Here is a 230,686-nt window from a genome sequence, read left to right as displayed (position 1 = left end):
ATTCACCTCTTATTTGCTCAGACTAAATTTTTTTTAAAAAAACAGTCAGAAATATGCCAAATAACATATCAAGAAATTTGATCTTGATTAATTACCAAACATTTCTTAAGGAGTGTGAAAAATGGCAAAATATACCATTGTAGATCAAGATACATGCATTGCGTGTGGACAATGCGGCCTCATTGCACCTGATGTATTCGATTACACGGAAGAAGGATATTCGTTTGTGACCTTTGACGATAATGAAGGAACCGGAGAAATACCGGATGACCTTTATTATGATGTAGAAGATGCCGCTGAATCTTGCCCGACTCAATCAATTAAAATAGGTGACGTTCCATTTGAAGGTAACCCAACTGCGAGGCCTTGCAGCGCATAACTTACAGCTTGTCAAACTAGAATAAACAACTAAACTAATATTATTTCAGGAAGGTGCATCTGCTGAATGAAATACGATTTGGTGATTACCCATATTGATCGGTTGCTTTCCCTGGCAGGTGATCCTGATCGCGGTCTCCGTGGGGAAGAAATGGAACAATCCATTGAAATTGAGGATGCTGCTATTGCTATAAAAGATGGAAGAATAGCATTTGTAGGGAAAACAAACACCTTATTTGAAAGAGAGATCATCGAAGCCGAACAAACCATAAATGCCAGAGGTAAAAGTGTTCTCCCCGGCTTTATCGATGCCCATACGCATCTGCCGTTCTACGGTTGGAGAGGCGGAGAGGTTGCAAGAGGACGCGGGAAAACCTACGGAAATGTAATTCAAGGGGGAGGCGGCATAAAGGTTTCCATAAAGGAAATGGAAGAAGCCTCTGATGTAGATATACTCCAATTTACCAACGATTTATTGGATCATATACACACTTGGGGAACAACCACAGTTGAGATGAAGTCCGGATACTCCAGTAATGTAGAGGGAGAGTTGAGAGAGCTTCATCTGATACAAAAAATAAAAGAAAACTCACCTGTTGATATTATCCCAACCTGTTTGGCCGCTCATGATGTACCAGAAGGATACACAAGCAGTGAATGGATTAATGAGGTAATCAATGACCTATTGCCGGAAGTGGCTGAGAAAAAACTGGCACGCATGACGGACATTTATATCGAGCCATTCACATTTAATATTTCAGATGCCAGGAAGTTTGCGGAAGCGTCACGTTCACTTGGGCTTATTCCCAGGGCGCATAGTGATCAGGTCCACAATATTGGAGGCTGTAAAGAAGCGGTCCTGCTGGAATTTTCAAGCGCTGACCATCTGAATCAAATAACCGAGGAAGAAATGCAAATGCTCGCAAAGTCCAATACAGCAGCTGGGATGCTTCCGGGAGCTGATTTTACAATGCGGGAAAAACATCTTCCGCCTGCAAGAAAGCTAATTGATTCAGGTGCTTTGGTTGTTTTATCAAGCAATTATAATCCGGGAACATCTCCGGTAGGTGCCATGCCTGTAATTATCGGTTTTGCTTGTGCTCTTTATGATTGGACGCCTAAAGAAGCAATAGCAGCCGCAACAATTAATGCAGCCGTTTCTTTAGGAATTGGGAAAGATCGTGGCTCCATTGAAGTGGGGAAGGCTGCGGATATATTGATTTTAAAGGATAACTTATATGAAATGCTGCCATACAGAATGGGAAGCAATCCAATTTCAATGGTCATAAAGGATGGAATCATTACAAAAAATAATAATGACATAATCGATAGTCCAAACGCGGTGATCGAAGTACAAGTATAACTATAAATAAGATCAATAGTGTTAGTGACACTTACATTTGTTTCGATAAAGATATATAAATTGATTACAAAGCAGCATTTTTACAGTTTCCATCAAAGTAAAACTTAGGAAACACTTTCCGAATTAACATATACGCAGCTTGATCCACATATGTAGAATTCTACCAGTCTATATAAGATCGAAGGATCTTGGCTTGTAGACAAAGTCTTCCTTTTTGAAAGACCCTGTCTACAAGCTTTTTACATAAAAGCATCTCCCTCATGCTTTTTTAAAACAAGATGTAAAGGGAGGACGACACCAATGTATAAAATGGTTGCCATCGATTTGGACGACACTTTACTTACAGTTGATTTGATCGTATCAACTGGAACTATCCAAGCTATACAAGACGCAATAGACCTTGGAATCGTTGTAACTATCGCTACAGGGCGAATGTTTGCGTCTGCGAAGAATATTGCCCAGCATCTTGGATTGAACGTACCCCTTATTACTTACCAAGGAGCTCTAATTAAAAATATAGCCGGGAACGAAGTTCTGTATGAACGACTTATACAACCGCATGTTGCCCATAGATTGATTGAAGTGGCGAAAGAAAATAACCTACATTTGCAGGTTTATCAGAACGACATTCTCTATACTGCATCCGACAACGAATTTATTCGACAATATTATGACTCGGTTAAGGTGCCATACACAGTTGAGCCAGGTCTAGGAAAATTGGCAGATGGAGGATTTACCAAGGCCCTTTTTATTGATGCGCCTGATTATCTCGATCAGTTACAGATTGAACTTCGTGCCGAATTCGGTGGCAACGCCCATGTCACAAAATCAAAGCCTTTTTATCTTGAAATAACACATCCGCAGGCTAATAAGGGCATAGCTCTTCTTCACCTAGCAAAGAAACTCGGAATAGATCGGTCGGAAATTATCGGGATCGGGGATAGTTATAACGATATGGACCTTATTTCGACTGCCGGCTTAGGCATAGCGATGGGGAATGGAGTGGAAGAGTTGAAGGAAAAAGCTGCGTATATAACCTTTAGCAATAATGAGGAGGGTGTACGGCATGCCATTGAAAAATTCGTTCTTTCTCCGGCAAAAGTTCTTCAATAATGCCTTAAGTACGATTAAAGACTAGGAATCTTCTATATAGTTTACCTGAAAGAGGAGAAAGGAGCAGAAAAATATGAACTCAAATGGAAAAGTTTATGACATTACAATTATAGGAGGCGGGCCTGCAGGACTTTTTACCGCCTTTTATGGTGGAATGAGACAATGTTCAGTTAAAATCATTGACAGCATGCCTCAATTAGGGGGGCAGCTTGCAGCCTTATATCCTGAAAAATATATCTACGATGCTCCAGGCTTTCCGAAAATAACAGCTCAGGAATTGGTTGATCGTTTGATAGAGCAGGCATCTATTTTTAACCCAACTGTCGCATTGGATGAAAAAGTGATTGATATTGTAAAAAACTCAGATGGCAATTTTGAAATCATTACAGATACTTCAGATCATGTATCAAAGTCAATAATTATCACCGCCGGTGTTGGAGCGTTTGAACCAAGACGGCTTGAAATAGAAAAATCTTTGTCCTATGAGGGGAAAAACCTCCATTACTTCATCAACGACATGAATCAATTTGCCGGAAAAAAGGTCATCGTGTTTGGTGGTGGAGATTCTGCTGTTGACTGGGCATTGATGTTGGAACCAATTGCAGAACAGGTGACACTGGTGCATCGTCGTGATCGATTTAGGGCGCACGAATCCAGTGTTGAGACTTTAATGAATTCTTCAGTAAATATCATGACGCCATTTGTCCCAACACAACTAATCGGTGAAGATCAGATTCAACAAGTTGTCCTTAAAAAGGTAAAGAGTGAAGAAGAGACAGCTATTGAAGTAGACGATGTCATTGTCAATTATGGATTTATTTCCACTCTTGGGCCTATTCAAAACTGGGGATTAGATATTGATAAGGGAAGCATCGTTGTTAATTCAAAAGGTGAGACGAATATCCCAGGAATTTACGCGGCTGGAGACATAACCACATATCCAGGCAAGGTAAAACTGATTGCAACAGGTTTTGGAGAAGGACCAACAGCCGTTAATAATGCGAAAGCCTACATTGATCCCGATTCAAAAGTTCAGCCGCTGCATAGTACGAGTATGAAGGCATTCAATCCGGCATAAACATTGAAGCGGTTTACGGGGGTATCTTTTATTTAATTACAGAGTGTATTAACAAGCAACCTAGACTTGATTCTATAGTAAAAAGGTAAAATAACAATGGGGAAAAGTAGATTAGAATTTTTTGAGAATTCTATTGACAACCGTTCTTTTCCACTGTAAAATGCCTATAAAGGAATAGATAAGGAATATTTCCCTTAATGAATATATGCTCGAATGAGGAGGCAATGGAATATGAGTGTAAATGCACCTAAAAAAGTTGAGAACGCTTTACCTTTGATTCAGTCAGAGGAATACAGGGACGTAATTGGACACTTTTCCAGCGGGGTCACAATCATCACGACAAACAAAGATGGAGTCGACTACGGAATTACGGCCAGCGCCGTCAGTTCGGTTTCTCTTGAACCACCTATGCTGCTGATATGTGCAAATAAACAAACTGGTACTTGCCATGCGATCTCTGAAAAAAAGACATTCACTGTAAATATCCTCAAAGAAGATCAAGCAGAACTCGCTATACAGTTTGCCAGAGCTAATACGGAAAAGTTCAAGGACATAAACATGACATACAGCGAATTTGGAGACCCGGTATTAAAAGATGCTTTGGTAAGTATTGAATGCAGAGTAGTCGAGGAAATTACCGGTGGAACACATTCCGTGTTCATGGCGGAGGTAAAATCTGCAACTACAAATAATGGAAGACCATTGGTGTACTACAGAGGAAAATTTGGGCAATTTGACCAATATGAAAGAGCATAACATTCCACTTACACTCCTTGAGGGAGTTAACAATGAAAAATGAGGAGGAAATAATATGGCATTAATGACAGGGGAACAATACCGTGAATCATTGAATGATGGAAGAGAGGTTTACATTGACGGAGAACGCGTCAAAAATGTGGCAGAGCATCCGGCTTTCAATCCGATTGTCGATATCAAAGCAAGAATGTACGATATGCCGCATGAAGACAGATATAAAGAGACGCTTACTGCTACCTTACCGGACGGAGAAGTAATCTCCCGTGCATATAATCCGCCAAAGTCAAAAGAAGATTTGACGGCAATTCGTAACCATGTAGAAACAGTTCTGGACGATTTGGGAGGCGTTGTTTACCGAGTAGGGGACGAAACAATTGGAGAGATGTGGTCTTTATATGATGCGCAAGACAAGTTAAATGAAATCAACCCGATTTATGCGGACAACATCAAATACCACATTGATCGAGTAGCAAGGGAAGACCTGTTCCATGTATCTGCCAACACGGACCCAAAAGGAGACAGAAGCAAGCTCTTCAGCGGTAAAGACGGAGGAACGTTGCTACATGTTGTAGAAGAGAACGACAAAGGAATTGTCGTAAAGGGCGCAAAGTTTGAAACCGCTGCCGCCTATGCCCACCAGGCCTTTGTCAAGCCGACGATTCTCGATTGGGCTGCCGGGGAAGAAACAATGGCGCCATTCGCTTGCGGATTCATCTGTGATATGGGATCGCCGGGACTCAAACATATTTGCCGTACATCGGTTGGTCAGGGACGAAAGGAAGAGGACTATCCGATCTCCACAAAGTTTGAAGAAATCGACACTTTGCTCATCTTTGACAACGTGTTGATTCCTTGGGAGAACGTCTTGTTCCACAGATCGCTTCAGTCAGCTGCTTACATCCGTTCAACAGTACACCGTTACTCCGCTTTTAACTATGTGCTGAGAATGCTACGCCGAGCAGATTACCTTCTAGGTGCTGCGACACTGAATGCCGATCAGACTGGATTGACACGTCTCCAGGCAGTGCAGGAGAAAATTTCACAGCTGATCAATTATAGGGAAGGAATTAACGCTCACTTGACAGCAGCAGTAGCCAATGCAGAAGAAAGTCCTGGCGGATTGATCATGCCTAACCAGTCCCTGCTCTACACTGGACGTGTGTTCGCACTTTCCAACTTCCCGGCGATGGCTCACCTCACAAGGGAGCTTGTAGGAGGACAACTGGCAGTAACCCCTGACACAGCGACTATGTCTGACCCGGCTATCAAGGAGTATATTGACAGATACTACTCAGTCGGCGAGTGGAGCCCGGAAGAAAGAGCAAAGCTTCTCTACTTTGCGAGAGACCTGCTGAATTCTTCCCTTGCAGGTCACAACACGACGTTCGAACTGTTTGCACAGAGCCCGCCATTCGCACAGCAGGCAGCAGTTTTCAACAACTTCGATCTGGAGCCACAGCGTGAGCTGGTTAAAAAAGCTGCCAAGCTAGATGTAAAAAGCTCAGTATCCGTTTAACCGAAATTAATAGATTCCTACGAGGCTTTATAAGAAAGGGGAGGTAACATTGGATATTCACACTTTGGGCTCCGTCAACTTGGCGGCTTCCGTCCTGACTATTGGTGCTTTTGATGGTGTGCATAAGGGGCATCAGAGGCTGTTGGCAAAAACAAAGGAGCGGGCAAGAAGGCGGGGGGTCCCCTTTGTAGTCTATACCTTTGATCCTCCCCCTAAAGTCTATTTTGGTCGCGGTCAGCTGTTAACGACACTGGAAGAAAAGCTTTACAGGCTGGAACGCATTGGCGCGGACCAAGTCATCGTAGGCAGGTTCGATGAAGATTATATGAAAAAGGATATGCTTGAGTTCATTGAAGAACTCAGAGATGTAAATCCGCTGGAAATCTGGGAAGGGCCTAATTTTCGATTCGGCAAAGGCAGGAAGGGAACGCTTGATGTACTGGGTCAGCATTTCAACTTAGGAGTTTTGCATCCCGTAGAATGTCCAGAAAACGAAATGATTTCTTCGACAAGAATTCGCCAGTTAATTGAAGCTGGGGAGTATTCCAGAGCTGAACAGCTGCTGGGGTGGGATCTTACTTCTCCCGCGGCTTTCCAGAACCTGGAGTTGGCCAGAGCATAATAATGATAAGGAGAGTATGTTCAATGACAACACAAAAAGAGAAAACCGGAATCAAAATAGAGAGATTCCGCAAGTTCAAAACAGAGAAGTTTTATCCTTCAGAGTTTGGAGAAAAAGAGCATCATGTAGTAAATGAATTCAGTATGGTGGTTCGCGCGGGAAATCACATTTTCATGAGGGGACAGACAGGATTTGACCTTGATGGAAAGTTTCACGGACTTAATGATCCCGCCGAGCAGATGGAGAACGCCCTCCGATGTGTGAGACAGTTGTTAGAAGAAGTTGGCGGAAAAATGGAAGATGTATGTAAGATTACAACATACGTAACAGATCGTTCTTACCGGAACGAAGTATACGCTGTCATTGCCAAACACTTCAAGGGAGTATACCCTGTGAGCACAGGTCTGGTTGTAGACGGCCTGGCGCTTCCTGAAATGCTAGTTGAGATTGATGTTGAAGCTGTCGTCAGCGACAATTAATATAATTCCTAGCAGTACTTACTAACGGATCCGTAATTCTGTGAGAGCAGTAGATAAATTGGAGTAAATCCAACTTTTCTACTGCTCTACAAATATAGTAGGAGTGATAAAGAATGAGAGTTACCAGTACGTTTTCTGTGGCAGGTCGCTGTGCTAAAACAGGCGCTTTAGGTGCCATTGTCACTTCAAGCAGCCCGTCAGTCGGTGCCAGATGTCCATGGGTTAAATCGAAGATAGGTGTAATACTGTCACAGAATGTCACTGATCCCCGATTGGCTGATATCGGAATGGCTACTTTAGAAAAAGGTTATGACGCAAAAGCTGCCTTAAAAACGATGAAAGCTGCTTCAGAATTTCCAGAATATCGGCAATTAGCCGTTGTGGATGCTACAGGCAATTCAGCTGTTTTCACTGGAGATAAAGCATTGGGAGTGCATGGTCAATTTTATGGAAATAATGTTGCGGCCATAGGAAATTTATTGAGTGACTCTAAGATTCCTGAAGCTATGGGGAATCTCTTCCTCCGAAATAGAGAACTGCCACTCGGTGATCGATTAATTGCATCTATTGAACATGGATTTGATTTGGGAGGGGAAATGGATCAGGAGCACTCCATTGCCCTTCTTATTTATCAGCCGGAAGTTCCATTCGCTTATGTGGATTTGCGGATTGATTACAGTGAAGATCCATTGACTGACTTGAAAAAGGCTTGGGAAATATACAGTCCACAGGCAGAGGACTATAAGACAAGAGCAATCGAGCCGGTTCTTGCCCCCTCTTATGGTGTATTGGGTGATGAGTGACGGGTGTACATATATATGGAAGAAACTAGTTCCGTAAAAGAGGAACGGTCACCTTTATCAATAGGAAAGTGAGGATTCCAAGGCCCGATGGAAATTAATATAAACCGCTTAATATCTGATATTAATAGGTATGCGGAGTATGGCAGGGATAATAACGGCGGCGTAACACGGCCGAGCTTCACAAAGGCGGATCTCGAAGTTCGTCATCTGTTCATTAACGAGTTAAAGGATATGGATTTGCAGGTGATGGTTGACGGTGCTGGGAATATTTGGGGTAGAAAAAAAGGCAGTGGAAAAAAACAAGGTTGTATTGTAGTAGGCTCCCACCTGGATTCAGTACCTAATGGCGGCAAGTATGACGGGCCGCTGGGGGTGCTTATGGCAAAGGAAATTATAAAGACGCTTGGCGAAAACAATGTCACTTTGGACCATGATTTGGAAATTGTTTCTTTTACAGCGGAAGAATCAAATGACTTCAATTTATCCACATTCGGGAGCAGATCATTTGTCGGCCGTCTGCATCCTGACATGTTACAAGGTGTACTGGATTCCAAAGGAATGAAACTCAGCGAGGCCCTTGAGAGTGTGGGAGGAGGTCTCAATCGGTATCCGGAGATGCACGAGAAGGGACGTGACATAAAAGCGTTTGTCGAGCTTCATATAGAGCAAGGCCAGCGGCTTGAATCCAACGATATCTCTTTAGCGGTGATTGATAACGTAGTTGGGACATACCGGACTAATGTGACGGTTACCGGCCAATCCAACCACTCAGGAACAACGATGATGGAGCACAGACAGGATGCTCTGACAGCGGCAGCGGAGATGATTATTGAGGTCGAGCGTTATTGCCGGGAGTATGAGGGAAGTTTGGTAGGAACTGTAGGAAAAATACAGGCGTTTCCCAATGCGGTAAATATCATTCCAGGTCAAGTAAATTTCACCTTTGAACTCAGGGGAGAAAACGAACTTGATATAAAGAAAGCTGTGAGTGACATCGGTATAATCTGGAAGTGGATTAAAAGAAAGAGAAAAGTATTTATTGAACAAGAATTATTCCTGGATCAAAAACCGATTGAGTTGGATCATGACTTGGTAAATATAATGAAGGAAACAGCTGAAGATATGGAGGAGCCATATATGGTCTTTCCAAGTATGGCTGTCCATGATGCTGCACATATAGCTTCTATCACGAAGTCAGTGATGCTATTTGTAAAAAGCATTGACGGTAAAAGTCACTGTCCGGAGGAATACAGCACTCCGGAAGACATAGAGAAGGTTGGAAATGTAATGTTGAACGGAGTTTTAAAGATGGATCGTAAACTTCCTGCTAACCATCCGTCAAATAAAACTACTGCTATAGCAAACTCATAATACTTTATTATAAAATTGAAATTGATCTTTAAATTCTTAACCCTCAACTACTCGAGGGTTTTTCTTTTGTTTGGTGTTTTACCTTTGTGCTGCCACGAGTACTCTTGAATAGTTTAATATTTGTCGTCAAAACCACACCTGAAATAATCAGAAGTCCGCCAATTACTTGTGCCGGATAAATCTTTTCGTTAAGAAATAGAATGCTGAATATTGAGGCGAACAATACTATAAAGTTCAGGAAGATGGATGCCTTCGACGGTCCTATGATAAAGAGCGCTTTGTTCCAAAACACAAATGATAGAATGGATGGAAAAACACCTATATACAGCAGGCCAAGATATTGAGGGGCCTCCAAATGCTCCCAAGACGGAAGAGAATAAGTTTCCCACATAGCAAAAGGTGCCAGAATAACAACGCCTATTAAAATAGTGACGAAAAAAGTAGCTGTTTTTGGCAAGTTTGTTCCTGAAGCTCTCATTAGAACAGAGTAAACTGCCCATGCCAAAACAGCAAAGATCATGATCATATCACCAGTGTTAAAGGTTAGTGATAACAGGTAATCGATCTTTCCTTTTGTAATAATCCATATTACCCCAACTAAAGAAATGAAGACACCAAGAATCTGCACTTTGGACATTTTTTCCTTAAGGACATAGAGAGACAACAGCATGATCAATACAGGAGACAATGCATTCACCAGAGAAGCATTAATAGATGTGGTGTATTGGACAGAAATATAAGCTAGTGCATTAAAGGCCACTATTCCGGTTAAAGATAAAGCAATCAATGTTTTCCAATGTTTAATCATTATCTGCTTTGTTTGTGCTAACTCTTTCCAAGCAAGAGGCAATAAAATAATTAATGCCATTGACCAGCGGATTAAAGACATAGTAAAGGGTGGAACGTAACTTACAAGTGATTTTCCAACTGTGAAGTTTCCTCCCCAAAACATGGTTGCGAGTATTAACAATATGTAAGGTGATGATAGACGGGAAATCAAACAAATTCCTCCTCCCATGATAAAAAATATAGAGGCCAATTTAGGCCTCAAAAATCATTTATAACATCATCATATCCTATCGTTTAAGTAAAATAAATCTATAAGTTTGCTATGACTTACTCTTCTGCTATTCCCTTAATTAATAACACCCTTGCTGGAGAAGCATCCGTCCCAACCAGTTTCAAAGGGGCAGCAACCATGAAATAATCTCCCTCGTCCACCTCTTTTAAGCGAAGACCTTCAATGATTATCACTTTGTTTTTAAACAAAGTTTTATGCGTCGGGTGTCCCTCCTGGTTTCTCTCAATACCAAGTGAATCGATGCCAATACCACGTACGCCCAGCTCAGCTAAATACTCAGCTCCGTCATGGGCGAGGAAGATAAACTCAAAATTAAAGGTGTTCTCCAATGAGTTCTTAGTTTTTAAAATAACAAAGTCTCCCTTTTTAATGTCGTATACTTCGAGATCAGCTTTGGTAATCCGGTCTACGGCTTCTGTCAGATCCAATACATTGCAATGACCCACTAAATCTTCCAATGGAACGGTTTCAAATGTGTCTCCATCCGTCAACATATGAAGAGGGGCATCCACGTGCGTCCCTGTATGAACATCTAAGTCAAGCCTTGTCTCTGTTACGTATCCATTGGTGACGCTGTTGAACTTCGGTTGTTTTTCCGGCTTGTTTTTGTAAACGGTCATGCCTTCAACGATGGCTTCAGTGACATCATATACTATCATTTTAATAATCTCCTTTTTCTAATGTATTAAAAGGTTAGTTGTTTTTCGTTTGAAAACCATTCTGTATGGAAGCTACCTTCCTTATCAACCCTTTGATAGGTATGAGCCCCAAAATAATCCCTTTGTGCCTGCAATAGGTTTGCTGGCAATGTCGCAGTACGGTAGCTGTCATAGTATGACAATGCGCTGGAAAACGCTGGTACTGGAATGCCGCGCTGGATTGCCAGGGCAATCACTTCCCTTAGCGCAGAGTGATAGTTCTCAGTGATATCTTTAAAATACGGATCCAACAACAGATTGGCTAACTGCGGATTGCGATCATAGGCTTCCTTGATCTTTTGTAGGAACTGTGCCCGGATGATGCAGCCCCCGCGAAAAATCATGGCCAATTCGCCATACCGTAGGTTCCAATCATAATGGTCAGACGCAGCACGCAATTGTGCAAACCCTTGGGCATACGAGCAAATTTTGCTCATATACAGAGCTTTGCGGATTGCTTCGATCAAACCAGTCTTATCGCTTTCAAAGGGCTTGACTTCGGGTCCTTTTAAAAGTTTGCTAGCTTTGACGCGTTCCTCTTTCATGGCGGACATAAAACGGGCAAATACGGATTCGGTTACGATAGGGAGGGGAACACCCAGGTCCAGAGAGCTTTGGCTCGTCCATTTGCCTGTTCCTTTTTGAGCGGCGGTATCTAAAATCACATCTATAAGAGGTTTCCCGGTTTCATCATCAATTTTTGTGAAAATATCGGCGGTGATTTCGATTAAATAGCTGTCCAATTCACCTTTGTTCCACTCGGAAAAAACCTCATGTAAGTTTTGGGCAGATAATCCCAGTGTATGTTTCATAATGAAGTAAGCTTCTGAAATCAGCTGCATATCTCCATACTCTATACCATTATGGACCATTTTTACGTAATGGCCTGCTCCATCCGGGCCGATATATGTGCTGCATGGCTCACCGTTTACCTTTGCTGAGATGGCCTCGAAGATAGGTTTGATAAGTTCATATGCTTCCTTTTGACCGCCAGGCATGAGAGAAGGACCTGTCAAAGCACCTTCCTCACCTCCTGAGACGCCTGCGCCGATAAAATGGATGCCGGATTTTTCCAATTCCTTGTTTCTTCTGATCGTATCTCGAAAAAAGGTGTTTCCACCGTCGATAAGAATATCCCCGGTTTCCAAAAAGGGCCTTAATGAATCGATTGTCGCATCTGTAGGAGCGCCAGCCTTCACCATTAAGATAATTTTACGGGGTTTTTCCAAGGACTCCACGAATTCTCCAATATCCTTTGTACCCGTAACATTTTTCCCAACCGCTTCCTTATTTAAAAATTCTATTGTTCTTTTGGAAGACCGGTTATACACGGAAACGCTATAGCCTCTGCTCTCAATATTTAGTGCAAGGTTTTTGCCCATAACCGCTAAACCGATTACTCCAATTTGTTGTTTTTCCACATGATTCATTCCTTTGCTATATGTTATCTCACTAGTGCTTTTTCAAGTTCACTGATTTCGCTTTCAAATCCTGGCTTGCCCAATAAGGCAAACATGTTCTTCTTGTATTCTTCCACTCCCGGCTGGTCGAATGGGTTCACTCCCAGCAGATAGCCACTGACCGCACAGGCTTTTTGGAAAAAGTAAACCAATTCACCAAAGTTGTACTCATTCAATTCTTCCAGTTCCAGCAGAAGGTTAGGCACGCCACCATCCAAATGTGCCATTACTGTCCCTTGAAATGCTTTTTTATTTACTTCATCCATCGTTTGTCCAGCTAGATAATTTAGGCCGTCGAGATCTTGGGTGTGTGACTCAAGGACCAGGTCCACTCTTGGTTTTTTTACTAGTATGACAGTTTCAATCAGATTACGACGGCCCTCTTGCACATACTGTCCCATAGAGTGCAGATCGGTGGAAAAATTAACTGAGGCCGGATATAGCCCTTTTTGGTCCTTTCCTTCGCTCTCGCCAAAAAGCTGTTTCCACCACTCCGATACAAAATGCAAAGAAGGCTCGTAATTTACAAGTAATTCGATATCTTTGCCTTTTTGGTACAGGGCATGGCGTACGGCAGCATACTGATAACATTCATTCGTTGAAAGGTCTATGTTGTTGTATTTATAGGAAGCCGCAGTTGCACCTTCCATCATTTGATCAATATCCAGTCCCGCTACAGCAATGGGAAGCAGACCCACTGCAGTCAGAACAGAGTATCTGCCGCCTATATCATCAGGGATTACGAAGGTTTCGTAGCCTTCCTGGTCTGCCAGGCTTTTTAGGGCACCTTTAGAACGGTCTGTAGTTGCGAAGATGCGCTTTTTTGCTTCCTCTTTTCCATACTTAGTCTCCATATAGTCGCGAAAGATACGGAAGGCAATAGCTGGCTCTGTAGTGGTGCCAGATTTAGATATGACGTTGATTGAAATATCCTTACCTTCAAGAAGCTCAAGCAAATGTGTGATATATGTGGGACTTATATTCTGACCTGCGAAATACACCGCGGTTTGCTGACCCAATTGATTATGAAAGGTATGAGAAAGTGCTTCGATAGCCGCTCGTGCACCCAGGTAGGAACCTCCTATGCCGATGACTATCAATGCATCGGAGTGTTTTCTAATATTTTGAGCCGCGTGCTTAATCCGGGTCAACTCACTTTTATCGTAATGAAGCGGCCAGTCAACCCAGCCTAAAAAATCTGACCCGGGACCTGTTTTGTGATGAAGGCGGTTGTGGGCTACTTCTACAAATTCACTTAAGTATTCAAGTTCTGTTTCCTTTAAGAAGGGTAGGGCGTTTGTGTAATTAAAAGATACAGTCATGAATTTTTCTCCTTTCATTTACTGAAAATCAAGTTTTTTATTCAACAATAGGAAAAATACTGTTTATATACCGAAAATAAAATAAAAAATTATGATATTTACCACCATTTAAACCCATCATGTTTAAGCAATTGATCAGCCGCCACCGGTCCTAGTGACCCAGCGGGATAAGTATGGAGGGGGCAATCGCTCTTTTCAAAAGCTTCCAAAGCCGGCTGCACCCATTTCCAAGCCAGTTCAACTTCTTTCCAATGAGCAAAAAAAGTTGAATTCCCTCGAAATACATCGTAGAGAAGTAGCTCATATTCGGCTGGCGTATTACCATTATTAGCGGAAAACGAAAACGAAGCAGGTTCAATCTTGTTTGTCTCTGGGTTCTTTATGTTTAATTGCAGGGATATGCCTTCTTTGTTGACTTCGATGGTTAATAAGTTAGGTATGGTCTTGTCACTGTCTTTCGCATCAACAATCGACAGCTTTTTCTTGAACTCAATTACAATGCGAGTTGATTTTTCTTTCATTCTTTTTCCGGTCCGGATATAGAAAGGAACTCCATACCAGGCAGGATGATTAATTAATACTTTGGCGGCAATAAAAGTATCATTTTTTGAAAGACTTTCGACCCCAGGCTCTTCTCTATAGCCTTTAACAGGAATTCCATTTATTGCACCCGCTTCATATTGCCCACGAATGATGCTTGAACAAATGTTCTCCTTTTGCAAAGGCTGGAGGGCTTCCATGACTTTCAACTTTTCTTTTCTAATTTCTTTAGAATTAAGTTTTTTTGGCTGCTGCATCGCTGTCATCATCAGTATCTGCAGCATGTGATTTTGAAACATATCGCGGATGGCTCCAGCTTGATCGTAATAATCTGCTCTTTCTTCGACGCCAACCGTTTCACTGGCCGTAATTTGAACATTAGATATATTTTCCTTGTTCCATATATCTTGAAACATGGGGTTGGCAAACTTCAAGACCTCAAGGTTTTGGACCATCGATTTCCCTAAATAATGATCAATTCGATAAATTTCAGCTTCATCGAAAGCGTTACCCAGTTTATTATTCAAATTCTGTGCCGAAGATAAATCAAAACCGAAAGGCTTTTCAATGACCAGGCGTTTCCATCCATTTATGGAATCTAAACCGCTTTTTTTAATATTAGATGTTACAGTATCTATAAATTCAGGGGCCATCGATAGATAAAACAACCGGTTTTCTGGAATCCTCAATACTGTTTCCAAATGTTTAATATAGTCAACCAATTTTAAGTATCCTTGATTATCAGTGGCATTCAATGAATGATAATGAATCATTTGAAGAAAAGTTTCAGTACTGTCTGTATTTTCTGGAAATCTGCGCGAAAAAATTTTAAGCGATTCCAACACATGTAAACGAAATGCTTGAGAGGAGAAATTCTTTCTACCTAATGCGATAACTGCAAAGGGATCAGGTAATTTGTTATCCAAAAATAAATTATATAAAGTAGGAAAGATTTTCCGTTTCGCTAAATCACCTGTTGCTCCAAACAAAACAAAGGTCATGGAGTCTAACTTTTCATTTCCTTTAGTCGCATTAGAATTGGCAGCTCCTGTTGGGGATTCTTGTGAAACAGTCATCGACATATATAACCCTCCTTTGATATTTCCTATACTGCCTATACTAAACTCAGTATAACGTGTATAATTAGTATTTGTAAGTATGCACTTTTTTCTCAAATAGTGACAATAAGTATACTATCGTGAAAAAAGGAGTGAAGAATTTGGCACGACTTTGTAAAACATCTTTCAATTGTGAGAAAGAACTTACGCTTGCTGTAATAGGCGGGAAATGGAAAATGTTGATTTTATGGCATCTTGGCAATGAAGGAACCAAAAGATTTAATGAATTGAAAGCGCTTATGCCAGGGATTTCGCAAAGGGTGCTTGTCCATCAACTGAGGGAGCTAGAGGATGATTTAATTATCCATCGGAAGGTGTACCCGGTTGTACCTCCGAAAGTAGAATATTCACTGACGGAACATGGGCAATCTTTATTACCAGTTTTAGAAGTTATGTATAAATGGGGAAAGAATTATATAAAGTCCACTTGTGAAACTACGACAGTAGAGATTTAGATTTTTGGTAGAAATATCTTTTGAAAAATGCAGAGAGAAGAAAATGAGATGAGAAATTCAACGGATTTATACAATGCAAACCATTGGTATGGCAAAGTTTATCCTATTTACGGTATACTTACGGTAACTATCTGAAAATAAAGTGCGTACTTCTTTTTTATAATAACCTCCTCTAGAATGATAGTCAGATTCAAATTTATCAAAAAATTCTTAAGGAGTGGAGTATTTATGCAACTTCAATTGGCATTAGACTTGGTTAATATTCCGGAAGCAAAGGAATTGGTAAAAGAGGTAGAAGAACATGTTGATATTGTGGAAATCGGTACACCCATCATTAATAAAGAAGGGCATAAAGCAGTTAAAGAAATCAAAGATGCTTTTCCAAATATGACAGTTTTGGCTGATGTGAAAGTAATGGATGCGGGCGCCTATGAAGTAATGAATGCTTCCCAGGCAGGCGCTGACATTGTGACAATTCTTGGAGCAACTGACGATATTACAATCAAGGGTGCTGTGGAAGAAGCAAAGAAGCATGGCACAGAAATTCTTGTTGATATGATCAATGTGCCAAACTTGGAACAGCGTGCGAAAGAAATTGACGAATTAGGTGTCGACTATATCTGCGTGCACACAGGATACGATGGCCAGGCAGCCGGGCAAAATCCATTCGAACAGCTCAAAGTTATTAAAAACGTTGTGAAAAATGCAAAAACAGCAATCGCTGGCGGAATCATACTGGATACACTTCCACAAGTGGTTGACGCTGAGCCGGATCTTGTCATTGTGGGCGGCGGAATTACAGGACAGGAAGATAAAAAGGCTGCGGCTGCTGAAATGAAAAAACTAATCAAAGAAAAAGTATTGGCATAAGAAGGCGACATTGATGCAAACAACTCAATATGTAAATGAAATTATTGAAGAATTGCAGCGTACCGCCAGCCTAATGCTTGATGATGAGGCAGAAAAGCTTGTCAACCGCATCATTGAAGCTAAAAAAGTCTTTGTTGCAGGGGCCGGTAGATCGGGATTGATGGCCAAATCTTTTGCCATGCGGATGATGCACATGGGAATTGATGCTTATGTTGTCGGGGAAACAATTACCCCTAATTTGGAAAAAGACGATATTTTAATTGTAGGCTCTGGTTCGGGCGAAACGAAAAGCCTTGTGTCGATGGCCGAGAAAGCGAAAGACATTGGAGCGACAATTGCACTGATTACCATTGCTCCAGATTCGACGATCGGGCGTCTGGCTGACGTGGCAATCAAGATCCCTGCCCAAGTAAAATCGGAGACCGAGAGTGAGAATAGAACAATCCAACCGATGGGTTCGTTGTTCGAGCAGTCCCTTTTAGTGTTCTTTGACGCAGTCATTTTGAGGTTCATGGATAAAAAGGGATTGGATTCTACGACTATGTTTGGAAGGCATGCGAATTTGGAGTAACCGTACCTTTTTCAAATCATAATTAAATGGCCAAGTGCTTTCTAAAGCCTTGGCCATTGGATTTAGAATAATCCTACAGGATCATCGATAAATAAGAATTGGTTGCAAATAGCAGTAGGGAGCGAGAAATGAAACGGAGTGTGTAAAATGAATTATGCGACCATTGGAACAGGATGGATTGTGGACAGGTTTCTTTCTGCCTTACAGCAAGTGGAAGGAAATAAGTGTATAGCCATGTATACCCGCGAGGAAGGTAGAGCAAGAGCATTGGCTAAAAAATACAATGTCGACAATATTTATACCAATTTGGAAGCTATGCTTTCTAATTCTCAAATTGATGTGATTTATATTGCCTCTCCAAATAATTTGCATTATGAGCAAGCGTATCAAGCACTCCAATTCGAAAAACACGTAATCTGTGAAAAACCCTTCACGTCAACATTAAGAGAGGCCGAAAGTTTAATAAATTATGCCATAGATAAAGGGTTAATGCTGTTTGAAGCAATAACAACCATTCATTTACCTAATTTTAAACTTGTAAAAAAAAATCTGGACAGGATTGGTCGAATTAAACTTGTTCAATGTAATTACAGCCAGTATTCGAGCAGATATGAATTGCTTCTTAATGGTGAAACACCTAATGTTTTCAATCCTGAATTTTCAGGAGGTGCTTTGGCAGATATCAATGTTTATAATCTTCACTTCGTCACTCGTCTTTTTGGCCGTCCAAAAGCAGTAAATTACATCGCAAATAAACATGCAAACGGCATTGATACTTCAGGTGTAGTGGTAATGGAATACCCTGAAATGATTGCGGAATGCATGGGAAGCAAGGATACGCATGGATTAAGCTTTATTTTAATTCAAGGAGAGAAAGGCTATATACACGTTGAAAATGGCCCAAATGGCTGCAGTAAGGTGTATATGCACACGAGAGAAGGAGAGGTCCGGTTAGATGCTCAAGACAATGAGAATATTTTGTTCTATGAAGTAGTTGAATTCAACAAAATCCTTCAAACAAAAAATATTAATCGTTGTTATGAACTATTGAATCACAGCCGGTCCGTCATGCAGATTTTGGAAGAAGCCCGAAAAGATGCCGATATAACTTTCAAAGCTGATAAAAACCCGATTGGAAAAAGAGATTAACCATGAAATAGCGATTACATACATAGAAAATTCAACCTATTTTAATAGTAAACAAAATGTTGACAATTGCAAAATTTTATAATAATATCCAATTATGGAAATATTCCTTTTCAATTCTTTTAATAATTATAGGAGGAGTGGAAAATGACAGAAGAACAATTTTGGACAGAATTTAACGAAATCAAACAAGAACTGATGGCTTTTATAGAAGAACATTTTTGAAACCGCTTACTATATGTTGTTGACTATTAAGAAGATGCAGGCATAAAATCTAGTAAATCTTAAACCTTTAAAAACTAATAATTACATATATTAGTTATTCATCTGAAGGTGATATTATTAAGAATTTAACAAGTAAATAAAATTTTAAAATGGAGCTTACTTCAGTTGGAATAGTTACTTGGTTGATGTAAATTGAATTTTCCGGAACGTCCTAGAGACGTCCCATGTAATGAGGTATGAATTTACGAGTATCGTAGAAGAGGAATATAGGAGGGATTTCAATATGCAATTAAATCCTATTGGTGGCTTTGCTGTTCTGATTATTTCAGCCATAGTAATGATTCCATTAGCCATATGGTTCAATCAAAAAGGTTCCAAGACTTCTGATGATTTTATGACGGCAAGGGAAAGTGTTTCAAACATTATGGCTATGGCTTCATTAATGGCAACTTGGATATGGGCATCAACATTACTTGGTTCTGCAGAAGGGGGATATCAGTTTGGCGCTACAGCTCTTTGGACTTATGCAGCTATTTTACCAATTTCAGCTGTAATTGGTATTCCAGTAATCAAAAGGGCAAGACAGATGATGCCAAATGCGAGTACCTTTCCTGAAATAGTTGGTAAAAGAATTGGGAGCAAGGGACATGCCATTTTTACTTTTGTCGCGATTGCCCAAATGTTTTTCTTTGGTGTTGTTAATATAATGGCGGTGGGATTGATACTGAATGCAATGTTTGGAATGTCTCATTGGCAAACAGTAATAATAGCCGGGGCCATTATTACAATTTATATTGCCATTGGAGGAGTAAGGGCTGCAATAATCACTGGTTCAGTGCAAGTAGTAGCCATGGTGATATTATTGATTCTTATTATGCCTATAACAATATTTAAAGTAGGTGGTCCTTCAGCTATATACCAAGGCTTAGCTGCTTCAGGCGTTCCCACAGCGACAACGATTATAAGTAAAGATACGGTTACGGGCTGGCTTCTCATTAGTTGGGGTGGCTACATTATGTATACTTTTATTAATTCGGAAGTATGGCAAAAAGTATTTGCTGTTAAACAAGGAGAAGAATCGAAGCTCATTTTAGGATCGACTTTATTGTGGGTACCGATACCTTGTGTTGCGGGGATAATTGGAATGATTGGTCTCGCTCAGGGATTAAATTTACAGGGAAGTGAGGTAATGCCTGCGGTATTTCTGAAACTTATGCCTCCCTGGGTAACTTATTTTGTTGTTGTTATTCTTTTAGCTTCAATATTTTCGACAGTTAGTACTTGCTTAAGTGCCTGTTCAACTATTTTTGTAAACGATATCTTTAAACCCCTTCAAAAAAAACTCTTAAGCCTTCAAGGATATAATGATAAACAAGTACTTAGACTTGCAAAGGTATCTGTACTATTTTTTGGCCTATTGATGACGTTTATTGGTACCGGAAATTTTTCAATCCTATTTTTCACATATGCTATAGGAGCATTAGCTGTACCGATAACTTGGCCTTTTGTTATATCAATATTGATGAAACGAATTAATACTAGAGCCATATTTTTAGGTATGATTATAGGTATTTTAGCTTCAATATATTTTGTTTTTCTACCGGAAATCGGAGCTATAGAGAATCCTGTTCCACTCTGGCAAGGATATTGGATAACTCATGCTATCTCAGGAGTTATCCCATTAATTGGGTGTCTATTATGGCCTAAAAATGAAGAACCGCAGCAATTGGAAACTAGAGTGATATAACCAAATAAAAAATTGTGAGGTGCTAGATTATATGCAAATTTCTGAAACCACTTTTGTTTCAATAGTATGGATATTATTGATTTATTTGGGCGTTAGCAATATCGTATTGCTTGTTTTAATGTTCAAAGAGTTCTTTGGAAAGAAGAAAATCAAACAAAGTGTATAGCTCTCGGACCATATAATCTAAAACACTTAAAGAATAATTACTTTATAAATAAAATGAATATTTCTAATAGTGGAATAAGGGGGATGGACTTTGAAGGACCTAATTACTGATATTTTGGCGTATAGAGGGATTGAGGTATCTGAATACGATCATGCCATTCTTGTAAAGCAGTGGGAAGAGATAAGTTTATCAAATCAGACTGTTGAAATCCTAAAGCTTGGTGAATCGAAAATTGCTTTAAGTCATATTCCAATAAGAGGTACAAAATGATAGAAGAATTAGCATTAAAAACCATTGAGGAATTAGCACCTTTGCTTCAAAAAAAACAAGTATCACCGGTTGAAATAACAAAGTCAGTTTTGCAACGAATAGAAGCTCATAATTCTAAGTTGAACGCCTTTATTAACGTTACAGCAGATACTGCTCTAGAATCAGCAAAGCTAGCTGAATTAGAGATTTTAAGAGGAGATTATCGAGGGGCGCTTCATGGTATTCCAATGGCCCTAAAAGATAATTTATATATTAAAGGTGAAGTTACGACTCTTGGCTCGAAAATCCATTCTGATTTTATACCGGAATTTGATGCAACTGTTGTGTCAAAATTAAAAGAATCTGGAGTAATATTCACCGGAAAACTAAATTTGCATGAGTATGCATGGGGTGGTACCACTAACAATCAGCATTATGGAGTTTGCCGCAACCCATGGAATATAGAAAGAATCCCAGGAGGTTCCAGCGGAGGATCCGGAGCCGCTGTTGCAGCAGATATGACAATTGCTTCTTTAGGAACCGATACAGGAGGGTCTATTCGACTACCTTCCTCTGCATGTGGAATTATCGGTCTCAAGCCAACATATGGAAGGGTCAGTACATATGGCTCTTTTCCGTTAGCTTGGTCTCTTGATCATATTGGGCCCATGACGAAAACAGTTAGGGATGCAGCTATATTGTTAGAGGCGATTGCTGGGTATGATAGGAAAGATCCAGCATCAGCAAATATACCTGCCGAAAAATACTCTGACTTCCTGTCCGAAGATATTAAAGGTGTAGTTATCGGAATTAATGAAGAATATTTCATGAATGATGTTGACTCTGAAATCGAAATGGCAGTTCGGGATGGAATTAATAAATTAATAGAGTTGGGGGCCGAGGTAAAAACAATTAGTATACCGGAATTAAAAAATTTGTCTATAACCCAAATGAACACAATTTTACCAGAAGCTAGTGCTATACACGATGTTAATCTTAAGCTTCGCCCTCAGGACTTTGGAGAAGATGTACGACTTCTATTGGAACTCGGCCAACTGCCTAGCGCTGTCGACTACTTAAAGGCTCAGCAACTAAGACAAAGATTAATCAACGATTTTACCAATGCTTTTGAGTCGATTGATGTATTAATAACACCCACAATGCCTTTTATACCACCTAAGATAGGAAACGAATTCCAAGATTTAAACGGAAGGGAAGTTAATTTTTTACAACACGTCATTAGATTTCTAGCACCGATGAATTTGACAGGGCTTCCTGCTTTAACAATACCGTGTGGGCTGAGCCGGGGAATGCCTGTTGGAATGCAAATCATAGGTAAGGCATTTGATGAGAAAACAGTCCTTAAATTAGCTTATTCTTTTGAAAAAGCAAATATTTTCCAAGATAATAAACCTTTAATTGACAAAGAAAGAACCTTATCAAAGTAGTTAAATTATATTTTGCTTACAAACCAAAACTTGCTCAAACATCATGATAAGCCTGAATTATAGGGTTCTCATTATAATGCCATAGGAAGCCATTAATAGGAGGCGTTTACATTGAAGCACAATATCGATGCGCGGCGTGCGTTTATCGCGTCAGGTCTAGGCTGGGGATTAGATGGTTTTACCTTTACGATGTTTGCGTTAGCATTACCTGGTATTTTGGTAGGAATGAACATGACTGTTGCTCAAGGAGGCTGGATCACAACATACAGTCTCTTAGCTTCTGCAGTAGGTGGGATTCTTGGAGGAATGCTGGCTGACAGGTTCGGCAGAGCGCGTGTATTAATGTACGTAATATTGGCCTTTTCCGTTTTTACTGCTTTAACCGCCACTGCACAAAACCCCACGCAATTGGCTATGTGGAGAATTCTTGAAGGTTTGGCTTTTGGAGCCGAATGGCCTGTCGGAGCAGCTTTGTTAGCAGAGTATGCATCTTCAAAATCTCGTGGAAAAACAATGGGCTTCCTTCAATCAGCGTATGGGATTGGATGGGCATTATCAACGTTAAGTTATTTTGCCGTATTCTCTCTATTCCCGCCTGAAGTAGCCTGGAGATATTTATTCCTTATTGGAATATTGCCAGCACTTGCAGTATTCTATATAAGAAGAAATGTCAAAGACCGAGTACCTGTTAATAGGGATAAGAGTGTTAAGAAAAACAATTCTATGAAAGAATTGTTTTCACGGAAGCAAATCAGGATTACGTTGCTGGCTATTGTTTTAGGGTTCGGAGTTCAAGCGGTATATTATTCCGTGTTTAGCTTCCTGCCTTTATATCTAAAACAGGTCCAAAATTTAAGTATTATTGGAACTACGACTTATTTATGGACGACAATTACAGGGTGTATGATCGGATATATCTCGGCGGGTTATTTGCATGATATCTTGGGAAGGCGCCCTACATTCACACTTTATTTCTTAGGTTCTGGGGTAACAATTGTCACATTTATCTTAATCCCTGTCAGTGGAGGTTTCGTATCTTATTTTGTTGCCTTGCTTTTAGGTGTATTTGCAGCGGGACAATCCGCAGGAATTGGTGCATATTCAGCAGAACTGTTTCCAACTAGAATGAGGGCTACTGGACAAGGATTCGTTTACAATGTCGGTCGTGGGTTTGCAGCATTTGGTCCAGCTTTTATCGGTGTTTTTACTGCGATGATTGGAATGGGTAACGCAATTATGACGGTTGGGATCATCTCATGTACACTTGCAATTATCACAGTCTGGCTGCTCCCTGAAACGAAAGGGAAAGTTATTATAGATGAGTCACCTGAGAAAATAGAGGGCGAGGAATTAATAACTAAAGTAGGAACATGACATGTCTTATACGATTTGCAAGAAAATATTTTTCAATGAATCTAAAGTGAGTTAACTGATAACTCTAATCAATATTTATAATCATTGTAATTAGTTAATTCTGAAAAGAAGAAATGCATTTAGTTCAGGAATCGGCGATGCAAAAATTGCTCTTGCTTTTAACATACTGGGCTAGAAAACTGAACAGGGAGGAGCTAAATGAAAAATAATATCGAAGCTCGCCGCGCATTTCTCGCATCTGGTCTTGGTTGGGGGTTAGATGGCTTTACGTTTACCATGTTTGGACTTGCGCTCCCGGGTATACTTGCTGGGTTAAACATGACGGTGGCACAAGGAGGCTGGATTACTACATACAGCCTCCTGGCTTCCGCCCTTGGCGGAATCCTTGGTGGAATGCTGGCTGATAGATTTGGCCGAGCTCGTGTCCTTGCCTACGTTATTTTAGCATTCTCAGTTTTTACTGCTTTAACGGCCACTGCACAAACTCCCACGCAGCTTGCTGTATGGCGTATTCTGGAAGGCTTAGCTTTTGGAGCAGAATGGCCTGTTGGCGCTGCTTTGCTAGCAGAATATGCTTCATCAAAAAATAGAGGAAGAACAATGGGGCTTCTCCAATCCACTTATGGAATTGGCTGGGCACTGTCAACCGTAAGTTTTTTCGTAGTCTTTTCATTTTTTCCTGCGGAAGTTGCTTGGAGATATTTATTTCTCATCGGTATTTTACCCGCGCTGGCCATCTTTTACATTAGAAGGAATGTAAAAGACCGTATACCAGTTAATAATGAAGTGAAAAAGACAAGCCCATTTCCTGAACTATTCTCGCGCTCTCAAATTAGAATTACAATTCTAGCTATTATATTAGGATTTGGTGTTCAGGCGATTTATTATTCAGTATTTAGCTTTTTACCCTTATATTTACAAGTGGAGCGCAATCTGGATTTACTTGGAACTACTACTTATTTATGGATAACTATTGCCGGATGTATGCTGGGATATATTTCTGCCGGGATTCTGCATGATAAATTGGGCAGGCGTCCTACATTCAGCATTTATTTCTTAGGCTCAGGTTTAACCATCATTACATTTATCCTGCTCCCGGTAGGGGAGGGATTCATCTCTTATTTCGTCGCCCTCCTCGTTGGAGTTTCTGCCGCAGGACAGTCTGCAGGTATCGGCTCATATTCAGCCGAACTGTTCCCTACTAGGATTCGGGCGACAGGGCAGGCATTCGTTTATAATGTTGGCCGTGGAATTGCAGCATTTGGACCAGCTTTTATTGGAGTTTTTACAGGGGTAATCGGTATGGGCATATCGATCATGATTGTTGGATCTGTGTCATGTATATTATCAATCATCACAGTATGGCTTTTGCCGGAAACAAACGGAAAAGACATTATAGATGAATCGGATGATGATACGAAAGGTGAAGAGATAGAAAGCGATGGTTCGACGAGCCGTTATTCGGTCAGCTCCTGATTGACCTGGGTTAACCTTATGAGGATATTAATAATCAAAGGAACAAAAAGAATGACCAGGAAATGCTGGTCATTCTTTTTGGGTTATTCATTTACTTCAGCTGTCACACGGTATATCTTTCGTGGTCTCCCTTTTGAAGCAGGCGCTTCTTCGCCAATTATTTCAGCCAATCCTTGTTCAACAAGCCCAGTGAGAATTCTGCGGGCATTTCGCGGAGTCATTTTGAGCCAATCAGCAAGAAGGTTTGTTGTCACAGAATGATTTCCTGTCCTTCTTTGAACGGACAAAATTTTATTGAATGTCGTTATCGTTACTCCGCTGTCTTTTAGTTTATTGCTGATTTCTTTATCTTCTGTACGGTAGCTAAAGGAAATATTTTCCTCCTGCCTAAGGGGGCCTGTAATGTTATCTCTGTCATCGACTAGAAAAGCGCAATAAGCCTCGTAATTTTGTGCATGATGGAGGGCGACTCTGGCATTTTCTTCAGCCTTCAATGCTGTATCCCCATAGCCAATACCAATATTCGCAGGCAGATCGGTCACGAGGGAAATGCTATCTAATAAAACTTGGATATGTTGGCCTGTCTCCCTTGAAAAACCCCTTGTAGAAAAAATGATAAAGGAACCAAGTCCAAGATTGACAAACGATCCAGAGATGGATTCCGCATAATCCAGTATGGCAGTTTGTAATTCCAGATTTGTACGGTGAGCATCGTAAGAGATGGTTGTACTTGAGTTCCTGTTTTGTTCAATCTTCTGTATCTCTATTAATACTACAGCTATCTGTGATTTTTTAAATTGGTGAGTAGTCCACTTTTCAATTGCTGATAAAAATGTCTCCCGAATATTCACTCGGGTTGGGGTGACTCTGTAAACGGGTATTCCTTGTTGTCTAAGTTTTTCATAAATGAAATGCAGGCAGGTAACGCAAATATCCACCTTTTTCTTCATGTACAAATCTTGATGAAACGCCAATAATTTATCAAGAGGTGTATCATACTCATATTCATATACGTAAATATCTTTGTAAGTAATTCTAAGTTCACGATAAGTTTCAAATACATCGCGTTCTTTCAAAAGATCGATGCTCATTCTGCTGAGACTCATATTATCTTTATAACTTATCTCCAGTAAGGTCTTTTGAAGACTTGCCCCATCTAGATTTAGATAATAAAAAGGCTGTTGCGACCCACTCTTTTGAACGAAAGTATGTAATGCAGGTCCTGCAAAAATCCAAAAATCAACAGATTGTTGATTTTTACGTACAATTTCTGTTGCTTCCATTGCATGAAGATATTCAAATGGAACGGTGATCAATTGCTCATCAAATTCTTTTGCGATCTCTTTCATTGTATTGACTAAATCTTTCGGACCCACAATACCGGCTCTGGCTTTCATTACATACACCACCTATCTTTTATACGGCAAGGAACACAGCCTGATCAGTAAGTAAAAATAACATATTCCGCTAATGTTTGTGGAGGCTGCGTTTGTTACTAAAGGGCTTTCTTTTACTTTTTAAAAAAAGAATTCATACTTGTTTAACTTTGCTTTCTTTCCTATCTATCTTATCAGTTTCTATGGAAATGGTAAAAAAAACAGCATGTTCTGACTGAATCGAATAGAGCTTCAGCAGTTGGAAGCTATATTAATAAATTAAATTAATGAAAAGTGTGTCCTCAAAGGAAGCCGGTTTTTAGCTGGCACGGGTTTATTTATATGTGAACATTAGAGAGTGTATAAAGCATCTTTCAGTATGATTGACAATATTTACACTATACGTTATAGTATGAAATAATAAGAATCATGCGAATGACAGGCGTGGGAGAGACTAAACATTTCGTTTAGCACCGAAGGAGCAAGTCCCAGAAAATCCATGGGATCCAATCTCTCAGGTAAAAGCACCGCGTTTGGACGCGTCTCTGGAGAGCGCCTGTAAAGGCCACCCAAGGGGAATACTTCGATTCGAAGTTTAAACTCTCAGGTAACAGGACAGAGGAAGGTAGAAAACCATCTATCTTTCCCCTGTCCTTTTTTGTGTTGTCCATAAAAAGCGGGGGAGGGTAGAAAAAAAGGAGGACCACTGAATGAGTCTTGTAAATGGAGATATCGAAATCTTCCGTGCTATTGAGGAAGAACGGAAGCGGCAGGATCAGTCTTTGGAATTAATCGCCTCTGAGAACTTTGTCAGTGAGGATGTCATGAAAGCAATGGGGTCAGTCCTTACGAACAAATATGCCGATGGCTATCCAGGAAGGCGCTATTATGGCGGATGTGAACATGTCGATGTTGTCGAGAATATAGCCATTGAACGATTGACTGAATTGTTTGGAGCCAAATATGCCAATGTCCAGCCGCATTCGGGTGCGCAGGCAAATACAGCAGTACTATTCTCCTTGTTGGAACCCGGTGACAAAATCATGGGAATGAATTTATCCCATGGCGGACATTTAACCCATGGAAGTCCGGTGAACATGTCAGGGAAATGGTTTGAAGTGGTTTCGTATGGAGTAACGGAAGACTCCCATCTCATTGATTACGACGAAGTTGAAGAAATCGCACTGCAAGAGCGTCCCAAACTGATCATAGCGGGAGCCAGTGCATATCCAAGATTTATTGATTTTCCGAGATTCAGAGAAATTGCTGATAAAATTGGTGCCTTTTTTCTAGTGGATATGGCTCATATTGCAGGATTGGTCGCCGCTGGACTTCACCCTTCTCCTATGCCATATGCCGATGTTGTTACCAGCACGACTCATAAAACGTTAAGGGGACCGCGGGGCGGGATTATTTTAACTAATGATGAACAGATGATAAAGAAAATAAATAGTGCTATTTTTCCCGGAATTCAAGGCGGACCGCTCATGCATGTCATTGCTGCAAAAGCTGTCTCATTTAAGGAAGCGCTTCATCCTGATTTTACAATATACATGGAACAGGTAGTCCGCAATGCTTCAACGCTTGCGGAAACATTAAAGAATGCGGGGGCTTCCATTGTTTCCGGCGGAACGGATAATCACCTACTGCTGGTAGATGTCAGGCCGTGGGGATTAACAGGTAAAGAAGCGGAGCAATTATTGGAGGAAGCAGGAATTACTGTTAATAAAAATACAATACCTTACGACCCGGAAAGTCCATTTGTAACGAGTGGAATTCGGATTGGAACCGCTGCTCTTACTTCCAGAGGAATGAAAGAAAGTGAAATGGAAATCATCGGTCATCATATTGCCGATATTTTAACGAGCAAAGGCGCCTCGGAAGTTATTGACCGTGTAAAAGAGAATATCCAACAGTTATGCAATGCGTTTCCACTTTATCAAAAACATTTAGTCTGATAGATATGGAGGCTCCTTGAATGGTATTTAACAGTTGCTTTGACATAATCGGCCCTATTATGGTGGGGCCATCCAGTTCACATACGGCAGGAGTCGTATCCATCGGAAAGTTTGGGCATGACCTTTTTGGAACGGCTCCAAGTGTTGCAAACATTTCTTTTTATGATTCATTTTCAGAGACATACCAAGGCCACGGAACGGATAAGGCAATTGTAGGCGGTTTGCTTGGATTTAATCCGGATCATGCGGGTATCAAACATGCTTTTGAATTGGCGAAACAGCAAAAGATGCATTTCACCTTTCAATTGAATGAAGAGTGCCCTTATTATGATCATCCGAATACACTTATTGTCCAGATGAAAAGGGGAGAAACTGAGATGAAGTTCGGGGGTGTATCCTTGGGGGGAGGAGTTTCAAAAATTTTCCTGATCAATGATAACCCAGTGGATATTTTATTAAACTCCCATATAGATTACGACCGGATTAGAAAAAAGTATCTTCCTGCATGATGAAATAAAGGAGATGATACCATGGATTTTCAGTCGATCAAAGATCTTCTTCAACATTGCCAGGATAAGAATGTGAATATTGGTGAGTTGATGCTTGAAACAGAAGCAGCGAAAACTGGACGGGACCGTGAAGATATTTTTGAAATGATGAAAGAAAGATTATTGAAAATGAAAGAGGCTATCGACGCCGGCATTTCTGATCCATCTCCCACTCCAAGCGGCATTTCCGGAGGGGATGCTTATAAGATGCAAAAATACAAAGAAAAGGGAAGTTATTTGACGGGGAGCCTGATGATTGATGCAATGAAGTATGCATTTGCCACTTCAGAAACAAACGCGAGAATGGGTGTCATTGTTGCTACGCCTACAGCAGGATCTGCAGGGGTTCTGCCTGGTTGTATTTTTACGTTAAAAGAAAATACGGATATACCTTTTGACAGGCTTGTAATGGGACTGTTTACAGCAAGTGCCATCGGGTACGTCATTGCCAATCGCTCATTTATTTCCGGGGCTGCCGGCGGATGCCAGGCGGAAATCGGTTCGGCGACAGCCATGGCCTCCGCGGCTATTGTAGAAATGAGGGGCGGGACGCCGGAACAGGCGGCACATGCGGGAGCCATGGCTCTCAAATCCCTTCTTGGGCTTGTCTGCGATCCAGTGGCAGGGCTTGTCGAAGTTCCTTGCATAAAACGGAATGTGATTGGTACCTCCATTGCATTTACATCAGCCGACATGGCCCTTGCCGGATTGGAAAGCCGGATTTCATTTGATGAGGTCATTGGGGCAATGTACGATATCGGAAAAAGCATGCCGCGGACGTTAAAGGAGACTGCTCTTGGCGGTCTAGCGGCGACGCCAACCGGAGAAGAAATAAAGGAACGTATTATGGGAAAACCCTGTTTGAAGAGAGCGTAATTACTAAAGAAAAAACATAACAGGTGAAGACTGTGGAGTGCTTTAATAAGCCGCCGGAGGAGCAAGGTCTAAAAAAATCCCTTAGATAAAATCTTTATGGCAGAAGAACTATAGTCCGATGCAAATCTTGGAGAAGGTAGTTTGGAAAAACGTCACCAAAGAAGAAACTCCACAAAAGACAGAGAAGGGAACAATGCCTTTTCTGTCTTTTTTTGTAGCCTGGAAACTGGTTTCGCACGATGACTCCTAAATTTGAAAAAATTGATTTTTGCTGGATGATCTCGTGATTTGTACGTTTAACGGGATGTAAACCCGAACGCAGGGGGATGCAAATGCTTATTACGTTTACGGAAACAGCTCTAAGTAAACTTGAAACTATGGAAGGTATTATTGGACAATATTGAGGCTTGTATGAAGATATTGAGGGCGGCTGCGGTGTACAGTTTCATTCAATTTAATTGTTGATGAACTGAGGGTTTATAATTGGGAAGTGCTTCTTATTCAGCTACCTGTTCCATTGAAGTAGATTAATAAATTAGGCTGTCCACGGGAAAGATGAAAAACAAGAAAGCTTAGCAAATGACAGATCAACCGAAATCCATTATCATTGTGGTCGGCGGATAAATGGAAAAAAGCGGACACTGCCATTCGGCAATATCTCTGACCATATGCTTGGGTTGCCGGAATGAAGGTTCATGCATAATTGAAACGATACAATAAAAGATTAATGGAGGAAATAAATATGAAGGCGGAGCAAAATAAAAACAGGGCGACCTTATTGATTTCCTGCCCGGAAAAGCCGGGGATTATTTCGACGGTGTCCAATTTTTTACTTGAGCACCAGGCGAATATCGTACAATTTGATCAGCACACAACAGATCCAAAAGCAGGAATGGTTTTTATGAGGATCGAATTTGACCTGAGCGATTTTGATGCTTCCTATGACAAACTGCAGGAGGATATGCATCAATTAGGTGAAGAATATAACATGAAATGGCAGCTTAGCACAAAGAGAGAAAGAAAGCGCATGGCCATCTTTGTGACAAAGCGTGATGCCTGCCTGATGGAATTGATATGGAGAGTCAAATCCGGCGAAATAAAAGCGGAAATATCTATGGTCATCAGTAATCACAATGACTTAAGGGAAATAGTCGAAAGAGAAGGTATACCTTACTATCATATTCCAATAAGCGCCGAAACGAAGGACGAGGCTGAAACGAGAACATTGGAGCTTTTAGAGGGAAAAGTGGACTTTATCGTCCTTGCACGATATATGCAAATCCTCTCGCCCGAATTTATTTCCAAATTCCCGAATCGAATCATTAACATCCACCACTCATTTTTACCGGCTTTTGTTGGTGCAAACCCCTATGTGCGGGCTTTTAACCGCGGGGTAAAATTAATTGGCGCCACCGCTCATTATGTGACAAATGACCTTGATGAGGGTCCAATCATCGAACAGGACGTCATCCGGGTCACACACCGCTATACAGCGGAGAATCTAAAAGTTGCAGGCAGTCATGTTGAAAAACATGTTCTTGCACATGCTGTGGCTTGGCATGTAGAGGACAAAGTGATTGTGCATGGGAATAAGACAATTATCTTTACTTAATCAGCCAGTAGTTCTATGAAATATGAAAAAACCTCTGCACTAGGATTACCCAGAGTATATTTTTTGGCAACTGACGAAAATTATGACCATTAAACTTAAAAGAAGAGGTGGTTGTGATGAACGCTATGCGTGCACAAGAAATTGCCGATTCTCCTGTGATGGCCAATGTAACGCTGAACGGAGATAGGGTGTATATCCAATATGTAGATAGTGATGAAGAAACGGCAAGAGTCTATCCGCTTGATGATCCTTCTAATGAACAGGAAGTCCATCTATCCGAATTAGTAGAACATTAATATGAACCATAGGAAAGGTAAATATCTACGATTAAATTATGATTCAATAAAAAACTGCACCTTCTATTGTTATGGATAACAATAGAAGGTGCAGTTGCTTTTTTTATAACCGGAATTTATTACTTTACAGTTGGTCCACCCAACTCAGCAATTGATTTTTCAACATGATCGAACTTCTTGAAGTTTTCATTGAACTTCCCAGCAAGTTCTTTTGCTTTTTCTTTATAAGCTTCTTCATCGGACCATGTCTTGATTGGTTGCAAGACTTCATCAGGTACACCTGGTACGTGAAGTGGAATGGAAAGGCCGAATACTTCGTCTTTCGTTGTTTCCACGTTGTCAAGCTCGCCATTTAATGCAGCTTGCACCATAGCACGTGTATAAGCAAGGTTCATTCTTTTACCTACGCCGTATGAACCACCAGTCCATCCAGTGTTGACAAGGAAGACTTGAACGCCGTGCTCATCAATTTTCTTTCCAAGCATTTCTGCATAGCGTGCTGCAGGAAGAGGCAGGAATGGTGCACCAAAGCATGTAGAGAATGTCGCTTCAGGTGAAGTGACTCCACGCTCTGTTCCGGCAAGCTTGGATGTAAATCCGCTTAGGAAGTGGTACATAGCTTGTTCTTTTGTCAGCTTGCTGATTGGAGGCAATACTCCGAAAGCATCGGCTGTCAGGAAGACAATGACAGATGGATGTCCAGCAATGCTTGGCTCAACAATATTGTCAATGGCTTGGATCGGGTATGCAGCCCGTGTGTTCTCAGTCAATGATGTGTCATCGTAAAGAGGCTCGCGTGTTGCCGGATCAACAATGACATTTTCCAATACGGAACCGAATGTGATTGCATTATAAATTTGCGGTTCTTTTTCGTATGATAACCCTGATGTTTTCGCATAGCATCCGCCTTCGACGTTAAATACGCCGTTTGGAGACCAGCCGTGTTCGTCATCACCGATCAGACGGCGGTTCGGATCAGCTGAAAGTGTTGTTTTCCCTGTTCCGGATAAACCGAAGAAGAGGGCGACGTCGCCTTCAGCTCCAACGTTTGCAGAGCAGTGCATGGATAAAATGTCCGCTTCTGGTAGTTCATAGTTCATGACAGAGAAAATGGATTTTTTCATTTCGCCGGCATACTCTGTACCGCCGATCAATACGATGCGGCGTTCGAATGAAACGATGATGAATGTTTCGGATTTAGTACCGTCAACTGCAGGGTTAGCTTTAAAGCCAGGTGCAGAGATGACAGTGAATTGCGCATCGTGGTCAACCAATTCTTCACCGGTTGGTCGAATGAAAAGTTGATGGGCAAACAAGTTGTGCCAGGCATATTCGTTGATTACCTGAATTGGCAGGCGGTACTTCTCATCGGCACCCGCAAATCCTTTGAACACAAAAATTTCTTCTTTCTCCTGGAGGTAGGAAACGACTTTCGAATACAACTTTTCGAAAACATCAGAAGAAATAGGCTGGTTGACGGAACCCCAATCAATTTTGTCTGTGACAGATGGTTCATCAACGATGAATTTGTCTTCAGGAGAGCGGCCTGTATATTTTCCTGTTTCAGCACGAACAGCACCAGAAGTTGTCAGAACGCCTTCTTCCCGGCTAAGGACCTTCTCGACAAGTTGTGGTACTGATAATTGCATATGAACATTCTGTCCATTCAATAATTGCATTAATTCGCTTTTGATGCCTACTGAACTCATATGTTTACCCTTCCTTTGTATATATATTTATGCATTTAGTTTACTTGAGAAATAGTATAACACATTTACTCGATTAGTCTATACTAATTTTGAACATTTCTTGAACTTGAAACGACTAATTAAATTTAACATAATAATGAAGTGAAATGATACCCTTTCTGATTTAAATTCTGTTTTTACCCTTGACTAAGCAATGCAAAAACGGCAATTTCATTAATATTACCCTTCCCGGTTGACATTGTTTTATTATTTAAGTTATGATTTTGAGTTGAACGGATACTCTTATCCTGAGATGGTGGAGGAAACAGGTCCTTTGAAGCCCGGCAACCTGCTGTCTAAAAGCTCTTTTGCTTTGCGGACGGAAAGGTGCTTACCTGTAGCAAGGCGAAATGCCTTGGGCGATAAGAGTGAAAGGCTCGGAACACATCTACTAAACCTTTCCTCAACTTCATGGCAGGAAAGGTTTTTTATTTTAATGAATACCCAATGATGAGGATGTGCTTCTTTTAAAAAGGACAGAGTACCGTTGAGTGTATAAATATTTATTTTCATTTTTGTAAAAGGAGGAGCTTTGATGTCCCATAATCGGCATTTATTTACATCTGAGTCAGTTACGGAAGGACATCCAGACAAAATCTGTGATCAAGTTTCAGATGCGATTTTGGATGCGATTCTCGCAGAAGATCCCAACGCCCGTGTTGCCTGTGAAACTTCTGTAACAACAGGACTGGTGCTTGTTGCTGGAGAAATCACAACAACAACGTACGTGGATATTCCAAGAATCGTCCGCGACACGATAAAAGAAATTGGATATACCCGTGCGAAATATGGATTTGATGCTGAAACTTGCGCAGTGCTCACATCTATTGACGAGCAGTCGCCCGATATTGCAGCAGGGGTGAATAAGGCACTGGAAGCAAGGGAAGGTACAATGAGTGAGGAGGAAATCGAGGCGATCGGCGCAGGAGATCAGGGGCTTATGTTCGGATTTGCATGCAATGAGACTGAAGAACTTATGCCGCTTCCTATTTCCCTCTCCCACAAGCTTTCCAGAAGGCTTGCACAAGTGCGGAAGGAATCCATTCTTCCTTATTTAAGGCCAGATGGAAAAACGCAGGTTACTGTTGAATATGATGAAAATAATCAACCGGTAAGAATTGATACAATTGTTCTTTCCACACAGCATCATCCGGAAATCGAACTGGAGCAGATACAGGCGGATATAAAGGAACATGTCATCAAACCTGTGGTTCCTGCCGAATTGCTTGATGCTGAAACAAAATACTTTATCAATCCGACAGGCCGCTTTGTCATCGGTGGTCCTCAAAGTGACGCGGGATTGACTGGAAGAAAAATCATTGTTGATACTTACGGCGGATATGCACGCCACGGCGGGGGAGCCTTCTCAGGTAAGGATCCAACTAAGGTTGACCGCTCGGCTGCCTATGCTGCAAGATACGTTGCAAAAAATATCGTTGCAGCGGGCCTTGCTGATAAATGTGAAGTTCAGCTTGCCTATGCGATCGGTGTGGCACAGCCGGTTTCCATTTCTATCGATACATTCGGAACAGGCAAAGTTTCAGAAGAAAAACTGGTGAATGCCATTAGGGAAAACTTTGATTTGCGTCCAGCTGGCATCATACTCATGCTTGATCTCCGCAAACCAATTTACCGCCAGACAGCAGCTTACGGACATTTTGGCCGTACTGACATTGATCTGCCTTGGGAGAGAACAGATAAAGCAGAGGCGCTTATTAAATCAACATCACTTTAACAAGAAAAGCGCAAGCGCTCGTTTAGCGACGTACAAACTGGAGTGTCTCCGACGAGATAAAGGATAAGGAAGTGCGAGAGTGCCTGCTTATCGGCGACAAGCATAAGACGAGCGCTGGCGAAGGCGCACTTTGCCTTCAGAAGCGCTTGGCTTATGACCTCGAGCCGATGGCACTCGGCAGGCTCAAAACGCGACATCCTGTCGCTTCGCTTGCACTAGCACATCCCTGTGCGTCGCAGCCGGACAACACGGCGAAGAATGAGCCGATGTTGACTTATCGTAGGAAAGCTCCTTCTTCGAAAAGCTTCCTGTGCTTTGCGACGAGCTGAACAAGGCTCCTTTGATAACTATGGCGCAGGAGCACCAGAGGCGCAAAGTTTGCTAGTCGCTGAGCGCTGGAGCTAGACAAGGAAATTAAGCGACTTACTATTTTCTATACAATAATGAAGGTGGGGCACTGTTGCTCCGCCTTTTTACTTTTTTTAACAAAAAGTTTATGCCCATTTTGATGTTTTTTGTCATAATAACCCTGCCAAAGGGCAGGAATTAATGATAATATAAAAAAGGTATGCAGATTTGACGTATCCATGCTTGAATCTTAATAGAGTAGGTGACACAGAATGTGCGGTTTTATCGGATGCATGCATAATCATCCAAGCGAAGAAACTCAACTGAATAAGCAGTTATTTAAAGAAATGAATGATATTATTACTCATCGCGGTCCCGATGATGATGGATATTTTCAAGACGATTTTGTCCAATTTGGTTTCCGCAGGCTGAGTATCATTGATATTGAAAGTGGAAGCCAGCCGCTTTCATATGAAAACGAGCGCTACTGGATCATATTTAACGGGGAAGTATACAACTTCGTTGAATTACGTGAAGAACTGGTGAAAAAAGGTTTAAACTTTGAAACAGACTCAGATACTGAAGTCATTATCGCTTTGTTCAGCGAATTGAAGGAAAAAGCAGTGGAAAAACTTCGGGGCATGTTCGCTTTCTTGATTTGGGATAAGCAGAATCAAGAATTATTCGGAGCAAGGGATCCATTTGGAATCAAACCTTTCTTCTACATAGAGGACGAGGATAAGACATTATTTGCCTCAGAGAAGAAAAGCATCCTGCTTGCTTTGGGCAAAAATGAACTGAATACCGAAGCACTTCAGCAATATATGACTTATCAGTTCGTGCCGGAACCTGAAACAATGACAAGGAATATCAAGAAGCTTGAGCCTGGTCATTATTTTACGAAAAAGCCTGGCGGTTCCATGAATATCAAGCGATATTGGAGAGCAAACTTCATGCCGGTTCAAAATAAATCCGAGCAGGCTGCAATTAAGGAAATAAGGGATGTTCTATTTGATTCTGTCAATATCCATATGCGCAGTGATGTGCCGGTCGGATCTTTTCTTTCCGGTGGAATCGACTCTTCCATTATCGTTTCGATTGCCAAACAGTTTCATCCGAATATAAAAACTTTCTCCGTCGGTTTTGAACGTGACGGTTTCAGTGAAATCGATGTCGCGAAAGAAACAGCAGAAAAACTTGGAGTTGAAAACATCAGCTATGTAATTTCTCCTGAGGAGTACATGAAGGAACTGCCAAAAATCATGTGGCATGCGGATGATCCGTTAGCGGACCCTGCGTGTGTACCGCTTTATTTTGTGGCTAGGGAAGCGAGAAAGCATGTAACGGTTGTTCTTTCAGGAGAGGGAGCGGATGAGCTTTTCGGCGGATATAATATTTACAGGGAGCCGCAATCCTTGGAGATGTTCAATAAAATTCCTGAGGTGGGCAAATCACTTTTACGGGCGCTTGCCAAAACATTGCCTGAAGGCGTGAAGGGTAAAAGTTTCATCGAGCGCGGTGTAACACCAATGGAAGAGCGTTATATCGGAAATGCCAAAATGTTTTTGGAAGAAGAGAAAAAGAGTCTGTTAAATCGATATCACCCGGACATTGATTATCTTGATGTGACAAAGCCTTTGTATGCAGAAACGGTCGGATACGAGCCTGTAGAGCGCATGCAGTATATCGACATCCATACATGGATGCGGGGAGATATTTTACTCAAAGCGGACCGGATGACGATGGCGCATTCGCTTGAGCTCAGGGTGCCGTTCCTTGACCCGAAAGTATTTGATGTAGCATCTACCATTCCTACAAGCCTCAAAACTGCAGAAGGCACTACAAAATATGTGCTGAGGAAAGCTGCTGAAGGTATTGTTCCAGAACATGTATTGGACCGTAAAAAACTCGGTTTTCCGGTGCCAATCCGTCACTGGCTGAAAGATGAGATGCTTGATTGGGCAAAGGATATCATTAAAAACAGCCAAACAGACCATCTGATCAACAAACGATATGTTTTAAAATTATTGGAAGACCATTGCAAAGGGAAAATGGATTACAGCCGTAAAATTTGGACCGTGTTAGTATTCATGGTTTGGCATGCGGTATTTATTGAAGAACGTTATAATTTTGAAAAAGAAACGGCAGCGGCTTCTCACTTATAAGTGAGAGCCTGGCTGCCCATTTGCACCCATGATTTTTCGAAATCACCGATGGGTGCTTTTTTGTTTTTTGTTCCTGTCAATGGATCATTGAAATAAACATGCCGATCATCATAACCTGTTATTAAAACAGAATGTTCTTTCATTGTAATTTTTACAGGTCCTGAACTTGTTTCCCATGTTTGAAAGTAAGAGTCGGGAAGCTCGCGATATTCGGCATTGATGATGACCCAGACAGGTCTTTCGCCAGATAATGGGGTTTTTAACTCTTCAAATGGCTTGCCGGTTAAGTTAACGATTTTCCCCGGCATATATTTTTCGCCAAGCTCTTGAATGGGTTCATGATATACACCGAGCCCCGGTGCGTTGAACGAGTACATATCGCCCACAAACCCGTTGTGCGGGTTGCCGAAGTGCACCTTTCCATTTTTGATTATTCGGCGGGCGGGGTCTTTTTTTATATCTTTGGCCAGTTTCATCTTGTCTGTCTGGATACCAGCATGTTCAAGGAGCATCGCCAAGGATGTCACCTCACAGCCTCGCGGCAGTTCGGGTAGCTGATTGATGACAGGAGCATCAATTAGCACATGATCCTTGATAGTGATTTTCGGCTGAACTTCTTGTTTCACCTGGACAGGATTAAAATTGGTTTTGGTTTCGACTGGCTGAGGCGCCGCTTGTTGTTTAGAACAGGCAATAAGCGTGAATGCAATAAATGTAAGAAAAACACACGCTAAATGACGCCGACAATACTTTAAAGGGAGAAAAGCCGTATAAACAGCAGCATAGATGTTGAACATGAACATCATGCCCTTCATTATCACTTATCTCTCCTTTGAACAGTACTTAAATGTTATTGTCGGCATTTATCTGTTTGGGATACGGGACATTAAATGGAATACTCAAATTTGATATTAAAAAAAGCAGCAGGCGCTCACTCATAATTGTAAGTGATTGCCTGGCTGCCCATTTGCACCCATGATTCCTTAAAATCACCGATGGGTGCTTTTTTGTTTTTCATTCCTGTAAGCGGATCGTTGAAGTATATGTATTTTTGATCGTATCCCGTGATTAGGACGGAGTGTTCTTTTTTCGTAATCTTTACCGGACCGGTTTTCGTTTCCCATACTTCGAAATAAGAATCGGGAAGTTCGCGGTATTCGGCATTGATGATGACCCAAACAGGCCTGCCGTCAGAGAGCGGTATTTTTAACTCCTCAAAAGATTCTCCTGTTATATTTACCATTTTTCCCGGCAAATGGTTTTCGCCTAGCTCCATGATTGGTTCATGGTATACACCTAGCCCCGGTTTACTGAAATCATACATATCCCCTACGAATCCTTTATGCGGGTTTCCGAAATATACCTTTCCGTTTTTAACTGTGTAAGGGGCCGGATCTCTCTTCACTTCTTTCGCAAGCGTCATTTTGTCAACGCTTGTTCCCGCACTTTCAAGCAGCATGGCGAGAGAAGTAACTTCACATCCGCGTGGAAGCTCCGGCAGCTGCTCAATAACAGGGAGGTCCAATAAAACCTTATCTTTTATTTTAATCAGCTGTATATCATCGTTTTGCTGTACTTCCTGTAATGCTGTAGCTTTTTGCTCTTCAGGGTCATTAAATGTGTTTAAAAGAACAAAAGTAAAAATACATACAGCTGTAAAAAAGGCAAAGGTCGCTTTAAAGGAGCCGCGTTTCCCCAAAAAAAGGATAAGAATAATACAAGAAATGATACTGATTAAAATTACCCATGCATTCATAATGGATCACCTTTTTAAATATATAAATTAAATTAAATATTTTGTACCCCTAGAAGCCGCCGTTGATTTCCGTTCCAGGCGGACGATTTCGCGCGGTCTTGCTTAAGCCTCTTCGGCCGCTTCGCGTCTTGCGGGGTCTCAAGGCCCAAGTTTTTCCCGCTGAACCCAGAAAAAGCTTCTTCGAATAAGCATTATCGAGGAGTCCACTGTAATCAAATAACCGGGTTTCTATGGATGGTACATTGGCTGTGTCTCCCCAGGCCATTGCCTGAAGAAAAATATTACTCCCTTATGAATTACATCGGCAGATAAAGATAGAATTCCACTGTTTCTTGTGAAAAGTGTATGAACCCTTACTTATCCTTTTGCAAGGCTTGATAATAGAGGCCCCTTTCGGCATATTCCCGTGAAATACGAATCATTTCTGCACGGTCTTCCTCGTTTACTTCTCGGATCACCTTGGCGGGTCTCCCGAAAGCAACAGTATTAGGAGGAATCACTTTCCCTTGAGCAACAAGGCTTCCAGCTCCGATGAATGCTCCTTCTCCGATTTCGGCATTGTCCAGGATAATGGAACCCATACCGATCAACGCTTTTTTTCTAATGATACAGCTGTGCAGAATCACCTGATGTCCGATTGTAACCTCATCTTCTATGATAAGTGGGTTATTCGGGCTTTGATGAAGGACTGAATTGTCCTGTATGTTGACTCTTTCCCCAATAATTGTCGGAGCAACATCACCTCTGATTGTACAGTTGAACCAAATGCTCGAATTTTCCCCAATGACAACATCTCCTGTAACGGTTGAATAATCGGCAAGAAATACTGAAGACGGAATTTTTGGGGATTTACCTTTATATGGATAGATCGCCATATAGTAACACCCTTTCATCTCTTTTTAATACTATCATAACGAACATAGCGAAAAATTGCTCCAGTCTCTATGTATATGGGAGGTTCCCGGGCGGAAAAAAGGGTAGAATAGCCATATATATAATGGAAAGGAAGACTAGGGATGCGGAAGTGGGAAGCGGTAGGAAAAGCGCAGGGGGTCATCGTCATTGTACATGGTGCAATGGAGCACCAGGGACGGTATAGCTGGCTAAGGGAAATGTGGGTGCTCAGCGGATTCCATGTGGTCATGGGGGATTTGCCTGGCCAGGGGCTATCCACAAGATCACATAGAGGGCACATTGATACGTTTGATGAATATGTAATTGAAGTGAAAAAATGGGTGATTGAAGCTGAGAGATACCGTTTGCCCGTTTTTCTGCTTGGCCACAGCATGGGCGGCTTGACAGTTATCAGGCTTCTGCAGGAAGAACAGCACGAAGTGGCAGGTGTTATTTTTTCGTCGCCATGCCTGGGGCTTGTCAATTACCCGTCTCTGCCTATCAACGCTTTGTCAGTCGGATTGAATTGGATTGCTCCGGAGTTGAAGGTGGACAGCCAATTGGACGTAGACCTTGCCACCCGCAACATCGATGTAAAGGACCGAGCATTAAATGACAGCCTGTTTGTTACGAAGGTTTCGGTCCGTTGGTACAGGGAGCTATTAAAGGCAATGAAGGAGGCTTTCACAAACATTTCGAACTTTCCTGATATTCCTCTTTTGGTTATGCAGGGGGGAGATGATAAAATTGTGAATAAAGCCGAAGTACGTAATTGGTTTAACGAACTGGCTATATCCGAGAAGCTTTATAAGGAATGGCCGAAGTGTTATCATGAGATATTCAACGAGCCTGAAAGAGAAATGATTTTTAATTATGCTAAATACTTTGCCGAGCTCCAACTTCGGCTTTCCCATTATCAAATAAAGTAAGCAAGGTGATGTTGTTCATGCTTCCAACCCATCCAATTTCACTCATGAATAAGGTTTATAGAAAAATTATGCCGACAGTTCATATGGAATTATCTTACTGGAAAGAGCGGGCGGGCGCGATTCCGAACAAGGAACTGAGGCAGCAGGCCCTGGCAAGCATAAAAAATAAGACTTTTCACTGCGAGGGGGGATCAATTTTGGCCCTCGCCGCACTGGAAAATAAAAAAGACGCCATCAAATTTATCGTGGCTTATCAGACAATCAGCGATTACCTCGATAACCTGTGCGACAGGAGCACATCCCTTGATCCAAAGGATTTTGCCGCTTTACATGAGTCAATGGAGGATGCATTGACAGTGGGAGCGGGAGAACGAGATTATTATCGCTTCAGGGAGGATAAAGATGATGGAGGCTATTTAGCCGATTTGATGAAGACGTGCCAATCCGTTCTTGGACGGATCCCAAACTACTACGTGATCGAGCCTCATCTGCTTGAGCTTTGTAAATATTATTGCGATCTGCAAATATATAAACATGTCTGCATGGAGGCAAGGGAAGATCGACTTAAAAAATGGTTCGCCGAGCACGAACATGCTCTGCCTAAAATGGGCTGGCACGAGTTCTCGGCCTGCTCGGGATCGACACTTGGCATTTTCTGCCTTGTATCCTATGCGATGAGAAATGATTTTCAAGAAAAGCATGCAGTAATGATACGAGAAGGATATTTTCCGTATATCCAAGGACTTCATATACTGCTGGACTATTTCATTGATCAGGATGAAGACCGTGAAGGCGGAGATTTAAATTTCTGTTTTTATTATGAAAATGATGAAGAAATGCTGAATCGTTTCATCCATTTTCTTGAGGAAGCCGACAGACATACTAAACATTTGCCGGACCGAAAATTTCATAAGTTGATCAATCGGGGACTTCTTGGCGTTTACCTATCCGATCGTAAGGTGAGTGAACAGGCTAGAGTAAGAGCGCTTGCAAAAAAGATAATGAGGCACGGAGGTCCGATCAGTTATTTCTTTTACTGGAACGGCAGGGCGTACCGCGCTTTTCAAAAGAGATTTTCAAGCACAGGTAAATTTGTCTCTTTTACAGTTAAATCTTAAAAGGCAGGGGCCGTCCAAATTTATTTGACCGGCCCTTTTCCTTTTGTAAAAAAAGAAATTAAAACATGCTTTGGAAAATTTTATTTCAAATTCTTTGTCAAGCTTCGACGGACATTATATCCTAGTGCAGGCGAAGCGACAGGACGTCGCTGCTACTTGAGCCTGACCGAAATCATCTTTTCTCAATCGCCAACAGAAACGGCGGGTTGTTCTTCTGGTTGATAAATCCATATTGAAGGACATGAACCTTCATTTGATCCAACTCTTTAACATAATTCAGCACATGGTCACGTTCTTGGGCGCCTTCTTCATGTCCATGGTAAATGACAGCACCCAGAATACCCCCTTTGGCCAGCATATCAATCAATTGACTGATGGCAGAGATCGTTGTGTCCGGCTTCGTTACTATCGACTTATCACCGCCGGGTAAATAGCCAAGATTGAACATGGCTCCGCTGATTTTTCCATAAGTTTCTGCAGGCAGACACTCTCCAATAGTTTCATGTCCCTGTTGGAATAATGTCACTCTGTCTGCAACTCCATTTTTTTCTAATAGTTCCTTCGTATGTAAAATGGCCTGTTCCTGGATATCAAATCCGAAAACGCGTCCATTCTCTCCAACAAGTTTGGCAAGAAATAAAGTGTCATGCCCATTGCCCACAGTTCCGTCTATTGCCACACTGCCAGGCTTGATCACCCTTTGCATCAGGGAGCGTGCATATGGAAGAATACCCTCAATATTCATCCTGTTAATCCCTCCTAATAATCATACGAAAAATTGTATCATAACTCTTTGAACTTGAGTACAAACTATAGATGGCGGGCCGAAAAGCCAAGCCAGAAGGAAAAGGGGAGGATAATGTGACGACTCGGGAGTCCATTGACAACTTTATCAATCGCTGCGAATCGGCAATTTTAAATGCGGAAGACCAGTATGAGGCAGGAAGCCGGCAGGAGCATCATCATGATGTCGAATACAGCGAAGCGATGAACGAACTCGACGTCATGGTTCAGCAACTCCACAAAATGAGCGAAAGTGCAAATGCGCAACAGCGAGAGCAGCTTCACCGAGTTCGCCTAAAAATACAGCAGCTCCAAAATAAGATGATTCTCCTAAATCATGATCGGCCGCTATACAGCACATGGCATTGATATAGAGACAGGGCACCCTGTCTCTTCATTTTTTACATAACTTTTTTGATTCTCAAACAGTCTGGAGAACACGGGTGATGCTGTCTTTAAAGGGTTCGAGCTTGAATATAGGCTTGAAAACATGTCTAAAATTGTCTACAATGGGGAATAAAGGACTTAATATTATAACGGTTAAAAAGGACCAGTAATGGTGCCATCCTGTTTTCAGAGAGCCGGCGGAAGGTGCAAGCCGGCCAGGACCATCATGAACTCCCCTTTCATTCTGCAGGTGTGAACGAAGGACTCCGGTTGAACCGGCAAACTTCTTGTAATGCTTGCCGCTTTTCTGCGTTAAAGAATTAATGAAGTGAGTGGCCTATACACTAATTTGGGTGGTACCGCGGGAGAAAACCTAACCTCTCGTCCCAGGATTTTTTTCTCGGGATGGGAGGTTTTTTAATTGAATAAGTCAGGAGGCATCTTCATGGGTTTTAATCACAAGGAATTAGAACAAAAATGGCAGCAATATTGGGAAAAGAATAAAACATTTAAAACAGAGGCAGATGATGCGAAAGAAAAGTTTTACGCGCTCGATATGTTCCCTTACCCATCTGGGTCAGGACTGCATGTAGGACATCCGAAGGGCTACACTGCGTCGGATATTCTTGCAAGAATGAAACGCATGCAAGGGTACAATGTGCTTCATCCAATGGGATGGGACGCATTCGGACTTCCAGCGGAACAATATGCAATCGACACAGGGAACGACCCGGCAGTGTTCACTGAACATAATATTGATACGTTCCGCCGGCAAATCAAATCACTTGGTTTTTCCTATGATTGGGACCGAGAGATCAATACTACCGACCCTGAATATTACAAATGGACTCAATGGATCTTTTTAAAACTGTTTGAACACGGTCTTGCATACGTTGATGAAGTTCCGGTAAACTGGTGCCCAGCTTTGGGGACGGTTCTCGCCAATGAAGAAGTCATCGATGGTAAAAGTGAGCGCGGGGGACATCCGGTTGAACGCCGTCCGATGAAACAGTGGATCTTAAGGATCACAAAATATGCGGATCGTCTGCTTGAGGATCTGGAAGAATTGGATTGGCCGGAAAGCATCAAGGATATGCAAAGAAACTGGATCGGCCGTTCTGAAGGTGCTGAAGTCACTTTCGCCATCGAGGGACATCCAGAAACATTTACTGTCTTCACAACTCGTCCAGATACACTTTTCGGAGCAACATATGCTGTCCTTTCTCCGGAGCATCCATTCGTTGAGAAAATCACAACGCCTGAACATCAAGCGGATGTGAATGCTTATATTGATCAAGTCAAATCGAAAAGTGATCTTGAAAGAACGGACCTTGCGAAAGATAAAACAGGCGTTTTCACAGGGGCATATGCGGTGAATCCAGTTAACGGCGAAAAAATGCCGATCTGGATTGCGGATTACGTCTTGATGAGCTATGGAACTGGAGCCATCATGGCAGTGCCCGCGCATGATGAACGTGACTATGAATTTGCCAAAAAATTCGGTTTGGACATCAAGGAAGTTGTGGCTGGCGGAAACATCGAAGTAGAGGCATATGCTGGTGACGGCCCGCATGTGAATTCAGGATTTTTAGATGGAATGGATAAAGATGAGGCCATTTCAGCGATGATTGACTGGCTTGAAAAGAAAGGCTGTGGAACTAAGAAAGTCACTTACCGTTTGCGTGACTGGCTGTTCAGCCGTCAGCGTTATTGGGGAGAGCCAATTCCGATCATCCATTGGGAAGACGGCACAATGACTGCTGTTCCAGAGGATCAGCTTCCGGTGTTGTTGCCTGTCACGGATGAAATCAAACCATCCGGTACGGGAGAATCACCGCTTGCAAATATTACTGACTGGCTTCATGTGGAAGATCCTGAAACAGGCAAAAAAGGCCGCAGGGAAACAAACACTATGCCGCAATGGGCAGGAAGCTGCTGGTACTATTTGAGATTCATCGATCCTAAAAACTCCAAAGAGCTTGCGGATAAAAAGCTATTGAATGAATGGCTTCCGGTTGATATTTATATAGGCGGAGCTGAGCACGCTGTTCTTCACTTGCTTTACGCACGATTCTGGCACAAGTTTTTATACGATATCGGTGTCGTACCGACAAAAGAGCCGTTCCAAAAGCTGTTCAACCAAGGAATGATCCTTGGCGAGAACAATGAAAAAATGAGTAAATCCAAAGGGAACGTTGTAAACCCGGATGATATCGTTGAAAGCCATGGGGCAGATACGCTTCGCCTTTATGAAATGTTCATGGGACCGCCGGAAGCATCAGCTGCCTGGTCAACAACAGGGTTGGACGGGGCGCGCCGCTTCTTGGACCGCATCTGGCGTTTGTTGGTGGCTGACAACGGGAGCTTGAGTGACAAAGTAAAAGATGTCACTGGAGGCGAGCTTGAAAGAGTATACCATCAAACAGTCAAGAAGGTTACGGAAGACTGCGGAGCAATGCATTTCAATACAGCAATATCTCAGCTCATGGTCTTCATCAATGAAGCATATAAAGCTGAAGTTCTTCCTAAACAATACATTGAAGGATTTGTAAAAATGCTATCTCCAATTGCTCCTCATATTGCCGAAGAGCTCTGGGAAAAACTTGGCCATGAAGGAACAGTTTCTTACGAAGCTTGGCCGCAATATGACGAGACAAAGCTTGTTTCAGAAGAAGTGGAAATCGTCGTCCAAGTTAACGGCAAAGTCCGTACCAAGCTTATGGTTTCCCGCGAGGCAGGCAAAGAAGAGCTCGAAGAAATTGCATTAAACGATGAAAAAGTGAAATCAGCAATTGACGGAAAGACCATTAGAAAAGTGATTGCAGTGCCAGGTAAACTGGTAAACGTAGTTGCAAATTAAATAAAAAGCATAAATGTAAATTCGGTCGTCACAACTTTGGCGACCGAATTTTTTTTCTGGACATCTGAGATGTAAGTTTTACCCTGGGGTATGGTTTTCACGCAGTCTGAGTTTTTCCTGAGTTTCGGTGTGGAGGGCGAGTCTGTTCGGCTGCAAATTAAGCATAATTCATTTAACTACTCTTAGAGATGTTCTTGACGACCGAGGGGGAACGTGAATATTAATAGCCGCGGTCACTGAGGCTATCCAATTGTTAAACGCAGTCTCCCACTGGAACCCCATTTAATTGCCGTCAAAAATCCTTAGCGACAGAAAATGCGTATTTCAGGATAGTTAGTTTGTAGTAATGCATACTTATTTAGATCGATTGAGCATACATAACTCCGTCTGTCATCGTTTTAGATCGTAAAAAAAGAGGGGGATTGCCTGCTGTTATCCTCATGCTATTAAGGAAAAAACTTCCTGTCAGAGTTTTTTTCTATTGGGTTTACCTAGGTTTTGCTATAATGAAAATTGTCAATTTGAATGAAAATGAAAGGTGATAATTATGGAAATCAAAACGATAACACCTGATGAGGTTAAAGCTAAACTTGAAAATGACGAAACGCTTTATTTGATTGATGTGCGTGAAGATGAGGAAGTCGCTGAAGGAATGATTCCGGAGGCGGTGCATATCCGAATGGGCGATATTCCTGAACAATTACATCATCTTAATAAAGAAAATGAATATATTTTTATATGCAAAGCCGGCGGGCGCAGTATGAGAGTATGCGAGTATTTAATGGCTAATGGGTATCCAAATGTGGTCAATATGACTGGCGGCATGCTTGAATGGGACGGAGACCTGAAGCCAAGAAAAAGTTAAACTTAATTGAAGGTTTTAAATTGTATAAAAATAAAATTGGTAGGCAATACTGCTCTTAAAACGGGAGGCGGAATCCCATGATGCAGGTCAAGCTGTTTGACTGTGAGCATGAGCAGGATTTGGAGGAGGAAATCAACCACTTTTTAAGCGATCTGGAACGAAAGCAGGTGGTTGATATCAAATACAATATAGCGGCTATCGGGGAAGCGGAAGATGAGCAAATATATTGTTTCAGCGCCATGGTCATGTATTTAAAATAAGGGACTTCCTATAAATGGAAGCCCCTATTTTTGTCGTTAAAGAAAGTGTGAGATCAGATTAAATTTTCATTCGAGTGATGGTGCGATACGTCCAGCTCCGACGGACAGGAAGTCCTAGTGCCGACGACGCCATTAAGTCGGCCAGGTGCCATCGGCTCGAGGTCACAAGTCCGCGGAAGTTTATTCAGGAAGATTGTGCTCCTGCGGCACAGGGTATTCAAGGAAGCGCATGTTTCCCTCGTCGCAAAGCTGCATGCAGCATAGTCAGAGATGTTTCTCACGAAGTGATTAAAATCAGCTGATTTGCTGTGGTGGCTGAGGAACTCCCTCATCAAAATTCTCCTTGTGCTTGTCGCCGATAAACGGGCGCCTTGCGCTTTTCTTATGTGCTGTATGCGGCGCTGTTTTCACCGGCAAGACGTCCAGTCACGAGAGCTGCAGTGATGTTGTACCCTCCTGTGTATCCATAAATATCCAGCACTTCACCACAGAAATAAAGGCCGGGCATTTTTTTCGATGCCAGAGTTTTCGGCTCGATTTCTTTGACTGAAACGCCTCCTCCGGTTACAAACGCTTTTTCCAGCGGCAATGTTCCATTGACAGTAAAGCGGAACTGTTTACACGCTTGGGAAAAATTGCGGATTTTTTCGGCCGAAACATTGGAACAAGGAGAAGCCGGGTCAATCTCGCATTGCTCGAGCATGAACAGCAAGAAACGTTCCGGGAGCAATCCCTTCAAGGCATTTTTGATTGCCTTTTTTGGTTCCTCTTTCACAAGCTTCTGTAACTTTTGAAACAGCTCTTCCAAGTTCATTTCCGGCAGAGAATCGAGATTCATGACAACCGTTTTTAAGTTCCATTTTTTCATTGCTTTTACTACAAATTGGCTGCACCGTAAAACAGCCGGCCCGGATATTCCAAAATGGGTAAATATCATGTCCATTTGATGGGTGATGATCGGTTTGCCTTTCGGATTCAATACACTTAGTGAAACATCCCGTAACGACAAGCCTTGGAGGGTTTTTGCTTTGATAAAAGATTCATTGGAAGTGAGCGGGACTTCGGTCGGAAACAGCTCGGTGATCGTATGTCCCGCTTTTTTCGCCCACGGATATCCATCTCCTGTGGAACCCGTCTGCGGTACAGATTTTCCACCGGCAGCAACTACGACGGCACGGCTGGCGATTTTCTCACCGCTTTCAAGCAGCACCCCTGTGGTTTCGCTATTATCATAGAGCACATCCTTCACAGGGCAGTTTGTCCTGGTTTCAACACCAAGGTCGTCCATATATGACAAAAGTGCGTCTACAACCGACTGTGCTCTATTTGAAACCGGGAACATTCGGCCATGGTCTTCTTCCTTCAGTTCAATTCCGAGATTTTCAAAGAAGCGGATGATATCTTCATTATTGAAGACGGAAAAAGCACCATACAAGAAACGTCCATTACCAGGTATATGGCGGATGATTTCCTCAAGGGGCAGCCTGTTGGTCACATTGCATCTTCCGCCGCCCGATATGGCAAGCTTTCTGCCAAGTTTATTTCCTTTATCTATCAACAGAACCTTCGCCTTTTTTTCAGCCGCGGCAATGGATGCCATCAAGCCTGACGGGCCACCGCCGATAACAATTACATCATAATTCATTTTTATTCAACACCTTAATATCCATTTCCAATCAATTTATTTTAAAATGCGCACAGACTAAAAGCAAATATCATAGAGTGCGTCATTGTCAAATCGAGCCGATAACTGTAAACTATATCAGGGGAACTCATCAAAAGTACCCATAAGAGAAAAAACGGAACATATACATAACATAAATTTTTTAACGGAGAGTCAGGGATTGAATGTCATCTAAATTAATTCGAGGAACATTTATTTTAACACTTGGTACCATTTTGTCTAAAGTGCTAGGGTTACTTTATGTCATCCCTTTTTATAGAATACTCGGCGGTGCACACCAGGCCGCACTATACACGTTTGGATATGTGCCATACACAATTTTTATCAGTATAGCGACGGCAGGGGTCCCGCTGGCAGTCTCAAAATATATTGCAAAATATAATGCACTGGAAGAGTATGCAGTGGGACGGAAGCTGTTCCGCTCCGGAATATACGTCATGCTTGGTACTGGAATTGTGTCTTTCCTGGCGATGTATGGGCTTGCACCGTGGATGGCAGAAATTGTGTTAAAAGGGGCAGAAACTGATCACAGTTATACAGCTGCAGATGTAGCAAAGGTCATCAGGGCTGTAAGCTTCGCTTTATTGATAATTCCTGTCATGAGTCTGGTGAGGGGATTTTTCCAAGGCCACCAATCAATGGGGCCTTCCGCAGTTTCAACGGTTGTAGAGCAGTTGGCACGGATCGCTTTTTTGCTGGCCGGAGCATTTATTGTGCTCTACATTTTGAAGGGAAGTATTGTAACAGCTGTTAGTGTGGCGACTTTTGCTGCTTTCATTGGCGGACTTGCCAGTCTCGCAGTCCTCATGTGGTATTGGAGAAAAAGGAAGCCGGGACTGGATGAGTTATTGCAATATGACAGGCACACAGTCGATGTCTCGCTTCCAAATATGTATAAGGAAATATTTATTTATGCCTTCCCGTTTGTATTAGTGGGAATTGCAAATCCTCTTTTCCAATTTATCGACCAAGTTACGTTCACCAGAGCAATGGCAGAAGCTGGAAAAGCAGCCGGGGCACTTGATGCACTGGGAATATTGAATATGACGACTCATAAGCTTGTCATTATTCCTGTATCGCTGGCAACAGCATTTGCTCTTACTATTGTACCGCTTGTAACAGAGTCATATGTAAAAGATGATAAAAAGCTGATGTTTCGGCAGCTTGACCAGACGTTTCAGGTTTTGCTGTTCATCACTGTGCCGGCGGCAATCGGACTTGCTCTTTTAGCTGACCCGATGTACACGATGTTTTATGAATTTGACCAATATGGTGCGCAGGTTCTCCGTACGTATGCCCCGGTGGCGATTTTATTTGCATTATACTCTGTCACTGCGGCAATACTCCAAGGTATCAACGAACAGCGCTTTACTGTGCTTAGCCTGTTGACTGGATTGCTAGTAAAATTGACTGTAAACATTCCGCTCATTAAGCTTTTTGCTACAGAAGGAGCTGTATATGCAACAGCGCTGGGCTACGGGGTTGCGATAATGATCAACTTTATCGTTATTAAAAAGTTCGCCTATTACCCTTTTAAGCTTGTCTATAGAAGATCGCTTTTGATTGTTATTTTCAACGTAATTATGGCAATTTCTGTCTATGTCATCTATAAAGGGCTGCTATTGTTTATGACGACGGAATCAACCTGGCAGTCCATTGTGATTATCATCATCTGTGCCGGAGTAGGCGGAGTTATTTATGCTTATCTTGGATTGAAGTCTGGCCTGGCTGACAGACTGTTTGGTGCAAGACTTCAAAGGATTAAGCAGCGGCTGGGATTCTCTTAATGGAAAGAAAGAGGCTGCCAATCGGCGCCTCTTTTTTTCGAATTTAGACTAACCATAGTATCCTTTATGTTCAGGAAGGTCGTAATAGTCCGGCCGGGTGTAGCCCAATTGTCTTTCAATCCTGGATACACGCCGGTCTAATCTTTCAACTTGTCTATTGAGACGCTCCATTTGCCGCTCAAGTTGGCTAAGTCTTCTTTCGGTCCCTGAGCCGCCCGGGAATCCCTGAGTCCCTGGAAAGAATTGGGGAGCTGTACCTTGCTGTTCAGCGAGCTGAGGCTGAAACTCCATAGGCTGCTGCAGAGTTCCCATAGGCTGCTGCATGCCTCCCATTGGCATCTGCATTTGCGGCATCTGCGGCATTCCCATTGGGGGCTGCTGGCGGAAGTCCATATACATCGTTTTCACTCCAATCTTTTCGTTCCTGCATCATTAGCCTATGTAAATGTGACAAAAGCGTATGGACGAAAGCCCATTTAGTGATTTTTTAAAAATAAATAAAGTATAAAATTAAACCACATATTCTATCCAAACAAGGATAATGTTATGTCTAGCTCCGACGGACAGGAGCACTGGTGCCACCGACGCGCAGGAAGTGCTAGTGCAAGCGAAGCGACAGGATGTCGCGCCCTGAGCCTGCCGAAGCCACAGGACAAGGAAAGCTTCGGCAGCGTTCCATCGCACGAAGGAAAAGCGTCAGCTTTTTCGAGGATGTGGAGTTCTAAGGCGGCCAGGCAGCATCGGCGCAGGATCAAGTTGCTTTTAGGATGAATGTGCTCCTGCGGCACAGCCTATTCGAGGAAGCGTATGTTTCCTCTCGTTGTAATGTGGCATAAAGTCTATTCAAAGAAGTTCCTCACGATATTATTGAAGTCAGCTGCTTTGCTGTGGTGGCTGAGAAGCTGCCACCTCGCAATTCGTCTTGTGCTTGTCGCATAAGGCTGTGCGCCTTGCGCTTTTCTTTATATGTTTTGGAGGTGAAAAAATGAGGATCGATAAACTTCTGGCCAATATGGGCTACGGAAGCCGTAAAGATGTAAAGAAAATATTAAAAAGCGGAAAAGTCACTATCAACGGTGACGCTGTAAAGGACGGGAAGTTTCATGTAAACCCTGATGAAGATGCTGTCGTGATTTTTGGAGAAGAAGTACACTATAGGGAGTTTATTTATCTTATGATGAACAAGCCGCCAGGTGTAATTTCCGCCACAGAAGATTTGCGGGATCAGACAGTCATAGACCTGTTGGACGAACAGGATGTGGTTTTTCAACCGTTTCCGGTCGGTCGCCTTGATAAAGATACAGAAGGAATGCTCCTTTTAACGAATGACGGCCAATTGGCCCATCAGCTTTTGTCCCCCAAAAAGGATGTTCCCAAAACTTATTTTGCAGTCATTGATTCAGCTGTTACAAACGAGGATATAGAAGCTTTTATGAATGGTGTGACTTTGGACGACGGTTATCAGACGAAACCAGGAAAGCTTGAAATTATCAAGAGCGGTCCATATTCGGATATTGAGTTGACTATTACAGAAGGAAAGTTTCATCAAGTAAAGCGGATGTTCGAGGCGGTCGGGAAAAAAGTCATTTATTTAAAACGGCTCTCGATGGGACCGTTAAAACTGGATGAAGACCTGGAACTCGGAGAGTACCGTGAATTGACTGATGAAGAAGTTGGTAGATTGAAGGACTATGTGAATGGGCAAAAGGCATAAAGCCGAAAACAGAAAAAGCCTCCTGCATCCCTTGATGGGAAGACAGGAGGCTTTTTTATATAGCGGGGGACGAAAAGAAATCTCCGCTATTCTAGTGTCTAGCTCCGGTGCCTATCGACTAGCAAACTTCGCGGCTCTGGTGCTCCTGCGCCATAGCTTATTCAAAGAAGCCTTGTTCAGCTCGTCGCAAAGCACAGGAAGCTTCTCGCAGAAGTAGCTTTCCTACGATAAGTCAACATCGGCTCCGACGGACAGGATGTCCTAGTGCCACCGAAGCCACAGGATGTGGCGCTTTGAGGCGGCCTTCGTCGCCGTGTTGTCCGGCTGCGAGTGCCATCGGCTCGAGGTCATAAGCCAATCGCTTCTGAATGCAAACTACGCCTTCGCCAGCGCTCGTCTTATGCTTGTCGCCGATAAGCTGGCACTCTCGCACTACCTTATCCTTTATCTCGTCGAAGCCACTCCAGTTTGTGCGTCGATGAACAGGCACCTCCGCTTTTCTAATGTCTAGCTACGGGCTCCAGCGACTAGCAGACTTCCTCGTCCTTCCTACGATAAGTCAACATCGGTTCGCCTGCAGCTTCACCGTGTTTATCTCGTCAGGAGTCGTCCAGTCTGTACGTCGCTAAACGTCGCCCTCCGCTTTTCTATCATAATGTTACCTTGACTTTTTTCTCTGTTGTTGTCCACTTCCCGCGGCGCGGGCTGCTGATCAGGTCATTGTATTCTAACACATTCAAATCTCTTTGAATGGTGCGAGGTGTACTTCCGAATGCATCAGCCAGTTCCCGTGTGGAAACTGTACCATTTTCTTTGATGTATAAGTAAACATCTTTGATTCTGGTAAGCATTCTGTTGGTCGACGGCTTCAAAAAAACCACTCCCTCATCTTAAAATTCCTTGGCAGATGGTGCGGACGCTGTATATGATTTATGGTTTGTAAGTTATTCCAGAGGACAACTCCTTTTCAACTATAGCTCCATAGTTTTACTGCATTTCAAGACTGAAATGTCAGACACTTCTATTTTAACTCATTAGTTTGTTTTTTGAAAGGGTAATATCCAACTTGGAAGAAAAAGGTTGTATCTTGTCGTATTTAACACATTTAGTATTCCCATTTCATGCCTATGTGAAACTTTGAGCCTCTTAATTCGTAAATAGACAGAATGAAAAAGAAAGGGATGAAGCTGTTTTGGCATTACTCTCTGTAAAAATAGATGAAGCCGGATATAAGTCAGACGAAGCGGTAATCACCCAAGTTGCTTTTTCTTTGGAGGGCTCTGGCCTTACTGGAATGATCGGTGCAAACGGAGCAGGGAAAAGTACGACCATCAAAGCGATACTCGGAGAGTTGCCCTTTGTAGAAGGCAAGATTATCCGGCTTGAAGGGACGACTTATTCATACATACCTGAAAGACCGATATTTTATGATGAACTGACATTGTGGGAGCATTTTGAATTTGTCACAGCTGTTGAACAATTAGGAGAGGAACATTTACTCTACGCCAAATCACTATTGAAAAAATTCCGCTTGGAAGATAGGATCCATGAATTTCCCGACACTTTTTCAAAAGGGATGCAGCAGAAAGGGATGATTGCCCTTGCTTTGTTTACAAAGCCTGACCTTTTGATCATTGATGAACCATTTATGGGGCTGGATCCTGGCTCGACAAAAACGCTCCTTGACATGCTTAATGAAGAAAGAGAGAAAGGAACAGGGATACTCATGTGTACTCATATACTGGATACGGCCCAGCGGGTATGCGATTCTTTTATCGTGATTGAACGAGGGACAGTCAAAGCGTCAGGGACGTTGCCTGAAGTTCTCTCACAATGCGGTGCCGAAGACGGCAGCTTGTATTCCTGTATTTCCTCGGTAGATGATATCCATGAATAGTCGTCGGCTTCTTTTTCATAGAATCAGGGAAAATTGGAATTATCAATATAAGATTATAAAATCAGTTGTTGATTGGACGGTTCTTGTCTACCTAGTTATTCCAGCGGTCATTATCAGTGTTTTTGTATACAGATCCTGGTGGATTGAGTCTCCTGGCTGGATTGAGTTCGTGCCATTTCCGATTTTATTTACACTCTATTTCTTTTTATTATGGGGAGGCTATTTTAAAACATATGTCAGAGAGGCAGATATTATTTTTTTAAGAAAAAATGAGAAACTGATGCTGGGAATGAAGCAAGGCGGGATTACAGCATCATACATCTCCGAAATGATTTCGGCGGCCTTGCTGGGGTTGCTCATTTCCCCATTTTGGTTTAACCACTACAATCTTGGGATAAAGCAACTCGTCCTCTTTTTAGGACTGTGGGTTTCCTTAAAGTGGCTAATCATGGCAATAAACGGAATGTTGAATGCCTATGTAAGGGGCTGGAGAAGTCTTTTCAGAAGCCTCCCAGTCTTAATCTGTGCAGCAGTCATTTGGTGGTTCAGTTATGAAGCATTCCAATTTGTCAGCCTTTTTCCGATTTTATTTATCATGATATTTAATGGAATTGTTTCTATGCTGCTTGTGAAAAAACGATTCACATCGATACATACTTTTGAACAGGATCTATCAATCGATGAAAAGGATAAAAATAACTATACTGAAATGATTTTCGGTCTATCCATGGATATGGAAAAGCTTCCAAAGCCCAGACCTGTTCGAAAGAGTCCAAGACTTTATTCAAAATCAAACCGGATATTTAGGAACCGAAACGAAAGAAATGGTTTTTTGGAGTTGTTCATAAAAGTTGCCACACGGGATACGGAGTATATTCGGGGATATTTGCAGGTACTTGGAGTTACCGGAGCAGCAATCGTTTTTGTACCACCACTTTGGCTGAAAATGACAGTGGCTGCCGCAGGCTTCTTCTTCCTGCTTGTTTGGGTTGGCAGCGTGTGGCATAAATTGATAGGGAACCATCCGTTTACTCGGAAATATTCCGGTAAAGAAGGGTATGTAAAAGGAAAGAACCTTGTTACTACGGTACTGATAATCCCATTTATTATTATGTGTGGATTTTATGTAATAGTTATTCAGTTGATGCGCAGTCTCTTTCCCTTTTTCTAAATGGCTGAAAAGTTGTACAATGATAGAAGCGATTATTGACCAAAGGAGTTTTTGTACATGGCGAACATTGACTGGAAGAAAGAAGTGAATAAGCGAAAGAGTGACCTGATAGGTGATTTACAGGGATTGCTGCAGATTAAAAGCGTTTTGAATGAGGCGTGCAAAGCTGAAGATGCTCCTTTGGGGACCGAAGTGAAAAAAGCCTTGGATTACATGCTAGAGCTTGGTGAAAGAGATGGGTTTATCACCAAAAATGTCGGTAATCTTGCCGGCCATCTGGAAATGGGATCAGGCGACGGGCTCATCGCGGCTTTGTGCCATGTAGATGTCGTTCCAGAAGGGGACGGTTGGTCGGTCGATCCTTATGGCGGGGAAGTGAAGGATGGAAAAATCTTTGCACGCGGTGCCATTGACGATAAAGGTCCGACGATGGCGGCTTATTATGGACTGAAAATTGTGAAAGAACTTGGTTTACCTATTGAAAAACGCATCCGGCTCATTATCGGGACAGATGAAGAAAGTAAGTGGCGCTGTGTCAACCATTACTTTGAACATGAGGAAATGCCGGATATGGGATTTGCACCCGATGCTGACTTTCCGATTATCAATGCAGAAAAAGGGATTGCAGACTTTGATTTGAAGCAAAAACGTAATGCCCCGAAAGAACAAGGGGCAAAAATAACGCTCATATCCTTCTTTTCAGGCAGACGCTACAATATGGTTCCGGATCATGCACGGGCGGTTCTCGACATACAATGTGACCATACAGAACTGCTGCAGCTATTTAACGATTTTAAATACAGTCAGGGTCTGTCGGGAAGTTACTATGTTGAAAGCGGCTATGTCGTATTGGAAATGGAAGGAATTTCTGCCCATGGAATGGAACCGGATAATGGAAAAAACGCTGGTTTGCTGCTGGCAAACTTTCTTTCCACAATCAAGCTGGATCGGAAAGGGAAGGACTTTGTGGAAGTAGCTGTCCAGTTTTTCTTTGGAGACTCCCGCGGCCGGGCATTTGGAGTGCAGCATCGAGATGAAAAGATGGGGGATGTGACAATTAATGTCGGCATCATGACCTTCAATGATGAAGATGGCGGCCGGTTCGGTTTAAATTTGCGTTACCCGGCATCGTTTAACCTTGAGGAAGGAATGGAAAAAATTATAGGTTTTGCAGATGAGGCTCACTTTGAAGTGGCCAATTTATCGAATTTGAAGCCGCATTATGTGCCGGCAGATGATATATTAATCCAAAAACTGGTCAAAGTATATGAGGAACAAACAAACGAAAAGGCGGAACTTATGTCCATCAGCGGTGGAACGTATGCACGTTCATTGAAAACGGGTGTAGCCTTTGGGGCATTGTTTCCGGGAAGGCCGGACGTAGCGCACCAAAAAGATGAATATATGGAAATAGAAGATCTGTTAAAAGCAACCGCTTTGTATGCACAGGCTTTTTACGAATTGGCATGTGATAAATAGGGACAGGAGGAATTACAATGGGGAAAATCATCTTCGGTGATCAAATACTTGATCGGTCAGTAGTACATATTGATTTGGAGGATCGCGGTTATCAATTCGGTGACGGTGTATATGAAGTGATCCGTGTATATGGCGGCAAGCTTTTCACAGCAAAAGAGCATATTGAAAGGCTTTTTCAAAGCGCAAAGAAAATAAAGATGGATATTTCTATGACGCCGGAACGTATTGAAGACCTTGTTGCTGAACTTGTTAAAGAAAACGGAGTGGGCTTCGGCTCTGTATATATGCAAGTGACGAGAGGGACAGCGCCAAGAACTCACATGTTTCCGAAACCTGACAGCCAGACGACGGCCGTTTTAACTGCATATACAAACGAGGTGCCAAGACCGGAAAGACAACTTGAAAGTGGAGTGGACGCCATCACGGCAGAAGATATCCGCTGGCTTCGCTGCGATATTAAAAGCCTCAACCTTCTTCCGAATGTCCTTGCGAAACAGGAAGCGACTGAAGCTGGATGTTTTGAAGCAATTTTGCATCGATCCGGCATAGTGACTGAAGGTTCATCCTCCAATGCGTATCTAGTGAGAAATGGAGAAGTAATTACGCATCCGGCTGACAATTTTATTCTTAACGGTATCACGAGACAGGTGCTTGCAAAGCTCTGTCAAGAAAACGGTATTCCTTTTGTTGAAAAAGCATTTGGAGTGGTTGATTTGCTCCAAGCGGATGAAGTGTTTATTACAAGCACTACCTCGGAGGTCATGCCAATAGTCAAGGTGGATGACAAACCCATTGGCGCCGGGAAACCAGGAGGAGTCACCCGCAAATTGCAGACTCTTTTCGAAGCAAAAATCAATGAAGAAACCAAAGTTGAAATTAAAAGGTAAAAATTAAATAAAAGGAGAAATCAGTCCATGCATTCAAGCCACTACTTCTTTGCAATGACATTGCCAGATGATGTTAAAGCCCATTTATCAAAAATCAGCGAGCGGTTAAAAGTTGACTTTCCCTTTAAAAGCTGGGTTCATCGTGAAGATTACCATATCACGCTGGCTTTTTTGGGTAATGCTGATCAACGCCGTCTTGCCGAGGCCGCATCAAATGTAAAAGGAGCATTGAAAGATTGTCAATCATTTCAAGTGGCCTTGAATCAGGCGGGTACGTTCGGGCGTACGGATTCCCCAAGAATTCTTTGGGTGAATACGACTGAAAGTTCTTCATTGTCGGGAGTGAGGGACAAGGTCTTTACAGCCTGTGAACGAGCCGGTTTTGAGCTGGAGACAAGACCATTTAAACCGCATATCACTCTCGCAAGGAAGTGGACGGGGCAGGGGGTATTCCAAAGCCTATCCGTCAAGGAAAGCCTGGCACCCCTGCTTCCGGGCTCCATTTTTACATTGGAGGAAGCGACATTATACAGAACCCGTCTTGACAGAACTCCAAAATATGAAAAAGTAGAGTCTTTTAAGCTCATCTAGAAGAAAAGAGGTTATATCTAATTAAATGGCTCAGCTTATCAAGTTAAACGATTATATATCCCGTTACGAAACTGATTTATCACGATACACTTCGTTATTTGTCCGGCTGAAGAAAAGAAGATGGGATTCTATGCTTGAATATGAAACTAAAAATCAAAGCGCTCCGAACGAAGTGGAGGACTTGAAACGGACTTTTCTTGACCAGCTGTTCATCTCACAAATCAAGTGGGCCAGTTCAACAATTACTGAAAAATCATACCCGCATTCTTCTTTATATTCCGATGTTCAGTTGCGCAAACTTTTACAGAGGTTTCCCGATACATTTTTATTGATGTATAACCCTATATTTCAATTGAAAAAGGCAAAGGTACAGCTTGAAGTGATAATGGTCACTCCATCCAAGGTAATTTGTATGTCTTTTTTGGATGATGAAGATAATGCTTTTTTTATCGGGTCAAAGGAGCATTTTTGGCAGAAAAAGACTCAAAATGGCGAAAATAAGGTGTTAAATCCGATCATATCGGTTAGACGCATGGATAAAGTAATCAAACAAATTTTTCAGACGAATGATACGGAACTGCCTATAGAAAAAGTAATCATTGCTGAAAATGGATATATCACCCATCAAAATCCACCTGATGATGTACGATTTATTGATAAACAAAACTATGAAACTTGGTTAACTGAACTGAAATCATACAACACCCCATTAAAAATGATGCAGTTCCGTGCTGCGAGGGTACTGCTTGAAAAAGCTGTTAGAACAAGCGTCAGAAGGAGTTACGGTGTCGGTGGCCGTCAGGACTAATAATGTAAACATATATGAATTATTGAATCTATTAAGCGCCCAAGTTTGTTAAAAAAATAATTTGTGCTACATCAAGCTCCGACGGACAGGATGTCCTAGTGCAGACGAAGCGACAGGACATAGCTGCTTGAGTCTGCCGACGGATTGGACGCCTAGTGCCGCAGGCGCCACAGGACGTGGCGCTTTAAGACGGCCAGTACCTAGCCCCGCAAACATCAAGCCGACAAGGAAGCTGATCAGGAAGTGCTCCTGCGCTGCGCCAACCTGTCGAGGATCAGCCCGTTGCAAGGCTGCACATGATGTGATTGAAGTCAACATCTTCCCTGTGGTGACTGAAAAACTGCCTCCTCGAAGATCATCTTGTTTGCCCCGGCTGATCAAGGCAATTGCTTTTTTGTTCAAAAAGCTTTGTGAAAATAATGAATCCCATTGATTGGGTCTTGACGAAAAAAGTCGGTTCGCGGTACACTTTAATGAGGGATGGCTATTGTATTTCATTTATCCAATAGCTGTCTTTTTTATTTCTAACGAGATGAACGGAGTGTCGCCTCCGGTAATTTAATTGAAGGTGAATGACGGTGAAACACTTATTAGAGCATGACTGGGAAATTATTCCTGCCGGCGGAGCGACAGGAAAGGCTTTTTTTGCATCCAAAAATAACGAAAAGCTTTTTTTGAAACGTAATTCCTCTCCTTTTTTGGCTGTATTATCAGCAGAGGGGATTGTCCCTAAACTGATTTGGACAAAGAGGATGGAAAACGGCGATGTAATTACCGCACAGGAATGTTTAAACGGCCGGGAATTTAAACCGGGGGAAATGACCCAGGATGGCGTGGCCGAACTTTTAAAAAAAATACATGAGTCCAGTCCGCTGCTATCCATGCTTGGACGTATCGGAAAAGCACCTTACAAGCCAGAGATGATGCTGGAGGAAGTGACGTCAGCACTTGATGAGGAACTTGCTTCACATCACAGTGTCCACGAAGCGCTGGAGTTTCTGAAAAGTGAGCTGCTGAATGTCAATTGTGAGACATTTACTGTTTGCCATGGAGATGTCAACCATAATAATTGGCTGCTCTCGGAAAATGGTGAAATATATTTGATTGACTGGGATGGTGCAGCTATTGCAGATCCGGCTATGGATATCGGTCCCCTTTTATACTGGTATATTCCGAGGACTGAATGGAACCATTGGCTTGAGATTTATGGTTTGGAGTATACGGACCACCTTCAGATTCGGTTGAAATGGTATGTCATTGCACATACGCTGCTTGCAATCGGCTGGCATAAAAATCAACAGCGCTACCAGGAAATGGAATTTTGGATAGAATTTTTAGAAACAATACTTCACGAAAATTGATCCATATCCTCAATCCATTGAGACAGATGTTCCTGGTGTTCATTAATATGACTGTCCAAACTGGGTGTTCGTGATCCAGTTTGGCAATAAGCGTAAATTTCTTGCAGAACAGGAGTCAATTGATGATCAACCTGCTGGTTGGCAAGCAAGGACTTGACAAGTCTTCCGATTTGGCTGCATTCGGATACGGAGCCTTGGGAGTCTTCCAAATGATTCATCATGATGTCCTTTAAAAGCTCAATTTGATTTTCGTACGACAATGACAACAGAATCATCCTTTCGCAGTGTATTATTTTATTGTATGGAAAATTGTCTTTTCTATCCTTCTCATGCAAAAAATTATGATACAATTGTTCGAAAAGCCGAGGAGATGAGTATGTTGGAGACAATGCAGCTTGGAAATTTGACGTTGACTTGGTTGAACGGGGGAGTGACCAATCTGGATGGCGGTGCAATGTTCGGTGTTGTACCTAAAGCACTTTGGTCCAAAAAATATCCCGTCGATGAAAAAAACCTTGTTGAATTACGGTCGGATCCCATATTTTTACAGAAAAACGGTAAAAATATTTTAATAGAATCCGGGCTTGGCAAAGGGAAATTAACGGAAAAGCAAATCCGGAACTTTGGTGTGATGGAAGAATCTAACGTAGAAGGTTCCCTTGCCAAACTGGGGCTGACTCCGAATGATATCGATATTGTTTGCATGACCCACATGCATTTTGACCATGCAGGGGGATTAACCAAACGTGATGGTGACGGCTATAAATCGGTTTTTCCCAATGCGGTCATCTACACATCCCAAATTGAATGGGATGAAATGCGGGAACCGAATATCCGATCAAAAAATACATATTGGAAAGAAAATTGGGAAGCTTTAGCTGACCAGGTGAAAACGTTTACAGGTGAGTTTGTTGTGGAAGAGGGAATAAGAATGTTCCACACCGGGGGTCACAGTGCCGGCCACAGTATTATTACTATAGAAAATGAAGGGGAAAAGGCTGTCCATATGGCAGACATCATGCCGACGCACGCCCACCCGAATGTCCTTTGGGTCTTGGCCTACGATGATTATCCGATGGATTCAATCTATGCAAAACAAAAGTGGATTCCTGCAGAAATTGAGGCGGGAAGCTGGTTCATCTTTTACCATGATGCTTTATACAGGGCAGTAAAGTGGGACAAAGAAGGAAATATCATGGATGCTGTTGAACGAAAGTACCAAAAAAACAGGTGAAGTAAAAATTCACCTGTTTTTTTCGCTGTGTAGGAAACTATAAAATTCCATGATCGTGGATAACTTGTTAATCGGCTTATGCTACGTCCAGCTCCAGCGCCTATCGACTAGCAGACTTCGCGCCTCATGTGCTCCTGCGGCGGAGCTATTCGAGGAAGTATTGCTCACCTCGTCGCAAAGCGCAGGAAGCTTCTTAAAGAAGCAGCTTGCCTACGATAAGTCAACATCGGCTCCGACGGACAGGACGTCCTAGTGCCACCGAAGCCACAGGATGTGGCGGTCTGAGGCGGCCTGCGTCGCCGTGTTTCCTTTATCTCGTTGGAGTCACTCCAGTCTGTACGTCGATGAACAGGCGCTTGCGCTTTTGTTCTATGTAGCTGCATTTTTAGCAGCTTACTATTTTGTACCGATTAAGCGTATGTTATAGGGTATACATCAATAACAGTGCCTGTGTTGGCATCTGCAAGAAACTCATATTGCTTTGTTTCTCCGTCTTCATTAGTAGTGATGCCGCCTCTGTAAACTTGTGTTTTTACAGCATGTTTTTCATAGTTTTCAGGTCTGAATTTAATCCAAGAGCCCTCAATGCTGCCGGAATCTTTAAATGCCTCTTTAACAGTTTGAAGTACTTTTTCACCAGATGCCATAGAGTTTTTCTTTAATGCTTCACTCGCATAATAGCCGGCAATGACACCAGCGCCTGCGCCGAGTAAAAAGTTTTTCCAATTCAAAACGAGCACCTCCAAAGTCAAATCATCCCTTCTAGTATAGCGCATATTAAGAGGCAGTTCGAATAATAAATGCTACCAAATTATGAAAGATGAATTGTTGGTAAAACATATAAAAGATGAATAAAATGGAAACAACATACCAAAGCGCAAGCACCTGTTTATCGACGTACAGATTGAACCGCCTTGCCGCAGGGGCACCAGAGGCGCGGGCCGCCTCAAGCGTCACATCCTCAACGTTATTCCTTTGTGCAATGTAACGCTGTCAATTCGCTTGCACTAGCAACTCCCTGTGCGTCGGTGGAGCTGAGATGTCCTGTCCGTCGAAGCTTGACAACACATAATGTAATAAAAAAATATTTGCAAATAGGCATTATTAACTTCTTAAATTATGAAAATAAAGGGGTAATTTCATTGGAAAAAGAAACGTTGGATCTGTTTCAAACTCTGACAGAACTTCCTGGTACATCTGGCTTCGAGCATCAAGTACGCGGTTTTATGCGTGAAGAGCTTCAAAAGTATTCAGATGAAATCATCCAGGACCGCCTTGGCAGTATTTTTGGCGTAAAGCATGGCCAGGGACCGAAGGTCATGGCTGCCGGCCATATGGATGAAGTGGGTTTCATGGTAACACAAATTACCAAGAACGGTATGCTGCGCTTTCAAACTTTGGGTGGCTGGTGGAATCAGGTCATGCTTGCCCAGCGTGTGCAAGTGATCACAGAAAATGGCCCGGTTATGGGAGTAATCGGATCTATACCACCCCACCTTCTTAGCCCTGAGCAAAGAAAGAAACCGATGGAAGTAAAAAACATGCTGATTGACATAGGAGCTGACGATCTGGAGGATGCGAAGAAAATTGGTATCAAACCAGGGCAGCAAGTTGTTCCGGTATGTCCATTTACGCCGCTCGCCAATCCAAAAAAAATCATGGCAAAAGCATGGGATAACCGTTACGGCTGCGGACTGGCGATTGAACTCTTGAAGGAACTGCAACACGAGAAACTTCCAAACATACTCTATTCAGGTGCGACCGTACAGGAAGAAGTCGGCTTGAGAGGCGCGGCTTCAGCAGCAAATATGATTCAGCCTGATATCTTTTATGCTTTGGATGCCAGCCCGGCAAACGATATGTCCGGCGATAAAAAGGAATTTGGACAATTGGGCAAGGGTGTTCTTTTAAGAATTTTCGACCGTTCCATCGTTACACTGAAAGGAATGAGGGAGTTTGTTCTTGATACGGCCGAATCCAATGACATTCCATATCAATATTTCGTTTCTATGGGAGGAACTGATGCCGGCAGGGTACATATTTCCAATGAAGGGGTACCAAGTGCAGTTATTGGGATCTGCTCCCGCTACATTCATACACATGCTTCCATTGTGCATGTCGACGATTATGCCGCAGCCAAAGAGTTGCTTGTCAAACTGGTCAAAACGACAGATCAGGCGACAGTGGACTCCATTCGAAACAAATAACAAGGAGTTTTACTAATGATCATTGCTTTAGGCTCTAAGAATAAAGCGAAACTCAAAGCTGTTGAAGACACAATCGAGGATTTGGGAATGAAAGCTTCATTTATTTCGATAGAATCACCTTCCGGGGTTAGTAGCCAACCATTTTCTGATGAGGAGACAATGGAAGGGGCGGCCAACAGAGCAAATTTTTGTTTGCAGCAAATGAATGAGGCTGAAATTGCCATAGGACTGGAAGGCGGTGTGATTGAAACTCCATTTGGTCTTTTCCTGTGCAATTGGGGGGCTTTAGCTGAAAGAGGGAAAGAAACATTGTTTGCTGGTGGAGCCCGAATCAAACTTCCTGAGGAAATAGCCGAGCGCCTGCGGGCAGGTGAAGAGCTTGGCCCTGTCATGGATGATTACAGTGAGAGCCAGGGAATCAACCACAAGGAAGGGGCTATAGGGGTTTTTACTCATGGTCTGGTCGACCGTGCAACGATGTTCAGCCATATTGTAAAACTTCTCATCGGGCAATATGAAAAGCGTAAAGGCAGTTCCAGTTAATTGGAACTGCCTTTTATGTATCTTCTTGCAATTGTTCAGCTTCAACTAGTGCAGACGAAGCAACATAGGGCGTCGCTTCATGAGTCTGCTGACAGGAGGTCCCAGTATTGCAGGAGTAGCTTAAAGTGATACAAGGAGTCGCTGTTACTCCTGCGCTTTTTCTTATTCAAAAATGTAGGCCAATGCCTTCATAGCTTGGTTGACTGTTTCGACCGTCGCATTTGCTTTTCTTGAGAGTTCTTTTAACGGATGATGAAGTTCCTTGGGGCGGATCAAAATGAGCGGCTTGCCATGTGCAAGAGCAGCACTGGCATCCATTGCCGTGTTCCATTGTTTGTACTTTTCGCCAAATAATGCAATGACCAAATCTGATTTTTGCATCAACACCTGAGTACGCAAATTGTTGAAGCTTGATGCGGCTGCGTCCCTGAATATGGCATCCGGCTGCTCACCAAGAATTTCCTCGCCGATGGCGTCCGAACGGTCGTGATTCTCCATTGGACCTACAAAATCGACCGGAAGCTGGAGAGTTTGGGCTTTCTCTTTAATTTCCTCCCGCCAACTGCTGTGAATTTCCCCGGCCAGGTAAACAGTTAATCTCATCAAAACCCCTCCTAAATTAGTTCATCAACTGTTATCTTATCATGAAAGTTCAGAATAATCCTGTGTGGGCTCCATTACTGAAAGAATGTTCGAATCAGTTTGATAAATATTATTAATTTGATTTTCCTTGATTTATAGGTTATAAGTATAGGTGTACGGAAAAACCTTGATTTATAGGTTATAAGTATAGGTGTACGGAAAAACTTAATAGTATTGAGAAACGCTAGGGGTGCCAAAAGCTGAGAGAGGATGAATCCTCAACCCTTGAACCTGATCTGGATAATGCCAGCGCAGGGAAGTGGTTGTTTGCGATTGTTGTATTATCGCTTACGTTATTTTAAGATGCAGAGCCACTTCTATTTGGAAGCGGCTCTTTTTTGTGCAGTTAAAATACTGAAGTTGTAAATAACATCTAACTCATTATGCTACGTCTACGTCTAGCTCCGGCGGGCAGGAGGTTCTAGTGCCACCAACGGACAGAAAGTGCTAGTGCAAGCGAAGCGACTGGACGAGGAATGTTTCGACAGCGTTACATCGCATGAGGGAAAAACGTCAGCTTTTTCGAGGATGTGGCGCTTGAGGCCGCCAGAGCCTAGCCGCTCGAGGTCACATGCTGCTTCCCTGTGGTTGAAGCTTATTCGAAGGAGATTTGCTCACCTCGTCGCATAGCTGCACGAAGCATATTTAAGCAGGTTACTCATGATGCCTTCAAGCTAGCTGCTTGGCTGCTGAACTGCCTCCTCGCTAAGCAGGCGCTTGCGCTTTTATTCAGAAATGGCGCCTTGGCTTCTCGCAGGAAGGGTTGGGATCATGAGATTTTAAGCAAGTGAAGGGGATGGAGATGAAAGAAAGCCTTGTATTTCAAGATGTGACATTCGCCTATGGTGCAAATGCCGGAAAAAACGCTTCAGTATTGAAAAAGCTGAATTTTGCAATCAAAGCAGGTGAGTTTGTGAGTGTGATCGGTCCCAGCGGTTCGGGAAAAAGCACTCTTTTCCGCCTGATTTCGGGTTTGGAAACCCAAGATGAAGGCCGGATTCTGATGAACGGCGAGGTCGTGCATAACCGCCTTGGCCGGATTGGCTACATGTCGCAAAAAGACGGGTTGCTGCCATGGTTGACTGTAATGGAAAATGCGGCATTGCCTCTCAGCTTAAAAGGTATCAATGGAAAAGATGTGAACGAAGATATTGCTGAAAAATTAGAGGCGTTCGGGCTAAAAGGCTATGAAAATCGATATCCGCACGAACTTTCGGGTGGGATGCGCCAGCGTGTCTCGTTTTTAAGAGCGTTGTTAAGCGGATCTGATCTTTTGCTTCTGGATGAACCATTCAGTGCACTTGATGCCGTGACAAAAACAATCATGCAGGAATGGCTGCTTGAACAATGGGAAGAAACGAGAAAAACGATTCTTTTTATTACTCATGATGTAGAAGAAGCCCTGTTTTTGTCTGATCGGGTCCTTATTTTTAGCGAGTGCCCAGTAGAGCATTTGGAAGAAGTTGCGGTGCCCCTTGATAGACCGAGGACTCTATCAGATTTAAAGAATCCGGAATTCACTTCTTTAAAAGAAAATCTTCTGCTTGATTTAAGAAAAATGGTGACCATATGAATTTTTTGAAAAGGTACGGATTATCGTTATTGCTTGTTTTTATTATCCTTTTCGGGTGGGAAATTGGAGCCCGACAATACGGCAAGCCATTCATCATACCGTCACCTGTTGGTGTATTGGTCAGGCTTTGGGAATTGCGGGATGTTCTACTGTTGAATCACTTGCCAGCGACATTGGCGGTGATTATCGTTGGATTGTTACTATCGCTAGTATTCGGTGTCTGCCTGTCTATTTGGATGCATGACAGTGACATCGTTCGAAAGGCATTTTTTCCGATTGTTATTGCCTCGCAAACGATACCGGTGATTGCACTGGCTCCCATTTTCGTGCTCTGGTTTGGATATTCGATCTGGGGCAAGGTTGTTGTCACGGTTTTGATCACTTTTTTTCCAATTACGGTAAATACGTTCGATGGTTTGAGATCTGCTGATCCTCATTTAAAAGAAGTGCTGCAGACGATGGGGGCTTCAAAGCGGCAAATATTTTTCAAGGTTGAATTGCCGTCTGCCTTGCCGCATTTTTATTCGGGGTTGAAGGTTGCGGTTACCCTAAGCGTCATTGGCGCGGCCATCGGGGAATGGTTGGGGGCAGATTCCGGTCTAGGCTATTTCAGTCGGAGAATGATGACTCAATTTGATGGAGCAGGCGTGTTTGCGCCGATTGTCCTGTTGTCTCTATTGGGTATTATTTTATTTATTTTAGTAGGTTTGCTTGAAAAAATGACGATGAAATGGAGAAACGAAAATTGAAGAAAAAATTGCTCATATTTATGATATTGATTTCGTGTCTTTTTCTTACAGCTTGCGGAGGAAATCAGGAAGAAGCTACTGCCAATGAAAAAAAAGGAAATGATAAAAGCAAAGAACTTCAGGACTTTGACATCATGCTTGATTGGTATCCGAATGCTGTACATAGTTACTTGTATACTGCTGTAGAGAAAGGCTATTTTGAAGATGAAGGCTTGAATGTGAATATTCGCTTCCCTGCCAATACGACGGACCCGCTCAACCTGGCCGCTACGGGGGACATTGAGCTTGGTATCAGTTATCAACCGGATATCATTGCGGCAAGAGCAGAAGGTGTACCTGTAAAAGCAGTGGCGGCTATCGTTAGAAATCCGTTGAACCATATCATCTTCTCAAAAGATAGCGATATTCAGCGTCCGAAAGATCTTGAAGGCAAAACAGTCGGCTGGCCTGGTATCCCGGTCAATGAACCGCTTGTACAAACGATTGTGGAGTATGATGGCGGTGATTACAGCAAGGTGAAAATGACAGATATCGGCTTTGAAATCAATTCTGCAATTGCAACAAATCGCGTGGATGCCGTAAGTGGAGCTTATATTAACCATGAGGTACCGGTCCTTGCGTCCGAAGGTATTGAAACAAGAAACTTTAATCCAGTTGACTACGGCGTTCCAAGTTTCTATGAATTGCTCTTTGTCACAAGCGATGATACGTGGAACGAAAAAGAAGATGAAATCCGTGCATTCTGGCGTGCTGCATCTAAAGGTTATGAGTTTATGAGGGATAATCCCGATGATGCTTTGAAGATTTTACTAAGCAACCAAGACGATGAGAACTTCCCATTGAATGAAGAAGTTGAAAAGGAAAGTTTGGACATACTGCTTCCGCGTATGGAAGCAGAGGGTGAAGCATTCGGGAGCCAGAAAGATGAATTATGGGAAGAAGTGGTTCAGTGGCTTGTGGATACAAAATATATTAAAGATGGGCCAAGCCGGGATGACTTGTTTGTAAATATTGTTGAATGATTCATGAACACCTCCATCAAAAGATGGGGGTGTTTTACTTACAGCCGCATTATAATATTTGAAATACCCAATAATATTAAAAGTGATAGACAAAACTTACAGTTGTCTTTACACTAGTAAGGGTGTGAAAAAATTACTGGGGGATTTCAAATGAAAAAGTTTTTGGACCGCAAAGGAGTTCATATCACTGCTAAAGCTTATCTCATAGATGCATTAAGCTACATGGCGCTCGGACTATTTTCATCATTGATTATCGGCTTGATTATAAAAACAGCCGGGCAGCAGCTTGACTGGCCATTCCTTGTGGAAATGGGCGAAATGGCGATGGGTCTGATGGGACCCGCGATTGGAGTGGCGATTGCTTATGGGCTTGGGGCGCCTCCACTCGTCATTTTCGCAGCTGCTGCAACAGGTGCAGCGGGTGCGGCTTTTGGAGGGCCGGCAGGAAGTTATGTGGCTGCCTTGATTTCGACGGAAATCGGAAAAATGGTCAGCAAAGAAACAAAAGTCGATATTATTGTTACTCCATTTGTAACCATTTTTATAGGGTTCACCGTGGCAAAATTTGTTGGTGCACCCATATCAAAATTTATGACGGTATTCGGCAGCTGGATCATGTGGGCGACGGACCAGCGTCCGATCGTCATGGGAATTGTAGTAGCGACTTTGATGGGACTAGCACTGACGGCCCCCATTTCTAGTGCGGCGATTGCCATGATGCTTGATTTAAATGGCTTGGCTGCAGGCGTTGCGACTATAGGCTGCAGTGCTCAGATGATCGGATTTGCCGTCGCAAGCTATAGGGAAAATAAGATCGGCGGATTGCTGGCCATTGGCCTGGGAACTTCCATGCTGCAAGTTCCGAACATCATCCGCTATCCGCTTATATTGATTCCACCGACCGTTGCAGGGATCATATTGGCTCCATTTGGAGCAACGATATGGAGGATGACGAGCAATGCTGCAGGCGCCGGGATGGGAACAAGCGGATTTGTCGGCCAAATTATGACCTTTACGACAATGGGTTTTTCAGCAAGTGTCTTAATCCAAGTCATTGTACTCCATTTTATCGGACCTGCTGTGATAAGCTTAATCATATCGGAATATATGAGAAAGCGCGGCTGGATCAAGCCGGGCCAAATGCTCATCAACACTGGAGGTAAATAAGATGGAGAAATTACAGTCAAAAGAACAGTTTGAACAAATGAAGAACGAGGAGCGGACAATCTTTATGTTTTCCGCAGACTGGTGTCCGGACTGCACGGTCTTGGAACCTGTGCTTCCGCGGTTAGAGGCGGATTATCCGGAATACAATTTTTTGCATGTAGATCGTGATGAATTCCTTGACCTATGCCAGGAACTCGATATTTTCGGTATCCCAAGCTTCATCGCTTACCATGACGGAGAAGAAGCCGGAAGATTCGTCAGTAAAGACCGTAAGACACTTGAGGAAATTGAAGATTTTATTAACGGACTTTCAAGCTAACATGTTAAAAAGAATGGAGAAAATACGGCTCCATTCTTTTTTTGTACCAACCTCCGTCATATTGATTAAACATTCAAATAAATAAACTTTGATAGAGTGTGGTAAAATTGTGCTGAATGCCTACTGAATTTTGCCGGAAGGCAATAGTAAAGAGCGGGCACCCAAAAAAGGAGTCTGCGCAAATTGGACATGTGGGAGAAGGACTAAAAAAGGATAGCTGAGAAGGAAGAGTTAGCCGTTAAACTATTGAAAGAAAATTTGTCCGATAAACGAGTTTTACAACTGACTGAATTATGCTTGGATGATGTCATTAAAAATATATAATTATTTCTGCTGGGGGAGCCGGTTACGGCTGAGAATTAGACCCTTTGAACCTGATCTGGATGATACCAGCGTAGGGAAGCAGGCTGTCGTTAATATTTTCGGTAAACAGCCGTTTCTCTTATCCAGGGAAGCGGCTTTTTTATTATTACTTAGGGAGTGTGGAAACGATGATAGAAATACGGAACGATATTTTGACAGCAGTGGACGAACGCAAAGGAGAATTACTACAGATTCTTGAAGATTTGATTTTATTTCCGACAGTAAGTCCGCCGGCCAGGAATACAACGGAAGCACAAAGGTACATAGAACAATTTTTAAAAGATGAGAAATTTAAAACCGAAAGCTGGGATGTTTACCCTAATGACCCCAATGTGGTCGGAGTTAAAAAGGGGACCGACAGCAATGAATACAAAAGCTTGATCATTAACGGACATATAGATGTCGCCGAAGTTGGTGATGATAGCGAATGGACGGTTCCTGTTTTTGATATGGAAGTAATAGACGGCTTTGCCTATGGACGCGGCACAGCAGATATGAAAGGAGCGATGGCGGCAGCACTTTTTGCCATTAAACTGTTAAATGAACATGGTGTTGAATTAAAAGGTGATTTGCAGTTTCAATCCGTCATCGGTGAGGAAGTAGGGGAAGCGGGGACGTTATCCTGTATTGAAAAAGGTTATGATGCGGATTTTGCACTTGTCATGGATGTAAGTAATTCGGAGATTCATGGACAAGGTGGTGTGATCACCGGTTGGATTACGGTGAAAAGCAAAGAAGTTTTCCATGACGCCATGCGATTGAACATGATACATGCCGGAGGAGGTGTGCATGGTGCGAGTGCGATTGAGAAAATGATGAAGATCATTGCCGCTTTGCTAGAGCTGGAACGTCACTGGGCGGTGACAAAGCAATATCCGGGCTTCCCGGCGGGTGCGAATACGATTAATCCTGCAGTCATCGAAGGGGGAAGGCACGCGGCATTTGTGGCAGATGAGTGCAGGCTTTGGGTCACTGTCCATTATTATCCGAATGAGACTTATGAAGAGGTCATTGCTGAGATAGAGGAGCATTTGCATCATGCGGCCATGGCAGACCCTTGGTTAAAAGAAAATCCTCCGGAATTCCGGTGGGGTGGAAAGTCCATGATTGAAGACAGAGGAGAAATTTTTCCGGCACTTGAACTGAACGATAGACATGAAGCTGTTCAGACGCTAAAAAAGTCTCACGAACAGATATGGAATACATCTGCAAAACTAGGCATGTCCAAGACAGTGACAGATGGAGGATGGTTTGGTCAGGCGGGCATCCCTGCAGCGATATATGGGCCAGGTACAGTGGAAGAAGCCCATACCGTAGACGAAAAGATCAATATTGATGAGCTTGTAAAATTTACAAAAACACTCCTAGTATTCATTGAAAAGTGGTGCAATACGAAAAAAGATTGAACGTTGCTGACGGAGAATATGCCTCTTCCTTTCGGCAAATAGAGTTTTCATGTAATATAATGAGTAGCCCATATTGCCAAGGGAGGTTGATTTCATGAAGATGAATGAACGGAAAATGAGGCAAGAGCTGGAGAGCCGGCTTCAGAATGATGACCGGACTTTTACATATGACCGTGAAAAAGAAAACTTGCGTATTGAAAATACAACCACTGGAAAAGGGATTGACATCGCTTTGCCGGGAATTGTAGCGAAATGGCATGTGAAAAAGGAAAAAGCTATCGAAGAAGTGGTTTATTATGTCGAAGAAGCGTTGGATGTCATGGGACGGGAGCAGACCGTCACAGGAAGCGAGAAAAAAATTTATCCTGTGATTCGTTCGACTTCTTTTCCAGTTGAATCGGAGGATGGTAATAAATTTTTGACGGATGACCACACGGCGGAAACAAGGATTTTTTATGCGCTTGATCTTGGAAAGACATACCGGCTAATCGATGAAAAATTGATCGAAAAGGAAGGCCTCGATCCAAAGGAAATCCGGGAAGTCGCACGATTTAATGTGAGGTCACTTTCTACGGCCATGAAAAAAGATACGGTTGCGGACAACGATTTTTATTTCTTAAATACAAATGATGGGTACGATGCAAGCCGTATTTTAAATGAAAAATTCCTTGAAGAAAAATTCGGGCAGATCAAGGGTGACATGGCCGTAGCAGTTCCCCATCAGGACGTGCTGATTATTGCAGATATCCGCAACAAAACCGGCTATGATATATTAGCCCAGATGACCATGAGCTTTTTTACAAATGGGCTAGTGCCGATTACGGCGCTTTCGTTTATTTATGAAGGAGAAAAGCTTGAACCGATTTTTATTTTAGGAAAGAATCCAAGGGTGGATGACGGAAAGGGGAAATCGTAAGTGAATATATTTTACAATCGTGAAGGCATAGGTGATACATTGATTATCTCCTTGGCTGAATTTGATGAAAAAAACCGATCATTTGAAAAAAAGGGTGATGCGGTGCGCATTTTTGATAAAAAATCGAATGTGACCGGCGGATTCAACCTTTTTAACGCGTCCAATTATGTCGCTATCGAGGAAAATGGACAAGTTGAGTTGAGTGAAGGCCTTGTTGAAAAAATAAATGAAGCTTTTGCTAAAAACGGATTTGACGAGCAGGTGGAAGCAGACTTTTCTCCAAAGTTTGTTGTCGGGTTTGTAAAGGAGAAAGAAAATCATCCCAATGCTGACAAGCTGAGCATATGCCAAGTTGATGTAGGAACCGAAGAATTGCAAATCGTGTGCGGCGCACCGAATGTAGAAGCAGGACAGAAAGTCGTTGTCGCCAAAGTTGGAGCTGTTATGCCAAGCGGCATGCTGATCAAAGATGCAGAGCTAAGAGGTGTGGCTTCAAGCGGCATGATCTGTTCGGCGAAAGAGCTTGGATTGCCGAATGCACCTGAGAAAAAAGGCATCCTTGTTTTGGAAGATCAAAAATATGAAGCGGGGCAACCATTCCCATTGTAAAATAAACGGTAAATATAAAACTTATCCGAAAGGGTAAGTTTTTATTTTTACTGTCAACTTTTTACAGATTATGTTATTATGTGTAGCGTTAAAACAAATAGATAAAATAATAGATTGAGGGAAGAGAGTGCAGGGGGATTTCTAACAAGAAGGCAGGGAAGAGGAATGTACAATCGATTGTTATTAGCCGCCGATGGATCAAAAAACTCGATTCGGGCTGCGGAAGAGGCAGCAAAACTTGCCCGATTATCGGAAGGTACAACCGTCGAAATCATTTATGTAATGGACTATTCAAAGTCCAAGGGTGAAGTTTTACAAAGCCGGGATGGAGAAATATTAGAAGCTGAACGTAGAAAGCAATTGCTTCCGGTTGAGGATATATTTGTTAAAGGAGAAATTCCCTATAAATTAACGATGCTCCAGGGAGATCCTGGTCCAGCGATTGTAGAATACGCCAATAAAAGTACATGTGATATGGTGATCATTGGCAGCAGAGGCTTAAACACCCTCCAGGAAATGGTGCTCGGAAGCGTCAGCCACAAAGTGGCAAAAAGGGTTGACAGTCCGGTTTTGATAGTTAAATAGAGTGTGCGAAAAACTGATTTCCCGATAAGGGAAATCAGTTTTTTTCGCTCCAACTCTCTTATAACCGCTCCAACTCTCTTATAACCGCTCCAACTCTCTTATAACCGCTCCAACTCTCTTATAACAAGTTTCGGTGATTGAAACGAAAAATAACAGCAATGTTTAACAGAGCCTTTCTTTAAAAAACGCTATAATAGAAATATCTTTCAAATGGAGCGTGGCCGGTTGATGTCTGTGTTTTTAGCGGTGTTTATTTTTATTCTCACATTAACTTTTGTAATCTGGCAGCCAAAGGGGTTATCCATTGGATGGTCGGCGTGTGGCGGGGCGTTGCTCGCACTTCTTGCTGGAGTTGTTTCACTTAGTGATGTTGCTGATGTGACTGGTATTGTTTGGAATGCAACGCTTACATTTGTTGCTCTGATCATTATCAGCCTGATTTTGGATGAGCTCGGATTTTTTGAGTGGGCCGCTTTGCATATGGCCCGATTTGCTAACGGGAGCGGCTTGAAAATGTTTCTGCTTGTAACTATTTTGGGTGCAATTGTATCGGCTTTGTTTGCAAATGATGGTGCCGCATTAATATTGACACCCATTGTACTTTCGATGGTCAGGTCCCTGGATTTTCGAGAAAAAATGATACTTCCATTCGTGATGGCATCAGGCTTCATAGCGGATACTACTTCACTCCCTTTTACGATAAGTAATCTTACAAATATTATTTCAGCTGATTTTTTCGGAATTGGCTTTGCAGAATACGCATCGCGCATGATTGTACCAAATATATTCAGCCTTGGAGCAAGCATCTTCGTTCTGTACATGTATTTTCGCAAGAGCATTCCAACTGCTTATAAAATTAGTCGGCTTAAAAAGCCAGTGGATGCCATTCGTGATTTGCGCCTGTTCCGTATATCGTGGGGGATGCTGGCAATCTTACTTCTCGGCTACTTTGGAAGTGAAATAATTCAAATTCCCGTTTCTTTCATCGCCGGAGCAGTGGCCCTCCTGTTTTTAATCATTGCCAAAGGTAGCCCTGCGATTCATACAAGAGCTGTGATCAAAGGGGCACCGTGGGCGATTGTATTTTTTTCCATTGGCATGTATGTAGTTGTTTACGGTTTGAAGAATGTGGGGTTGACAAGCTTATTATCAAAAATAATACAACTCACGGCTGACCAAGGGCTTTTTGCAGCCACGGTCGGGACTGGCCTCATAGCGGCTATTTTATCCTCTGTCATGAACAATTTGCCTACTGTAATGATTGATGCGCTTGCCATAGCAGAAACGAATACGGCGGGGATTATGAGAGAAGGGCTAATTTATGCAAATGTGATCGGAACGGATTTAGGGCCGAAAATCACTCCAATCGGTTCACTGGCTACATTATTGTGGCTGCATGTGTTGAAGGGGAAGGGCGTACATATCTCCTGGGGTTACTACTTTAAGGTAGGCATCATCTTGACACTGCCAACGCTGATGATTACTCTAGCCGGCTTGTATTTTTGGCTTATCCTTATTTATTAATATAATAAATGAAAAGGTCTATTGCCAAAACAGTTAATTTCTGTCGTTATGAACATCAACATCTTCAGAACAATGTTTGGGGCGGTGGATGCCGGATATTGTTCTTCAGGAAGTAAATTGGAAAAGCTAGAGTGTCAGAAGATAAATGTTAAGGAAGGACTGCATAAATGTGTTAAAAAAGCCGGGTAGAACCCGGCAAGTGCTATTTGCTAGTGTTATTTAATGCTTTGATGATTCCGCAATGAATTCCTTCATGATAAAGAATGAAATTCACTAGGGAGTCCACCGTATTCATGTTGTAAGAGCCGATGACAAAGGCTTCGGAAGCCGGGTTCGAAAGTTTTCCGGAAAAGTGTTCAGGAATCCGGTCTCTCTGTTCTTCCAATGCTAAAATAATGTCCTGGATGGCTGGAGGATCGGTTTCCCAATCTGATGGTCTGGTGCCCGGTGCAAAAAAAGTGGCCCATTCCGGACGTTTGACAACATAATCACGGTCAGCTTTATTCATTAGGAACTCCGCAGCTATGTACAAATGACCGGCATTCCAGCGGACTGTGTTGGGGTGGCCCTTTGGTTGAACGTCCAAATTCTCTTCGTTTACTTCGGAAAGTGCATTCAAGGTTAAGCGGCGAAAAAGTCGAAACTGTTTCAATGAATCCAAATGAATCACTCCTCAGTTTGTCATACCCCCAGTTTACCAGAAAATGTAGACGAGAGGAGCGAAATTCTGATTGCTTTGAAATAATTATAATATGCAAATGGCATTGCTTCGTATGCTGAAAAAGAGTGGATACATCACCTTACCAAGCATCAAGAATGTAAAAGAGAAGCAGGCTTCTTCAGCCAGCTTCTCCCTGTATCATTGGTGCATTTTTTTATTCGTTTCCTGGATTTTTTCGTACCCTTCATCAACATAATTTTTATATTCTTTATAACCGTTATCAACGTTTTCTCTCCATGCGCCATAACCTTCGTTAACCGCATACGACCATTTGGTACGTGAGTAATCAACAATCATGGAATGCATATTTCTGACCGGGTGGTTGTAGTCGAACCGGTCTCTTAAATGTTCCCTGGCTTTTTTCATTCGTTCCTTTTCTCTGTTGCTTTTTTCCTTAATGCTTTCCTTCGTGGAAATTGCCAGCTGCTTCTTCTCTTCCTTTATTTCAATTGCCTTCTCTTTTCCTTCTTCCTTCCATTCCCGCCATCTATCTTTAATATCCTCGTATTGGGCTTTTATGTAGTTTTTTAAGTCACGTTCGGAGTGAACGTAGGTAAACTCTCCATTTCCTGCGCTTGCCACTTTTTTTAACAGGTTTTGAGCTTCATTGTCCACATCAAAACCAATGATGTTCACGACTGTCTGGATATCCGCTGATACAAGCTCTTTGGCTGCTTTTACAGGATCGCCTTCGCATGTTTCAATTCCATCACTGACAACATAAACCACAACATCATCTGTACTTTCCGGAATATCCTCTTTGACTGTTTCCAGTGCAAGGCCGATTGGAGTCCAGCCAGCAGGCTTTATTTTATCCAGAGACTGTTGAAACTTGGCTTTTTCGAAATTTCCATTGTAAAAGCTTTCTGAACTGCTGCATGACAGCTTCTTCTCAGCATCGCTTCCAGATCCTTTATGGCCGTATACACGCATGGAGATCGTTGCATTTTCCGGAACCTGCTCAGCGAATTCCATCACAGCTTCCTTGGCGGCTTCCATTCTTGTTTTGTTACCGGCCTTCGCATTCATGCTTCCGCTTGCATCAATTAAAATGGCATAGTGAGCAGTTTTTAACGTCGGTGTATCGACGGATTCATCAGGCCGCTCAATATTTGCGTTTACAGTAGCATCAAAGTTAATCAGCGTCTCAACTTCTTTGCTGTAGTCTTCAGATAAAAGATGAATCATTTCCTCCAAATATTGCTCTGCGGTCAAGTTTTCCGGAAGCTGGTCCAATGCTTCATTTACCTTATCTTCATCATATTGATCACCGCTGTAAATGCCCGGTTCACGCAGCATTTCTTTTTCAATCTCTGTCAATTCGCGCCCGGGATCTTCAATTTCCATGTAATACACTTCTTTTGGAGTGTATTCTGCCTTCACGGGTTGTTCGTCTTCCTCGGCAAGTTCCTCCGCTTGCTTTACTTCTTCCGGCGTTTCAGATTCTTTTGATTGTGTCTCTTTACCTGAACAGGCGGCCAGTAAAAACAGAACAAGGATCCCATATATCAGATTTCTCAATCGATTTCTTCCTTTCTGACTCTATATCTCCGCCATTTTAACATATAAATATTAGGTCCTATGGTCTGTTTATTAAAAAAAGGATCGTCTCGATTTTAATAAAAATGATATCCTCCATGGAGTCGAAAGACTGATGCCTTGCAGGATATCACATAATTAAATATGAAATTTTAATTTTATGGAAATCTCATGTGCCTTAAGAATCGTCCGTTCCTTTCTTCTCATTTTCTTCTTTTTCCTTCATCTCTTCAAATCGGCTGTATTGCCTGTAACTGTATGTGCTTTTCCGCACTCTTTCAGGATTTTCCAGCCCTGCCCCAATTGCCCCTGCAAAGGTGGCAACAGAAGTTACGAGCCAGGCGAGTTTCAAATAATTTAGCGGTCCTACATCTTTATCGGCCTCCGCCTCATAGAGGTCAGGGGGTACAAAGACAGAAACCGCTATGAGAAAAAGGAGATATAATACAATATAATACATGACGACCGACGTACCTAAAGTGAGGATCGTCGTTGAATTATACATCCATCTAAGCCGGTTTATGTTCTCCACGTTCTTTTTCTCCCATAAATCATGGGCAAAAATAATCCAAACAACCATACCGACAACGGCAGTTGCTGTGAGGCCGATGAAGCGGTATATTTCATAAGAGATGCTGAGTTTCCATAACGTCGGGAAAATAAGCCCGTAAGCTCCAGTGGCAAAAGCAATGGCCACGACATTCTTAAAGGAGGGCAAGATGGCCCACGGACGATTTGCGATGGTCATTCCAAACAAAATCCTTGCCAATCCATTGATTTTTGGAACGATGACGAAACGTACGGTAGTTTCCTCTGTTTGATTTGACGATTCAATTCTCCGTACGGCGGAGAAGCGAAAAGGCTTTTCCAACTTGTTAACAAAGCCTTTCTGCTTTTTGATATCAAGGGGACCTATTCCTTTTTGTTCTAAATCATTGTTTTCATAGTCTGTTGTTTGCCGGAAATATAACTCCTTTATCATAAGGAGCATGATGATTTTCACACGGTTGGGTGTCGGTCTCCAACCGAAGGCAGGCAATGATATTTGTGCTGTGCATGTATCTATATTCGCATCGGCAAGTACGATGCTTCTTCCGTTATATACCGGTAGATCCGTTAGTGATATGGCAAAGTCCCAACCGTTTCTTTTTTTTATCTGTTCAGCTCCCTCCAACACCTCTGCAACTTCTTCAGTTGCCCCGGTGAGCAGATCGACCTCCACTTCTACACGCCATTCAAGTTTGCCGTCAGCAACATATTTACAAAGGTCTTTTTGAAATTGTTTTTTGAGGGCATTGGCTATTGTGGATGGCAGCTCAGGTGAAGATACAATACCAACCGTTTTTTCCTCCATAAAAACCTCCAGGCTAACCATAGAAATCGTTAGTTTTTTCACCATGGTACTTACCCTGTGAAAACAAGGACAAACAAAAAAAGAAAATGGTAAAATTTTTTGAAGTTAATATGAACGTTTTTTACGAAACTTACGTCTTATCAGTGAAGGCCAAAGAAAGGGGGCTTGGCGTTGGTTGGAAAGGGAAGTGGAAAGAGACCTTATCAAGGAAGCGAAAAAAGGAGAAGATGAAGCATTTACACGCCTTTTTCAAGAAAATTATCTGTTTCTGTATAAATATTTAATCAAGCTGAGCCTTCGTCCGGATGTCACCGAGGACCTCATACAGGAAACAATGATCAAGGCATATACACATTTGCACAGTTTTAAAGGGGAATCGAAGTTTTCAACCTGGCTGATTGCTATAGCTTCGCGGCTTTATTTAGATCAACAGCGAAAAGAAAAGAGACAGAGGCGGATTGTAGAAAGGGCAAGAGATGAAGCGATTCGAAAAATGAAGTGGCAGCTCTCTTTGAAGGGCGAGGACTGGCCGGAAAGCTTGGAATTGTTTTCAGGTCTTGGTCCTGAATTGAAAGCTCCAATCATTCTTAGGCATTATTATGGATATTCTTATCCGGAGATTGCCAAGATGCTGAATATTAAAGAAGGTACTGTAAAGTCTCGGGTGCATAATGGGCTGAGCAAACTACGAAAGGAGTGGTCAGAGTGAAGGAAGGCAAAGAAAATGAATGGATTGAGCCATTAATGAATGATTTGAGAAAGTTGGAAGAAGCTCAACAAGCTGAAGTGCCCCGACAATACGAGCTGATGGATACTTTAGCTGAATTCAAAAGGAAGCGTAAAAAGGCATGGAAGCGTGAGCTGGCAATCTTTATTTTTACAGCGCTGACCATATTGGCCACATATTTCGTTGTCTCCCTAAAGATGCCTGCGGTCTTTTTGTGGGTCCAGGTACTGGCCATTATTACAATTCCTATTATTTATGCCGCTGAAAAGAAACGCCGCAGAAGCTTGAATGAGGTGTTGGATGATGGATTCTGAAACACTGCTTGTGCTTGTTTGGGTATCGCCTATTCTTTTAACACAAGGCATCCTTCTTTTTATAGATGCCAAGAAAAAAGGGGCATACGCGTGGTTTTGGGGGTTATGGGGATTGATCCAGTTCCCGCTGCCGTCCATATTTTATTACTTTATCGTCATCAGGCCTTATAGGAAAAAAATGAAACTTTAGGTTGGAGGAATTGTTATGGATATTTCATGGGGATTAATTGCTCCTATTGTCATTTTAGATCTCATTTTGAAGATAACGGCGCTCGTAAGCTGTATAAAAGAAGAAAATACAAATGGGCCCAAGTGGATGTGGATCCTTCTTATTCTCTTTATTAATATATTTGGACCAGTGCTCTATTTTGTCATTGGCCGGCAAAAATAAGGATAGGAGAAAACGATATATGTTACTTACAGCGGAAAAGTTAACGAAAAAATTCGGTGTTCATACAGCGGTCGATCAGCTTGATTTGACTATTAAAGATAATGAATGTGTCGCCTTGTTGGGGCCGAACGGAGCGGGGAAAACAACTACATTGCAAATGCTCGCTGGATTATTGACACCAACTTCGGGGAGTATCCGATTTTTAGGAAAGAAAAATATCGACCGGCGGTTCATCGGATACTTGCCGCAATATCCTGCTTTTTTCCCCTGGATGAGTGCGAAGGAGTATTTGCAGTTTGCGGGGAGGCTATCAGGCATACCTAATAAAGAATTGCAGGGGAAAATTGAAGAGATGCTTTCTTTTGCAGGTTTGGAAAATGCAAGGAACAAAAGGGTAGGCGGCTTTTCTGGAGGGATGAAACAAAGGCTCGGTTTGGCCCAGGCAATGATCCATGAGCCGAAGCTATTAATTCTAGACGAACCAGTTTCAGCCTTGGACCCTTCTGGAAGAAGGGATGTATTGGAAATGATGAATGAGCTGAAGAAGAAAATGGCTATCTTGTTCTCAACTCATGTGCTGCATGATGCCGAACAGGTTTGCGATGAGATTGTCATGTTAAAAGATGGAAAAATGAAATGGTCCGGGAATCTTGTTGATTTAAGAAAAATGCAGGATGGAAATCATGTGGTCTTAGAGACAAAGGAAGAGATTGGTCATTGGCTGAAGACCGAAAACTATGTTACTGAATATTCTTTTTCATCACCCAGAGAAGTTGAACTTAGATTGAGAAATCCGGGAAGCCGGAATCGTTTGCTAAGTGATTGTATGGAAAAAGGCTTGACGATCACTCATTTTTCTGAAAAGGGACGTACTTTGGAAGATGCTTATTTGGAGTTGATGGAACAATGAGTACATTTATCACTCTGTTTAAAAAAGAATGGCTTGAGGCTTGGCGTGACAAAAAACTTATTTGGCTTCCTGTTGTTTTATGCTTATTAGCCGTTTCCCAGCCGATCAGCACGTACTTCATGCCGGAAATTTTGGAGATGGCAGGCAATCTTCCCGAAGGGGCCGTCATCGATATTCCAGTTCCTTCCGGAGAGGAAGTTTTGGCGGGGACGCTATCGCAATTCGGTATGATCGGGACAGCAATTTTCGTATTGAGTGCTATGGGAGTCGTATCAAACGAGCGGAACAGCGGTTCACTCTCGCTGCTTATGGCGAGGCCTGTTGACCCCTTTATATTTATTGCCAGTAAATGGGCGGCACAGGCTTTGATTTTCCTGCTCTCATTTGCGCTCAGTTACGGACTTGCCTATTATTATACGAACCTATTATTCAACCAGGTGGATATTCAAAGGTTCATCTCCAGTTTCGGAGTATACAGTTTATGGATTTTATTTACTTTGTCCATTACTCTTCTTCTTGGGACAATAATGAAGAAAAACGGTGGAATCGCCGGCATGAGCATTATGACCGTAGCTGGCCTGTCAATTATCGGCTCGCTATTTCCAAAATTTATGGGTTGGAGCCCGTCTAATGCCCAAAACCAGGCTGGCAGCATGTTAATGAGCGGGAAGTGGGAAGACTCTTTTGGCTTGATGTTGTCAGTAAGCATAGCTTTAATAGTTGGATTGGTTATATTTACCTCATTTGCTTTTAAAAAATATGAAAGCTATTGAGCGGTTGGAGCGACCGGATGCATAGGGCATCCGGTAGCTCCAACCCACGTATAAAAGCTCCAACCCACGTATAAAAGCTCCAACCCACGTATAAAAGCTCCAACCCACGTATACGCTCACAAAAAAGTCAAACTTACTATCTAATCCCCTTATTCAGTTCGTCAGCCAATCTCCTTTGAAAAAAATAGATGCAAAGCCAGATGATCATATAAATAACGATGTAGATTGTAAACATAAGCAGCATGTTTTCGAACGAACGAAACCATCCTAATGCGTATCCAAATATTCCGTAACCGAAAACGAAAGCGAATAATTGAATGCTTGTTTTCTGAATTAATGACATTCGATCACTTTCAAAAACAAGGGAAACGATTCCGCAAAAGGCACCATAGGCCATGCTGCCAATGACCTGGGCCCTCAAAAACCCCATATCCATCTGGGTCCAGCCGTTAGAACCGGCAATTAAAATAAAGATGAGCAGGGAAATGTTTGCAATCCCAAATCCGATCAATATATTTCTGGTTGTTTTATAGACCAGCATAAGCATTCACTCCTTCAATAAAGCTTTTTTTAATTCTTTGGCATATTTCCGGGAAACGGTTTCTTTTTCACCATTTTTAAAGAATACGACCAAGCTACCTCCGAAAGTAGCTTCAAAATATTCCATCCAAACTTTGTTTGCCAGGCAGTATTTCGAAATTCTTATGAAATCATGTTTTCCGTACCGTTCTTCAAATTGTTTCAAAGTATCTTTATATCGATATTTCTTTTTGCCCCTGAAAGCAAAACATTTTTCATCTTCTGAAATAACATGAGAAATCTCGTGCAATTCCACAAGGTAAATCCGTTCCTCCATTTGCAAAGGGATGACGCCATTTGCATCATCTTCATTTATGATGGATAATATCCTTTCCACTTTTGTGTTCATTTCCTTGACTGTTATAATGATTTCGTCTTCTTTAATGGCTGGATTTATATTCAGGTGGACCTTCACTGCCTCAACTCCCCTCAACTTGAGTATAGCTTTTATAGAATCCTGCTGAAAAGGAGATTTACGGCAAGTGGTCGAAATAGTACTGTAAGGTGTTAAAAAGGCACCTGGAAAGGAGATACACAGGTTTGAGAGAGAAAATTTATATCACGCGTAAGCTTCCCGCTGGTATTGTAAAAAAGCTGGAAGGGAATTTTTATATAGACATGTGGGATCAAGAAGAAAAGGCAATCCCGAGAGATGTTTTGCTAGATAAAGTAAAAGATTCTCAAGGGTTGCTTTGCATGCTCACTGAAACAATTGATCAAGAAGTATTGGAATCCGCGCCAAACTTGAAGGTGATCAGTAATATGGCGGTCGGTTATAATAATATTGATGTGGAGGAAGCGACCAAGAGAGGCATCGCTGTTACGAATACGCCAGGGGTTCTGACGGAAACGACGGCAGATCTGACGTTTGCACTTTTGATGGCGACAGCGAGGAGATTGGTCGAAGCTTCTGATTATCTCCGAGAAGGACAATGGAAAACTTGGTCGCCAATGCAATTGACAGGCATGGACATTCATGGGGCGACACTTGGCATCATTGGTTTCGGACGAATTGGACAGGCGGTGGCAAAACGGGCGGCTGGATTCGGCATGAATATTCTATATTACAACCGCTCGCGAAAACCCGAAGCTGAGCGGCAAACTGGTGCCCAATTTTCGGAACTTGATGATGTGTTAAGGGAATCGGATTTTATAAGCATTCTGTTACCCTACAGCAGTGAGGTTCATCACTTAATCTCTGCAAAAGAGCTCTCCCTCATGAAAAAGACTGCTATTTTGGTCAATACGGCCCGTGGAGGCATAGTGAACGAAGATGCACTATACGATGCATTGAAAAATGAAAACATATGGGCCGCAGGGTTGGATGTATTTGAAAAAGAACCTGTGAATCCCAATAATCCCTTGTTGAAACTTCCAAACGTTGTCACATTGCCGCATATTGGGAGTGCCAGTATAGCGACAAGGATGAAAATGGCTGAATTGGCCGCTGAAAATTTACATAATGCGCTTGTTGGTTCAGGGGATGTTAAGAGAGTGAACTAACAGCACGCCAAGGCGATAGAAAATATGCATGTGCTTATGAGCATGATATAATACGTCGAGAAAAAGATATTTGGAGGAAATGACATGAAATATTTTGCCGTTTTTTTACCCATGAAGGATGAAGAAAAAAGCCAACAGCACCGACCTGCACATTTGGAATTTTTAGCGCGGATGAAAAAAGAAAAGAAAGTGGCTATGTTTGGACGTTTTACTGATGGAGCGGGCGGCCTTGTCATTTACCAGGGTGAAAACCTGGAGCAGGTTGAATCCTGGGTAAAACAAGACCCTTATATCGCAAATGATGCTAGAACTTATGAAATACATGAATGGGATATGGTGTCCGACGTATAATTTGTTGAATGAAAAAGCCGAAATTTCACATGGAAATTTCGGCTTTAAAGGTAATGTCTAACACCAATCAGGCGAAGGTGGCGGTTGAACGTGGCATATACAGGATAATCCAATGCGGATGATTTTAGTTCTGCTGACGTTTAGCCCCTTAAACCAGACGTCATTTTCGATTGGAATTTTATTTTCGCAACCGGTCAGGCGCCTTCGCAATCAACAAAAAGCGATTATCTGGCGTTAGGGAATACACGCTGAACTGTATTTGAAAATTCATCAAAAAATCCGCCTATAGGACGACCGTTTCTTATATCGTTTCCATAACCTCTCATCCGGTCATAAAAATCCGGGTTCTCAGAAATGTATACATTATCGAAATTGTGCTTTGTCTCCCTGACTTTGCGGTCAATTTTCTTCTGTACATCTTTACTCATTTCATTGTTTCCCTGATTGCTGAGTTTCACCGCAACATAAGCGTTTCGGTTTGTTACAAGGACACTTGCATCATCAACCTCTTTAAGGCTGACAACTTCATCTGCAACATCATCAGCAAGATCGATGTTCCGGTCATTATTATTATTGCCCATATTGTCATTGTTTCGGGTGTTGACATTGGTGCCAAATCCATCATTCCTGTTGTCGTTAACTCCAATGCCATCATTCATGTTATTGGCCCCATCACGGTTATCAGTGGGGTTATAACGCACACCAAGCGGTTTATTGTCGTCACTTGTAAATCGGTCATTGTTATTTGCAGTGCCGCACCCGGCAAGCATCACGGAAATTAAACCTGCATACATAATCGGTTTTATGAACTTCATTTTATTGGCCTCCTTTTTTCTAAAATCGTTTTTAATGTTCCAAACCCATCAATTATTATTCATTTTTTTGGTATAATGAATAGATGGGAGTTATTACCTTAAATGAAAGAAAGAGTGATTAAAAAATGCACTGGTGGAAAAAATTTCTTTCAAATTTTTTTTCAGATAAAAGAACAGATGAACCAGAAGAATTACATATTGAAAATAACCAAAAGAATGAACGTCATGAGATGAAAGCCAGGATGATTTATCAATATCCAAAAGGGGAATTCCGTTTTCCCTTGATCAAAGACCAGTCAGAAGCATCAAAACCTTCTGAAGTAAGGCAAAGTCGCCCCTACGGCAGACGACAAGAAGACGAGGAGAGGGAGCCAAAAACCAGGCGACCAGTACAGGGCAGCGAAACAAAACAGGTGTCTGCAGAACGCAGGATTATCGAGCCGAAAATCCGTCGGCCGTTCCAGCCTACGCATACCCCTTCACCTATTTACGGATTTAACCGTCCTATAGTGAAAACAGAAGAGTCAAACACTCCTGAGGATGAACTAATTGAGTTAAAATCGCAATCTCCAATTGAAGATGAAACGAAAACGGAAAACCCTCAGCATTATATCGGGAACATAAACGAAGAGGCAGTTTTCGAAGGGAATTTGAAATTTCGAGAGGACCCAGGAAAAGCTGAAGAAACAACTTTTGAAATTAATACTTGGAAAAGGTACCGTAATGAAGAAATTAATGCAGATTCTGAAATGCAATTCAAAAATGGTGCTGCCCTTGTTGGAGCCGAGGGCATCTCTGAGTCTGAAGTCACGGTTTATGAAGGGGAAGACACAGTATTTGCTGGCATTAATGAAGGAGGGCACTCTGCAGGGACACCTGCAGACAGTGCTATTGATATAAACGGCGATTCCGAAGTCCAAGATATGGTTTCGGAAATCACGTCTGAGCCAGAATTCCTGGAAGCCCCAGTCAATGGTGCTGAAGCTGAGCTTTCTTCTGAACTGGAACACGAGAGTTTAGCAGCCAAACCTGCTGAAGAAGAAAAAAATACAAGCGGCGATTCCGAAGATCCAGATGTCGTTTCGGAAATCGTGCCTGAACCAGAATTCTCAGAAGCTCGAGTCAATGATACTGAAGCTGAGCTTACTTCCGAGATGGAACACGAGAATTTAGTAGTCTCAACTGTTGAAGAAGATAAAAATACAAACGGTGAATCCGAAGATCCAGATGTGGTTTCGGAAATCGTGCCTGAACCAGAATTCTCAGAAGCTCGAGTCAGTGATACTGAAGCTGAGCTTACTTCTGAGTTGGAACACGAGAATTTAGTAGTCTCAACTGCTGAAGAAGATAAAAATACAAACGGTGAATCCGAAGATCCAGATGTGGTTTCGGAAATCGTGCCTGAACCAGAATTCTCAGAAGCTCGAGTCAGTGATACTGAAGCTGAGCTTACTTCTGAGTTGGAACACGAGAATTTAGTAGTCTCAACTGCTGAAGAAGATAAAAATACAAGCGGTGAATCCGAAGATCCAGATGTGGTTTCGGAAATCGCGTCTGAGCCAGAATTCTCAGAAGCTCGAGTCAGTGATACTGAAGCTGAGCTTACTTCTGAGTTGGAACACGAGAATTTAGTAGTCTCAACTGCTGAAGAAGATAAAAATACAAGCGGTGAATCCGAAGATCCAGATGTGGTTTCGGAAATCGCGTCTGAGCCAGAATTCTCAGAAGCTCGAGTCAGTGATACTGAAGCTGAGCTTACTTCTGAGATGGAATACGAGAATTTAGTAGTCTCAACTGCTGAAGAAGATAAAAATACAAGCGGTGAATCCGAAGATCCAGATGTGGTTTTGGAAATCGCGTCTGAGCCAGAATTCCTGGAAGCCCCAGTCAATGATGCTGAAGCCGGGCTATCCTCTGAGTTGGAACACGAGAATATAGCAGTCTCAACTGCTGTAGAAAATAATAATACAAGCGATGGTTCCGAAGATCCAGATGTGGTTACAGAGTCCGCGACTAAGCCTGATTTACCGGAGGCCCCAATAGATGTTACTAAAGCCGACTCATTATCTGAAATGGAAATCGAGCAATCTACAGCCTCATCTGTTGAAGCTGATATCGATGTGGTTTCAGAAACAACAGGTGAGCCGATACTTCCGGTATCTGTGGGGGTAAATAATGAAATTCCGGCGAATGAACATCCCACGAAGGGAGCTAAATCTATACCCGAACTACAAGCTGAGAAGATCAGTGTGAGTGATAAAGAAAAACCACGCCAGCATCTTCCGTTTAATGTTTTGATGTTGTCGCAGGACAGAACTAAATGGCAAAAACAAAAGCAAAGGGAAAGAGACAATCACAAAAGGGGAAGTATCCCCGCAACTATTGCGAAAGCGGCTGAAACGGCTGAAACTGAAATTGCAGCAGCGAGCGACTCGCCACCCAAATATTTTGAATTTCCGGCACTTCAACTTCTAAAGCCGCCTGTAATCAAAGAGGAAAATACGGAGTGGTTAAATGAACAAACGGCCCTCCTTGATGAGACGATGGAAAATTTTAACGTCAAGGCACGGGTTGTCAATGCAAGCCAGGGGCCGTCAGTCACAAGGTTCGAAGTGCAGCCCGATAAAGGTGTAAAAGTAAATAAAATTACAAACTTGAGCAATGACATCAAATTAAGCATGGCTGCCCGTGATATCCGTATGGAGGCTCCGATTCCGGGGACCCGTTCAATAGGCATTGAACTACCTAACAAGGAAAGCCGCCCGGTTCAAATCAGTGAAATTATCGGAGAGGAAGCTTTTTTACATGCTGAATCACCTTTGACAGCCGCTCTGGGGCTTGATATATCCGGAGAGCCGATTGTGACGGATCTGCGTAAAATGCCTCATGGGTTGATCGCAGGGGCTACAGGGTCGGGAAAAAGTGTATGCATCAATTCGATTCTTGTCAGCCTGCTTTATAAAGCAAGGCCTGATGAGTTAAAGCTGATGCTCATTGATCCAAAGATGGTAGAACTGGCGCCGTATAATCATATTCCACACCTTGTCAGTCCTGTCATCACAGATGTAAAAGCTGCGACCGCCGCTTTGAAGTGGGCAGTTGATGAAATGGAGAGGCGCTACGAGTTGTTTGTTCATGCCGGTGTGCGGGATATTGGCCGGTTCAATTATCTTGCGGAAACGAAAGGACAAAAAAGTGAACACCTCCCTTATATCGTGATTGTTATCGATGAGCTCGCTGATTTAATGATGGTGGCACCTGCTGAAGTGGAAGAGTCCATCTGCCGAATTGCTCAAAAAGCACGGGCGTGCGGCATCCATTTGCTCATTGCAACGCAACGTCCATCTGTTGATGTCATCACAGGCTTGATCAAAGCTAACGTGCCTACAAGAATCGCTTTTGCCGTATCTTCTCAAGTTGACTCCAGAACGGTCATTGACGTGAGCGGCGCGGAAAAACTGCTTGGACGGGGGGACATGCTATTTTTAAATAACGGGTCCGTCAAACCGGTCAGGCTGCAGGGAACCTTCGTATCAGATGAAGAAATTGACCGTGTAATTGAGCATGTGCGCAGCCAAGGCGAGCCGAATTATCTTTTTCAACAGGAAGAACTGTTGAAGAAGGCCGAAATGCAGGAAAACGAAGATGAGCTTTTAATCGAAGCGTGTGAATTTGTGGTTAAACAAGGGAGCGCATCAACTTCCTTATTACAAAGACATTTCAGAATCGGATACAACCGTGCGGCGAGATTAATGGAAATGATGGAAGACCAAGGGGTCATATCAGGTGCAAAGGGAAGCAAGCCCCGGGATGTACTGATAAAAGAGGCGGAGCTTGATTTATTGAAAGATTCCCTAGTACATTGACGGATAAAATGGTATTCTTGTTGACAGGGGAACAAAGGCTTCCCCTGTTTTAATGTTTATTAAGTAGGCACAAGGAGTATCCGACATGAAGGAAATCGAATTGAAGCTTCAAGGCAAAATTAAAAGATTAACCAATAAAACTTTTAAATTTGATGAGCGTGTAAAAGACGGCTGGTTTTCAGCTGTATATTTTTTAAAAACAAGAGAGATTGCGGAGCGGTATAAAAAGGAAAATATTGTGACGATGCAGTTCTTCCAGAGGAAAGAGGCTGTTTTGTGCGGTACCGATGAAGCGATAGCCATCCTTAAGCAGTTCGCGCATGAACCCGAAAATCTGGAAATCCATTCGTTGAAAGACGGAGATAAGATTTCTCCCTTTGAGACGGTTATGACAGTAACGGGTCCTTATCAAAGCTATGGCTATCTTGAGGGAATCATTGACGGAATCCTGTCAAGGCGGACATCTGTAGCAACAAATGTCTATAATGTGTCAAAAGCGGCTGGGATATCAGGAAAACAAAAGCCGGTTATTTTTATGGGAGACCGTGATGACCATTTTACACAGCAGGCAGGCGATGGATACGCTGCATATATAGGTGGATCGACTGCACAGGCCACTCCGGCAATGAACGAATGGTGGGGAAAGCAGGGGATGGGAACAATGCCCCATGCTATGATCCAGCTGTTTAATGGGGATATTGTAGCAGCTACCAAGGCATACCACGAGACCTTTCCGGAAGACGAACTGTTATCGCTCGTAGATTATAATAATGACGTCATCACCGATTCTTTAAAATTGGCCCGAGAATTTGGACCGGAGTTAAAAGGTGTTCGTGTGGATACATCAAGAACGATGATCGATAAATATTTTTTGAGAAATCAACATTTGCTTGGCACCTTTGATCCCCGCGGAGTGAACGCAATGCTCATCTTTGCCTTGAGAGAAGCTTTGGATCGTGAGGGTTTCCAACATGTCAAGATAGTAGTCTCAGGCGGTTTCAATGTGAAAAGGATCACGGAGTTCGAAAACTTGGGAGTACCTGTGGATATGTATGGGATCGGCAGCAGTCTGCTAAAGATCAACATCGGTTTTACCGGAGATTGCGTACTTTTAAACGGAGAACATTCCGCCAAAGAGGGAAGACGATATCGTCCCAACCCGAGGCTTGAACAGGTTGATTGATGATTTGTTTTTTTGACAGATGAAGGTAGTGAATAAATAGTCACTGTTTCTAATCAATGATATAATGGCATAATAAAAAAACTATCTGTAAAACTTACATACGTGTATAGCCGAAAGTTTATAATAAGTAGGCGTAGGAATGAATGCATTTGAGCAAAAATCAATGTTTTTCATATAATACATACAGATAGACGATCGCTGGAGGTTCTGCTATGACTGTATACCATTTTGTAGGTATCAAAGGCACCGGAATGAGCGCTCTCGCACAGATTCTACACAACTCGGGATATAAGGTGCAGGGTTCCGATGTGGAAAAATATTTCTTTACTCAAGAAGCGCTTGATGACTTAAAAATTAAAATTTACCCTTTTAATCGTGAAAATATAAAACCAGGAATGACAGTAATTGCAGGTAACGCATTTTCAGATTCACATGAAGAAATTGATGAAGCATTGAATCAGGGAATCGAAGTCATCCGTTACCACACATTTTTGGGTGAGTACATGAAAAGATTCACTAGTATTGGAGTTACCGGCTCCCATGGGAAAACTTCTACAACCGGACTGCTTGCCCATGTGATGAAAGGGGCTAAGCCTACTTCGTTTCTTATAGGCGACGGTACGGGAAGAGGGGAAAAGGACGCAGCTTACTTTGTCTTTGAAGCATGTGAATATCGGAGGCATTTTTTATCATATCACCCAGATTATGCCATCATGACGAATATTGACTTTGACCATCCTGATTACTTTGCCAACGTGGATGATGTATTCCAGGCGTTTCAGGAGATGGCGCTGCAAGTGAATAAGGCGATTATCGCTTATGGTGACGATGAACAGCTGCAAAAAATTCAGGCGGAAGTACCTGTTCTGTTCTATGGGTTCGGTGAAGGAAACGATTTTCAGGCCCGAAATATTGAAAAATCGACTTCAGGAACAAAGTTTGATGTTTATGTGCGTCAGCACTTTTATGCATCTTTTGAAATCCCGTCATATGGAGATCATAATATTTTAAACGCACTTGCTGTTATCGCGTTATGTCACTATGAAGAAATAGACACGAAGATTCTTCAGCAGCAGTTATTGACTTTCAATGGAGTGAAGCGACGCTTTACGGAGAAGCGGCTTGGAAGCCAAATCCTAATTGATGATTATGCACATCACCCTGTTGAAATTAAAGCGACGATTGATGCAGCTAAGCAGAAATATCCGGATCGTCCTATAGTTGCTGTTTTCCAGCCTCATACCTTTACAAGAACCCGCACTTTTTTAAATGAGTTTGGGGAAAGTTTAGGCGAAGCCAATCAGGTATACTTATGCGACATATTCGGCTCAGCCCGCGAAAATCACGGAGAACTGACTATAGAGGATCTCAAGAATAAGATTGAAGGCGCCCAAATCCTCAAAGAGGAAGACACGTCCCCCCTCTTGATGCTTAATGATTCAGTTCTCATTTTTATGGGCGCAGGAGATATACAGAAATTCCAGATTGCTTACGAAAATTTATTGCAACAACAGCTGAAAAAAGCGCAATAAAATTTTGTGACCATTTGGCTTTCAAAAAGGAAGGAGCTTATTTCAGCCCCTTCTTTTTCTCGTCGTTAATTGGATCATTCTACGTCCTGCTCCGATGGACAGGACGTCCTAGTGCCACCGGCGCTACAGGACGTGGCTTTAAAGCGGCAGCACCTATCAACTGGCAGACTTAGCCCTACTGGTGGTCCTGCACTAAAGCTGGTTCCAGAAATTTTGTTCAGCCCGTTGCAAAGCGCACAAGGCCTTTTTAAGGAACAGCTCATGCTTCCTGTGGTGGCTGAGGCATCTCGGGAAGCGTCATGTTGCCTGTGCTAAGCAGGCGCTTGCGTTTATCTTAATTAATTTTATGTCTAATTTGTGTTTTTTTATGAAAAATAAAGGTAAAATAAGGTTTGGCAAAGAAGATGTTAGAGGACTGTTTATTTTATAATAAACAGGGGTAGAGTTGTTGTATACAGGAGGTGTGGGATCAAGTGAAAATTATTCTTTATTTAAGTGTTGCTTTAATTGCGATTGCTTTTCTGATTCTTGTAATCAGCTTGACAAAAACATTGAAAGCAGTGAAAGAAACATTAGAGAGTGTCTCTGAAACACTGGATGGACTTGAAAACCAATTAAAAGGTGTAACAGGAGAAACAACGATGCTCTTACATAAAACAAACGCCCTTGCGGAAGATATCCAGCAAAAAGCGGAGAAGCTTGAAACAGTTGTTGATGGCGTACAGGGTGTCGGACATGCCGTCCAGGGTGTTGGGAATACTGTATCGGATCTGAATGCTTCTTTACAGAAAGTATCAAGGTCAGTATCTTCTGCAGTAGTAAGAAATGAAGATAAAATTGTCCAGATTGTTCAATGGGGAACTGCTTTGAAAGAACTCAAAGACAAATGGACAGATAAGAAAAAATCTACGGATAACAAAAGGACCAACCAATCAGAAGTTGTTATCCATACACAGCAATTGGAAGGTGGAAGAGGGTAAGTATTATTCTATTAAGGAGGATGAAGAACATATGAACAATCAAGAAAACGGTACTGGAAATTTTCTGACGGGAATAATAGTGGGAAGTATTGTGGGGGCAGCTACTGCCTTATTGGTCGCTCCAAAGTCTGGCAAGGAGCTTCGCAGTGAGTTAAGTGAGCAAGTGGATGCCCTGAGAGAAAAATCCGGTGAATGGAAAGAAACAGTCATGGAAAAAGGTTCTGATTTGACATCCACTGCAATGGAAAAAACAAGCCAAATCCGCCAAACGGCAATGGAAAAGAGCAGCAATTTGGCCGAAACGGTAAAAGATAAAGCGGACCAATTCCGCAACACGGCTAAAACGGCAGTCGATGAAGTGGCAGAGAACGCAAAAACAGGTGCGGATGATCTGCAAGAGACTGTGCATAAAACGGTGGACTTGACTGCCGACAACACGAAAAACGCTGTTGACCAAGCCCAATCTGCAGCATCGCAAACAGGTGAAGATATCACCGAAAAAGCGGAACAGCTGTCTGATCAAGTGAAAAATTCATAAGAAAAGCGGAAGGGCCAGTAGAGGGTCCTAAACAAGCTAGACGATTCCACGGAAATTGGCTTGTGACCCGAGGACAGGGCGCAGCATGCAAGCTTAATCAGCGGCATCCTCGAAAAAGCTAACGCTTTTCCTTCGTGCGGTGTAACGCTGCCGAAGCTTTCCTTATCCTGTCCTTCGCCTGCACTGGGTCCTCCTGTCCGGCGCTGGACAATCATTATAAGAAAATGGGCGGCTAATTGATCAAGCCGCCTTATTTTTATGAACTTTTTTTGACGGGAAGTACAAAGGTTTGCAAGCCGATGATACTCTGGCGTATGATTATGACAGAATAGAAAATTATAAATAATACAGTGAAACTAAAATGACCATATAGTCGTAGTTGTATACAGGAGAGTGATAAGGATGAATATAACGATATATGATGTGGCGCGTGAAGCAAACGTATCCATGGCCACTGTATCGAGAGTAGTGAACGGAAATCCAAACGTAAAGCCGGCAACCCGGAAAAAAGTGCTTGAAGTGATTGAAAGACTGGAATATCGGCCAAATGCGGTCGCTCGTGGTCTTGCAAGCAAGAAAACAACGACTGTAGGGGTAATTATTCCTGATATTTCCAATATTTTCTATGGAGAACTTGCACGTGGAATCGAAGATATTGCAACGATGTATAAGTACAACATTATCTTAAGCAACTCCGATCAAAACGTAAACAAGGAGCTCCATCTGTTAAATACTATGCTTGGAAAGCAAGTGGACGGCCTAATAGTAATGAGCCAAAACATTACAGATGACTTTGTCCAAGAATTGAAACGTTCGCCTGTTCCTATTGTTTTGGCAGGTTCGATGGAAGCATCCGGAACGATTCCATCAGTAAATATCGATTATCGTCAGGCAACATTTGATGCAACAAATTATTTCATCGAAAAAGGACATAAGCAGATTGCATTTGCTATGGGACCTAAGCGTGACTTGATTAACCATGCTGAAAAACTTGTCGGTTATAAGCAGGCATTGGAAGAAGCAGGTCTGGAGTTTCACGATGATTATGTTATTGAGGGTGGATATACGTATGATTCCGGTCTGGAAGGCTGGAAAAAGCTCAAAGATCTTGATAACAGACCTACAGCAGTCGTATCCGGTGATGATGAGATGGCGCTTGGTGTCATGCATGGTGCTCAGGATGACGGGTTATCCGTTCCGGAAGACATTGAGGTTATCACTGCCGACAATACGAAGCTGGCACTCATGGTGCGTCCGCAGCTGAGCTCCATTGTTCAACCGCTCTATGATATCGGAGCTGTTTCAATGAGATTGCTTACAAAATATATGAATAAAGAAAAGGTACAGGAGAATATCGTTGTTCTTCCGCATAGATTGGAACTAAGAGGATCGACGAAACCTGAATAAAAAAATCCGGACAGGCCCAATTTTTCCCTGTCCGGATTTTTCTTTAATTTGTTCAGTTTAGACTCCACAAAAGATTTTCCGGTATTTCTATATAAACTTCTGATTTCACGGAATGGGTGGAAGGATTCTCCGATTAATCCGAGTGTGATACGCCTTGATCCAATCTTTAGATTGCTGCCCACATTTTGACCTCTTAACTCAGTGACCATGACTGTCTGGAGACAGTTGTCTTGTCTAGATACAAAAAGCGCTGCCGACTTATCAAAGTCTCCAGCGCTTTTGTACCGAAAAGAAGAGGGAGGGGATCCCTCGTCTTAATTAACTTCCTACTCTTGCTCTTTCTTATTTTCTTCCTCTTGTTTTTTCTTTTGCTCTTCTAGTTTCTTTTTTTGCTCTTCCTGTTTTTTCTTTACTTCTTCATCTTTTTTCTTTTGTTCTTCTTGTTTCTTTTTCTCTGCTGCGGCTTTTTCCTTTTCAGCCTGTTCTTTCTTTTCTTTCTCCTGATCCTTTTGATCGCCGGAAGCAGCTGGTTCAGAAGTCTCTTCTTCTTTCTCCTCTTCTTCCTCTTTTGAACCAACATTGTTGGAAGGAGCTGATTCACGTCCCGCGATATCCACGGCAACTACATAGTATGAGCCGCTTCCTACTTTGTGAGAAAGAGTTCCATCAGATACAACAGACGCAATTTTCTTACCGGACTCCGAATAAACTCGGTATCCGACTACATCATTGCTAGATGAAGCGCTCCAGCTGATTTTACCTCCGGAAACGGATGCCTTGACTCCTGCTGGCGCTTTCCCGTCATCATTAAGGACGGCACCTGCAGCGAGCAGATTTTTCCATCTTTCATCATTTGGCGGGATCAGATAAGATGGATCGATGGATCTTCCAAGTGATATCCGCTTAATGAACTCTGGACTTAGCATTCCGCCAGGCTTCGTAAATTCTTCAGGAGTGTTCGGAAGAGCCATATATTTTCTGCCTCCCGCAGTTACGTACCGTCCATTGCCCAAGCTGTCATCAACCTTTGTTGGCACATACTTCGCGTTATAAATATCCGATTTGACAAGCCCGAGATTTGAACATGCTTTTGATGGAAGCAGTCCGGATATTGCGCAGTAGGAGCGGCTGACAATTCCACCGGGCATTTTAAACCTTTCGTCCGACTTAATCAATTTCGGTGAAACATCATATGCGCCATTGAGCAAGCTTGCCCATATTCCATAGTTTCGTCGGCTCTCGCTTCCGTCACTGGAAAGAGGTGCTGGGTCGTCATAACCGATCCATGTACCGAAAGTTACATTCGGATTTGAACCGATCAGCCATGAATCGTTCGGCCCATTTGTCGTACCTGTTTTTCCAGCCCAGTCGGAAGAGAATTTTAGCATTCCTGGAACTCCGGCGGCTGTCCCGGATCTGAACACGTCTCTCATCATATCAGTCATTAAATAAGCAGTTTGTGGAGTGAAGACATCTACAGGTTTTGCTTTATGCTTGTAGACCACTTTTCCATCTGCATCTGTGATTTTGTCGATCATGTAAGCATCGACAAATTTCCCGCCGTTTGCGAATGTGGTGAAGGCATTCGTGTTTTCTTCCACTGATATCCCGACTTGTACACCTCCAAGCGCTGCAGCATAAGTGGTTTTATCAGTTTCTGTCAAAGTGGAAATGCCCATCTTCTCCAAATACTTATAAGGCTTTTTATCGATCGTTTTTAAATACGTATAAATCGCCGAAGCGTTGTGCGATTTGGCCAAAGCTTCCCGGGATGAGACTAGACCATAATATCGTCCGCTGTAGTTTCTAAAAGCTTTCCCGCCTACGGAGATAGGAATATCTGCCACGACAGCACCGGGAGCACTCAAGCCCATTTCCATAGCCGGTGCATATACAAGCAACGGCTTCATCGTTGACCCATTTTGGCGTTTCGCCTGGGTGGCATGGTTCTGCGCATTCAGATTATAATCTCGGCCGCCTACGAAACTTAAAATCTTCCCGGTTTTGTTTTCGATAAGAATGGCACCGATTTGAACAGGTTCTATTTTCTCTTCCATTTTACCTGTTTCTTCGTTCTTTACCTGACTGACTTTTGTGTAGCCATAATTTTGATATTCATCTTTTATTTTTTGAAACTTATCATAGATCTCTTTATTGATGGTTGAGTGGATTTGATATCCGTTTTGCCTGATATATCGTCTGGCGAGTTTGTCATACTTTTCCATGAGCCTTCCGCCGTTTTTCTCAAGGTCTTTTTTGCTGTAGCCGTCCTTCTTGGCAAGAACTTCAGTCAAAACCTCGATGCCTCTTCGTTCAATTTCCTCCGTAAGGTATGGGTACTTCTCAAACGGTCTTGGCTGCGGTTTGATAAAATCGCCCACAATATCATATTTTAAGGCCTTGTCATATTCCTTTTTAGTAATGTAATCTTCCGTATACATTCTATATAGAACGGTTTTCATCCGCTTTAATCCCGGTTCAAGCAGGTTCTTTTCTTTTAGCCCGCCTCCCTGGGCAAACGGGGTATACATGAACGGATTCTGCGGCAGGCCGGCTATGAAGGCGGCCTGCGGAAGATTCAGGTCTTTTACATCGACGCCAAATATTCCAGTTGCGGCCGCCTGAACCCCTCCTACGTTTTGTCCTGATGAGTTGCGCCCGAATGTCGTTACATTCAGATATGCTTCTAAAATTTCATCTTTTTCAAGAAATTTTTCAAGCCTTAATGCTAGTAATATCTCCTTGGCTTTACGATCAAAAGAAACTTCATTCGTTAAAATTTGGTTTTTGATTAGCTGTTGTGTCAATGTGCTACCGCCTGATTGAACGGCCGAGTTTGTCAGTTCCTGAAAAACGGCCCTCATCAGCGCTTTCGGGACTACCCCGTCATGCTCATAAAAATATTCATCCTCTGTGGCTATGACAGCTTTTTTCAAGTAATCGGAAATGTCCTTGATCTTGACTTCTTCTCTGTCAATATCAGACTGAAGTTTTCCGAGATAGACATTATTGGCAAAATAAAGCTTTGATGTTTCTTCATATTGATAAATGTCTTTTTTCATACTTTCGCCAGGGCGGACTTTTTCATCTTTGACCAGAGAAGCAAAATAACCGGCTCCGACACCACCGGCGAAAATCCCACCTAAGAAGAGCAGGATAATGGTTAAAAGAATAATATTCCAAGTGACTCCATAAGCAATCCTGGCTTTTTTATTAATATCCTTGTTGCCCAATTCCTTCGTTAATTGTTTGGCCTGTTCGCGCCATTTATTGAAAAAATTATTCATAAAAAATACCTCCCGAAATCATCCTTATTATAGCATAAGGGTGTTTCCTTTTTCGCAGTTAATGAAAGTATAAAATTTGACTATCTCTCCAACTCAACCAAGGATAAGTCATGTCCAGTTCCGATGGACAGGAGGTCCTATTGCAGGCGAAGCGACAGGACATCGCTGCATGAGCCTGCCGACGGCGGTCACAAGTCGCAAGGAAGCATATTCAGGATGATTGTGCTCCTGCGGCACAGCCTATTCGAGGAAGCCCTCGTCGCAAAGCTGCATGAAGTCTATTCAAAGAAGTTTTTCACGATGAAATTGAACTCAGTGGCTTTGCTGTGGTGGCTGTGGAACTCCCTCATCAAAATTCGCCTTGTAAGGCAGGCGCATTGCGCTTTTCTTTAGGAATTTGACAATCTAATTTTAAATGGTTACAATATTTGTCATAATCGTATATCAGCTAGGAACGGACTCAGTAGTCAAGCTGTCCCTGTCAAAAGAGAGCCGGTGGTTGGTGAAAACCGGTACATACAGCATTCGGCGAATTACTTCCGGGAGCTTTTGTCGTGAAAATTAGCAGTAGCGGCAAACGGTGATGAACCGTTATTTTATTGAGTGGGGAATTTTTTTCCCAAGTTGGGTGGTAACGCGATAAACAGTCGTCCCTTCGTTTTAAACGAAGGGGCGTTTTTTATTTTAAAAAAGAAAGCAGGGAATTATGTTGGGAACTTTACTTCAAGAGTTGGAATGGCGTGGAGTCATTTACCAGCAGACAGATGAAGCAGGTATTGAAGACGTATTGGATAAAGAAAAGATATCTTTGTACTGTGGGGTGGATCCGACAGCGGACAGCATGCATATTGGGCATTTACTGCCGTTTTTGACATTGCGTCGTTTTCAAAAGCATGGACACCGTCCAATTGTGCTGGTTGGTGGAGCGACAGGTCTGATTGGAGACCCAAGCGGAAAGAAAGAAGAAAGAAAGCTGCAGACACTTGAGCAGGTTGATGAAAATGTTCAAGGAATAAAAGCACAACTGCAGAAGATTTTCGATTTTGAAGGCGAGAATGCTGCAGTAATGACAAACAACTTTGACTGGCAGGGTCAAATGGATTTGATCACTTTCTTGCGTGATTATGGAAAGCATATCGGTGTTAACTATATGCTGGCAAAAGAAACAGTCGCAACTCGTTTGGATTCAGGTATTTCCTTTACGGAATTTACGTATACACTCTTGCAGGCGATTGATTTCCTTCATTTATACGAAAACTTGAATTGCAAAATGCAAATTGGCGGAAGTGACCAATGGGGAAATATTACAACTGGACTTGAGTTTATCCGTAAAATGGCAGGTGAGGATGCAAAAGCTTATGGCCTGACTATTCCGCTTGTCACTAAAGCAGACGGGACGAAATTCGGGAAAACAGAAGGCGGCGCAATTTGGCTTGATCCTGAGAAAACAACTCCGTATGAATTTTACCAATTCTGGATTAATACAGCTGATGCCGATACTGTGAAATATTTGAAATACTTTACGTTCCTTTCGAAAGAGGAAATTGAAGAACTGGAAAAATCTTTGCAGGAAGAACCGCATCTACGAAAAGCGCAAAAGGCTCTTGCTGAAGAAGTGACCAGATTGATCCATGGTGAAGAAGCGCTTCAGCAGGCAATCCGTATTACCGAAGCTCTTTTTAGTGGAAATATTAATGAATTGTCCGTTGAGGAAATGGAACAGGGCTTTAAAGATGTTCCTACTCATGTTCATGAAGGGGATGACGCGGGGCTTGTCAATGTGCTTGTTGAGGCAAAAATATCCCCGTCACGCCGCCAGGCCCGCGAAGATATCCAAAACGGAGCGGTTTCTGTTAACGGTGAGCGAATTACGGATATTCAGTATGAATTGAGCGATAAAGATAAATTGGGCGGCAAATTTACCATTGTCCGCCGAGGCAAGAAAAAATATTACATGATCCGATATAAATAATTATAAGGAATAAGCCGGTTTCGTTCTGTACGAGGCCGGCTTTGTTCTGTTAATATCCACCACTCCTGCAACCGATGGATGTTTTAATCTGCATAAAAATATACATGATTGCAGCAATTCTTCCTTTTTGAGTGTTAGGATTACGTTTTGTAAGCAGACATTGAATGAATCTGTCATCACAAATGCAGGGATGGATTCCGCGTTTCAGACATATATCGTGCCTCATGCAGCAAGCATCCACATCATTGATGGGCCCTCCAGGGCCACTGCATCCTGGCCCGCACCAATTGTAACCGGGAAACAGGCAAAGTCCGCGTCTCCTTTGACGCATTTGAGCCAAAACAAACACCCCCTTATTATAAAGTATGAAGGGGGCCGTTCATTCGAAAAGGCAGCAGCCTCTGTAGAACATTTTTAGTTTCTTGATTTACTCAAAGATAAAAGAGCGATTGTAGCAAGGATACAAATTGTTCCTGACCATTCCGGAATTCCAAAGCTTACTTTGAGCCAGATGACCGAAGTGAAAGCCGCAGAAAGAGGCTCTACGGAAGCCAGCAGGCTCGTTTCCGAAGCACTGAGGTATTTCAGACTTTCAAGGTAGCAGTAGAATGCGATAAGCGTTCCAAAAATTACGATAAAGACCACAGCCATCGATGCGGATGGCGACCATTGGCCGACTAGCCGCCAGGGGGGATGGACAAAGCTGAAACCAACGCCTCCGACTAGCATGCCCCATCCCACAATGATCAGGGAGCCCCATTCTTTTAAAAGGTTATAAGGCTGAAGAGTATAAAATGCCAGAGCGGCAGCCGAGCTTAACCCCCAAAACAATGCCCATCCGGAAATGGACAAGCTGCTAACATTCCCTTGTGTAACAAGCAGGAATGTACCTATGACCGCTAAAATCACTGCCGCGACTTCCCTGGAGGTTGGTACCCGTTTCATGCGGGCCGCTACATAAAGAGTAATGATGACAGGTCCCAAATATTGAAGAATCGTTGCTGTTGCCGCATTGCTGTGTATGATTGCCGCAAAGTATGTATATTGGACTGCAAGCATGCCGAGTATACTGAATGCCAACAGGCTCAAAGCATCTTTTTTTACTTTCCAGACTGCCCAGATACGTTGGCCTTCCTTTTTATAAGCAAACCCCAACAGTATCAATCCTGAAAGCAGCAGCCGGACGACGACAAGCCACTCTGCTGTAAATCCATGCTGATGAAAAAGATACTGGGCAACAGTTCCTGAAACTCCCCATAACGATGCTCCGATCAACACCATTGCAATGCCGGTGACTCTGGAATAGGCGAGCGCCGAATTATTTGAACTCATATGTGTCCCTCGACTTTTTGATGTACTTAAAATAAAATCCCTCTCTTTAGGAGGGTTTCAAATATCATATTATCATAAAAATATGAACTTAAGCTTTGCATCTAGTAAACTATAGATTGAACCTAATGCTCCACTCGTCATCAGTAAATAAAAGCGCTGATAAGGGTGAAGACGAATGAAAAAATTTTTCAAGGGGAATGTGGAGGAAGACGGACTTATATATTGGCTATTGCCGGTTAGAAGCGGCGGGTGAGGGGTGACAAGAGGTGAAAACGCTGAAGGGACAATTCGTCCTATCGATCATTACCGCAATTCTCTTTGTGATTGGCTCGTTTTATTACATAGAAATTACCGGAAATAGCGAATATCTATTAGTTCGAATAATGTATTATTTCGCTATGATATTTTCAGTTTTTAATGCAGGGTTGCTTACACAGAAATTCATCCAGACAAAAAAAGATGATTAATACGTTTGATAATGCTGAATCTTTTATTACTGCTTTGTTCAATGGTACACTCATTTTCAAAGGGTTAAGGAGGAGGAGCTGGAAATGAAAAAATTACAAGGAAAAACTGCTGTCATCACAGGGGCTAGCAGTGGAATCGGAGCTGCTATTGCAAGAGAGTTGGCTGGAGAGGGGGCAAATGTCGTATTGGCTGCCCGCCGGATTGACAAGCTGAATGAAATGGAACAGGAAATAAACGGAGAGGGAGGCGGAAAAGCTCACGCAGTCCAGACAGATACGGCTAATAGGGAAGAGGTCGAGGATCTGGTAAAGAAAGCTGTAGAAACATTTGGAAGCGTTGATATTTTTGTCAACAATGCAGGACAAATGTTATCCGCAACCGTCCAATCGGGAAAAGTGGATGAGTGGGAACGGATGATTGATGTGAATATAAAAGGGGTTCTATATGGTGTCAACTCTGTCCTGCCTTCCATGCTCGAGCAATCGAGCGGACATATCGTCAATATAGCTTCTGTTTCTGGTCTGGAAGTGACGAAAATGAGCACGGTTTACAGCGCAACGAAATTTGCTGTCCGCGCAATTTCAACAGGACTGGAGAAAGAGCTTGCCAGAACTGGCGTCCGTGTGACCAATATTTCCCCAGGAATGGTGGATACTCCATTGAGCAGAAGCGCATCTGATCGTAAAAAGTTAGAGGCGCAGGATATTGCAAAGGCTGTTGTTTACGCAGTTACACAGCCAGATTATGTGAATGTCAATGAAATAACCGTGAGGCCGGTTTAAGTCACGGCCCGGGCATGTCTCTTTTGTGCCCTTTTTTTATGACCTTTCAGTCATGGATAAAAAAATAAGGTGAAAATTGGAAATTTCAGCTTTTGCTAAACTTGTAGCAACGCATTAACTTATTCAAAACTATTTCTACATGCTCTATAAAAATCTGTTCCGCAACTCATAACAAAGATGGCTGGGGACTTTCCTTTACTTGTCCCAAATTTTTTTAGAATTCAAAAGCTCAACTACTGTTGAAATAAAAAAATCCTCTTTTTATCAACTACATTACCAGGTTTAATAGATACAGAAACCGTTCTTCTTTTTCTTAATTGAAATTGGAATTGGAAATTTAAGACTAGGGGCAACTGGCTCCTTATCAAAAATGCAGATTAAGAATAGTTGGTATCGATATGGACTTTTTGTTAGACATTACCCTAAAGAAATTGTTGAAAACGATATTCAATGCAGGGATATGGCTTGTTTATCTCAAGATTTATAGTTCTTCGGCAAAAGGGCGCTTTTCTAATATAAGGCAAGCGTCTTTCTTTATGAAAAGGGCCAGATTGTGGAGTAAGGAAGGTAATCAGATGATTCTCGAAATTGTAAGTTATGCCAGCACAACATGCCGCAAATGAAGCTTTGAGCAAAGGGATTATCAATATAAGGGAAAAATTGGAGGGAATAGAAAATGGATGTAAAGACACTTTTGTTACAGCAATGGGCAAGCTGCTTAGATGAAGAAGATTGGTTTCCACCACTTGAAAAAGTTCTGGAGGACATTACTCTTGAACAGGCAATTTGGAAACCAGCTGATGGGGCAATGAATTCCATTTGGGAATTAGTTTGTCATTTGCTTTTCTATGAAAAGAGATTTCTGATGCGATTTCTTGGTGAAACAGCGAATGAACCACAGGCAGAAAATAATGATTCTACATTTCAATTACCAACAGAGACGTTAGAAAATTGGAAGAAAACAAAACAAGAATACTTTTATGTTCATCGTGAACTTGAAAAAATACTAGCAAAATCAGAACATGAAGATTTGTATAGACAGATTCCAGGAGAAGATAATTCATTAGTGCTTGAACTGAAGAGTTTAGCATTGCATGACGCATACCATATTGGGCAAATTGTATTCCTAAGTAAAATGCAAGGAGCTTGGCCAGCGAAACGCAGCTTTTAAAAAGCTTAATTAGCTTTATAGTTATTCTACTATAGGTCGCATTTCTGGAGTAAGAATTTTACTCTTCATAAGAAGAGTAAATTGTTAGGAGGTAATAAATGAAACCACGAATTTCAGTTATTACATTGGGTGTAGATGATTTGGAAAGGTCTTTGAAATTCTACAAGGAAGGACTTGGGCTACCAACAATAGGAATAGTTGGTCAAGAATTCGAGCATGGTGCTGTTGCATTTTTTGATTTACAAACAGGATTAAAACTCGCAATTTGGAATCGTAAGGATATAGCTCATGACACAAGTAAAGACCAAACACCAATAAGTCCAACCGAATTTACTATTGGTCATAATGTTGAGAGTAAAGAAGAGGTCGATATGGTAATGGAACAGGCAAGGAAGGCTGGTGCAATTATTACAGTTCCAGCACATGATACTTTTTGGGGAGGATACTCTGGATACTTCCAAGATCCAGACGAACATTTGTGGGAAGTAGTTTGGAATCCTGCTTGGGAGTTTACAGAATAAGGTTAAGTATCTCTTCAACGGTTGGGTTTGTTAACAAGACATAGGATTTTAGATTCTTCAACAATTGGGCGCTTTTCCAGAATAGGATTGCGCTTTTTTTATGTATGGCTCCATTTATTTAAACAATTGCGGTGGGATTCTAAATACTATAAAGTAATATTTGAATAATTCAACAATTTGTATGGGGTGTGGATATTGAAAAAATATATGTATTTAGGAGTTATACTTGGAGCTATCGCTTTAGCAGGATGTAGTGTAAATAAGGAATCAGAAGAACAAGTACAGGTAAAAGAAGAGTTAGTGGAAGATGCAACTAATAGACAAGCAGTAGAAGTTGAGACTCTACCTGATGCCGATAAAGAAGAAGCTGTGCCAGTAACTCCTTTAGAATTAACTCAAGAACTAAAAGAAGATTATCACAAGCAATATGTTGAAATTGTAAAAGAGATAAATGCAGAGGAGGGTACAAATCATTTGGAAGTTGTACCTATTGACGAGTTTAAACCAAAGGATTGGGTGGTACCAGAAAAATTCAGACAATTAGCGATCGAGAGGGCAACCATGGAATTTACCTCTAAAGTTTTTGGTGGCGACCCTGTTCAATAAGAATAATCGAAAAATAAATTCAAATAACATCATTAATTTAATCAACAATTAAGTTAAATAGGTGCTTTACTGAAAGATCTTGTCCCAAAATTATTCTTCGTAATACGATAATTTACAGACCTGAAATAACAAAAGTCCCAAACCCTCTAGATACCAAGGGTTTGGGACTTTTTAAACACTGCGTTCAACACAGTGATTTTATTAACGTGAGTAGAACTCAACGATGAATGCTTCGTTAATTTCAGCAGGAAGCTCTGAACGCTCAGGAAGGCGTGTCAAAGATCCTTCAAGCTTGTCTGCATCAAAAGAAACGTAGTCAGGAACGAAGTTTGTCGCTTCAACTGATTCTTTGATGATATCAAGGTTTCTTGATTTTTCACGTACGCTTACTGTTTGACCAGGAGTCACTTTGTAAGATGGGATGTCTACACGACGTCCATCAACAAGGATGTGTCCGTGGTTAACAAGCTGACGAGCTTGACGGCGAGTACGCGCTAGGCCAAGACGGTAAACGATATTGTCAAGGCGTTGTTCAAGAAGAATCATGAAGTTAACACCGTGCTTACCTTGCATTTTTCCTGCTCTGTTAAATGTGTTTTTGAATTGGCGCTCAGTAACACCGTACATATGACGGAGTTTTTGCTTTTCTTGCAACTGAAGACCATATTCAGAGTGTTTTTTACGTTGGTTAGGACCATGTTGTCCTGGCGCATAAGGGCGCTTTTCTAATTCTTTTCCAGTTCCGCTAAGTGAAATTCCTAGACGGCGGGAAATTTTCCAGCTTGGACCAGTATAACGAGCCATAGAAGACTCCTCCTTAGGTTTTATTTTGTTGTAAAATAAAAACCGTTGCGAGAATACAATGCTGGGTATTTTGTTTTCATGTACCCTCGCCCTAGCAGCAGCGGGTTACGCGATACACCTCAAGATTCGAGGAACAAAATACGATCAACAGAATATCCATCAAGGCTGCATTTATTTTACACACAAAGAATATTATAGTTCCCCAAAAAATAAAAGTCAAGGAAGTCTCGGAAATTCGATTTCTATTCGATGATCTTAGCAGAATTGGAAAAAATCTGTCGAGTAATTTTCGCAGGAGAATAATCGTTTGAAGCCGAATTTATATATTAAAGTTGAGTCTACTTTCCTAATTTTGCAATTTACCTTAATGGGTTTATGGAATGATAATGTTACAAAAAGGGAGGGCCCGCGTTGTTTGTTCAAGCAGGAAAAACAAAGGAGTCCATTATTGAAGCGGCCATTGAACTATTTACGAGTAAAGGTTTCAGGGGGACGACAATCCGCGATATAGCAGCTAGGGCAAAACTGAACCCGGCAAACATCTCTTATTATTTCCAGGGAAAACAAGGGCTGCTGGAGGCCTGTCTAGTCAGCTTTTTTGAGCCCTATCTATCCTTGTTGGAAGAGGAAAAACGAAAAATTGAATGGGAAGACCCGGAGATATGTCTACATCGGGCCATTAGGAAAGTGCTCGTTTTTCAGAGCGAAAATCATTTGCTTTCTCGGCTTGTCTGGAGGGAAATCACTATTGATTCCCAGGTGTCGCGTGAAATCATTTCATCCTACTTGATGAAGGAGAGGTATTACTTTAAAACTTTGACATCTGCTGCTGTTGGAGAAAAACACTCCATATTACCTGTCGGCATGCTGATTATTCAATTGAAAGGAATGCTATCCACCCCGTTTTTAAACAGCCAATATGTAAGCGAAGTATGGGGGATGCATCCCAAGGAGTCTTATTTTATAGAAAAATATTATGGATCGATCATTGAATGGCTTCAATCGGCCGTGAACGTTCAAAAAAGCGCTTTGTATGTGGCTCGTCTTCCTGCACCTGCAATCAAGACTGTGTGAAAATCGCTGCCTTTTACTTCGGGCAGCTTTTTCTTTTTTTGCGTTTTTTAGTTTTAAGAAAGCAACAAGTTAGTAATGATTTGATTTGCCAAGCTCCAACGGATAGGAGGTCAAGTGCCACTGGCGCACAGGAAGTGCTAAAGCTAGAGCAGGCGAAGCGAATGGACAAGGAAGCTTCGGCAGCGTTACACCGCACGGAGGAAAAGCGTTATCTCTTTCGAGCGGTAATAGGTGTCGACCCGCAGGACGCGCTAGTGGCACTGAAGCGACAGGATGTCACGGTTTGAATCGGCCAGACGCCTATGCAGCTGCGACATTTGCTAATTCAAGGAAGCTTTTGTTTCGCCTCGTCGTATATCTGCACGAAGTTTACTCGATAAGTCTTCACATAAAGTGTTTGATGCAGCAGCTTGATTATGGTGGTTGAAACGCTTCTTCTGCGTAATTTGTCTTGTGTTTGTCGCCTAAGGGTGCGCGATAAGCATTTTTCTTTTTTTCGCGTAAATAAAAGCAAAAAAACGATAGAAAAATTGCATTTATGCGTCAAAAAATGTCGCTGTCATGGTATCATAGAAGGACATAACTTTTACAATTAACGGTTTGATATACATAGTTTTTCGCTGAATGATGGAAGGAGCAGGAGACAGATAATGAAATATGGTGTGGAACTCGTCATCAGTGCAATAATTTTTGTCATTATTATTGTCATAATCGGATATATGATTAGGAAAAAATACTATAAGGAGATAGACCAGCTGGAAGCCAGGAAAATGGAAACGATGAACAAGCCTATTGTCGAGAAACTCGCAAAGGTGAAACAGTTGAACATGACGGGGAAAACAGAGGAGCTGTTCGAAAGCTGGCGCCAGGCGTGGGATGAAATAATCACTGTTCAACTTCCGCATATCGATGAACTTCTTTTTGATGCTGAAGAATATACGGATAAATTCAACTTCAAAAAAGTGAAGGAAACTCTGGGAAAGATTGAAAGCGAACTAATACATATCAATGAGCAGATTCAAAAAATTCTTGATGAATTGAAGGTACTGACGGACAGTGAGGAAAAGAATCGGACGGATATTGAAAGCCTGAGAGAAAAGTACAACTCAGCAAAAAAACGCCTGCTCACTGAATCCCATACATTTGGGGAAACTTCAAAAAAATTGGAAGAGAAATTGAATGTAGCGGCAGAAAAAATCTCAAACTATGAGACGTTGACTGAGGAAGGGGATTATATTGAAGCGCGCAGCGAGGTAGTAGCGCTGACTGAAGAACTTGACGGCTTAATATACAGAATGGAAAAGATCCCAGATTTGCTTACAGACTGTCAAACAATCATCCCTTCCCAAAAAGACGAACTTCTTCAAGGCTATAAGGAAATGCTGGAACAAGGATATGTTCTAGAACATATCCAAATGGAAGCCATGATGGAAAAAATGGACAAGGAGCTGAAAGCATACAGAGAGTTCCTTATTCAAACAGAGGTTGATGAGGTGACCGAAGGGCTGGAAGAGATGAAGGAGCAGATTGAATTGCTTTACGACCTTTTGGAAAAGGAAGTCTATGCAAGACACTATGTTCTTCAAAAAAATGAACAGACGGAAAGCTATTTGAACAAGTTGCTAGAAACAAACGAAGAGCTTAAATCTGAAACGGAACTTGTTCAGGAGAGCTATCAACTGTTGGATAACGATTTGAATGTACCGCAGGAACTCGAAAAGAGCCTGGGTCAGCTTATGAGACGCTACGAGCTTCTTGTAGCTAAAATGCAGGAAGACCAATCAGCTTTTACTTCGTTAAGCGCAGAGTTAAATGAAATTGAAAGCGGGCTGGAAAAATTGGAAACCAAGCAACATCTATTTGCGGAACGTCTCCAAAGCTTGCGCAAGGATGAATTGGAAGCAAGGGAGAAAATCACCCACTTGAAAAAGAAAGTAAGTGATATTGCCAGGCTCGTACAAAAAAGCAGGATGCCGGGACTGCCAAACGATATTGAATCACTTTATGAGCAAGCCTCCGAGCAAATTGAGGATGTTTTCAAAAGCCTCCATGAAAAACCATTGAACATGAAATCTGTACAAAGCCATTTATTCGAGGCGACCGATACAGTTGATCATCTATACGGCCGGACGGAAGAGCATATCGAGAATGCCCGTCTTGCGGAGCAGGTCATCCAATACGGAAACAGGTATAGGGGGAGATACCCTCAGCTTAGAGCGGACCTTGAAAAAGCGGAAGCGGCTTTTCGAAATTACGAATACCGCTCCTCTCTTGAACAGGCAGCTACTGCGGTAGAAAAAGTGGAGCCCGGCGCATTGAAAAAGATTGAAGAGATGTTTAACGAAGAAATTCAATTGTAATATTTAAGGGAAGAGAGCGCTTCTTAATGAAGGGCTCTTTTTTTCATAAAGCTGTATGTATTGGAACGCGCCAGGCTCCTAGGGGCTGCGGCGCGCTTCGATGCCCGCGGATTACGAAAATACAGGCTCACAGTTTTTCGATAATTTTACGGCCATCTCATATTTAAATTATGGCTTTCATGTGATAATATTTATGATTGATTATAATAATGAAACAGGTTAGTGGGTGGCCTTATATGATATATTTTGACAACAGTGCAACAACCAAGCCATATGAAGAAGTGCTTCAAGCGTTTGTTCAGGTGAATCGCGATTTTTTTGGAAATCCTTCCTCGCTTCATGCTCTTGGTGGAAGGGCTGAACAATTGCTCACAACAGCACGGGAACAGATCGCCCAATTGGCCGGTGTCCACTCAAATGAGATTTATTTTACTTCAGGTGGATCAGAAAGCAATAATCTGGCTATAAAAGGGACTGCGCTGATGCACCGGAGCCGGGGAAATCATATCATCACGACAAGTGTCGAGCATCCATCTGTGCGGGATGCTTGTGAACAACTGCGGACGCTCGGGTTTGATATCACTTATATAGATGTAGATAAAGATGGCCGAGTTTCACCTGATGATGTAATTCGCGCAATCACAGATAAAACAATCCTTGTGTCGATGATCCATGTCAACAACGAAGTGGGAACAATTCAGCCTATCCAGGAAATCGGCAGCCGTTTAAAAGATTTTCCGAAGGTGCTTTTCCATGTCGATAATGTTCAGGGGGCTTGCAAAGTTCCACTAAACATTTACGGCTCCCATATTGATTTCTGCACTTTTTCCGCACACAAATTTCATGGGTTGAAAGGCAATGGTTTTCTATTTGTGAAAAACGGTGTGAAAATCGCCCCGCTAATATCCGGTGGAAACCAGGAACAGAAAGTAAGGAGCGGTACGGAAAATACCGGCGGCATTGTTGCCATGGCCAAAGCTTTTCGAATGGCGGAGGATAAAAGGAAGGCTAACACGGAAAACTTGATGGAAATCCGTAATTTTATCATTGATCAACTGGAAAAAATGCCGAATCTTGTAATCCATACTCCGAAAGAGCATTCCGCCCCGCATATTGTAAATGTTTCAGCTGTTGGATTAAAAGGTGAAGTCATTGTTCACGCGCTTGCGGAGCAAGGGATTTATATCTCAACAACAAGCGCATGTTCATCAAAAGATAAAACTCCAAGCGGAACATTAACAGCAATGGGTGTGCCGGATGAGGAAACCACAGGCGCCATAAGGATCAGCCTTTCCCACGAAAACACCCTGGTAGAAGCCGGCCAAATGGTACAATCACTAAAACAAGTTATGGATAGATTAAATAAAGTAATGAGGCGAAATAAATGAATTATGACAGAATATTGATCAGATATGGTGAGTTGACATTAAAAGGAAGAAATCGAAAGTTCTTTGTCAGAAAGCTAAAAAACAACATTCAGATCCTGCTTCGGGAATTCCCACAGACAAAGATTGAAACGATGCATGACAGAATGTATGTCCTATTGAATGGAGAGCCGTATGATCAGGTGAAAGAACAACTTGCCAGAGTGTTTGGCATTCAATCCTTCAGTCCCGCGATCAGGACAGAAAAAGATCTTAATCAAATAAAGGCTGCAGCGCTTCATGTGGTAAAAAAAGCCCACAGCCCTGGTCAAACTTTTAAAATATCAGCCCGTCGCGCTGATAAATCATTCGAATATGACACACATCAGCTGAATTATGAAGTTGGTTCGCACATTTTGATCAATGTTGAAGATATTACTGTTGATGTAAAAAAACCAGATATTAATGTAATTGTTGAAATAAGAGGCGAAGGAGCATTTATTTCCGGAGAGGTTGTACAAGGCCAGGGCGGTTTTCCAGCCAGATCTTCCGGAAAAGGAATCTTGATGCTTTCTGGAGGGATCGATAGTCCTGTAGCAGGCTTTTTGGCAATGAAGCGTGGTGTTGATATAGAGGCTGTTCATTTTCATAGCCCGCCGTATACAAGTGAAAGAGCGAAGCAAAAGGTGCTTGATATTGCTGGTAAACTCGCTCAATTTACCGGACGGATCAAAGTCCATATCGTCCCGTTTACAGAAATCCAGGAAAAAATACATGAGAAAATACCTGAAGGCTATACGATGACATCCACCCGCAGAATGATGCTGCGGATTGCGGATGAAATCCGACAAAAAAATGATGCGCTTGCCATCTTTAATGGTGAAAGCCTCGGGCAGGTTGCAAGCCAAACGATGGAAAGCATGCTTGCAATCAATGAAGTGACAAACACTCCGATTTTACGTCCGCTTATAGCAATGGATAAAGTAGAGATTATTAAAATTGCAACTGCAATTGATACACTGGAAATTTCCAACAGGCCTTATGAAGACTGCTGTACAATCTTTACGCCTCCTGCTCCAAAAACTCGGCCGAAGACCGAAAAAATCGTTGCTTTTGAAAGCAAGTTTGACTGGGAACCGCTTTTGGCTAAAGCTGTAGAAGAGACAGAAACAATAGTCATAAAAAGCAGCGGAAATGAGCCATCGAATGAGAAGGATATTAATCTGTTTTAAAAAAAATGGTTAACTTCCAGAAACTAGGAAGAATTACCAACAATTTATTGAATGATGCCATGTGTTTTCGCACAATATAGGCTTACAAGGAGGTGAAAACACATGGCAAACAACAATAGCAACCAAATCCTTGTTGCTGGGGCAGAACAAGCGATTGATCAAATGAAAGTTGAAATTGCAAGCGAGTTTGGAGTAAACCTTGGAGCAGATACCACTTCACGTGCTAACGGTTCTGTAGGTGGTGAGATCACCAAGCGCCTTGTAGCAATGGCTCAACAACAAATGGGCGGATATTCAAGATAACAAATTTAATATGAATGGCTTGGAGAAGCGGGGCTTTCGTCCCCGCTTCTTTCGTGTGCAAAAAACGGGGACGTACTTTTGGATTGGACTAGCTATAGCGGGCTAGCGGCTCGTTGTCACAAGGATGAAAGAACTCTTGCCGCACCGCTTATCAAGAGAAGCCTCGGATCTTTCAAAGGAATGCTGAATAAAGCGAACTCATGGTGCAATGGTGAATGAAAATCTCTCTTATTAGTTTTGTGCTTGTGATCAAAGGTAGCTCGCTGCGCTATTCTTATATTGGAAAAAGAAAATTACCAGCTCAATATATAAAGATTTCTTATAATTTTGTATAATGGGGTGTACAGTTTCGTATGGGGAGGAAATAATTATGAAGAGAGAAGATTTGATTGCACCAGATGATTATAATATCATCGATGAATTTGAAAAATATACTGTTAACTCTGATCGGTTGGCCATACTCTGGGAAGGCGATAACGGCGAAACAAAAGAAATTACATATGAGGAACTTTTAAAGCGGGCAAATAAGATTGGAAATGTTTTTAAGTCTTCCGGATTGAAAAAAGGCGATACGATTCTTGTCATGGTACCGCGTCTAATTGAAGCATATGCTGTTTACATCGCGGCCTTAAAGGCAGGAATGATCGTCATTCCAAGTTCGGAAATGCTTAAGACAAAAGACTTGGAATATAGAATTAGCCATGGTGATGTTAAAGCAGTCGTTACATATATTCCGTATGTTGACCAGGTCGACCAGGCTCAGAATGCCGACCAGCTGCTAAAATTTTCTGTTGGTGGAGAAACTGAGGGCTGGAGGCACTTGGAGAAACTGGCGGAAGACGCTGATGATAGATTGAAAACAGCAGAAACTAAAAGCGGCGACTCTGCGTTCTTATCATATACATCAGGAACCACAGGCAACCCGAAGGGTGTTGTCCATACGCATGGCTGGGGCTATGCTCACTTGAGGACTGCTGCAGTAAAATGGTTATGCATCGAAGAGAATGATATTGTATGGGCCACCGCGGCACCGGGCTGGCAAAAGTGGATATGGAGCCCGTTCCTTTCCGTATTGGGCATGGGGGCAACCGGGTTTGTCTACAATGGGAAGTTCGATCCTCAAAAATACCTGATGCTATTGGATAAATACAAAGTGAACGTGCTTTGCTGCACACCAACAGAATACCGTTTGATGGCCAAGGTGGACAATCTTGACGAATTCAAACTAGAGGATCTGCACAGCGCTGTTTCAGCAGGTGAGCCGTTAAACAGGGAAGTCATCGATGTATTCAAAAAACATTTCGGCGTAAATGTCAGAGATGGATATGGCCAGACGGAGAACACACTTCTTCTCGGCATTACAAAGGAAATGGAGCTGAGACCAGGCTCTATGGGAAAACCTACACCTGGAAATAACGTTGAAATCGTAAATGAATATGGAGAAATTTGCGGTGCTGGCGAGGTTGGTGACATTGCTGTTCATAAAGCTACACCATCCCTTTTTAAAAAGTATTACAAAGACCCGGGAAGAACTTCTAAGCAGTTTAGGGGAGACTATTATATTACGGGTGATAGAGCAAAGAAGGATGCAGACGGCTATTTTTGGTTCGAAGGGCGCGGTGATGACATCATTATCAGTTCGGGATATACTATTGGGCCTTTCGAAGTTGAAGATGCCCTGATCAAACACCCGGCAGTCCAAGAGTGTGCGGTAGTCGCCACCCCTGATGAAGTAAGAGGAAATGTAGTTAAAGCTTTTATCGTACTAAGAGAAGAAAACTCCAATGAAGAATCCTTGAAATTGGAATTGCAAGAACACGTAAAGCTGATGACCGCACCATACAAATACCCTCGGGAAATAGAGTTTGTAAGGGAACTGCCAAAAACAGCCTCTGGAAAAATCCGACGTGTTGAGCTGAGAAATCTCGAAAAAGAGAAAAAAGGCTTTTAAACAAAGTCCCTCGAAGCAGATGGAAAAACGATTTGTTTTCCCCATCTGCTTTTATCGTGCCATTGTCACTCATCGGATTTTGTAAACTTCGGGGAGTGGAACCACCCGAAGTTTATTAACCCCTGCTTGAAAAAATGGTACTGGCAGGTGTACGACTGCTGAAAAAGCATTAGAGGCGACAAACAGTCATGCAAAAGGATTATCCGACCCAAAAAAGTGTCCAAGTCGTTCATATGGTTACGCATCTGCAAATTTGTCCCGATAGGAGCACGAATATCAAACAGCGGGCAGGGTACGGTTCCGTTTATCAAGCTATCCCCTTTTAAAAGCCTGGTCGCATAAAAAAGAATTTTTGGACAGTTTTTTAGTAGTAACTCAGAGTTGTTTCTTATATAATAAAAGTATTTCGGGAATCTAAAGAGTGGGAGACGGGGCTATGAGCAAGACAAAGCGTGAAGGAATCATGGATGGGGTTATGGCTTACTTGTTATGGGGGTTTTTACCAATTTATTGGAAGTCCCTTAATCACGTACCACCGGGTGAAGTTTTGGCACACCGGATATTTTGGTCTTTCTGGTTCATGTTGATTCTTCTATTGATCGGAAAAAGGATCACCTCCTTCAAAGAAAGTTTTAGGCAAATGGTGGAAAATCCCAAGGCGATGTATGCCCTCCTTGCAGTTTCGGTTCTTATCAGCATAAACTGGCTTATTTTTATCTGGTCCGTCCATGCGGGTAAAATTGTTGAGTCCAGTCTTGGGTATTATATTAATCCTCTCATAAGCATTGTTCTGGGCGTGCTGGTTCTGAAGGAAAAATTGCTGCGCAGCCATATCATTGCATTTTTCCTTGCTGTGATCGGAGTGATTTTTTTAACGGTTTCATACGGCCAGTTTCCTTGGATTTCCTTTGCACTGGCTCTTTCTTTCGGGATATATGGGTTGGTCAAAAAAGTACTTCCGTTTGATTCTTCCATCGGATTAACATTGGAAACAATGGCTGTCATGCCAATTGCACTTTTTTATATAGTCATGCTATTCGTCCAAGGTGACCAAATGTCTTTTATCGGGGACATGAAGACCAATTTGTTAATTATTGCCTCCGGAGCAGCTACAGCCTTACCGCTGTTGTTTTTTGCCAAGGGGGTCCAGAAAGTACCTTTATATTTAATGGGATTTTTGCAATATATCGCACCGACTATCATGTTGATACTTGGAATCTTTCTGTATAATGAGCCATTCGGAACAACGCAATTGATTTCATTCACTTTTATTTGGGGAGCATTGCTGATTGTATCCCTCTCAACAATCAAGTGGTCTGGATTGAATTCAAAACAGCGGGATAAAATTGCTTAAGAGAGCATTACGCAGATGCTCTCTTTTTTGTGGAAACTTTTTTTACAGTTAGGGAAAATAAACGTTATGTCTAGCTCTGACGGACAGGACGTTCTAGTGCAGGCGAATCGACAGGACGTCACTGCATGAGCCTGCCGACGGGCAGGATGTCCTAGTGCCGCCGGTGCCACAGGACGTAGCGGCTTTAGGCGGCAAGGCACCTTGCCTCTCGAGGTCACAGGCCCGCAAGGAAGAATGTGCTCCTTGCGACGAAGCTTATTCGAGGAAGAGATGCTCACCTCGTCGCAAAGCTGCATGTTGCATATTCAAGAAGATTACTCATGATGTTTTCAAGAAAGCTACTTGGCTGAAGAACTGCCTCATCGGGAATCGTCTTGTTTGCCCGCGCTGAGCAAGCCGCTTGCGCTTTTCTTTAAAGAAATGTCCTTTTCACCTTTTCCCAAAAGGAGTTATTTTTCAGCTTGAGTGTTTTAACAACCTTGTCGCTCAGCCGGATATTCACTTTTTTCACATGCTGTATGCTCAATGCCTCGTTATCCATTCCCATTGTCGGAAAATCATTGCCTTCAGGGATAACCTTAAGTGTAAGTGTGCGATCCTTGCTTAATAAAAATGGGGCGCCCAGTGTTCGGTAGCGGTTGCTGTTCAAGGATGCCATTTCGTTTACCTGTAGACAAGGCAGCAGCGGATCCACAACCGCTCCTCTTACTGATTTATTATAAGCAGTGCTTCCTGTCGGGGTGGCGATGACCATCCCGTCTCCTCGAAATGTTTCAAAGTGAAGGTCATCAATGAAAACGTCAATGACCAATGTCTTGATAATGGCAGAGCGAATGGTAAATTCATTCAGGCAATAAAAAGCTGCTTCATTGTCGATATCAACCTGAATGACGGGGTACTTTCTCACTTCGACCTGCTCCATTTTCATGGCCTCGACCATTTCCGGCAAATTGTCCAGCTGAAAGTCGCAATAGAGACCGCGGAATTCATCGTCATCTATACCTAGATATAGGGCATCCTGACGGAATCCCGTCCTGCGGACCGCTTGGAGGAATGTGCCGTCTCCGCCAATGCTTGCAATAATATCGGCATCCTTTGCCTCATCTACTATCGTAAATCCATACATTTTTGCGGCTTCTTGCAAAGAAGCCACCTTCTCCGCAAGAATCTTCTCATTTTGATAAAAGATATGTTTGTAAAAAAAGAAGATGTTTTTCCTGGAATCCTTCATTTTATTAATGCCTCCCGTAACAAAACGGTATTTTCTTTCTTAGCTTTCCAATATTTGCTACAATGTGGTGTATGTTTTTCAGTTTAACATGATTTTGAAACTTCTTGAAAGTTCATTCGTATGGAAAAGAAGAAGGGAGGAATTACTTTTGAATGGAAAGAGATGGGCAGCACTTGGAATAGCAGCTGGTGTATTTTTCTTTTCAGTTATCGTCAATATGGCGAGTGCATTCATTTTTGGTGATTTTACAAAAATGTTTAAGGAAAATATGATGGCAGGGCAAACTTACGGAGAAGAAGTGATCGATTCCGGAAATGCTTTAAAAAGAATCGCGGTACTGGAAGTGGATGGGGTAATCCAGGATACCGGGGACGCACGGTCTTACTTGTCATCACCCGGGTATTCGCACAGGGATTTTATGAAGCAGCTGAATCAGGTAAAAGAGGATGACAGTATCAAGGGGATTGTTTTACGCGTGAATTCACCTGGAGGCGGGACGAATGAATCAGCAGAAATCCGCCATAAAATCGTGGAAATCCAAAAGGATACGGAAAAACCTGTATATGTATCAATGGGATCTATGGCAGCTTCAGGCGGTTATTACATATCAGCTCCGGCAGACAAAATTTTTGCCAGCCCCGAAACGTTGACTGGTTCGCTCGGTGTCATCATGCAAGGGGTAAACTACAGCGAACTGACGGACAATCTTGGGATTGATTTTATGACAATAAAAAGTGGTAAATTCAAAGACATTATGAGTGGTCATCGAAAGATGACGCCTGAGGAAGTGGAAATTCTCGAAAGCATGCTGACGAATTCTTACAATGAATTTGTAAGAATCATCGCTGAAGGACGAGATATGAAAGAAGACCAAGTCCGAAAATTGGCTGACGGGCGTGTCTATGACGGGCGACAGGCTAAAGAGTTAAACTTGATTGATGATTTTGGCTATACGGAAGACGTCATCGAAGCTATGAAAAAAGACCATAAATTAAAAGGTGCTGAGGTGATCAAATACTCCTCATCTACAGGGCTTGGATCGCTCTTTTCATTGACCGCTCAAAAGCTTACGGGCAAATCCGAAATGGGTGAGCTGGTGAACATGTTGTCGAAGCCTAACTCCCCAAGAATGATGTACTTATATGCCCAATGATGGAGGTGGAAAACCCATGGATGATATGCAAATGAATGAATTACGCATGAGAGATCCGCAGCCTGTTGTCCAATATGGAGGGTTTTGGATGAGGTTTTGGGCTTATTTGCTCGATCTTATCGTCATAGCCAGTGTGAGCGGAATCATTGTGAAACCATTGTTCCGTGCATTGGACCTTGAGCTTGGCACCGGTGGAATCATTACACCCTTCAATATTGTAAGTGCGCTGGTTTTCTACTTATACTTTGTCCTGATGACAAAATTTTTCGGCCAGACGCTTGGTAAAATGGTTTTCGGTTTAAAAGTCATTCCGTTGAATGATGAAACGTTAACTTGGAGCACTGTTATTTTCAGAGAGTGGATTGGACGTTATATATCTGCTACCATATGGATTTTATATGTCATTGCCGCATTTACACCAAAAAAGCAGGCATTACACGATATGTTTGCTGACACTGCCGTTATTCATGACCGCCATGAGACGGTCGAACCCGCTTATTCGTAAGCGGGTTTATTTTTTTTTTGCTTCGGTGAGACTGATAACCGGAGGTATAAACATGAATGGAAGCATGATTGGGTTTGTTGCCGCCGCTTTGTTATTTGTTATTGTTGCTTTACTTATGTCAAAAGTCAAATTGGAATTTTCTTTTCGGATGAAAAATCTTTCCGAATGTACGCTAAACATACATGTAAAAGCTGTCTATGGGCTGATTAGAATCAAAAGATGCCTGGATATTAAAGAACTGATATCCCAACAGGTGAATGATGATGAAACTCCTAGGACTATCCATAAATGGCAAGAGAAGCTGAAAGACGCACCAACTAGCAGCGTAATCAAAGAAATGAAGCATCCTGTTTTGGAGGCCATCAAAAAGCTGGACATCCTTTGCTTCATTTGGCGTTCCTGCGCAGGTTTGGGTGATGCCGCATTGACTGGCAGGCTTGCGGGCGCAGCATGGTCTATTAAAGGAGTCATTGAGGCTTGGCTGAAGCGATATGTACCGATGAAAAAAGATCCGGAGATTACCTTTTTTCCTCTCTTCAATTCCATAGGATTTGAGTCGGAACTTTCATGTATGCTATCGATTAGGACAGGAAAAGCTATATTGACTATGTTTAGATTGTATAAAAATTGGAAGAAGCTGAATAACAGGAGGATCGAAAATAATGGAACATCCAATCAAGGGTTTAATGACGACAGCGATGGAGAATTTGAAAGAAATGATCGACGTGAATACAATCGTTGGAGATCCGGTTGAAACTCCAGACGGTGGAGTGATCCTGACCGTGTCCAAAGTCGGCTTCGGTTTTGCCATGGGAGGCAGTGAATTTTCTTCAGGGGGAGGCGATTCCTCCTCAATAGGTTCATCAGAGGATGAATCAGCAGGGCTTCCGTTTGGAGGTGGGAGCGGCGGAGGAGTCTCTATTACCCCCATTGCCTTTTTGGTCGTCAATTCCCAGGGGGTGAACATGCTCCGCTTGGAACAAAACACCCACTTATTTGAAAAAATGGTCGATATGGCACCAGTTGCCTTCGATAAAATTCAAACGATGATGAAAAGCTCCCAGCAGGTTCGCGCCAAGAATCAAAAATCAGATGAGAAACAGCAGCTGGATTATGACATTTGACTCGATTGCTGGCAACTTTTTCCTTGCTATTCCTGGAGAATTCCTGGATGATTAAGAGATAATGGACAAGGAGGAATGATGTATGCCAGCTGTTACGTTTATAGGAAATCCAATCACATTGGAAGGAAATGTCGTAAAACCGGGTGACAAAGCCCCAGATTTTACTGTGCTAGACCAAGAGCTTTCTGAAGTGAAGTTAAGCGACTTCACCGGGGTACGCGTAATCAGTGTTGTACCATCAGTCGATACGGGGGTATGTGCCGCCCAAACAAAGCGGTTCAATGAAGAAGCCGCGCTTGAAAACGCGACCATACTGACAATCTCCGTAGATCTGCCGTTTGCCCAAAAACGTTGGGCCGGAGAAAATAGTTTAGGCCAGGCGAAGATTTTTTCAGATCACAGAGATCTTTCTTTCGGCGAAGCGTATGGTGTCATCATGAAAGAGTTCAGGCTCCTTGCACGCAGTGTTTTTGTCATTGACAGCAATGACAAAGTTACTTATGCAGAATATGTAAGCGAAGGTACGAATCACCCGGATTATGAAGCTGCTATAGAGGCGGCGAAAAATGCACAATAAAGAATTCTCCCCGGCATTCCCGGGGTTTTTTCTTGTTTAAGGCGATGGACATAGATAAAATATAGGAAGAAGTTTTTTAAAAGATAAGAAGGCATAAAATCAGGCTATGTTATCTTTAGAAAAAATATGCGCTTTGTCTAGCTTCGACGGACAGGACGTCCTAGTGCCGCCGGTGCCACAGGACGTGGCGGTATTAGGCGGCCAGGCGCCATCGGCTCGAGGTCACAAATTGCCGGGAAGCTTATTCGGGATGAATGTGCTCCTGCGCCATAGCTTATTCGAGGAAGCTTTGTTCGGCTCGTCGCAAAGCTGCATAAAGCATATTCAGAGATGTTTCTCACGAAGTCATTAGGTAAGCAGCTTTACTGTGGTGGCTGAGGAACTGTCTCATCAAAATTCGCCTTATGCTTGTCGCCGATAGAACGGGCGCCTAACGCTTTCTTAATGGGGTGGAAATATATTGAAGAAATTGCCGATAGAAAAATTGTTTTCTTTGTTTGATGATACAACAGAGATATTACAAGAAGAGTTACAAACTACATATTTGGAATCTTTGGCAGAAACAGGAGAAAATATTTTTCAGCAGAAGATTATGCAGTCTGAAGTCAGTGAAATTACTAAAAAAAGGCTGGAAAAAAAATATTCGGAGATTCAATTGCCAGCATACAGCAGTGAAGATGTTCGGAGAGCATTCCAATTTGCCATTTTAAAAGGCATGAAAGAGAACGTCCAGGCTAATCACCAAATGACGCCGGATACTATAGGCTATTTTATTAATTATTTAATTGGGAAGTTTATGGCAGATCAAAGTGAAATATCGATCCTTGATCCTGCGGTCGGCACCGGCAATCTGCTCATGTCCATACTAAATCGAAAAGGGCAGGAAACCCGGATGAAAGCCTACGGGGTGGATGTCGACGATCTGCTATTAAAGTTGGCATATACAGGTGCGAACCTTCAAATGCAGGGTGTTGAACTTTTTAATCAAGATGCATTACAACCTCTCTTTATTGATCCGGTTGATGCGGTCGTTTGTGATTTGCCGGTAGGATATTATCCGGATGATGCAAACGCGGCGAGTTACTCACTGAAAAAAGAAGAAGGACATTCATACGCACATCATTTATTCATTGAACAAAGCATCAACCATACCAAACCTGGTGGTTATTTGTTTTTCCTCATTCCAAACAATTTGTTTGAGACGGAGGAAGCTCCAAAGCTGCATGAGTATTTAAAGGAAACGGTTTATATACAAGCGGTATTGCAACTCCCGCCTTCCATGTTCGCAAACAGTCAGGCTGCCAAAAGCATTCTGGTCCTCCAAAAGAAAAAGCCAGGAGTAAAAGCTCCAAAAGAGGTTTTGTTGGCTGCGATTCCTAAGCTATCCAACAAAGAAGCGATGGACCGGATTCTCATGAAGATGGAAAAATGGTTTAAAGATAATAAAAAACAGACACTTTAAAGGATGATAACTTTGGCGAAAGTGATTGCTGTCAATGCGGGGAGCTCGTCTATTAAATTTCAGCTGTTTCAGATGCCTGAAGAAAAAGTCATTGCCAAAGGAATTATTGAGCGCATTGGCTTGCCGGACTCATTATTGTCAATGACGGTAAATGAAAAAAGATTCAAAGAAAAGCTTGATTTACCTAATCATGAACTGGCAATCAAGCTGCTTTTGGACCGTCTTGTGACGAATGGCACCATTCGATCCTTGAATGATTTGGACGGAGTAGGCCACAGGGTTGTCCATGGAGGAGAGAAGTTCAACGATTCTGTTTTGATTACCAATGAAACGTTGAAAGAAATAGAGGATCTCGTTGAACTGGCTCCCCTCCATAACCCAGCTAATATTGTGGGAATCAAAGAATTTCATAAGGTGCTCCCCAATGTCCCCCAGGCGGCTGTCTTTGATACGGCATTCCATCAAACAATGCCGGAGAGCTCCTTCCTGTACAGTTTGCCTTATGATTATTATAAGAAATTCGGCATCCGGAAGTACGGGTTTCATGGAACCTCACATAAATACGTCTCACAGAGAGCGGCAGAAATCCTTGGCCGGCCGTTGGAGCAATTGAGACTCATTTCCTGCCATTTGGGCAACGGCGCAAGTATTGCCGCGATCAAGGGTGGAAAATCGATCGATACGTCCATGGGCTTTACACCGCTTGCAGGTGTAACTATGGGAACAAGATCGGGAAATATTGACCCGGCGCTCATCCCATTTTTAATGGAAAAAACGGATAGATCAGCAGATGAGGTTTTGGATATTTTGAATAAGAAATCTGGAATGCTCGGTGTTTCAGGTTTTTCAAGCGACCTGCGGGATATTGAATTGGAAGCGGCGAGAGGAAACCATCGGGCAGAACTGGCCTTGGATATTTTTGCAGATCGGATTCATAAATATCTAGGTTCGTATGCAGCCCGGATGTCCGGGGTAGATGCCATCATTTTTACAGCTGGTATTGGAGAAAACAGTAGTTTTATCCGGGCGAAAGTACTGAAAGGGCTACAATTCATGGGCGTGTATTGGGACCCTGACTTAAATAAGGTCATAGGAAAAGAGGCTTTTTTAAATTACTCCTATTCCCCTGTAAAAGTGCTTGTGATTCCTACAAACGAAGAAATTATGATTGCACGTGATGTCATGCGGGTCATATCCGCATGATGTGCCTGCTTTGAGTTTTAAACTCCGCTTCTCTATACTAAGTAAATAAATGCACGAAAGGATGCTTGCAATGAATTGGACAAGAAGAGACGAACAGATTTGGGAAGATCTGCAGGAATGGCGCCAAACATTATTTGAATATGAGACTACCGATATTGAGAACACATATGATAAATGGATGGAACAAGCATTTTCACTATTGCCTGATTCATTGCAAATTCAATTTTTTGAAAAGCTCGACGGCTGGCTTTTCCATTTGAATTCGCTGCTCAGAGAATCACAACTGCAATCAGATGCGGAGGAACGGATTTTAAAGACTGCTCGTTCCATGAACGATGATATTGATACTTTGGAAAATTTGAGGAATTTATCGATTGATCAACTGACATTCCTGGCTGAACAGCAAGCAGCGAGACACCGACTCTATTCTTTTGCACAGGGAGGAATGACGGGCTCAGGTAGAACTGTCCTCGTTGGAAGCGATTTAATTGCCATGGCTGTCATTAATTTGCGGGCTGTCCAATTAATGGCCATGTCTTTCGGACATAACGTCCAGTCTCCTGCAGGTTTGCTTGAGACCCTGAAAGTTTTTCATACAGCAACGATGCCGGAACGGCTTAAAATGTTCGGCTGGGAAGATTTGATCAATGATCTTCAAAAGGGAGACGAGCAATTTTATTACCATGAGCCAGAGCGGATAACGGATTCCTCGTGGGTTGACGAGCCCCTGAAACACTTATTAAAAGTCAGCATGATATTGATGCTTTCCAAGAGGAAGGTTTCCGGGATGCCGCTGGCATCAATGGCAATCGGAGCAGGTGTTAATTATAAAACAACAAGGAAAATAACTGATTTTACATTAAAATACTATCAATATAAGCATTTGCTAATCAAAAGTGGTGAAATTTAATGGGTGTGCATGAACATAAGAAGGAAGCTCCAGCATCGGTCAACTGCGCGGTCATTACGGTAAGCGATACACGGACGGAAGAAACGGATAAAAGCGGAAAGCTTATGAAAAGCCTGCTTGAAGACAGCGGTCATCAAATTGGATTTTATGCTATCGTCAAGGACGATAAAGACACAATCACCTCAGCTTTTCTTGAAGCAGCGGAAAGTCCGAATGTGCAGGCTGTCTTAATAAACGGAGGCACGGGAATTGCCAAACGCGACATTACCATTGAAACGATATTTCCTTATTTCGAAAAAGAGATTGTCGGTTTCGGGGAACTGTTCCGGATGGTCAGCTATTTGGAAGATATCGGATCTGCAGCAATCATGTCGAGGGCATCGGCGGGAACATACAACAATAAAGCTGTCTTCGTTACACCGGGATCGAGCGGAGCAGTCCGTACGGCCATGGAAAAGTTGATACTCAAAGAACTGGGCCACGTCGTCAGGGAATTGAATAAATAGAAACAGGGGTCTGACCCTCACTACGTTAATTTGTTAACATTTTAACGTGCTTGGGGTCTGACCCCATTTTTTTATTTTTATACACTTTTATATTGAACTCTTAAAAAATCTGTGTTATTATCCGTATATCAAATGATTAAAAATTAGTTTTTGTGCATAATAATACATTCCGAATCGGAGGGTTTTATATGAAAAAGAAAGTTGTTCTTGCATATTCCGGCGGGTTAGATACATCTGTTGCAGTTAAATGGTTTATTGATAAAGGATACGAAGTTATTGCATGCTGTCTTGATGTAGGCGAAGGCAAAGACTTGAACTTCATAAAAGAAAAAGCATTGGATATGGGGGCTGCCAAAAGCTACATGATTGATGCGAAAGAAGAATTCGCTCATGAATACGTGCTTCCTGCACTACAAGCTCATGCGATGTACGAAAATAAATATCCCCTTGTTTCTGCTTTGTCCAGACCATTGATCGCTAAAAAATTGGTTGAAGTGGCAGAAGAGGAAAATGCAGATGCAGTAGCACATGGTTGTACAGGTAAAGGAAACGACCAAGTTCGTTTTGAAGTTTCCATCAAAGCATTAAATCCTCACTTGGAAGTATTGGCCCCTGTTCGTGACTGGAGCTGGTCACGTGAAGAAGAGATCGAATATGCGAAAGAGAAAGGTGTTCCGATTCCAATTGATTTGGACAGCCCATACTCCATTGACCAAAACCTGTGGGGAAGAAGCAATGAGTGCGGAATTTTAGAAGATCCTTGGGCAGCACCTCCAGAAGATGCATATGACCTTACAGCTGCACTTGAAGATACACCTGATCAGCCTGATGTGATTGAAATCGAGTTTGAAAAAGGCTTACCTGTTGCGGTTGACGGCAAACAATACAAACTGAGCGATTTGATTCTTCATTTGAATACAGTTGCGGGTAAACATGGCGTCGGAAGAATCGATCATGTCGAAAACAGACTTGTCGGCATTAAATCACGTGAAGTGTACGAATGCCCGGGAGCAATGACATTGCTGACAGCCCATAAAGAATTGGAAGACTTGACCCTTGTAAAAGATATCGGTCATTTCAAGCCGGTCATCAGCAAAAAATTAACTGAAATGATTTATGAAGGCTTATGGTTCTCGCCGCTTACACCAGCACTTGAATCTTTCCTTCAAGAAACACAGCAGTATGTCAACGGTACTGTCCGTGTGAAGCTGTTCAAAGGCCATGCGATTGTAGAAGGAAGAAAATCACCGAACTCATTATATGACGAAAAGCTTGCAACTTATACAAAAGAGGATGAGTTTGACCAATCTGCGTCTGTCGGTTTCATTAAGCTCTGGGGATTGCCGACTGAAGTGCATAGCACAGTGAATAAAAAGGAATCGGTTAAACAATGAAAAAACTATGGGGAGGTCGCTTTTCCAAGACGCCAGAGCAATGGATCGAGGAGTTTGGGGCCTCAATCTCCTTTGACCAGCAATTAGTCCTCGAAGATATTGAAGGTTCGCTTGCACATGTTAAAATGCTCGGTAAGACAGGCATTTTAACGATGGATGAAAGCGAGCAGATTCAATCCGGCTTGCTCAAGCTAAAGGCAAAAGCACAAGCAGGGGAACTCGAATATTCAGTTTCCGAAGAAGATATCCACTTGAATCTTGAAAAGATGCTCATTGAAGAAATCGGGCCTGTCGGCGGAAAACTTCATACTGGGAGAAGCCGTAACGACCAAGTGGCAACCGATATGCATTTGTATTTGAAGAAGCAGGTACAAGTGATCATTGAGCATATCAAGGAAATGCAGATTGCCCTGGTGGAGCAGGCAGAAAAAAATGTGGAAACCATTTTACCGGGTTACACACATTTGCAGCGGGCGCAGCCTGTTTCTTTCGGGCATCACTTGTTGGCTTATTTCTGGATGCTTGAACGGGATAAACAGCGATTTGAAGAAAGCTTGAATAGAATCGACATTTCCCCGCTGGGAGCAAGTGCCCTTGCAGGGACGACTTTCCCGATCGACCGTCATTATTCCGCTGAACTGCTCGGGTTCTCCTCTGTATATGAAAACAGCATGGACGCTGTCAGTGACCGTGACTTTATCGTGGAATTTTTGAGCAACTCGGCTATGACGATCACACATTTGACGAGACTAGCGGAAGAAATCATCCTATGGTCAAGTAAAGAATTCAGCTTTATTGAGCTTGACGATACGTATGCGACTGGAAGCAGCATCATGCCGCAGAAGAAAAATCCGGATATGGCGGAACTGATCCGCGGAAAAAGCGGAAGGGTCTTCGGAAATCTCATTTCCATGCTGACCATTTTAAAAGGTCTGCCAATGACCTATAACAAAGATATGCAAGAAGACAAAGAGGGCATGTTCGATACAGTTCATACGATAATCGGCTCGTTGAAGATCTTTGCGGGAATGATTGAAACGATGACTGTAAAAACTGAAGTTATGAAAGACGCAGTCAACCAAGACTTCTCTAATGCGACCGAGCTTGCTGACTATCTGGCTACAAAAGGAATCCCATTCCGTGAAGCTCATGAGATCGTCGGAAAGCTTGTCCTGTATTGCATCAATAAAGGCTGTTACTTATTGGATCTGTCATTGGAAGAGTTCAAGGAAGCCTTCAGTGAAATTTCGGATGACGTCTATAATGTCCTGTCACCGACAGAAGCGGTAAGAAGAAGAAATTCATACGGCGGAACAGGATTCGACCAAGTTAAAATTCAATTGGAACAAGCCAAAAAGCTTATATAAAGAAAAGTGCAAGGCGATTGGCCGACTAAAGCGCCACGTCCTGTGGCGCCGTCGGCACTTGGACATCCTGTCAGTCGGAGCTAGACAGAAAAAATGAGCGTTTCCCAAACGGGAAGCGCTCATTTTTTAATTTTAGGAAACTGAAAATTCCATAACTGTGTATAACTTGTTAATTGGAATATGCTACGTCCAGCTCCAGCGCCTATCGACTAGCAGACTTCGCGCCTCCGCCTACGATAAGTCAACATCGGCTCCGACGGACAGGACGTCCTAGTGCCACCGAAGCCACAGGATGTGGCGGTCTGAGGCGGCCTTCGTCGCCGTGTTTCCTTTATCTCGTTGGAGGCACTCCAGTCTGTTCATCGATAAACAGGCGCTTGCGCATTTGTTCTTAATCTTCAACTTCCGTCCTTACGACGAGTACATCACACTTGGCGGAACGGGTGATGTTTTCGGATACACTACCAATCAACAAGCGTTCGACAGCATTCAGCCCCGTAGCACCACAGACAATCAGGTCTACGTCCAGCTCTTTGGCCGCCTGCTTGGAAATAACGACTTTCGGAGAACCGTGCTCTATCAGCGTATCAATGTTCGTTAAACCCGCTGCTTCAGCTTCCAATCGATAACCGTTTAAAAGCTCCTCAGCGTATGATTTTGCTCTTTCCGCCATTGTCACATCATAAGCTTCAACAGCTCCGTATGACCTTGTGTCCACGACATGAATAAGAGTCAATTTTGCATCATTATTTCTTTTGGCAACCTGTACGGCTTTTTTAAATGCCCATTCTGCTTGTTTTGATCCATCTACTGCAACTAGAATATTCTTGTAGGATAAGTCCATAAAACTCGCCTCCCTTTTTATTTATTTTAACATGAATGCAGTAGTATATCTCTTTCCAACAGTTAAATAATAGATAATAAGGAGAGGGAGATGAAAATTGTGAAAAAAAGTCACAGAAATATCGGAAACATGACAAAGAAAATGGTTTATATGAATTTTGGTAAAAGATGAATAGCTGCAATTAATATACGAATAATAAAAATTATACAAATATAAAGTTTTTGTATAAAAATACACAAAAGCTATTGATTATAAATTTGGAACAAGCTATTCTGTTATAAGAAATAATAAAACAACAAGAAATTATACATTCAAGAGATAAAATTGAAAGAGGGGCATAAAGTTGAAAACATCAATGAAGAAAACATTATTAACCATTGTCGCAGGTTGTGCACTTGTATTATCAGCTTGTGGCGGAGGCGGAGCCGACAAGGATACGGCGGATAAAGAAGGAGCAAAAACAGAAGCCAAAAAAGTATTGAATGTCGGAACAGAAGCGACATTTGCTCCATTTGAATTCATGGATAAAGGTGAAGTCACAGGTTTTGACGTTGACCTGTTAAAAGCGGTTGCTAATGAAGCAGGCTATGATGTAAAAATAGAGAATACGGGATGGGACGCTATGTTTGCCGGACTGCAAAGCAAACAGCTTGATATTGGAATGGCAGGTATCACCATTACTCCTGAAAGAGTTGACAGCTACGACTTTTCAAACCCGTACTTTGAATCAAAAACAATGATCGCATTTAAAGATGTTAAGATAGAAAACGCCGAAGATTTGAAAGGGAAGAAAATTGGCGTTCAAAATGGCACTACAGGCCAGTTTGCCGCAGAAAAAATCGTAGGTCAAAACTCTTCCGACATTTCTAAATATGAAACAGCAGCCTTGATGTTCCAAGCACTTCAAAGTGATAATGTCCAAGCGGCAGTAACGGATATAGCGGTCGCATTGGAATATCAAAAGAATAACCCGGATACTGGAATCGAGACTGTGACCGATGACAAACAGTTCGAGCCAGAATATTACGGAATTGTTTTTCCAAAAGGGAGCGAGTATGTCGAGGAGTTTGATAAAGCATTAAACACCGTTCTTGATAATGGAAAATATGCTGAGATTTATAAAAAATGGTTTGATGAAGAGCCGGATGTCGAGGCTTTAAAGAAAGCGGCTGAGAAGTAATATGATATAACGGCTGTCCACTAATGGTGTTCACCTGCGGATGGCCGTTTTTTACGTAAAGTCTAATGGACAGGCAAACAAAGAAAGGTGAAAACCAATGAATGTTCGGTATGATATTATATTAGATTATTTACCGTTATTTATAAAAGGGACGTTACTGACGCTTGGCCTGACAGTTGCCGGGGTAGCTCTAGGATTAATTCTTGGACTTTTAATCGGACTGGGGAAAATGTCCAACAGGCTATGGGTTCGCCTACCATTTATTTGGTATATTAACGCATTTAGAGGGACCCCATTTTTAGTGCAAATCCTTCTGATTCATTTTGGAGTTGTGCCGTTGTTTATGAGTCCTGCGAACCCGATTGTTTCTGCTATCATCGCACTGGCTCTCAATTCGGCAGCGTATATGGCGGAAATTTTAAGGGCCGGCATCCAGTCGATTGATAAAGGGCAGATGGAAGCTGCCCGTTCCCTTGGTATGACTCATAGGCAAGCAATGAGGCTTGTTATTTTACCACAAGCTTTTAAACGAATGATTCCGCCGCTAGGAAATGAATTTATTACATTGTTGAAGGAAACTTCATTGGCAGCGATTATTGCTGCTCCTGAGCTAATGTATTGGGGCCGTGCGGCACAAGGACAATATATTCGTGTATGGGAACCTTACATCACAGTCGCAGTCATTTACCTGATACTTACCCTATCATTGACATATTTGATGAATTTCATCGAAAGGAGAATGAAGACTGAATGATCTCTGTGAAAAATCTGAAGAAGACTTTTGGAAATAACGAAGTACTTAAGGATATTTCTCTCGAGGTAAAGCCACAGGAAGTCGTGGTAGTCATTGGTCCTTCCGGGTCAGGGAAGTCTACATTCATCCGCTGTTTGAACCTTCTTGAACCTGTGACCGGCGGCCATGTTTATGTAACGGGGAAAGATCTGACAAATAAAAAGACCAATATTAATGAAATCCGCAAAGATGTCGGGATGGTATTTCAACATTTCAACTTATTCCCGCATAAAAATATTTTGGAGAACATCACTATGGCGCCGATCAACGTCAAAGGATTATCCAAACGGGAAGCAACTGAAAAAGCGTTGGACCTTCTTAAAAAAGTGGGGTTGTCCGATAAAGCAAATGCATTTCCGGACTCCCTTTCCGGCGGGCAAAAACAGAGGGTAGCTATTGCTCGGGCACTGGCCATGGAACCGAAAATCATGTTGTTCGATGAGCCGACTTCAGCATTGGATCCCGAAATGGTCGGTGAAGTGTTGGAAGTCATGAAGCAACTTGCCAAAGACGGGATGACAATGGTTGTGGTCACCCATGAAATGGGATTTGCCAGGGAAGTCGGCGACCGCGTCATTTTTATGGACAACGGATATATAGTTGAAGAAAACGAGCCTGCAGAGCTTTTCTCCAATCCCCAGCATGAACGGACGAAAGCTTTCTTGGGAAAAGTTTTATAAGAGGAAGTTCAAAAAGTCGCAAAATGATAAGGGCGATAAGGACGAAGTCTGTATCAAAATGGTACAGGCTTTTTGTTTATTTATTGTAATAATTATTTGGACCTCATTCAGGAATGCATGGTCGCCAGCTGATTGAGCTGTTTAGTTTTTATGTAAGCATTGTACTCCTATGACATAGAACCAATGTGGCTCCTATAATTACCTGCCTAACAACATTTTTGTGTTTTCGGTCGTCAAGAAGCATCATGGCGCCTCACGCAATAACTTTCCCTTGCTATGAATCCGGCATGATTTCCCACTCATAATTTTTTCCGCTAACTCGGTAATTATGAATTTTATAATGTTACATTCGATCAACCATTTATCAATCTGTTAGAAGGCAATAGGTTCCGACACTTGCACAAGAAGTAAATAATTTGATTCCCAATGTTGGACGTGTACTATATGGACGTTTAAATAATGACTCTAAAACTATTGAACTTAATAATAATGGTTGAGATAAAATTAATCTATATGATATATTCATGTAAAGTAAACGCCTTCATTTATCTTTGTGAAACCGGTTTCTTTTAAGGGGATATTAAAATGAGCATTACAATCAAGGATGTGGCAAAACATGCAGGTGTGTCCAAAGCCACTGTATCGAGAGTTATAAATCATAATACAAGCGTAAATAAGGAAATTAAGGAGAGGGTGCTTGCATCAATCGAGGAGCTCGGATATCAACCCAACGCCATCGCCCGAAGCTTGGCTAATAGTACATCAAATGTAATTGGGTTGATTTTGCCCGATATTGTTAACCCATACTTTCCTGCCCTGGCCAGAGGAATTGAAGATTCTGCACATGAGCATGGATATTCCCTGTTTATTAGCAACACTGACAATAACCCGGATATTGAGCAGGAATACATCGAGAAAATGTGCAGGCAACAAGTTGGCGGAATCATATTGATCTCTTCCATATTGGATGAAGAAAAAGTGAATAAGCTGGCGGAATTAGGCGTTCCATTTGTCTTGTGTGACAGGCTGATTGAAAACTCCCAATTTGATACGGTCTCTATTGATAATTATAAGGCTGCCTATGAGGCAGTCCAGCGTTTAATTCGGCAAGGGTATGAAAAGATTTACCATCTGTCGGGCCCAAAACATATCCAACCTGCTGATAAGAGACGACAGGCATATATTGATGCCATGCATGAGCATGGGCTTGAATCAATGTACCAGGTTGGTGACTTTAGCTATAAATCCGGCTATGAACGGATGAAATCAGTATTGGAGAAATCCAAGATATCAGCTGTGTTTGCCGCGAACGATTTAATCGCTTTAGGGGCAATGAGCGCTATTCATGAGAAGGGGCTGACCATTCCTAATGACATTTCAGTCATAGGTTGTGATGATATTTTATTTGCCCAAATGAGTAATCCGAAGTTAAGCACGATTTCGGTCCCAGCATATAAAATTGGGGCAACTGCAGTTAAATTGCTAGTCGACCGAATAAAGGGGGTGAGGTCCAAATCCAAAAACCTGATTCTAAATCATAAGTTCATCGAAAGAGAATCATGAGCAGGAGGACCAAATGCAATGAAGGCAGATGTTGTAGTTGTAGGAAGTTTGAACATGGACTTGGTAATAAAAGTCAATCGGAAGCCGGAGTGGGGGGAAACGCTTCTTGGCAGTAATTTTTTCGTAAGCCCCGGTGGAAAGGGTGGAAATCAAGCATATGCAGCTGGTAAACTTGGAGGTTCTGTAGCGATGCTTGGTTGTGTTGGTGACGACTTGTTTGGTGAACAACTCATTAAAAACCTGGCGGAGACAGGCACGGAAACGGCTTTTATTAAAAGAATAAAGTCAGAATCCACAGGTGTAGCAATGATCAATATCAACCCAGAAGGGGATAACAGTATTATAGTTGCACCTGGAGCAAATAATTTTGTCACCCCTGAGTACGTCAGAAAACATGAACAAGTAATCAGCCAGGCCAAAATTGTCATGGTCCAGCTGGAAATACCAATTGAGACCGTAGTTGAGACTGCTAAACTAGCAAGCAAGCATAATGTGCCATTTATGCTAGATCCCGCTCCTGCAAGAGTGCTGCCGGAAGAATTGTATAACTTGGTTGATTATATCCTCCCAAATGAAAATGAAATTAGAGAAATTACACGTATTGACGTAAGTGATTTCAGCTCAGCAAAAAAAGCGAGTATGATCCTTTTATCTAAGGGTATTGGGACCGTTTTATCCAAACTTGGTGGAAAAGGGGTTGTCGTAACTGGTCAAAACCAATCACTTACATTGGACGGGCATGAAGTACCAGTAGTGGATACGACTGCGGCCGGAGATGCATTTGCAGGCGCGTTTGCAACCGCGCTTGTCGACGGCAAGGATTTGAAGGCGGCTACTCAATTCGCCAATGCGGTAGGCGCGTTGACAGTCACTCGTGCAGGGGCGCAGGCCTCAATGCCCGACTTGGACGAAACAATGCAGTTCATAGAGAATGCAGAGCAATAACAAAAGCGCAAGCGCCTGTTTATCGTCGTACAGACTGGAGTGACTCCGACGAGATAAAGGAAACACGGCGACGAAGGCCGCCTCAGACCGCCACATCCTGTGGCTTCGGTGGCACTAGGACGTCCTGTCCGTCGGAGCCGATGTTGACTTATCGTAGGAAAGTAGCTTACCTGATAACCTCATGAGAAGCTTCCTTGAGTCTGCTTCGTGCAGCTTTGCGACGAGGTGAACCAAACATCCTCGATTATGCTGTGCCGCAGGAGCACATTAGGCGCGAAGTCTGCTAGTCGATAGGCGCTGGCCGTCTCAAACAGCCACATCCTGTGGCTTCGGCGGCACTAGGACATCCTGTCCGTCGGAGCAGGACGTAGCACAATCCATTAATAAGTGAATCACAGGCATGGAATTTTATAGTACGCAAGACAAAAAAATTTAAGGGGAGTCAAACATGCGGAAAAAATTTAATTCAAAATTTCTTGTAGCAATTTTTGCAAGTATCATGCTTATTTTATCTGCTTGCGGAGGAGAGAAGTCATCCAATGATGAAGGTAAAGATAGTAAAGGTACCTCAGATACTGGTGATGAACTTTCAGTAGGTTATTATGTAAACGCTACCTTGGGTGATAAATCTTTCTTTGATTCGGTTAAACGCGGAGTGGACCAGGCGGAAAAAGAATTGGGATATAAGGTTAAAACGATTGAAGGCGGTACGAACCAGGGTGACTGGGCTGCCGGAATAGAATCTATGGTATCCAGCGGTAAATATGATGTCATTTTGGTAGGGACAAGCCAAACGGTTGAGATGGTGGACGAGCTGGCTCAAAAATATCCGGACCAAAAGTTCATTTTCTTTGACGATGTAGTGGACCAGCCTAACGTGTATTCCATGACTTATTCACAAAGTGAAGGCTCGTTTCTTGCAGGAGCGTTTGCCGGACTTGTTACAACAAGTGATGAGCTTGAAGGGGGAAATCCGGAAAAAGTTGTCGGATTTGTTGGAGGAATGGATATTCCTATCATCAATGATTTTAAATCCGGGTATGAGCAAGGAGCACACTATGTAGATAAAGATATAAAAGTTGTTTCATCCATTATTGGTAACTTTGCAGATGCTCCAAAAGCAAAAGAGCTGACTCTTTCACAAATCAACTCCCAAAAAGCAGACATTGTCTACCAAGTGGCAGCAGCGGCTGGTCTTGGAGTATTGGAAGCAGCAAATGAAAAAGGCGTATATTCAATTGGAGTGGACAGCAATCAAAATGATCTTTATCCGGGAAGTGTTTTAACGTCCATGATGAAAAATCTTGATACTTCCACATTCCGTGCATTGGAAATGTTTAAAGATGGCGACTTGCCATTTGGAACTCATGAAGAACTTGGCGTAAAAGAAGAAGGTGTGGGGCTTGCGCAGGATGATCTTTACGATGAGCATGTGCCACAATCCATTCGTGACAAAATGGATGAAATCCAGCAGAAGCTTAAAGATGGTGAAATAGAAGTTAAATCAACCCTGAAATGATAAATTAGGATGACGCCGGGGATGGCATTCAGCCGCCACCCCGGCATTACCCAAATAGGGGGTTCAATCATGTCAGTACTGTTAGAAATGAAGAACATTCATAAAGTATACCCCAATGGAACAGTGGCGAACCGCGGAGTTAACCTGGTAGTTCATGAGGGTGAGATCCATGCTCTTGTCGGAGAGAACGGTGCGGGAAAATCTACATTGATGAAAATACTCTTTGGCCTTGAAGCACCGACCGAAGGAGAGATTTTATATAAAGGTGAAAAAGTCCGCTTCAATGGTCCACGTGATGCCATTGGTCAAGGACTGGGTATGGTTCATCAGCACTTCATGCTGGCTCCTTCGCTGACTGTTTCGGAAAACATTGTTCTGGGTGATGAGCCTAGAAGAGGCTTTCTCAATCTGTTTCGGGACAGAAAAAAAGAGATTGAAGAAATTGAAGAACTTATCCGGAAATTTGGTTTAAAGCTGAGTCCTGAAGCCTCAGTGGAGTCAATTTCTGTCGGGCAGAAACAAAGGGTTGAAATTTTGAAGGTTTTATACCGCGGTGCAAAGCTTATCATATTGGATGAACCGACCGCTGTATTGACGCCGCAAGAAACCGATGAGCTGTTCGACTCAATTAAATCACTAGTTGATCAAAACTACACCATTATATTTATCACTCATAAACTCCGCGAAGTTATGGAGATTTCCGATCGTATTACTGTTTTGAAAGCAGGTAAGACGATTCAAACCCTAATAACAAAGGATACTAACCAAGAAGAGATTTCCCGCTTAATGGTTGGCCGTGATGTATTGTTCAGGGTTGAAAAAGAGGAAAAAGCACCTGAAGATACAATTTTGGAACTGCGGGATGTCACGGTTACAGATGATAAAGGCTTAAAATTGCTGAACAATGTATCCATGAAGGTTCGCGGTGGAGAAATCGTGGGAATTGCCGGAGTGGAAGGTAACGGACAAAAAGAATTGGTTGAAGTAATTACCGGTCTTGCCAGTGCTAGCAGCGGACAAGTGATCTACTTTAACGAAAATATTCTTGGCAAAAGTATCGGAGAAATACGCAGTATGAAAATCGGCCATATCCCTGAAGATCGGCAAACAACGGGGGCTTGTTTAACCTCAACAATTGAGGAGAATATCATATTGGATGTTTATAATGATCCACAATTTCGAACAGGTCCCTTTTTAAATAAGAAGAAATTAAAGGAATTCGCTAGAAAGTATATAAAAATGTTTGATGTCCGAACAGACAGTGAAGAGGCATTAGCGGGTTCCCTTTCCGGTGGTAATCTTCAAAAGGTAGTCATTGCACGCGAGATGGCCAAAAACCCGAAGCTGCTTATCGCTTCCCAGCCAACAAGGGGAGTCGATATTGGTGCAATTGAATTTATTCATCAGGAGATTATCAAAAAGCGTGATGAGGGAACAGCGGTGTTGCTTGTTTCTGCTGAGTTGTCGGAAATAATCAGCTTAAGTGATCGGATAGGAGTTTTATATAATGGCGAATTGGTAGCAATACTCGATAACACTGAAGAGTTGACGGAACAGGAAATAGGTTATTACATGCTGGGAATAAAGAGGCAGGATCAAGAGGTGGCTGCACATGAATAATAGACGCTTTTTATACCTTGATTTGATTGGTATCCTAGGTGCAGTCTTTTTTGCGGTTCTTTGTGGATTCATCATTATTTTCTTTGTGAGTGAGGAGCCTGCAAACGCTATTTCATCCTTCATATTGGGTCCTTTTACAAGCCCGTTTAACATCAGTACGATTATCAATAAGGCGACCCCGCTCATTTTCACTGGATTGGCATTGGCTGTCGTCTTTCAAACAAATATATTCAGTATGGGTGCAGAGGGGCAATTGTATATTGGTGGATTTGTAGGAGCACTGGCAGCCACTTATATTCAAGGTCTTCCAGCACTGATCCATATACTTGTTATTTTCCTGTTTGCTTTGGCTGGAGGTGCGATGTTCGGGTTCATACCAGGCTACCTCAAGGCGAAATGGAACGCAAACGAGGTTGTTACAACCTTAATGTTGAACTATGTGGCAATTATATTCACTTCGTATTTAATCAATAATGTATTTAAGGATCCTGAAAGCGGCGGTTTTGCTAGGATGCCATTCTTTGATAAGGATATTTTGCTAGGGAAAATTTCGGCAACCTTTCCGGTGCATTATGGAATCTTCATTGCCATCGCCGCTGTTATTATCGTTACTCTCATGCTCTATAAAACAAGACTGGGCTATGAGATGAGGCTTGTTGGCCAAAATATCGAATTTGCCCGTTACGGCGGAATAAAAACAAAGCGTATTATCGTCATAAGTGTAATGATCAGCGGTGCCCTTGCCGGATTGGGCGGTATAGTCGAGTTAATGGGAATCCATGGAACATATAAGGACAGCTTTTCCTATAACCTGGGTTTTGATGGCATCATCATTGCACTATTGGCCCGAAATAACCCAATTGCCGTACTGCTAGCTGGTCTGTTCTATGCTTATTTGCAGGTAGGCGGTCAGGTCATGCAGGCTGAAAGCGATGTATCGAGGGAATTGGCTGTCATTATTCAAGTGCTGCTAGTACTGTTCGTATCCGCCCAGGCTGTGTTTAACTACCTGAAACAAAGAGCTATTTTGAAAAACGGCAAGAAATCTGATGACAAGGCGGTGAAAGCAGATGTGGTCTAGTCTTTGGGGACAAATAGTTGATTTAACAATAGTTGTCATTCTGCTTCGGTCCACGACTCCGATTTTACTTGCCGCACTTGGAGGCTTGATTTCCGATGTAACCGGTGTCACAAATATTGGCCTGGAAGGTCTGATGCTTGTATCTGCTTTTACGTCGATCGCTGTTGGCTCCGTGACAGGATATTGGTCGGTCGGAATGGTTTCAGGAGTAATCATTTGTGTCCTTCTTTCTTATGCTATGGGCTTTTTTCACTTGAAAATGAAAGTGGATATCATCATTACCGGATTTGCGATAAATATGTTCGGTTCAAGTGTGACGATATTCTTGATGAGCAAGTTTTTTGAGGCAACTGGAAGTATCAATCCGTCCGGCTTGAAAAAAATCCCTATTGTCAATATTCCTGTCATCAAGGACATCCCTTTCTTGGGTAAAATACTAAGCGGCCACAGTCTAATGGTATGGATCGGCCTGGTTTCCGTTGCGGTTGTATTTATTATGCTTTATCGTACCCCATACGGCGTGCATTTGCGGGCAATCGGTGAGTCACCTCAGGCAGCCAGCTCCTTGGGGATTCCGGTTCACAGACTCCAATACTCGGCTTTGGCATGGAGCGGTGTGTTTGTCGGATTAGCGGGGGCGTTCATGTCGATGGGAATGACGGGCATGTTTGTAAAAGATATGACAGCAGGGACAGGATTTTTGGCGCTGGCGGTCGTGTTGCTTGGGAATCGTAATCCAATAGGAATATTGGTTGGATCATTGATATTCGGATTTGCAAAAGCTATGGAAACCCTTCTCCAAACAATTCCTAACAGCCCAATCCCGAGCCAGTTCGTTCAAATGTTGCCATATATCGTTACAATATTGGCCTTGGTTGTGTATGCGGTACGAAAACATGGAAGACAACTGGATTCGCTGAGTGAAGCTTCAACAGGGCCGGCATCTACCCCGGCACCTAAATAAAAAAGCTGGAAGCGCTCTGTTTACCGTAGATAAATGTCTATTCCTGAAAAACAGCACGTAAGTGAACATGGAAGCTGTTGAATTCAATCACATACTGTGGTGTATCTACAAAACTTCTGGGTTTACTATGATGTTCCAGCTCTTTCTTCCATTATGCTGTGCCGCCTCCAAGCGCCACATTCTGTGCAGCATCGGTGGCACTAGCATATCCTGTGTGTCAGCTGACTTAAGCAGCGACATCCTGTCGCATAGCCGGACACTCGTAATAATCGTTTACTTTTCATTAAAAAGGATGGTTTTGAAATGCAAAATAATTCAAAGCGAAAAATCATTTTGGACTGCGATCCAGGCCATGATGACGCGATAGCGATTTTACTTGCTGCGGGAAATCCCAATATAGAATTAGTCGGTATCACTACAGTCGCAGGTAATGCTGAAGTGGAAAAAACGACGAACAATGCCTTGAAGGTTTGTGAAATTGCAGGAATAACCGATGTTCCTGTATTCAAAGGCAGTGGACAGCCACTGATCCGCAACCGTGAAACGGCCCCGGATATCCACGGAGATTCCGGAATGGACGGACCAGTGCTGCCAGAACCTGAAAAAACATTTGAGGATGAACATGCAGTAGATTTTATTATACGAAAGCTCATGGATTCAGACGGGGAAATCTCTTTAGTTCCTGTCGGCCCGTTAACGAATATTGCAATGGCGATGAGAAGAGAGCCAGCGATATTGCCCAAAATTCAAGAGATTGTCATCATGGGCGGCGGTACGTTTGGAAACTGGAGTCCTGCTGCGGAGTTCAATATTTTTGTTGACGCAGAGGCAGCAAAAGTGGTGTTTGACAGTGGCGTACCTATTACGATGATGGGGCTGGATTTAACCCACCAGGCATTGGCCACAAAAGAGGTTTGTGCCCGGATTGCAAGCATTGATAACCGTCCTGCGGCATTTGTTAGCGATCTGCTAGAATTTTTCCGCCAGACATATTTGGATGTGTTCGGTTTTGAACATCCTCCTGTACATGATGTATGCAGCGTGGCTTATTGCATCGACCCTTCCGTTGTAAAAACGAAGCATGTAAGGGTAGATGTGGAAACTAAAGGTGAACTGACTTACGGTATGACATCAGTTGACCTTCTTGGAGTAACTGGTCTTGAACCGAACGTCAATTTTGCAACTGAACTGGATCACACAAAATTTTGGGACATGGTCATAGAGGCGCTGAATAATTTACCAGAGCAATAAAAAGTATGTGCGATAGGGGTGTTGGATTTGAAACCGATCATTTTTGATGTGGATACGGGAATTGATGATGCGCTGGCAATGGCATATGCGCTAAATTCTCCAGAGTTGGAGCTGCTCGGATTTACAACCTGTTTCGGGAACGTACCGGTGGAGGAAGCGACGAGAAATACCTTTGTTGTTTTGGAGATGGTTGGAAAAGATGTTCCTGTTTATGAAGGAGCAGATCAAACTTTCAAGCGGGGAATGAAACCGGAATGGGCAAGAATGGTTCACGGAGATGACGGATTGGGCAACACTCTCAAAACAGAGCCGGCTTATAGGGCATCCAACGGGTCAGCGGTGGATTTCATTATAGAGCAAGTTAAAAAACGACCGAATGAGATAACAATTTTGGCCGTGGGACCACTGACTAATGTGGCGCTTGCTATAGAAAAGGCACCCGAAATCATCCCTCTTATAAAAGATGTGGTTATTATGGGCGGCGCCGTATATGTTCCCGGGAATGTAACACCTTATGGAGAAGCTAATATCGTAGCGGATCCTGAAGCGGCCGAACATGTTTTCTCTTCCGGGCTTTCCGTCACCCTAGTTGGTCTAGATGTGACAATGGAGACATTGTTGCCATTGTCCAAAGTCAATGAATGGCGAAAGATAGACAATGAAGCTGCACGCTTTTTTGCGGATATGACCGAGCATTATATTGGCGCCTATGAATCATTCTATCCCGGCATTGGAGGTTGTGCCTTACATGATCCGCTTGCCGTTGGCGTAGTGATAGATCCAAGTTTTGTGCAGACAGAGTCGGTAAAAGTCAGTGTTGTTACAGAAGGAGAAGAGATGGGAAATACAGTCGGAGTCAAAGAAGGAGGGCCGATAATTCGCGTCTGTACGGAAGTAGAGGCGGAACGTTTCCTGGATCATTTCCTAAGCAGGGTGTTATAAAGGCGAATACTTCATACAAGGAAGCACCTTGCAAAACGAGAGATAAAATGAACCTTTAACGATTAACAAAGAGCGGCTGGAAAGAAGAATCGAAGAACTTTCAACCAAAGACATAATCTCACTCCTTTCTCATGTGACGAGCATTTTCATGAAATATTGAACAAGCCCGCAGTTCATTCTATATTTATTAAAATATTACATGAAATATATTTTAGAATGGTTTTGCATATTGTTTAAATCATTTAGAATATTGGTGGGCGATATAAAAGATATGAAAGCTGCAGACAAAAAAGAAGTTGATGAATGCGCTTTCGTGCTTTAAACTTTAAATATCAAACTGTTAAACGGAGTGTTGATATGAGAGCGGATATCGTTTTTCTAAATGGTGAGGTTATTACTGTAAACGCTTTAAATGAAATTGCTGAGGGGGTTGCAGTAAAAGATAATAAAATTGTTGCTGTCGGATCTAATAAAGAGATAAAAACATATATTGGGGAAAATACCGAGGTTGTTGATTTAACTGGAAAATCCTTGCTTCCGGGCTTTATTGATGCCCATTTGCATTTGACTATTTATGGTACCAATCTGCTTGGGGTGAGTTGCTTAGCACCACATATTAATTCTCTCCACGATCTTTTCGGAGATTTGAAGAAGAGGGCGGACATAACGGAAAAAGGTGAATGGATCCGCGCTTGGGGATTCAATGAGCATAGTCTGGCAGATAAGCGATTCCCTACACGAGAAGAGCTTGATGAAATTACGAGGGACCATCCAATTGTCATTACCCGAATGTGCAATCATATTTCTGTGGTGAATAGCAAAGCGTTGGAAATGGCGGGGATTCATGAAGAAACTCCTGATCCAGACGGTGGTATTATTGAAAGGGATAGCCAAGGGAAGTTAACTGGAAAGCTGATTGAAAATGCACATATGGAGTTATTTCATGTTGCATCTTTTTCAGATGAAGAATTGCAAAAAGCACATAAACTTGCATCCGATACCTTCATTCAACACGGAATTACCAGTATTCACGATGCGGGAGGCTACGGAAACGGTCCAGATATTTTAAGAGTGATGCAAAAAGGTGTTCAATCAGGAGACATTAAAGTTCGCGTCTATGCAATGATTGGGTCGTTAACCGATTCCGAAGGTTTTATTGAAAAGATGCTTGATGCAGGAGCTGTCACGGGGTTAGGCGATGATAAATTTAAAATAGGGCCAGCGAAGCTTTTTACCGATGGAAGCAGTACGGGTCCAACAATTGCAACGAGGGAGCCTTATTCGAGTGATGCCAATAATTACGGAATCAAATATTATGAGCAAGATAAGCTCAATGAAATCCTGGGCAAGGCACATAAAAATGGGTTTCAAATCACGGCCCATGCACAGGGAGACCGAGCCGTCGAAATGGTAATTAACTGCATTGAAGAAGCAGTGAAAAACCATCCTCGGGAGGATCATCGGCACAGGATCGAGCATGCAGGGGTTACCCCGCCGGATTTACAGGCAAGAATGCGGAGGCTGAATGTCATACCAATTCCGAACCCGGCATTTATCCATGTAAATGGAGATTCATATATTCATAATTATGGTGAGCGTGTAAACTCCATGTACCCTGCCAAAGACTATTTGAATCATTCAATTATTGCAGCTTTTGCTTCTGATTCACCGGTTGTAGGATGTGATCCGCTTTTAGGCATACATGCTGCGGTGAACAGGAAAACGGCAGATGGCCAGGCGGCGGGTACAAACCAATGCATAGAAGTCATGGATGCCATTCGGGCTTATACATATAATGGCGCCTATGCAAGTTTCGATGAAGACATCAAAGGAAGCATAGAGGTTGGAAAGTTGGCGGATATGGTTGTACTTGAAAGAAGTATTTTACAGGCTAAAAAAGAACATATAATAGATTTGAAAGTTGAACTTACTATGGTAGATGGTGAAGTTTTATATAGAAAAGAAACAAAAGTATCTTCATAAGCATAAGGAAAGCCGACAACCGGGCTTTCCTTTTTTTATCCTTGTATTTGAACGCTGAACTTCGAAAAAATTTTTGATATCTGGTCGTTCACTGAGATTCTCATTTCATCTGTAAAAAACTGCTCCATGTCATTTGCCACTTTTTTAGCTTTGGAAACAAGGTTTTATTGTAAAAGTATTTCAAGGTAATCAAAATATATATCTTCCTCATATGGATCCTTGTCTAGAGTTATTTCATAATGTTCAAAGCATTGCGGATAATTGTTTTCCTGGAAATAATGCTGGGCCAGTATTTGGTTAGTTTTTATAAATATATGCCTTATGCGTTCACGTTCACTATCAAGCATCGTTTCATAGTGGATTCTTTGAAAAATCCCCATTGTACAGTTTTATAGCCGACCTACTTACGCCACTAATAATATTCAACTTTTTTCAAGCTTCTGTATTCATTTTTTATACTAAATGTATCGAAACAGTGGTTGATGTTCCCACCTCGTTCCCTTTCAGAGTATTTGTATTTATTGTATAATTCTTACAAAATACCCGTGAGAAAAGGATGGTGTACATGGATGTTAAGGAGTTTGTCACACATAAAGATCCGGATGACAAATTCGGAGCTTTAATCACCCTCGGTGAACGAGATGTTCATATTCCTGATGATGCCCTTATATCGATCACCCTTGGGGAACAATTCTCTGTATGGAAGATCATTGTAAATGCAATTGTAAGTCAATTCGTGATGAAACAAATGAAAAAATCAAAAGGATTACTTTATGCTGAAATGAAGGGACACATCAAAGAAGGATATGGGATGACGTTAACTGTCTGGGAAAAGAAAGCGATGATTCCCTTCCGAAATCGCGGAGCCCATAAGTTTGCAATGAAATTTTTTAGCTGGGTGTTCTACAGCGGAAAATCTCACGCTTATTTTTTAACGTATAAGGCAAACGGTGAAATCCCTAATGCGGAGGAAGCGTACGATTTGGTAAAAGCTTACGGAAAATTTTATGATGGGGGTAAATTGTTACGGACAGCAAAAAGCCCATTAATAAAAAGTATCGCTGAAGATTAAAGAGGACATAAATTTAAAACTAAAAAAGCAACGGCCCTTGTTGTTTTGAACCGTTGCTTCATACATAGATCAATTTTTAAAAAGCGACTACTTGAAAAACGTGTATTCATATGCTGTTTTTCATGTTGTTATAGCGTTCCATTTTTTATCAGCAATCCCATTTTCGTCGTTATCTTTTTATTATTCGTTGATCAGTTCATATGCTTTTATCGCCGTTTCGATGGCAATTCTTCGGTTTGCATCCATAAAATTTTTGCCCAGTAGTTGTTCAATTTTTTCCAAACGATGATAGAGTGTTTGCCTTACGATAAAAAGCTGTTCCGCCGCTTCTTTTTTTGATGCGCCGCAAGCAAGGTATACTTTTATCGTTTCGTAAAGATGGCTATCGTTTTGTGAATCATAAGTCAATATGGGTCCCAAATAATCGTTTACGTATGTTGGCAATTCACCACTTTTCTTCAATGGAAGGAGCAGTCTGTATACCCCGATATCATCGTAGGTAATCATTTTCTCCACAATGGCGGAAGTATTTAATGCGACCACTTCCTTTGCTTCTGCGTAGCTTTTTGCTAATTGATTAATTTGGCTGTATTCACGTCCAACTCCGTATGTCCGGTTGGTTCCCAATAGTACTTTCTGGTCTTTTGTTTGTATTAGGTGTCGGGCCAATCGTGAAAACATATCTTTCGCCTTATCAGGAGCGACCGCTGGAAATGCTGCTATAACAGCAATCTCCTCCTTAGTTGCCGACACGGCAGGGAAAAAGCCGAACCTTTTAAAAGTTGCGCGGATCATCAGTGATCTTTGCAGTTTTATGTCTTCCCATTCTTCTTCACTGATCATCCGGTCAGGGGGCTGGATTTCCATGACAAAAACCCGATACCCCATATCGGGACCTGCAAAGGGAAGGTGGTTGATCAACTCTTCGGTGTCGTATTCCCGTCCTTGCAGAATGGCTCTTACAAATTTGTCCTCCGAATGCTGCTTTCTTTCTTCAATCGTCCTGTTACGTAAAAGAATTTGGGCGATGGCAAGTGCAGCCCGGTCCAAAATTAAAAAGTGGAACTCTTCCGGCGCCTCATCGGCGGTATGAAGGCATAAGTAGCCCCATGTTTGACCAAGCCCTTCAACCGGCATGCAAACAAAAGACTCATTCTCTATTGAAAGCAATCTTTGACTAATGGTTTCGCCGTCGGCAGATTGAAAGTAATCCAGCAATAGATCATGAAAGTGCTTTTGGTCAGTTGGATAGTGAAAGGACTTTCCTTGGATAGGAACAAAAATGACCGTCCTGTGAAAATAATCAAATAATTCGTGGAGGATTTTTAAAATGCCATTGGAAGACATGGATAGCTCGATAAATTTTCTTGACGATGTATCCAAATAGCGCAGGAGGTCATGGTGCCTGTTGATTATCAAACTATGAAGCTCCTGTGTAATGTCTACGAATTTGACAGTCTCTTCGAACATGATGATAGGGAAGTCGTTCTTATCCGCAAGCTCCAATATTTCAGGATGGATTTCTTGAAAATAAGGCCCTCTTTCTATGCAGATACCGGCCGCGTTTGACGCGATCAACTGTCTGACAAATTTTAGCTGGGCAGAGAAGTCAAGATGAAGGCCGACGCCTGTAGTTAATATCAACTCTCCTCCGTGAATGAGAGAGCCGAAATCCTCCACTTCCAAAACATGGACCCATCTGATCACCCTGTCAAGGCCGCCTGAGCCGGCGAGCACTTTAGCATGCTTGAAATGTTCTCTTTTAAAAATGTCTTTCATCTTTAACGTAAATTCGTTCATCATGGCGGCGGCCTCCAATATGTTAAATGGAATAGATTAATGATTTTACATAATGTCTAATGATTTATAACGGACTAGATTGTAAAATTGATTATGAAGTGAAAAGAAGATTGAGTCAACTATTATCATATTAAGCTTAGGAGGATAAAAACATGAGTACTGTTTCCGAAAAGACGCAAACGCTTGCAAATTTTATAAATGGACAATGGGTCAAATCAAAGACGGATAAATATGAAGATGTTCCAAACCCTGCGACAGGTGAAATCCTAGCAAAGGTCCCGGTTTCAACAAAAGAGGATTTAGAAGAAGCGGTGACGGCCGCCAAGAAAGCATTTAAAACGTGGAGCAAGACAGCAGTTCCGGTGAGAGCAAGAGTACTTTTCAAATACCATCAGCTGTTAATCAATGAATGGGACGAGTTGGCAAAGCTGATCACAATCGAAAATGGTAAGAACTTCGCAGAAGCACACGGCGAGGTTCAAAGAGGAATTGAGTGTGTCGAATTTGCCGCTGGGGCTCCTACATTAATGATGGGAAATCAGCTCCCTGATATTGCAACAAACATCGAATCAGGAATGTACCGCTACCCGCTTGGAGTAGTCGGAGGCATTACTCCATTCAACTTCCCGATGATGGTTCCTTGCTGGATGTTCCCACTTGCGATTGCTACAGGAAATACATTCATCTTGAAACCATCAGAGAGAACACCTCTACTGGCAAATCGCTTGGCAGAATTGCTTAATGAGGCAGGGCTTCCTGAAGGTGTATTCAACATTGTTCACGGGGCGCATGATGTCGTTAATGGAATTTTAGAACATCCAGACATTCCAGCCGTTTCATTTGTTGGTTCGCAGCCAGTTGCCGAGTATGTCTATAAAACTGGTACGGCTAACGGAAAACGGGTTCAGGCATTGGCAGGAGCAAAAAACCATACGATCGTCCTTGAAGATGCTGACTTGGATTCTGCTGCAAACAACATCTTCAACGCGGCCTTCGGCTCAGCGGGTGAGCGTTGCATGGCATGTTCCGTCGTTGTCGCAGTAGACAGCATTGCAGACGACCTTGTGAAAAAGCTTGTTGAAAAGTCAGACAGCATCAAAATGGGTGATGGGCTCCAAGATGGTATTTTCCTAGGACCGGTAATCCGTGACGCTCATAAAGAAAAAACACTAGGTTACATCGAATCAGGGATTGAAGAGGGAGCCAAGCTTGTCCGCGATGGGCGTAAAGATGAGTCATTATCCGATGGCGGTTACTTCGTTGGACCGACAATTTTCGAAGATGTAACAACTGATATGAAAATCTGGAAAGAAGAAATTTTTGCTCCAGTTCTTTCGGTCATCAGAGTGAAAGACCTCGATGAAGCCATCGAGTTAACGAATAAATCCGATTTTGCAAATGGTGCCTGCCTGTTTACTGACAGTGCAAAAGCTATCCGCAAATTCAGGGAGGAAATTGATGCCGGCATGCTTGGCATTAACTTAGGGGTACCTGCTCCAATGGCATTCTTCCCGTTCTCCGGTTACAAGAAGTCTTTCTATGGAGATCTTCATGCGAACGGCCGCGACGGAATCGAATTCTATACGCGCAAGAAAATGGTTACGCAAAGGCATGCGTATTAATAGAAAAGCGTAAGCGCCGAAGCTAGATAATGAGAAGAGCGTAAGGCGGCTGTCTAGGGGCGACAAGCGTCGGCCGCCTCAAGGCGCCACGTCCAGTGCAGGCTCAGGGCGCGACAGCCTGTCGCTTCGCTTGCACTAGTACTTCCTGTACGTCGGTGGCACTAGGGCATACTGTTCGTCGGAAGAAAAACCAATGAGGGCTTCTGTGCCTTCAATGGTTTTTCAGAAGCGACCTTGAGCCCCTGCTTCCTAGAACGAGAAAATAAAAGAAGCGTAGGGCGCGCGTGAAGTTTGGACAGTATTTCATTGAGCTGGACAGTATTTTGAGAACTTGGACGGTATTTCGTGAAACTGGATAGTATTGCGTGACGTTGGACTGTATTTCATGAAGCTGATCAGTATTTCACGAATCCGGACAGTAAATTTAATCTTTTAATAGTATGTCGAAGCCCGGCATGCTCTCAAGGTGAGGGACGGCCATAATAGAAAGGGGATTATCATATGTCTACAATTCAAACAGATTCATTGGTTGAAAGAGACCGCCAAAATGTATGGCATCACATTTCTCCATATAACGAAGCAAGTCCTCCGACAGTTTTTACAGAAGCGAAGGGGGCATGGATGACAGACCATAAAGGGAATAAAGTGTTGGACGGCATGTCCGGCCTATGGTGTGTGAATGTCGGCTACGGAAGGGAAGAGCTTGCAAAAGCTGCCTATGACCAAATGATTAAAATGACTTATACGCCGATGACACAAAGTCATCAGCCTGCCATTGACCTTGCGGAAAAATTGAATGAGTATCTTGATGACGACTACATGATGTTCTACTCCAATAGCGGATCAGATGCGAATGAAGTGGCGTTCAAAATTGCACGGCAATATCACCAGCAAAACGGCGAGCCATCCAGGTTTAAATTCATTTCCCGATACCGTGCTTACCACGGAAGTTCAATGGGGGCCATGTCTGCAACAGGCCAGGCATTGAGAAAGTTTAAGTATGAGCCGCTCGTGCCAGGATTTTTACATGTGGCACCACCTGACAGCTATAGAAGACCAGCAGGAATGTCCGTTGAGGAATTCAATATCCAAAAAGCACAGGAATTTGAAGAGAAGATCATCTGGGAGCAAAAAGATACAATTGCTGGAATCATCATGGAGCCATTGATCACTGGAGGAGGGGTTATCATCCCGCATCCGGTATATATGGAAAAAGTCCAGGAAATCTGCACGAAATACGGTGTGCTTTTGATCATTGATGAAGTGATCTGTGGTTTCGGAAGAACTGGAAAGATGTTCGGGCATCAGCACTTTAAAGTCAAGCCGGATATCATTTCAATGGCAAAAGGACTGACTAGCGCGTATTTGCCTCTCTCTGTAACGGCTGTAAGAAAAGATATTTACGAGACATTCAAAAAGAGTGAAGAAAACAGTCACTTCCGTCACGTGAATACGTTTGGAGGAAATCCTGCAGCCTGTGCACTTGCTTTGAAAAACCTGGAAATTATGGAAAGAGAAAATCTTGTAGCCAGGTCTGCGGAATTGGGAGAGCGCCTCACGAATGAATTGGCAGTACTAAATGACCATCCTTATGTTGGAGATATTCGCAGCAAAGGATTCTTAATGGGAATCGAAATGGTAGAAGATAAAGAGACAAGGGAGCCTGCATCGAATGAGCGTGTCGGTAAGATTATTGCTGGATGTAGGGCGAAGGGCCTGATTATCGGGAAAAATGGTGACACTGTAGCGGGATATAATAACATATTGACATTGTCCCCGCCGCTCTCTTGTACCGATGAAGATGTTGATTTTATCATATCGACGATCCTTGATGTGTTTAATAATAATAAGTGATAAATAGGAAATAATGCTGTCAAAAGAGGTGTTTATCAATAACACCTCTTTAAGTTCACAAAAATCTTTTAAAGAAGGCTTTCGTTTACCAGATTAAAGTGATATATTCTATATTGTGACAGTTAGAACATGTTAGGAGGAAAGTTTTATGATTATTGGTGTACCTAAGGAAATTAAAAGTTTTGAGAACCGTGTGGCTATGACTCCTGCCGGTGCTTATACATTGACACATGCAGGTCATGAAGTACATATTGAAACAGGTGCAGGACTTGGATCAAGCTTCACAGACGAACAGTATGTTGAAGCTGGTGCGAAGATCGTAAGCTCTGCAAAAGAAGCTTGGGCTGCAGATATGGTTATGAAAGTTAAAGAGCCTCTTGAAGAAGAGTTCGGCTACTTCCGTGAAGGATTAATCCTATTCACATACTTGCACCTTGCTGCAGAGCCTGCTTTGACTAAAGCGCTTGTTGAAAACAAAGTGGTTGCGATTGCTTACGAAACTGTACAGCTTCCAAACCGCTCACTTCCACTTCTTGCACCAATGAGTGAAGTAGCAGGAAGAATGGCAACACAAATCGGTGCTCAATTCCTTTCCAAAACTTATGGCGGAAAAGGAAAGCTTCTTGCAGGCATCCCAGGCGTAGAGCGTGGAAAAGTAACAGTTATCGGTGGCGGACAAGCTGGTACAAACGCTGCGAAAATGGCAGTAGGGCTTGGTGCTGACGTAACAGTAATCGATTTGAGTGTAGATCGTCTTCGTCAGCTTGACGATATTTTCGGTAACGACATTAAAACATTGGTTTCAAACCCATTCAACATTGCCAATGCGGTTAAAGACTCCGACTTGGTTGTTGGTGCGGTTCTTATCCCAGGAGCGAAAGCGCCTAAACTTGTTTCTGAAGAAATGGTTAAATCCATGTCTCCAGGATCCGTTCTTGTTGATATTGCAATCGACCAAGGCGGTATCTTCGAAACAAGTGACAGAGTTACGACTCACGACAACCCAACATATGAAAAACATGGTGTTGTTCACTATGCTGTTGCTAACATGCCAGGTGCTGTTCCACAAACATCAACAATGGGATTGACTAACGTAACAGTTCCTTATGCACTTCAAATTGCAAACAAAGGTTATAAGCAAGCTTGCTTGGATAACGAGCCTTTGCGCAAAGGAATCAACGTTCTTGACGGAAAAGTTACATTCAAAGCAGTTGCAGATGACCTCGGTTACGAGTTCGTTGACGCAACAGAATTGCTATAATAAGTTCGACGCTCTAATAAAAACAACCGCGCGGAGTGAAATCCGCCGGTTGTTTTTGCTTGTAAACTAAAAATGTCGGTAAAGAGATATTCGAATGATTATAGGTGTATCTCACGGATAAAATTGGTTTTTGTACATTGATTGGAATTTCGAACGACTATGCGAAAAAGGCTCACATTACCTTGATTATGCGGAAACATTTTTTTCTGCATATGTTCTGATTTTCAAAAGCCATCACGTTTATTTCATTCAATAATTTGCAAGGATTTTGGGTATTTGGTCAAAACTTCCACCCCGTCTGCTGTCACCAAAACATCATCCTCAATGCGTACCCCGGCAACTCCCGGTATGTAAATCCCAGGTTCGATTGTAAAAACCATCCCTGGCTTCAGTTCCAATTCGTTTGTTTCTGTCATGGAAGGAAACTCATGTACGCTGATTCCCAGCCCGTGACCAAGGCGGTGAGGGAAGTATTCCCCATATCCTGCATCATTTATAATTTTTCTTGCCGTTTGGTCCAGCAATTTCGCTTTTACCCCAGGCTTTGTGAGTTCAATCGCTGCTGCCTCAGCTTTTAGGACTGTCTCATAAATTTCCTTTTGTTTTTCGGAAACTTCACCAAAGGCAACTGTTCGTGTAATATCTGAGCAATAACCCTCGTAAACAACGCCTAGATCCATTAATACCAACTGGCCCCGTTCAATTTTTGTCAGTCCCGGGGTTCCGTGCGGCGAAGCAGCATTCGCTCCGGCCAGAACGATAGGGTCGAACGACATCCCTGCTCCCTTTTTCTTGATTTCATACTCGATGGCGGCAATCATATCCAGCTCTGTTTTTCCTTCTGCTAACTCATTGACCCCGACTTCGACAGCAAAATCAACCAGTTCACATGCTCTTTTGATCAATTTGACTTCCTGTTCATCTTTCACAAGGCGCAGTTCGTTTAAAATCTCATCCGCGCTTACGAAAGTAGACTGTTCATATCTTTTAGAAAGCTCTTCAAATCTGCTCACGTTCAAATGCTCTTTTTCCACAGCCCATGACTTTATGATAGGCATGCGCAATTTGATCCGTTCGTCTGCAAGGTCCCACGGATTGTCGGTATCACTGTACCCAAGGATCTCATTATTCCAGCCTGCACTCTTTGCATCATTGACTTCCATTCCGGGACAAATGAGCAGCGGCTCCTCCTCTTGAAAAACGGCAAGTCCAAGCAGCCGCTCATGCGGTTCACATCTAAATCTGGTAAGATAAAATACATTGTCCGGTGAAGTGATAAAGGCAGCATCAATCTGTTTAGCTTTCAGCCACGACATTAACTTTTCCAGCCTAGAATTCAAATTCATCAGCTCCCTGAATTCAATTTATTATGTTGAGATTAGCACTAGATGGAAAAAGAGACAATAAAGAAGGAAAACAATGCAGGCTGAGGCAGGAAAAAACTAAACCATCTAGAAATGAATCTTGTATGGAGATTTTTTAAAAGGAGTGTTGCAGCAAGATGAAAGTTTCTTATCATGGTCATTCAGTTGTTAAAGTTGTTACGGAAGGAAAAACAATCTTAATTGATCCATTTATTACAGGCAATGAACTGACAGACTTAAAGGCTGATGAAGAAAATCCGGACGTTATTATTCTAACCCATGGTCATTCAGATCATGTAGGGGATACGGTCGAGCTTGCAAAGAGATGCGGCTCACTGGTCATTGCTCCGAACGAATTAGCGACCTATATTGGCTGGCAAGGTGTGAACACACATCCAATGCATATTGGCGGAGCATATGAATTTGATTTTGGTAAAGTGAAATTCACGCCTGCTTTTCACGGTTCTGCGATCTTTACAGAGGACAAGCAGATTATCTATCTTGGAATGCCTGCCGGTGTATTGTTGATGGCGGAAGGAAAAACAATCTACCACGCGGGAGATACTGCATTATTCTCCGACATGAAATTGATCGGGGATCGCCACCCGATTGATGTGGCTTTCCTGCCAATCGGCGACAATTTTACAATGGGACCGGAGGACGCCGCGTTGGCAGCGGAATTTGTACAGGCTAAAACAGTTGTTCCTATTCATTACAATACATTCCCGCCTATTAAGCAGGATCCGCAGTATTTTATGAGCCTATTAAAAGAGAATATTAACGGAAAAGTGATGAATCCAGGTGATTTAATCGAGCTATAAGCCCATCCCCCTGCATATATTAATATGATTAGTTTATGCAGGGGGTATTTATTATGAATAACCGTTATTTGCTTTGTCTTCTGATTTGCTGTGCATTATTTTATTTTTCTGTACCAAGGATTCACCCATTTGCTTCCGGTTTGGAAGGTCTTTTTGCCATTAGCTGGCTTGCGTTTGCCTTCCTTGTTTTTGCTGGTAATCTTGCAGCTCTTTTATATCCGTATAAATATAAAAAGAGATATGGTGAGGGGGAGGAGTCAGCAGAGAAGAATAAAAAACGCATGAGAGCTAACTAAGTAATGAAAAATTGATGAACAGGGCTTTTCACTATATAATAATCTTAATGATTGTACGGTAAATGAAAAGGGTGAAAAGCTTGTCAACAAAGCATGAACAAATTATTCGGCATATTGACGGTCTCCCTGTAGGGGAAAAAATTTCGGTGCGGCAAATTGCCAAAGTACTGAATGTTAGTGAGGGAACTGCATACAGAGCTATAAAGGATGCCGAAAATAGGGGATATGTAAGTACGATTGAGCGGGTTGGAACAATCCGTATAGAGCAAAAGAAAAAAGAGAATATAGAAAAACTGACATACGCAGAAGTTGTCAATATCATTGACGGTCAGGTATTGGGTGGGCGGACAGGTCTTCATAAAACGCTCAACAAGTTTGTAATCGGGGCTATGAAACTCGACGCCATGATGCGGTATACGGGTGCGAACAATCTGTTGATTGTCGGAAACCGGACCAAAGCGCACGAGTACGCATTGATGGCTGGTGCTGCTGTTCTGATTACGGGCGGATTTGATACTGAGGACCATGTAAAAAAACTTGCCGACGAATTGGAATTGCCGATCATATCAACGAGTTATGACACATTTACTGTGGCAGCCATGATTAACCGGGCAATCTATGACCAGCTTATCAAGAAGGAAATTATTCTTGTTGAAGATATTTTTATCCCGAAAGATGATACGATCAGTATTACAACAAAGGAAAAAGTGTCAGACTGGTATTCCAAAAAAGAAACATCCGACCATAGCCGTTATCCGGTGGTTGATTTGAATAATAAAGTGCAGGGAATGGTCACAGGGAAGGACGTCATCGGGCAGGATCCTAGTGTAGGAATTGATAAAGTGATGACGAAGAATCCAATCACTGTTGGAAGAAAAACGAGTGTTGCGTCAGTAGCGCATATGATGATTTGGGAAGGGATCGAGGTACTTCCAGTTGTGGACGAACATCAAAGACTTGAAGGAATTATCAGCCGTCAGGATGTATTGAAAGCGTTGCAAATGATTCAGCGCCAGCCGCAGGTGGGAGATACAATTGATGACACAATTTCCAAACAGCTTTCCAATAGCAAATATGCAGGGGAACCTTCATTTACATTTGACGTGACCCCGCAAATGACAAGCCAACTGGGAACGATTTCCTACGGTGTCTTCTCCTCTATTATAGCTGAGGCATCGAACAGGCTGTTCAGATTGCAAAAGAAGGGTGAACTGGCTGTAGAAAGTATGACGATATATTTCCTGAAACCAGTTCAAATGGATTCAACTCTTGAAGTGGTTCCAAGAATCCTTGAGGCAGGAAGAAAATTCGGAAAAGTTGATGTTGAGGCATTCAACAATGGAGAAATCGTCGGAAAAGCACTGATGATGTGCAGACTTATAGATAGGTGATTAGAAAAGCGAAGGTGCCTGTTCATCGACGTACAGACTGGACGACTCCTGACGAGATAAAGGAAACACGGCGACGTAGGAGCCGATGTTGACTTATCGTAGGAAGGAGGAGGAAGTCTGCTAGTCGATAGGCACCGGAGGCTGGACACCAGAAAAGCGAAGGTGCCATAGGCAGCAGGCTCGTCTGCGGTCATGAAAGACGGGAGATAACGAATGGTTTCCATTTAAAAAAGCCGCTATTTCAGCGGCTTTTCAATCAGCGTATCTGCCCATCCAGTTGCCTGGCTTCTTCCTTTACATATGGGATATGGTGACGGAAAGATTTATATCCCGCCCACGCACTGGCACATCCCAGGAGAATGAAGACAGCAGCTATAATATAGGTTGTTGTTGTGTCGAACATTAATAGCTGATTGATCCCGAATAATGCGACAAACAGACCGAGGGCCATACTGGATTTTCCGCTGAGAAGCTTTTTTTCCATCGGCCTCTTGCTCCGTACATTTTTTATTTTATAGTAAATATAAAATGAAAATGAAAATACGATCAGAATTACAAGAAATGGCATTTTCTTTCCTCCGAATCTATAAACTATTCATCCATCTTATTGTAACGTCAATTAATTGTAAAAGCCACTTGCCCGATACTGAATTTTTAATGAATATTCTATAAATAGCGCAAGGTGAAAGGAGCTCCTTATGAAGGAAGAAATTTTTGAAGCGGTCAAAAGCTACGATACCATAATTATCCATCGCCATGTACGTCCCGATCCTGATGCCTATGGATCTCAAGGAGGATTGGCCGCGATTTTGAAGGCATCGTTTCCCGAAAAGCAGATTTTTGCTGTTGGAACACATGATCCGTCCCTGGATTATTTGAGGAAGCCTGATGTCATTTCTGACGAAATGTATGAAGGGGCCCTGGTGATCGTTTGCGATACTGCTAATCAGGAAAGGGTCTGCGATTCGAGATATGATACTGGTGACAAATTGATAAAAATTGACCATCATCCAAACGAAGACCCTTACGGAGACATTCTCTGGGTTGATTTGAATGCATCCTCCGTAAGTGAAATGATCTACGAGTTTTATCAAACATTCAGCGGCGAAGGGTTAAAAATGACAGATGAAGCAGCAAGGTTGATATACGCAGGTATTGTGGGGGATACCGGCAGGTTTCTATATCCAAGTGCAACTGAAAAAACATTTCAATATGCCAAGGAATTAATCAGCTATTCATTCGACCGGACGCTGCTATACAATGAGATGTACGAGCTCGCGCCCAACGTGATCAAGCTCCAGGGATATGTATTGGAACATTTTATAATGAATGAAGACGGCGCAGCGGTTATATCCATCCGTAAAGGGACTCTTGAAGAATATGGCTTACTTCCTTCCGAAGCGTCGCAGCTTGTCAGTTCTCTCGGCATGGTAAAAGGAATCAAGGCATGGGCCTTCTTCATCGAGGAAGATGATCAAATCCGGGTGCGCCTTCGTTCAAAGGGTCCTGTCATTAATACGATCGCCATGAAATACGGAGGAGGCGGCCATCCGCTTGCAGCAGGAGCTTCGGTATATTCGTGGGAAGAAACAAAAGAAGTGAAAAAAGATGTGGAAGCTGTGTGTAAGAAGAATTAAACAAGCCGACGCTTCAGTCGGCCAGTTTAATTTCCAATACAAGGCTGATTGTCGTGTAAAAATACAGCTCCTTGACGACTAGCTTGTATTGCTTTCCGTTGATCTTGAGTGTTTTATTTTCAACGGTTTTTTTTATCACTTCTTTATTTTTGTACACGGTTGTCAAATCTTTGGCAACAAGCGATCTTAAATCTTCCTTGATCGATTCCTCAGCTTGATAAATACCAAGGCGATCCCTTATACCATACCGTTCAAAATTATGAATTTTAATGTCTATCTCTTGAATAGTCAGCATTTCTTCATTTTCTTTGTTCAATTTCTGATAGTCCTCTTCCAAAATTTGGATGTGTCCATTCAATTCCTTGATTCTGATGGCCTGTCTTTCTATCAAAGTAGTGTTCTTTTGCTGGATCGTACCGAACATGAATAAGAAGATCAGCCAGCTGATGCAACCTCCGACCGCTGCCCCGGCAAAAAATCGCTGCCAAATCGGATGGCGGTACAGTGGGGGGATTCTCATGATATATGCTCCTGAGTCAGCCATGAAATGATCAGACCGGCAGTCTTAGCTCCACCCATCGCAGATAAGATTAATAAAAACTGTTTGAATAGATCTGTTGTTCCACCCTCGAGGAATCCTTTTTCAAAACTGTAAACCGTATCAAAGGTGCCTCCAATAGCTGCAATGATGGCCCAAATCCTGACACGTCCCGCGATATTCGCTATTTCTGTAAGCAACGGTTCACCAGTAATGAAAGCAGCCAGCCCTCCGATCAGAGAGCCGCCCAACATCACCCCGAATGCAATGAAATAGCTGTTGAAGAAAGCTGGAAAAAAAGTTTCGTGCATGATTACCAACCCCAAAGATTGAATTATTCTTTCCCTGTTATTACTTATATGGGACAAACCGTTAATGTATGTAAAAAGAAAGGCTATAATAGAGGGGAACGAATATTCCATTTCGGACTAGGAAAGTATTGGATAGAAAAGAGGTAAGCCACTTGAACTTTGTTCAATTGCAAATAGCCACTGCGTACAGTTTATTATCAAGCACGATATCCATTCCGGAACTGGTGCAGGAAGCAAAGAGAAACAATTACTCGGCTTTGGCCATTACGGACCATAATGTTTTGTACGGCGTTTTGTCTTTCTATCAAACTTGCAAGAAGGCAGGAATCAAACCGATCATCGGAATGACCGCGGATGTTCAGGCCGATGGACAGCAATCATATCCACTTGTCCTATTGGCAAGAAATAATATCGGCTATGCCAATCTGTTAAAAATATCGAGCGCCATTCAAATACAACCGGAAAAGACCATTTCCTGGAAGTGGCTTAAGTCATATAGTGAGGGGTTAATCGCCATTACACCAGGGATCAATGGAGAGATTGAACAGCTCCTGAAAACTGGAGAAACAGACAAGGCAACAACCGCTTCTGAGCGTTACATTTCAACTTTTGGTGATTCCTTCTACCTGTCATTGCAAAATCATCAGTCTGACACACCTTCAGGGTTTGTGGATACACTGGCTGCGTTTGCAGAAGAGGCAGGAATAAAAACGGTAGTCACTAACGATGTGCACTATTTGAAAAAAGAAGATGCTTTTGCCTGTAAATGTCTCCACGCGATCAGAGATGGAGAAAAACTGGAAATTTCCGACGTAAATTTATACAAGGCCGGCGAATATTATTTTAAGACACAAACAGAAATGACCCAGTTATTTTCGGGATATCCTGAGGCTCTTGAAAATACCTTCAGGATCGCAGAAGAATGCAATGTTTTTATAGAGACGGACAGGCATCTGCTGCCAAAGTATCCCTTACCGGAAAATCAGACAGCAAAAGCCATGCTGTTTGAGCAATGTAAAAAAGGATTGGCTAAAAGGGGAATAGAAAATCCTGAGTACCGGAAGAGACTGGAATACGAACTGAAAATTATTAATCAAATGGGGTTTAATGACTATTTTTTAATCGTGTGGGACTTTATGAAATATGCGCGGGAAAACAACATTTTGACCGGGCCCGGACGCGGTTCCGCGGCTGGATCACTTGTGTCCTATGTGCTTGAAATTACAGATGTCGATCCAATCAAGCACGGGTTATTGTTTGAGAGGTTTTTGAATCCTGAAAGAGTCTCCCTCCCTGACATCGATATCGATTTCCCAGACATTCGCCGTGACCAGGTGATAGAGTATGTAGCTGAAAAATATGGGAAAATGCACGTGGCCCACATTATTACATTCGGAACTTTTGCTGCGAAAGCTGCCGTCCGTGACACAGCGAGGGTTTTCGGATTGAGTACAAAAGAAATGGAGCAGCTATCAAAGAAGATGCCTTCCCGGCTAGGGCTCACGTTGGAGCATGCCATCAAGGAATCAGAAGAGTTTCGAGAAATCATAACATCCTCCGAGCAAAACCGCCTGATGTTCGAAACAGCAATGAAGCTTGAAGGCCTGCCGAGGCACACGTCCATTCATGCTGCGGGGGTGGTGATCAGCGAAGAGCCGCTGGTGAATACCATCCCTATTAAGGAAGGCCCCGATGGAGTGTATGTAACCCAGCTTGCCATGGAGGACCTTGAGAAAGTCGGTCTTCTGAAAATGGATTTTTTGGGTCTGAGGAACTTGACCCTGCTGGAGCAAGTTTTAAAAAGCATTAAAATCCATACAGGGAAGACAATCACCTTGGAGGAAATCCCTTTTGCGGATGAAAAAACATTTAAATTGCTGCAAAAAGGGGATACGACAGGAATCTTTCAATTGGAGTCCGAAGGAATGAGAAAGGTTTTGCGGGAATTGCAGCCGACTGAGTTTGAAGATATTGTGGCTGTCAATGCGCTCTTCAGGCCGGGCCCGATGGAAAACATTCCCACATACATTAAACGGAAACATGGCAAGGAAAAGGTTCAATACCCACACCCTGATTTAAAACCGATATTGGACTTTACTTACGGAGTCATCGTTTATCAAGAACAAATCATGCAAATAGCTGCGGTTCTATCCGGTTATTCTTTGGGGGAAGCTGACTTGCTCAGAAGGGCTGTCAGCAAAAAGAAAAGAGAGGTACTTGACCAGCAACGCAAACGTTTCGTGTCCGGTGCAGTGGCCAATGGATATAGCGAACAGACTGCAAATGCGACATATGACTTGATTGTCCGTTTTGCCAACTATGGATTCAACCGAAGCCATGCAGTAGCGTATAGCTTTATTGCTTGGCAGCTCGCCTGGCTGAAGGCCAATTATCCTAAATACTTCATGGCGGCGCTTCTGACTTCTGTTATAGGTAATGAGGATAAGATTGCTCTCTATACGGCCGAAGCAAAGCAGAAAGGGATTGACATCCTTCCACCATCCATAAATAAAAGCCATTTTCCTTTTCTAGCAGAAAAAGAGGGGATTCGTTTCAGTCTCAGAGCAATCAAAGGTCTCGGGGTGGCTGCAATGAAAGAAATCATACAGTCGCGCGATGCCGGTCCTTTTAAAGACCTGTTTGATTTTTGCCTTAGAGTATCTCCGAGGATCATTAACAGAAAAATACTGGAGTCTCTTGTGTATGCCGGAAGTTTAGACGAATTCGGGCACGACCGGTCCGTATTGCTGGCAACACTCGACGTTGCTTTGGAGCATGCTGAGTTGATGAGGCCGTCAGGAAATACACCTGACCTTTTTGACGAAGAAGAGATGTTCCAGATAAAACCGATACACGTCGAGGTGGAGCCGATGCAGCTTGCCGACAAGCTTGCATTTGAAAAGGAAACAACGGGTATCTTTATTTCCAGCCATCCTGCTGCTGCCTTTGAAAAAGAATTTTTGTCCGCAGGTGCAACAAGTCTGATAAAGATGGAACCGGGTCAAAGGAATAAATCTTCGGGCGTATATTTGTCTGGTGTTAAGACTATCCGAACAAAAAAAGGCGATGTGATGGCATTTATCACGATGAGTGATTCCTCGGGAGAAATGGAAGGCGTCGTATTCCCCGATGTATATAGACGACACAGTGCAATAATAAAACAAGGGGAGATCGCCCTTGTTACGGGAAATGTAGAAGAACGGAACAATGCCGCCCAGTTTATCGTTCAGAGAGCAATTTCTGCTGATACACTGGAAGACAATAGCGGTCAAAGTAAATTGTATATAAAGGTGCCTGCAGAGCTGCATGGGCCTGATACACTAAAAAGTCTGCACACCATTCTAGGGAAATACCCAGGAAGAACAAGAGTCATCCTTTATTATGAAAAGGAAAACAAAATGATTAAGCTTGGGGAAAAAAACTGTGTTGATCCAACAGCCGCGTGTCTCGGAGAAATAAAATCGCTTCTTGGAGCGGGGTGCGCAAAGTTAAAATAATTTTCTCAAACAGTCGATAATATGTTATATTGTGTTATAAGCTTTTATTGGTGTATAAAAAAATGGGTATGGTTTGTTATGAAGGAGTGAATTTTGTTGTCATTGCGTGATGAGGCATTGCATATACACAAACTACACAAGGGGAAGCTGGAGTCCAAGTCAAAGATAGAAGTAAAGACTGCAAAAGATTTAAGTCTTGCCTATTCCCCTGGTGTTGCTGAACCATGTAAAGAAATTTATGAAAATCCAGGGACTGTGTATGATTATACAATGAAGGGCAATATGGTTGCTGTCGTTTCTGACGGAACAGCAGTCCTAGGACTTGGTAATATAGGACCGGAAGCAGCGCTTCCTGTTATGGAAGGAAAGGCTGTTTTATTTAAAAGCTTTGCGGGAGTAGATGCTTTTCCGATTTGTTTAGACTCAACAGATGTTGACGATATTGTTCAAACAGTTAAGTTGCTTGAACCAACATTCGGAGGAGTAAATCTTGAAGACATTGCTGCGCCAAACTGCTTCGAGATTGAAAATCGATTGAAAAAGGAATTAAGCATTCCTGTATTTCACGACGATCAGCATGGAACGGCAATCGTTACTGTTGCTGGCTTGGTGAATGCCTTGAAAATTACTGGCAGAAGAATGTCAGAAATAAAAGTTGTGGCCAACGGAGCCGGTGCAGCAGGGATTGCGATTATCAAGCTGCTGCACAGCTATGGGGTACGTGATATCATTATGTGTGATTCAAGAGGGGCAATTTACGAAGGTCGCACAGAAGGCATGAACGTAGTAAAAGCAGAAGTCGCTAAATTTACAAACCGTGACCGCCTTGATGGGGACTTGGCCTATGTCATCCAGGATGCAGATGTATTTATCGGCGTATCCGTCGCAGGAGCATTAACTGAGGAAATGGTTGCAACGATGAAGGAAGATCCGATCATTTTTGCAATGGCAAATCCTGATCCGGAAATCATGCCTGATGCGGCAAGGGCAGCCGGCGCTAAAGTAATCGGTACAGGTCGATCAGACTTCCCGAACCAAGTCAACAACGTTCTGGCATTCCCAGGACTTTTCCGTGGAGCGCTTGATGTTCAGGCTACTAAGATCAACGAACGAATGAAACAAGCTGCTGTGGAAGCAATAGCCGGCTTGGTTTCTGACGAAGACTTGTCTCCTGACTATGTGATTCCTGCACCGTTTGATCCGAGAGTCGCACCTCACGTGGCTGCAGCAGTTGCAAAAGCAGCCATGGAATCAGGTGTCGCCCGTATCAAGGTTGATCCGGAAAAGATTAAAGAAAAAACAATGGAGCTTGCTGTCATAGGCAAAGATAAATAAGCTGGACATAACGATAAACGAAGGAGAGGCCGAGCTGACTAGAGCCTGGTCTCTCCTAAGCTTGTGTCATTTTTCCATAGTAAAGAAGGTGTGAAATTTGACCAAGTTCTCTATTCAAACTAGTATGTTTTATGTCCAGCTCCAGCGCTTAGCCCCTCGAGGTCACAAGTTGCTTCCCTGTAGTGGCTGAGAAAGCCTCCTTGGAAATTGTCTTATGCTTGTCGGGCTGACCAGGGCGCTTGCATTTTTCTTAAATAAAAGCATGAAAGGAGGGCCTGCTGTGCTAAAAGATTTTTTTTCAAAGCAAAAGAGTACGAAGCCAAAGAAAAGGAAGTATGCAACGATTCCATCTGAGTCGGCCAAACAGGATGTTCCCGAAGGGATCATGTCGAAATGTCCGGAATGCAAGAAAATCATGTATACGAAAGAGCTTCAGAAAAATAATAAAGTATGCCTGCACTGCGGCCATCACTATAGAATGACAGCTTACGAAAGGGTCGAAAGCCTGTTTGACGAGGGCTCTTTTGTGCCGTTCAACGAAAAAATAACATCGGAAAACCCACTCGAATTTCCTAATTATTTAGAGAAACTCGAACAAGATCGAAAAAAATCGAATTTGGATGAAGCGGTACTTACAGGATCTGGTACCATTAATCAGATTGAAGTAGTTACAGCGATCATGGACTCTCATTTTAGGATGGGGAGCATGGGATCGGTTGTAGGTGAAAAGATTGCGAGGGCAATCGAAGCCGCGGCAGAGAAGCAGGTGCCATTCATTATTTTCACTGCTTCAGGCGGTGCCAGGATGCAAGAGGGAGTATTGTCTTTGATGCAGATGGCGAAGACAAGCACTGCGCTTAAAATGTTCAGTGATAAAGGCGGTTTGATTATTTCTATCATGACGCACCCTACAACTGGTGGAGTTTCAGCAAGTTTCGCATCATTGGGAGACTTTAATTTTGCGGAACCTGGAGCATTGATCGGTTTTGCAGGGCGGCGAGTCATCGAGCAGACAATCAGGGAAGAACTTCCAGATGATTTCCAAACAGCTGAATTCCTATTAAACCATGGCCAGCTTGATGCTGTCATTCCACGTAAGGAAATGAAAGAAAAGCTGACGAAGGTCCTTGAAATTCATCAACAAGTAGGTGAAATAGCATGGTGAACGAGCTTGAGTTTGAAAAACCCGTGCTTGAACTTAGAGAGAAAATAGCGGAACTGAGGGAGTTCACGAAAAACTCCGAGGTTGATTTATCAGATGAGATCGATAAATTGGAATCCCGTTTGGAAAAGCTTGAGAAAGAAATATATGAAAACATGCGTCCTTGGGACCGTGTGCAGCTTGCCCGCCACTCAAAGCGTCCGACAACACTCGACTATATTGAGCACTTGTTTACAGACTTCATCGAATTGCATGGAGACAGGCTTTATGGGGATGATCATGCAATCGTAGGAGGAATTGCCAAATATAAGGGGCTTCCTGTGACAGTGATTGGTCATCAACGCGGTAGGGATACGAAGGAAAACATTCGCCGGAACTTCGGAATGCCTCATCCAGAGGGCTATCGCAAGGCTCTTCGCTTGATGAAGCAGGCTGAAAAATTCCGTCGTCCAATTATTTGCTTTATTGATACAAAAGGCGCTTACCCAGGAAAGTCTGCGGAAGAGCGAGGGCAGAGTGAAGCCATTGCAAGAAACCTGTTTGAAATGGCAGGCCTGAAAGTACCAATCATCTGTATCGTTACCGGTGAAGGAGGTAGCGGTGGTGCATTGGCACTTGGAATCGGCGATCGGATTTACATGCTAGAAAACTCGACTTATTCCGTTATAACGCCTGAGGGGGCGGCAAGTATTTTATGGAAAGATGCATCGCTAGCAAAGCAGGCTGCCGAAGCATTGAAAATCACCGCACCTGATTTAAAGGGCTTGGGGATTATTGATGAAATTATTCCTGAAGTAAGAGGCGGAGCCCACAGGGATGTTGAAAAACAGGCGGAAAACATTGACGAAATTTTGAAAAAGGCATTGCAGGAGCTTATCGCCGTCGAATCTGAAACCCTGATCCAGGAGCGTTACTCGAAGTATAAAAAGATGGGTAAATATATGGAACAAAAAGAATATGAAAAAATTCAAAACTAAGGATTGTCCAATGGGCATTCCTTTTTATTTTTTAACATGTCTTCAAACCAAAAAATCCAATGTCCAATAAATGACAGAAACTAGAGGTCTGGAAGAAAATACAGTCTTTGCCGCTCAAGCCGTTGAGGAGACAATGCTTGTGGGGAATATTATCGTTAGACAGAGTTCTTTATTTGAACAATGATATTATGTCTAGCCCCAGGTGCCTTCCGTTTACAAAATCTTAACATGATAAAATTTGTTAATAATAGGATGAAGTGGTATTTTTAACTTACATAAACTATTGGCTGGCAAAAGTACATACTGTCTAATGGAGTGACATAGATGAGAAAAATAGGGGTGTTGACAAGCGGTGGAGATGCGCCGGGAATGAATGCGGCCATCCGGGCAATTGTTAGGAAGTCAATCTATCATGGAATTGAAACTTACGGAGTATATCAGGGTTTCAGCGGATTGATAACAGGAAATATAAAAAAACTGGAAATAGGCTCTGTAGGGGATATTATCCATAGAGGCGGCACAATGCTCCAGTCAGCCCGCTGTGAGGAATTTAAAACAAAGGATGGTCAAAAGCAGGGGCTGGACTGCTTGAATAAACATGGTATCGAAGGACTAGTTGTCATTGGAGGAGACGGCTCATATCATGGCGCCAAAGCTCTCACTGAACTCGGTTTTCCTTGTATAGGGGTTCCGGGCACAATTGATAATGATATACCGGGTACTCAATATACGATTGGATTTGATACAGCACTGAATACTGTACTGGATGCTGTGGATAAAATTCGTGACACAGCCACGTCCCACGAGAGAACTTTTGTCATAGAAGTCATGGGTCGGGATTCGGGAGATATTGCTCTTTGGGCCGGTTTGGCCGGGGGAGCTGAATCAATCCTTATCCCTGAGGAGCCTCATGATATGGAAGATATCGCTGATAGGATTGAAAGCGGACTGAAAAGAGGGAAAAAGCATAGTATTATCATTGTTGCGGAAGGTGTGGCCAGTGGAGCAGCCTTTGCGGAGAAACTGAAGGAAAGGACAGGCCTGGAAACAAGAGTATCTGTACTGGGCCATATCCAAAGAGGTGGAACGCCAACGGCGTTTGACAGGGTCCTTGCCAGCAGGCTGGGGGCTAGAGCGGTTGAATTGCTCATGGATGAAAAAGGTGGACGCGCTGTTGGAATTAAAAACGAAGAAGTTGTTGACACAGATTTACTGGAAGTTTTCGAACAGCAAAAACATATGAATGACGATTTATATCAACTATCACAAGAATTATCCATATAATTCTACTACCGACGAGGAGGGTCATTAATGAAGAAGACTAAAATAGTCTGCACAATCGGGCCTGCAAGTGAAAGTCCTGATTTGCTTCAACAATTAATAGAGGCAGGAATGAACGTTGCCCGTTTGAATTTTTCGCATGGTACCCAGGAGGAACATCGTGAACGTATAATAAACATTCGTAAAGCTGCGAAAGAAGCAGGGAAGGAAATCGGAATTTTACTCGATACGAAAGGCCCCGAAATAAGAACTCATGATATGGATAATGGTGCCATTGAGCTGGAAACAGGTCAACCGCTTGCCGTTTCTATGAATGAGGTAGTGGGCACAGCCGAGAAAATATCTGTTACATACGACGGCTTGATCAACGATGTACATGTCGGTTCCAAAATATTACTGGACGACGGCTTAATTGAGCTTGAAGTGACCGGAATTAAGATAGAGAATAACGAAATTCTGACGAAAGTACTTAACAATGGTATTTTAAAAAATAAAAAAGGAGTAAATGTACCCGGAGTATCTGTCAACCTGCCAGGAATAACCGAAAAAGATGCTAAAGACATCCTTTTCGGAGTTGAACAGGGGGTCGATTTTATTGCGGCATCATTTGTTAGAAGGGCCTCTGATGTTCTTGAAATCCGCCAGTTGCTTGAAACGAATGGTTCTCCCCACTTGAATATTATTCCTAAGATTGAAAACCAGGAGGGCGTTGACAATATTAGCGAGATTCTGGAAGTGTCCGACGGACTTATGGTTGCAAGGGGAGACCTGGGAGTGGAAATTCCAGCTGAATCGGTTCCTATGGTCCAGAAGCGGCTGATAAAAAAATGTAATGAAGCAGGAAAACCGGTAATTACTGCTACTCAGATGCTTGATTCCATGCAGAGGAATCCAAGACCGACAAGAGCGGAAGCAAGTGATGTCGCCAATGCTATTTTTGATGGCTCTGATGCAGTAATGCTATCTGGAGAAACCGCGGCAGGTGCCTATCCGGTCGAAGCAGTGCGGACAATGAGCAACATAGCGCTTGAAGCAGAAAAGGCGTTGAATTATAAAGAGATACTCTCCTATCTAAGCAAAAATAATGAACACAACATGATGGATGCCATTTGCCAGTCAGTCGCACATACAGCGATAAATCTCGGTGTAAATGCCATTGTAGCACCAACGGAAAGCGGGCATACAGCAAGAATGATCTCAAAATACCGTCCTAAAGCCCCGATCGTAGCCGTTACATCAAGCGTAGAAGTAACCAGACGATTGACATTGGTATGGGGAGTGTCACCGCAGGTTGGAGAAAAGGTGACAACTACTGATGAAATGCTCGATCTTGCGGTTACAGAAAGCCTTAACTCCGGAATTGTAAAACATGGAGACAGCATTATTATTACCGCGGGTGTTCCGGTTGGAGAGGCGGGAACAACGAACTTAATGAAAGTGCATGTTGTAGGGGATGTTCTGGCAAAAGGACAGGGTATCGGAAGAAAATCTGCATATGGAAAAGCGGTTATTGTTAAAAATTCCGGTGAAGCATTGGAAAAAGTAGAGCAAGGCGACGTCATGGTCGTCATAGGGACAGACAGGGACATGATCCCAGCCCTTGAAAAATGTTCGGCCCTCGTAGCCGAAGAAGGCGGCCTGACAAGCCATGCAGCGGTTGTGGGTATCAGTCTCGGTATTCCTGTCATAGTCGGTGTCGACAATGCGACAAATATTTTCCATGATGGTCAGGAGATCACTGTCGACGGCACTCGTGGTGTGGTTTACAACGGACATGCAAGTGTACTGTAAATTGTGCCGATTGTGGTATAATTAGAGTAAAGACCACTGGGGATGTGACAAAAAATGAGATTTCTTTTTTTACTGTTCATTGTCGTCCCGGCCTTGGAAATCGGTCTGTTTATTCTTGCAGGCAAAACCGTAGGCGGCTTTGCAACAATTGCTCTAATTATCATAACTGGAATTCTTGGTGCTTACCTTGCCAAGCGGCAGGGGATGGAAGTTATCAGGAAGATGCAAGAGCAAGTCAGATCTGGCTATCCTCCCGGCGAAGCGCTTCTGGAAGGTGTCTGTGTTTTGGTTGGGGGACTTCTCCTTGTGACACCCGGATTCATTACCGACATCACAGGATTATTCCTTGTCTTGCCTCCAACGAGAAAATTGCTTCAGCCGGCTTTGCTAAAACTGTTTAAAAGCTGGATTTCAAGGAAACAAATATATATTTACCGATAAAAAAAGAGCTGATGCTCTTTTTTTGGTTTAGAAAAAAATGTTGTAAATATCTTTATCTATTACATTATGCTTCGCCAGCTGGGAGGATCTAGTGCTGCCGGCGCCACAGGAAGTGCTAGTGTAAGGGCGACAGAATGTCGTGTCCTGAGCCTGCCTAAGCCTCAGGACGTTGCGGTTTAGGTCGCGAAGCATTGGAAGTGCTAGTGCCGCCAAATCGACAGGATGTGGGGGGTCTGAGGCGGCCTTCGCCGCCGTGTTGTCCGGCTGCGACGGACAGGATGTCACGTCCTAGCCTGCCAGCGCTTGCCGCCCCTAAAACGGCTGTCAGCCACATTTCGGCTCAGTCTGTACGTCGATGAACAGGCGCTTGCGCTTTTGTTCTTACTTAATAATTTTCGGAGGCGTTCCTTTAATATAGGCCCAAATATCCCGAAACACATTCGCTTTATGTAATGTGGTAAGAAGTACGAGCGTTACAGGTCCCAAAATAAGTCCAAGGAATCCAATGAGTTTGAATCCTACAAACAGGGCGATGAGTGTCCCCAAAGGATTTAGACCAATATTGGATGAAAGAATTTTTGGTTCCATCAACTGGCGTTGCACAATGACAACCGTGTATAGGATTCCAAGGCCGACAGCAAGGCCGATATTTCCTGTCAATGCTTCGTAAATGATCCAGGGGACAAAAACCGTCCCTGTTCCCAAGTATGGTAGCAGGTCCAGCAATCCTAAAATCAGCGCAATGGTGATAGCGTAATTGACCCTAAGAATAAGGAGACCAATCAATACGATGACCAGGGTAATTGATATCAATGTGATCTGGGCTTTTACAAAGCCGGCAAGAGCTTTTTTTAAGTCTGCGAACACCCTTACGCCACTGCTTTTGACTTTATCAGGAAGAAGGCGGTTTGATAGGGCGACCAGTCTGTCCCAATCTTTACTGATAAAGAAAGTCGCCAATAAAGAGAAGATGATTACCGTAGCAGCATTAGGTATCCACGATACAAGGCTGGGCAGTTTTACGAAAAAGTTCTGCAAAAAAGCCGTAACACTTTCCGTAATTTTGCCTCCGGTTTCATCAATGCTGCTCATGATCGTATCCCTTTGTCCGCTGTCAAGGCTTTTGAACATGCCGGCCAGCTTGTTATAAAAAGGGATGACCTGGCTTGCGAACAGCTTCTCTATATATCTGATTAAGGTGGCAACATGTTCGGGTACAACCGTCGCTAAATAGGAGGCCCCTGCTACAATTTCTGCAATCAATAAAGTGATGAGTCCGGTAAAAATACCGATTAAAATGATTAATGCGGTTAAAACAGCCAATGCACGCGGAAATTTCCATTTCTTTTCTAAATCCCCTACAACTGGATTAATCGCGATGGCGATAATCAGCGCAATGATAAATGGGTATGTCACTTTTGATACATAATAGATGGATAAAAGGGCTGCTGCCGCAACGATGACAACAATGATAAAACGGACTACCCTATCTGCATTTTCACGATTCAAAGGAATCCCCACCTTATCAATCTGATTTCTATTATGATACCATGTTATGGTAGAAATCTGTAACGATTACGGAAGGATGAGCGCTTTGTTTAATCAGGCTTTTTTCTTTTTGCTTCTCCTGCTTGGCATTGGAGTGGTCGCGAAGAATCAATCGCTTGTCATAGCGGTTTCTGTTTTAATCATTCTTAAATTGGCTGGGGCGGATGAAAAGCTTTTCGGTATGATTCAGGTAAAAGGGATCAACTGGGGGATAACGGTCATAACTATTGCTGTATTAGCTCCGATTGCCAGCGGTTATATCGGATTTAAGGAGCTCAGCGGGGCGATCAAATCCCCATATGCCTGGATTGCGCTAGGCGCAGGCATGGCTGTGGCTGTAATAGCCAAGTATGGAGTCACACTTTTATCTGAGGATCCCCATATTACTACTGCTCTTGTCCTGGGAACAATCATGGCAGTTTCCTTGTTTAAAGGTGTGGCTGTTGGTCCATTGATTGGAGCGGGGATCGCTTATATGGCCATGAAATTTTTTGAGCTTTTCCGCTCAGGTTCTGGTATGGGCGGATAAGAACTTGCAACCTTTTAAAGAATATCTTATGGCTTGTAATAAAAAATACGAATGACTATTAAATGTTGAAAATTAGACAAGAAATTAGTTTTGTTTATAATAGAAGATAGGTTAATTATTAAAAATACTTTTCATAAGCCTATATTCTTTGTCGGGAAGAAATCCCTTAAACAATGTGTATTAAATGTTTTCCATCATATACAGTGAATTTTAAAAAATAGATAAAGGAGAGGTTTTTAATGACAGCAACACGTGGGTTAGAAGGGGTAGTAGCCACAACATCCTCAATCAGTTCTATCATTGACGACACGCTTACATACGTTGGCTACAACATTGATGACTTAACAGTGAATGCGAGCTTCGAAGAAGTCGTTTATCTGCTATGGCATCTGGAATTACCTACAAAGGAACAGCTTCAGGAATTAAAAGAGCAATTGGCGGAGAATATGGATCTGCCTCAAGAAGTCCTCGACAGCTTTAAAACATATCCACTGGATAAAGTGCACCCCATGTCAGTTCTGCGCACAGCAGTTTCCGCCCTCGGAATTTTTGATGATGAAGCCGAAGTGATGAACAAAGAAGCGAATTTTAGAAAGGCCATCCGTATTCAGGCGAAGATTCCTGCAATCGTGGCTGCTTTCGCACGCATCAGAAAAGGATTGGAACCGGTAGCTCCTAGGAAGGACCTTGGATTTGCGGCCAACTTCATGTATATGATCAAAGGCGAAGAGCCCGATCAAATTGAAGTTGAAGCAATGGATAAGGCGCTGATTCTGCATGCAGACCATGAATTGAATGCCTCCACTTTTACAGCGAGAGTATGTGTGGCGACGCTTTCAGACATTTATTCAGGATTGACTGCGGCTATCGGTGCATTAAAAGGACCTCTACATGGCGGGGCCAATGAACAGGTAATGAAGATGCTGACGGAAATCGGCTCTGCAGACAATGCTGAAAGCTATATTAAAGACAAACTTGAGAAAAAAGAAAAAATCATGGGCTTCGGACATCGTGTTTACCGTCAGGGAGATCCGCGCGCAAAACACTTGAAAGAAATGTCCAAGAAGCTGACAGAAATTACAGGCGAGCCGGAATGGTACAACATATCCGTCAAGGTTGAAGAAGTGTTTACATCTGAAAAGCCACTTCCTCCTAACGTTGACTTCTACTCTGCATCTGTTTATCACAGTTTGGGTATTGACCACGATCTATTCACACCTATTTTTGCTGTCAGCCGTACATCAGGATGGCTGGCCCATATTTTAGAACAATATGAGAATAACCGCCTGATCCGCCCGCGGGCAGAATATACAGGGCCTGGAATGCGCTCATATATCCCGCTCGAAGAGCGCAAGTGAACAGGAGTTAGAATTTAATTTTAGATTTTGATATGATAGAGCGGGGAAAAGGTTAGGGGCTTTAGCTTTCTAACCTTTGATATTGAATTTGGAGGGATTTAGTTATGTCACAAGCTGAAAAAATCACAGTTTCAAATGGTGTGTTAAATACGCCTGACCATCCAATTATTCCTTTTATCGAGGGAGATGGAACAGGACCAGATATTTGGGCAGCGGCTCAAAGAGTTTTAGACGCAGCTGTAGAAAAAGCATATGGCGGCAAACGCAAAATTGAGTGGAAAGAAGTATATGCGGGTGAAAAAGCGCATAATAAATTTGGTGAGTGGCTTCCGGAGGAAACCCTGGATACGATTCGCGAATACCTTATTGCTATCAAAGGACCACTTACAACACCAATCGGCGGCGGCTTCCGTTCCTTGAACGTTGCTCTGCGTCAAGAACTTGACCTATATGTCTGCTTGCGTCCAGTCCGTTATTTTGAAGGAGTACCTTCCCCTGTAAAGCGTCCAGAAGATACAGATATGGTAATTTTCCGTGAAAATACGGAGGATATCTACGCTGGTATCGAGTACCAAGAAGGTTCTGAAGAAGTGAAAAAACTGATCGACTTCCTTAAAAATGAAATGGGTGTTAATAAAATCCGCTTCCCAGAAACTTCAGGTATCGGAATCAAGCCAATTTCTTCCGAGGGAACAAAACGCCTGGTCCGTGCAGCCATTAACTACGCAATTAAAGAAGGCCGCAAATCAGTAACGCTTGTACATAAAGGCAATATCATGAAATTTACTGAAGGTGCCTTTAAAAACTGGGGTTACGAAGTGGCTGAGCAGGAGTTCGGCGACAAAGTATTCACTTGGAACCAATACGACAAAATCAAAGATGAGCAAGGAACAGAAGCTGCAAACAAAGCACAGGCTGATGCAGAAGCAGCTGGAAAGATCATCATCAAAGATGCGATTGCAGATATCTTCCTTCAGCAAATTCTCACTCGTTCCAAGGAGTTCGACGTAGTGGCAACTATGAATCTGAATGGAGATTACGTCTCTGATGCACTAGCGGCACAAGTTGGCGGAATCGGTATCGCGCCTGGTGCAAACATCAACTACGATACAGGCCACGCGATTTTCGAAGCTACTCACGGAACTGCTCCAAAGTATGCAGGATTGGATAAAGTGAACCCATCCTCTGTCATTCTTTCGGGTGTTCTTATGCTTGAGCATATCGGCTGGGGAGAAGCTGCTCAATTGATTACTAATTCAATGGAGAAAACAATTGAATCAAAAGTGGTCACATATGACTTTGCCCGCCTAATGGAAGGTGCAACAGAAGTGAAAGCTTCTGAATTCGGAAATGCCTTAATTGAAAATATGGATTAATTCTCTATCAACAGGGAAGATTGGGGTTATAAGGAACAAAGCAGAGACTGTTTTTTAAACAGTCTCTAATTGTTACGAATTCTAACGAAAGAAGGGATTTCCCCATGCCATTAAATAGGAAAAAGATATCAGTTATCGGTGGAGGGTTTACTGGAGCTACAACAGCATTCCTGACAGCACAGAAAGAACTTGGAGACGTTGTGCTTGTTGACATTCCGAACATGGAAAACCCTACAAAAGGGAAAGCACTTGACATGCTGGAGGCCGGTCCCGTACAGGGATTCGATGCAAACATTACTGGCACATCCAACTATGAAGATACCAAAGACTCGGCTGTTGTAGTCATTACTGCAGGTATTGCGCGCAAGCCTGGGATGAGCCGGGATGACCTGGTCCAGACCAACCAGAAAGTGATGAAGAGTGTTACACAGGAAATCGTCAAATATTCTCCAAATTGTCATATCATTGTGCTGACAAATCCAGTAGACGCTATGACATATACGGTTTATAAGGAATCGGGTTTCCCTAAGAACCGTGTGATCGGCCAGTCAGGTATCCTCGATACTGCACGTTTCCGTACATTTATTGCCCAAGAGCTTAATCTATCTGTTAAGGACATTACAGGGTTCGTTTTAGGCGGCCATGGAGATGACATGGTACCGCTTGTCCGGTATTCCTATGCGGGCGGAATACCGTTGGAAAAATTGATTCCGCAAGATCGCCTTGATGCAATTGTTGAAAGAACAAGAAAAGGCGGGGGCGAAATCGTGAACCTTCTCGGCAATGGAAGTGCATACTACGCGCCTGCCGCATCCCTTGTCGAGATGGTTGAGGCAATTGTAAAAGACCAGCGCAGAGTGTTGCCTTCCATTGCCTACCTTGAAGGGGAATATGGATATGAGGGCATTTATTTGGGAGTGCCTACAATCCTGGGTAAAGAGGGAATAGAACAAGTAATTGAACTGGAACTGACGGACGAAGAAAAAGCTGCGTTGGACAAATCCGCGGAAGCTGTCCGGGAAGTTATGAAAGTTCTTAATTAAATTAGAAATGAAACAGATGGAAAAACGAATGGTTTTTCCATCTGTTTTTATATATAGCAGAATGAAAGAGTGGCGTTGTAAGGGGGGCACTGTAATGGATTATGCTTTTTTCAGGCAGCCACGAGGGAGATTTCTTCATCGGAGGAGCCTTTTTCATAGTGCCCGGGAAGGTGAGACAATCACCTGCAGGATAACCATGGACCGTTCATAGTACCCGTGCAGGTGAAGAAATTACCTAGAGGGTAACCAAGGGGCGTTTAAAAGCGATCGAACAGTTATGCATCTGGTTTATTTTTTATCGCTTGAGCCTTCCATGTGGTTCAATTGTCATGACCCAGCGGAATCGTACGAAATGAGCACCTCAGTGAGTTCTTATTTTTCCGTTAACATTTTACCTAAGAAAAAACCTATAGGCGTTAAAAGCTTTTTAGAGAGTCCCAGCTTCTTCTTTGTTTTTAATTCTAAAAATGGTATTATATTTCACAATACTCATAAACTTTCCGGGGGTGCTCTTATTGTTATTGGGAAAAAAACGAAAGCTAGGACGGCAGATTGGTGAAATCTCCAGAGGCGAAAAGTTGAAGCTGACAGAGAAAATCGAAGATAAGGATCTATTATTATATCTTGGCTTGACGAATGACGCTAATCCGCTTTATATCCAGCACGACTACGCTTCCCAAACACCTTACGAAAAGCCGATTGTACCATCAACCATGTTATCTGGAGTTATCACGTCTGCCATTACAAAATATTTGCCGGGACCTGGAACGCATATACTTAAGCAAGAAATAGAATTCTTAAAACCGATTTTTCATTATGCAACTATCGAATTTTTGTTTGAAATTGCAGATGTAAATGAACGGGATCATACAGTTACGGTAAACGTTCAGGCCACGGACAGTGGGGAAACGGTCATAAACGCATCGTTTCTAGTATGTCCGCCGTATCCGATACAAGAATAATAAGAGCATTAGGAAAAGCCTTAGGGCAGGTCGTTGGCCTGTCCTTTTTTTATAAAAAAGAAGGTATTTTTCCTATGAGCTTTAATTTAATGTATTTTTTGCTTTGTCCAGCTTCAGCGACCAGCGACATACAAACTTCGTACCCTTCCAGTTTATATGTCGCTAAACGGACGCTTACGCTTTTCTTTTGAAACCTTTTTTCTGCTGTTTCGTAATACAATAGTATAAGAGAAAAAGAGAAAGGATCGTGGGGAATGAGTTTAAAAAGGATTTATGCAGCGGCAGGCATTATGATTGCTGGGGTCATGCTCTTGTTTGCACTTTTCACATCCTGGTACACATTAGACGAGTCGGATCAGGCGGTTATTTTGACATTTGGTAAGGCCGAAGAAACAGTAACTGACTCAGGGTTGCATTTTAAGCTTCCGTGGCCTATCCAAAGAGTTGAAAAGCTGGCTCGCGAAACCAAAAGTTTACAATTTGGTTTTAAGGAAGCAAATGGGAAAAAAGAGCTGTCTGATGAAACAAAAATGATCACTGGGGATGAAAACATCGTCCTTGCGGATCTCGTTGTCCAGTGGAAAATAACTGACCCGAAGAAGTATCTATTTAAAGCGGATAACCCCGAAGAAATATTGTATGACGCAACATCGGCATCATTGAGAAGTATTATTGGAAGTTCAAAGATTGATGACGCCCTAACCTCAGGAAAAGCCGAAATAGAAGGTAATGTCAGAGAATTGCTGACCTCTCTTATGGAAAAATACGATGTCGGAATATCCATTTTAGCTGTTAAACTTAAGGATGTTGAGCTTCCCAATCAAGAAGTCCGCAGTGCTTTTACGGCTGTTACGGATGCACGGGAAACGATGAACACAAAAATTAACGAAGCAAAAAAATATGAAAATCAACGCATGAATGAAGCGGAAGGGGAAAGGGCTGCAATCCTCTCCAAGGCTAAAGGGGAAAAAGCCGCCCGGCTGGAAACAGCTCGCGGGGACGTGGCTGTCTTTAATAAGCTGTATCAGCAATATAAGAGCAGTCCCGAAGTGACAAGGGAACGTCTGACGATTGAGACCCTTGAACAGGTGCTCCCGGAAACAGAGATTTATATCATGAATGATGAGGGTAACACTTTAAAGTATTTCCCGATCCGTCCGATGGAGAAAGAGGAGTCAAAACCTAAACCATCTGAGAAAACGGAGGGAGATGAGTAATATGGACAAGAAAGTGGTTGATTTTGGTTCACGGAAGGCCGCTGAGCTGGAATGGCGGAAGTATACTAAGTTTGGCATTTTTTTAGTCATTCTAATCGCTCTTTTGCTGCTTTTGTTTTCAAGTCTGTTTGTCGTTAGGGAAGGGGAGTATAAGGTGGTCCGCCAGTTTGGAGAGGTTGTACGAATAAAAACCGAACCGGGTCTTGCTATGAAGGTGCCATTTATTCAAAGTGTTTCCTCCCTTCCAAAATACCAAATGACATACGATGTTTCACAGGCTGAAATCAATACGAAAGATAAAAAACGAATGATCATAGATAATTATGCTCTTTGGAAAATCGTTGATCCCAAAAAGATGATTTCCAACGCTCGTACGGTGGAGAATGCCGAATCAAGAATGGAAGAATTCATTTATTCGGTTGTCCGGACGGAGCTCGGCCAGCTGAACTACGATGAAATCATTAACGATGAAAAATCCTCCCGGGGAAGCTTGAATGACAGAGTCACAGAAAAAGTGAATGAACTTCTGTCTAAAGACGAATATGGAGTCGTTGTTACTGACGTTCGAATGAAACGCACAGATCTTCCGAATGAGAATGAAAACTCGGTCTATACGCGGATGATTTCTGAACGTGAATCAACGGCGCAGGAATACTTGTCAAAAGGGGATGCGGAGAAAAACAGAATTACCGCTGAGACTGATAGGAAAGTAAGAGAGATGCTCTCCAAAGCACAGGCTGATGCAGAGGTCATTCGCTCCGAAGGTGAAGGAGAAGCTGCAAAAATCTACAATGAGTCTTTTTCGAAAGACCGTGAATTCTATCAGCTTTTCAGAACCCTGGAATCTTATAAGAAGACGATTGGTAAAGATACTGTCATCGTCTTGCCGGCTGATTCGCCATATGCAAGGCTGCTGATGGGTTACACAAAATGATAAAAAGTGCCGGGTCTATATGACCCGGTATTTGTATTTAAGTTCTGCATACATCCACTCCCCACCCGCTCATTTTTTCACATTCCCGAACACACATGCTAGAATAAAACTATCAGACAGGCGGATGTTCTGCTTGCTTAGGAGGTTATTTGCTTGGGAAAAAGCACTAAAAAGTTAATGCTCATAGACGGAAACAGTGTTGCTTACCGCGCGTTTTTCGCTTTGCCGCTGTTACATAATGAAAAAGGTATCTACACGAATGCGGTGTACGGTTTTACAACGATGCTTATGAAGGTGCTGGAAGAAGAGAAGCCCACACATATATTGGTTGCGTTTGATGCGGGAAAAACGACATTCCGCCATAAAACGTACAAAGAATATAAAGGAGGTCGCCAAAAAACTCCACCGGAGCTTTCCGAGCAATTTCCATACGTCAGGGAGCTGCTGGATGCTTACGGAATTAAGCGATACGAACTGGAGAATTACGAGGCGGACGATATTATCGGAACTCTTGCAGTTGAGGCGGAAAAGGACGGATATGAAGTAAAAGTCATTTCCGGCGACAAGGACTTGACGCAGTTAAGTTCCGACCATATCACTGTGGGAATTACAAGAAAAGGTATCACGGATATTGAAAACTATACACCAGAACATATTATGGAAAAATATGGACTTACACCAGAACAGATCATTGATATGAAAGGCTTGATGGGCGACCAGTCAGACAATATTCCGGGAGTGCCTGGCGTCGGAGAAAAAACAGCGATCAAGCTGCTAAAAGAATTTGGTACTCTTGAAAAACTTCTTGAGTCCATTGACAAGGTCAGCGGTCCAAAACTGAAGGAACGTTTACAGGAAAATAAGGAACAGGCAGTGATGAGTAAGGAACTTGCAACCATTTCTAAAGAAACTCCTGTTGAAATACCTATTGAAGAATTGCTTTATGAGGGCTACAATCCATCAAATCTCAGGACTTTATTTCAAGAGCTTGAATTTAACTCCCTTCTTGGAAAACTTGAAGGTGGAGAGGAAGAAAGCGAAGAAGCTTCAGATGAAAATGAAGCCATTGAGTTCCAGACAGTCGAGTCAATTGACGAGGGGATTTTTACCGAACAGATGGCTCTTTACGTAGAAATCCTTGAAGATAATTATCATACAGGGACAATTGCCGGCTTTGGTCTTTCCAGCGAAAAAGGGAATGTATTCCTTCCCACGGAAGCCGCACTTCAATCTGAAACCTTTAAAAACTGGGCGGAAGATGAGACGATGAAAAAGCATGTGTATGATGGAAAGCGGTCGATTGTTTCTCTAAGAAAGCACGGGGTTGCCTTAAAAGGAATTGACTTCGATTTACTTCTTGTTTCCTATCTGCTTAATCCTTCCGAATCTACGACAGATTTTGCAGGAGTGGCGAAACGCCATGGATATACGAATGTCCAAACCGATGAAGCAGTATACGGAAAAGGAGCCAAGAAAAAAGTGGCTGAAGGAGATATTCTCGCTGAACATCTGGCCAAGAAAGCGCTTGGCATTGTCTCTTTGTATCAGCCGCTCCTCGATGAATTGGAAAAAAATGAACTCATTGACCTTTTTTATGACTTAGAGCTGCCATTGTCGTTCATTTTGGCCGACATGGAATATACAGGTATCAAGGTGGATATTGACCGCCTCAAGGAAATGAAAGCCGAGATGGCTGATCGCCTGAAGCAGATAGAAGAAAAAATATATGGGTTTGCAGGAGAAAAGTTCAATATTAATTCTCCGAAGCAGCTTGGGGTCATTCTTTTTGAAAAGCTGGGTCTTCCTGTCATTAAAAAGACTAAAACCGGCTATTCAACAGCGGCAGATGTTCTTGAAAAGCTTGCTCCTTCCCATGAAATTATAGAGGAAATCCTGAATTACCGACAGCTCGGAAAATTACAGTCGACCTATATAGAAGGTCTACTTAAAGTGGTGCATAAGGGGCCTGATAAAGTCCACACCCGCTTTAACCAGGCATTGACACAGACTGGAAGGCTGAGTTCAACGGATCCTAATCTGCAAAACATCCCAATACGTTTGGAGGAAGGCCGTAAAATCCGTCAGGCATTCATACCATCTCACGAAGACTGGGTAATTTTTGCCGCGGACTATTCACAGATTGAACTTAGGGTCCTTGCCCATATTGCAGAAGATGATAAGCTGATGGATGCTTTCAGAAATGACATGGACATCCATACAAAAACTGCAATGGATGTTTTTCATGTGAGCAGGGAAGAAGTCACATCCAATATGCGGAGACAGGCTAAAGCGGTCAATTTCGGTATCATCTATGGAATTAGTGACTATGGGCTCTCCCAGAATCTTGGCATCACTCGGAAAGAAGCCGGCACATTCATTGAGCGCTATCTGGAAAGTTTTCCTGGTGTACGCAATTACATGAAAGATATAGTCATGGAAGCCAAACAGAATGGCTATGTTTCAACCCTTCTACACAGAAGAAGGTATATTCCTGAAATCACCAGCAGAAATTTTAACATCAGAAGCTTTGCAGAAAGGACCGCAATGAATACACCGATTCAGGGAAGTGCTGCGGATATCATAAAAAAAGCGATGATCGATATGTATGAAAAGCTTGAAGAAGAAGGCCTGAAGACACGCCTATTGCTGCAAGTTCATGACGAATTGATCTTTGAAGCACCAAAAGATGAAATTGAGAAGTTGGAAGAAATCGTTCCAAATGTAATGGAGCACGCCATGGAACTTAGCGTTCCGTTGAAAGTCGATTATTCATACGGACCGACATGGTATGATGCCAAATAAAGAATTTACAACATGAGGGAACAACCGGGGAGTGAGAATATGCCGGAATTGCCGGAAGTGGAAAATGTAAGGAAATCGCTGCTTCAGCTTGTCAAAGGTAAAACAATTCAAAGTGTTGAAGCAGGTTGGCCGAAAATAATTAAACATCCGCTTGAGGTGGAGCAATTTTACGATGCTCTTTCGGGACAAACGATTCATGATTTGCAAAGGAAGGGAAAATTTCTTGTTTTCATGCTCGACGATTATTCGCTTGTATCCCATTTGCGGATGGAAGGGCATTACAGCGTAAATCAGAGTGAAGACCCGACAGATAAGCATACACATGTGAACTTCAAGTTTACAGATGGAACCGAAATGCGTTACCGGGATGTCCGGAAATTTGGTACGATGCATTTATTCAAAAAGGGCACGGAGGATAATGAATTGCCGTTATCCAAGCTTGGCCCTGAGCCTTTTTCACCAGCTTGTTCCGCGGACTATCTGAAGTCGCATTTTCAAAAAACAGAACGGATCATCAAGGCTGTGCTGCTTGATCAGACAATAGTGGCGGGCCTTGGAAATATTTATGCTGATGAAGTGTTATACAAAGCGAAAGTCCACCCAGAAAGAAAAGCCAAATCCCTGACGGATGAAGAAATCCAGAGACTCAGGCATGAAATGGTGCATACGCTGGAAGACTCCATTGCTGCAGGCGGAAGCTCAGTCAACACTTATATGAATTCGATGGGGTTGAGCGGCTCATATCAGGACAGGCTAAAAGTATACGGACGGAATGGCGAGGCATGCATCCAGTGCGGAACCATTCTTGAAAAAATAAAAGCGGCTGGAAGAGGAACACATTTCTGTCCAGCGTGCCAGCAACCTTCGTAAAAAAGCTATGATTTAAGCTTTTTAACCATCAGCAAGTACCCTTCATATACTAACTTACCGCAATTTGAAGGGGAAGGAGCTTGCAGATGGGCTATACGTTTTCGCTTTTATTATTAGCAATTGCCATCAGTCTTGACAGCTTTGGAGCCGGATTGGCGTATGGGTTGAGGAATATTAAAATTCCTCTTAAGTCGATTATGATTATCGCACTGTGCACCGCATTATCACTTGGAACAGCCATGTTTTTTGGTCAACTGATCCAAGGGTTCCTGTCACCTGCCGCAGCCAATCGGATTGGCGGAGTAATCCTGGTTGCGATCGGGGGCTGGGTTATCCTCCAGTTTTTCAGGTCAGAAAAGGAACAAGCGGTGCATCAAGAAAAGCTGGAGTTTAATTGGGAAATCAAATCACTTGGAATCGTCATTCATATTTTAAAGAAACCGACGAGGGCTGATTTTGACTCTTCAGGTACGGTAACAGGTGTTGAAGCCTTCATGCTTGGAACAGCTCTCTCCCTCGATGCATTCGGTGTGGGAATCGGAGCGGCTATGCTCGGGTTCAGCCCGATCATATTGTCAGGGGCTGCCGCAGTGATGGGCGGGTTGTTTTTAGCGGGAGGAATTGCTTTTGGCGGGTTATTTGCCCACATGCGCGCCATACAGAAATTCACCTTTTTTCCTGGAGTCCTGTTGATCGTAATCGGTCTGTTAAAAATGTAGAAATGAAAGAGGCTGACATATGGCATTCATTGTAGGATTAACAGGAGGCATAGCCAGCGGAAAAAGCACCGTATCCAAGCTATTGGAAAAACGCGGCTTTACAATCGTCGATGCAGATATTGCGGCGAGGAAGGTCGTCGAGCCGGGCGAGAGCGCATATTCAGAAATTGTGGAGGCATTCGGCAAAGAGATACTTTTGAAAGATGGGACGCTCGACAGAGATAAACTTGGCTCGATTGTTTTTCAAAACGAAGAGGAACGACAAAAGTTAAACGGCATCGTCCATCCTGCGGTCCGGAAAAAAATGAAGGAATGGCAGGAGGAAGCTATTAAAGCGGGAAAACAGACAGTGGTCCTTGATATTCCGCTGTTATATGAAAGTAAATTGACACATTTGGTTGAAAAGGTAATTGTAGTTTATGTCAACGAGGAAACACAGTTAAAAAGATTGATGGAAAGAAATGAATTTACGGAAGATGAGGCAAAATCAAGGATTTCTTCTCAAATGCCTTTACGAGAGAAACTAGAATTGGCTGATGCTGTACTGGACAACAATGGGACGATAGAAGAAACAGAAAAGCAGTTGGATCAGCTCATTGAAAAATGGAAATTGAAACCTTGAACAGGAGCGGATGAACGCTCCTGTTTTTGGTTATTTTAAAGGAAATTATAAAAAATACCTCGCCTATGGATAACTTATCTATGTCTAGCTCCAGCGCTCAGCGACTAGCAAACTTCGCGCCCCCTCTACGATAAGTCAACATCGGCTCATTCTTCGCCGTATTTCCTTTATCTTGTCGGAGGCACTCCAGTTTTTACGTCGCTAAACGAGCGCTTGCGCTTTTCTTTTTAAAAACAAAAATCATCATTTGTATATTTCTTTTTTACTTAAATATGTTATACTATTTACGACCATATGAAATTAAGTATAACACTATATAGGGGGCTCCCGGTTATTATGAAGGCTAATGTTGCAATTAACGGATTTGGTCGTATCGGCCGTATGGTATTTAGGAAAGCAATCATGGAAGACCGTTTTAATATTGTTGCGGTCAATGCGAGCTATCCTTCCGAAACTCTTGCTCATTTAATCAAATATGACACAACACATGGAACTTTCGAGGGCGATGTACAGGCCAAAGAAAACTCCTTGGTTGTAAATGGGAAAGAAATCAAATTATTAAATAACCGTAATCCTCAGAAACTTCCTTGGGGAGAACTTGGTATAGATATCGTCATTGAGGCAACGGGAGTATTTAACTCACGTGACAAAGCGGCAATGCATCTTGAAGCAGGTGCTAAAAAAGTTGTTTTGACTGCACCTGGAAAAAATGAAGATGTAACAATTGTCATGGGCGTAAACGAAAATGACTTGAATATCGATAAGCATGACATTATTTCCAATGCATCTTGTACAACAAACTGCCTTGCACCAGTCGCAAAAGTTATTGACGATGCATTTGGCATTGAGAACGGCTTGATGACAACTGTCCATGCTTATACAAATGACCAAAAAAATCTGGATAACCCGCATAAGGATTTGCGCCGTGCCCGTGCATGCGCACAATCAATCATCCCTACAACAACTGGAGCGGCAAAAGCATTGTCACTTGTCTTGCCACACTTGAAAGGTAAATTACACGGAATGGCACTTCGCGTACCAACTCCTAACGTATCACTTGTAGACCTTGTTGTAGATGTAAAACGTCCAGTCACAGTTCAAGATGTAAATAAAGCTTTTGAAACAGCAGCAAACGGTCCACTCAAGGGAATTTTGTCCTTCACGACTGAACCACTTGTTTCAATCGACTTCAACACAAACCCGAACTCAGCGATCATCGACGGACTTTCAACAATCGTCATGGAAGATACAAAGCTGAAAGTACTTGCTTGGTATGACAACGAGTGGGGCTACTCCAGCCGCGTAGTGGACCTTGTCTCCTATGTAGCATCCTTACTTGATAAAAAAGAAGCGAAAGCTGGTTAAATTTTTTGGGGTCTGCCCCCCTTTAGTAAGCTAAAGGGGGGCAGACCCTTTTCCCTCTTTTCCCCTTTTTCTTTCCCCATTAATTACTGTATAATGGTGAGAAGCATAATTGAACGGAGCTGAAGAAGATGAAGTGTCCTTCATGCAAGCATAACGGCACGCGTGTCGTTGATTCAAGGCCTGCAGATGAATGGAGATCAATCAGAAGAAGGCGTGAATGCGAGGCATGTTCCCATCGATTCACAACTTTTGAGCGTGTGGAGGAAATGCCGCTCATAGTAATAAAAAAAGAAGGGACCCGCGAAGAATTCAGCAGGGAGAAGATTTTGCGCGGCTTGATTCGGGCTTGTGAAAAGCGGCCGGTCGCATTAGAGCAACTTGAAACAATTACTAATGAAATTGAGAGCGAATTGCGTAACATGGGACAGGCTGAAGTCAATTCGGAGGCCATCGGGGAAATGTTGATGGATAAACTTTCCAAAATCGATGAAGTCGCTTATGTTCGTTTTGCCTCGGTTTACAGGCAGTTTAAGGATATCAATGTATTTTTGGATGAACTGAAAGATTTAATTAAAAAAGATTAGTGAAAGTGTGTTTGGCTTGAAACAATATTGGAACGAAGTCCAGCCTATTGATGGTTTTTATGCGGCAATGAACGGCATGATTCATGACCATGACAGGAAAGTGATCTCTTTTCTGTATCAACCTTTAATGGGGGTAGTTTGCACCAATCTATATACAACTCTTGCCTACTTGGTTGAAGAAAATCGTCTATGGTCCGAAGAGTGGAATCATTATCAACTGATGGAATTAATGGGTTTGAATTTGGATGACATATACCAAGCACGCCTTAAACTCGAAGGGATGGGGCTGCTAAAGACTTTTATCAAAGAAATACCTGATCAACGGATGTACATATACGAACTTCAGCCCCCCTTATCCGCAGATCAGTTTTTTACTGACGGTATGTTGAATATATATTTATATCAAAAGTTGGGGCAAACCCACTTTCAAAAATTAAAAAGGGCCTTTTCTGATTCGGTGATGAACAAGGAGGAGTATTCTGAAGTTACCCGTTCCTTCCAGGATGTGTACACTTCTATGAGTCTCCAGGCGTTGAAAAACTTTGAAGGACAGGAAGCCAGTCTGCCGGAACAGAACATGAAATATATTCACCGTGAAAAAACGGAGCCGATACATATTTCTGCAGACAGCTTCAATTTCGATTTACTCTTCTCCGGCTTGACTACTGCTATGGTACCTAGGAAATCCTTTACCGCCGCAGTCAAAGATACAATTACAAAGCTCTCTTTCCTCTACTCCATCAATGAAATCGATATGCAAAAGGTTGTTCTATCGAGTATCACTGCTAATGATAAAATTGATTTGGATGAACTCAGAAAAGCGGCGCGAGACTGGTATCAGATGGAAAATGAGGATCAGCTCCCACAATTGGTCAACCGAAGGCAACCTGTTATGCACAGGGAAAGCGACGGTGCAGGGACAACAAAGGAGAGCAAACTCATCTTTTATTTGGAAACTACTTCTCCGAGGCAGCTTTTAATTGACTTGTCCGAAGGAGTCCAGCCAGCGATGTCTGACTTGACGGCTGTGGAAGAAATCATGCTCGGACAGCAGATTGAACCGGGTGTGATGAATGTTCTGATTCATTATGTCATGTTGAAGACAGACATGAAACTATCGAAGAACTATATGGAAAAGATCGCTTCACACTGGGCCAGGAAAAAGATTAAAACTGTAAAAGCTGCGATGGAGCTTGCAAAAAATGAACACCGACAGTACCAGACGTGGGCAACGGAAAAGAAAGACCGCAGCCAAACAAGGAAAAAGCCTATCCGCACAGAAAAACTTCCAGACTGGTTCATTGTGCAAGACCAGGAACAGAAGGAAACTAAAAAAACAAAAACAACCGTGACGAACGATAGTAAACTTGATGAAAGACGGCGGAGATTGGAAGCCATTCAAAGAAAGTATCAGAAAAATGGAGGTGAAAAAGGTGGAAAGCATCAATAAAACTATGCAAAGGCTGTATCAAACCCCTGAATTTCGAAAAAGATACGAAGATTTAAAGCAGGAAGTTCTTGAAAATCATGATATTCGTGCGTTTTTAATGGAAAATAGTGACATGATCACTGAGCAAATGATAGAGACGGGCTTAATGAAGCTCTATGAATTCACGTCCCAAGCAAAAAATTGCAAGGATTGTCCCGGACTTTCAGCATGTGAGAATATCATGCAGGGCTATGAACCGTCACTTGTGATTGTAAATAATAGGATAGATATTCATTATCGGGCATGCCCTGAAAAAATAATCGATGACGAGCGGCGGAAAACGAAAAAGCTGATTGAAAGTTTTTACATGCCAAAAGAAATATTAAATGCCTCCTTTGCTGATTTTTCACTGGACAGTGAGGGCAGACTCGACGCATTTGAGTATGCCGAGAGATTCTCAGCCGAATATGAACAGGGAAGCAGCATGAAAGGCCTTTACTTGCATGGGGAATTCGGCGTTGGTAAATCCTATTTGCTGGGAGCCATCGCCAACCAATTGGCTCAAAAAGGAATCTCATCGCTAATTGTATATGTTCCCGAATTTTTAAGGGAAATGAAACAGTCGCTTGGAGACCAGACGCTGAATGAAAAACTGGAAGCAGTGAAAAAAGCACATGTCCTTATGCTCGATGATATTGGAGCTGAAGCGATGTCCAGCTGGACAAGGGACGAAATCCTGGGGTCAATCATGCAATATAGGATGCACGAACAGCTCCCCACCTTTTTTACATCGAATTTTGATTTCAGCGGTTTAGAATATCATCTGACCTACACACAAAGAGGCGAAGAAGAAAAAATGAAGGCCCGAAGGCTCATGGAAAGGATCAAATATCTTTCTATTCCTATCAAACTTGGTGGGCCTAATCGACGGCATATGTAGTACTCGTGAGAGCCGGTGTCTTAAATATAAGAGGAGTACAAGTGAATTGGAAACTTGTATTCCTCTTTTTTTTATATGGAAAGATGAATATATTATGGAATAAGTGCTTTTAACACATCCCTAATTTTACTTGAAGTCCTTGGGACTGGTTTGCAGCTTTTATTTTATTGTAATAGGGATACTTATAGCGGGGAACTAATAATGAACATTGATGAATGAACGAGGTGGATATCATGGCAGACATTAAGTTCGAAATAACAGAACATATCGCTGTACTTTCAGAATCACCAAAGGGATGGAAAAAGGAACTAAACCTAATCAGTTGGAATGGTCGCGAACCGAAGTATGATATTCGTGACTGGGATCCCAATCGTGAGAAGATGGGGAAAGGCGTTACCTTATCGAAAGAAGAGTTTGAAACACTAAAAAAGGTGTTAAATGATTTTTAAAGAAGGCTAATTGAAACCACAGTTATTGATATGTACTGTAATTGTTAGACGCAAATGTAATAGCTCGAGGTACAATTTTTATTCTTTAACGGACAGACTTGGGAACTATGTATGTGAACAAGCTTTTTTTACGTGCAAGGTATAGCTTGGACGTGCCCCCCATATACATAAATCAAGATGAAAGTGTATGCCAAAGGGGGGCCTGGCATGGATCTTATGTTTTTAAATGAAGAAGAAGCAATTCAGCTGCAGGCTTTTTTTCGCAAGCGTGGCATTGATCATATATTATTCAAAAGTAAAGATGCCTTTATTTTTTCCATACCTGATAAAGCCAAGGATATAAATCGATATATTGATATGTTTGCACATTTCATTATCCAAGTAAAAAGAGGGGAATTTCTTCATAAAATACTTACCGAACAATTTTTTTACGAGAATAAAGAAGAACGCGAACAGATCATTGAAATTGTATCTGAAATGTGCAGTGGAAAGCGGGAAGAATTAATAGCGCTAACTGGTAAAATCAATGAGTTTGAGATGGTAAGGAATGCAGTAGGTTCTTTTTTTGATTCATCAGATTCTATTCTTTTCGAATCTCTGTTAACTTTCAGACTAAAGGAATATCAACAAGAATTAATCAGTTTTTTGCATGTGGCCATTGATGAATATAAGATGGAACAGGAATATCAAATGTTTATCAATATGCTGCGTGAATATTTGAAGAACCGGAGCACCGGAAGAAAAACGGTACATCTTTCAATTGATGAGGAAATTACATTTTACGACGAAGATTTCGGAGAGATGGAAAAAAGTGATGTAATGAAAATGGTTGACCGCCGCTTATTGGCGATTCATCCTGTGTATATCGATTCTGCTGTTATTGCACCGCTTCTATCCATGGCTCCTGAAAGAATATTTATCTATACCATGTATGATGAAAAACCGCTTGTCAGGACTTTAAGAAACATTTTTGAAGAGAGAATGACCATTCTACCTCCAATCCATTAGACCAAAAAATTGAATCCTCTTGATTTTCCACTAATAACACTCTATAATACGTACATAATCTAATTAACTTAAAAGTAATGACAAGGACAAGAGTATTCTTTTACGGTTTACAGAGAGGGAAGAAAAGGCTGAAAGCTTCCTAACACGAGATGAATACTTACCACCTTCGAACTCCGGCCATGAAATTTCAGTATTGGACGGCGGATTAAATCCGTTATTTAAATTCTAAGTCATAAGGCGGCCAAATCCGTTTTATGAAAATTAGGGTGGAACCACGTGCACAAGACTCGTCCCTTTCCAGGGGGCGGGTTTTTTTATTTTTCAATGAAAGAGAAGGAGTAGATTTTATGTCTGACCAATTAAAAATCACTTTTCCAGATGGATCCGTCAAGGAGTTTCCTGCCGGAACTACAACGGAAGAGATTGCGGCTTCCATCAGCCCTGGCTTAAGAAAAAGTGCGGTAGCCGGAAAATTGAACGGTACAATGATTGATCTTAGAACGCCAATCAGCGAAGACGGTTCTATAGAAATCATTACGCCGGGGAGTGACGAAGCCCTTGAAGTGCTTCGCCACAGCACAGCCCATTTGATGGCACAGGCAGTATCACGCCTATATCCCGGTGTGAAGCTTGGCGTCGGTCCGGTCATTGAAAACGGGTTTTATTATGATATGGACATGGAACATTCATTGACACCTGATGATTTGCCGGCGATTGAAAAAGAGATGAATAAAATCATCGGCGAAAATTTGGAAATCGTACGTAAAGAAGTTACCCGGGATGAAGCGAAGGAGCTTTTTGCCCATGATGAATATAAGCAGGAATTGATTGACGCCATTCCAGCGGATGAAAAAGTGACTATTTATGAGCAGGGAGAATTTTTTGACCTATGCCGCGGTGTCCATGTGCCATCCACGGGGAAAATCAAGTTTTTCAAACTATTGAGCATTGCAGGTGCCTACTGGCGTGGAGACAGCAACAATAAAATGCTTCAGCGAGTCTACGGTACAGCATTCTTTAAAAAGGGCGATCTTGAAGATCATCTTAAAATGCTTGAGGAAGCGAAAGAGCGGGACCACCGCAAGCTTGGTAAAGAGCTTGGTTTATTCACAAGCGCGCAAAAGGTGGGCCAGGGGCTTCCGATGTGGCTTCCAAAAGGTGCCACAATCCGCAGAACAATCGAACGCTATATTGTGGACAAAGAAATCGAGCTCGGCTACGACCACGTCTACACTCCAGTAATGGGAAGCGTGGAACTTTATAAAACAAGCGGACACTGGGATCATTACCAGGAGGATATGTTCCCTGTCATGGACATGGACAATGAACAGCTTGTCATGAGACCGATGAACTGCCCTCACCATATGATGATCTTTAAAAATGATATTCACAGCTATCGCGAGCTTCCGATCCGGATCGCCGAGCTAGGGCTCATGCACCGCTACGAAATGTCAGGTGCGCTTTCCGGCTTGCAGCGTGTTCGTGGGATGACATTGAATGACGCTCATATATTTGTCCGCCCAGATCAAATCAAGGAAGAATTTAAACGGGTTGTTGAGCTGGTTATCGCAGTATATAAGGATTTCAACATCAGCGAATACTCATTCCGTCTTTCCTACCGCGATCCTGAAGATACGGAGAAATACTTTGATGATGATGAAATGTGGGAAAAGGCGCAGTCCATGTTGAAAGAGGCAATGGATGACCTGAAACTGGATTATTACGAAGCAGAGGGAGAGGCTGCCTTCTACGGTCCGAAACTGGATGTTCAGGTAAAAACGGCTCTTGGAAAAGAAGAGACACTTTCAACTGTCCAGCTTGATTTCCTGCTTCCGGAAAAATTCGATTTGACTTATGTCGGTGAAGACGGAAAGCAGCATCGTCCGGTCGTTATTCACCGTGGGGTCGTATCGACAATGGAACGCTTTGTGGCATTTTTGATTGAGGAATATAAAGGGGCATTCCCAACGTGGCTTGCACCTGTCCAGGTACAAGTAATCCCTGTATCTCCTGACGTGCATTTTGACTATGCCAAGCATGTCACAGATGAGTTGAAGTCTCAGGGCTTCCGTGTGGAAATGGATAAACGCGATGAGAAAATTGGCTATAAAATCCGTGAAGCACAAATGCAGAAAATCCCTTACATGCTTGTCGTCGGTGATAATGAAGTTGAAGCCGAGGCGGTCAACGTAAGAAAATACGGTGAGAAAAAGACTGAAACAGTTCCATTGAAGGAATTCATTGCGCGAGTTCAAGAAGAAGTAAAAAATCATAATTGATGATTAAGGGGTCTGAAACCAAAATAAGGTGCAGGAAAACGATCGTTTTCCTGCACCTGTTTTAATTGAGGCCTATTTTACATCTTCAAACTCTATTTCTTTTCCGTTTTTCATTGTGTAATCCAATTCAAATTTTGTATAGTTGGTATCAAGCTGGAAGGCATCAAATATTTGTTGAATTGCATCTTCTTTGGTTGTGTTCTCATCGATCCGTACATCTTGCATTAACGTATATAACGTTTGAAACGCTTCAACGCCTTTGAGTTTCTTGTCATGTACAGAGTCGTTTAGTTCCGCACGGTATTGGCCCTGCTCTGCATTCTTTTCTTCGTATTCAAAATCATATTCCATATCGGGGGCATAGACGATTTCTAAATCGAATTTCCTATAAGGAAAATTGTCCATCAGCTTTTTTGCATTCATGTCTGCGACATTGCCATCATCAGATTTATTGCCACTGTCTTCTTTGTTAATAAGATCATCATTCGTCGTCGCATTTTCGTTCGGCGGTGGAACGACCTGTTCCTTTGGATGGTTATCAACAGATGGGTCATTTGAGCAAGCTGTCATTCCCAAAGCAAGCAAAGGAATTGAAAAGAAGTAGATCCATTTTTTCATAATGTGTAACCTCCTGTATCTTGTCATATAAAAAGTTTTACCAGTTCCTTGAAAAATAAACATTTTAACAAAAAGCATTGCGGGCAGGGAAAAAATTTGGTATGATAAAAAACGTTGTTATGACTAGGTTTCACATGCCTGTCATTTGACAAATGTATGTGCCCCATGATAGACTTTATAAGGTGAATCGAATACTTGTTTGTGTAAGAAGGAGCTGCCCGCTTCTCGCCTGATTGACGCATCAACGCTGTTGACAGGTTAATGAATGTATTGCAATTATCCACACAATGTTGTGTGATCTAAGTGCGGGCCCTTTTTGCGGCCTGCACTTTTTATTTATCCATCGAATTGATAAAGATAGGCGAAAAGATTCAGAACAGAAACTACCAGCCCTATTTTTACTCAAACTCAGTATTCTCGAAAATACCTTGGAGGTGGCTAACTATTAGCAAAGATATGTTTGTGAATGAAGGCATTCGTGCCCGTGAACTTCGTCTCATTGACCAAAATGGTGAACAGGCGGGAGTCAAATCCCGTAATGAAGCGCTCGATATTGCTACTCGTGCAAATCTCGACCTCGTGTTGGTGGCGCCGAACGCAAAACCCCCGGTGGCCAGAATCATGGACTACGGGAAGTATCGTTTTGAGCAGCAGAAGAGAGAGAAAGAAGCGCGTAAAAACCAAAAAGTGATCAACGTGAAGGAAGTTCGTTTGAGTCCAACAATTGATGAGCATGATTTTAATACAAAGCTCCGCAATGGACGCAAATTCCTTGAAAAAGGAGATAAAGTGAAAGCATCGATCCGTTTCAGAGGGCGTGCAATCACTCATAAAGAAATCGGCCAGCAAGTACTCACACGTTTTGCCGAAGAGTGTAAAGACGTGGCAACTGTCGAATCCAAACCACGGATGGATGGCAGAAGCATGTTCCTTGTATTGGCACCAATCACTGAAAAGTAATGTTTTGAGGAGGAAATTCATATGCCAAAAATGAAAACACACCGCGGCGCGGCAAAACGTTTTAAAAAGACAGGCTCTGGCAAGTTGAAACGTTCACATGCTTATACAAGCCACTTAGCCGCCAATAAATCCACGAAACAAAAGCGGAAACTCCGCAAATCGGCAATCGTCTCCAAAGGCGACTTCCGTAGAATTCGTCATTTACTTGATAACATTAAATAATTTGGAAGTATTTAGGAGGGAAATAATATGCCACGCGTAAAAGGCGGAACAGTTACCCGTAGACGTCGTAAAAAGGTTTTAAAATTAGCAAAAGGTTATTATGGTTCCAAACATACATTATTTAAAACTGCTAACCAGCAGGTAATGAAATCATATATGTATGCGTATCGTGACCGTCGCAACAAAAAACGTGATTTCCGTAAACTTTGGATCACACGTATCAATGCGGCAGCACGCATGAACGGCCTTTCCTACAGCCGTTTGATGTACGGCTTGAAAGTTGCCGGCATCGAAGTAAACCGCAAAATGCTTGCAGATCTTGCTGTTGCTGATGAAAAAGCATTTGCTGAACTTGCAGACAAAGCAAAAGCTGCTCTATAAGTCAATCAAAAAAAGCCATTCCATTGTGGGAATGGCTTTTTTGATTGTAGAGGGAAATTAATATTCCCTTGTCTATATAAATTGAACTAAATAATGTGCACTCTTGTGCATTAGCCCGAGGCAGCACATAGAAATTGATACGTTGATTGCAGTGGAAGGCGGCGACTCCTCGAAAATGCTCCGCATTTCCTTCGTGAGATGCTCATTCGCAGAAGCTTTTTTTGGGTCCTGCGGGAGAAGCGTAGGCCTTGAGACCCCACAGGGCGCGAAGCGACCGAGGCCGATGACGCCACCTCCTGTGGCGTCATCGGCACTAGCACGTCCTGTGCGTCGGAGGCTCAAGCCACGCCCGCGGAAAGCGTCCGCCTGGAATGTAAATCAACATTGGCTCCCATGTGAAATTATTTATTTCAACCTCCAGCGCTGCGCTTTTCTTTGTTGTCATAACCAGAAACGAGAAAAATACATATATAAAGAAGAAAGCAGGTGATCATCATGGATGAGCAGTTATTAATCATGCTTTCGATCATGCAAGGCAGCGGGATGCTTGCCCCAGTACTGTTTATTATGTTTCATGTCGTCCGGCAATTTATGTTCATACCGGTTGTCCTGGTGTGCATGGCAGGCGGAATGCTGTTCGGCAGCATTCTTGGGACAGTGTATTCAATGACAGGGCTGATGCTGTTATCCGCTCTTTTTTACTTCTGTATTAGAAAGATCCCCCGTACCCATGAAAAATTGATGAGAATAAAGCATAGATGGTTTGGACCTTATGTGAAAATGACAGTTGGGCAGATTGCTGTCTTGCGTCTGATCCCATTTTTTCACTATCAATTGCTGAACGTTTGCCTGCTAGAAAGAAGGCCGGATTTTCGCGGCTTCATGAAGGGAGCGTTCGCAACGAACCTTCCGTTGGCTTTTTTCTATACGATATTTGGTGAGTATATTACACAATTCTCTCCTGGTATCGCAACGCTTATTGTAATAGCCCTGTTTATCCTGTTTTACTTACTCCGTGAAAAAATCGTCACAATCAAATGGCATGACTTCTTTTCGCATACTTCCGTGTAAAAGCCTGCTTGCCTGGGCTTTTTTATTCTTTAGCGTACTATAAAATCCTATGTTTGTGGATAACCTTTTAATCTGTATATGCTACGTCTAGCTCCGACGGACAGGAAGTCCTAGTGCCGCCGAAGCCACAGGATGTGGCGCTTTGAGACGGCCAGCGCCTATCGACTAGCAGACTTCGCGCCTCTGGTGCTCCTGCGCCATAGTTGATTCGAAGAAGCTTTGTTCAGCTCGTCGCAAAGCGCAGGAAGTTTCTCGAAGAAGCAGCTTGCCTACGATAAGTCAACATCGGCTCCGACGGACACGACGTCCTAGTGCCACCGAAGCCACAGGATGTGGCGCTTTGAGGTGGCCAAGTCGCCGTGTTTCCTTTGTCTCGTGGGAGTCACTATTGTCTAGCTGCAACGCCTAGCCCCTCGAGGTCACAAGCCAATTCCCTGTGGTGGCTGAAGTACTGCCTCCTCGGGAATCGTCTTGTGCTTGTCGGGGCTGATCAAGGCGTTTCCGCCTTTCGGCTCAGTCTGTACGTCGATGAACAGGCGCTTGCGCTTTTGTCTTATTTATTTCTATTTTTCTCAATCAGTTCTTTAATAGGGCTCTTCCAGTCAATGACCGCATTAGGGTATCGAAGCTTGACCTCCTGCTCAATGAATTTGAAATCCTCGTAGCTAAGCCCTTGGAGCAAGTCTTTATTATGTGGAAAAATAAAAATGGAAACGACTTCAAATGCGCGGTCGGTCGTACCCAGATATTTCTCACCTTCAAACATGACCCCTTCGTAGGTGATCAAAAAGTTTTTCCTAATATTATCGGGAACATCGTAAAAAAAGAACCGTTTTTGTTCATGCGCGTTTTCCAGTTTTCTTTTCGGATCCAGGATAAATTTCACGGCTATATAAAAGAGGTAAATAATTAATGCCAAAATGACGAATCTAAATAATAAGATCATGGTGAGACCTCCGTTAGATAATCTACTTACAATACGAACGAGGCGATAAAAGGTTTCAACTTTGTTATAATTTTTTTAAATGGAAAGTAAAATATGTATTTAACAACGGCCCCAGGTTTCAGCTGCCGAAAAGGGCAGACCTGGGATGCCTGTGCTTTCCTAATTGAAGGAGTGATCAAAGGTGACATTACAGGAATGGTTTGCCATGCAGCATGAATTGGACCGTTATATAGAAAGGGAACATGGGTTGCACGGCGAGGAATTGTTTGAAAAGAAGATATTGGCTCTGCTTGTTGAGCTTGGAGAATTGGCAAATGAAACGAGATGCTTTAAGTTTTGGAGCAAAAAACCACCGTCTTCGCATGAAGCTATTTTGGAAGAGTTTGTAGACGGCGTACATTTCATTTTATCCCTTGGACTTGAATTGGGCTTTTCTGACCGTGATATTGACCTTGTTTCCCAGGAAGCCAATGAAGACTTGGACCGAGGTTTTTTAAAAATCTTCAGGCTTGTGAATGATTTTCGCCAGTCTAAAGACGCCGCGGATTTCGAAGAGCTTTTCCGCCAGTATATCATTTTAGGGCAGTCCCTCGGATTTATGCTTGACGATGTACAAGAAGCTTATAAAAAGAAAAATGAAGTGAATTTCAAACGCCAGCAAAACGGATACTAGGATTGCAGATGTTTGTGATTGAATCATTTGTATGATTATAATTAATTCAAGGATAAAATCTTGGAAAAAGTGGGGGCGATAAATATGCAAAAGCTCGACGAAACTTTAACGATGTTAAAAGAATTGACAGACGCCAAAGGCGTTGCAGGGAATGAACAGGAACCTCGCAGAGTCATGAAGAAATACATAGAGCCCTATGCCGAGGAAATCGAGACGGATGGATTGGGAAGTTTGATAGCTAAAAAAACGGGAGATGCAAACGGTCCTAAAATCATGATTGCTGGACATTTGGATGAAGTAGGATTCATGATCACGCAAATTGATGATAAAGGATTCCTCCGATTCCAAACAGTTGGCGGATGGTGGAACCAGGTCATGCTTGCGCAGCGGGTAACTATCGTGACAGCTAAAGGTGACATTACTGGTGTCATCGGTTCAAAGCCACCTCATATTCTGTCTCCAGAAGCCCGTAAGAAGCCGGTGGAAATCAAGGATATGTTCATCGATATTGGTGCATCCAGCAAGGAAGAAGCCCAAGAATGGGGAGTTCGTCCAGGAGATATGGTTGTCCCTTATTTCGAATTCACCGTCATGAACAATGATAAAATGCTGCTTGCAAAAGCATGGGATAACCGCATCGGATGCGCCATTGCCATTGATGTGCTAAAAAACTTAAAGGGTGAAAATCATCCGAACACGGTATTTGGCGTAGGAACAGTTCAGGAAGAGGTCGGGCTCAGGGGAGCAAAAACGGCGGCGAATAAAATTATGCCTGACATTGCCATTGCAGTGGATGTAGGAATAGCGGGCGATACCCCTGGAATATCAGAGAAAGAGTCACAGAGCAAAATGGGGGATGGACCGCAAATCATGTTGTATGATGCTTCAATGGTTTCCCATAAAGGATTGCGTGATTTTGTTACAGGAATCGCAGATGAACTGGAGATTCCTTATCAGTTTGACGCCATGCCAGGAGGAGGAACGGATGCGGGTTCCACGCATCTCGCCGGAGAAGGCGCCCCATCGCTTGCTATTACAATAGCTACACGTTACATTCATACGCACGCAGCTTTATTGCACCGTGACGATTATGAAAATGCAGTAAAATTAATTAGTGAAGTTGTAAAGAGACTGGATAAAGAAACGGCAAATAAAATAATTTTTGATTGATTCGCTTTATTAAAAGTACATCACTGACGTATAGTGGTGTACTTTTTTATGTACAATTATATTCTTGTAGCGGTGGAAAAATATTCATTGTTGGAAGGTAAGAATGAATCAGTCATGGCGAGCGAGAAGGAGAAAAATTCGTTCGTATGGTAACTATGAGTCGTTCATAGTGCCCGAGAAGGAGAAAAAAACGATCGTATGGTAACTATGAATTGTTCATAGCGACCGTGAAGGAAAAAAATCCGTTCATATGGAACTAAGGGATATTCCTAGTGCCCAAGAAAGATAAGATCGCAGAGAAAACCTTGCAGCAGCCATATTCCCCCAAAAAAACAAAGAGTTCGTTCGAGGGGCCCTCATCACTTTCAAAGCTTCCTGCTTTTTTCTTTTCAGAAAATGAATTTTCCTGTATTGTCTAAGAGGAGCACAGATTAAGGAGTTTTTTTTATGGGAAACTTATGGGAATATATTCTTGTTTTTCTTTTGGCCGGAGTGCCGTGGATTGAAGTTGCGGCGGCTATTCCGATTGCCATCATTCGCGGACTGCAGCCGATACCGGTTATCGTTCTTGGTTTTGCAGGAAATTTATTGACGACCCTACTTGTCATTTTTTTGTTTGAGCCAATCAAGAATTTTTTATTTAAAAAACGAGGAGAGCCGGAAGATGGCGGTAAAAGGGAAGCGCGCGCAAAAAGAATTTGGAACAAATATGGTTTGCCGGGATTAGCTTTGCTTGGTCCGATATTGATAGGTATCCATATTGCGGCATTTATCGGACTGACACTCGGAGCTGCAAAAAACTGGACGATTCTTTGGATGACCATCAGCCTGCTTATTTGGTCGATTGTTTTTGGTGCCGCGGCTTACTATGGAGTGGAAGTATTCAAGATATTGTTTTAGATAGGCAGCTATTGAGATGTCCTTTTAAAACGCTGGGCCCCAATTTCTTGTTTTTTGAATTGGAAAGTTTTACGTGAAAATTCACATTGTCCATTTTCGCCGTGATTAGATCAAATCGGCCGGCCCAGGTTGGACCATCTTCAGGTGTGGGGTAAAGCTCAAATCGCCAGCTTATATCACGGGGGACGAAAACATAACTTTCGTAACGATCATAATCACCGTAAGAAGACGGATCTGGAAGATGGACAGCAATCATGCTGACATTGGTTCGTGCAAAGCTGTTCGGGATGACTTGAACTTTATAAACCAACGCAGCTCCTTTGGCATTTTTCAGCTTTTTATCCACCGGCTCCAAAACAAGACTGCAAGGCATTTGGGCGGCATGTGTTTGGTATGGAATAGTGACACAAGCCGCTATTAAAAATATTATCAAAACAAAACGATTCAAGGTTTACACCCCAATCAATCATTAAAAAAAAGCGGACGGTCATACCGCCGCTTATTCTTGTTTTAATCCGCTTTCGAGCGTTCCAAGCATGTGTACTTTTTCCTGTTCATCGGAATGCTCCCAAATCACTTCAAAAAGCACGCCCAATCCGGGCAAATACTTTTCCTCACCTTTTTGCATCGCATCTACAATCGTGTCCCGTAACTGTTCTTGGTTGTTTTCTGAAACGTTATGAATAACAGCTCTCCTGATGTTTATATCCATTTTTCTTGGCTCCTTTTCAAAGATTCTTTCGTTAGCTTTTCGCAAAATGGAGTAATTATGTATAATGAAAAAAGAATTGTCCCGAAAGGAATTGGAGCATATCATGGAAGAAATTCAGTCCGCGAAAAACTCGCGGGTAAAAGAATGGAAAAAACTGCTTACGAAAAAAGGGCGGGATCAAACAGGAAAGTATATGGTGGAAGGTGTCCATTTGCTTGAAGAGGCCATCAAAGCCAATGAAGTTGTTGAAATCATGGTACAGAGCGACTTTGCAGCGATGGATGCAGAACAGCTGAAACAATATCCGGTGACTTTAATTTCTGCTGAGGTCAGCCGGGCCATATCCGCAACAGAAACTCCCCAGGGAATTTTTGCAGTATGTAAAAAAAGGACTGTTTCGGTAGATCTGTCAGTACACAGAAGGTTGCTCCTCTTTGACGGTGTTCAGGACCCCGGCAATATTGGAACAATGATCAGAACGGCAGATGCGGCAGGGATCGACGCTGTTATTTTCGGAGAGGGGACCGGAGACCTTTATAATCCGAAGGTTATCCGATCTGCCCAGGGAAGCCATTTTCATTTGCATGTGGAGACAGGTGATTTATCAGAATGGATAGGAAAACTAAAAGCTGCGGACATTCCGGTTTACGGAACAGCTATTGAAAATGCACAAGCCTTTACGAATGTCCCACCAACAGATGCTTTTGCGCTAATTGTAGGCAATGAGGGGGCAGGAGTAGATCCGGCTATCCTTGATCAGACAGATAACAATCTGTATATTCCGCTGTACGGGCAGAGTGAATCGCTCAATGTTGCAATAGCCGCAGGCATATTGCTCTACCATTTGCGAAAACCGATTTGAAATTATTGTTTAGAACGTCTATAATGTGAATATCTTAATAAAGTGAACGACTATGACGGAGAAAAGTAGCCGGAGGAAGCTTTCAGGGAAAAAGTGCCATGACTGTAAGCACTTTTAGTTGGAATCCAGGCGAAGTTCACCTCCTGAGTCGGCATCGGGACCGAAATCCTTGATTTCGTAAAGATGCACCGGCCTTGCCGTTATGACAATGAAGTGAACATGAAAATGTTTATAAGGGTGGTACCGCGACCATAGCCTCGTCCCTTTTTTGGGGGCGGGCTTTTTTTATTGTCTAAGTTTGATAAGCATAGAACTGCTTGGTATGTCTTAGCTAAATAGGCGCTTGATTGCAATGAATAAAGGAGGATATATAAATGGAGCAAAAGTTGAAAGAACTGGAGCTGAAGGCTCTTGAAGAAGTCAAAGTCGCTTCCGACTTAAAAGAGTTAAACCAGGTACGTATCTCTTATCTTGGGAAAAAAGGACCGATTACCGAAGTTTTGCGGGGAATGGGGAAATTGTCTGCGGAAGAGCGGCCAAAAATGGGGGCCCTCGCCAATATGATCAGAGAGGCGATTACAAAGGCGATCGATAGTAAAAACGAAGAACTGGAAAATGAGGCAGTTGCCAAGAAGCTTGAAGCCGAAACAATTGATGTTACGCTTCCGGGCAGACAAGTTTCAACCGGGAACCGCCATCCGCTTACAAAAATCATCGAGGAGATCGAGGATTTATTTATCGGGATGGGATACAAAATTGCGGAAGGTCCCGAAGTTGAACATGATTACTATAACTTCGAGGCTTTGAATTTGCCTAAAGGACATCCAGCCCGCGATATGCAGGATTCCTTTTATATCACTGAAGAAATTTTAATGCGTACCCATACATCGCCGGTTCAGGCCAGGACAATGGAAAAGCATGAAGGAAAAGGGCCTGTAAAAATCATCTGTCCGGGTAAAGTGTATCGCCGTGACAACGACGATGCCACTCACTCCCATCAGTTTATGCAAATTGAAGGCCTTGTCATCGACGAAAATATCACAATGGGAGATCTGAAAGGAACTCTTGAAGTGTTCGCGAAAAAGATATTTGGTGCGGATCGCGAAATTCGATTGCGCCCAAGCTTCTTTCCTTTTACCGAGCCTTCTGTGGAAATGGATATTTCTTGTAAAATCTGCCATGGCGACGGCTGCAGAGTATGTAAGCAAACTGGCTGGATTGAAGTTTTGGGAGCGGGAATGGTTCATCCAAACGTGCTTGAAATGGCAGGCTTTGATCCGAAAAGATATACAGGTTTCGCGTTTGGAATGGGACCAGACCGTATTGCCATGCTGAAATATGGAATTGATGACATTCGTCATTTCTATACAAATGATATCCGGTTCCTCAAGCAATTTGCTGAACAAGAATAATTCGGGAGGTTAAACACATGTTGGTTTCATATAAATGGCTGCAGGATTACGTCAATTTAAATGGTGTCACTGCAGCCGAATTGGCTGAAAAAATAACAAGAAGCGGTATTGAAGTAGATGGGATTGCAAAATTAAGCGATGGTGTGAAGGGTGTCGTTGTCGGTGAAGTGCTGGATTGCAGCCGGCACCCACAAGCAGATAAACTGAACATATGTAAAGTGGATATTGGTGAAGGAGAACCTGTCCAAATCATTTGCGGGGCGCCGAATGTTGCCAAAGGCCAAAAAGTCCCTGTTGCAAAAGCAGGTGCAGTTCTTCCCGGCAATTTTAAAATAAAAAGAGCCAAACTCCGCGGGGAGGAATCAAACGGAATGATTTGCTCACTACAGGAGCTTGGCATCGAAGGGAAGCTCGTACCGAAGGAATTTGCCGAAGGAATCTATGTATTCCCTGCTGACGCGGAAGTCGGTTCCGATGCATTGTCCCTGTTGAATATGGACGATGAGGTACTCGAACTTGATTTGACGCCTAACCGTGCAGATGCACTTAGTATGATTGGAGTCGCTTATGAAACTGCGGCTATTTTGGATGAATCCGTTCAATTGCCGGAAATTTCTCATGAAGCATCTCAAGAGAAAGCCTCTGATTATATTTTCGTAAAAGTGGAAGCCCCGAAGGAAAATCCGCTATACACAGCTAAGGTAATAAAAAACGTAAAAATTGGCCCGTCCCCGCTTTGGATGCAGGGGCGTCTGATGTCAGCTGGCATTAGGCCACACAACAACGTCGTTGATATCACGAACTATATTTTACTCGAATATGGCCAGCCGCTTCATGCTTTTGACTACGATAGGTTCGGTTCAAAAGAAGTAGTTGTTCGCCTTGCAAAAGAAGGGGAGAAAATAACAACGCTTGATGACACGGAACGGACATTGACTTCTCAACAGCTAGTCATAACTAATGGAACTGTTCCAGTTGCACTCGCTGGGGTAATGGGTGGAGCAGATTCAGAGGTCAGCGATGATACAACGACGATTCTACTGGAGTCAGCCTATTTTACAGGCGGTTCGATACGGAGTACATCAAAATATCATAGCTTAAGAAGTGAAGCAAGCAGCCGCTATGAAAAAGGTGTGGATCCGAACAGAGTAAGACCTGCAGCAGAGCGTGCTGCCCAGTTAATTGCAAAATATGCCGGCGGAGAAGTGCTGGAAGGGCTTGTGGAAGACGACCAGTTAACAATCGAGCCTGCAGTAGTTTCCATATCATTGGAAAAAATCAATCGCGTTCTAGGCACTGAGATCACTTCAGCGGAAGTTATGAAGATCTTTGATCGCCTGCAATTCGAAGTGGCGGTTGAGGATGATGAGTTTACTGTAACTGCTCCGACCCGCAGAGGAGACATTACGATTGAAGAGGACTTGGTCGAAGAGGTTGCACGTCTATATGGATATGACCGACTTCCGAAAACATTGCCGAGCGGAGAATCGACTCCAGGCGGTTTGAACAAAGGGCAGGAAAAGCGTAGAACAACAAGGGGATTCCTTGAGGGAGCCGGCTTGTTCCAAGCCATCACCTACTCTTTGACAAGCGAAGAGAAGGCATCGATGTTTTCAATTGAAAAACGTCCACCAGTCACACTCTCCATGCCAATGAGCGAGGAGCGCAGTCGCCTGAGATTAAGCCTTGTTCCTCAAATGCTTGAAGCAATTTCTTATAATGTAGCTAGAAAAAATGAATCGGTTGCCCTGTACGAAATCGGCTCCGTCTTTTTGAATGAAGGCGAAGGCAAGCAGCCGGAAGAGCGGGAGCATATTGCCGGTGCTGTGACAGGCCTTTGGGTCGATCATTCTTGGCAAGGCGAGAAAAAGCCGGTTGACTTCTATGTTGTGAAAGGAATCTTGGAAGGCCTATTTAAGAAGCTTGGTCTTGAAAAAGAAATTACTTGGCAGGCTGTACAAATGGACGGCATGCATCCGGGGCGCACTGCGGAAGTCTTATTGGCAGGCGAAGTAATCGGATTTGCCGGACAGATTCATCCACATTTACAAAAAGAGCTTGATCTGAAAGACACATATGTATTTGAAATCCAGGCTGAGCCAGTATTTGATTATGAACTCCCTGAATTGCACTACGTCACGATTCCACGTTATCCATCGATTGCACGAGATATCGCGTTGGTCGTTGATAAAGATGTAAATGCAGCGACGCTTGAGGCGGTCATCAAAGATGCTGGTGGTAAGCTCTTGAGAAACGTCCATGTATTCGACCTTTATGAAGGAAAGAATATGGAAGCAGGCAAAAAATCAATTGCCTTCTCATTGACTTACGCAGATCCTGAACGGACACTAACGGACGAGGAAGTAACGAAAGTGCATGATAAGGTATTGGCTGCATTGAAGGAAAAAGCTGATGCGGAACTGCGAAGTTAAGAACAAAAGCGGAAGGGCCTGGAGCTGGACATCTAACATCATCGAAGATTCGTCCAAATATGAACAATAACAAAAGGCTCCGGGACTTAGTTCCGGAGCCTTTTCAATTTGAATTAACTGGATAAGAGGAGAAGTTTTTCTAAAATGTGATAGAATACCCATAGAGTGTGTTTCATCCTGGATGTTTAGAATGTGCGGCGTGATAGCCGTCCATGAATAGGGAGGGATACCTGTGGATTTGGATGTTTTTTCCAATTATGCATGGTATGAGATGTGGAGTCCAATCACTTTTTTAATCATTGCATTGGCTTCTTTTATATATGCAAAAAATATTATTCATGATTCTAACTATAAGGTAACAGGCAAACAGATGGCCTATTTTTATGTGGCTGCTACTTCATTGTATATTGTTAAAGGGAGCCCGTTAAAGATTGCTGCTGACCATTTTTCGTTCAGCGCCCATGTACTTGAGGTCATGACTGTATTATTCATTGTATTGCCGCTGTTCATTTTAAGTTTGCCATCTCAATGGGCCAGGCAGTACTTTTGGAACCACCGATTGAAATTTACATTAAAGCTGCTCGGGCACCCCTGGATGGCTGCTTTGCTCTTTAACGGAGCCTTAACAGCTTACTTTGCTCCGGAAATATTTAATATTATTCAGCAGAGTACTGTTCTTTCGATCATCAGCCAAATTTTCCTACTTATTACCGGGTTTTTAATGTGGTGGACGATTATCATGCCGCTGCCTGAAATCAGCAAATTCTCATACTTCACTAGAGTCGCTTACATTTTCCTGAATGCTGTCCTGTTGATGCCAATTGGTATTTTTTTGTTAATCGGCATCAGTACAGTACATTATCCTATGTATGCCGAGGTGGCGGGACAACTGCTTCCTTCAATCACAGCAGTATACGACCAGCAGCTTGGCGGAGGGATCTTGAAAGCCGTTCAGCTGACAAGCTACGGAATCGCGCTATTTTATCTAATTGTAAATTGGAGCAAGAAAGAGGATGAGTTGGAAGGGAAAATTGATGATGAGAATATCCGTATTGTCCGGGGCGTCGTAATTCATCTGCCGAAAAAATAGTAAAGCTGCTTAGTAAGCCTCCGTTCAAGGACACATATTAATAAACAGCACCTCTTGATACGATGAACGTATCCATTTTAGAAGGTGCTTTTCTTTTGTGGAAAATAAATAAAAATAGCCATACATTCGATTTGGAAAAATCGGAATCTACGGCTGTTGTGTACCAAAAAGGTGTACTTATTTTTACAATTCAGGCTTACGACCCTTTTTCTCAATATCGAAATTATATAAACACATTTTGTTCTAAAAAATCTTGCCAGTTTTCAGTGAAGCTTTCAAAAGAGTAGTTTTTTGCAGTGGATACGGCATTTTTTGATAGGTTCAAATTATGGCCAGGAAAACTTAGGATTTCATGAAGATACTTGGCTAGTTGATCAAAATCACCCTCTTCAACAACAAGTGCATTTCGACCCGGTTCGAAATAATCGCGTCCACCATATGAATCCCAACCTAATACCACACATCCGGAAGCCATAGCTTCAAGAGAAGGTAAACCGAATCCTTCAACAGGGGATAATGTCAAATAGAATTTGTGCGTAGTCAATATTTCCGCCCATTCTCTCTGTGTTAGATTACTGACTTTCTTAAATTCTGGAAGGGCGTCCGAATACTTCTGATGATAAACCTCCAATAAACGATTTAATGATGGTTGTAGGTCTATTTTGTAATCCAGTACCAATATTTCATTATTTCGTTGTTTCCACGAAACGTCATGATGAAATATGGAAAGATTAATATAAGGATTAATAACGGGAGTATTGATACCATATTTTGATCGCGTAGTTTCCTGAACAAAACGAGAAGCCGACACGTAATAATCAAATTTCGTATCTAAACGGGAGTAATTGGTGACTCCTTGAAGATACATCAATTTTTTAGACGATAACATGGATCCGAAGGAGTGTGGGGACTGAACAGGATTACAAATAAATAAATCCTGTTCTTTAATTATTCTTCTCATGTTGTAAATGGAGATCGTTGGAAAGTCATATTGATAATGAAACCTCTGTTTTCCCCGACTAATGTTATGATTTTGCACAATAAACACCTGGGTACCGAACTGTTCAAAACAAATCCTTCCAAGTTGGTAAAGCATGAACGATCCTCCGAAAAGATCATATCCATTAAATACGAATACTCTGCTGTCAATGCTCATCATACCCCGCCTTGATCATTGTATCCTTACATAGCCGCATAATTCCTTGACTGATAGCTCGAGGAGTAGGCTTGCTGGAACTGCTTACCTTTACGGCAAGCACCTTTTCAATTTCTTCATCACTTAAACGACCAATGCTTTTGATGAGATCCAGTGTTTCCATATCTCTAGCAACTACTTTTTCATAGTGAATGAGATGCATGTTTGAATCTTCAGCTGACAGTTTTAAATAATCGTTTACTCTTTTTGTCCACAGATCGGAAAACCCTTCAATCGATCCGTATCTTTCCTTTTTCGCACGGGGTGAAACGCTTTTCCAAACTGAGACCGGGTGACGAATCAATAAAATTACCGGGGAGTCCGGATAACATTCGCGGAACAATTCTAATTCCTCTTTCCCGTATCGTACTTCTTTGTACCCGAACATATCGAAAGAATCCCTGTGTTCTTCGACATATAAGAGATAGTTGAGAGCTTTAACCGAATGGATGATCGAACTCCTTAATACCTCTGGTCTTGGTGTCATGCAAGCGATCCATTGATTGGGATTTTGTCCCCCGTTAAAATAAGATTCCCTTACATCCTTAAACGTCTCAGAGTAATGTAATGCATTGTTATATATGTTGCAGTAATCGGTCAAACAACCTCCATTTTCCCCCCAAATAATTGTTTTTGGCCGGGCATTAAAAATACGCTGAATCAGCGTCGAACCTGAACGGTGTGTTGCTGCGGAAATAAGAAGATCCAATAATCATACCACCTTTCTTTTATTACTTAATGTAAGCCGGTCCCTGATGGGAGAAAGGTACCGCTTCTTTTCCTACTTGATTCAGAAGTGGCCGCAACGTTATCCATGAATTCTGATGACCTGAAAAGCTTCTGCAAAATTGCAATAAACAGATTGCCCCCTAAATCGTGCTTTGGTGAATAAAGATTGCGAACTGATAGGATGGCGTTTAGACCCTACCTGCGTCTTGTAAGCTTTTAAAGCTTCCTGTTTTTTATTGATCTCATCTCGATTTATTTGAACAAACAAGTTGGGGTGAAAAGAAAGCTCTCCATCTGTTTCATAAACAAGTACCGATCCGTTCCAAAAATAGGGCCGTGTTGCCGTTAAGGCTGCTTCATGGAGTGCAGTATGATCTTGATGTTTTGTGATGGAAGGGATGTAAATCACCGTAGGTTTGAATTCCTGAATTTCCTTTTCCAATTTGGATACTAATTCGACTCTCGGGAGCGTGTCTAATTTGCTGTGATATTGTACCTGATCTTCGTCTGTATATAAAAAATGATAGTTTTTAATGCCTATTATCCTATGGGATTCCTCCAACTCTTTGAGACGAGTCATTCCATCGTATATTTCATATTGACCTTTTTCCGTTTTATATTTTTGATAGGCGCCTTTTACAAAAGAAGCAATCACAACCCGGACTGCACTTCCGTTTTTCAAATACTTTTGTATCACACCGCCGCATCCAATGATTTCGTCATCTGCATGCGGGGCAAGTATCAGCACCTTTTGGTTTTTGTAGTCCATTACCCGCATTTTTTCACCTCCTCTTATAAATGATTTAAAATATGATATTAAAGTATTTCAAAAAGAGAGACGGCTGATGCTGATTTATAAAAAGAATGATCAAATAGGCGTGAAATATAGGTTAACAAAAGATACAAGCAAGATACGTACGAATACGATAAACTATCAAACTTATGGAGAGAGGGAAGAAGATGGGTAAACTACCAGACTTTATTATTATGGGTGAAATGAAATGCGGGACCACCGCATTATATAGGTATATTACAGATCATCCAAAAGTAGAGCCTGCCAAAAGAAAAGAACTTGCGTTTTTCCATGCCTATTACGATAAGGGGATTGAGTGGTATAAGTCACAATTCCCTGACTGTGAACAATGCATGACAGGCGAAGCAACTGGTTATTTAAAATTTCCGAATGTTGCGCGAAAAATCCATAAAGTCCTTCCTAAGATAAAATTAATTCTGATCTTGCGTAACCCGGTTGACCGGGCTTATTCACACTACCATATGCACCTTAGAAAAGGGATAATCTCGATTCCTTTTGAAAAAGCCATACAGGGCAAATCGACCTATTTGGATAAAGGAATCTATGTAAGGAAACTCAAAAGATGGATGGAGATATTCCCAAGGGAACAGTTTCACATCGTGCAAAGTGAAAAATTATATAAACAGCCTCAAAAAACAATGGACGAAATTTTTAAATTCCTTGGACTTCCCCGGTACAAACTAAATGTCTACGACCATCATAACGCGGGTAGTTACTCCAAAATGAACTCGGAAACACGAAAGAAACTCGTGGACTATTACAAACCATATAATGAAGAACTCTATCAGTTGCTGGGAGAAAAATTTAATTGGGATCAGTAGGTCTCAAGGAGAGGAGTTCAACATGCACTTATCCACTACTGTCTTACTGACCGGTGTGGGATCACCGTCAGCTCCAGGGGTGATTAAATCTCTGCGATCTGCGAGAAACCATCATTTTAAAATCGTAGGTATGGATATTGACCCTGATGTGGCAACAAAGGCCATGGTTGACAAATTTTTCGTCGGACCTGAGGCAACAAGCTCTCACTTCATTGAAGAATGTCTGACTTTATGCAGAGCAGAAAAGGTCGATGTTATTCTTCCATTGGTATCGATGGAATTGCCCAGGTTTTCAAAGAATAAACAGCGTTTTAAGGGGATGGGTATAGAGGTATCCGTTTCAGAACATTCATCCCTGATAAAAGCTATGAATAAAGGAAAGCTATTTCAGGCCTTGAAAGATAAAAAGATCTCCGTTCCCCAGTCAATCACGGTTCATACAGTAGATCAATTACGGAAGGCGATATATGATTTGGGATATCCTAATCGCCCTGTTTGTATGAAACCCACAGTTTCCGATGGAAGCAGGGGCTTTCGCATTCTTGATTCACAAAAAAATCGTCTCGAACATTTATTTTATGAAAAACCTGACTCTTCATATATTAGTGTTCAGGAACTTCTGGATATGTTGAAAGATGCCTATGACATTCCGGAAACGATTGTCATGGAATATCTTCCACATGAAGAATACAGTGTCGACATTCTGGCCAATCAGGGGGAGGTCATTATTGCGATTCCAAGATTAAGGGAAAAAATTACTGATGGAATATCGGTTAAAAGCTTAATCGTCAAAGAGGATGATGTGATTGAATATACCTCAAGAATTGTGAAAGAACTTGGTTTACATGGCAATATCGGTGTGCAGGTCCGTCGGGATCAAAATCATCAACCTAAAATTCTTGAAATTAACCCACGGATTCAAGGGACGATAGTCCATTGTACAGCAGCCGGAGTGAATCTACCATATTTGGCTATAAAACTCGCGAAAAACATGGCCATTAATCCGGAAGAATGTACCGTTCAATGGGGCACACGAATGAGAAGATATTGGGATGAGGTTTACTTTGACAGTGACGGGAATTCAATTCAATTTTAAATAATTGAAAGTAGAACTATTGGGATTCCAGGAATTTGACCAAATCAAATCAAATTTATCGCTAAGAGGAAGACCGTGAATTCTGAAAATGAAAAGGTGGAAAAAACTTATGTTGAATGCAACAACCATCGAACCCCACGGCGGAAAGCTGATCCAACGTGAGCTAAAAGGTGAAGAGCGTAAAAAATATCTGGATAAGGCGAAATCAATGCCTTCCCTGTCCGTTTCAAAATGGACCATTTCGGATATCGAACTCATTGCCATTGGTGGCTTCAGCCCGCTTACCGGTTTTATGGGGAAAGAGGATTATTTGAGTGTCTTGAAAAGGCTTCGTTTAGATAATGGTCTTGTTTGGAGTCTTCCTGTTACACTCCCAGCCTCCAAAGAAGATTCAAAAAAGCTGGCCATCGGTGAAGAAGTGGCTTTGATCGGAGATGACGGGATCACTTACGGTGTCTTGAAACTGGAAGAAAAATTTGAATATGACAAGGAATATGAGGCACAACAGGTCTATAAAACGACCGATTCCAAACATCCGGGCGTGAAGAAAATAGAAGAAAAAGGTGATGTGTATCTCAGTGGACCGATCTGGATGTTAAATTGCCCGACCCACGAACCGTTCGGTCAATTTTACAAGAAGCCTATTGAAACACGGCAAATGTTCACAGACTTGGGTTGGAAAACGGTCGTTGGTTTCCAAACACGTAATCCAGTTCACCGTGCACATGAATATATTCAGAAATTGGCTCTTGAGAATGTGGACGGTTTGCTGCTTCAACCGCTAGTGGGTGAAACGAAAGAAGATGATATCCCCGCAGACGTTCGTATGGAAAGTTATCAAATTTTGCTTAAACAATATTTCCCGGTAGATCGTGTTCAGCTTGTCATCAATCCCGCGGCAATGCGTTATGCCGGTCCGCGTGAAGCGATTTTTCACGCTTTGGTTCGGAAAAATTTTGGCTGCACGCATTTTATTGTCGGGCGTGATCACGCCGGTGTCGGCGATTATTATGGTACTTATGAAGCGCAAGAATTGATCAGTCAATATGAAGAGGAAATGGGTATGCATATATTTAAATTTGAACACAGCTTTTATTGCAAAAAGTGTATGAACATGGCTTCAACAAAAACATGCCCCCATTCGAATGAAGATCGTTTCATTTTAAGTGGAACGAAAGTGCGGACAATGTTGCGAGAGGGAAAGACGCCTCCGCCGGAATTCTCACGTCCTGAAGTGGCGGAAGTGCTTATAAGAGGAATGCAAGAAAATAAATAACCTTTATATTGCTTTTTTCTTTGCTTGGTTTAAGAGTTATTCAGTGAGATCCTTCTACTAAGCAGCTTTTATTAACAGGCTAAGCTTTATTTATTTTAAATACAACAATGTAGAAAATTATGGTTAAATTACTGCATTTACTAATTGCAAAGGATGAAGAGTCATAAACCGGCTTCTTTTGTTTATGTCAAAAGGTCGGTTTTTTTGTGCCCAAGATGTAGCAGTTATAAGTCCTAATATATATAACATCGGACCTTTACTAATTAAAATTAAGCCGCTGAAAAACGTGTTTTCAGCGACTCATCTTAATTTGACCTATCTTAATTTTTAAGGTGTTTGCTGGAATTAATTAGCGCCTAAATATCCTCCAAGCAGCTCTTCTAGGTTAACAGTATATGAGGTACCCCCAACTATCTATCCGACCTTGCCGATCTAAAGCTTCGGCATCCGTCACGTGGATACGCCAACTTTTATTATTTATGAAGCAGGTATTATGTTATTTACTTACGGAAGATAGTGATATTAAATGAGCCAGTAGAGAACTACAAACAGTTAGGGCTTAAGTTAGGTAGATTTTTAAACCAATTTTGCAATACAGCGTGTTCATACATGGTAGTTTGCCCTTAAATAACTAGTAGCATTCTGTCGGTAATAGGCGAATTCACACCAATTAAAGTACAGGAGAGAAGCAGACCTATAATAAAGTTTAATACAAATAGCCGGATACCCCACTCTTGTTCTCGGCTCAAATTTTTGGACAACACTGCTCGATTTGGTGACAATCTTGTTTAAAAGGTACATTCATAACTGTTTCAATCTCACAGATTTGTGCAAGGCATTGTATTTCGATATTTAAAACTAACACTAATCTTGTCGATCGCTTCAAAGAGAAACGATGCCTGCAATGCTGCGGCAATCTGCAATGAAAATTCTCGGTACCATTTTCATTGGTGATGTATCAACGATTTCCTCGAAACTAAATGTGGCACAGCAATTATCCGGGTCAAAACACATCACGGTGAATTGTGTAGGTGTATTACTTCCGTCAAGTGATACTGGCGTAGAACTCCCTTTATTAATAATCAATATCCTTTGGTGCTTTTCACTAAGTCGATTTAGCAACTCGCAAATGCAACTGTTGCAATTCGTTCTGTTGGATTCCTCCTTGCATTTACAACACAAATTGTCATCGGAAAAACCGCTCATTAACTTTCCCTCCTTTAGACTCAGCTACATGCAGATGAGTCTAAAACCATCTGTATTATACTCTATTTAGATGAAGGTACAGGGGGTTGGATTATTAACTAAATAAAAGAAAAACGGGCATTAATCTATCAATTTCGTGATGGTTTCCTATTTCTTGATGCATTCCGTCGTATAAAACATGAATGCTTTCTGACATATTGTACCTATTTTCATCAGCAAGGGGTTAGTTACCCAAACATGCAAAGGAATAGAATCATATAAATATATACAGTAACAACACAATAGAGATTTACTAGGTCCAGGGGGCTGGAACATGGAAAAATTAAAGGTTTTGTTTTTTACAATGGACCAATCAGACCAAATGGAGAAGAGCAGCCATTATTTAGCCGAAGAATTGAAAAAGCAATGTGACGTAATGTTTTGGAGGACTGAGGGGCAGATGGCAAATATTTTAGAACAGCTCCCATACAAGCCCGATTTTATTTTATTAAATGATTGTTTTGCGCCAAAACTTGGTCCGCTTATCAAGGGGCTAAACGATGTTCACATTCCTAAGGCAATCATTTTTCATGACATTTCTAACTACATCCATCAAAGAAAAAGATATATTGCGCAAGAAAACATCGATATGATTTTTGTCCATTATCGTGATGCTTTTAGAAAATGGTATCCCCAGCTTAATAGACGAATGATTTGGTTCCCCCATCATGCAAATTTAGAAATATACAAGGACTATCAACTAGAAAAAAATATCAATTGGCTGATGATGGGAGCTCTATCGTCACGTCTTTATCCACTCAGAACTTTGATGTTGCAACGCCTAAAAAGCACTCGGGGTTTTCAATATCATCCTCATCCCGGATATTATGATGAGCACAGTATCCAACCTGGTTCTCTGATTGGAAAGGATTATGCGCAGGAAATTAATCGTGCAAAAATGTTCTTGACTTGTAACTCCGTATTTGAATATCCGTTAATGAAATATTTTGAGGTGCTAGGGTGCAATACCTTGTTGTTGGCACCTTCCTCTAAAGAGCTAACAGATTTGGGATTCGTCGATAGGGATACGTTTATTGCGGTAAATAAAAACAACTTTGAAGAAAAGGCTGCCTATTATTTACGGAACGAAGATGAAAGGATTCGAATTGCCCGTAATGGCTATCAGATGGTTAGAGAAAAACATTCAACCGAAAAAAGAGCAACAGAGCTTATACAACATATAAAACAAATCATCAAAAGGAAGACACAAACTGAAGGGAGGTGAAAAGATGACATCCGTCTTGTTTGTCTGTTTAGGCAACATTTGTCGTTCTCCGATGGCGGAAGCCATTTTTCGCGATCTTGTACGCCGGGAGGGACTTGAATCAAAAATTCACATCGATTCTGCAGGAATTAGGGAATGGCACTCCGGAAGCCCCCCTCACCAGGGAACACAGGAAGTCTTGGCCAAACACGGAATTTCTTACGATGGAATTTATGGAAGACAAGTGACTAAAGGGGATTTGGAGAAATTTGACCTGATTATTGTCATGGATAATAAAAACCTATCTTCGATTAGACAATTAGCTGAGAAGAAAGAGACTCACGCCTATCTCTTAACAGATTTTATCTTGGGAACGGAGTATACGGAAGTTCCCGATCCCTTCCATACTGGAGAATTTGATAAAGCCTATCAATTAATAGAGAAAGGGTGCCAGGGTTTGCTGGAGACCGTTTGTCCCAAGGAGAAGCATTAAAAGGCGAAATTCTCAAAGGATGTCATCTCTAGTAGTCAACATAACAAGATGTCAAATTTTATTAACATCGGTGCAATCCCTTCACTATATCATTATCTCAAAACGCATCCCGACATCATCCCATCTACAAGAAAGGAAATTCATTATTTCGATGTGAACTTTAATAAAGGACTTACCTGGTACAAATCACAGTTCCTATTGCTTTCAAATCCTAAGAAAAATTGCATCACTGGACTAAACAAAAGGGTGTAAAAAAATGAAAGAAATAGTACTTAGTGCCGGCAAGGGCACAAAGTTCCAACCTTTTTTCTTCGCACAACCGAAAACATATCTTCCAGTTGCAAACAGGCTTGTTGTCCAATATACGTGGAGAAAATGATTTTCTGTCAATGATTCATGAAAAATAAATTTGTTTACAAGGAGGAACTTCAATGTCTGGTATTTCTATCGTCACAAGTACGATAAAACCTCAGTTCATGGATAATATCTTTGAAAATTTTGATCGGCAAAATTGGGAGGATAAAGAGTTAATTATCATATTGAATAAAGACGATATGAAGATAGAAAGATGGAAAATGAAAGCTGGAGAATATAAAAATGTTTCCATATATCAACTTCCAGAAGAAGTCACACTAGGCGAATGTCTGAACTATGGAACAGAAAAAGCCAAACACGGTTATGTCGCCAAATTTGATGATGACGACTATTATGGACCTGAATATATCTCTCAAGCGATGGAAGCCTTTGAAAACACAGACGCAGTTCTTGTAGGGAAGAGGACAACGTATACGTATTTTAAAAAAGAGAAGATTCTCACGATGGATTCCGGTCGGTTTTTTCGAAAATCAATATATCAAAAAGGTGATGAAAGGAGGGACGATCGTTTTTGATAAAAGCATTTACCCCAAAATAAAATTCCCTCCCAAAAATCTAGGCGAGGATGTTGGCATCCAACGTCAATGTTGGGAACAAGGATACAAAATATATACTACAGACAGGAAAAACTTTGCTATCGTTCGACATGATGATGATACCCATACGTCTCACAAAAAGAATGAAGAATTAATCAAGCTAGCAAGGATTATTGCCTATACAGATGATTTAAGTAGATACATTGACAACTATGAATGACTACGTATATAAAAACAACGGAAACATCTAGCACAGTAATTTATCTAGATGATATATAAAATGAGTGGCCTGTCTTATCAAAAAACTATGAGAACGTCTATACAATACTAGTTATCTTTACTGGTCGGGCCTTGATTTCCTTTCATATGATATAACAATAAATTGAAAGGAGAGATACCAATTGGATATAGTCATTTCAGCGGCCACCCAACGTTCTGGATCCACCATGCTGCAAAGGATTTTTAATGCAAGGGAGAAAACATTAATATGGGGCGAGAATGGCGGATGTTTAACAGATTTTTGCCGCATCTACAATAATGCTAATCATTTTGCCGGGTTAAAGCACCGAAGTGCTTATTTTAACAACGGGGGAGACGCAAATAAGTGGATTGCTGGTATGACTCCACCGAAAAATGAAGTAGCCGACGCAATGGTCAAAACGGTAAGGGCCTTCCATGAAAATTTATACGTGAAGAATTACAGCAAACAACATGATTTCATTGGTTATAAAGAGGTAAGATACGGAAAAAAAGAGTTGCGGTTACTGCGCCAGTGCTATCCCAATTGTACCGTGATCCTTCTTGTCAGGAATCCGATCGATGTATGGAGTAGCCTATCCGCAAAAGGTTGGAAGGAATTATACAGTTCACTTGAGGAATTTACAAAGCTTTGGAATCAGCATGTGGAAACCTATTTTGAACTTTCCAAGACTGATTCGAACATGTATCTAGTAAAATATGAGGACATTACCTCACTAGACAAAGAGACTATCAATCTTATTAAGCAAATCGGCCATTTGGAGGAACAGGATATACAAAAGGTGTTGGCCAAAAGAATCAATAGTTCCAGTACATCGCTGTCGAAGGTTATAAAACAGTTTATCATAGACCAGTGCAGTCCCCTTATGACAAAAATGGGTTACGTTGATGATGTATGAAAGAGGATTTGTTTCCCCTGAATTGCTAAAGCATGAGGTGAAAGAGGTGATCTTATGGCCCTTCCGGGACTAATTACCGTTACAATCGTTATGTTTATGTTTATCTTATTGGCGGTTGGATGGTTTGAATCCGATCTAGTTGTATTCGCAGCCCTGGTGAGTTTAATGCTTTTTGGTATTTTGACACCAAACGAGGCGTTAAGTGGTTTCTCAAATGAGGGAATTTTGACAATAGCAGCTTTGTTTGTATTGGTTTCAGCAGTTCAGAATAGTAAATTAGTCAGGAATCTACCCAAACTAATTTTTGGTAAGATAAATACACCCCCAAAAGCCGTTTTTAGAATGATGCTCTCGATTGCTACACTTTCTTCTGTTTTAAATAACACTCCGGTTGTAGCTATGTTCACCCCAATTATAAAGAGATGGGCACAGGACAACCGATTCGCCCCTTCGAAGTTTTTATTACCCCTATCCTATGCGGCCATATTTGGAGGAATGTGTACCCTCATCGGGACATCAACTAATTTAGTTGTAAGTACATTTCTAAAAAACCAAGGATATCAGGGCTTTTCTATGTTTGAGCTTGCCTATATTGGTGTTCCCTCAACCATTGTCGGTGTTTTGTACATGACATTTATCGGACAGAAAATTCTTCCTTCTCGTAATCCTGAACAGGATCTTGAACAGGGAGAAAGCGGTAAGTATCTGGTGGAAATGAAAGTTGAATCCGCGTGTCCGCTTATTGGCAAAACCATTAAACAGGCGCAGTTACGTAATTTAAAGGGCTTGTATTTAATTGCCGTTATTCGAAAAGGTAGAAAAATTTTCCCCGTTTCCAGTGACGAAGTGTTACAATCCGATGATCATCTGATTTTTACCGGAGTAGTATCCATGATTTTTGAATTAGAAAAAATCCCAGGGCTGACGTTAGAGTTAGGATCTGAGGTCGACCTTGAGCATTTTCGAGGTTCTGATATCCACCTGTCTGAGGTTGTAATATCAAAGAATTCGATGTTGAGTCATCGTACACTGAAGGAAAGTCAATTTCGACAACGATACAATGCGGTCATTATCGCTGTGTTTCGGAATGGGCGAAGAATGGAAGAAAAAATCGGTACGATTGTGCTAAAACCGGGAGATGTGTTATTTACTTTGTCAGCTTATGATTTTTTAATCAAAAATCAAGGATCCAGCAAAGACTTTTATTTCACCTCGCACGTTTCGCAGAACAACGACAATGATTTTAAGTCGCACTTGTCCTTGGGAATCTTCCTTTGCATGATTGTCTCCGTTACAATTGGCATTCTTCCGATTGTCACAGCTTCATTTGTTTCGGTCGCAGTGTTGTTATTTTTAAAGTGCATGACGCCTCGCGAAGCCAGGCGATCGATCGAATGGAATCTTTTGATTTTAATTGGCTCTTCATTTGGTATTGCCCACGCTTTGAATAAAACAGGAGCAGCTGGTTATATCGCTGAAGCCATCACAAGAGAAGCCACACCATTTGGACCCGTGGCGGTTTTAGCAGCTGTTTATTTACTAACGATGCTTTTTACAGAAATTATTACAAACAATGCAGCAGCGGCTCTTGTTTTTCCAATTGCTTTTTCCATTTCACAACAAATGTCGTTGAATCCTGAGCCGTTTGCGATCGCCATTGCAATGGCTGCATCTGCCAGCTTTTCAACACCAATTGGCTATCAGACGAATCTTATTGTGTATGGCCCCGGCGGTTACAAATTCAGTGATTATTTAAAGGTTGGCATCCCTTTAAATCTATTGTTTATGATTGTATCGATTATATTAATCCCACAATTTTGGCCATTACAATAATAAGGTGGTGTATACAGATGACGGATAACATTTATTGGCATGAGTCCTCCATCACGAAAAAGGACCGACAAATCTTACATGGCCATAAAAGTTGCATTTTGTGGTTTACAGGGCTTTCCGGTTCGGGAAAATCGACGATTGCTAATGTGGTGGAACAGCAATTGCATCAACGAGGCATATCGACCTATTTATTGGATGGTGACAATGTGCGCCACGGGTTAAATGCGGACCTTGGCTTCTCGCCGGAGGATCGCAGTGAAAACATTCGTCGGATTGGTGAAACAGCTAAGTTATTCGTGGACAGCGGTACGGTCGTTTTAGCCACCTTTGTTTCTCCTTACCGTGTTGATCGCCAAACAGTGAGAAATCTCGTACAACCGAATGAATTTGTTGAAATCTATGTACAATGTTCCTCGAAAGCGTGTGAGAGTCGCGATCCAAAGGGGCTTTATAAAAAAGCACGCCGAAAAGAGATAAAAGAATTTACCGGTATTTCGGCACCGTATGAGGAACCGGAACACCCGGAGATCACCGTGGATTCAGAACATTTTACCGTACAGGAATGTGCCGAACAAATCCTGAAATATTTGAGTGGTGAAAATATTATTGGGATTACCTTCTCATAATTGCATTTAGTTCTAAACTAAAAGAACAGGAAAACCTGACCAAGGAAGAGTTTCGGATCAAAAAACAAAAATATAAATTCATGGGGCAAAGAATCTAAATATAAGGCAACCGGATGATGAGAAGTTCGGTTGTCAAATTATTGAGTAACAGATTTTGTGTTAAGTGGAAAGAAAATGTTTGACGAACGTAATGCAATAAACCTCTTTAATAATCAAGGAGGTATTTTTATATATTATAGAATATGTTTGAAATATAGGAGGTACCTAGGCTCCCTCTAGTTATAAAAATCATTTTCTTCCTAATTTCCTAGGGTAGGTATCTCATAAATTCTCATTGCCTTATCCTATATTACCGTGATCGAAAGGAATGAACGCTATGACCGATAGTAATCTAGAAGTGAACATTGCAAGTTATTATGGCGCAACAGATGGCTCTGTTTCTCGTGTTAAAATGGATCCTTTGGGCATGGTCAAGCTTTCGGAATTGATACCCAAATGGAGAATGAATCCACGGAAGCATTTGGGAACCTTAAATGGTAGCCTGACATCCGGTTCTTCTGATAGAAAAGTATTCGTGTTCAAAGGATACGGAGACAATGGAGCGGCTTATTTAATCTATCAAATCGGGCGCATATGTCACTATCAATTTGGAAGTCCGCTTTTTATTGTTGAACATAAAAAAAAGATTCCCAGGATGCCCCAATTGACACACCCTCGGTTCGATTATCCATTTGAATTTAGAGATATTACAATCGGTGAAATGAAGAAAATGATGAAACCAAATGATTTATTCATTTGTAATCCGGCTTATTCTAATAAATGGTTTGGCCCGAACTTGCCGATGAAGAAACTTATGTATCTTCAAGGAATGAATACTTATCCGGTATTAGACATTTTTTTTGACCATTATGTAAGTGTATCTCATTTCGTCCAACAACATGTCAAAAATGTTTTTAACACTCCATCATCTGTGATCTCGCCTTTCATTAACCAGTCTGTTTTTAGGAATAAGACACCATGGAATGAACGAAGCAATGACATACTGATTCTCGGTTACAAAGGTTATGCAGAGCCGGTGTTTCAATATCTCCACGAATATTACAAGGAGAAGTACCCTTCATCCAACATTGGATACAGAATGGTGAAGGATGTCACTCAAAAAGAATTGGCTGATTTATTAAATCAACACAAATATTATTTAACACTGAATCCCTCCGAAGGATTTGGATTGCCTCCTTTGGAAGCTATGGCTTGTGGGTGTGCTGTAATAGGGTTCGACTCAATGGGGGGGAGAGATTATTTTCAACATGGAAAAAATGCTTATATTGTAAAATATGGCGACTTTGAACAATTGGCTGAATATTTGCGAAAAATAGTGCTGGATCCTAATATTGGAGAGGATATAGCCAAGAAAGCAGTTGAAACAGCCAGTCAATTCTCATACAACCGTTTTGAAACCGAATGGACCAAATATTTGTCGGAACATATTTATAAAACATGATCCCTTTATCAATAGTGATTGTGCAGCTGTCTTAGTTAGGTGTCCATCAGGGATTCCAACAAAAGATATCTTAATAAAAATTGCATAAGCCTGATTTTATATCGAATGGGACAATATCCATTTCCATATTAAAATATCTGTATATGCTATATAAGCGAGCAAAACAGGAACACATTATCCTATCTTTCACAAAAATCCCGGGTTTTCTGGGCTTCCCTGATTCATCATAAACATTGTAAATCCACTTTAGATCTCGTTGAGAGTAAGCTGCGATTTTTGGAGACATATTAATTTTTATATAAAATAAAAGATTGGTTGTTTCTTAAGGATATATCTAATCTGACTTATGATCATTAGCAACGGAAAGAAGGGAAAACAATGATCGTTTGGAAGAGTAAAATTATTGAAAATTGGGGCAAATGGTCATTGGCCAACAAAATACCGATTAAGCCCACAAGACCATTGAAAGAAGAAGATATCGGCAGCATAAAAGAAGGCAGTACCCGAAGCGTTTGGATGATCGATGTGCCTACGTCTAGCGGAACTTTTCCAGTCATTTTAAAACTTTATAATGGCAGCAAAACCTTCCTAAAATATTATGAGTGGAATGTGTATAAAAATTTAAAAGATACCCGGGTCAGTGAATTTATGCCTTACTTTTATGACATACAGATTGACGCAGAAAATCTCGAAGTATGGATATTTACGGAATATTTGAATGTATTTGGAGAAAAGCCAAAGTTTAAGCCTGCTGATCTATATAACATTACGTCATCATTGGCACGACTCCATGCGAAAACCTTTGAACATCAGCCAGTCGCAGAGCTCATTCGCCGTACAGTCCCTGAATTTCAGACAGAAAGGAGAAACGAACGCCTAGAAAACATTAAAGGGTATTTGCAACAAGCTAAGGAAGACGATTTCCTGAAAAAAGTCATTGAGCAATATTGTCCTGAAATTTATGAGCTAGTCGAACGAGATCTTGATTTTCCAGAGGTGATTCAATCTGGTAAGTGTCTGACACACGGGGATCTTCATTTAGGTAATATTTGTTATGACGGTCAAACAATAAAATTTATTGATTTTGGGGTAGCGACTTTTTCACCTTGCTGGTTAGATGTGGTGAAACTGGTGGAAACCATTCTTGATAATCGTTTTGAAGAGAAGGAAAGGGAGATTCGAGACAAGTGCATTAGGATTTATCTTGATCAGATGCAACAAAGAGGCATTTCATTTTCTGAGGATCCCAACCGTTTATATCGAATGGCTTATTTGATGAGAGTGTTGGAAAAAGAACTCAGACGTAATCTTCAGGCAACATTGAGAGGAAAAAGACCTTTTGTTTCCCAGCTCGTACTAAAGAAAATTTCACTGTTTAGTAATGAACTGCATCTCATTTGAATACAGTAATGAACATATAATCCGAAAGACCTGGTGTTGAAAGGATGCATGATTGAAAAGTGGCCATAACAGAGAAACAAATTATTGAAAATTGGAACCAATGGGGACTGGTAAACAAAATACCCATTAAGTTTAAGGGATCGTTAAGAAAAAGGCATATGACTGTTATTAAAGATACAGAAACACGAAGCGTTTGGAGAATTGACGTTCCTTTATCGGATGGATCCTTTCCGGTTATTTTGAAAATTTACAAAGAAAGTGCTTTTAACTCGAAGCAAATTGAATCGCTCTTATATAAAAATCTCAAGGATACCGAGATTAACGAATTCATCCCTGTTATTTATGATATACGAATCATCAGTGCAGTAAATGAGACGTGGATCTTTATGGAGAATCTAAAAGTAATGAATAAAAAACAAGACTTTAGTCCGGAGGATCTGTATAAGATTGTTTCCAGAGTAGCACAATTTCACGCGAAAACCTTTGAGAATCAACCAGTCGCAAATCTTATTACCAGCATAGTTCCGGGATTTCAAACTGAACGGAGAAGTCAACACCTGGAATCCCTGAAAACGCATCTGCAGCAAGCAAGAAAAGATTCATTTTTACAGCCATTGATTAATCAGTACTGTCCTCATCTATTTGAACTTGCCGAACTGGATCTTGATTTTCCCGAGGTAATTCAATCGGGGATGTGTCTGGTACATGGGGATCTCCATTTAGGCAATATTTGCTATGATGAAAAGAATAAAAACCGTATCAAATTCATAGACATTTCAGCGGCAACCTTTTCTCCTTGCTGGCTGGACGTTGTAAAAACCGTTGAATTCACTATAGATAATCGTCCCGAATGGGCAGATATATCACATAAGATTAGAAGGAAATCCATCCGGATCTACACTAGAGAAATGAACCAAAGAGGCATTTCATTTACAGAGGATCCCGGCCGTCTGTACCGATTGGCCTATTTAATGACGGTGTTTGAAAAAGAACTACGGCGCCACCTTATGTTTATATTACAAGGGGAAACACGTTTGATTTTTCCGCAAATCTTGAAAAAAATTTCACTTTTTAGTGAGGAAGTCGATCTAATTTAAAAATATAACAAGAACGAACAACAAACGTACTATGCACTTAGCACGCACTTTAAACCAATATGACTATTGGCCATGTTGAAATATAGTATATCTGAAATTGTTATGATCAGATTTTCAGATTAAAAATGGGGAGAGAGTTGCATTTGCATGAAAGGGGTATCTTGACTATGGAGGAAACTGATGAGTGATTCTAAAAGGAACGTTTATGTGTTCAATGGATATGGAGACAGGGGAGGAGCCTTTTTAAACTTTCAACTTGGGCGGATTTGTCACAAAAAATTTGGAAGCCCTCTTTTTATGGTCCGCAATCTAAGAAAAAAAAGGTCGCTTAATGAAACTCATCCCCGCTTTGACTATTCTTTTGAGTTTCCCGAAGTCCACCTCGATAAGATGAAAGAAATGGTGAAGCCGGATGACTTATTTATCTGCAATCCGACTCATTCGACAAAATGGTTTGGTTTAGAACTACCAATGAAAAAACTCATGTATATGCAAGGGATTAATACTTATCCTGTACTGGATATTTTTTATGATCATTACGTGTCTGTATCCCATTTCGTCCAACAGCACATTGAGAAAATATACAACATTAAACCACAGATTATTTCTCCGTTCATTAATCATTCTATTTTTCAAAATAAAACGCCCTGGAAACAACGAAGTAATGACCTTTTGATTCTAGGTTACAAAGGCTACGCGAGGCCGGTTTTTCAATACCTTCAACAATATTACAAGGAGAAGTATCCCACATCCTATATTCAGTTCAAGATAGTGGATGGTGTATCTCAAAAAGAGCTATCCGATCTATTCAATCAACATAAATATTATCTGACCTTAAATCCATGTGAAGGATTTGGATTGCCTCCTTTGGAAGCTATGGCTTGTGGGTGTGCTGTAGTAGGATTTGACTCAATGGGGGGGAGAGACTACCTTTATCACGAAAAAAATGCTTATATCGTTGATTATGGAGATTTTGAACAATTGGCAGAATACCTTCGAATAATTGAATTAGATCCCGATATAGGAGAGAGTTTGGTTAAGGAAGCTATCGGGACAGCCAGCCATTTCTCATATAGCCGTTTCGAAACCGAGTGGACAAAATACCTGGAAAAACATGTTTATAATGATTGATTTTGTATGCTGAAGGTAAGTCCCCGTTCAAAAAACGCATGTTAATAAACTGCACCTCCTAAAATGGATACGATGAACGTATCCATTTTAGGAGGTGCTTTTCTTATGCCACAACAGAAATTAACGATTGTTCCCGTTACACTACACCCAGCCAGGTCGTAGTCTGTCCCATCAGGTGGTGGCTTATTTTTATAATTCGGCGTAGGCTTATGGCTGAAAACATCGATCAGCAGCTTATTTTAACTTCCCTCCAGCTGAAATGTAAATTCCTTTTCATAACCTTCAGCTTGCGGAAAGGTCCTCTCGATAAAATGGACATTGCGCCCTTTGTCAATCGTCAAAACAGTTGAACAGCGTGTCCCATAGTCAGGACTTTCGATAAAAATGGAAGATAATGTTTTTTCCAAATCTAATGGAATCCCTGTTTGCGGCAATAATTCTTCTGGGGCAGGGTCGCTGTCGGCAAGTATTTTAAAAAGGCACTCAGGATCCAGGTCATGGTCCAGCAATTGCTTCAATTGCTGTTTGCCTTTTTCGACTTTTGGCCATGGTGTATCCAATAGTTCGTTGCTCAATCCATAAATTCCGGGACTCAATTTTTTGATTTGATCTTCAATGTTAGAGTAATACATGAGGTTGTCCTCATCTGCAACAAATAAATTGAACCCTTTGTAAGCTGACTTTTCCTGTTGCAGCTTTGTTAAAAACTCGAGCGGTGTTTCTGTTCCTGCCAAAAAGCTACGGACGATATGCCCCCTGGATTGTTTGTCCTTCTTTTCAAACTCCGCTGGGTTCCGATAATTGGTGAGAGCGGCAAACCTGCCGGTTCGCGTAACACCCATCCATGTCCCCATCTGTTCCAAATCCCTTCCTGCCAGAATACAAAGTTCGTCCTTCCAAAAGTGTGCCGCCTCTGTAGGGCGTTTGTAAAATTCATCACGGTTCGCCGCAGTAATGAGGCCATATTTAGGATGGCAGCGATAAGCAAGAAAAATAATGCACATAATATCTCCTCAATCTTAAAGTTTCATCCATGCCCCCCTCAGTTTATTCCGACCTGGGAGTCTGATGGAAAGCAAGAAAACCAAAAGACAAAACGCCAAGCAAATCATTGCAACGTTATGCAAATGATGGATGTCCAAATGGCGGTTAAATGCGAGGCCTAATAGGCTGGACGATAAAATTGAACCCAAGTAGCGGCTTGTTTGAAACAGGCCTGAAGCCGACCCAGTATCTTCCGGTTTGACATGTTCGTAGAGGGCTGTCTGCATAGAAATGTTGCTGAAACCGTTGCTCATTCCAAGTACAGCCATGATGACCAGCAGCCACAGAAGAGACGAAGTCTCATTCAGTGTCAGCAGAAGCGCTGTTCCTGTAAATAGAATCACAGACCCTGTGATGAGCGCGGGCTTAGGTCCATGCCGGTCAATCAGCCTGCCGGCAAACGGCGATACAATAACTCCAAATCCAGCCAGGGCCAGCATGATCAACCCGGTATCACCTGGGCTGTATTTTTTAACTTGCTGTAAATAAGTCGGAAAACCGAAGAAGTAGCAATAATACACAAGGTTTATAGTGATAAACTGCACGTATATCAGGGTGACATTGGGGTTCCTTTTTAATCCCCGAACATCAATGAAAGGTTCACCCTGGTTTTTTTCATAGAAATAAAAGCTGACGGACGAAACGAGAAAGACAAGGAGTGCCCACCAATGAATTTGTGAATCCAGCGACAGAAGAAACAGGATCAGCCCAATCACCGCAATGATAAATAGGGTGATTCCAAAAAAGTCGATGCGTTTCAGTTCGAATTTTCCCTCGCCTTTTTCCGGTAATATAAAAATGGCCATGAAAAATGATACGATGATAAATGGAAAGTTTACGATGAAAATGGACGGCCAATCCCATGAATCAATTAATAGTCCTCCAATGGACGGCCCAAAAGCAGCGGAAGTTGAAGCAAATATCGATAGCGTTGCCAGTGCCTTTGCCTGTCCTTTTGTGATGCTCGTTCGAACTATGCTCATTCCGCTTGGAAATAAGGTTGAACTGCCAATCGCCTGAAGTGCACGGCATCCCAGCAGGAAAGGGAAGTTTGGTGATAAGGGTGCCAGCATGGAAGCGGCGGCTACAGTAATGAGCCCGGCCAAAAACATTCTTTTTGGACCAAACATATCACTTAATTTTCCCATCACAGGTTGCCCGGCTGCACTTGCCAAATAAAACACCGAAATCAGCCAGGAAGCGTCGGCAAAGGTAAGTTCGAATTCCTGCTGCATCCTTGTCAATGCAACTGAAATCATGGATGAATTCAATGGGTTCAACAATGTGCCAAGTCCGATTGTCACAACAAGAACCCATGGTTTATGTATCTTTTTTCTACTCGCCATCATGATCACCTGACTATTTTTATGCGTAGCGTGTTAAAATGTAAGCTGTATCAAAATGCTAACGATTAATATTGGGATAGTCAATTGATTGGGCTTTTCTCTTAAAAAAGCTTTATAGGAGGCCGACATATGAAAAAGAATCGACTGCCGGTTTATGTGTTTATATTTTTAATCGCTGTTACAGCGTTTTCGATGTATGGCCGAACGGAGATAAAAGAATTCCCTGAGGGAAAGACTGTTAGCTACCTGCAAAGCATGCAAGCGAGTATTACAGATATCTTAAATAAGGTTCCCGTTAAGCAAATAGAGGAAGAGCAGGTGCTATCACAAGACCAATCAGCCATTCTCGTTGAAAAAAGCGAGCGGATACTTTCCAGTTTTACAGAATTAAACTCAATTGCTGCCACTTATCTAAGTACGGATGACTCAGAATCCAAGACACAGTCATCCCTGGAAAACATTTATTTCTCATTCAGTCGATTAGAAGGGAAAAAAGGCAGTGAACTAAAGTTAACAGATAGGCAAGTTGATTATATTACCGATGTATATCAGTTTTTAGCTGATGTGCGTAAAATAGATGTCTTTGATATAGGGCTGGATGAATCGTTGCACGAAATGGAGAAGGTCAGCGAACAGTATCCCGGCCTTGAACGTCGGATGGAGGGGACTGAATGAAAAAGGTTTTGTTGATTTTCATCATATTGTTATTATCGTCCTGTTCACAATCCAAACAGCAAGAACCTCAGGACAAAGAGGAAGACCATCCTACATCAGGAAGAGTTACAGATGTCCGTTTGGCTGAACGGCTTCAGACTCCATGGTCTATTACCAAAAAAGGCTCAAAGTTTTATATAAGCGAACGAAATGGAACAATTGCTTTGGTGGATATAAAATCAGGGAAAGTGAAACGGGAGCAAGTTGCCCTGAATAAGCCTCTTCACACAGAAGGAGAGGGCGGTTTGCTTGGACTTGAACTGTTATCGGATACAAATGTTGAGGCATTGGCATACCATACATATCTGGAGAACGGAGAGGTATTGAACCGCCTTGTTCACCTGAACAAAGAGCAGGACCAATGGTCCGAAACAGCTGTTTTATTGGAAGGGATCCCTGGCGCAGGTATCCATAACGGGGGCCGAGTAAAAATAGGGCCTGACCACATGATTTATGTTACAACGGGAGATGCTGCAAACCCTGATCTTTCACAGGATAGGAACAGCCTTGCCGGAAAGATTTTAAGAATGGAACTGGATGGTTCAGTTCCGGAAGATAATCCCTTTGCAGATTCACCAGTCTATTCATATGGCCACCGCAATCCGCAAGGCCTGGCTTGGGATGACACAGGACAATTATATGCCACCGAGCATGGCCAAAGCGCCCACGATGAAATCAATAAAATTGAGCCGGGGAAAAATTACGGATGGCCAGTCATCCAGGGCGACGAAAAAAGGGATGGAATGGAGACTCCGCTATATCATACAAACGGCAACACATGGGCGCCTAGCGGAACCGCTTTTTACAATGGAAGCCTGTATATTTCCACTCTTCGCGGCGAGGCAGTAAGGATTTTTGAAATCGAGAACAAGGTGGCAGATATATTCGAACAAGGAACTGGGCGTGTACGGGATGTACTCATTGAAAAAGGCACACTATATTATATTACGAATAATACAGATGGAAGAGGCGTACCGGCATCATACGACGACCAATTGATTGGAATAAGTTTGGAATAGGGATGTCTATAAACCCACTAAGGAAAAGCAGGTAGAAACGATTGATGTGTTCCATCTGCTTTTTGTTGTGCATCAAATTGGTCACGGTTAAGGTGTATCATGGAAAAAGCGATTACCGGCAAATAAGGCAGGAAATCAGAGAGCTGTTCCCTCAGAACACGGTCTTCCCACTATACTCTTGCAATTTTCTTCGCTTTTCCTGTGTTGGCAAAATGAAGTTTAGTGAACTCATTCAATGCCGGTACGCCTCTCTCTTTTATCAATCTGGCTGCAGCCTGATCAACCTTCGCACCGGCCCCTTTTGGAATGGTGAATCCCGCTTTTTTGCTTAATTGATCAAAAGCACGGACAAAAGCGTAACGGGCGAGGATGGAGGCAGCAGCAACCGCCAGGTGAATACTTTCCGCCTTTGTGCTGAAGTAGATTTTTTCCCGCTGAATCTGTTTTTGTCCCTGCAAGTGCTTGTAATAGATGGGCGCTTGGGCAAATTGGTCGACCAGTATGGCATCCGGTTTCTCGGGTGAAATTTTTTCAAGTAAGTTATTATGTGCCTGGTTGTGGAGAATGGCTGTCATTTTCCCTTGGGTCATCCCTGAAGCCTGCAATTGGTTATATTTCGGATTATCTAGTTTTAATAAACTGTAAGGTAAAAAGGTTAGCAAATCCTTGGCGATGTTGATGATTTGGGAGTCCGTCAGATGTTTTGAGTCTTTTACTCCCAGCTCCCTAAGCAAGGGAATTTGCTCGCTTTTTACATAAGCGGCAACAACTGTAAGCGGCCCAAAATAGTCGCCTTTGCCAACCTCGTCCGAACCGATGACCGACAAGGTCGATATGTTATCGGGCAGTGGCATTCCCGATGTTTTTCCCGTAGCTGTGGCAGAAGCTTTTGGTTTCTTTTCCGCAGGTGATCCCCATTTACTTGCCTCTTCTTCATTGCTGTTTCCTTGGAACATGACTTTCCCTGATTTATAGGCTGTGATTACGCAGCCGTCTTTCCTTGCAAAAAAAACACTACCCGGAGGGCTTTTCTCGGATAAAAACGCCTGGTAATGTTCCTTCATCTTTTTAATTTCATCAAGTGTTGTTTGAATGACGGTATTGGCCATTAGCTTGTAACCTCCCTGACTTTCCTGATAAATGATTCCCATCTTTTTTCATTCATGATATGATATATGGAGAATTTTTAACTACTGTTGGTAGTTTAATATATTTTTGAAGCTTTTTATGAAGAAATGGGGGCATGACTTTGTCGTCAAGTGAAAAGACCCGCACTCCAGTAACAATCTATGGGCAACATTATATCATTACGGGGACGGAGACGTCAGCGCATATGAGGCTCGTTGCAGAGTTTGTTGATGAAAAAATGCGGGAAATCCGCTCGGTGAACCCCAGTCTTGATACAGGCAAGCTGGCCGTACTGACGGCTGTCAATGCTGTCCATGAGCAAATTAAACTTCAAGAGCGCCTGGAGCATCTGGAACAAGAGCTTTCGCGTTTAAAGGACTGAAAAACGAATGTTGAGTTTAGCTTTACTGATCTTAATGATCATTGGTTTCTTTGTTGGTTTACGAAGGGGATTCATCCTTCAGCTGATCCACATGATCGGCTTTATCATTTCATTTATTGTTGCTTACATGTATTACGATGAGTTGGCACCTAAACTGCGTCTCTGGATTCCATATCCGGACTTTGACCCGGGCAAGACCTTACAGATGGTCCTTGACGGGGTGGGAATGGATGAGGCTTTTTACCGCGCCATCGCATTTGTCATTATCTTTTTCGCGGTTCGTATCGTGTTGGGCATCATTGGATCGGCACTTGATTTTGTCGCAAGCCTTCCAATCTTAAAAACATTGAATGTGTGGGCCGGCGGAATTCTTGGTTTTTTGGAAACTTATCTGATGCTTTTTATTCTGCTGTATATTGCAGCATTATTGCCGATTCCGGCAATTCAAGAAGCCATTAATGGTTCATTTCTTGCCAAAGGAATGATCAACTATACGCCTTTTCTATCCGCTGAATTGAAAAAATGGTGGATCGATTATATTCAAAGCTGACTTCTCTTTACGAAAGAGAAGTTTTTCTTTTATGTAAAGAATAAATAAAAGAAAAAAAGTTTTATATTCAAACTTTGATATGATAGGTCTAGCTCCGACGGCGCCACAGGACGTGGCTCTTTTAAGTCGGCGACGTGCAGGACGCACTAGTGCCACCGAAGCGACATGAATGCTTCGGCAGCGTTACATCGCACGAAGAAAAATCGTCAGCTTTTTCGAGGATGTCGCGTTCTTAGGCGGCCCAAGCGCTATCGGCTAGAGGTCACAAGTTGCAAGGAAGCTTTTCAGGGTGAATGTGCGTTTATCCGAGGAAGCCTTATTCAGCTCGTCGCAAAGCTGCATGATGGAAATTCAAAGGGGTTTCTCTAGATGTAATTAAGTAGTCGCTTTGCTGTGGTGGCTGAAGAGCTCCCGCATCAAAATTCGCCCTGTGCTTGTCGCCTAAGGCTGCGCGCCTTGCGCTTTTATTATATTGCCTGTATTTGTTAAAATGAGAGGCAGGAGAATAGAGAACGGTTGGTGACTTGTAATGAACATAAATAAAAAGGATGTCATTCGTTTACTGGAAAAAATCGCGGTCTATATGGAACTGAAAGGAGAAAATCCTTTTAAGACGGCGGCCTTCAGAAAAGCGGCTGCGGCACTGGAAGCTGATGACCGGAGTTTATCGGAAATTACAGAGTTTACGAAAATTCCGTCCATCGGAAAGGGAACCGCTGCAGTTATCGAGGAATTTATTGAGGATGGTGTTTCTTCGGTCTTACAGGAGCTTCAGGAAACAGTGCCGAAAGGATTGATTCCACTCCTGCAGATTCCTGGACTTGGAGGCAAAAGCATTGCCAGATTATATAAGGAACTTGATGTGGTGGATGTAGAATCTTTGAAAGCGGCATGCGAGGCCGGCAAGATTAGAACAATCAAAGGCTTCGGTAAAAAGACGGAAGAGAATATCATGGAGGCACTCGCTTCCATGGGCAAACAGCCCGATCGGCTGCCTATTTCCTACATGATCCCGATTGCAGAGATGATTGAATCGTCTTTGAAAGAGATAAAGGAGATTGCAAGATTTTCAAGGGCGGGCAGCCTCAGAAGAGTGAGGGAAACAATCAAGGATCTTGATTTCATTGTTGCAACCGACCATCCGCAAGACGTGAAGGAGCAATTGCTAGGTCTTGAAGGATTCGGTGAAGCGACAGCCAGCGGCGATACGAAAGTGACTCTGCTTGTTGATGGGGGTCAGTACCGTATTTCTGTAGACTTCCGGATTGTTGCTCCGCACGAATTTGCAACAGCGCTCCATCATTTTACCGGGTCCGCCGATCACAATGTCCGCATGCGTCAGCTTGCAAAAGCAAGAGGGGAAAAAATCAGTGAATACGGTGTAGAAAACATCGAAACGGGCGAAGTAATAACCTTTAAAACAGAACCTGACTTTTTCAATCACTTTAATTTGCCGTTTATTCCTCCGGAAATCAGAGAGAGCGGTAAAGAGGTAGATGAATTTGACGGCAGCCATAAACTTATTCAATTAGAAGATATTAAAGGCGACCTCCATATGCATACAACCTGGTCTGACGGTGCTTTTTCCATAGAGGAAATGGTGGAGGCATGCCGGAAAAAGGGATATGAATATATCGCCATCACGGACCATTCCCAATTTTTGAGGGTGGCCAATGGACTGACGGTCGACCGGATCAAAAAACAAAATGAAGAAATCAAGGAATTAAACGAAAAATATGATGATATCTTAATTTTATCAGGCATAGAAATGGATATTCTGCCGGACGGCAGTCTGGACTACGATGACGACCTGCTGGCTGAACTTGACCTCGTTATTGCATCTATCCACTCAAGCTTTTCTCAGCCGAGGGAAAAAATTATGGAGCGTTTGAAAAATGCTCTTGAAAATCCCCATGTGGATATTATCGCTCACCCGACGGGCAGGCTAATCGGCAGGCGCAGCGGTTATGATGTGGATATGGGGCAGCTGATTGAGTTGGCCAAAACAACAGATACAGCTTTGGAGCTGAATGCTAATCCAGCAAGGCTGGACTTGGCTGCCGAACATTTAAGGCATGCCCAAGAAATGGGTGTTAAGTTAGTCATTAATACAGATGCCCATAACATTGGAAATTTAGAATTCATGAGTCTTGGCGCATCTTTTGCCAGAAGGGGATGGATTCAAAGCGCATCCGTTATCAATACATGGAAGCCGGATGAGTTGCTCACCTTTTTAAAACGCAATGATTAGGCATGTTGGAAAGGGGACTTAAAGCAAAGTTCATGAATGATAAAATATTGAAGACGCTTGAATTTAATAAAATCCTCGCTCAGTTGGAGGAATTTGCAGCATCTGAGCTTGGAGTTGAAAAAGTCAAAAAGTTAAAGCCCGCTACTTCCCATGAGGAAGTAATTTTGCTTCAGGAAGAGACGGACGAAGCGGCTCATGTGCTTAGATTAAAAGGCCATGCCCCTCTGAGCGGAATTTATAATATTAATACTCATATTAAGCGTGCGCAGATCGGCGGTACGTTGAACCCGGGGGAATTAGTACAAGTTGCGAGCACGATTCATGCCGGTCGGTTTATTAAACGCTTCATTGAAGAATTAATTGAAGATAATGGGTTGGAAATTCCCATTTTGGCCGGGAAAGTCGATGAGATTGCTGTGATGACTCCGTTGGAGCATGACATTAAGAATGCCATTGACGAAGGGGGCGAGGTACTGGATTCCGCAAGTCCGGAATTAAGGAATATCAGGCAGCAAAAAAGAAGAAATGAAACTAGGATAAGGGAGAAACTGGAAAGCCTTATTCGAGGAAAAAATGCTCAGAAGATGCTTTCTGATTCTATCATCACTATCCGTAATGAGCGCTACGTCATACCTGTAAAACAGGAATACCGCTCCCATTACCGGGGTATCGTCCATGACCAGTCATCATCGGGGCAGACCTTATTTATCGAACCCCAGGCAGTTGTTGATCTAAACAACGACCTGAGAG

Annotated in this window: 215 protein-coding genes, 5 riboswitches and 5 other annotated features (1 of these 225 cut by a window edge); of the genes, 168 read left to right on the top strand and 47 right to left on the bottom strand. The window is 42.3% G+C overall.

Annotated features, from left to right (window positions below; genetic code table 11):
* Nucleotides 1-121 precede the first annotated feature (121 nt).
* The 10 genes from D4T97_RS06975 to D4T97_RS06930 all read left to right on the top strand — a co-directional run bounded on the left by D4T97_RS06975 (nt 122) and on the right by D4T97_RS06930 (nt 9,479).
* Nucleotides 122-379: a ferredoxin gene (locus D4T97_RS06975; protein ID WP_126049052.1), complete on the top strand. Its 258-nt coding sequence runs from the start codon at nt 122-124 to the stop codon at nt 377-379.
* Between the two features lie 66 nt (nt 380-445).
* Nucleotides 446-1,741: an imidazolonepropionase gene (hutI, locus tag D4T97_RS06970; protein WP_126049050.1), complete on the top strand. Its 1,296-nt coding sequence runs from the start codon at nt 446-448 to the stop codon at nt 1,739-1,741.
* 300 nt (nt 1,742-2,041) lie between these two features.
* Nucleotides 2,042-2,854, top strand: a complete 813-nt coding sequence (locus tag D4T97_RS06965; protein WP_126049048.1) for a Cof-type HAD-IIB family hydrolase — start codon at nt 2,042-2,044, stop codon at nt 2,852-2,854.
* A gap of 73 nt (nt 2,855-2,927) precedes the next feature.
* The gene (locus tag D4T97_RS06960; protein WP_126049046.1) at nt 2,928-3,932 is read left to right on the top strand and encodes an NAD(P)/FAD-dependent oxidoreductase; all 1,005 of its coding nucleotides are present in this window, start codon (nt 2,928-2,930) and stop codon (nt 3,930-3,932) included.
* Between the two features lie 231 nt (nt 3,933-4,163).
* Nucleotides 4,164-4,688, top strand: a complete 525-nt coding sequence (locus D4T97_RS06955; RefSeq protein ID WP_126049044.1) for a flavin reductase family protein — start codon at nt 4,164-4,166, stop codon at nt 4,686-4,688.
* 55 nt (nt 4,689-4,743) lie between these two features.
* A complete protein-coding gene (locus D4T97_RS06950; protein ID WP_126049042.1) occupies nt 4,744-6,204 on the top strand; it encodes a 4-hydroxyphenylacetate 3-hydroxylase family protein in 1,461 nt (486 codons plus the stop codon).
* 49 nt (nt 6,205-6,253) lie between these two features.
* Nucleotides 6,254-6,826, top strand: coding sequence for an FAD synthetase family protein (locus tag D4T97_RS06945; RefSeq protein WP_126049040.1), 573 nt, complete (start codon nt 6,254-6,256; stop codon nt 6,824-6,826).
* A 23-nt stretch (nt 6,827-6,849) separates the two neighbouring features.
* On the top strand, nt 6,850-7,305 hold the full coding sequence (locus D4T97_RS06940) for a RidA family protein (protein ID WP_164525498.1): 456 nt from the start codon (nt 6,850-6,852) through the stop codon (nt 7,303-7,305).
* 113 nt (nt 7,306-7,418) lie between these two features.
* Nucleotides 7,419-8,108, top strand: a complete 690-nt coding sequence (locus tag D4T97_RS06935) for a DUF1028 domain-containing protein (RefSeq protein WP_126049038.1) — start codon at nt 7,419-7,421, stop codon at nt 8,106-8,108.
* A gap of 87 nt (nt 8,109-8,195) precedes the next feature.
* Nucleotides 8,196-9,479 (top strand): Zn-dependent hydrolase, encoded by a 1,284-nt coding sequence (locus D4T97_RS06930; RefSeq protein WP_126049036.1) that lies wholly within the window; start codon nt 8,196-8,198, stop codon nt 9,477-9,479.
* Nucleotides 9,480-9,522: 43 nt separating this feature from the next.
* Here the strand turns inward: D4T97_RS06930 and D4T97_RS06925 are convergent, their stop codons facing one another.
* The 5 genes from D4T97_RS06925 to zwf form a co-directional block, all read right to left on the bottom strand.
* The gene (locus D4T97_RS06925; RefSeq protein ID WP_164525497.1) at nt 9,523-10,479 is read right to left on the bottom strand and encodes a DMT family transporter; all 957 of its coding nucleotides are present in this window, start codon (nt 10,477-10,479) and stop codon (nt 9,523-9,525) included.
* A 116-nt stretch (nt 10,480-10,595) separates the two neighbouring features.
* Nucleotides 10,596-11,219 carry a cyclase family protein gene (locus D4T97_RS06920; RefSeq protein WP_126049032.1) on the bottom strand — a complete coding sequence of 208 codons (624 nt, stop codon included), beginning with the start codon at nt 11,217-11,219 and terminating at the stop codon, nt 10,596-10,598.
* A gap of 26 nt (nt 11,220-11,245) precedes the next feature.
* Nucleotides 11,246-12,679 (bottom strand): NADP-dependent phosphogluconate dehydrogenase, encoded by a 1,434-nt coding sequence (gene gndA, locus D4T97_RS06915; protein WP_126049030.1) that lies wholly within the window; start codon nt 12,677-12,679, stop codon nt 11,246-11,248.
* 23 nt (nt 12,680-12,702) lie between these two features.
* A complete protein-coding gene (locus tag D4T97_RS06910; RefSeq protein WP_126049028.1) occupies nt 12,703-14,040 on the bottom strand; it encodes a glucose-6-phosphate isomerase in 1,338 nt (445 codons plus the stop codon).
* A 98-nt stretch (nt 14,041-14,138) separates the two neighbouring features.
* Nucleotides 14,139-15,581: a glucose-6-phosphate dehydrogenase gene (gene zwf / locus D4T97_RS06905; RefSeq protein ID WP_235872182.1), complete on the bottom strand. Its 1,443-nt coding sequence runs from the start codon at nt 15,579-15,581 to the stop codon at nt 14,139-14,141.
* A 218-nt stretch (nt 15,582-15,799) separates the two neighbouring features.
* Between zwf and D4T97_RS06900 the strand changes: the two genes are divergently transcribed.
* The 9 genes from D4T97_RS06900 to D4T97_RS06860 all read left to right on the top strand — a co-directional run bounded on the left by D4T97_RS06900 (nt 15,800) and on the right by D4T97_RS06860 (nt 25,425).
* The gene (locus D4T97_RS06900; protein WP_126049026.1) at nt 15,800-16,153 is read left to right on the top strand and encodes a winged helix-turn-helix transcriptional regulator; all 354 of its coding nucleotides are present in this window, start codon (nt 15,800-15,802) and stop codon (nt 16,151-16,153) included.
* Nucleotides 16,154-16,381: 228 nt separating this feature from the next.
* The gene (hxlA, locus tag D4T97_RS06895) at nt 16,382-17,023 is read left to right on the top strand and encodes a 3-hexulose-6-phosphate synthase (RefSeq protein ID WP_126049024.1); all 642 of its coding nucleotides are present in this window, start codon (nt 16,382-16,384) and stop codon (nt 17,021-17,023) included.
* Between the two features lie 13 nt (nt 17,024-17,036).
* Entirely contained in the window at nt 17,037-17,594 is a 558-nt protein-coding gene (gene hxlB / locus D4T97_RS06890) for a 6-phospho-3-hexuloisomerase (protein WP_126049022.1), read from the top strand.
* Nucleotides 17,595-17,741: 147 nt separating this feature from the next.
* Complete coding sequence (locus D4T97_RS06885; RefSeq protein ID WP_126049211.1) at nt 17,742-18,743, top strand: Gfo/Idh/MocA family protein; 1,002 nt, start codon at nt 17,742-17,744, stop codon at nt 18,741-18,743.
* Between the two features lie 505 nt (nt 18,744-19,248).
* Nucleotides 19,249-20,712, top strand: a complete 1,464-nt coding sequence (locus D4T97_RS06880) for a sodium:solute symporter family transporter (protein ID WP_164525496.1) — start codon at nt 19,249-19,251, stop codon at nt 20,710-20,712.
* 256 nt (nt 20,713-20,968) lie between these two features.
* Nucleotides 20,969-21,148 (top strand): hypothetical protein, encoded by a 180-nt coding sequence (locus tag D4T97_RS06875; RefSeq protein WP_126049018.1) that lies wholly within the window; start codon nt 20,969-20,971, stop codon nt 21,146-21,148.
* Nucleotides 21,145-22,575: an amidase gene (locus D4T97_RS06870; protein WP_126049016.1), complete on the top strand. Its 1,431-nt coding sequence runs from the start codon at nt 21,145-21,147 to the stop codon at nt 22,573-22,575. The genes D4T97_RS06875 and D4T97_RS06870 overlap by 4 nt, the downstream gene beginning before the upstream one ends.
* A gap of 111 nt (nt 22,576-22,686) precedes the next feature.
* Nucleotides 22,687-23,949 carry an MFS transporter gene (locus tag D4T97_RS06865; protein ID WP_126049014.1) on the top strand — a complete coding sequence of 421 codons (1,263 nt, stop codon included), beginning with the start codon at nt 22,687-22,689 and terminating at the stop codon, nt 23,947-23,949.
* A gap of 198 nt (nt 23,950-24,147) precedes the next feature.
* Nucleotides 24,148-25,425 (top strand): MFS transporter, encoded by a 1,278-nt coding sequence (locus D4T97_RS06860; RefSeq protein WP_126049012.1) that lies wholly within the window; start codon nt 24,148-24,150, stop codon nt 25,423-25,425.
* 83 nt (nt 25,426-25,508) lie between these two features.
* Here D4T97_RS06860 and D4T97_RS06855 read toward each other — a convergent pair whose 3' ends face one another.
* Nucleotides 25,509-26,822 (bottom strand): helix-turn-helix domain-containing protein, encoded by a 1,314-nt coding sequence (locus D4T97_RS06855; RefSeq protein WP_126049010.1) that lies wholly within the window; start codon nt 26,820-26,822, stop codon nt 25,509-25,511.
* A gap of 414 nt (nt 26,823-27,236) precedes the next feature.
* Nucleotides 27,237-27,341, top strand: a riboswitch (glycine riboswitch).
* 3 nt (nt 27,342-27,344) lie between these two features.
* Nucleotides 27,345-27,422: riboswitch (glycine riboswitch) on the top strand.
* An 89-nt stretch (nt 27,423-27,511) separates the two neighbouring features.
* On the opposite strand from D4T97_RS06855, the gene glyA reads away from it, so the two are divergent.
* The 5 genes from glyA to D4T97_RS06830 all read left to right on the top strand — a co-directional run bounded on the left by glyA (nt 27,512) and on the right by D4T97_RS06830 (nt 32,091).
* Nucleotides 27,512-28,759, top strand: coding sequence for a serine hydroxymethyltransferase (glyA, locus tag D4T97_RS06850; RefSeq protein ID WP_126049008.1), 1,248 nt, complete (start codon nt 27,512-27,514; stop codon nt 28,757-28,759).
* 20 nt (nt 28,760-28,779) lie between these two features.
* The gene (locus D4T97_RS06845) at nt 28,780-29,268 is read left to right on the top strand and encodes a serine dehydratase beta chain (protein ID WP_126049006.1); all 489 of its coding nucleotides are present in this window, start codon (nt 28,780-28,782) and stop codon (nt 29,266-29,268) included.
* Between the two features lie 21 nt (nt 29,269-29,289).
* Complete coding sequence (gene sdaAA, locus D4T97_RS06840) at nt 29,290-30,183, top strand: L-serine ammonia-lyase, iron-sulfur-dependent, subunit alpha (protein ID WP_126049004.1); 894 nt, start codon at nt 29,290-29,292, stop codon at nt 30,181-30,183.
* A gap of 742 nt (nt 30,184-30,925) precedes the next feature.
* On the top strand, nt 30,926-31,795 hold the full coding sequence (purU, locus tag D4T97_RS06835) for a formyltetrahydrofolate deformylase (protein WP_126049002.1): 870 nt from the start codon (nt 30,926-30,928) through the stop codon (nt 31,793-31,795).
* Between the two features lie 116 nt (nt 31,796-31,911).
* Nucleotides 31,912-32,091: an H-type small acid-soluble spore protein gene (locus D4T97_RS06830; protein WP_126049000.1), complete on the top strand. Its 180-nt coding sequence runs from the start codon at nt 31,912-31,914 to the stop codon at nt 32,089-32,091.
* 119 nt (nt 32,092-32,210) lie between these two features.
* On the opposite strand, the gene pckA is transcribed toward D4T97_RS06830, so the two are convergent.
* Entirely contained in the window at nt 32,211-33,800 is a 1,590-nt protein-coding gene (gene pckA, locus D4T97_RS06825) for a phosphoenolpyruvate carboxykinase (ATP) (RefSeq protein WP_126048998.1), read from the bottom strand.
* 279 nt (nt 33,801-34,079) lie between these two features.
* Nucleotides 34,080-34,208, top strand: a riboswitch (SAM riboswitch).
* Between the two features lie 166 nt (nt 34,209-34,374).
* On the opposite strand from pckA, the gene metK reads away from it, so the two are divergent.
* Entirely contained in the window at nt 34,375-35,574 is a 1,200-nt protein-coding gene (metK, locus tag D4T97_RS06820) for a methionine adenosyltransferase (RefSeq protein WP_126048996.1), read from the top strand.
* Nucleotides 35,575-36,194: 620 nt separating this feature from the next.
* Nucleotides 36,195-38,087: an asparagine synthase (glutamine-hydrolyzing) gene (gene asnB, locus D4T97_RS06815; RefSeq protein ID WP_126048994.1), complete on the top strand. Its 1,893-nt coding sequence runs from the start codon at nt 36,195-36,197 to the stop codon at nt 38,085-38,087.
* Here the strand turns inward: asnB and D4T97_RS06810 are convergent.
* From D4T97_RS06810 to D4T97_RS06800, 3 genes are all read right to left on the bottom strand, one after another.
* On the bottom strand, nt 38,078-38,908 hold the full coding sequence (locus D4T97_RS06810) for a C39 family peptidase (protein WP_235872175.1): 831 nt from the start codon (nt 38,906-38,908) through the stop codon (nt 38,078-38,080). The genes asnB and D4T97_RS06810 overlap by 10 nt on opposite strands.
* 110 nt (nt 38,909-39,018) lie before the next feature.
* On the bottom strand, nt 39,019-39,843 hold the full coding sequence (locus D4T97_RS06805; protein WP_126048990.1) for a C39 family peptidase: 825 nt from the start codon (nt 39,841-39,843) through the stop codon (nt 39,019-39,021).
* Between the two features lie 353 nt (nt 39,844-40,196).
* Nucleotides 40,197-40,718: a gamma carbonic anhydrase gene (locus D4T97_RS06800; protein ID WP_126049209.1), complete on the bottom strand. Its 522-nt coding sequence runs from the start codon at nt 40,716-40,718 to the stop codon at nt 40,197-40,199.
* 141 nt (nt 40,719-40,859) lie between these two features.
* Here D4T97_RS06800 and D4T97_RS06795 point away from each other — a divergent pair, with 141 nt between their 5' ends.
* Together D4T97_RS06795 and D4T97_RS06790 are read left to right on the top strand one after the other, a co-directional pair.
* Complete coding sequence (locus D4T97_RS06795) at nt 40,860-41,666, top strand: alpha/beta hydrolase (protein WP_126048988.1); 807 nt, start codon at nt 40,860-40,862, stop codon at nt 41,664-41,666.
* Between the two features lie 17 nt (nt 41,667-41,683).
* Nucleotides 41,684-42,784 (top strand): tetraprenyl-beta-curcumene synthase family protein, encoded by a 1,101-nt coding sequence (locus D4T97_RS06790; RefSeq protein WP_126049207.1) that lies wholly within the window; start codon nt 41,684-41,686, stop codon nt 42,782-42,784.
* A gap of 172 nt (nt 42,785-42,956) precedes the next feature.
* Here the strand turns inward: D4T97_RS06790 and D4T97_RS06785 are convergent, their stop codons facing one another.
* On the bottom strand, nt 42,957-43,529 hold the full coding sequence (locus tag D4T97_RS06785; protein ID WP_126048986.1) for a class I SAM-dependent methyltransferase: 573 nt from the start codon (nt 43,527-43,529) through the stop codon (nt 42,957-42,959).
* Nucleotides 43,530-43,645: 116 nt separating this feature from the next.
* On the opposite strand from D4T97_RS06785, the gene D4T97_RS06780 reads away from it, so the two are divergent.
* From D4T97_RS06780 to D4T97_RS06765, 4 genes are all read left to right on the top strand, one after another.
* On the top strand, nt 43,646-43,936 hold the full coding sequence (locus tag D4T97_RS06780; RefSeq protein ID WP_126048984.1) for a YtzC family protein: 291 nt from the start codon (nt 43,646-43,648) through the stop codon (nt 43,934-43,936).
* A gap of 163 nt (nt 43,937-44,099) precedes the next feature.
* Nucleotides 44,100-44,346 (top strand) — a binding site (T-box leader).
* A 53-nt stretch (nt 44,347-44,399) separates the two neighbouring features.
* A complete protein-coding gene (leuS, locus tag D4T97_RS06775; protein ID WP_126049205.1) occupies nt 44,400-46,814 on the top strand; it encodes a leucine--tRNA ligase in 2,415 nt (804 codons plus the stop codon).
* Nucleotides 46,815-47,361: 547 nt separating this feature from the next.
* Nucleotides 47,362-47,679 (top strand): rhodanese-like domain-containing protein, encoded by a 318-nt coding sequence (locus D4T97_RS06770; RefSeq protein ID WP_126048982.1) that lies wholly within the window; start codon nt 47,362-47,364, stop codon nt 47,677-47,679.
* Between the two features lie 77 nt (nt 47,680-47,756).
* Entirely contained in the window at nt 47,757-47,939 is a 183-nt protein-coding gene (locus tag D4T97_RS06765; RefSeq protein ID WP_126048980.1) for a sporulation protein Cse60, read from the top strand.
* Between the two features lie 382 nt (nt 47,940-48,321).
* On the opposite strand, the gene D4T97_RS06760 is transcribed toward D4T97_RS06765, so the two are convergent.
* A complete protein-coding gene (locus D4T97_RS06760) occupies nt 48,322-49,584 on the bottom strand; it encodes a BaiN/RdsA family NAD(P)/FAD-dependent oxidoreductase (RefSeq protein WP_126048978.1) in 1,263 nt (420 codons plus the stop codon).
* A gap of 203 nt (nt 49,585-49,787) precedes the next feature.
* Here D4T97_RS06760 and D4T97_RS06755 point away from each other — a divergent pair, with 203 nt between their 5' ends.
* Entirely contained in the window at nt 49,788-51,410 is a 1,623-nt protein-coding gene (locus tag D4T97_RS06755) for a putative polysaccharide biosynthesis protein (RefSeq protein ID WP_126048976.1), read from the top strand.
* A gap of 48 nt (nt 51,411-51,458) precedes the next feature.
* Here D4T97_RS06755 and D4T97_RS06750 read toward each other — a convergent pair whose 3' ends face one another.
* Nucleotides 51,459-51,809 (bottom strand): hypothetical protein, encoded by a 351-nt coding sequence (locus tag D4T97_RS06750; protein WP_235872174.1) that lies wholly within the window; start codon nt 51,807-51,809, stop codon nt 51,459-51,461.
* 586 nt (nt 51,810-52,395) lie between these two features.
* Here D4T97_RS06750 and D4T97_RS06745 point away from each other — a divergent pair.
* Nucleotides 52,396-53,124, top strand: coding sequence for a pseudouridine synthase (locus tag D4T97_RS06745; RefSeq protein ID WP_126048974.1), 729 nt, complete (start codon nt 52,396-52,398; stop codon nt 53,122-53,124).
* Between the two features lie 232 nt (nt 53,125-53,356).
* Here D4T97_RS06745 and D4T97_RS06740 read toward each other — a convergent pair whose 3' ends face one another.
* Both D4T97_RS06740 and D4T97_RS06735 read right to left on the bottom strand, forming a co-directional pair.
* A complete protein-coding gene (locus tag D4T97_RS06740; protein WP_126048972.1) occupies nt 53,357-53,557 on the bottom strand; it encodes a hypothetical protein in 201 nt (66 codons plus the stop codon).
* Nucleotides 53,558-53,774: 217 nt separating this feature from the next.
* Nucleotides 53,775-53,996, bottom strand: a complete 222-nt coding sequence (locus D4T97_RS06735; RefSeq protein ID WP_126048970.1) for a DeoR family transcriptional regulator — start codon at nt 53,994-53,996, stop codon at nt 53,775-53,777.
* 320 nt (nt 53,997-54,316) lie between these two features.
* On the opposite strand from D4T97_RS06735, the gene D4T97_RS06730 reads away from it, so the two are divergent.
* The 6 genes from D4T97_RS06730 to D4T97_RS06705 are packed head-to-tail and all read left to right on the top strand — an operon-like array spanning nt 54,317 to nt 59,957.
* Complete coding sequence (locus D4T97_RS06730) at nt 54,317-55,021, top strand: ATP-binding cassette domain-containing protein (RefSeq protein ID WP_126048968.1); 705 nt, start codon at nt 54,317-54,319, stop codon at nt 55,019-55,021.
* Nucleotides 55,014-56,192, top strand: a complete 1,179-nt coding sequence (locus D4T97_RS06725) for an ABC transporter permease (RefSeq protein WP_164525495.1) — start codon at nt 55,014-55,016, stop codon at nt 56,190-56,192. Before D4T97_RS06730 ends, D4T97_RS06725 begins: the two co-directional genes overlap by 8 nt.
* A gap of 57 nt (nt 56,193-56,249) precedes the next feature.
* Nucleotides 56,250-57,671, top strand: a complete 1,422-nt coding sequence (gene pepV / locus D4T97_RS06720) for a dipeptidase PepV (protein ID WP_126048964.1) — start codon at nt 56,250-56,252, stop codon at nt 57,669-57,671.
* Nucleotides 57,672-57,688: 17 nt separating this feature from the next.
* A complete protein-coding gene (gene dat, locus D4T97_RS06715) occupies nt 57,689-58,558 on the top strand; it encodes a D-amino-acid transaminase (protein WP_126048962.1) in 870 nt (289 codons plus the stop codon).
* Nucleotides 58,559-58,585: 27 nt separating this feature from the next.
* Entirely contained in the window at nt 58,586-59,149 is a 564-nt protein-coding gene (thpR, locus tag D4T97_RS06710) for an RNA 2',3'-cyclic phosphodiesterase (protein WP_126048960.1), read from the top strand.
* 25 nt (nt 59,150-59,174) lie between these two features.
* Nucleotides 59,175-59,957 (top strand): NERD domain-containing protein, encoded by a 783-nt coding sequence (locus D4T97_RS06705; protein ID WP_126048958.1) that lies wholly within the window; start codon nt 59,175-59,177, stop codon nt 59,955-59,957.
* Between the two features lie 66 nt (nt 59,958-60,023).
* Here the strand turns inward: D4T97_RS06705 and D4T97_RS06700 are convergent, their stop codons facing one another.
* The gene (locus D4T97_RS06700; RefSeq protein ID WP_206435541.1) at nt 60,024-60,275 is read right to left on the bottom strand and encodes a hypothetical protein; all 252 of its coding nucleotides are present in this window, start codon (nt 60,273-60,275) and stop codon (nt 60,024-60,026) included.
* Nucleotides 60,276-60,535: 260 nt separating this feature from the next.
* Between D4T97_RS06700 and D4T97_RS06695 the strand changes: the two genes are divergently transcribed.
* Complete coding sequence (locus D4T97_RS06695; protein WP_126049201.1) at nt 60,536-61,318, top strand: phosphotransferase family protein; 783 nt, start codon at nt 60,536-60,538, stop codon at nt 61,316-61,318.
* Here the strand turns inward: D4T97_RS06695 and D4T97_RS06690 are convergent.
* On the bottom strand, nt 61,306-61,593 hold the full coding sequence (locus D4T97_RS06690) for a YtzH-like family protein (RefSeq protein ID WP_328588764.1): 288 nt from the start codon (nt 61,591-61,593) through the stop codon (nt 61,306-61,308). The genes D4T97_RS06695 and D4T97_RS06690 overlap by 13 nt on opposite strands.
* Before the next feature lie 104 nt (nt 61,594-61,697).
* Here D4T97_RS06690 and D4T97_RS06685 point away from each other — a divergent pair, with 104 nt between their 5' ends.
* Nucleotides 61,698-62,552, top strand: coding sequence for a YtnP family quorum-quenching lactonase (locus D4T97_RS06685; RefSeq protein ID WP_126049199.1), 855 nt, complete (start codon nt 61,698-61,700; stop codon nt 62,550-62,552).
* Between the two features lie 410 nt (nt 62,553-62,962).
* Here D4T97_RS06685 and D4T97_RS06680 read toward each other — a convergent pair whose 3' ends face one another.
* Nucleotides 62,963-63,283 (bottom strand): PepSY domain-containing protein, encoded by a 321-nt coding sequence (locus D4T97_RS06680; protein WP_126048951.1) that lies wholly within the window; start codon nt 63,281-63,283, stop codon nt 62,963-62,965.
* Between the two features lie 411 nt (nt 63,284-63,694).
* Between D4T97_RS06680 and D4T97_RS06675 the strand changes: the two genes are divergently transcribed.
* Complete coding sequence (locus D4T97_RS06675) at nt 63,695-64,759, top strand: M42 family metallopeptidase (RefSeq protein ID WP_126048949.1); 1,065 nt, start codon at nt 63,695-63,697, stop codon at nt 64,757-64,759.
* 15 nt (nt 64,760-64,774) lie between these two features.
* Entirely contained in the window at nt 64,775-65,302 is a 528-nt protein-coding gene (locus D4T97_RS06670; RefSeq protein WP_126048947.1) for a DUF84 family protein, read from the top strand.
* A 162-nt stretch (nt 65,303-65,464) separates the two neighbouring features.
* On the opposite strand, the gene D4T97_RS06665 is transcribed toward D4T97_RS06670, so the two are convergent.
* Nucleotides 65,465-65,905 (bottom strand): YtoQ family protein, encoded by a 441-nt coding sequence (locus tag D4T97_RS06665; RefSeq protein WP_126048945.1) that lies wholly within the window; start codon nt 65,903-65,905, stop codon nt 65,465-65,467.
* Between the two features lie 215 nt (nt 65,906-66,120).
* Nucleotides 66,121-66,219, top strand: a riboswitch (TPP riboswitch).
* Between the two features lie 521 nt (nt 66,220-66,740).
* On the opposite strand from D4T97_RS06665, the gene D4T97_RS06660 reads away from it, so the two are divergent.
* The 10 genes from D4T97_RS06660 to D4T97_RS06615 all read left to right on the top strand — a co-directional run bounded on the left by D4T97_RS06660 (nt 66,741) and on the right by D4T97_RS06615 (nt 76,177).
* Nucleotides 66,741-67,517, top strand: a complete 777-nt coding sequence (locus D4T97_RS06660) for an ABC transporter ATP-binding protein (protein WP_206435540.1) — start codon at nt 66,741-66,743, stop codon at nt 67,515-67,517.
* Nucleotides 67,514-68,266: an ABC transporter permease gene (locus D4T97_RS06655; RefSeq protein ID WP_206435539.1), complete on the top strand. Its 753-nt coding sequence runs from the start codon at nt 67,514-67,516 to the stop codon at nt 68,264-68,266. Before D4T97_RS06660 ends, D4T97_RS06655 begins: the two co-directional genes overlap by 4 nt.
* Nucleotides 68,263-69,288 (top strand): ABC transporter substrate-binding protein, encoded by a 1,026-nt coding sequence (locus D4T97_RS06650; protein WP_126048940.1) that lies wholly within the window; start codon nt 68,263-68,265, stop codon nt 69,286-69,288. The genes D4T97_RS06655 and D4T97_RS06650 overlap by 4 nt, the downstream gene beginning before the upstream one ends.
* A 150-nt stretch (nt 69,289-69,438) precedes the next feature.
* Nucleotides 69,439-70,455 carry a PTS transporter subunit IIC gene (locus D4T97_RS06645; RefSeq protein WP_126048938.1) on the top strand — a complete coding sequence of 339 codons (1,017 nt, stop codon included), beginning with the start codon at nt 69,439-69,441 and terminating at the stop codon, nt 70,453-70,455.
* 1 nt (nt 70,456) lies between these two features.
* Entirely contained in the window at nt 70,457-70,774 is a 318-nt protein-coding gene (locus D4T97_RS06640; protein WP_126048936.1) for a thioredoxin family protein, read from the top strand.
* Nucleotides 70,775-71,099: 325 nt separating this feature from the next.
* Nucleotides 71,100-71,192: riboswitch (TPP riboswitch) on the top strand.
* 73 nt (nt 71,193-71,265) lie between these two features.
* A complete protein-coding gene (locus tag D4T97_RS06635) occupies nt 71,266-72,543 on the top strand; it encodes an acetylornithine deacetylase (protein ID WP_126048934.1) in 1,278 nt (425 codons plus the stop codon).
* A gap of 94 nt (nt 72,544-72,637) precedes the next feature.
* Nucleotides 72,638-73,459 (top strand): DUF1444 domain-containing protein, encoded by an 822-nt coding sequence (locus tag D4T97_RS06630; protein WP_126048932.1) that lies wholly within the window; start codon nt 72,638-72,640, stop codon nt 73,457-73,459.
* Nucleotides 73,460-74,068 (top strand): YtpR family tRNA-binding protein, encoded by a 609-nt coding sequence (ytpR, locus tag D4T97_RS06625; protein ID WP_126048930.1) that lies wholly within the window; start codon nt 73,460-73,462, stop codon nt 74,066-74,068. It abuts the gene before it with no gap.
* A gap of 165 nt (nt 74,069-74,233) precedes the next feature.
* On the top strand, nt 74,234-74,653 hold the full coding sequence (locus D4T97_RS06620; RefSeq protein WP_126049195.1) for a universal stress protein: 420 nt from the start codon (nt 74,234-74,236) through the stop codon (nt 74,651-74,653).
* A 228-nt stretch (nt 74,654-74,881) separates the two neighbouring features.
* On the top strand, nt 74,882-76,177 hold the full coding sequence (locus D4T97_RS06615) for an arsenic transporter (RefSeq protein WP_408021593.1): 1,296 nt from the start codon (nt 74,882-74,884) through the stop codon (nt 76,175-76,177).
* A 202-nt stretch (nt 76,178-76,379) separates the two neighbouring features.
* Here the strand turns inward: D4T97_RS06615 and D4T97_RS06610 are convergent, their stop codons facing one another.
* The 3 genes from D4T97_RS06610 to D4T97_RS06600 all read right to left on the bottom strand — a co-directional run bounded on the left by D4T97_RS06610 (nt 76,380) and on the right by D4T97_RS06600 (nt 79,791).
* Nucleotides 76,380-76,838 carry a DinB family protein gene (locus D4T97_RS06610; RefSeq protein WP_164525494.1) on the bottom strand — a complete coding sequence of 153 codons (459 nt, stop codon included), beginning with the start codon at nt 76,836-76,838 and terminating at the stop codon, nt 76,380-76,382.
* Between the two features lie 198 nt (nt 76,839-77,036).
* Entirely contained in the window at nt 77,037-78,419 is a 1,383-nt protein-coding gene (locus D4T97_RS06605; protein ID WP_126048927.1) for a VWA domain-containing protein, read from the bottom strand.
* Nucleotides 78,420-78,615: 196 nt separating this feature from the next.
* Complete coding sequence (locus tag D4T97_RS06600) at nt 78,616-79,791, bottom strand: hypothetical protein (protein ID WP_126048925.1); 1,176 nt, start codon at nt 79,789-79,791, stop codon at nt 78,616-78,618.
* A 175-nt stretch (nt 79,792-79,966) separates the two neighbouring features.
* Between D4T97_RS06600 and sigY the strand changes: the two genes are divergently transcribed.
* The 6 genes from sigY to D4T97_RS06570 are packed head-to-tail and all read left to right on the top strand — an operon-like array spanning nt 79,967 to nt 82,906.
* A complete protein-coding gene (sigY, locus tag D4T97_RS06595) occupies nt 79,967-80,500 on the top strand; it encodes an RNA polymerase sigma factor SigY (protein ID WP_126048924.1) in 534 nt (177 codons plus the stop codon).
* Entirely contained in the window at nt 80,497-80,832 is a 336-nt protein-coding gene (locus D4T97_RS06590; RefSeq protein ID WP_126048922.1) for a DUF5345 family protein, read from the top strand. The genes sigY and D4T97_RS06590 overlap by 4 nt, the downstream gene beginning before the upstream one ends.
* Entirely contained in the window at nt 80,819-81,022 is a 204-nt protein-coding gene (locus tag D4T97_RS06585) for a transcriptional regulator (protein WP_328588763.1), read from the top strand. The genes D4T97_RS06590 and D4T97_RS06585 overlap by 14 nt, the downstream gene beginning before the upstream one ends.
* 15 nt (nt 81,023-81,037) lie before the next feature.
* A complete protein-coding gene (locus D4T97_RS06580) occupies nt 81,038-81,223 on the top strand; it encodes a PLD nuclease N-terminal domain-containing protein (RefSeq protein ID WP_126048918.1) in 186 nt (61 codons plus the stop codon).
* Nucleotides 81,224-81,242: 19 nt separating this feature from the next.
* The gene (locus D4T97_RS06575) at nt 81,243-82,133 is read left to right on the top strand and encodes an ABC transporter ATP-binding protein (protein ID WP_126048916.1); all 891 of its coding nucleotides are present in this window, start codon (nt 81,243-81,245) and stop codon (nt 82,131-82,133) included.
* Nucleotides 82,130-82,906, top strand: coding sequence for an ABC transporter permease (locus tag D4T97_RS06570; RefSeq protein WP_126048914.1), 777 nt, complete (start codon nt 82,130-82,132; stop codon nt 82,904-82,906). The genes D4T97_RS06575 and D4T97_RS06570 overlap by 4 nt, the downstream gene beginning before the upstream one ends.
* Nucleotides 82,907-83,042: 136 nt before the next feature.
* On the opposite strand, the gene D4T97_RS06565 is transcribed toward D4T97_RS06570, so the two are convergent.
* Together D4T97_RS06565 and D4T97_RS06560 are read right to left on the bottom strand one after the other, a co-directional pair.
* A complete protein-coding gene (locus tag D4T97_RS06565; protein WP_164525493.1) occupies nt 83,043-83,447 on the bottom strand; it encodes a DUF3021 domain-containing protein in 405 nt (134 codons plus the stop codon).
* A 6-nt stretch (nt 83,448-83,453) separates the two neighbouring features.
* A complete protein-coding gene (locus D4T97_RS06560; RefSeq protein WP_126048910.1) occupies nt 83,454-83,900 on the bottom strand; it encodes a LytTR family DNA-binding domain-containing protein in 447 nt (148 codons plus the stop codon).
* A 125-nt stretch (nt 83,901-84,025) separates the two neighbouring features.
* On the opposite strand from D4T97_RS06560, the gene D4T97_RS06555 reads away from it, so the two are divergent.
* Complete coding sequence (locus D4T97_RS06555) at nt 84,026-84,988, top strand: 2-hydroxyacid dehydrogenase (RefSeq protein ID WP_126048908.1); 963 nt, start codon at nt 84,026-84,028, stop codon at nt 84,986-84,988.
* Nucleotides 84,989-85,072: 84 nt separating this feature from the next.
* Nucleotides 85,073-85,339, top strand: a complete 267-nt coding sequence (locus D4T97_RS06550) for a YciI family protein (protein ID WP_126048906.1) — start codon at nt 85,073-85,075, stop codon at nt 85,337-85,339.
* A 224-nt stretch (nt 85,340-85,563) separates the two neighbouring features.
* Here D4T97_RS06550 and D4T97_RS06545 read toward each other — a convergent pair whose 3' ends face one another.
* On the bottom strand, nt 85,564-86,154 hold the full coding sequence (locus tag D4T97_RS06545) for a YhcN/YlaJ family sporulation lipoprotein (RefSeq protein WP_126048904.1): 591 nt from the start codon (nt 86,152-86,154) through the stop codon (nt 85,564-85,566).
* 125 nt (nt 86,155-86,279) lie between these two features.
* Here D4T97_RS06545 and D4T97_RS06540 point away from each other — a divergent pair, with 125 nt between their 5' ends.
* The 6 genes from D4T97_RS06540 (at nt 86,280) to ccpA (ending at nt 95,660) form a co-directional block, all read left to right on the top strand.
* Nucleotides 86,280-90,020, top strand: coding sequence for a DNA translocase FtsK (locus D4T97_RS06540; protein ID WP_126048902.1), 3,741 nt, complete (start codon nt 86,280-86,282; stop codon nt 90,018-90,020).
* Between the two features lie 85 nt (nt 90,021-90,105).
* Nucleotides 90,106-91,203, top strand: coding sequence for a nicotinate phosphoribosyltransferase (locus D4T97_RS06535; RefSeq protein WP_126048900.1), 1,098 nt, complete (start codon nt 90,106-90,108; stop codon nt 91,201-91,203).
* A gap of 212 nt (nt 91,204-91,415) precedes the next feature.
* Nucleotides 91,416-92,735, top strand: coding sequence for a UDP-N-acetylmuramate--L-alanine ligase (gene murC / locus D4T97_RS06530; RefSeq protein WP_126048898.1), 1,320 nt, complete (start codon nt 91,416-91,418; stop codon nt 92,733-92,735).
* 473 nt (nt 92,736-93,208) lie between these two features.
* Entirely contained in the window at nt 93,209-93,715 is a 507-nt protein-coding gene (locus D4T97_RS06525) for a DUF948 domain-containing protein (RefSeq protein WP_126048896.1), read from the top strand.
* 31 nt (nt 93,716-93,746) lie between these two features.
* Nucleotides 93,747-94,253, top strand: coding sequence for a YtxH domain-containing protein (locus D4T97_RS06520; RefSeq protein WP_126048894.1), 507 nt, complete (start codon nt 93,747-93,749; stop codon nt 94,251-94,253).
* Between the two features lie 402 nt (nt 94,254-94,655).
* Nucleotides 94,656-95,660: a catabolite control protein A gene (gene ccpA / locus D4T97_RS06515; protein WP_126048892.1), complete on the top strand. Its 1,005-nt coding sequence runs from the start codon at nt 94,656-94,658 to the stop codon at nt 95,658-95,660.
* A 326-nt stretch (nt 95,661-95,986) separates the two neighbouring features.
* Here ccpA and D4T97_RS06510 read toward each other — a convergent pair whose 3' ends face one another.
* Nucleotides 95,987-98,947 (bottom strand): transglycosylase domain-containing protein, encoded by a 2,961-nt coding sequence (locus D4T97_RS06510; RefSeq protein ID WP_126048890.1) that lies wholly within the window; start codon nt 98,945-98,947, stop codon nt 95,987-95,989.
* Nucleotides 98,948-99,388: 441 nt separating this feature from the next.
* Nucleotides 99,389-99,605, top strand: a binding site (T-box leader).
* A 48-nt stretch (nt 99,606-99,653) separates the two neighbouring features.
* Between D4T97_RS06510 and tyrS the strand changes: the two genes are divergently transcribed.
* Nucleotides 99,654-100,919 (top strand): tyrosine--tRNA ligase, encoded by a 1,266-nt coding sequence (gene tyrS / locus D4T97_RS06505; RefSeq protein WP_126048888.1) that lies wholly within the window; start codon nt 99,654-99,656, stop codon nt 100,917-100,919.
* A 49-nt stretch (nt 100,920-100,968) separates the two neighbouring features.
* Here tyrS and D4T97_RS20765 read toward each other — a convergent pair whose 3' ends face one another.
* Together D4T97_RS20765 and D4T97_RS06495 are read right to left on the bottom strand one after the other, a co-directional pair.
* Nucleotides 100,969-101,250: a phospholipase gene (locus D4T97_RS20765; RefSeq protein WP_126049192.1), complete on the bottom strand. Its 282-nt coding sequence runs from the start codon at nt 101,248-101,250 to the stop codon at nt 100,969-100,971.
* Nucleotides 101,251-101,333: 83 nt separating this feature from the next.
* Nucleotides 101,334-102,251: an EamA family transporter gene (locus D4T97_RS06495; RefSeq protein WP_126048886.1), complete on the bottom strand. Its 918-nt coding sequence runs from the start codon at nt 102,249-102,251 to the stop codon at nt 101,334-101,336.
* Between the two features lie 266 nt (nt 102,252-102,517).
* Between D4T97_RS06495 and D4T97_RS06490 the strand changes: the two genes are divergently transcribed.
* The 5 genes from D4T97_RS06490 to D4T97_RS06465 all read left to right on the top strand — a co-directional run bounded on the left by D4T97_RS06490 (nt 102,518) and on the right by D4T97_RS06465 (nt 105,799).
* Nucleotides 102,518-102,718 (top strand): hypothetical protein, encoded by a 201-nt coding sequence (locus tag D4T97_RS06490; RefSeq protein ID WP_126048884.1) that lies wholly within the window; start codon nt 102,518-102,520, stop codon nt 102,716-102,718.
* A gap of 84 nt (nt 102,719-102,802) precedes the next feature.
* A complete protein-coding gene (locus D4T97_RS06485) occupies nt 102,803-103,501 on the top strand; it encodes an SDR family oxidoreductase (protein ID WP_126048882.1) in 699 nt (232 codons plus the stop codon).
* A 676-nt stretch (nt 103,502-104,177) separates the two neighbouring features.
* Nucleotides 104,178-104,672 (top strand): DinB family protein, encoded by a 495-nt coding sequence (locus tag D4T97_RS06475; RefSeq protein WP_126048880.1) that lies wholly within the window; start codon nt 104,178-104,180, stop codon nt 104,670-104,672.
* Nucleotides 104,673-104,770: 98 nt separating this feature from the next.
* On the top strand, nt 104,771-105,193 hold the full coding sequence (locus D4T97_RS06470; RefSeq protein ID WP_126048878.1) for a VOC family protein: 423 nt from the start codon (nt 104,771-104,773) through the stop codon (nt 105,191-105,193).
* A 195-nt stretch (nt 105,194-105,388) separates the two neighbouring features.
* The gene (locus D4T97_RS06465) at nt 105,389-105,799 is read left to right on the top strand and encodes a hypothetical protein (protein WP_126048876.1); all 411 of its coding nucleotides are present in this window, start codon (nt 105,389-105,391) and stop codon (nt 105,797-105,799) included.
* Between the two features lie 201 nt (nt 105,800-106,000).
* Here D4T97_RS06465 and rpsD read toward each other — a convergent pair whose 3' ends face one another.
* Complete coding sequence (gene rpsD / locus D4T97_RS06460) at nt 106,001-106,603, bottom strand: 30S ribosomal protein S4 (protein ID WP_126048874.1); 603 nt, start codon at nt 106,601-106,603, stop codon at nt 106,001-106,003.
* A gap of 411 nt (nt 106,604-107,014) precedes the next feature.
* Here rpsD and refZ point away from each other — a divergent pair, with 411 nt between their 5' ends.
* From refZ to rarD, 7 genes are all read left to right on the top strand, one after another.
* Entirely contained in the window at nt 107,015-107,677 is a 663-nt protein-coding gene (refZ, locus tag D4T97_RS06450; RefSeq protein ID WP_126048870.1) for a forespore capture DNA-binding protein RefZ, read from the top strand.
* Between the two features lie 650 nt (nt 107,678-108,327).
* Complete coding sequence (gene ezrA / locus D4T97_RS06440) at nt 108,328-110,037, top strand: septation ring formation regulator EzrA (protein ID WP_126048866.1); 1,710 nt, start codon at nt 108,328-108,330, stop codon at nt 110,035-110,037.
* A 236-nt stretch (nt 110,038-110,273) separates the two neighbouring features.
* Nucleotides 110,274-111,425 carry a cysteine desulfurase family protein gene (locus tag D4T97_RS06435; protein ID WP_126048864.1) on the top strand — a complete coding sequence of 384 codons (1,152 nt, stop codon included), beginning with the start codon at nt 110,274-110,276 and terminating at the stop codon, nt 111,423-111,425.
* Entirely contained in the window at nt 111,422-112,633 is a 1,212-nt protein-coding gene (gene thiI, locus D4T97_RS06430; protein ID WP_126048863.1) for a tRNA uracil 4-sulfurtransferase ThiI, read from the top strand. The genes D4T97_RS06435 and thiI overlap by 4 nt, the downstream gene beginning before the upstream one ends.
* Before the next feature lie 102 nt (nt 112,634-112,735).
* Entirely contained in the window at nt 112,736-112,936 is a 201-nt protein-coding gene (locus tag D4T97_RS06425; protein ID WP_126048861.1) for an alpha/beta-type small acid-soluble spore protein, read from the top strand.
* 370 nt (nt 112,937-113,306) lie between these two features.
* Nucleotides 113,307-114,887, top strand: a complete 1,581-nt coding sequence (gene mbcS / locus D4T97_RS06420; RefSeq protein WP_126048859.1) for an acyl-CoA synthetase MbcS — start codon at nt 113,307-113,309, stop codon at nt 114,885-114,887.
* A 436-nt stretch (nt 114,888-115,323) separates the two neighbouring features.
* Entirely contained in the window at nt 115,324-116,241 is a 918-nt protein-coding gene (gene rarD / locus D4T97_RS06415) for an EamA family transporter RarD (protein ID WP_126048857.1), read from the top strand.
* Nucleotides 116,242-116,653: 412 nt separating this feature from the next.
* Here rarD and D4T97_RS06410 read toward each other — a convergent pair whose 3' ends face one another.
* Nucleotides 116,654-117,472, bottom strand: a complete 819-nt coding sequence (locus tag D4T97_RS06410) for an NAD kinase (RefSeq protein ID WP_126048855.1) — start codon at nt 117,470-117,472, stop codon at nt 116,654-116,656.
* Between the two features lie 148 nt (nt 117,473-117,620).
* On the opposite strand from D4T97_RS06410, the gene sppA reads away from it, so the two are divergent.
* From sppA to argH, 11 genes are all read left to right on the top strand, one after another.
* Nucleotides 117,621-118,625 carry a signal peptide peptidase SppA gene (gene sppA, locus D4T97_RS06405; RefSeq protein ID WP_126048853.1) on the top strand — a complete coding sequence of 335 codons (1,005 nt, stop codon included), beginning with the start codon at nt 117,621-117,623 and terminating at the stop codon, nt 118,623-118,625.
* A gap of 16 nt (nt 118,626-118,641) precedes the next feature.
* On the top strand, nt 118,642-119,130 hold the full coding sequence (locus D4T97_RS06400) for an RDD family protein (RefSeq protein ID WP_126048851.1): 489 nt from the start codon (nt 118,642-118,644) through the stop codon (nt 119,128-119,130).
* A 52-nt stretch (nt 119,131-119,182) separates the two neighbouring features.
* Nucleotides 119,183-119,884, top strand: coding sequence for a DUF2953 domain-containing protein (locus D4T97_RS06395; protein WP_164525492.1), 702 nt, complete (start codon nt 119,183-119,185; stop codon nt 119,882-119,884).
* Complete coding sequence (gene ytfJ / locus D4T97_RS06390) at nt 119,790-120,254, top strand: GerW family sporulation protein (protein ID WP_126048847.1); 465 nt, start codon at nt 119,790-119,792, stop codon at nt 120,252-120,254. The genes D4T97_RS06395 and ytfJ overlap by 95 nt, the downstream gene beginning before the upstream one ends.
* 82 nt (nt 120,255-120,336) lie before the next feature.
* Nucleotides 120,337-120,831: a thiol peroxidase gene (gene tpx / locus D4T97_RS06385; RefSeq protein WP_126048846.1), complete on the top strand. Its 495-nt coding sequence runs from the start codon at nt 120,337-120,339 to the stop codon at nt 120,829-120,831.
* A 460-nt stretch (nt 120,832-121,291) separates the two neighbouring features.
* Nucleotides 121,292-122,293 (top strand): class I SAM-dependent methyltransferase, encoded by a 1,002-nt coding sequence (locus D4T97_RS06380; protein ID WP_126048844.1) that lies wholly within the window; start codon nt 121,292-121,294, stop codon nt 122,291-122,293.
* Nucleotides 122,294-122,305: 12 nt separating this feature from the next.
* Complete coding sequence (locus tag D4T97_RS06375; RefSeq protein WP_126048842.1) at nt 122,306-123,496, top strand: acetate kinase; 1,191 nt, start codon at nt 122,306-122,308, stop codon at nt 123,494-123,496.
* A 70-nt stretch (nt 123,497-123,566) separates the two neighbouring features.
* Nucleotides 123,567-124,406: an EcsC family protein gene (locus D4T97_RS06370; protein ID WP_164525491.1), complete on the top strand. Its 840-nt coding sequence runs from the start codon at nt 123,567-123,569 to the stop codon at nt 124,404-124,406.
* Complete coding sequence (locus D4T97_RS06365) at nt 124,406-124,912, top strand: MogA/MoaB family molybdenum cofactor biosynthesis protein (protein ID WP_126048840.1); 507 nt, start codon at nt 124,406-124,408, stop codon at nt 124,910-124,912. Before D4T97_RS06370 ends, D4T97_RS06365 begins: the two co-directional genes overlap by 1 nt.
* A gap of 188 nt (nt 124,913-125,100) precedes the next feature.
* Nucleotides 125,101-126,306, top strand: coding sequence for an argininosuccinate synthase (locus D4T97_RS06360; protein ID WP_126048838.1), 1,206 nt, complete (start codon nt 125,101-125,103; stop codon nt 126,304-126,306).
* Nucleotides 126,303-127,673, top strand: a complete 1,371-nt coding sequence (argH, locus tag D4T97_RS06355) for an argininosuccinate lyase (RefSeq protein ID WP_126048836.1) — start codon at nt 126,303-126,305, stop codon at nt 127,671-127,673. Before D4T97_RS06360 ends, argH begins: the two co-directional genes overlap by 4 nt.
* A gap of 391 nt (nt 127,674-128,064) precedes the next feature.
* Here argH and D4T97_RS06350 read toward each other — a convergent pair whose 3' ends face one another.
* Nucleotides 128,065-128,517, bottom strand: coding sequence for a universal stress protein (locus D4T97_RS06350; RefSeq protein ID WP_126048834.1), 453 nt, complete (start codon nt 128,515-128,517; stop codon nt 128,065-128,067).
* A gap of 343 nt (nt 128,518-128,860) precedes the next feature.
* Here D4T97_RS06350 and D4T97_RS06345 point away from each other — a divergent pair, with 343 nt between their 5' ends.
* The 13 genes from D4T97_RS06345 to D4T97_RS06285 all read left to right on the top strand — a co-directional run bounded on the left by D4T97_RS06345 (nt 128,861) and on the right by D4T97_RS06285 (nt 144,110).
* A complete protein-coding gene (locus tag D4T97_RS06345; protein ID WP_126048832.1) occupies nt 128,861-129,697 on the top strand; it encodes a basic amino acid ABC transporter substrate-binding protein in 837 nt (278 codons plus the stop codon).
* A gap of 97 nt (nt 129,698-129,794) precedes the next feature.
* Nucleotides 129,795-130,451: an amino acid ABC transporter permease gene (locus D4T97_RS06340; protein ID WP_126048830.1), complete on the top strand. Its 657-nt coding sequence runs from the start codon at nt 129,795-129,797 to the stop codon at nt 130,449-130,451.
* Entirely contained in the window at nt 130,448-131,170 is a 723-nt protein-coding gene (locus tag D4T97_RS06335) for an amino acid ABC transporter ATP-binding protein (protein ID WP_126048828.1), read from the top strand. The genes D4T97_RS06340 and D4T97_RS06335 overlap by 4 nt, the downstream gene beginning before the upstream one ends.
* A gap of 585 nt (nt 131,171-131,755) precedes the next feature.
* The gene (locus D4T97_RS06330) at nt 131,756-132,733 is read left to right on the top strand and encodes a LacI family DNA-binding transcriptional regulator (protein ID WP_126048826.1); all 978 of its coding nucleotides are present in this window, start codon (nt 131,756-131,758) and stop codon (nt 132,731-132,733) included.
* Between the two features lie 18 nt (nt 132,734-132,751).
* On the top strand, nt 132,752-133,678 hold the full coding sequence (gene rbsK, locus D4T97_RS06325; protein ID WP_126048824.1) for a ribokinase: 927 nt from the start codon (nt 132,752-132,754) through the stop codon (nt 133,676-133,678).
* A gap of 448 nt (nt 133,679-134,126) precedes the next feature.
* The gene (locus D4T97_RS06320) at nt 134,127-135,197 is read left to right on the top strand and encodes a BMP family lipoprotein (protein ID WP_126048822.1); all 1,071 of its coding nucleotides are present in this window, start codon (nt 134,127-134,129) and stop codon (nt 135,195-135,197) included.
* A 69-nt stretch (nt 135,198-135,266) separates the two neighbouring features.
* Nucleotides 135,267-136,817: an ABC transporter ATP-binding protein gene (locus D4T97_RS06315; protein ID WP_126048820.1), complete on the top strand. Its 1,551-nt coding sequence runs from the start codon at nt 135,267-135,269 to the stop codon at nt 136,815-136,817.
* Entirely contained in the window at nt 136,810-137,898 is a 1,089-nt protein-coding gene (locus D4T97_RS06310) for an ABC transporter permease (RefSeq protein WP_126048818.1), read from the top strand. The genes D4T97_RS06315 and D4T97_RS06310 overlap by 8 nt, the downstream gene beginning before the upstream one ends.
* Nucleotides 137,888-138,862 carry an ABC transporter permease gene (locus tag D4T97_RS06305; RefSeq protein WP_126048816.1) on the top strand — a complete coding sequence of 325 codons (975 nt, stop codon included), beginning with the start codon at nt 137,888-137,890 and terminating at the stop codon, nt 138,860-138,862. The genes D4T97_RS06310 and D4T97_RS06305 overlap by 11 nt, the downstream gene beginning before the upstream one ends.
* A gap of 303 nt (nt 138,863-139,165) precedes the next feature.
* A complete protein-coding gene (locus D4T97_RS06300) occupies nt 139,166-140,113 on the top strand; it encodes a nucleoside hydrolase (protein WP_126048814.1) in 948 nt (315 codons plus the stop codon).
* A gap of 27 nt (nt 140,114-140,140) precedes the next feature.
* Nucleotides 140,141-141,055: a nucleoside hydrolase gene (locus D4T97_RS06295; RefSeq protein ID WP_126048812.1), complete on the top strand. Its 915-nt coding sequence runs from the start codon at nt 140,141-140,143 to the stop codon at nt 141,053-141,055.
* Between the two features lie 357 nt (nt 141,056-141,412).
* The gene (locus D4T97_RS06290) at nt 141,413-143,038 is read left to right on the top strand and encodes an amidohydrolase (RefSeq protein WP_126048810.1); all 1,626 of its coding nucleotides are present in this window, start codon (nt 141,413-141,415) and stop codon (nt 143,036-143,038) included.
* Nucleotides 143,039-143,603: 565 nt separating this feature from the next.
* Nucleotides 143,604-144,110 carry a hypothetical protein gene (locus D4T97_RS06285; protein ID WP_126048808.1) on the top strand — a complete coding sequence of 169 codons (507 nt, stop codon included), beginning with the start codon at nt 143,604-143,606 and terminating at the stop codon, nt 144,108-144,110.
* Nucleotides 144,111-144,290: 180 nt separating this feature from the next.
* Here D4T97_RS06285 and D4T97_RS06280 read toward each other — a convergent pair whose 3' ends face one another.
* Nucleotides 144,291-145,913, bottom strand: coding sequence for a PucR family transcriptional regulator (locus D4T97_RS06280; protein ID WP_126048806.1), 1,623 nt, complete (start codon nt 145,911-145,913; stop codon nt 144,291-144,293).
* Between the two features lie 149 nt (nt 145,914-146,062).
* Between D4T97_RS06280 and D4T97_RS06275 the strand changes: the two genes are divergently transcribed.
* The 3 genes from D4T97_RS06275 to ald all read left to right on the top strand — a co-directional run bounded on the left by D4T97_RS06275 (nt 146,063) and on the right by ald (nt 150,647).
* Nucleotides 146,063-147,532 carry a CoA-acylating methylmalonate-semialdehyde dehydrogenase gene (locus D4T97_RS06275; protein WP_126048804.1) on the top strand — a complete coding sequence of 490 codons (1,470 nt, stop codon included), beginning with the start codon at nt 146,063-146,065 and terminating at the stop codon, nt 147,530-147,532.
* A gap of 501 nt (nt 147,533-148,033) precedes the next feature.
* Nucleotides 148,034-149,386, top strand: coding sequence for an aspartate aminotransferase family protein (locus D4T97_RS06270; RefSeq protein ID WP_126048802.1), 1,353 nt, complete (start codon nt 148,034-148,036; stop codon nt 149,384-149,386).
* A 148-nt stretch (nt 149,387-149,534) separates the two neighbouring features.
* The gene (ald, locus tag D4T97_RS06265) at nt 149,535-150,647 is read left to right on the top strand and encodes an alanine dehydrogenase (protein ID WP_126048800.1); all 1,113 of its coding nucleotides are present in this window, start codon (nt 149,535-149,537) and stop codon (nt 150,645-150,647) included.
* Nucleotides 150,648-150,892: 245 nt separating this feature from the next.
* Here ald and D4T97_RS06260 read toward each other — a convergent pair whose 3' ends face one another.
* Nucleotides 150,893-151,987: a M24 family metallopeptidase gene (locus tag D4T97_RS06260; protein WP_126048798.1), complete on the bottom strand. Its 1,095-nt coding sequence runs from the start codon at nt 151,985-151,987 to the stop codon at nt 150,893-150,895.
* Between the two features lie 161 nt (nt 151,988-152,148).
* Between D4T97_RS06260 and D4T97_RS06255 the strand changes: the two genes are divergently transcribed.
* The 3 genes from D4T97_RS06255 (at nt 152,149) to D4T97_RS06245 (ending at nt 154,519) form a co-directional block, all read left to right on the top strand.
* Nucleotides 152,149-152,832 (top strand): metal-dependent hydrolase, encoded by a 684-nt coding sequence (locus D4T97_RS06255; protein ID WP_126048796.1) that lies wholly within the window; start codon nt 152,149-152,151, stop codon nt 152,830-152,832.
* A gap of 53 nt (nt 152,833-152,885) precedes the next feature.
* The gene (locus D4T97_RS06250) at nt 152,886-153,128 is read left to right on the top strand and encodes a hypothetical protein (protein WP_235872173.1); all 243 of its coding nucleotides are present in this window, start codon (nt 152,886-152,888) and stop codon (nt 153,126-153,128) included.
* An 80-nt stretch (nt 153,129-153,208) separates the two neighbouring features.
* Entirely contained in the window at nt 153,209-154,519 is a 1,311-nt protein-coding gene (locus D4T97_RS06245) for a CBS domain-containing protein (RefSeq protein ID WP_126048794.1), read from the top strand.
* A 256-nt stretch (nt 154,520-154,775) separates the two neighbouring features.
* On the opposite strand, the gene D4T97_RS06240 is transcribed toward D4T97_RS06245, so the two are convergent.
* Nucleotides 154,776-155,087: a YtpI family protein gene (locus tag D4T97_RS06240; RefSeq protein WP_126048792.1), complete on the bottom strand. Its 312-nt coding sequence runs from the start codon at nt 155,085-155,087 to the stop codon at nt 154,776-154,778.
* 130 nt (nt 155,088-155,217) lie between these two features.
* Here D4T97_RS06240 and D4T97_RS06235 point away from each other — a divergent pair, with 130 nt between their 5' ends.
* Nucleotides 155,218-156,156, top strand: a complete 939-nt coding sequence (locus D4T97_RS06235; protein WP_126048790.1) for a DHH family phosphoesterase — start codon at nt 155,218-155,220, stop codon at nt 156,154-156,156.
* Nucleotides 156,157-156,169: 13 nt separating this feature from the next.
* Here the strand turns inward: D4T97_RS06235 and ytrI are convergent, their stop codons facing one another.
* A complete protein-coding gene (gene ytrI / locus D4T97_RS06230; protein WP_126048787.1) occupies nt 156,170-156,676 on the bottom strand; it encodes a sporulation membrane protein YtrI in 507 nt (168 codons plus the stop codon).
* Entirely contained in the window at nt 156,673-157,005 is a 333-nt protein-coding gene (locus D4T97_RS06225) for a YtrH family sporulation protein (protein ID WP_126048785.1), read from the bottom strand. Before D4T97_RS06225 ends, ytrI begins: the two co-directional genes overlap by 4 nt.
* A gap of 152 nt (nt 157,006-157,157) precedes the next feature.
* Here D4T97_RS06225 and dnaE point away from each other — a divergent pair, with 152 nt between their 5' ends.
* From dnaE to D4T97_RS06190, 7 genes are all read left to right on the top strand, one after another.
* A complete protein-coding gene (dnaE, locus tag D4T97_RS06220; protein WP_126048783.1) occupies nt 157,158-160,502 on the top strand; it encodes a DNA polymerase III subunit alpha in 3,345 nt (1,114 codons plus the stop codon).
* Between the two features lie 96 nt (nt 160,503-160,598).
* A complete protein-coding gene (locus D4T97_RS06215) occupies nt 160,599-161,837 on the top strand; it encodes an NAD(P)-dependent malic enzyme (RefSeq protein WP_126048781.1) in 1,239 nt (412 codons plus the stop codon).
* A gap of 280 nt (nt 161,838-162,117) precedes the next feature.
* Nucleotides 162,118-163,002, top strand: a complete 885-nt coding sequence (accD, locus tag D4T97_RS06210; protein ID WP_235872172.1) for an acetyl-CoA carboxylase, carboxyltransferase subunit beta — start codon at nt 162,118-162,120, stop codon at nt 163,000-163,002.
* Nucleotides 162,996-163,976: an acetyl-CoA carboxylase carboxyl transferase subunit alpha gene (accA, locus tag D4T97_RS06205; RefSeq protein WP_126048779.1), complete on the top strand. Its 981-nt coding sequence runs from the start codon at nt 162,996-162,998 to the stop codon at nt 163,974-163,976. The genes accD and accA overlap by 7 nt, the downstream gene beginning before the upstream one ends.
* A 324-nt stretch (nt 163,977-164,300) precedes the next feature.
* Nucleotides 164,301-165,260: a 6-phosphofructokinase gene (pfkA, locus tag D4T97_RS06200; RefSeq protein WP_126048777.1), complete on the top strand. Its 960-nt coding sequence runs from the start codon at nt 164,301-164,303 to the stop codon at nt 165,258-165,260.
* Nucleotides 165,261-165,287: 27 nt separating this feature from the next.
* Nucleotides 165,288-167,048 (top strand): pyruvate kinase, encoded by a 1,761-nt coding sequence (gene pyk, locus D4T97_RS06195; RefSeq protein ID WP_126048775.1) that lies wholly within the window; start codon nt 165,288-165,290, stop codon nt 167,046-167,048.
* 54 nt (nt 167,049-167,102) lie between these two features.
* On the top strand, nt 167,103-167,489 hold the full coding sequence (locus D4T97_RS06190) for an FxsA family protein (RefSeq protein WP_126048773.1): 387 nt from the start codon (nt 167,103-167,105) through the stop codon (nt 167,487-167,489).
* A gap of 381 nt (nt 167,490-167,870) precedes the next feature.
* Here D4T97_RS06190 and ytvI read toward each other — a convergent pair whose 3' ends face one another.
* Nucleotides 167,871-168,998: a sporulation integral membrane protein YtvI gene (ytvI, locus tag D4T97_RS06185; RefSeq protein ID WP_126048771.1), complete on the bottom strand. Its 1,128-nt coding sequence runs from the start codon at nt 168,996-168,998 to the stop codon at nt 167,871-167,873.
* 85 nt (nt 168,999-169,083) lie between these two features.
* Between ytvI and D4T97_RS06180 the strand changes: the two genes are divergently transcribed.
* The 18 genes from D4T97_RS06180 (at nt 169,084) to thrS (ending at nt 189,523) form a co-directional block, all read left to right on the top strand.
* Nucleotides 169,084-169,566, top strand: a complete 483-nt coding sequence (locus tag D4T97_RS06180; protein WP_126048769.1) for a DUF441 domain-containing protein — start codon at nt 169,084-169,086, stop codon at nt 169,564-169,566.
* A gap of 239 nt (nt 169,567-169,805) precedes the next feature.
* The gene (gene citZ, locus D4T97_RS06175; RefSeq protein ID WP_126048767.1) at nt 169,806-170,924 is read left to right on the top strand and encodes a citrate synthase; all 1,119 of its coding nucleotides are present in this window, start codon (nt 169,806-169,808) and stop codon (nt 170,922-170,924) included.
* A 104-nt stretch (nt 170,925-171,028) separates the two neighbouring features.
* The gene (gene icd, locus D4T97_RS06170) at nt 171,029-172,300 is read left to right on the top strand and encodes an NADP-dependent isocitrate dehydrogenase (protein WP_126048765.1); all 1,272 of its coding nucleotides are present in this window, start codon (nt 171,029-171,031) and stop codon (nt 172,298-172,300) included.
* Nucleotides 172,301-172,404: 104 nt separating this feature from the next.
* Complete coding sequence (gene mdh / locus D4T97_RS06165) at nt 172,405-173,343, top strand: malate dehydrogenase (protein WP_126048763.1); 939 nt, start codon at nt 172,405-172,407, stop codon at nt 173,341-173,343.
* Nucleotides 173,344-173,858: 515 nt separating this feature from the next.
* The gene (locus D4T97_RS06160; RefSeq protein ID WP_126048761.1) at nt 173,859-174,305 is read left to right on the top strand and encodes a MaoC/PaaZ C-terminal domain-containing protein; all 447 of its coding nucleotides are present in this window, start codon (nt 173,859-173,861) and stop codon (nt 174,303-174,305) included.
* A 254-nt stretch (nt 174,306-174,559) separates the two neighbouring features.
* On the top strand, nt 174,560-175,522 hold the full coding sequence (hflK, locus tag D4T97_RS06155; protein WP_126048759.1) for an FtsH protease activity modulator HflK: 963 nt from the start codon (nt 174,560-174,562) through the stop codon (nt 175,520-175,522).
* Nucleotide 175,523: 1 nt separating this feature from the next.
* Nucleotides 175,524-176,456: a protease modulator HflC gene (gene hflC, locus D4T97_RS06150; protein ID WP_126048757.1), complete on the top strand. Its 933-nt coding sequence runs from the start codon at nt 175,524-175,526 to the stop codon at nt 176,454-176,456.
* A 177-nt stretch (nt 176,457-176,633) separates the two neighbouring features.
* Nucleotides 176,634-179,258 carry a DNA polymerase I gene (gene polA, locus D4T97_RS06145; RefSeq protein ID WP_126049184.1) on the top strand — a complete coding sequence of 875 codons (2,625 nt, stop codon included), beginning with the start codon at nt 176,634-176,636 and terminating at the stop codon, nt 179,256-179,258.
* A 39-nt stretch (nt 179,259-179,297) separates the two neighbouring features.
* Nucleotides 179,298-180,128, top strand: a complete 831-nt coding sequence (gene mutM / locus D4T97_RS06140; protein ID WP_126049182.1) for a DNA-formamidopyrimidine glycosylase — start codon at nt 179,298-179,300, stop codon at nt 180,126-180,128.
* An 86-nt stretch (nt 180,129-180,214) separates the two neighbouring features.
* Nucleotides 180,215-180,847 carry a sporulation membrane protein YtaF gene (ytaF, locus tag D4T97_RS06135; protein WP_126048755.1) on the top strand — a complete coding sequence of 211 codons (633 nt, stop codon included), beginning with the start codon at nt 180,215-180,217 and terminating at the stop codon, nt 180,845-180,847.
* A gap of 19 nt (nt 180,848-180,866) precedes the next feature.
* Nucleotides 180,867-181,469 (top strand): dephospho-CoA kinase, encoded by a 603-nt coding sequence (coaE, locus tag D4T97_RS06130; RefSeq protein ID WP_126048753.1) that lies wholly within the window; start codon nt 180,867-180,869, stop codon nt 181,467-181,469.
* A 336-nt stretch (nt 181,470-181,805) separates the two neighbouring features.
* On the top strand, nt 181,806-182,834 hold the full coding sequence (locus D4T97_RS06125; RefSeq protein WP_126048751.1) for a glyceraldehyde-3-phosphate dehydrogenase: 1,029 nt from the start codon (nt 181,806-181,808) through the stop codon (nt 182,832-182,834).
* A 128-nt stretch (nt 182,835-182,962) separates the two neighbouring features.
* Nucleotides 182,963-183,418: a transcriptional regulator NrdR gene (gene nrdR, locus D4T97_RS06120; RefSeq protein WP_126048749.1), complete on the top strand. Its 456-nt coding sequence runs from the start codon at nt 182,963-182,965 to the stop codon at nt 183,416-183,418.
* Between the two features lie 16 nt (nt 183,419-183,434).
* Nucleotides 183,435-184,868 carry a replication initiation and membrane attachment family protein gene (locus D4T97_RS06115; RefSeq protein WP_126048747.1) on the top strand — a complete coding sequence of 478 codons (1,434 nt, stop codon included), beginning with the start codon at nt 183,435-183,437 and terminating at the stop codon, nt 184,866-184,868.
* Nucleotides 184,852-185,787: a primosomal protein DnaI gene (gene dnaI / locus D4T97_RS06110; protein WP_126049180.1), complete on the top strand. Its 936-nt coding sequence runs from the start codon at nt 184,852-184,854 to the stop codon at nt 185,785-185,787. The genes D4T97_RS06115 and dnaI overlap by 17 nt, the downstream gene beginning before the upstream one ends.
* A 233-nt stretch (nt 185,788-186,020) precedes the next feature.
* Nucleotides 186,021-186,236, top strand: a complete 216-nt coding sequence (locus D4T97_RS06105) for a YdbC family protein (protein WP_126049178.1) — start codon at nt 186,021-186,023, stop codon at nt 186,234-186,236.
* 207 nt (nt 186,237-186,443) lie between these two features.
* Entirely contained in the window at nt 186,444-187,244 is an 801-nt protein-coding gene (locus D4T97_RS06100) for a putative sporulation protein YtxC (RefSeq protein ID WP_164525490.1), read from the top strand.
* 68 nt (nt 187,245-187,312) lie between these two features.
* Nucleotides 187,313-187,542 (top strand) — a binding site (T-box leader).
* 49 nt (nt 187,543-187,591) lie between these two features.
* Nucleotides 187,592-189,523 (top strand): threonine--tRNA ligase, encoded by a 1,932-nt coding sequence (gene thrS, locus D4T97_RS06095; protein ID WP_126048744.1) that lies wholly within the window; start codon nt 187,592-187,594, stop codon nt 189,521-189,523.
* 72 nt (nt 189,524-189,595) lie between these two features.
* On the opposite strand, the gene D4T97_RS06090 is transcribed toward thrS, so the two are convergent.
* Complete coding sequence (locus tag D4T97_RS06090; RefSeq protein ID WP_164525489.1) at nt 189,596-190,141, bottom strand: YusW family protein; 546 nt, start codon at nt 190,139-190,141, stop codon at nt 189,596-189,598.
* A 199-nt stretch (nt 190,142-190,340) separates the two neighbouring features.
* Nucleotides 190,341-190,482, top strand: a sequence feature (ribosomal protein L20 leader region).
* A 115-nt stretch (nt 190,483-190,597) separates the two neighbouring features.
* On the opposite strand from D4T97_RS06090, the gene infC reads away from it, so the two are divergent.
* The 4 genes from infC (at nt 190,598) to D4T97_RS06070 (ending at nt 192,775) form a co-directional block, all read left to right on the top strand.
* Nucleotides 190,598-191,101, top strand: coding sequence for a translation initiation factor IF-3 (gene infC / locus D4T97_RS06085; protein ID WP_126048740.1), 504 nt, complete (start codon nt 190,598-190,600; stop codon nt 191,099-191,101).
* Between the two features lie 21 nt (nt 191,102-191,122).
* Nucleotides 191,123-191,323 (top strand): 50S ribosomal protein L35, encoded by a 201-nt coding sequence (gene rpmI / locus D4T97_RS06080; protein ID WP_018708600.1) that lies wholly within the window; start codon nt 191,123-191,125, stop codon nt 191,321-191,323.
* Between the two features lie 27 nt (nt 191,324-191,350).
* Complete coding sequence (rplT, locus tag D4T97_RS06075) at nt 191,351-191,704, top strand: 50S ribosomal protein L20 (protein ID WP_126048738.1); 354 nt, start codon at nt 191,351-191,353, stop codon at nt 191,702-191,704.
* A 495-nt stretch (nt 191,705-192,199) separates the two neighbouring features.
* Complete coding sequence (locus D4T97_RS06070) at nt 192,200-192,775, top strand: TVP38/TMEM64 family protein (protein WP_126048736.1); 576 nt, start codon at nt 192,200-192,202, stop codon at nt 192,773-192,775.
* A 553-nt stretch (nt 192,776-193,328) separates the two neighbouring features.
* Here the strand turns inward: D4T97_RS06070 and D4T97_RS06065 are convergent.
* Nucleotides 193,329-193,721: a sigma-w pathway protein ysdB gene (locus tag D4T97_RS06065; protein ID WP_126048734.1), complete on the bottom strand. Its 393-nt coding sequence runs from the start codon at nt 193,719-193,721 to the stop codon at nt 193,329-193,331.
* A gap of 181 nt (nt 193,722-193,902) precedes the next feature.
* Here D4T97_RS06065 and D4T97_RS06060 point away from each other — a divergent pair, with 181 nt between their 5' ends.
* From D4T97_RS06060 to D4T97_RS06050, 3 genes are all read left to right on the top strand, one after another.
* The gene (locus tag D4T97_RS06060) at nt 193,903-194,394 is read left to right on the top strand and encodes a dUTP diphosphatase (RefSeq protein ID WP_126048732.1); all 492 of its coding nucleotides are present in this window, start codon (nt 193,903-193,905) and stop codon (nt 194,392-194,394) included.
* An 84-nt stretch (nt 194,395-194,478) separates the two neighbouring features.
* Nucleotides 194,479-195,564 carry a M42 family metallopeptidase gene (locus D4T97_RS06055; RefSeq protein ID WP_126048730.1) on the top strand — a complete coding sequence of 362 codons (1,086 nt, stop codon included), beginning with the start codon at nt 194,479-194,481 and terminating at the stop codon, nt 195,562-195,564.
* Between the two features lie 447 nt (nt 195,565-196,011).
* Complete coding sequence (locus tag D4T97_RS06050; protein WP_126048728.1) at nt 196,012-196,464, top strand: small multi-drug export protein; 453 nt, start codon at nt 196,012-196,014, stop codon at nt 196,462-196,464.
* On the opposite strand, the gene D4T97_RS06045 is transcribed toward D4T97_RS06050, so the two are convergent.
* Both D4T97_RS06045 and sspI read right to left on the bottom strand, forming a co-directional pair.
* Nucleotides 196,448-196,912: a hypothetical protein gene (locus D4T97_RS06045; protein WP_126048726.1), complete on the bottom strand. Its 465-nt coding sequence runs from the start codon at nt 196,910-196,912 to the stop codon at nt 196,448-196,450. The genes D4T97_RS06050 and D4T97_RS06045 overlap by 17 nt on opposite strands.
* A 51-nt stretch (nt 196,913-196,963) precedes the next feature.
* Entirely contained in the window at nt 196,964-197,176 is a 213-nt protein-coding gene (sspI, locus tag D4T97_RS06040; RefSeq protein ID WP_126048724.1) for a small acid-soluble spore protein SspI, read from the bottom strand.
* 103 nt (nt 197,177-197,279) lie between these two features.
* On the opposite strand from sspI, the gene D4T97_RS06035 reads away from it, so the two are divergent.
* From D4T97_RS06035 to D4T97_RS06020, 4 genes are all read left to right on the top strand, one after another.
* Nucleotides 197,280-198,038 carry a TrmH family RNA methyltransferase gene (locus tag D4T97_RS06035; protein WP_126049176.1) on the top strand — a complete coding sequence of 253 codons (759 nt, stop codon included), beginning with the start codon at nt 197,280-197,282 and terminating at the stop codon, nt 198,036-198,038.
* A 43-nt stretch (nt 198,039-198,081) separates the two neighbouring features.
* Nucleotides 198,082-198,306 (top strand) — a binding site (T-box leader).
* 106 nt (nt 198,307-198,412) lie between these two features.
* On the top strand, nt 198,413-199,450 hold the full coding sequence (gene pheS / locus D4T97_RS06030) for a phenylalanine--tRNA ligase subunit alpha (RefSeq protein WP_126048722.1): 1,038 nt from the start codon (nt 198,413-198,415) through the stop codon (nt 199,448-199,450).
* Nucleotides 199,451-199,467: 17 nt separating this feature from the next.
* Nucleotides 199,468-201,882, top strand: a complete 2,415-nt coding sequence (gene pheT, locus D4T97_RS06025) for a phenylalanine--tRNA ligase subunit beta (RefSeq protein WP_126048720.1) — start codon at nt 199,468-199,470, stop codon at nt 201,880-201,882.
* A gap of 232 nt (nt 201,883-202,114) precedes the next feature.
* A complete protein-coding gene (locus tag D4T97_RS06020) occupies nt 202,115-202,972 on the top strand; it encodes a cytochrome c oxidase assembly protein (protein WP_126048718.1) in 858 nt (285 codons plus the stop codon).
* Nucleotides 202,973-203,195: 223 nt separating this feature from the next.
* Here the strand turns inward: D4T97_RS06020 and D4T97_RS06015 are convergent, their stop codons facing one another.
* The 3 genes from D4T97_RS06015 to D4T97_RS06005 all read right to left on the bottom strand — a co-directional run bounded on the left by D4T97_RS06015 (nt 203,196) and on the right by D4T97_RS06005 (nt 205,674).
* Nucleotides 203,196-204,068, bottom strand: coding sequence for a glycosyltransferase (locus tag D4T97_RS06015; RefSeq protein ID WP_164525488.1), 873 nt, complete (start codon nt 204,066-204,068; stop codon nt 203,196-203,198).
* A 49-nt stretch (nt 204,069-204,117) separates the two neighbouring features.
* Entirely contained in the window at nt 204,118-204,876 is a 759-nt protein-coding gene (locus D4T97_RS06010) for a sulfotransferase (protein WP_126048714.1), read from the bottom strand.
* A gap of 99 nt (nt 204,877-204,975) precedes the next feature.
* The gene (locus D4T97_RS06005) at nt 204,976-205,674 is read right to left on the bottom strand and encodes a PIG-L deacetylase family protein (protein WP_126048712.1); all 699 of its coding nucleotides are present in this window, start codon (nt 205,672-205,674) and stop codon (nt 204,976-204,978) included.
* 182 nt (nt 205,675-205,856) lie between these two features.
* Here D4T97_RS06005 and D4T97_RS06000 point away from each other — a divergent pair, with 182 nt between their 5' ends.
* From D4T97_RS06000 to D4T97_RS05940, 14 genes are all read left to right on the top strand, one after another.
* Nucleotides 205,857-206,531 (top strand): sulfotransferase domain-containing protein, encoded by a 675-nt coding sequence (locus D4T97_RS06000; protein ID WP_164525487.1) that lies wholly within the window; start codon nt 205,857-205,859, stop codon nt 206,529-206,531.
* A gap of 22 nt (nt 206,532-206,553) precedes the next feature.
* On the top strand, nt 206,554-207,627 hold the full coding sequence (locus D4T97_RS05995) for an ATP-grasp domain-containing protein (protein WP_164525486.1): 1,074 nt from the start codon (nt 206,554-206,556) through the stop codon (nt 207,625-207,627).
* 109 nt (nt 207,628-207,736) lie between these two features.
* On the top strand, nt 207,737-208,903 hold the full coding sequence (gene sat / locus D4T97_RS05990) for a sulfate adenylyltransferase (RefSeq protein ID WP_235872171.1): 1,167 nt from the start codon (nt 207,737-207,739) through the stop codon (nt 208,901-208,903).
* A 1,519-nt stretch (nt 208,904-210,422) separates the two neighbouring features.
* The gene (locus D4T97_RS05985; protein ID WP_126048704.1) at nt 210,423-211,373 is read left to right on the top strand and encodes a glycosyltransferase family protein; all 951 of its coding nucleotides are present in this window, start codon (nt 210,423-210,425) and stop codon (nt 211,371-211,373) included.
* 4 nt (nt 211,374-211,377) lie between these two features.
* Nucleotides 211,378-211,845, top strand: coding sequence for a low molecular weight protein-tyrosine-phosphatase (locus tag D4T97_RS05980; protein ID WP_126048702.1), 468 nt, complete (start codon nt 211,378-211,380; stop codon nt 211,843-211,845).
* Nucleotides 211,846-212,101: 256 nt separating this feature from the next.
* Entirely contained in the window at nt 212,102-212,224 is a 123-nt protein-coding gene (locus D4T97_RS20900; RefSeq protein WP_268920405.1) for a hypothetical protein, read from the top strand.
* A gap of 52 nt (nt 212,225-212,276) precedes the next feature.
* Nucleotides 212,277-212,735: a glycosyltransferase gene (locus tag D4T97_RS05975; RefSeq protein ID WP_126048700.1), complete on the top strand. Its 459-nt coding sequence runs from the start codon at nt 212,277-212,279 to the stop codon at nt 212,733-212,735.
* Nucleotides 212,736-213,157: 422 nt separating this feature from the next.
* Entirely contained in the window at nt 213,158-213,913 is a 756-nt protein-coding gene (locus tag D4T97_RS05970; protein WP_126048698.1) for a sulfotransferase, read from the top strand.
* Nucleotides 213,914-213,967: 54 nt separating this feature from the next.
* A complete protein-coding gene (locus D4T97_RS05965; protein ID WP_126048696.1) occupies nt 213,968-215,746 on the top strand; it encodes an SLC13 family permease in 1,779 nt (592 codons plus the stop codon).
* 17 nt (nt 215,747-215,763) lie between these two features.
* Nucleotides 215,764-216,372 (top strand): adenylyl-sulfate kinase, encoded by a 609-nt coding sequence (gene cysC / locus D4T97_RS05960; protein WP_126048694.1) that lies wholly within the window; start codon nt 215,764-215,766, stop codon nt 216,370-216,372.
* A 376-nt stretch (nt 216,373-216,748) separates the two neighbouring features.
* Complete coding sequence (locus D4T97_RS05955) at nt 216,749-217,873, top strand: glycosyltransferase family 4 protein (protein ID WP_164525484.1); 1,125 nt, start codon at nt 216,749-216,751, stop codon at nt 217,871-217,873.
* Between the two features lie 378 nt (nt 217,874-218,251).
* Nucleotides 218,252-219,274, top strand: coding sequence for a phosphotransferase (locus D4T97_RS05950; RefSeq protein WP_126048690.1), 1,023 nt, complete (start codon nt 218,252-218,254; stop codon nt 219,272-219,274).
* A gap of 59 nt (nt 219,275-219,333) precedes the next feature.
* Entirely contained in the window at nt 219,334-220,371 is a 1,038-nt protein-coding gene (locus D4T97_RS05945) for a phosphotransferase (RefSeq protein WP_126048688.1), read from the top strand.
* A gap of 180 nt (nt 220,372-220,551) precedes the next feature.
* A complete protein-coding gene (locus D4T97_RS05940) occupies nt 220,552-221,502 on the top strand; it encodes a glycosyltransferase (RefSeq protein ID WP_126048686.1) in 951 nt (316 codons plus the stop codon).
* A gap of 239 nt (nt 221,503-221,741) precedes the next feature.
* Here D4T97_RS05940 and D4T97_RS05935 read toward each other — a convergent pair whose 3' ends face one another.
* Both D4T97_RS05935 and D4T97_RS05930 read right to left on the bottom strand, forming a co-directional pair.
* Nucleotides 221,742-222,506 (bottom strand): NRDE family protein, encoded by a 765-nt coding sequence (locus D4T97_RS05935; protein ID WP_126048685.1) that lies wholly within the window; start codon nt 222,504-222,506, stop codon nt 221,742-221,744.
* A 15-nt stretch (nt 222,507-222,521) separates the two neighbouring features.
* Nucleotides 222,522-223,892 (bottom strand): MFS transporter, encoded by a 1,371-nt coding sequence (locus tag D4T97_RS05930; RefSeq protein WP_164525483.1) that lies wholly within the window; start codon nt 223,890-223,892, stop codon nt 222,522-222,524.
* Nucleotides 223,893-224,021: 129 nt separating this feature from the next.
* Between D4T97_RS05930 and D4T97_RS05925 the strand changes: the two genes are divergently transcribed.
* Both D4T97_RS05925 and D4T97_RS05920 read left to right on the top strand, forming a co-directional pair.
* Nucleotides 224,022-224,567 (top strand): hypothetical protein, encoded by a 546-nt coding sequence (locus D4T97_RS05925; protein ID WP_126048681.1) that lies wholly within the window; start codon nt 224,022-224,024, stop codon nt 224,565-224,567.
* Entirely contained in the window at nt 224,564-225,625 is a 1,062-nt protein-coding gene (locus tag D4T97_RS05920; RefSeq protein ID WP_126048679.1) for a PQQ-dependent sugar dehydrogenase, read from the top strand. The genes D4T97_RS05925 and D4T97_RS05920 overlap by 4 nt, the downstream gene beginning before the upstream one ends.
* A 170-nt stretch (nt 225,626-225,795) precedes the next feature.
* Here D4T97_RS05920 and rnhC read toward each other — a convergent pair whose 3' ends face one another.
* Nucleotides 225,796-226,734, bottom strand: a complete 939-nt coding sequence (gene rnhC / locus D4T97_RS05915; protein ID WP_126049174.1) for a ribonuclease HIII — start codon at nt 226,732-226,734, stop codon at nt 225,796-225,798.
* Nucleotides 226,735-226,868: 134 nt separating this feature from the next.
* On the opposite strand from rnhC, the gene zapA reads away from it, so the two are divergent.
* The 4 genes from zapA to D4T97_RS05895 all read left to right on the top strand — a co-directional run.
* Nucleotides 226,869-227,135: a cell division protein ZapA gene (gene zapA, locus D4T97_RS05910; RefSeq protein WP_408021592.1), complete on the top strand. Its 267-nt coding sequence runs from the start codon at nt 226,869-226,871 to the stop codon at nt 227,133-227,135.
* 7 nt (nt 227,136-227,142) lie between these two features.
* Nucleotides 227,143-227,685 (top strand): CvpA family protein, encoded by a 543-nt coding sequence (locus D4T97_RS05905; protein WP_126048675.1) that lies wholly within the window; start codon nt 227,143-227,145, stop codon nt 227,683-227,685.
* Nucleotides 227,686-228,214: 529 nt separating this feature from the next.
* On the top strand, nt 228,215-229,936 hold the full coding sequence (gene polX, locus D4T97_RS05900) for a DNA polymerase/3'-5' exonuclease PolX (protein WP_126048673.1): 1,722 nt from the start codon (nt 228,215-228,217) through the stop codon (nt 229,934-229,936).
* 32 nt (nt 229,937-229,968) lie between these two features.
* On the top strand, nt 229,969-230,686 hold the 5' end (the start) of the coding sequence (locus tag D4T97_RS05895; RefSeq protein WP_126048671.1) for an endonuclease MutS2. 1,643 nt of this gene lie beyond the right edge of the window; 718 of the gene's 2,361 nt are visible here — the first part of the coding sequence; the start codon lies at nt 229,969-229,971; its stop codon lies beyond the right edge, outside the window.

The sequence above is a fragment of the Siminovitchia acidinfaciens genome, assembly GCF_003605385.1.
Taxonomy (GTDB): domain Bacteria; phylum Bacillota; class Bacilli; order Bacillales; family Bacillaceae_C; genus Siminovitchia; species Siminovitchia acidinfaciens.
The sequence above is the reverse complement of the archived record's forward strand: the minus strand, read 5'-3'. Positions and strand labels throughout refer to the sequence as shown.

Bases quoted from the DNA above. Each gene is read 5' to 3' on its own strand.
- D4T97_RS06055 (WP_126048730.1), top strand. From the start codon at position 194,479: ATGCAAAAGCTCGACGAAACTTTAACGATGTTAAAAGAATTGACAGAC.
- D4T97_RS06770 (WP_126048982.1), top strand. From the start codon at position 47,362: ATGGAAATCAAAACGATAACACCTGATGAGGTTAAAGCTAAACTTGAA.
- D4T97_RS06475 (WP_126048880.1), top strand. From the start codon at position 104,178: ATGGATGTAAAGACACTTTTGTTACAGCAATGGGCAAGCTGCTTAGAT.
- D4T97_RS06670 (WP_126048947.1), top strand. From the start codon at position 64,775: ATGATCATTGCTTTAGGCTCTAAGAATAAAGCGAAACTCAAAGCTGTT.
- sspI (WP_126048724.1), bottom strand. From the start codon at position 197,176: ATGGATATAAACATCAGGAGAGCTGTTATTCATAACGTTTCAGAAAAC.
- D4T97_RS06100 (WP_164525490.1), top strand. From the start codon at position 186,444: ATGGATCTTATGTTTTTAAATGAAGAAGAAGCAATTCAGCTGCAGGCT.
- D4T97_RS06855 (WP_126049010.1), bottom strand. From the start codon at position 26,822: ATGAAAGCCAGAGCCGGTATTGTGGGTCCGAAAGATTTAGTCAATACA.
- D4T97_RS06930 (WP_126049036.1), top strand. From the start codon at position 8,196: ATGGAAATTAATATAAACCGCTTAATATCTGATATTAATAGGTATGCG.
- D4T97_RS06955 (WP_126049044.1), top strand. From the start codon at position 4,164: ATGAGTGTAAATGCACCTAAAAAAGTTGAGAACGCTTTACCTTTGATT.
- D4T97_RS06240 (WP_126048792.1), bottom strand. From the start codon at position 155,087: ATGCCATTTCTTGTAATTCTGATCGTATTTTCATTTTCATTTTATATT.
- D4T97_RS05980 (WP_126048702.1), top strand. From the start codon at position 211,378: ATGACATCCGTCTTGTTTGTCTGTTTAGGCAACATTTGTCGTTCTCCG.
- D4T97_RS06000 (WP_164525487.1), top strand. From the start codon at position 205,857: ATGGGTAAACTACCAGACTTTATTATTATGGGTGAAATGAAATGCGGG.
- D4T97_RS06690 (WP_328588764.1), bottom strand. From the start codon at position 61,593: ATGATTCTGTTGTCATTGTCGTACGAAAATCAAATTGAGCTTTTAAAG.
- D4T97_RS06090 (WP_164525489.1), bottom strand. From the start codon at position 190,141: ATGAAAAAATGGATCTACTTCTTTTCAATTCCTTTGCTTGCTTTGGGA.
- D4T97_RS06570 (WP_126048914.1), top strand. From the start codon at position 82,130: ATGAGTACATTTATCACTCTGTTTAAAAAAGAATGGCTTGAGGCTTGG.
- D4T97_RS20765 (WP_126049192.1), bottom strand. From the start codon at position 101,250: ATGCGTCAAAGGAGACGCGGACTTTGCCTGTTTCCCGGTTACAATTGG.
- D4T97_RS05955 (WP_164525484.1), top strand. From the start codon at position 216,749: ATGACCGATAGTAATCTAGAAGTGAACATTGCAAGTTATTATGGCGCA.
- pyk (WP_126048775.1), top strand. From the start codon at position 165,288: ATGAAGAAGACTAAAATAGTCTGCACAATCGGGCCTGCAAGTGAAAGT.
- D4T97_RS06755 (WP_126048976.1), top strand. From the start codon at position 49,788: ATGTCATCTAAATTAATTCGAGGAACATTTATTTTAACACTTGGTACC.
- D4T97_RS06565 (WP_164525493.1), bottom strand. From the start codon at position 83,447: ATGCTGGTCTATAAAACAACCAGAAATATATTGATCGGATTTGGGATT.
- D4T97_RS06340 (WP_126048830.1), top strand. From the start codon at position 129,795: ATGAATGTTCGGTATGATATTATATTAGATTATTTACCGTTATTTATA.
- ald (WP_126048800.1), top strand. From the start codon at position 149,535: ATGATTATTGGTGTACCTAAGGAAATTAAAAGTTTTGAGAACCGTGTG.
- mbcS (WP_126048859.1), top strand. From the start codon at position 113,307: ATGAAGAGAGAAGATTTGATTGCACCAGATGATTATAATATCATCGAT.
- D4T97_RS06300 (WP_126048814.1), top strand. From the start codon at position 139,166: ATGCAAAATAATTCAAAGCGAAAAATCATTTTGGACTGCGATCCAGGC.
- sat (WP_235872171.1), top strand. From the start codon at position 207,737: ATGTTGAATGCAACAACCATCGAACCCCACGGCGGAAAGCTGATCCAA.
- accA (WP_126048779.1), top strand. From the start codon at position 162,996: ATGGTGAACGAGCTTGAGTTTGAAAAACCCGTGCTTGAACTTAGAGAG.
- D4T97_RS06635 (WP_126048934.1), top strand. From the start codon at position 71,266: ATGATAGAAATACGGAACGATATTTTGACAGCAGTGGACGAACGCAAA.
- D4T97_RS06700 (WP_206435541.1), bottom strand. From the start codon at position 60,275: ATGTTGACTTCAATCACATCATGTGCAGCCTTGCAACGGGCTGATCCT.
- hxlA (WP_126049024.1), top strand. From the start codon at position 16,382: ATGCAACTTCAATTGGCATTAGACTTGGTTAATATTCCGGAAGCAAAG.
- D4T97_RS06520 (WP_126048894.1), top strand. From the start codon at position 93,747: ATGAACAATCAAGAAAACGGTACTGGAAATTTTCTGACGGGAATAATA.
- D4T97_RS06920 (WP_126049032.1), bottom strand. From the start codon at position 11,219: ATGATAGTATATGATGTCACTGAAGCCATCGTTGAAGGCATGACCGTT.
- D4T97_RS06975 (WP_126049052.1), top strand. From the start codon at position 122: ATGGCAAAATATACCATTGTAGATCAAGATACATGCATTGCGTGTGGA.
- D4T97_RS06785 (WP_126048986.1), bottom strand. From the start codon at position 43,529: ATGAATATTGAGGGTATTCTTCCATATGCACGCTCCCTGATGCAAAGG.
- D4T97_RS06630 (WP_126048932.1), top strand. From the start codon at position 72,638: ATGAAGATGAATGAACGGAAAATGAGGCAAGAGCTGGAGAGCCGGCTT.
- D4T97_RS20900 (WP_268920405.1), top strand. From the start codon at position 212,102: ATGAAAGAAATAGTACTTAGTGCCGGCAAGGGCACAAAGTTCCAACCT.
- rarD (WP_126048857.1), top strand. From the start codon at position 115,324: ATGAGCAAGACAAAGCGTGAAGGAATCATGGATGGGGTTATGGCTTAC.
- ccpA (WP_126048892.1), top strand. From the start codon at position 94,656: ATGAATATAACGATATATGATGTGGCGCGTGAAGCAAACGTATCCATG.
- D4T97_RS06725 (WP_164525495.1), top strand. From the start codon at position 55,014: ATGAATAGTCGTCGGCTTCTTTTTCATAGAATCAGGGAAAATTGGAAT.
- D4T97_RS06125 (WP_126048751.1), top strand. From the start codon at position 181,806: ATGAAGGCTAATGTTGCAATTAACGGATTTGGTCGTATCGGCCGTATG.
- thrS (WP_126048744.1), top strand. From the start codon at position 187,592: ATGTCTGACCAATTAAAAATCACTTTTCCAGATGGATCCGTCAAGGAG.
- D4T97_RS06620 (WP_126049195.1), top strand. From the start codon at position 74,234: ATGTACAATCGATTGTTATTAGCCGCCGATGGATCAAAAAACTCGATT.
- mdh (WP_126048763.1), top strand. From the start codon at position 172,405: ATGCCATTAAATAGGAAAAAGATATCAGTTATCGGTGGAGGGTTTACT.
- D4T97_RS05905 (WP_126048675.1), top strand. From the start codon at position 227,143: ATGTTGAGTTTAGCTTTACTGATCTTAATGATCATTGGTTTCTTTGTT.
- purU (WP_126049002.1), top strand. From the start codon at position 30,926: ATGAAGGCGGAGCAAAATAAAAACAGGGCGACCTTATTGATTTCCTGC.
- D4T97_RS06365 (WP_126048840.1), top strand. From the start codon at position 124,406: ATGGGTGTGCATGAACATAAGAAGGAAGCTCCAGCATCGGTCAACTGC.
- ezrA (WP_126048866.1), top strand. From the start codon at position 108,328: ATGAAATATGGTGTGGAACTCGTCATCAGTGCAATAATTTTTGTCATT.
- D4T97_RS05940 (WP_126048686.1), top strand. From the start codon at position 220,552: ATGAGTGATTCTAAAAGGAACGTTTATGTGTTCAATGGATATGGAGAC.
- D4T97_RS05950 (WP_126048690.1), top strand. From the start codon at position 218,252: ATGATCGTTTGGAAGAGTAAAATTATTGAAAATTGGGGCAAATGGTCA.
- pfkA (WP_126048777.1), top strand. From the start codon at position 164,301: ATGAGAAAAATAGGGGTGTTGACAAGCGGTGGAGATGCGCCGGGAATG.
- D4T97_RS06425 (WP_126048861.1), top strand. From the start codon at position 112,736: ATGGCAAACAACAATAGCAACCAAATCCTTGTTGCTGGGGCAGAACAA.
- D4T97_RS05935 (WP_126048685.1), bottom strand. From the start codon at position 222,506: ATGTGCATTATTTTTCTTGCTTATCGCTGCCATCCTAAATATGGCCTC.
- D4T97_RS06250 (WP_235872173.1), top strand. From the start codon at position 152,886: ATGAATAACCGTTATTTGCTTTGTCTTCTGATTTGCTGTGCATTATTT.
- citZ (WP_126048767.1), top strand. From the start codon at position 169,806: ATGACAGCAACACGTGGGTTAGAAGGGGTAGTAGCCACAACATCCTCA.
- D4T97_RS06705 (WP_126048958.1), top strand. From the start codon at position 59,175: ATGGCTCAGCTTATCAAGTTAAACGATTATATATCCCGTTACGAAACT.
- D4T97_RS06580 (WP_126048918.1), top strand. From the start codon at position 81,038: ATGGATATTTCATGGGGATTAATTGCTCCTATTGTCATTTTAGATCTC.
- D4T97_RS06255 (WP_126048796.1), top strand. From the start codon at position 152,149: ATGAAAGTTTCTTATCATGGTCATTCAGTTGTTAAAGTTGTTACGGAA.
- murC (WP_126048898.1), top strand. From the start codon at position 91,416: ATGACTGTATACCATTTTGTAGGTATCAAAGGCACCGGAATGAGCGCT.
- sdaAA (WP_126049004.1), top strand. From the start codon at position 29,290: ATGGATTTTCAGTCGATCAAAGATCTTCTTCAACATTGCCAGGATAAG.
- ytaF (WP_126048755.1), top strand. From the start codon at position 180,215: ATGGGCTATACGTTTTCGCTTTTATTATTAGCAATTGCCATCAGTCTT.
- D4T97_RS06885 (WP_126049211.1), top strand. From the start codon at position 17,742: ATGAATTATGCGACCATTGGAACAGGATGGATTGTGGACAGGTTTCTT.
- D4T97_RS05930 (WP_164525483.1), bottom strand. From the start codon at position 223,892: ATGGCGAGTAGAAAAAAGATACATAAACCATGGGTTCTTGTTGTGACA.
- D4T97_RS06320 (WP_126048822.1), top strand. From the start codon at position 134,127: ATGCGGAAAAAATTTAATTCAAAATTTCTTGTAGCAATTTTTGCAAGT.
- coaE (WP_126048753.1), top strand. From the start codon at position 180,867: ATGGCATTCATTGTAGGATTAACAGGAGGCATAGCCAGCGGAAAAAGC.
- D4T97_RS06510 (WP_126048890.1), bottom strand. From the start codon at position 98,947: ATGAATAATTTTTTCAATAAATGGCGCGAACAGGCCAAACAATTAACG.
- D4T97_RS06750 (WP_235872174.1), bottom strand. From the start codon at position 51,809: ATGTATATGGACTTCCGCCAGCAGCCCCCAATGGGAATGCCGCAGATG.
- polA (WP_126049184.1), top strand. From the start codon at position 176,634: ATGCTCATAGACGGAAACAGTGTTGCTTACCGCGCGTTTTTCGCTTTG.
- D4T97_RS06540 (WP_126048902.1), top strand. From the start codon at position 86,280: ATGCACTGGTGGAAAAAATTTCTTTCAAATTTTTTTTCAGATAAAAGA.
- thpR (WP_126048960.1), top strand. From the start codon at position 58,586: ATGCATTCAAGCCACTACTTCTTTGCAATGACATTGCCAGATGATGTT.
- hflC (WP_126048757.1), top strand. From the start codon at position 175,524: ATGGACAAGAAAGTGGTTGATTTTGGTTCACGGAAGGCCGCTGAGCTG.
- D4T97_RS06830 (WP_126049000.1), top strand. From the start codon at position 31,912: ATGAACGCTATGCGTGCACAAGAAATTGCCGATTCTCCTGTGATGGCC.
- D4T97_RS06285 (WP_126048808.1), top strand. From the start codon at position 143,604: ATGGATGTTAAGGAGTTTGTCACACATAAAGATCCGGATGACAAATTC.
- D4T97_RS06015 (WP_164525488.1), bottom strand. From the start codon at position 204,068: ATGCTTTACCAACTTGGAAGGATTTGTTTTGAACAGTTCGGTACCCAG.
- D4T97_RS06585 (WP_328588763.1), top strand. From the start codon at position 80,819: ATGATGGATTCTGAAACACTGCTTGTGCTTGTTTGGGTATCGCCTATT.
- D4T97_RS06305 (WP_126048816.1), top strand. From the start codon at position 137,888: ATGTGGTCTAGTCTTTGGGGACAAATAGTTGATTTAACAATAGTTGTC.
- D4T97_RS06550 (WP_126048906.1), top strand. From the start codon at position 85,073: ATGAAATATTTTGCCGTTTTTTTACCCATGAAGGATGAAGAAAAAAGC.
- D4T97_RS06470 (WP_126048878.1), top strand. From the start codon at position 104,771: ATGAAACCACGAATTTCAGTTATTACATTGGGTGTAGATGATTTGGAA.
- D4T97_RS06600 (WP_126048925.1), bottom strand. From the start codon at position 79,791: ATGGAGGAAAAAACGGTTGGTATTGTATCTTCACCTGAGCTGCCATCC.
- D4T97_RS06845 (WP_126049006.1), top strand. From the start codon at position 28,780: ATGGTATTTAACAGTTGCTTTGACATAATCGGCCCTATTATGGTGGGG.
- D4T97_RS06795 (WP_126048988.1), top strand. From the start codon at position 40,860: ATGCGGAAGTGGGAAGCGGTAGGAAAAGCGCAGGGGGTCATCGTCATT.
- D4T97_RS06760 (WP_126048978.1), bottom strand. From the start codon at position 49,584: ATGAATTATGATGTAATTGTTATCGGCGGTGGCCCGTCAGGCTTGATG.
- D4T97_RS06535 (WP_126048900.1), top strand. From the start codon at position 90,106: ATGAAGGAAATCGAATTGAAGCTTCAAGGCAAAATTAAAAGATTAACC.
- rpsD (WP_126048874.1), bottom strand. From the start codon at position 106,603: ATGGCTCGTTATACTGGTCCAAGCTGGAAAATTTCCCGCCGTCTAGGA.
- D4T97_RS06880 (WP_164525496.1), top strand. From the start codon at position 19,249: ATGCAATTAAATCCTATTGGTGGCTTTGCTGTTCTGATTATTTCAGCC.
- D4T97_RS06350 (WP_126048834.1), bottom strand. From the start codon at position 128,517: ATGGACTTATCCTACAAGAATATTCTAGTTGCAGTAGATGGATCAAAA.
- glyA (WP_126049008.1), top strand. From the start codon at position 27,512: ATGAGTCTTGTAAATGGAGATATCGAAATCTTCCGTGCTATTGAGGAA.
- D4T97_RS06290 (WP_126048810.1), top strand. From the start codon at position 141,413: ATGAGAGCGGATATCGTTTTTCTAAATGGTGAGGTTATTACTGTAAAC.
- D4T97_RS06575 (WP_126048916.1), top strand. From the start codon at position 81,243: ATGTTACTTACAGCGGAAAAGTTAACGAAAAAATTCGGTGTTCATACA.
- argH (WP_126048836.1), top strand. From the start codon at position 126,303: ATGAAAAAACTATGGGGAGGTCGCTTTTCCAAGACGCCAGAGCAATGG.
- dat (WP_126048962.1), top strand. From the start codon at position 57,689: ATGGGGAAAATCATCTTCGGTGATCAAATACTTGATCGGTCAGTAGTA.
- D4T97_RS06950 (WP_126049042.1), top strand. From the start codon at position 4,744: ATGGCATTAATGACAGGGGAACAATACCGTGAATCATTGAATGATGGA.
- D4T97_RS06005 (WP_126048712.1), bottom strand. From the start codon at position 205,674: ATGCGGGTAATGGACTACAAAAACCAAAAGGTGCTGATACTTGCCCCG.
- hutI (WP_126049050.1), top strand. From the start codon at position 446: ATGAAATACGATTTGGTGATTACCCATATTGATCGGTTGCTTTCCCTG.
- D4T97_RS06370 (WP_164525491.1), top strand. From the start codon at position 123,567: ATGAATTGGACAAGAAGAGACGAACAGATTTGGGAAGATCTGCAGGAA.
- D4T97_RS06050 (WP_126048728.1), top strand. From the start codon at position 196,012: ATGGGAAACTTATGGGAATATATTCTTGTTTTTCTTTTGGCCGGAGTG.
- D4T97_RS06910 (WP_126049028.1), bottom strand. From the start codon at position 14,040: ATGACTGTATCTTTTAATTACACAAACGCCCTACCCTTCTTAAAGGAA.
- nrdR (WP_126048749.1), top strand. From the start codon at position 182,963: ATGAAGTGTCCTTCATGCAAGCATAACGGCACGCGTGTCGTTGATTCA.
- zwf (WP_235872182.1), bottom strand. From the start codon at position 15,581: ATGACCTTTGTTTTGTTTGGAGCAACAGGTGATTTAGCGAAACGGAAA.
- polX (WP_126048673.1), top strand. From the start codon at position 228,215: ATGAACATAAATAAAAAGGATGTCATTCGTTTACTGGAAAAAATCGCG.
- D4T97_RS06235 (WP_126048790.1), top strand. From the start codon at position 155,218: ATGAAGGAAGAAATTTTTGAAGCGGTCAAAAGCTACGATACCATAATT.
- hflK (WP_126048759.1), top strand. From the start codon at position 174,560: ATGAGTTTAAAAAGGATTTATGCAGCGGCAGGCATTATGATTGCTGGG.
- pckA (WP_126048998.1), bottom strand. From the start codon at position 33,800: ATGAGTTCAGTAGGCATCAAAAGCGAATTAATGCAATTATTGAATGGA.
- D4T97_RS06655 (WP_206435539.1), top strand. From the start codon at position 67,514: ATGAATTTTTTGAAAAGGTACGGATTATCGTTATTGCTTGTTTTTATT.
- D4T97_RS06965 (WP_126049048.1), top strand. From the start codon at position 2,042: ATGTATAAAATGGTTGCCATCGATTTGGACGACACTTTACTTACAGTT.
- tpx (WP_126048846.1), top strand. From the start codon at position 120,337: ATGCCAGCTGTTACGTTTATAGGAAATCCAATCACATTGGAAGGAAAT.
- D4T97_RS06545 (WP_126048904.1), bottom strand. From the start codon at position 86,154: ATGAAGTTCATAAAACCGATTATGTATGCAGGTTTAATTTCCGTGATG.
- D4T97_RS06035 (WP_126049176.1), top strand. From the start codon at position 197,280: ATGGAAGAAATTCAGTCCGCGAAAAACTCGCGGGTAAAAGAATGGAAA.
- D4T97_RS06805 (WP_126048990.1), bottom strand. From the start codon at position 39,843: ATGAATGCATGGGTAATTTTAATCAGTATCATTTCTTGTATTATTCTT.
- metK (WP_126048996.1), top strand. From the start codon at position 34,375: ATGTCCCATAATCGGCATTTATTTACATCTGAGTCAGTTACGGAAGGA.
- rplT (WP_126048738.1), top strand. From the start codon at position 191,351: ATGCCACGCGTAAAAGGCGGAACAGTTACCCGTAGACGTCGTAAAAAG.
- rnhC (WP_126049174.1), bottom strand. From the start codon at position 226,734: ATGGCCAATACCGTCATTCAAACAACACTTGATGAAATTAAAAAGATG.
- D4T97_RS06765 (WP_126048980.1), top strand. From the start codon at position 47,757: ATGATGCAGGTCAAGCTGTTTGACTGTGAGCATGAGCAGGATTTGGAG.
- D4T97_RS06310 (WP_126048818.1), top strand. From the start codon at position 136,810: ATGAATAATAGACGCTTTTTATACCTTGATTTGATTGGTATCCTAGGT.
- D4T97_RS06335 (WP_126048828.1), top strand. From the start codon at position 130,448: ATGATCTCTGTGAAAAATCTGAAGAAGACTTTTGGAAATAACGAAGTA.
- D4T97_RS06270 (WP_126048802.1), top strand. From the start codon at position 148,034: ATGTCTACAATTCAAACAGATTCATTGGTTGAAAGAGACCGCCAAAAT.
- D4T97_RS06495 (WP_126048886.1), bottom strand. From the start codon at position 102,251: ATGAGTTCAAATAATTCGGCGCTCGCCTATTCCAGAGTCACCGGCATT.
- D4T97_RS05965 (WP_126048696.1), top strand. From the start codon at position 213,968: ATGGCCCTTCCGGGACTAATTACCGTTACAATCGTTATGTTTATGTTT.
- D4T97_RS06790 (WP_126049207.1), top strand. From the start codon at position 41,684: ATGCTTCCAACCCATCCAATTTCACTCATGAATAAGGTTTATAGAAAA.
- D4T97_RS06435 (WP_126048864.1), top strand. From the start codon at position 110,274: ATGATATATTTTGACAACAGTGCAACAACCAAGCCATATGAAGAAGTG.
- D4T97_RS06070 (WP_126048736.1), top strand. From the start codon at position 192,200: ATGGATGAGCAGTTATTAATCATGCTTTCGATCATGCAAGGCAGCGGG.
- mutM (WP_126049182.1), top strand. From the start codon at position 179,298: ATGCCGGAATTGCCGGAAGTGGAAAATGTAAGGAAATCGCTGCTTCAG.
- D4T97_RS06615 (WP_408021593.1), top strand. From the start codon at position 74,882: ATGTCTGTGTTTTTAGCGGTGTTTATTTTTATTCTCACATTAACTTTT.
- D4T97_RS06745 (WP_126048974.1), top strand. From the start codon at position 52,396: ATGAGGATCGATAAACTTCTGGCCAATATGGGCTACGGAAGCCGTAAA.
- rpmI (WP_018708600.1), top strand. From the start codon at position 191,123: ATGCCAAAAATGAAAACACACCGCGGCGCGGCAAAACGTTTTAAAAAG.
- D4T97_RS06645 (WP_126048938.1), top strand. From the start codon at position 69,439: ATGAAAAAGTTTTTGGACCGCAAAGGAGTTCATATCACTGCTAAAGCT.
- zapA (WP_408021592.1), top strand. From the start codon at position 226,869: ATGACTTTGTCGTCAAGTGAAAAGACCCGCACTCCAGTAACAATCTAT.
- ytrI (WP_126048787.1), bottom strand. From the start codon at position 156,676: ATGAGAATCCCCCCACTGTACCGCCATCCGATTTGGCAGCGATTTTTT.
- D4T97_RS06940 (WP_164525498.1), top strand. From the start codon at position 6,850: ATGACAACACAAAAAGAGAAAACCGGAATCAAAATAGAGAGATTCCGC.
- cysC (WP_126048694.1), top strand. From the start codon at position 215,764: ATGACGGATAACATTTATTGGCATGAGTCCTCCATCACGAAAAAGGAC.
- pheT (WP_126048720.1), top strand. From the start codon at position 199,468: ATGTTGGTTTCATATAAATGGCTGCAGGATTACGTCAATTTAAATGGT.
- leuS (WP_126049205.1), top strand. From the start codon at position 44,400: ATGGGTTTTAATCACAAGGAATTAGAACAAAAATGGCAGCAATATTGG.
- D4T97_RS06860 (WP_126049012.1), top strand. From the start codon at position 24,148: ATGAAAAATAATATCGAAGCTCGCCGCGCATTTCTCGCATCTGGTCTT.
- D4T97_RS06400 (WP_126048851.1), top strand. From the start codon at position 118,642: ATGGATGATATGCAAATGAATGAATTACGCATGAGAGATCCGCAGCCT.
- pheS (WP_126048722.1), top strand. From the start codon at position 198,413: ATGGAGCAAAAGTTGAAAGAACTGGAGCTGAAGGCTCTTGAAGAAGTC.
- D4T97_RS05925 (WP_126048681.1), top strand. From the start codon at position 224,022: ATGAAAAAGAATCGACTGCCGGTTTATGTGTTTATATTTTTAATCGCT.
- D4T97_RS06190 (WP_126048773.1), top strand. From the start codon at position 167,103: ATGAGATTTCTTTTTTTACTGTTCATTGTCGTCCCGGCCTTGGAAATC.
- icd (WP_126048765.1), top strand. From the start codon at position 171,029: ATGTCACAAGCTGAAAAAATCACAGTTTCAAATGGTGTGTTAAATACG.
- D4T97_RS06660 (WP_206435540.1), top strand. From the start codon at position 66,741: ATGGAGATGAAAGAAAGCCTTGTATTTCAAGATGTGACATTCGCCTAT.
- D4T97_RS06280 (WP_126048806.1), bottom strand. From the start codon at position 145,913: ATGATGAACGAATTTACGTTAAAGATGAAAGACATTTTTAAAAGAGAA.
- D4T97_RS06800 (WP_126049209.1), bottom strand. From the start codon at position 40,718: ATGGCGATCTATCCATATAAAGGTAAATCCCCAAAAATTCCGTCTTCA.
- D4T97_RS06105 (WP_126049178.1), top strand. From the start codon at position 186,021: ATGGCAGACATTAAGTTCGAAATAACAGAACATATCGCTGTACTTTCA.
- D4T97_RS06870 (WP_126049016.1), top strand. From the start codon at position 21,145: ATGATAGAAGAATTAGCATTAAAAACCATTGAGGAATTAGCACCTTTG.
- D4T97_RS06395 (WP_164525492.1), top strand. From the start codon at position 119,183: ATGAATGGAAGCATGATTGGGTTTGTTGCCGCCGCTTTGTTATTTGTT.
- D4T97_RS06410 (WP_126048855.1), bottom strand. From the start codon at position 117,472: ATGAAGGATTCCAGGAAAAACATCTTCTTTTTTTACAAACATATCTTT.
- D4T97_RS06360 (WP_126048838.1), top strand. From the start codon at position 125,101: ATGAAAAAGAAAGTTGTTCTTGCATATTCCGGCGGGTTAGATACATCT.
- D4T97_RS06665 (WP_126048945.1), bottom strand. From the start codon at position 65,905: ATGAGATTAACTGTTTACCTGGCCGGGGAAATTCACAGCAGTTGGCGG.
- D4T97_RS06485 (WP_126048882.1), top strand. From the start codon at position 102,803: ATGAAAAAATTACAAGGAAAAACTGCTGTCATCACAGGGGCTAGCAGT.
- tyrS (WP_126048888.1), top strand. From the start codon at position 99,654: ATGTTGGGAACTTTACTTCAAGAGTTGGAATGGCGTGGAGTCATTTAC.
- asnB (WP_126048994.1), top strand. From the start codon at position 36,195: ATGTGCGGTTTTATCGGATGCATGCATAATCATCCAAGCGAAGAAACT.
- D4T97_RS05920 (WP_126048679.1), top strand. From the start codon at position 224,564: ATGAAAAAGGTTTTGTTGATTTTCATCATATTGTTATTATCGTCCTGT.
- D4T97_RS06315 (WP_126048820.1), top strand. From the start codon at position 135,267: ATGTCAGTACTGTTAGAAATGAAGAACATTCATAAAGTATACCCCAAT.
- D4T97_RS05975 (WP_126048700.1), top strand. From the start codon at position 212,277: ATGTCTGGTATTTCTATCGTCACAAGTACGATAAAACCTCAGTTCATG.
- thiI (WP_126048863.1), top strand. From the start codon at position 111,422: ATGAATTATGACAGAATATTGATCAGATATGGTGAGTTGACATTAAAA.
- hxlB (WP_126049022.1), top strand. From the start codon at position 17,037: ATGCAAACAACTCAATATGTAAATGAAATTATTGAAGAATTGCAGCGT.
- D4T97_RS06275 (WP_126048804.1), top strand. From the start codon at position 146,063: ATGAGTACTGTTTCCGAAAAGACGCAAACGCTTGCAAATTTTATAAAT.
- D4T97_RS05985 (WP_126048704.1), top strand. From the start codon at position 210,423: ATGGAAAAATTAAAGGTTTTGTTTTTTACAATGGACCAATCAGACCAA.
- D4T97_RS06935 (WP_126049038.1), top strand. From the start codon at position 7,419: ATGAGAGTTACCAGTACGTTTTCTGTGGCAGGTCGCTGTGCTAAAACA.
- D4T97_RS06065 (WP_126048734.1), bottom strand. From the start codon at position 193,721: ATGATCTTATTATTTAGATTCGTCATTTTGGCATTAATTATTTACCTC.
- D4T97_RS05995 (WP_164525486.1), top strand. From the start codon at position 206,554: ATGCACTTATCCACTACTGTCTTACTGACCGGTGTGGGATCACCGTCA.
- rbsK (WP_126048824.1), top strand. From the start codon at position 132,752: ATGAAGGCAGATGTTGTAGTTGTAGGAAGTTTGAACATGGACTTGGTA.
- D4T97_RS06960 (WP_126049046.1), top strand. From the start codon at position 2,928: ATGAACTCAAATGGAAAAGTTTATGACATTACAATTATAGGAGGCGGG.
- D4T97_RS06640 (WP_126048936.1), top strand. From the start codon at position 70,457: ATGGAGAAATTACAGTCAAAAGAACAGTTTGAACAAATGAAGAACGAG.
- pepV (WP_126048964.1), top strand. From the start codon at position 56,250: ATGGCGAACATTGACTGGAAGAAAGAAGTGAATAAGCGAAAGAGTGAC.
- D4T97_RS06225 (WP_126048785.1), bottom strand. From the start codon at position 157,005: ATGCACGAAACTTTTTTTCCAGCTTTCTTCAACAGCTATTTCATTGCA.
- D4T97_RS06330 (WP_126048826.1), top strand. From the start codon at position 131,756: ATGAGCATTACAATCAAGGATGTGGCAAAACATGCAGGTGTGTCCAAA.
- infC (WP_126048740.1), top strand. From the start codon at position 190,598: ATGTTTGTGAATGAAGGCATTCGTGCCCGTGAACTTCGTCTCATTGAC.